Genomic DNA, 188,828 nt, shown 5'->3' with positions numbered 1-188,828 from the left:
CAGAGCGGTGAGGTTCCTCCCGTACCCATCCCGAACACGGAAGATAAGCTCATCTGCGTATCGCGGAGTACTGGAGTGCGCGAGCCTCTGGGAAATGTGATTCGCCGCCTTCACTCATACTCGGCGGTCCCCTCGGGATCGCCACGCACATTACCCACGGAGCCACAGCGTTGGCTCTGTGGTTTTTTGCGTTTGGACGACACAGTCGCTCAGTAACGATTGTGCCGTACCGCTATGCTTAAACGAACGCAGTGACAACAGCAAGACGCGCCAAGGTGGCAGAGTCCGGCCGAACGCAGCGGCCTGCAGAGCCGCCCACCGCCGGTTCAAATCCGGCCCTTGGCTTTCTATCGCGAACAATCGGTGAGTGTCGGGTGTCATGAGGTTTTGAGTCTTGGGACGAGCGAAGGGACGTCTCTCCGGTTCAAATCGCCCCGTAGCTTCTTACTGAAGCAATTTCACGAGCGATAGAATGCACCTTCGGTAAACCGAGATTCTGCGCGGGACAGTTCTCTCACGTCGCTCAAGTTCGACCAACAAATTTTCAATCGCTGTCATCAACAGCGTCAGTGATCGAGGAGTGACTTCGTGTCAGGAGGGCCGGACGCGATTATGAACTACGCCGAGACGGTCCTGCTCGCTCGTTACACTCGCTGCGCGGGCTGCGACTCGCCTAGTTCAAATCGTTTCCGTCCGGTTCACTCACTGGTTCGCTGCGCTCACCAGTTCGTTGCACGGGCCGGGCGCGATTTGAACACGCGACCGTCTGGTTAAAAGCCAGACGCTCTGCCAGACTGAGCTACCGGCCCCGTAGTTGCTACTTCCGGAGAGTGATGGTTAAACGTTTCTTTCTGCATCAGGCAGTGGCCGTCCTGGTAGTATTTTCACGACAAATAGACGTAACATCCCGTCCGGATACTACTCGAAGTAGTCTTCGAGTGCCTCGCTAACGATGGTTCCGGGTTCGACGCCGTCGATCGAGGCGCGACGCCGGAGATCACGGTAGGTATCTGGAGTGAGCGTCAGTTCGAGTTGGCCGAGCGTGACGTTCTGGTCGATCAACGCCTGCTCGATCGGGACGTCGTCGTTGACAGCGCTCGCAACGCTGCGAACCTCGCGGACGGTGAGGTCGCCGTCGAGTGCGGCCCACGCGAGGAGGAGTCTGGCTTCGCCGCCGACGCGAGCGATGTGCTTGGCTGCAGTCGGTGCGATACGGCCGAGTGCGACCTGTTTGCGGACCGAGCGGGGGAGATCGTGGACGCGAGCCCACTTTCGAATGAAGGAGACAGTTGCGTCGCCGCCGGCCCGCTCCGCGGCAGCCTTGTAGGAGCCTTCGCCGCGGACGAGTGCGGCACAGGCGGCGGCGCCGCGGAGCATGTACAGGTGATCGTCGTTCGTCGAGCCAGCGGCGAACTGACGGACGACTTCGGCGGCATCGGCGAGACTGCCGGGATCGTCGGGATCGAACTGCACGGCTTCGCGGGCGCGCGTTCCAGTGACCGATTCGTCGCCGCGGATAACTGGTGCACCGACGGGGGACTCTCGGTCCGTCGGGATCGATCGACCGCTGTCACGACGATTGGCGCTCCGATCGCCGGGCCGATTGTCAGTCATACCTCCGGTACGGGCTTCGAGGTCAAAAAAGTCGCTGCCATGGCGAATATCTCACTCGTCGCGCTGCTCGGCGAGATGCTCCCAGATTTCCGTACAGCCAGCACCCTCCTCGATGTCGTCGAGGTGGGCGTCGTCACGCTCCGCTTCGTCCTGCTCGTGCTCGGTTATCTCTGGTTTGCATTCGGCCGCGTCAGTCATGGATACCCTTTCGAACGCGGAGGGCATAAGTACCGCTTCGTCTGCAAGCGATACCCGTGCTCGGTCTTATCGGTTAGTGCTGCCGCTATCGTTGACGCACTCGAGTCTCGTTCGTGTCGGAACGGTTGTCGCAGATCGCCGTTACAGATCGAAGGCTCCGAAGTGACCTATCGGTACTATCGTCGTATTCGGCCAGTGCCGTGAGCGGCGGAGAATCTGTAGGCGTTCACTCGACATTTCGTACAGCCTCGAACTGTGGTGTCTTCGGGGCCGTGACCACAGTTCTATCGGGGGATCTCGAGCGAACGCTTCGTAACGGGGTTTCCCGTCGACGGACGACGGGAACAAGTGACGGCTCGTTTCAGGTCGAACGTCCAGTTTTGACAACTTGGAATCGCACGTCGAACGCCGTCAGTGCGGGTGGATCGCGCGAGGGATCGACCGTTGGTGCCCGAAGAGGTCGGCAGGCGTGAGTCGCTACGTTCGATTTTATAGGCAAATGGTGCCGATACGCGGGGCGATGTTTTGTATGGCACATCGAGGATGAACGGTGCTATCGCGACACCCGGGTAAGTCACTGTCACGGGAACACGGCGGGAGCTCCAGGCCGGAGGCGGATTCGTGGGGATACATTGAATCGTGTTCCGCGGTTGGTGGAATAAATCCAGCGCGTCACGGTGGATTGAGGCCCGACCGTTCGCTCGTCGCGGGGCCTAAGTGATCCCGCCGCGAGCGTTGCAGTATGTCCGATCGACTGATGTCGGTAAACGCCTACACGACGTTGGATTACGTCGAGGCCACAGCGAAGGGCCAGGAGTTCGAGTGGGAGTCAGTTGCCGTCGTGAACGCGACCACCGACACGGAGAATCCCGATTCCGTCCACTTGCAACTCGAGTTCGACAACCTCTCCGAGCGACACCTGCCCAAGCACATGGAGGACCTCGAGTTGACGCCCGAGCAGGCGCGAGCGCTGGCGGCGGACCTCGAGAAACACGCTGCCCGCGTAGAGAACGCGAGTACCGAAAACGACGGCGGCGAAACCAGCACGTAGCTTCGATTCCTGCTCCATCGGCAGCGCCTGCCGTCGCAGGCTGCCGATTCTTTCAGCTCCGTGGCGAACGATCCGCTGGTTCCACGATGAGTATGGACACGATTCAGGACTTGTTCGAGCACGGCCTCGAGGACATCTATCACGCCGAGCATCAGCTGTTGGACGCGCTCGAAGACCTCGAGAAAAACACTGCCCACGAGGACATCGCACGGGCGTTCGCCGACCACCGCGAGGAGACCGAGGACCAGATCGAACGGCTCGAGGAGGTGTTCGACCTCTTCGGCGAGCCACCGGAGAAAGAGGAGTGTGATGGTATCGAAGGACTGATTCAGGAGTATGAGGAGTTCACGGCCGCGGAGCCGAGCCAGGAAGTGATGGATTACCACAACGTGGCCGCCGCGGAGAAGACTGAGCACTACGAAATCGCTGCCTACGGGAATCTGATTCCGCTCGCGGATCAGCTCGGACTGGACGAAGGTGCCAACCTCCTCGAGGAAAACCTTCGGGAGGAACAGGACGCTCTCGAGGAACTGAAGGAGTTGACCGAGCAGTTCGAGATGGACGCGATTCCGGCGGAGTAACTCACCTGTGCCGGACGAACGTGCTGGCGACGACGAAGCCGTCGACACGTAATCGGTGACTGTCGTCTCGGCCGTCGACAATCGCGCGTATGTTTTCGCTGACCGGTAGTCTGATCTCGCCGTTAGCGCCCGAATCAGGATCCGTTTCGCGCGAATCGTACCTGTCTCGAGTGTTCGCCTGTCGATTCCCTGACCGACCGGTAACCCGCTGATAATTCCATGTGTGGTGGTGGCAAGTAGCAAATATATACGTAGCTGGACGTGGTGCGTTTGCCGGGTGATCCGACGATGGCTGATGTCCCAACAAAGACGGCACGAGCGGAGTGGGGAACCCGGTTCGGGTTCCTGATGGCGATGATCGGCGCGATGGTGGGCGCTGGAAACATCTGGCGGTTCCCGTACGTGATGGGTGACAACGGGGGTGGTGCGTTCGTTCTCGCCTTTCTCGTCCTGTTGTTCCTCCTTGCGGTACCGGGGTTGATGGCCGAGGTTGCACTCGGTCGGTACACGAACAAGGGAGTCATCGGTGCCTTCCGCGAGGTCGTCGGGCGAGGCGGGATGGTCGGCTTCGGCGTCGTCGTTATTTTGGTGAACATCGCGCTGATGTCGTACTACTCGCCGGTGATCGCCTGGACGCTGTACTACGCGGTTCACTCGCTGCTGTTTACGTTTACCGCGACCGGCTTCGAGGCCGAGGCGTTCATGAACGGGCTCTTCGCGAACTCGGCGCTGATGATCGGGCTCCACACGGTCGTGATGGGTTCGATCGCGGCGATTCTCGTCCTCGGCATCCGGCGCGGCGTCGAGCGAATCGTCGTCTACGCGGTGCCGGCGCTGGTGATCGCGCTCGTGGTCATGACGATTCGCGGACTGACGTTGCCGGGGGCCAGCGAAGGGATCGCCTTCACCTTCGGTGTCCAGTGGGAGTATTTAACGTTCAGTGACACCTGGATCGCGGCGCTTGGTCAGGCGCTGTTCTCGACGGGTCTCGGCTGGGGGATCGCCCTAACTGTCGGGAGCTATCTACGGGAGTACGACGATGTCCCGCTCGGTGGTGGCGTCTTCACGGCGATCGGTGAGTCCAGTATCGGCATTCTCGCGGCCCTCGCCATCTTCCCCATCGTCTTCGCGGTCGGAGTCGACCCCGACGCCGGGGCTGGCCTCGCGTTCGTCTCGTTGGTCCAGGTCTTCCCCGAGATTCCGCTGGGTGGGCTCGTCGCGATCCTGTTTTTCGTCGGCTTCTTCCTCGCGACGTTCACGTCGGGACTGCTTATCACCGAAGTCAGCGTGACGACGGTGAGCGAGGAAACGCGGTTCGATCGGACCCAGACGACGCTCGGGGTCTGTGGCGTGATCTGGCTGCTCGGTATTCCGAGTGCGTACTCCGTCGACGTTCTCGACTACCTCGACTTCGTCTTCGGGAACTGGGGGCTGCCGCTCGCAACGCTCGCCATCATCGGCATCATCGGCTGGGTCGTGGGGCCGAAACGAATCCGCATGCTCGCGGTCAACCGCAACGCAGGCATCTACATCGGCTCCTGGTGGGATCCCGTGATCAAGTACGTCATTCCCGCGGTCATGCTCTTCATCATGGGCTACTTCGCCTGGGAGAACTACGGCACCGCGGAGATGATCGGCGGCATGCTCGTGATCGTGCTGTTCCCGATCATCGGTTACGCGATCATGTCCGTCGTGGAGGGCCGAGGTGGCCAACCGGATCGCACGGACGTTACCGGAGGTGACGACTGATGGCGCTGACTGCCGAGGTGCTGGCCATGCTCGCGTTCACCCTGCTCGCGTTCTGGGGGATCGCCGCGTGGGCACTCGTCCGGACGCTGCGCCAGGAAGGGCGAAAAGTCGAAATCCTCGAGCACCAGGACCGGATGGACACCTACTCGCCGAAAGCCCTCGCGGAGTTGCGCGAGTGGGTCGAGGCCAACCCCGACGATCCGCTGGTCGACGAGGTCCGCGAACGGCACAACGAGTGCGTCGAGGTCCTCGAGCAGACGGACAGGCGCTTCTACGACTGGTCGGACGCGGAGGTCGAGCGACTCGAGCGGGTCTGACCGACGGCTCGAGTTCGTCCCGTTCGACGGCGTTTGCCCGTTCGACGGCGTTCGCGTATCCGACCGGCGATCGCCCGTCCGACGCTAGTTCTTTTACGATGCCGCCACTACCTGCAGGTGTGACACGGCCGGCTTCCGGAGCGCCACACGACGACAGCGGTCCCTCGATCCGCCCCGCCGAGCGCGCCGATCTGCTCGCGGTTACCCACATCGAGAACGAGTCGTTCGCCCAGCCCTGGCCGTACGACGCGTTCGACCGATTTCTGGGCGAACCGGGCTTTCTCATCGCCCTCGAGGGAGGCGAGGTCGCCGGCTACATCGTCGCCGACGTCACGCGGAACTTCGGCCGAAGTCTCGGCCACGTGAAGGATATCGCCGTCCACCCGGACCACCGCGGCGCGGGCGTCGGCAGCCTGTTGCTCTCCCGGGCGCTCGCGGTGCTCACCGCCCACGGGGCCGACTCGGTCAAACTCGAGGTTCGCCGCTCGAACGACGGCGCGAAGCGCCTTTACCGGCAGTTCGGCTTCGAGCCGTTGCGATTCGTCCCCGACTACTACGGGGACAACGAGGACGCGATCGTAATGATCCGCAAACTCGGCTGATCGTCGCTCGTCGGTCTCGCTGTGTCGGTTACGTGCTGGATCTCGCTCTTCCGTCGTCCAGCCGCGGGACGTGGACGTTTTACCGCGCGCGCTCGTACGGCCGGGCATGGGATACGCTTGCCCCGTCTGCGGCGCCGAACAGGCCGACGCGGCGCATCTCGCGAATCACCTCGCGATCACCGCGTCGCTCGGCCGGGAGGATCACCGCGAGTGGCTCGAGGAGTACGCCCCCGACTGGGGGGACTGCTCGCCAGAGGAGTTGGGCGAGCGCGTCAGTCCGCACGCCCCGGAGATCGAGACGCCCGATTTCGAGAGCGCGAGCCACGGCCACGACCACGGTCGACCGGACGGTCTCGAGGGGGGGATCGCCCAGCAGAGCCGCCAACCCGGTCGCGGATCGTTGACGACGGAAGCCGAGGATGTCCTGCAGGAGGCCCGGGAACTGACGAAGCAGATGCAGGAAACGGACGACGCGGACGACGAGGGGACGGGTGAGATCGACGAGCCCGAGGGAAGCGAAAACGAAAACGCGTAACTGCCCGTCGGCCGTTCGTCCGCGTATGCACACGGTGGGGACGTTCACCTTCGAGTCGGCGGCGGACGCACGCGAACAGTACGACGACGTCGGCCCCGCGGCACAGACCGTCGTCCGCGAGGTCGCGAAAGCTATGGAGTTCGACCGCGAGGAGTACGCTGATCGCGTCTCGAGCGAGGTCATCGAGACCGCCCGCGATGCCCTCTTCGCGAGTCTGCTCGAGGTGCACGTCGGCACGCGCGAGGCGTTCGACGACTGGCGGGAGTCGTACGACGGCGAGGTGTCGATCGCCGGCCACGAGAACGTCGAGAACGTCGTCTGGCACGTCGGTCCCGAGGACGACGCCGTCGCTGCTACTTTCCAGAACGAGGAGGACGCGGCAGTCGCGACGCTCCGGCGGCAGGCGTTCGGGCAGCTGTACCGTGACCTGGTCTGAGGTGCACGATCGGCCCGATTTCGTCACCGATCCGCTTCGTCTGCTCGCGCTTTCGTCTCGAACTCGAGTCCGGTCACTCGCTTTCTGTTCGAGAGAGTAACGATTTTCATAGCACACAGCTAACACGTACGTATGCCTTCCGTTCAGGAGTTGCGTGACGACCTCTCCGACGAGTCGTTGCGGGTCGCGATCTTCGCGGGTCTCGCGACGATTCCGTTCACCCTGGTCCTCTCGTGGGTGCCGGTCTCGAGCGACGTCGTCCCCGCCGGCTCCGTCCTGGGGAACCCCCTGATTCTGGCCGGGTTGTTCGTCGGCTACTACTACAACGACCGACCGACGGAGAGCCGTCGCGCTGGAATGTGGACCGGCCTCGTCGGCTCGCTCGGGGTGGTGGTCGCGACCGTGGTCAACGCGATCGCGTCGATCCCGTCCGCCTCGTCGGAGTTTTTCGCCCTTACCGTCGTCGCGACACCGATCCTCCTCGCGATCGGCGTCGGTTTCCTCGTGGTGTTCACGATGCTCAGCGCGCAGTTCGCCGACTGGGTGACGACGCGGCTTGCTCGAGACCGTCGACGTTCGACTCGGTCGGGTGCCGACGAACACGTCACTGCGTCGCGGTGGTGGCTCCCCGTCGCCGCGTACGCGATTCTGGCCCCGGCCGTGTTTGGCTCTCTGTTCTGGCAGATCTGGGCGACGCCCGGTGATGTCTGGTTGGTCGTCTCGCTGGTGGGTGCCGTCGGGTTGTTCGGGCTCTCGATCGTCGCCCTCGTCGGCCTCTTCGTCGACGCGACCGCTCCACGGGACGAGGACGCGGCCTGGGTCCCGAACGCGCTCTTGTACGCGGGGGTTCCGATCGGAGCGTACGCACTCGCCCACCCGACGGCCGCCCTCTGGACGCTGGAGAACCCGCCCGGCTACGGGATGTACGCGTTCCTCGGCGTGCTCTGGCTCACGTCGGTCGTCTACCTCACTCACCGACACCGGTACGTCGGCACGCTGTCGCACCACTTCGCGTAGCGACGCTCTCAGTCGGTCGCTCGAGCGAACGGCACCTATTACCTGCTCGAGGCCGACGTCACTCTCGATGACTGCACCCGACGAGTGGGAGCTTCGCGAGGAGGTTACCGAGTACGAAACCGGCTGGTACGACGGCGGCTACGACCTGCTCAAGCAACCCGACGGAACCGAGAAGCGCTACTACTGGGCCGACCTGCCGCCGGCGGTCGTCGTGGTCGCCCGGATCGATGGCACCCTCGCCGCATCCGTCGGTGGTGGGGGCGGAACCGAGGACGGAAGGGACGCCAGCAGCGGCAGCGACGGCGACCACCTCCTCTTCGTCGAGCAGTATCGGCCGGCGATCCGCAAAACGCACCTCGAACTCCCCGCTGGCATCGTCGAGGACGGCGAATCCTACACCCACGCCGCCGCCCGCGAACTCGAGGAGGAGACCGGATTCAAGCCCTCGAGCACCGCGCTCCTCCAGGAGTACGCGGTCGCGACGGGCGTGCTCCGACACGACCGCGGTATCGTCTACGCCGAGGGGCTCGAGCCCGGCGAGCGCGAGTTGGACAACAACGAGTTCCTCGAGGTGACGACGGTGCCGATCGAGAAGGCCCTCGAGCGCGCTCGCGAGCAGCCGGCGAACGACTCGACGGTGTCGGCGCTGTTGCTGGCGAAAGAGGACGGCGTGCTCTGAACGAGGTGGCTCGAAGCAGTCGTTCGGGAACGTGTTGACCGGCCGGGGCCGTATCCGATTCACTGAGGTTCTCGCTTGGAGTATCAAAAAACCGCTACCGATGCGTTTCACCGCCACTGACCGGCCTATTTCGAGCCGAGTCCGAACGGGAGACGGCTGCGTTCGCGGCCCCCGGCGCCCTCGAGCGGTCGCTCCTCCGCTTCGATGCTCGCGGCGAGCGCCAGTCCCACGACGGCAAGCATGATGATCGCGCCACCGAGGAGTGTCACGAGCGTGAGACCGCCCAGCGAGAGTCCGATCACGAAGACGACGGTGCCGACGAGTTGCAGGGCGAACACCCCTTCAAAGGGAATTGATTCTCGGTTCATACGTGAATAGAGGCGCTCTGCGTAGATAACGGATTCATACGAACGGACAGTATCTCCGGCGGACTGGCTGGTTCGCCGGCCCCGTCACTGTCGTCCCGCGGGTTGTCCCTCATCGTCTGCTCACGGGTTGCACGGCTCCCCGTTCGCTATCCGCGGTTCTCGCTCACTTCGTTCGCTCACGGGTCGCACGGCTCCCCGTTCGCATTCCGCGGTTCTCGCTCACTTCGTTCGCTCACGGGTCGCACGGCTCCCCGTTCGCTATCCGCGGTTCTCGCTCACTTCGTTCGCTCACGGGTCGCACGGCTCCCCGTTCGCTATCCGCGGTTCTCACTCACTTCGTTCGCTCACGGGTCGCACGGCTCCCCGTTCGCTTTACCACGGTTCTCGCTCACTTCGTTCGCTCACGGGTCGCACGGCTCCCCGTTCGCTTTACCGCGGTTCTCGCTCACTTCGTTCGCTCCGAACCGCGCTCGCTCCGAACCGCGCTCGCTCCGAACCGCGCTCGCTCCGAACCGCGCTCGCTCCGAACCGCGCTCGCTCCGAACCGCGTTCGCTCCGAACCGCGTTCGCTCCGAACCGCGAGAATCGACCCGTGGGCTTATTCTGTCCGAGTTCCAACGCGCCAGTAATGGACGGCGAAATCTCCCCCGACGAGGTCAAAGACCTCCTCGAGGACGGTGCCGACGTACGTATCGTGGACATTCGCGATGCACAGAGCTTCACGCACAGCCACATTCCCGGCAGCGAGAACGTTCCGTTCCACGAACTGACGAGTCGCGTCGAGGAGTTCGAGGGCGACGACCACATCGTCACGGTCTGTCCCCACGGCAAGGCCAGCGTGCAAGCGGCCCAGCTCATCGGCTCCTACGAGGGCACCGCGGACGCCCGCGTCGAGAGCATGGCCGGCGGACTCGAGAAGTACGGAATGAAGTACGGTCTCGCCCGTGCGGAGGAGGAGACGGACGAGTCCGCGAACGCGGAATCCCCGTTCTGAACTCTCGGCTCGGTCGTCGGGTCCCGAACCGAGATTCAGTACTTCACAAAGCTGCTTAGTTAGAACGTCTGCTTGCTGTGAATGTGCCTAACGAACAGCAAGCAGACAATGTGATCCACGAAGACTAGCTCTTAATTTTCTCGTCAACGTTCTCACCTGCGCATTTACTACGAACCTTGGAGGAAATGCTGAAATCGACCCAGAGGACATTTTCGAGGTCCTCGTCGGCGCGACCGCTGACGTAATCTCGATCTCCTCGCTCTGCGAGAAGAGCGAAGACGCCCCTCGGCAAACGACGTTCTCTATCACCTACGCACCAAGTTTGACCTAGAAACTATCGAATCAACCGGGAACACGCTTCTCCAGTAAGATGTCCCCGAAACCCTCCCCAGCAGGTGGAAGTCGTCACTGACCTCCACCTGGGCCCTGCTACGGTGACAAAGACGGGACTGACGGGCTCTACTACAGTGAGGCCAAAGCAGGAATGACTGCGTTCCATGCCTACGTTACACTCTACGCCCGCGTGAACAACAAGCGATACACCCTGGCGGTGCACCGTCTCACCGACGGCGACACCGCCAGCGATGCCCTCGCTGAGTTCCTTTGACTAAAACTCCACCTTAATCAAATTTATCTATATGATAACTAAACTTCCTTCACATCTAATTCTGGTGTGCGAGTAGCCGTTTCAAACACGTGAGTAATATTTGGATCACGACCATCGGATGGACCATTATATGTCCAGTGCCAGTCAACAGACCACTCAAATTCTTTTACCGGAGAATCGGTGCTTGTATCTACAGTTAAATAGACACCATCATTATCTTCCTGATCAGTCGGAAATTCATTTTGATTTAATGTCCATTCCGAATATGAATGGTTATATTCAAAGTCTGTGTTGCTTAGACTTAATTCAGTTGAGATGGAAGGTCCGGCTGACACCACTCCCATCCCTGTGCTGAGACCAACGTTAAAGTTAAACGAGGACCCATCAGAACCATTCGGACGTTCAGACAAGAACTGAATATCAGGATCTTCCTCATCATCCAAATGGGGATTTAATCCAGGAATACATGTGACAAAATAGTCAGTAGGATACACAGATATGCTTGCATCTTCTGGCGCTGTTGGTTTTGTCGAGAAATATGATTGTATATTCCATCGTGTGAATGTATTATTAGGAAGTTGATCTCTATCATACCTCTCATCTACCTTATTAGATGCGTAGCTGATTAATCTCCAGTAATCGTCCCTCTCGGTCCCATGGACACTACTATAACTAAAAACCCCATATTCATTATCAGAATTAGCACTTACATTCCCATCTGATGATTTATTTATGCCAACATCTTCCTCTGTTTCTACTTTAAGCTTGATGTTTCGTGTGGGACCTGGTTGAGATTTCGCCTTATCATGGAATAGTGTGAATCCGATTGCGTCCCTGGATTGATCACGAATAACACCTGAAACAGTACGTCCGTATGTTACCCAACGACGTTTTTCGGCTGGGATCGCTTGATCCTCATCCTGTTTCACATAATCCACATACATACGTTGTACCGGCCCATTACCGGTTTTTACATTGTCTGGAGCTTGCCGATTAACCAATCTTTTTTCTAATCCTGACTCACTATCTTTATTAACCGTCAATTCTCCACTAAAACCTGATCCAGACATCTCAAATTGACCAACAGCATTGCCAATAATCTCATGTGTTCTCGGATCGTATATAACTCCTGAATATTCATTTCCTGATTTAGCTGATCCAACAGTGCTACCAGCTAACAATCCAACCGCGCTAATACCACACGTCTTTAATATATTTCTTCTATATCATTTCATGGATACAGTTAGATGTATCACCATTATATAATAAAGCTTTCCAATTTTAATAATATAATTGAAATATATAAATTTATTAAATAATTTTATCCATCGATAATATAATTGGTCGCTTACTATGTTTTGATGAGGAATGAATAATATAAGTACGATTCTAACATTGCCAACTTCCAGCAAGTGCCCCATACCCCGTGTCTATAGATAGTACTGGTTCTCGACAAAGGAGTTTGTCAAATTCAAATTCTAGAACTAGTTCTCCTTTTGATATGACTACTATATCTCCACGAGAAATCTGAATCGAATTAGAATACTCTTCAGATGGGTGTAAGTCTACGGATTCGAGGTCAGTTTTAGTGCCATCTTTGTCAATATAGTATTCAGTATACTCTACACTATTACCATCGTTCCTTATTATAATCTTTCCAGTAGTTGTTCCAATCTCAGTACACCCTGACAAACTTATAACTGATCCTAGTGTTATAGCGCGAAAGAGGTAATCACGTCGCTGAGCATAACCCATACTCTTAGTGTTTCACTTAATATCATATACTTTTCTACAGTATTCAAACTTATTACATACTTGTAGAGACACTACATTGCTGGATCGTTGTATTGAGATCTTAGTATTGTTAGCGTACTTTCGTACGTCCTGCGCCTACAGCATCTGTTCTGGTCATCCGTCTTTAGTTAGGAGAAGAATCGCTGTACGGCAGTAGCTTATCGAGGCTTCTTTTCGTGAGGATTGAAGAAGCCGAGTCTGTGCACGACAACGGCTCTTCATTTGAGCAGAGGTGAGGTACTGAGATTGGGAATCAGCCGAGTCGCCCGTAAGTTGTTCGCTGCCGCCTCAATTTCGATTTCCGTCGCGTCGACTGATCGCACCGCTATCCGGCCACTGCCGGCTGAAAAAGAATCACAATCGCTGTGAGGCGATTCGCGAGTCGATCGTGACGCTCGGAAGTCGTCTCAGATCATCGCGGGCATTAGGCGACGTTGAAGCCGCGGTCCCGAAGGAACTCTTCGATGCGGCCCCTGTGATTGCCTTGCAGTTCGATCTGGCCGTCTTCGACGGTTCCCCCGCAGGCGAACTTGGACTTCAAGTCCGACGAGAGACTGTCTAAGTCGACGTCCTTCGGATCGAATCCTTCGACGATCGTTACCTCTTTACCGTATCTGCGCTCGTCAATGCGGATATTGAGTTGCTGTTGTCCCTTGGCTACGTCTTCGCAGACGCAAAGTTCCTCGGGCAGCCCGCACGTCGAGCAGACTTCCGACATTACGTTCCATGCTACGAAACGGCCATATTAAACACTATCGGGACCTACATCCCCTCGCGTGGTTCTTTTTGAGCCGGACGAGGCTGACGAGACGACGGATCGGGGCGACATCGATGTTACCGGCGGCCGACGATCGGGAGGCGCGCTCGAGTGAACTCGTCGACGAGTTCGATCGTCTCGTCGGCCTCGCTCCGACTGACGCCGCCGCCGTAGAGCGCTCGCTCGTAACGGTCGACGACCGTCGCAACCCGCGAATCGACGTCTCGATCCGGATCGGCCGACAGCGCCTCGAGGTAGCTGCGGGCGGACTCCGAGCGCTCGCGCGGTCGGTACTCGCGTGCGAGTACGCGCTCGAGTCGCCGGTAGGCGCGTTCGGTATCGCGGTCGGGGTCGTCGGTTCGTCGCTGCCAGTAGCAGCCGACGGTTCGTCGAACGCGGTCCGTCGCGCCGGTGCGGTGGACGCCGGCAACTACCCCGACGAGCGCGACCAGGCCAATCGCGGCCGTCTCGCGCGAGACCGAGAGTGCGGAAATGAGGCTACTCACGAGTCCGTCGTCGCGCTCGCTCGCCTCGGCGCTCGTGCCGGCGCCGTCCGAGCCGTCGTCGGACCCACTCTGGTCGTCGTCGGAACCGGGATCGGTCTCGTTCAGGTCGGAGCCGTCGTCGGAACTGGGGTCACTCTCGTTCAGGTCGGAGCCGTCGTCGGCAGCCCCGTTCTCGTCGGGATCGTCCGCGCTCTCGTCGTCATCGTCGCTGACCGGAACGTCCTGGCTCGAGTCGGTGTCGACGTTGTCGGCGCCGTCCGAGCGGGCCTGTTCGACGCTGTCGGCGTGAGCCTCGTCGCGCGGCCCCGGCGGCGTCGGCTCGAAGGCGACCCAGCCGTGGTCGGGGAAGTAGACCTCGACCCAGGCGTGGGCGTCGGTGCCGCGGACGACGTACTCGTCGTCGTCGACCTCCTGCCCGGCCGTATAGCCGGTGACGTAGCGGGCCGGAACGTCCTCCGCGCGCAGCATCTGGGTCATCGCCGTCGCGAAGTAGACGCAGTAGCCTTCGTCCATCTCGAGCAGGAACTCCTCGGCGACGTTGCCGTTGGGTCGGTCGACCTCGAGCGAGTAATCCTTCGTCGAGCGGAGATGGGATTCGATGGCGACCGCTTTGTCGTAGGGAGTGTCGGCGTCGGCGGTGATCTCGGCAGTACGCTCCTCGAACTCGCTCGAGGTGCTCTCGGGCGTCTGGAGGTAGTCGCCCTCGAGGATCGGCTGCGGATAGTTCGTCCCCGCAGCGCGGAGTTCGGCCGCGTTAGGGTCGATGATCGCGCTCTCGACGGCGTAGCTGTCGCCCTCGATTACGGACGTCGTCGGGTGGAACTGCCCGTGTGCGCTGACTTCGGTGTGCTGGGCGAGATCACCTTCGATGGCGAGTGGCTGTCCTGCGGCTGGCAAGACGCCGAGGTCGGTCTCGGCGGTGACGACCTGTCGGACCCGCTCGTGCTCGCCGGGCGGTTCCTCGAGCGGGCCGTCGTAGGCGCTGGCATCACCCGTTCGGATCCACTCGTCGCCCGCGAAGCGGTCGTAGACGCCCGTTCGCCAGTAGGCCCCCTGTTCGGACTCGACGGTGAACCGCACCTCCGGCGAGAGATCGACGGAGCCGCCGATCCCCGACCGCTCGGAGGAGTAGTCAATCGCGCCCTCGAGCGTGTTGGGATCGCCGCCGGAGAGGTGGTCCGAAGAGCCCGAGCCGTCGGGAACGAACGTGACCGACAGCGAGAGGACGATGATCAGTGCAAAGGAGACCGCAAGCAGGTCAGCCTGGGCGACGGAGCCGCCGCGTCGCTCGAGTTCGCCGAAGCCGACGGCCCCGACCGCGGCCAGCGTCCCGAGTAGGGTGACCGTCGTCCCGGCGTCGCCGGTCAGGACGAGAAAGAGCAGCGCGAAGCCGCCGGGAATCACGGCGAGTGCGTACCGCCCGCGGACGGCGAGATACCACGAGAGGAAGACGGGTGCGGGGACGAACGCGAGCGTCCAGACGCCGGCTTCGACCATTCGGAGCAGCGGGAGGCCGGCCACGAGCGTGACCGTGTCCGAGAGGATCGCGTCGCTCGCCGAGAACACGACGTCGACGCCGACGCCGGTGATCTCGAGGTAGTAGCCGAAACCGACCGCGCCGGCGACGAGCGCGGCGACGACCGCCGTTCGAGGGCGAATCGTCCAGGCGAGCACCGTCGCGACGACGATCATCGCCCCGGCGAGGGCGAACAGCGACTGGGTGCCGCCGACGACGCGGGTCACCTCGCGCAGCACGCTCACGTACGAGGCCGTCAGCACCAGCACGCACCCCAGCGCGAGCAGCCGGAACGTGTCGGGCCCGATCGAGCCGTCCAGATCGAGATCGGCCGTACGGTCGCCGGCGTGAGACTCCGACGTCGTGCTCACGAGACCACCCCCGACTCGTCGCCGTCGGCCCGCTCACGAGTCGCCCGGCCGATCGGACTGGCCCGTCGGGTCTGCCGGTTCCCCCGACGAGTCTCGACGAGCCGATCGAACGGGATCGATCGGCCGTCGACGACGACCGTCGTTCCATCGGCGTCGGCTCGGACGACGATATCCGCCGTCCGTCGCTGCTCGTCCTCGAGGTCGCCGGCCTCGAGGACGGCGAACGCCGCCAGCAGGGTGTGGCTGTGGTCCGGTCCGGATCCAGGCGGGTACTCGCCGTTGGGGACGGTCACGCCGACGCTGACGTCGGCCTCGAGCAGGTAGGCCGCGACGCTCGCGACGGCCGTCGCCAGGTCGTCGTCCCGGCCGGGAGCACACTCGGCGGCGATCGTTACGGACCCGGTCTCCTCGTCGGCGGCGTACTCCGTGACGACCAGATCCGCATCGGGTCGCTTGGCGGCGGATTTCCAGTGGACGTCGCGCAACGAGTCGCCCCGCTGGTACTCCCGCAGGTGGTCGAACTCCTCGCGGTCGCCGCGCTCGCGCTCGACGAACGCCCGGAGGTCGCTCCCGGGACCGCTCCGGAGGTCGTGAACGCGCGGGTAGACGAGTAGCGGCGTCGTTTCCGCGTCGTCGAACCGCCGCTTGAACAGTCCGAAGACGTCGGTGACGGTGATCGTCAGGGGCCCGAGTCGATGGTCTCCTCGCCGCTCGAGTCGCACTGCGTATTCGAACTGGTCGTCGCCCTCGAGAGTCGTCGTCGCGGTGGGTGCGCCGCTCTCGTCGATTCCGGTTTCGGCTCCACTGACCGGCTCGATGTCGGTAGCTACGGCTCCCTCGCCGACGGCGTCGCGAACGGTCGCCGAGACGGCCGACGCGCTCTCGAGCGTGATCTCGACCGTCCGGCGGTCGTCGACGAACCCCGCGGCGACAGGGGCACGTCTCACCTCGGGCCGTGTGGCTCGTGCGGTCGTCAATGCGCCGATGACGAGCACGACCAGCAGCGGCGTCACGACGGCGTTCAGCGCACGGGGACCGAACTCCCACGCCATCGCGAACGAGAGCGCGACGACGGCGACGGCAGTCCAGCCGCGAATCGTCGGTCGCATCTGTTACTCCACGGAGACGCGCTCGAGGGCGTTCGAAACGACCGTCTCGCCGTCGCGGTCGTGATCGGTCGTCCTGATCCGGTGGGGGAGGACGACGGGGGCTTCGGTCTGGACGTCGTCCGGAATCACGTAGTCGCGAGCGTCGGTGGCGGCTCGGGCCTGTGCGGCCCGCAGGAGGGCGATCGTTCCGCGGGGGCTGACGCCGATTCGGGCGTGTTCGCGGGTGTAGCCAGCCAGTCGCGTCGCGTACTCCCGAACCGGCGCTTCGACGCGTATCTGTGCGACGGTCTCGCGGGCGGCGACGATCGTCTCGAGGTCCGTCACCGGCTCGAGGTCCTCGATCGGGTGGTGGCCGACCGTCCGGCCCAGCATCTCGGCTTCCTCTTCAGGGTCGGGGTAGCCTAACTGGAGTTTTTTCATGAACCGGTCGAGTTCGGCGAAGGGGAGGTCGTAGGTCCGGTTCGGCTCGATCGCGTTCTGCGTCGCGATCACGGTGAAGGGGTCGGGCAGGTCGCGGGTCGTTCCGTCGACGGTGACCTGCTCTTCCTCCATGGCCTCGAGCAGCGCGGACTGGGTCTTCGGCGGCGCGCGGTTGATCTCGTCGCCCAAAACGATGTTGCCGAAGACGGGCCCGCGTTGGAACTCGAACTCGCGGCTCTGCTGGTTGAAGACGTTCACGCCGGTGACGTCCGCGGGGAGGAGATCGGGGGTGAACTGGACCCGGCGAAACGTACAGTCGACGGACGTCGCGATCGAGCGCGCGAGCATCGTCTTGCCGACGCCGGGGAGGTCGTCGAGCAGGACGTGGCCGCGGCCGAGCATGGCGGTGACGACGTGTTCGATCGCCTCCTCGTGGCCCACGATCACGTCGGCGACGTTCGCCTCGATATCGGCACAGAGGTCGGCGACCGTCGAGACGTCGAGGGCCGCCCGATCCGGGCTGGCGGTCTGCGTCGGCGGGTTCACGTCAGTCATGGTTCGTACACGTACGGAAAGCGGGGACCGGTCGAACCTCTCATCAGTACGTCAGTAGTGGCTCCGGACCATAGGCTTTGCGTCACGTTACCTGAATGTCAGCTGCCGCTGCTCGGTTTGCGGGGCGCCGGCGCTACTCCCTCTGGACGCTGTTCCGCTCGAGCGGCGCGTCTCGGAGCGATGCGGTACCGGATCCGAGATAGCCGCTGCTAGCGACGTAACAATCAGAGAACGATACCACTCCGTGAATTCGCCTTACAGGCGTTCGAGGTTCGTCGCTCGTGGGCCTTTCTCGGCCTCCTCGATGTCGAACTCGACCTCCTGTCCCTCCTCGAGATCAGGACCGCCGACGTCTTCCATGTGGAAGAACACGTCGTCGTCTGCGTCGTCGGTTTCGATGAATCCATAGCCGCCAGTGTCGTTGAAGAAGTCGACCGTACCTTTCGCCATTGCAAGTGTACCAATCCGCGACAGAGATATAAAGCTTCGGGAGTACACTCGCAGGCACCCTCGCAAAAACTCGGTTACACTCGCTGAGAGTGCCGATTACCAGGGTTTGCACGCTGGGCAGACGAAATCGCCTTCGTCACGCCAGACGCGCTCGGTTTCGGTCTCGCACCGACTGCAGGTGTACGTTCCCCACGCGTACGTCGAGCGTGCGGTTTCGCGGTCTGCATCTGCGTTAGGCGTTTCGCGGACATCGTCGTCTGTCGTCTCGCCGTCGACCGGCTCTCCGTCGTCGTTACCGTCATCTGGCGCTCGTTCGCCCGTCTCGATCTCGGTAGTCGGATTCGAATTCGAGTTCGATCGCTGCTCGTCGGGGTCGTCGGGGCCGTCGGGGCCGTCGGGGTCGTCGTCGGTCGTCTCGCCCGAATCGAAGTCCGAGAGCGTCGCATCGTCGGTCACGCTCGAGGGTACGGCCGGCGATGGCTTATATTGACGTGACCGTTCGCGAGAGTCATCGGAGCCGTCCGACCCAGTACGCCGTCGGCTGCCAGCCGTCCGTCTCTCCACTGCGATCAGTACCAGCGACGGCGCCAGTGAACGGTCCGGTAGCGGCCGCTCCGTCACGGTGGACCGGCACGGCCAAGTAGGATCGGTGACAACCCCCGTACATGGACACCGTCACACCGATGAACGTGATCGTCGACAACATCATCGAGATGAACGAGCTCTTCACCGACGTCGCGATGGGCGACGGACTCGCCCCGCTGCTCGTCCTGATTGGAACGCTCCTGGTCGTCTTCACGCTCGGCGTCTTCGGCGTGCTCACCCTCGGCGCCATCGGTAGCCTCTTCTCCTCGAGTTCGAGCTAACGGTCTGACCGACCGGACTCTCACTCGGATCGTCGATCTTCGACGCTGTCGAGCGCCTCGCTCGCTCGTCGGACCGCGTCCTCGAGATCCGGCCCGAGCGGCGAGCCGACGACGATACCGTCGACGTGCTCGAGGGCGGCTTCGAACCGGTCCGCGATGGTTTCGGTCGTCCCAGCGATACAGAAGGCGTCGATCATCGCCGGCGTGACGTGACCGAACGCCTCGTGCAGATTACCTTGCTCTAACGCCTCGCTGACCGCGTCCGCGGCCTCGCGGTCGATACCGTGGCGCTCGAGAACGGGCTCGGCCGCCCCGCCGGCGATGAACGCGACGGGCGGCCGGGCCGCCTCGCGGGCCTCGGTTTCGTCGCCGGCGACGCTGACGCTGGCGAACGCGAGCGACTCGAAGGGACCGTATTCGTCCGGTCGCTCGTCCAACCCCTGCTCGATTTCGCCCGCGGCCCACTCGAGGTCGCGGGGATGGGCGGCGTTGATCAGCACGCCCTCGGCGTGTTTCGCGCTCATTCGGAGCATGTGCGGCCCCTGCGCGCCGACGTAGGTCGGAATCGCCTCCGAGGGCGGCTCGATGTTGAGCGAGGCGTCCCGCGCGGTGAACGTCCCCTCGTGGGTTACGGTCTCGCCGTCCCAGAGATCCTGCGCGAGTTTGAACGTCTCGAGAACGCGTCGGAGCGGACTGTCGCGCTCGATTCCGAGGTTCGCGAGCGAGGAGCGATCGCCGGCCCCGACGCCGAAGACGGCTCGCCCGTCGCTCACCTCGTCGATCGTCGCCGTCTGTGCAGCGAGTTTCACGGGGTGGCTCTCGTAGGGGTTGACGACGCCCGGTCCGAGGCGGATCTCGTCGGTGGTGTCGGCCATCCGCGAGAGCGCGACGAACGGATCGCGGTTGAAGTAGTGGCTGCTCGCGAAGGCGATATCGAACCCCTCGTCCTCCGCCAGCGCCGCCAGGTCGGCGACGCGCTCCGTGGGGTGTTCGGGGGTCAGTTCGATGGCTCGAGTCGCGCCGTCGGTCGGTGTGGTATTGTCTGTCATCAGTCGTCGAACCTCCATTCTCGTAGCGCCTGTCGGACGAGGTCGTCCTCGACCGCTCTGAACAGTTCGTCGCTGCCCTCGTGGTCGCCGAACTCCCAGTCGCGGACGACGACCGCGGGCGTCCCGCCGGCCCCTTCGCCCGTCACGAGGTTCGCGGCCGAGGAGAGTTCGTCGACCACGGACTGGACGGTGACGCCGAGTTCGTGGCCGTCGCGGTCGAGTTCGCCCCGCCAGTCCCGACTCGCGGGCATCCCCGCCCAGCCGAGGGCGACGCCGCGCTGGCCGTGACGGAACGGTCGCCCGCAGGTATCGGTCACGATGACGTCGACGTCTTCGATCCCACGCTCTGCGAGCCCCGACCGAATCCGTTCGGCGCTCTCGGCCGGTTTCTTGGGCAGCAGCAGAATATCGTGATCCGGTACGTTCGAGCGATCGATCCCCGCGTTGACGCAGATGTGTCCGAACCGCGTCTCGGTCAGCAAGAACGGACAGTCGATCAGCAGCTCCGTGCTCTCCTCCAGGACGGCCTGTGCGAAGCGCGGGTCCTTCTCCTCGCCCGCGACGTCGGCGATCCGGTCGGCGATCTCTTGGGCTCGGCCGCTGACGGGGTAGTCCTCGAGATTCGCCACTCGGCCCTCCGTCTTCGAGACGATGGTGCTCGCGACGGTGAGCACGTCGCCGGGCTCGAGGGATGCCCGATCCGCGACGAGTTCGGCGATGTCGTCGCCGGGACGGATCTCGGGCAGATCCGTCACTGGCTCCAGTTCCATACTGACAGGTAGGAAGGCGGCGTCAAAAGCGCACCGTCACCGGAGAATGGAGCCAGTGTCGGGGACTCGAGTGCTCGTGTCGAAGCCGAACCTCGGGTCGATACGGGTTATCGGTCGTACGGAAACTGACCAGAACGATTTGTGGAATCACAGAGTAGAGTCCCACAGGACTTGGAGAAAATATTTGATGGTGGGACTGTCAGAGAAAGCATGAACGAACATGCGACGGATTGGACGGCGATACTGACCCCGCCGTTCGTATTGGCTGTTTTGGGCTATGGGTTCTTTTTTGAAAGCCTACTTCTTGCTATTATTGTGATACTCTTAGCGGGAATACTCAAGGTGCTACGCGAGATAGCGTCCTCGATTTCCAGTGAACAGTAAGAGTGCGTCTCTGACACGACCCCACCGTACCGGCAATAAATACCGATCGAATCGAATACAAACGAGAAAACGCGCACAGAACCGCGTTCGTTGGGGATGTGTCGGGGTTTCGACACCCCTCGACCAGCGTCTGGCCGCCGACTGGCAGTCGAGACCTCGAAACAGCCGACACTCAGGAAGCTGATTCATCCTCGAGTCCGGCCGCTTTCCCCTCGAGAAAGGCATCGATTCCCCGAAACAGCACCTGATACGAGAACCACAGTCCGTAGGTTCCGACGACGACGCCAGCGGCGGTACCGAGCGGCGCAAATAAGTCGACAGCATATATCGCTCCGAAGTAGGTGAACACGAGAATCAACACCGATCGAGTGAAGACCCAGTTCGCAATCTCCGCAGGCGACTGTGTTGGTTCCGGCTCGAACGCTTTCATACAACCAATCGACAGCTATGGTGTAAATAGATTGAGGACTTCGGATCCCACTCGAGATACGATACTCTGCCCTAGCGAATGGGACGGTGCTCGAGGAGTATGCTCTGGGGGAATCCGTCGTATGATGCGGGAAACGAGAAAAACGACAAGAAGTGGAGTCGGTGTTCGCAGCCGCGTTAGCCGAGGACGTACCGGAGTTTCGGGTACTTCTCGACCAGGGTCTGGCCGCCGACTCGCAGGTTCTCGAGGTAGCGGTCCGCGCCGAGGATCCGTCCGGCTCCGAAGGCCGCGAGGGCCAGGAACAGGACGGCGTAGATCAGCGTCGAGTCGAACAGCGCGAGCCACTGGCCTTCCCACCCGCCGAGGTAGAAGGCGAACATCTGCAGCGCGCCGCCGAGGGCGGCCAGCCGGAGCAGGCCGCCGAAGATCAGCGCGACACCGATCAGGACCTGCGTGGCCGGGATCACGACGTTGATGACGTCCAGTAGCAGGGCGCTTTCGGCCATCGCGGCGTAGAGCCCGCTGACGGGGCTGGCCGGATCGACGCCGTGGACGAGGAAGCCGCTCGCGTCGAACGGCTCGCCGCTGACGAACGCCAGTTTACCGAGGCCGGCGAACAGTATCATGCCGCCCAGCAGGAATCGCAGGGCGACGACGAACCACGCCGACAGCGCGTGTGGCTGGCCCTCGAGTTTGATTCCCGCATAGCGGCTTTCGAGTTCGTTTTTGGTGGTAGTGGACATGATCGGGTTCCTCCGTATACTCGATACAACGCAGGAGATACCTTTGAACGAATACCCATCTTCCCACCCTGCGGGAACAACATTGAGTGCGCTAACACCGATCTCGCTTCCGATTCGTTCACGAGTTTGCCAGCCCAGTACGATTTCCGCTAGGTATCGATACCGATCGCACCGATCACTCGCTCCTCGAGCCGAACGACCGTCGACCGCCGCTCACGCCCGGTCGTGGTCGAACAGCGCGCCCGGCCCGTCAGGATCGACCTCGAGTCCGGCGACGCCACAGACGTCCCACAGCGTCGCGCCGTTGCTGGTGATCACCGGCACCCCCAGTTTCGCCTCGAGCGGATCGACGGCGGCCAGCGACCGGTAGTTCGTACAGGAGACGAAGACGGCGTCGAGGTCGTCGACCCCGTCGACGCTGTCGAGCACCTGTTGAGACGCGTCGTCGGCGTCAAGCGCGCCGATCGCCGTGTTCGACTCGAGCCCCCAGCCGTCGATCGATGCGACCTCGACCCCCGCCGCCTCGAGAAAGTCGCGCTCCTTCGCGTCGAGGTCGGCGGTGTAGGGCGTGACGACTGCGACCCGTTCGGCGTCGAGCGCCTCGAGTGCGCGTACCACCGAGCGGGCCGTCGCGACGGCGGGTGCGTCGGCCGCCTCCCGCAATCGCTCCTCGAGTTCGGCGTCGAACCCGGGTCCGTGGAGCAGGCTGCCGGTGGTGCAGGCGTAGGCGACCGCGTCGACGTCGGCGTGGCCCAGCAGTTCGGCCGCCCGCGCCGCGTCGTCGCTCATCGCGTCTAACGCGTCGACGGTCACCGACTCGAGCGCCATTCGGGCGCCGTGGACGGTGATCTCGTCGGGAAGCCACCGGCGGAACTCCGGTTCGGCCGTGGTGTTCGAGGAGGGGACGATCAGCCCGAGCCGGCCGCGAACGTCGTCGGCGTCGGTGTTCATCGATCGGCCACCCCTCCCTTCGCTTCCTCGTCCGTATCAGTTCGCTTCCCGGCCGATCGGTCGTCAGCGAGCGCCGCCTCGTCGCGCTCGCTCGGCTCGCCGTGTCCGCCCCCGCCGGGCGTTCTGACGGACACCGTCGTCCCCGCTTCGACGTCGACGGTCGTCTTCGCGGGCACCGACTCGCCGTCGATCAGGTTCTCGCCGGTGGCACCGTTCTCGCCGCCGGCGACGCCCTTCGGCGCGTGACGACGCCGTTCGGTCAGCAGCGACACCGTCGCGTCCGCCTCGACGGTGACGGTACGCTCGAGTCCCAGTCCACCTCGGAACCGCCCGCGGCCGCCGCTACCCGGACGCAACGCGTAGCGTTCGACACGGAGCGGGTACTCGGTCTCGAGGGACTCGATGGGCGTGTTCAGCGTGTTCGTCATACCAACCTGCACGCCGTCCATGCCGTCGCGATCCGCTCGAGCGCCGAAGCCGCCGCCGATGGTCTCGTAGTAGGTGAACGAGCCGTCGCGCGCGCCGATGGTCAGGTTGTTCATCGTCCCCTGGCCCTGGGCGGGCACGCGCTCGGGTGCGGCCCCCGCGAGCGCGGTGAAGACGACGTCGGTGACGCGCTGGCTGGTTTCGACGTTGCCGCCGACCACGGCGGCGGGAGGGTTCGGATTCAACAGCGATCCCTCGGGCGCGTGGACGCTCACCGGCTCGTAGCAGCCGTGATTCGGCGGGATCTCGGGGTCGGTGATACAGCGCACGACGAAGTAGACCGCGCTCTTTGCGACCGCGATAGGGGCGTTGAGATTCCCCTCGAGTTGGCCCGCGGTCCCCGAGAAGTCGACGTCGATCGCGTCGCCGTCGACCGTCACCGAGACGCGGATTTCGATGTCTTCGTCGGTGATGCCGTCGCCCTCGAGGAGGTCGGTCGCCTCGTAGGTGCCGTCGGGGAGCGCGGCGATCTCCTCGGCGATCCGCTCGCGCGAGTAGTCGATGACGGCGTCGAATCCGGCGAGAACCGTCTCCCGTCCGTGCTCGTCGAAGAGCGCCGCGAGCCGCGTTTCAGCGCGTTCGTTCGCCGCCAGTTGCGCGCGCAAATCGGCCCGTCGCTCGGTCGGGTTACGGACGTTCGCGAGGATCAGCGACTGGACGTCCTCGCGGCGCTCGCCACCCTCGACGAGTCGGGTCGGCGGGAGTCGAAGCCCCTCCTGGTAGATCTCCTGTGCCCCGGCGGGCATGCTGCCGGGGGTCATCCCGCCGACGTCGGCGTGGTGGGCTCGAGAGACGGCGAAGCCGACGATTTCGGCTGTCTCTTCCCCTTCTCTTTCGGGTGCGATCGGCGACACCATCGTCACGTCGGGTAGATGCGTCCCGCCCGTGAACGGGTCGTTGAGCACGAAGACGTCGCCCGGCTTCGGATCGTACTCGAGCACCGCGTCGACGGCTGCAGGCATCGCGCCGAGGTGGACCGGGATGTGCTCGGCCTGGGCGATCATCCGGCCCTCAGCGTCGAACAGGGCCGTCGAACAGTCCCGGCGCTCCTTGATGTTCGGCGAGTAGGCCCCGCGGATCAGCGTCTGGCCCATCTCTTCGGCGACGCTCTCGAGTTGGTTTCGCAGCACCTCGAGGGTGACCGGATCGATACTGTCGTCGGAATCGCTTTCGGCGTCGGTCTCTCTCGTCATCGCTCGCTCACCTCCGTTTCGTCCGCCGCTCGACTCATCACCAACGTGCCGTCCGCGAGGATTTCGCCGCCCCAGTTCGGTGGGACGACGGTCGTGCTCTCGGCCTGTTCGAGGATCGCCGGCCCGGAAATCGTCGCGCCCGACGCGAGTCGATCCCGATCGTAGACGGTCGTCTCTCGGGGCTCGACGCCGGTTCCGGGGAAGTGTGCGTCTCGGGAGCCGAGACGAGCATCTCCCGTCCCCTCGTGGCGGACGGTCGGCTCCGTTCCCGGAACCGTCGCCGTCGCGCGGAGGTTGACGACCTCGAGCGATTCGTCCATCGCGTAGCCGTAGGCTTGCTCGTGGGATGCGTGGAAGCGCTCGGCTACGGCATCTGCGTCGAACGACTCGTCGACGGGAACGGTCAGTTCGAAGCTCTGACCCGCGTAACGGCAGTCCGCGGCGCGTTCGACCTCCGCGGCGTCTCGATCCGACGCGTCCGCGAGCACGTCCGCGACGAGGTCGTCGTAGACGGACTCGAGGTCGGCCGGCTCCGCGCTCTCGAGAGGCACTCCGACGGTTCGAACCGCGTCGTAGCTCTCGTCGGCCGCGAGCAGGCCGAACGCCGAGAGAACGCCACCCGGCCGCGGGACGACGACCCGATCCACCTCGAGCGAGTCGGCCAGCGCGGCGGCGTGCATCGGTCCCGCACCGCCGAAGGCGACGACCGCAAATTCGCGGGGATCGTGGCCCCGCTCGACCGTCACCGCACGGATCGTCCGCGTCATCGTCGCGTTCGCCACGCGATAGACGCCTCGCGCGGCCTCGAGCGCGCTCTCGAGGCCGGCCTCGTCCGCGAGTCGCTCGAGCGCGTCGTGAGCGGCCTCGACGTCGAGGGTCATCTCGCCGCCCAGTGCGGTCTCGGGACCGATGTAGCCGAGGACGACGTTGGCGTCGGTGACCGTCGGCTCGGTGCCGCCGCGGCCGTAGCAGGCGGGGCCGGGCTCTGCGCCCGAGGAACGGGGGCCGACGCGCAGCGCACCCCCCGAATCGACCCACGCGATCGACCCGCCGCCGGCGCCGACGGTGTTCACGTCAACCATCGGCGTCCGGATCGGGAGCCCGGCGATTTCGGCGTCGGTCGTCCGCTCGGCCTGTCCGTCCCGGACGAGGCTCACGTCGCTCGAGGTGCCGCCCATGTCGAAGGTGACCAGCCCCTCGACGTCGGCGTCGTCGACGGTTGCAGCGGCACCGACAACACCCGCAGCGGGACCCGACAGCGTCGTCGTCACGGCGTGTTCGCGAACGGTTTCGGGATCCGCGATGCCGCCGTTGGCCTGCATGATCCGCGGTGCCGGGATTCCGGCGTCCTCGGCTTCGTCGACCAGTCGACCGACGTAGCGGTCGATCGCCGGCCGAACGTAGGCGTCGACGGCCGTCGTCGACGTCCGCTCGAACTCCCGGAACTCCGCGAGCACCTCGTGGGAGGCCGAGACCGGGACCGCGAGTTCCTCGCGCAGGATCTCGGTGACGACCCGTTCGTTCTTCGAGTCGGCGTAGGCGTGCAGGAGACAGACGGCGACGGCCTCGACGCTCGACTCACGCAGGCTCGCTGCGAGGTCGCGGATCTCGTCGGGATCGACCGGTTGCTCGACGCCATCGGTCGTCGTCCGCTCCGCGACCTCGTACCGTCGCTGGCGGGGGACGAGCGGATCCGGCTTCTCGGCCTCGAGGTCGTACAGATCCGGCCGGTTCTGGCGGCCGATCTCGAGGACGTCCCGGAACCCCTCGGTCGTGACGAGCGCGGTCTCCGCGCCGCCGCGCTCGAGGAGGGCGTTGACCGAGACGGTCATCGCGTGGGCGAAGGCGTCGATTTCGCCGGGATCGATGCTCGCTCGCTCGCAGGCCTTTCGGATGCCCTCGAGCACGCCGAGCTGTTGGGGATCGGTCGTCGGCACCTTCGCGGTAACGAGGCGGTCGTCGACGGTCAGCGCGACGTCGGTGAAGGTGCCGCCGACGTCGACCCCGATTCTGGTGTCGTCCGTCTCGGGCGTCGCCCGTCTCTCAGTTCGGTTCGCGTTTATCTGTTCGTCTGGCGTTTCCGTGTGTTCGTCTGGCGTCTCTATGCGTTCGTCTCGTGCGTCTGTCTCGTTCATTAGTGGAGAGCGGTATAGTCAGTAGTCGTTAGAACGGCAGGAAGCCGAATAATACCTCGAGGCCGTCGCCGACGACCACGACGTCGTAGAGCGTCTGCAGACCGATTCCGACCACGACGAGCGTGATGAAGCCGCCGAGGACGTTCTGGAGGGTCGTGTTCGTGTGTTCGCCGAGCAGGTCGTCGTTGTTCATCGCGTAGATGAGGAAGACGGCGAGGATCGGCAGGAGGAGCCCGTTGGCGACCTGCGCGAAGACGATGACCTCGACGGGGTTGTAGTCCAGCGCCGAGAAGACGATGCCGACGCCGAGGATCGTCATCCAGATCGCCCGGAACCGCGTCGATTTCAGGTCGCGCTCCCAGCCGAGAGCCCCCGCAGTCGCGTACGCTCCCGCGAGGGGAGCGCTCATCGCGCTCGTAAAGCCGGCCGCGAAGAGGCCGATCGCGAAGAACGTCAGCGCGTAGCCGCCGAAGACGGGCTCGAGCTGGTCGGCCATCTCGCCGACGTCGGCGATCTGGGTGCCCTCGGGGAACACCGCGGCGGCCGTGACGACGATCGAGGTCGTGATGAGCCCGCCGACGATGATCATGCCGATCGTGTCGGTGCGACACTCCGCGAGGTCGTCGGGGCCGCTCCAACGCTCTTGGACGGTGCTCGCGTGCAGGAACAGGTTGTAGCCGACGACGGTGGTGCCGACGAGTCCGGCGATCAGGTACGCCGACCCTTCGGGAACCGTCGGCACGAGACCGCCGCCGAGGGCGGTGATGTCGGGCCGAACGATGATCGCGTTGAGCACGAACGCGAGTCCCATGATGACGACGAGTCCGATGAAGACCCGCTCGATCAGTTTGTAGCTGCCCGACCACAGCAAGGCGGCGGCGACCAGTCCGATGAGCGGCCCCCAGATGTTCTCGCTAACGCCAGTGATCGTCGCGAGGCCGGCCGCGCCGCCGACGATGTTCCCCGTCTGGAACGCCGCCGTCCCGATTCCGATCGCGCTCACGACGAGCGCGACGGTCACCCCCTTCGCGATCGGGTTCGAGAACTCGTCGCGGAACGCCTCGCCCAGTCCTTCCTTCGAGATCAGTCCCAGTCGCGCGCTCATCTCCTGGAGCACGATGGTCGCCAGGATCGAGAACGCGATCGTCCACACGAGCAGGTACGCGTACTCTGCCCCGATGACACTCGCCGTCGTGACGGTTCCCGGTCCGACGAACGCCGCGGCAACGAGTGCGCCCGGTCCGATCGCCTTCAATCTATCTACAACACCCATGATGTATGTCCACATACATCCCTCTCCGAAGACCACAAAAGGGTTGTTAAGAACCGAACACACGGACTCGAGTATTCCCGTACGGGTGATGTTCGACGTATGAAATTGTATGAACGTCAGTCGTTCGTCGACGAATCCGTTCTCCGAGCGTGGAATCAGCTACTCGAGCGTTCGGTCACGATCACCTTCGAGACACCTTGCTCGATCTCGATCTCCGTCGGCAGATCGACCGTGCTGCGCTCGAGAAAGCGCGTCATGAACCAGCGGATCGCCTCCGAGGGGAAGACGATGTGGTAGACGTCGTCCTCCTCGCTGCGGACATCCAGGAAGCCACAGAACGAGAGCCACTCGAGGACTTCGCCGACGCTGTCGAACCGCTGGGCGTACTCGCGAGCGTGGTAGTCCGAGACCCTGTCGGCCGCGTCGACGAACGCCGGATCGGGGTCGCCGCCGGCGTAACAGTGCTCGAGAAAGGCGTGGAGAAAATCGACGTCAAGCAGGACGTGCTCGCCCGAGGTGAGCATCTGATAGTACTGTTCTAAGTTGTCGCTCGGCGAGGCGCTCGCCGCCTCGAAGTTCGCCGCGTAGAAAGCGAGCGATCGGCGAACGATCTCGCTCTGTCCGTTGCCGGTCTCGGCGAGGAGCGTCTCGAGTGCCGCTTGCGAGTCGTCGTCGAGCGAGACCGTGACGCGCTGAGTCATGTGTCCTCGTCGAACGCGAGACGGGTATAGTTCACGGCACGTGTCCGACTGGAGTCAGGTTCGCGGCCTCGAGTCGGTCGTCGCTCGTCGGTCGAGAGGACGACATCAGTGAATGTGCTGCCGACAATGTATCGTTCGTTCACCGCCTGCGACCGAGGGCCCAACTCGCGTTCTCTGAGACGGGTCGATCTATCCGGTTCGATGCTCGACCGAGAGGGTTCCGTCGTCGACGGTCGCGACGAACATCGTCTCGAACGTCGTGGGTGCGGCGCCGGTGGCGCTCCCCGGGTTCAGCAGCCGGACGCGACTGGCGGGTTGACCCTCGTCGTCGGCTCCGTGGGGGTCGTCGAACGTGTCGGTCGTATCGACGACCTGGTGAGTGTGGCCGGCGACGGCGACGAGCGTCGTATCGGCGTCCGCGTCCGCTTTCTCGCGGACTGTCCCGACGACTCGTTCGCGCCAGCTGCCCGACGAGCCGTCGCCGTGAGTGACGACGAACGTCACGCCGTCGACCTCGAGGGTGGCCGTCCGCGGCACGTCGAGTGTCGCCGGATCCACGTTGCCGAGAACGGCGGTCAGTTCGCCGTTCGTGAGGTCGATCATCCGCTCGTAGGCCCCGATCGATTCGAAATCGCCGGCGTGGATGGTGTGGTCGGCCCGCTCGATCTCGGCGACGACCCAGTCGGGAATGTCCGACTCTCGAGTCGGGACGTGCGTGTCGGAAACGATCGCGATACGGGTCATAGCGTCCGTTTGTTGCCCCGTCTCGAAAACTGTTCGTCTCTCCCAAACCGTTGTCCCGACGCCGAAAACCGTTGTCCCGACGCCGAAAACCGTTGTCCCAACGCGGAAAACCGTTGTCCCAACGCGGAAAACCGTTGTCCCGACGCCGAAAACCGTTGTCCCAACGCGGAAAACCGTTCGTCAGCGGACGATCCCTGCGGCCTGTCTCACGTACTCGAGATCGTGACGGGAGACGCTGCCGGCCTCGAGTGACGCGTTCGACCGTGAGGGCGACCAACCGGGACGGCGAGTCGCTGTCGAAAGCGACACCACTCCGGCCCCCGTCGGGACGGGTATGTGCGCCGACGCTTCCGATGGAACGCACGTCGTCACCGCCTTTCTCAGACACCGGGGCGACATTCTCCTCCTGTGCCGCAGCGACGCCGTCGGCACCTATCAGGGCCGATGGGGCGGCGTCTCCGGCTTCGCCGAGGACGACCCTGACGAACAGGTTCGCGCGGAGATCCGCGAGGAGACCGGTCTCGAGCCCGGTGAATCCGTCTCGCTCGTTCGCTCGGGCCGCCCGGTCGAGTTCGCGGATCCGGTCCTCGAGCGCGAGTGGGTCGTCCACCCGTATCTGTTCGACGCCGACTCTCGGGAGATCGAACTGAGCGAGGAACACGACGCCCTCGAGTGGGTGTCACCCACGGCTGCTATCGATCCGGACGACGATCGCGAGACCGTGCCCGAACTCTGGACGGCCTACGAGCGCGTCGCGCCGACCGTGCGGTCGATCGCGGCCGACGACGAGCACGGCGCGGCGTCCCTGTCGATCCGGGCGCTCGAGGTGGTGCGCGATCGGGCGGGGTTGCTGGTGGCGGAGCGCGAGGAGTTCGGGACGGATCCCGACGGCGAGTGGGACGAACTCGCCGAACTCGCCGGTCGGCTGCTCGAGGCTCGCCCTTCGATGGCGGTCCTCCGAAACCGGGTCAACAGGGCGATGAGCGAGGCAGTGGAGGCCACACCTGACGAGGAGTCGGTTTCCGGCGCACCGGCCGTCCTCGAGTCCACGATCGCCGGAATCGAGCGCGCGGTCGCCGCCGACACCGACGCCGCGGCGGCCGCAGGCGAGCGTATTGACGGCACCGTCGCGACGCTCTCGCGGTCGGGAACCGTCCTCGAGGCGCTCCGCGGGGGCGATCCGTCGCGGGTTTTCGTCGCCGAATCCCGGCCGGCGCGGGAGGGGATCGACGTGGCGGAGGCGCTGGTCGAAGATGACGCAATCGACTGTCCCGTCACCGTTCACACCGACGCGGCCGCCGCGCACGTTTGCTCGCAGGAGGCCGTCGATCGGGTCGTCGTGGGTGCGGATACGGTGCTTCAGGACGGCTCCGTGGTGAACAAGACCGGAACGCGAGCGCTGGCGCTCGCGGCCGTCCACGAGGGGATTCCGGTGACGGTCGTCGCCGCGACGGACAAGCTCTCGACGCGCGAGGAGGTGAACCTCGAATCAGGCTCCCGATCCGCCGTCTACGACGGCGACGCGTCGCTCGACGTGGTGAATCCGACGTTTGACGTGACGCCCGCGGACTGCGTGGACGAGATCGTGACTGAGTGTGGGGCGCTCGAGGCAGGCGAGGCGCTTTGCGCCTCGGACCAGGCGAGCGGGTCTTCGACCCGCGAGGCCGTCGACGACGTTGGGTCCGTCGTCGAGGAATTGCGAGGGCTCGAGGACTGGCGCGACCGGTAGACCGAAGCGATAGACGGAAACCCCTCGAGTGTGTACTCGAAGTCGGCGGCAGTGACGATATGTTACCCCCTCCGAGCCCCTTGTGACGAGGATTTTTCCTGAGCCGCCCTTTCGAAGTTCCCAGCGACGGCACTGTCTCTGAACCGTCCTCTCAGTGGTTCCAATAGTTGACCGACTTCGCGGATCGATCGTCAGTACAGACGAAGTCGGTATCGGTTGGTTTGTCCTGGTGTTTAATTTCAATTACTGTCGGATCCTAGATAGGAAACACGACGACCTCGAAAGCCCCCAGTGCGCTCGCCCGTCCCCGACTCGCTGCGCGCGCTCGCTTCGCTCGCGTGCTTTCTTCGTCGGGGACGGATCGAGCGCATCGGCCCCTTTCAGTCCCACCCGCGGCCTCGTCCTCCCCAGCCGACTCGTTCGCTCGCACGCTCGCTCACTCGCCCCTCGCACGATGTCGTCGGCTGCACCCTCGCAAGTGCTCGGGCGCACCGTCAGCGCGCGCCACGTGGCCGGGAGTGCGGCTCGAGCGTTGCGAGAGCCGCGCGAACCGGGGAAGGGCAGGGGTATGGGCGATCCTGGCGGACTGAAAGGGCGAAGCGGGCTCGCGCTGAAAGAGCGTCGCTGCGGTGGCGCTATCCGAACGCAGTGAGGATATCCACCGCAGCGGCCGCGAGCCCGCTGCGGGCTTTCGAGACAGTATCTGTGACGAGAGGATAGAGAAGACAGCAACTAGCTGATTGAAAGAGTACCGCTCACTATGCTCACCGAATGAACACTCTCAGCTGTCCAATGCAGATTCCAGCAACGATGCCGACGGCGAGTCGTCTCTGGAAAGGTTCAACTCGAGTTCGTCCGTACCCACACCCATGCACTTCGAACTCGAGCGACTCGGCGTCCACGACTCGGTCGACGCGGTGTTTCCGCCGTCGGAACTCGCGGACTACCTCTCCGACCTCCCGGTCGCCGTCGACGTGATCGGCGACGACGAAATCGCCGACTGCGACGCGGTCGTCACCCTCGAGTACCGCGAGGCGTTCCTCGACCTCGACTGGATCCACTCCATTCAGGCTGGCGTCGACCGGTTTCCGTTCGACGACCTCAAGGCCGCGGACGTGCTCCTCACGAACAGCACGGGGATCCACGACCGCACGGTCGGCGAGACGGTCGCGGGCTACCTGCTCGCATTCTCGCGACGGCTCCACGACCACGTCGCAAACCAACAGGAGCGCCGGTGGGAGCGCCCCGAGTGGGACGAGGCGTTCACGCTGCCCGGAAAAACCGCCTGCATCGTCGGCACCGGAACCCTAGGTCGCGGCGTCGCGGAGACGCTCGGCGCGCTCGGCGTTCGCGTCATCGGCGTCCGTCGGTCGGGCGATCCCGTGCCCGGATTCGAGGCAATCTACGCGAACGACGACCTGCTCGAGGCCGTCGCCGACGCCGAGTTCGTGATCGCCACGGTCCCGCTGACCGACGAAACCCACCACCTGTTCGACGCCGAGGCGTTCGACGCCATGCGCGAGGACGCCTACTTCGTCAACGTGGCCCGCGGGTCCGTCGTGGACGAACCGGCGTTGGTCGACGCCCTCGAGTCGGATTCGATCGAAGGCGCGGCGCTCGACGTCTTCGAGGAGGAGCCGCTGCCCGAGGCGTCGCCGCTGTGGGAGATGGACGAAGTGATCGTCACGCCCCATTGTGCAGCCTACACGCGGGACTACTTCCGGGACGTCGGCGAGATCGTCCGCGAGAATGTGGAGCGACTCGAGTCTGGCGACGAGGCGTTCCACAACCGTGTGGTCTGATCCGGGTTTCGTTCCCAGTCAAACCCCGGCTTCACCCACAGCCGACGCCGTTCCTCGCTCACAGTCGACTCCGTTCCTCGCTTATAACCGGTCGTCGTCCTCACGCTCGAGCCGGCGGTAGAGCGCGGTTCCCGCGAGGCCGGCGGCCGCGGCTGCGCCGGTGCCCGCCAGGATCGGCGTCCGGTTGTCTCGAACCGTGGACGCGATGCGGTCGCCGCTCGCTCGCGATCCGTTCCCGTCCGATTCGGCGGCGTCGGCGGTCGTCTCCGTCTCGGTCCCGTTTCCTTCGTCCACCGCCCCCTCAGTGCTCTCGTCGCCGGCTGCCGGCCAGGCGTCGAGATCTTTCAGCGCCTCTCGAAGCGTCACGATCTCGAGGTTGCGCGCGTTCGCCTCTCGAATCGCGAACCGGACGCGTTCGGGCGTCGTCTCGTCGAACTGGCTATGGCCGACCACGATCCCCAGATAGTCGCCCGCGGCGACGTCGTCGTAGAAGCGTTCGATCTCGGCTTCGCTCACCGACTGTCCGTCGATACTCGAGCGGCCGAGTGCGTGCGAATCGAGGCCCTCGATCGCGTTCAGACCGTTTCCACCGCGGTTCGCGAACGCGGCGTAGTGGTCCTGGACGAGGTCGTCGACCAGTCCGTCGCTGCGACCGAAGGGCGAGACGAAGCCGTCGACCGTGACGCCCATCTCCTCGAGGGCTTCCTTCGAGCCGACGACCTCCTCGCGGATGCGGTCGTCTGCGAAGCGGGCGAACGCCGTTCCCGCGTCGAAGGCCTCGCCGACCGGTTCCGCGAGGTCGAGGGAGATCCCGGTATCGTCGCGGTCGCCGCCGGCGATGACGTTCTCGACGGTCCGGTCGCCGTCGCTGATCACGATTTCGTCGCCGTCGTGGTCGCCGAGGAAGCTGCCGTCGAGGGAGAGCCGGTCGTCGTCCGGCTCTGCGGGTTCGGTGAGATAGAGGTTGCCGACGGCGACGTGACTGGCGGTGTGGGACATGATCTCCCAGCCCTCAGCCTCCATCTCCCGCAGGTGTTCCGGGAGGAGTCCCCAGGAGGTGTCGACGTAGTCGACGACGGCCGCACAGCAGGCGGGAACGCCTTCGTCCCGGTGGACGGGGAACGTGTCGGTCCAGTCCTCGCGCCAGCTATCGTCGTAGATGAACACGATCCGCCCGTCGGTGCTCGCTTCAGGGGAGCCGACGACCGTCCCGGTTCCGGCTCCGAGTCCGGTCATCGCGAGCGCGCTCGCCGCCCCGAGCCGACAGGCCTCGCGCCGTCCGATGCGATTCATCTGTGTCCTCCGGGATCTTCGCTCAGTCTCGTCTGGCCTTCGCGTCGGTGTCTCGGTGGCGAGCGCTCGAGCCGTACGCTGTGTTCCATAGTCGCGACTCTCCTGCGCCCAGCCGTTATTATAATACCGTTAAGCGTTCCAGAACGGCAGGGAGAGCGATTACAGTAGACCGACGACAGCGCATGGCACAGCCTCAAGTGACGCTCCGCGAAGCGACGTCCGCAGACGCCGAGTCGATCGCCGACACCCACGCGGCCTCGATCCGCGAACTCGGACCCGCTGCGTACGACGACCGGCAGGTCCGAGCGTGGCTCTCGAACGTTCCGCCCGAGCGCTATCCGCTCGAGGACCCCGACCACCACGTCGTCGTGGCCGAACTCGAGGACGAGGACGGCGACGAAATCGCCGGCTTCGGCGTGCTCGACTGCGATCCCGATGGCCGAGACGACTCGACCGGCGAGGTCGGCGCTGTCTACGTCCACCCCGACCACGCACGCGAGGGTGTCGGTTGCGAGATCCTCGAAGACCTCGAGTCGGCCGCACGCGACGCGGGCCTCGAGGCGCTCGTGCTCACGGCCTCGCGGAACGCGATCGAGTTCTACCGACGGCAGGGGTACGAGGGAGTCGAGACGGTCGCCCTCGAAATGGAACCGGGGGTCGGACTCGAATGTCTGCGGATGCGAACGGTGCTGCAGTCGCCGTAATTCGGTTTCAGTTTCGCCGCGGATGGAATACCTGAAGGGACGCCGGCCTCTCTCGCCGGTATGGAAACGACGCGCCACTTTACAGCGACCGTCTACATCGTCAACGACGGGGCGACCGCCCTCCACGAGCACGACCGACTCGGGATCACGATCCCGCCCGGCGGACACGTCGATCGGGACGAACTGCCCGCCGAAGCCGGGCTTCGGGAAGTCCGCGAGGAGACGGGACACGAGGTGACGCTGCTCGACGAGCCGGATCCGATCGAGGCGCCTGCCGGACGGCCGTTACCCCCGCCGCGCCATCAGATGCTCTACGATATCAACGTCCACGACGGCCGGGTCGGCCACCAGCACATCGATCTGATCTACTACGCGACGGTCTCGAGTCGCGACATCTCGCCCGCGGACGGCGAGGTGGCTGCAGAGTCGTGGGCGTGGTATACGCGGAGGGACTTGCTCGAGAGCGATCTGCCGGAGGATGTCGTCACGCTGGGGACGGAGGCGATTCGCGCCGCCGGCTCTGGATCGTGATCCGATTCGAACTGTCGCCGACGTCGTGAAAATAGCCGGCCGATAGGCGTCTCGAGCGACGCGAGAGCCGTCTTCCGTACTCGCGCCTCGCTACGGGACTGCAGGCCCCGCGAGCCGTTCACGCCACGTTACCCGACTGCAAGCGACTCCGTCGGAATCTCTCAGTCCGAAAGAGCACAGCGTGCAAAGCGTTTTGTTGCGGATTTTGCCGAGGGGCGACGCGCTGTGGGCAGCGACGCTGCCGTCAGTGGGGCAGACCGTTGCGCGAAAGGTCGTATCGATGTTCTTTTGAGCGACGGCCGTCTTCCGTCGCACATGGCAAGTTTCACTGTCGTCGTTGGCGACCCCGACTCCGGGTCGTCCTACCAGCTCGAGGCGGAAGAACAGGACGCAAACCGGTTCATCGGCAAGTCGATCGGCGAGGAAGTCGACGGCGGTGCCGTCGGTCTCGACGGCTACACGCTCGAGATCACCGGTGGCTCGGACAACGCCGGCCGACCGCTCAACCCGGGCGTCGCCGGCGCGAACCTGCAGGAAGTCCTGATGAAGGAACGCCAGACGGGTTACAAGCCGTCGCGTGACGGCGAACGCCGCCGCATCACGGTTCGCGGGAGCGAGGTCTCCGACGCCGTCGCACAGATCAACGCCGCAGTTGTCGAGCACGGCAGCACCGGTATCGACGAGCTGCTCGGTGAGGGCGACGCCGACGACGCCGAGGACGACGAGTAATCCGACCACACGACTGTTCGTTTTAGCATGGCAGACCGAATCTCGAGCGACCATCCGTCAGTGCAGACGGTCCGGTCGACGTGTACGGAGACGGCAACCGGCGTCCGTCTCGAGGTACCGGCCGACGAACGCGACGCGTTCCCGACCGACGAGGTCGTCCGAATCGTCCTCGACGGCGACGAACTGTTCGGACGGGTCGAACGGGCGCTGACGGGCGACGATCTGTCGATTCCCGCCATCTACGAGACGCCCGATCAGGCCCGCGATCCGAGCGGCGCGCCGGACCGACTGGTCGACTGGGCCGACGACCACGGCGTCGCAGCCGGCGGCTCGGTGCTGGTCGACGTCATCGAACCCGAGTTCCTCTACGGCCTTCGCGCGCCGGGCGAGACGGTCTACTACGACGCCCACGAACCACCGAGCGACAGCCTGAGCGACATCGCGAAGGATCTCGAAGGGCAATAACATACGGCTCGGGCTCAGGTCGTCGCTGGGCGCAACGTTCGATAAAAATAGCGACCGGTCTACAGGCGCGGCAGGAACGCGTACAGCAGTAGCCCGAAGGCCAGATGCTGGACCATCGTTCGCTCGACGGTCGCGCGGACGTACTCCTCGTCCTCGATCGAGTACTCCTTGGTTCGAACCTTCGCGTGCATCGATAGCACGTCCTCCTCCTCCAAATTGTGTAGACTCGGATAGACGGTGCCCGGGCTCAGCTGAGCACCGAACAGGTGAGTGAGATCCGACAGCAGCTCCTTCCCGTGGGTCTCCTCGTGCAGGGCGATGAGCATCAGCAGAATCTCGTCGAGATTCTCCTTGATTATCGCCTCGTCGAACTGGACGCCCTCGGTCGGCAGCGCCGCGTTTACTTCCGCCATCAGCTCGTCAAGCTCTCGCTCGACGTCCTTGGACGACTCCTCGGTCGTTCCCAAGGAGATAGTGTACGATTCCGACTGCTCGCCTGCAGTCGCCGCCCTCGACAGCTCGTCGAAGACGGACTCCGTATCGGGTATATCCTCACGCATTGACGATCACCAGTTGGGGGTGCGTGAGAAGGACCGTCGATGCACCTGTCGACCACGCACTGCCGACGAACCGCTGACAGACGACCACTACTCACGACTATTGAATTTCTGGAACCCATAGATATTAAATGGCAAGGGGTCGAACATACGTCGGATCTGTAAGTACAATAGTTATTGATTTATAAAATAACCGTATTTTATACCATTGTTTGCAACTCGATACTGATTTCGCATTCTCTACAGTTTTCACTCACGTCACAACAGCAATAGTGGCTGTATGATTGATTTTCGGGCCAGATGGGGCATATTGTATAAGGGTTTTGGCCGATATGGAAATGAATGTCCACTACGCCGACGGCCCGTCGCGAATGATGCTGACCATCTCGTTCGGGCCGTCGGTCGTCTCTTCCTCGTCGTCGATCCGTCGCTCCACGCGACGTTCAGCCATCCGAGCGATCATGACGTGTTCCTCGAGATCGTCACCTCTGATCGTCGCGATGTACTCGAGGCTCTGAGCGTGAGCGGAGAAGAGCGTCCCGCTGAGCGACTCGAGCGGGTAGTCGAGCGTGGTCGGTTCGTCGTAGCGCTTGTTGTGGATTTCCCCGAGCGAGAGTCCGCGCAGGTAGGAGGTCATCTGCTCGCGGACGAGGGGGCTGATCCAGCCGAGATCCTCGTAGTAGCGCAGGCAGTTCAGCGCACCGGTGGTACCGAACGTTTCGCCGAGAAATCGGGCCCACTGGATGGTCGCGTCGGTTCGCCCGGCCGATCGTTCGAGCGTCTCGAGATACGGTTGTGATCCTGACATGGTAGGTGGCCGGAGGCCGGTCTATACCGATGACAGTGGTGGCAGTATCAAGAAGCTTCGTCCGATTACGAGGACTGAGTTGCCCGTCAGTACGGGCCACCGCGGCGTCCGCGCCCGAACTCGATCAGACGGCGATGACGGCGTTGACGACGTACTTCGTCACGACGGCGATGATCGCACCGAGCCAGGTCAGGAGCACGAAGTGGACGAGGCTGCTGATCATGTGGCCGCGGTCGGTGATCCGGATCATGATCGACGAGAGCATCGCGTTGATAAGGACGGTAATGATCAGCAGGTACTCGATCGCACCGAGATTGTACTGCTCGGTGTGCAAGAAGTCGCTCGCGACGCCGCCGCCGCTCACCTGCGCCCCCTCGGCCCCCGCCGCTGCGGCGTCGCCCCCACCGTCGAGGTTCATCTCGGTCGTGATTTCCATCATGATCTCGACGACCTCGAGGCCGATGAAGAAGGCGAAGACGCTCGCGGCCGTGATGCCGTAGAGGACGCCGGTCAGCGTTGTCGTCGCCTGCTGACGTTGTTCGCGAACTTTGAGCACCTGATTCTGGTTCTGACTGATGACCTTTCCGAGCACCTTCGGATCGCCACCCATCTGGCGGCCGACGACGTACATGTCGCCGAACTTCTGGATGAGGTAGGAGCCGGTCTCGGCGGCGAACAGCCGCCACGACCGGATGTCGTCGATCCGCATGTTGAGTCGCTTGTAGAGCGCGTCGACGTTCGCAGTCAGCGCGCCGAAGTCCTTCCGTCGCAGGCTCTCGAGAACGTTCCCCGTCGAGGTCTGCTTGACGCTCTCGACGGCACCGAGCGCACGGATGAAACTGGGGAACTCGCCGTCGCGGACCTTCACTTTGCGCTCCTCCTGGCGCATCCGCCAGCCGGGGAGGAGCAACGGCGTCACGGGAATCGCGGCCATGATCGGCAGCGGAACCCGATCGGCGGCGATCGGGAGGAGGCCAAGCAGGACGAGCAGGACGACGACCGCGAGGACGAGACTACAGCCGATCCCGATCACGAGCGCGCGGGGAATCCGCGACAGCGGCCCGGGTCCGGCCGTCTCCTCGATGTACCAGAGCGGGTCGTACGGCGAGACCACGTGAATTGCGTAGACGAACGCCACCTGCACGATCGCGAACATGGCGATCGTCCCGGCGATGAGCAGGGTCGGACTGATTCCGACCAGGATCGGCAGTACGATGGCGAACACGAGGATGAACGCCACCGACAGCATCATCGACATATACAGCTCCTTCATCACGTCGAGTTTCGCCAGATCCGACTCGTAGCGGGTGACGAACTGCTGGATGATCGTGTCCTGTTCTTCGATCAGGAACTCGTCGATCCCCTGGCCCCCGCCGACGGTGTACGCGAGTCGCTCTAGAAAGTCCGTCAGGAGCGGACTCGAGGTCTGTTTGGCCCGCAGCCGACAGGCGTCGTCCAGGCTCATGTTCCAGGTGTCGACCAGTGCGACGAGATAGCCCATCTCCTCGGCGAGGGCGTCGTACTCGTCTTCCTCCGCGAGCGTTCGAAAGATCTCGACGCGGTTGATATTCGTCATCGAGAGAACGGTGATGTGGGTCAAAAAGAGGTGAAAGCGCTGGCGAACCTGCTTTCGCTTGCGATCCTGCGCGAGTTTCGGGTAGATGATTGCGACGACCACGAACAGGAGTCCGAGCAACACGACCGGGAGCGCGACGAACAGCGGGAGACCGAGGACGACCACGACGACGGCCGCGCCGACGAAGAAGCCGAACGCGGGCCCGATCACGAGCAGGAGATACCGCTCGAGGGACATCTCCATGTTCGCGTACGCCGTGTTGAGCGACTGCAGAATCGAACGGGCGCTCAGATCGGGCGCGGATTGGGATTCTGTCGACATTGGCGGTGTGTGGGTCTCGCGTCGCCGCTCAGGCGAACTGGTTGATCCCCCGAATCTGGATCGGGAGCCCCTCGAGCCCGTCGCGCTGGAAGTTGGCGATGGCGTCGTTGACCTCGTGGTAGCCGAGCACGTCGGCGTCGATGAGTTGGCGGATGATCTCCGCGCGCCGGTCGAGTTCGTCGTAGATCTCCCGCGTGTCCTCGTAGCCGAGCAGGGTCGCGATCTGCTCCTCTAAGACGTAGGAGTTGTTCCGTCCCGTGAAGGCGACGTCGTCGTCGCGTGGGTCCCACTTGAACGCCTGCCGGGTGACGACGCCGCCTTCGTAGTCGGAGTAGCCTTCGATCTCCTGGACCGAGGTGACCCGACGGAGGACGTCGTCCCCCTGTTTGACCCGGTTCTGGAACAGCGCGACGTCGCAGTTGTCCATGAACGTCTCCGGGACGTTGATCGGCGCGCCGGTGAATCGCTGGATCATCGACACGATGTCGCTGGCGTGGAAGGTCAGCATGACGGGGTGGCCGGTCTGAGCCGCCTGAAACGCCATCTGCCCTTCCGCACCGCGGACCTCGCCCACGATGATGTAGTCGGGACGCGATCGGAGCGCGGCCGCGACGAGGTCGAACATGTCGACGTCCGCGGACTCGTCGCCCGACCCCTCACGGGTCAGGAGTTGCTGCCAGGTGTCGTGGGGCGGCAACACTTCCGCCGTGTCCTCCGCGGTGTAGATCTTCGAGTCCTGCGGGATGAACGAGAGGATCGCGTTCAGCGTCGTCGTCTTCCCCGACGCCGTCTCCCCGACGACGAACACTGTCTGCTCGTTCTCGAGGCAGAGCCAGAGGTACGCCGCCAATTCGGGAGAGACCGTCCCCCACTTCGTGATCTGCAGGATCGACAGCGGGATCTCCTCGCCCTGACGAATCGTCATCGAGGGCCCCTGGACGGAGACGTCGTCGGAGTAGATGATGTTGATACGCGAGCCGTTCGGCAGCGTCGCGTCGATCACCGGATCGGAGTCGCTGACGGGGTGGTTCATCCGCTCGCCCATGTTGCGCAGCCACTGTTCGAACTCCTCGGGCGTGCCGAAGTCGACCGTCGCCGAGATCATGCCGTACGTGCCGTGGTCGAGGTAACACTGTTTGGGTCCGATGACGTGAATGTCCTCGTTCGCCGTGTCGACCATCACCGGCTCGAGCGGGCCGAGTCCGACGATATCGCGCTGGAGCTGGTACCGCAACCGGTCGAACTGATCTTTCGAGAGCGAAATCTTGTTCCCGCCGAGGGACTTGAGGCGACCGATCGATTGGCCGGTGAGCCCCGACGTGATCTCGACGACGTCGTCGAGCAGTTCGTCGAGGTGTTCCTCGAACTCCTCGTTGTTGCTCGGTGCGGGTCGGGTAACGCTCTTGTCGAGGATCCGCCGCCGGATCTTGTCGTACAGGGCCTTGTCCGCCTCCTCGAGGGTCGGTTCGACGCAGTAGTAGGTCGTACTAATCCCCAGATCGCCGTGGACGTGACAGAAGATCGGCGCCTCGGCCTCGTAGATGACGTTCGGGCGGTCCGATTCCCACTCGCCGCTCGGCTCGTCGATGAGCTTCGGGTACTCGGCGTGTTCCTCGTAGAACCACTCGAGGTGTTCTCGAAGGTGTGGGTGCTCGTCGGCCAAGGCGTCGAGTTCGTTCTCGAGCCGTGCGGTACCAAAATCGGACATCTCAGGCCACCGTCCTGCTGACGATCGAGATGCCGCGTCCCTGCTGGACGTTGAACCCGATCGAGTCGTCGACTGGCGTTTTCATGTTCTGGAACCGACGGACGAGGACGTTCCGTCGGATCTCCTGTCCGACCGTGTTCGTCTCTATCTGGAAGTAGATATCGGCCGTGTTTCGCAGCGGCCGTAACGCGTCGTCGCGGACGCTCGTCGGATCGATCGTCAACACGACGGTCTTGTCCTGCATCGTCACGTGCCGGAGGAAAGTGACCAGTCGCTGGATGACGTGGTCCTCGTCGCCCTCCTCGATCACGGCCTCGTAGTTGGGATCGTTTCGCAAGAGCGCGGAGAGTGTATCGACGTACACCACGTCGGCCTTCCAGAGCGTCTCCGCGCTCGCGAGGCGCGCGAGCAACTGTCGCTCTCTCCCCTCGTCGTGCGTGTCGACGTTCGCGTGGAGGAACAGCAGCTGTTCGTTCAACAGGAGGTCGACCACATCGTAGGACAGCGAGTGCATCTGCTGGACGAACTCCCAGGACTCGAGCTCCGTCGAGATGTAGGTGACGGGGACCTCCTCCGTCGCCATCCCGTAGGAAAATCGCTGGGAGAGTGCGCTCTTTCCGGCGCCGTCTTCGCCCTCGATGAGCACGATGCTCCCCTCGGGGATGCCGCCGCCGATGGCAGTGTTCACACGGTCGCTGTCGGTCAGTCCGATGGAGTAGTAGTCGGTCATGGTTGGGGCACGTAGAACTCGAGGGTCTCCGTCTGGCCGTTAATGGTGACGGTAACCCGGTGTTCCGCACCGGTGCCGAGCTCCTGATCCTCGATGTCGAGTTCGGCGACGACGCCGGGTCGCCAGCTGGTCGGCTCGTCCTCGCCGCGGAGGTCGATCGTCAGCCCGTCCGTGACGTACTCGCCGTCGACGAGCACGTCGAGGCCGCTGCCGTCGCTGGCGAGGGTCGTCTGGCCGGTGTTTTTGAGCAACACGGTGATCGGCCCGTCTTCGGGGTCGCCGTTGTAGACGGCCTCGCTGCCCGGGTCGCTGATGATCTCGAAGTCGGTGTCGATCTGCTCGCTGACCCCGTCGCTGTGGGTGTCGATCGAGCCGCTGACGTCGGTCACCGTCGTCACGAGCGTCCCGGCGACGGCCGCCGCGACGAGCATCGCGGCGATAAAGAGGATCAGCGACGAGATCGATTCACTCGACATGAGTCACCTCCGTCGTCGTCTCGGCGATGCCGTGTTCGGTCACGACCCGCACGCGCTCCGGCGGGTCGTCCGACTCGTCGAGCTCGACGGTGAACGTAAGCGTCTCGCCGGGCTGCCAGAGGTCTCTGTCCGCGGTTCCGTCTACGTCGGTTTCGTCCGCACCGACGCTCCGGTAGACGCCGTCGACGAGCAGGTCCGTCGCGGACACCGACAGCGTCGTCGAGCCGGTGTTGGTCACGTTCACCGTCAACGTGTGCTCGTCATCTCCGTTTTCGTCCTCTCCATTTTCGACCTCGTCGTCGCTCGAGGTGTCGTACTGCGCCTCCTCGAGTTCGATATCGCTGTTGCGAAGGTCGAGAACCCGGTCGTCGCGGTCGTCGATCGCCGACAGTCGCGCCTCCTGGGCGCCCTGCAACACCGGGTAGGCGATGCCGACCGCGACGAGCAGTCCGACGAGGAGCACCGCCGTCGCGCCGCTGGTACTGAATCCCATCGTCGATCACCTCGGTCGTCGGGTCACGGTCCCGACCTCGAGTTCGTCGGCTGTTCCGGCTCGACCTCCCGTCGCGTCCGGTGGATCTCCTGCAGCTTCATGATGTACGTGTAGCTGTCGGCGTGATCCTCGGCGGTCAGCTCCTCCGGCGTCGTCTCCGGATCGACGTGAATGTCGAGATCCGGGCCGCTGAGCACGCCCTCGAGGTGGGATTTAACCTCCTCGTCGATCCAGCCGATCTCGGCGTAGTAGGAGATGGCTCGCAGCGTCGCCGCCGACCCACCCGTCCGGACCAGTTGGGTGAGCCACTCGAAGACGATGATGTCGGTCGCGTACGTGTCGGCGAGCGTCGCAAGCGTGACGTCTTCGTCGTCTCCCGCATCGGTTCGGTTCTCGTCTCCCGTGCCGGGTTGGTTCTCGTCGGTCCCATCGTCGGGCTCGTCGACGCTCTCGGTCGCCTGTACCTCCACGCGCGTATCGCTCTCGGCGTCCCGCTCGAACTGCTCGTCCTCGTCGAACGTGATCGTCTCGCCGCCGTCGGACTGCGCCTGGGCCGCGTTCTCGAGTGCTCCCTTCAGATCGTCGAACGAGACCGTCTCGTCCGCGGCACTCGAGCCGGCCGACGAGTCGGTAGCCGACGCGAGACCGAATCCGTCCGACTCGTCGGTCCCGTCGTCGTCCTCGCCGAAGACGCCGAAGCCGTTCTTCTCCTCACCCGCGCCCGTAAACGGGTTGACGTCGTCGGTCACCATGTCGTAGACGCCGAGCAGTTGGCGAACCGTGTCGTTGACCTCTTCGACCTGTTCGGCGACCTGCTGCTGGGAGTCCTGGACCATCCCCAGCGTCGACTCCTTGGACTCGAGTTCCTCCTCGAGTTCCTGAATGCGGTAGACGAGGTCGTCGACCTCTTCGTCATCGCTCGAGCCGCGGTTGAAGAGGCCGCCACCGCTGCTCTCGCTCGTCTCGGATTCGGACTCGGCGTCGTCGTCGGGCGTCTCCGACTCGGCCGGCTCCGCGTCGGTCGTCGACTCGGACTCCTCGTCGACTGCGGCTCCCTTCTCACGTCGCGCCTCCCGCTCGCGGCCCCGACGGCCGCCGCTGCTGGCGAGGAAGTCTTCGATGAGTTCGCGGAACGTCTGGAGTCCGAAGTTCATTGTCACCTACGCGGGGTCGCGACGCGGTGGGAGACCGCCTCGAGAGCACCGTTGGCTGCGATCGGCATCCCCCCAAATCCACGTCGCACGGTCATGCTACTCCCCAGTAGCGAGTCGGGTCCTAAAGGGGTTCGCTCGAGTTCGGGCCGCGTTTCGAACCGTGAGTCGAGTCTCGATACGCTCGGTGAAATGGTACAGAGCTTGATAGTCCAACTATTCGTTGTCGTCGCCGGGGTGCATCCCCAGATACTGTGATGCCAACTATCTCGCCACACTCCGGCCTTCGACGGGACACAACCGTTGTTCCGTCGCCACGCCCGCGGAGGGAGCGACGGGCTCGGCCCGTCAGGTCGGTGTGGAGTGTTCGCGCGGGCGGTGTCTTCGTGGACGGTGTTCACGTGGGCAGCGGTTTCGCGGGCGCTCGAGCGTCTTCCGAAGGGTGTGACGCGGTGGCGAGTCCGGCACGCAGGGTGTACGCACTATGTTCGAAACAATAACAGACGCAGACGAACGTGGCCAGGTGGGTATCGGTACCCTCATCGTGTTTATCGCGATGGTCCTGGTCGCCGCGATTGCAGCAGGTGTACTGATTAATACGGCCGGGGTCTTGCAGAGCCAAGCATCTGATACCGGGTCGGAGACGCAGGAGGCGGTTGCGAACCAGATCGAAGTGGTCCACGCGAGTGGGCAGGTCGGACTGTTAGAGGAGGCCGACGTTGATGAAGGTGATTACAGTGGGGTAGACCATGGAGATGAGGACGTAATCGATATTGTCGAACTCACGGTAATGAAGTCGGCAGGGTCGAACGCGATCGATCTCTCGTCGATGACGATCCAGTATACGAGTGACAGCGTCGACCAGACGTTGACTCACTACGATGGCGCCTGGGATGAGACAGATGATACCGACTGGACCGGCGGAGGCACCTCACACGCTGCAGGTACCAACTCGAGCCAGTTCGTCACTGAAGCGATCGCGGGTGACAACGAGGACGACGAACTGATCGACGTCGAGGACCGCGTCCGGATCACGTTGAACACCGCTGCTCTCGAAGCCGACGATGACGAAATTGCCAATCTCGACGAACAGGGTCTGGAAGGGGGTGACAGCGCGACGATCTCACTGAACGACCAGTCCGGTGCGCAGTTCACCTACGGCGTCAGCGTGCCGTCGACGTTCGGTAACAAGGACGTGGTGAGTGTCTAACCATGTTCGAGCAGGTAACGAACGCTGACGAACGCGGACAGGTGGGTATCGGTACCCTAATCGTGTTCATCGCGATGGTGCTGGTCGCGGCGATCGCGGCCGGCGTGCTGATCAACACGGCGGGGGTCCTGCAGAGCCAGGCCTCGGACACCGGCTCCGAGACTCAGGAGGCGGTGGCCAACCAGATCGAAGTCGTCCACGCGAGCGGGCAGGTTGACGCACTGGAAGACGACGACGTATGGGGAACCGACGGCTTCGCCCACGATGACGGTGATGTCATCGACGTCGTCGAACTGACCGTAATGAAGTCGGCGGGGTCAGACGCAATCGACCTCTCGTCGATGACGATCCAGTACACGAGTGACACCGTCGACCAGACGCTCACGCACACGACCGAAGATTGGGATGAACTGGAAGAAGATCCGACTTGGACTGACGCCCACCACTACGCTACCGGTGCGAATTCGTCGCAGTTCACGACCGATGTGATAGCTGGTGACAACGAGGACGACGAACTGATCGACGTTGAGGACCGCGTCCGGATCACGCTCAATGTGGCCGCACTCGAAGCGGACTCGGACTTGGCCGGTGAAGAGGATACCGGTCTTGATCCGGATGAAGGTGATCTGCAGGACTCCGGTCTGACCGGTGGCGACAGCGCGACGATCTCACTGAACGACCAGTCCGGTGCGCAGTTCACCTACGGCGTCAGCGTGCCGTCGACGTTCGGTAACAAGGAGGTCGTGAGCGTCTAACCATGTTCGAACAGGTAATGAACGCGGACGAACGCGGGCAGGTTGGTATCGGTACCCTGATCGTGTTCATCGCGATGGTGCTGGTCGCGGCGATCGCAGCCGGCGTACTGATCAACACCGCCGGGGTGCTGCAGAGCCAGGCCTCGGACACCGGCTCCGAGACCCAGGAGGCGGTGGCCAACCAGATCGAAGTGGTTCACGGGAGCGGCCTGGTCAGCGAGTTCGACGAGACCGACGTCAACGGTGGTAACGAAATCGACCACGATGACGACGTCGTGGACATGATCGAGCTCACGGTGATGAAGTCGGCGGGGTCGAACGCGATCGACCTCTCGTCGATGACGATCCAGTACACCAGTGACTCGACTGACACCACGTTAACCTACGGTGACCTGTCACCTGATGAAATCGGGTTCCTTCACGATTCATCTGGCGATGAAAGCCAGTCCACTGATATGGAGGACAAAGTCTGGGAGGAAGTCGTCGATAACGAAGACGATGACGCGCCACTCACCTACATCTCCGGTCCGGCAACCCACGCCACCTTCGGGACGCACTCGGTGGCTGGTGACAACAACAACGACGAGTTGATCGACGTCGAGGACCGCGTGAAGATCACGCTCTACGTCGGTGCCATCGAGGCCGGCGTCGGTTACGAGCAGGGCGATGGTAACGTTCTCGCCAGCGACCTCTCGAACGAAGGCCTCGAGGGCGGTGACAGCGCAACCATCTCCCTAGTTGACCAGTCCGGTGCGCAGTACACCTACGGTATCAGCGTACCCTCGACCTTCGGTAACAAAGAGGTCGTCAGCGTCTGATCACACACGACTAACGAATTAACCCAATGACCCCCGATCCGACCCACACGCACGACGGCACGCTCGCCCTCGAGGCGCGACACAGACCCGATGTCCACGTCGCTCCACGAGACGAGCACCGTCGTCCGAACGGTTCGGACGGGACGATCGCCGCGACCGAGTCACGGCGGCACCGAGCCGTCACGACCACGGACACACCCGCCTCGAGTCACCCTCACGCGACTCGAGGCGATGTCCATGCACGCACATGCACACGGCGGCCACGGGGTCACGAAACACCCGAGACCGGCGCGAAACACACGTACCGTCACGCAAGTGACGCACGTCGCCTGACCGGCCCGGGTAACTGACGATCCGTCGGCCGGCCCGGGGCGACTCCGCATCGGTTCCACGCACTCGAGTTCGCGAATCGGCAGACAGAAACACAGGGAAACGGCGTGTCTCGTATTCTACGTCGTTCGGTACCGCGATTCTGAAGTCATAACAGCACTCCGGCGAGTGGCAACTGATGCTGTCCCAGTCGCGGCGACGGACACCGCACAGCCCACGACTCAGTGTTCGATATCGTCCGGGTATTTTTGCAGCTACCACGACGAGGGGATGCTATGACTGACGATCCCCCAACCCTCTCACGGCGTGGGCTGCTCGGCGCCGCCGCTGGGACGGCCGCGATGGCCGCCACGGCTGGCTGTCTCAGCTCGCTGGTCGGCACCTCCTCGGCAGCGACCGAAATCGAACCCGTCGAACCCTCCGAGCCTCGTGAGGGCTCGCCCGGTGAGTTCTACTTTTTCCTCGAGGAACACGATATCGAAGTCGACGAACTTCTCCGGGAAAACGACGAGCTGTACCTGACCTACCGCACCGACGCGGAGACAGTCTCAGAGTCCAACGAGGAGATCACGGTCGTTTACGAGATCTATAAGCAGGCACTGATTCACCGCGACTCACCGATCGAGTACCTGTATGCCGAGATCGCGAACCCGTTTGACGAACAGGCGCTGGGCTGGGGGATCAACACCGAGTGGGTTCACGAGTACGACAGCTCCGATGCGGACGCGGACTCGAGCATCGATGCTGACAACCAGACCAGTAGCGGCGCTAACTCGGACCACTTCACCCTCTGGAACCTGATCCTGAACACGAAGGTCTACGAGGACGACCTCGAGGACGGCGATGACGAGCAGGATCCTGAGGATATGCCGGACGAAGACGTCGATCTCGATGACGAGGACGACGGAGGCGACGATGACGAAGCGGGCGACGAAGACGACGAGGACGATGGAGACGAGGAGAGCGATGCAGAAGACGAAAACGACGATGGTGCCGATGATGGAGATGACGAGAGCGATACGGACGACGAGAACGGCACCGAAACCGATGACTGATCGACGGTAGCTGTCCGACGGACGTCCAGATTCACCCACCTATGACGACCGATCCGACCGAAGACGACGGCATTCTCTCCCCCGACGAACTGCAGTTAGACGACACCAGCGTCGCCGAACTGGGCGAGAACCGGTTTCTCGTCCGCTCGTGTGAACCCGATACCGCCACCGATCCCACGGCGGAGGCCATCACACCCTCTGCAGCAACCGAGATGCCGGAGCCGCTCGCGGAACTCGAGGGAGACGCACACGAACACAACGGAACGCCCGATTCCCACGACCTTGTCGCGGCACCCGAACCCCACGGCGTCGACATCACGCTGAAGACCGACTGGGAGGTCGCACACCACCGCGCCACGTCACACGACGTCCGCGAGGTGTTCGTGGACCTCCTCACCTGGTACGCGGGCCAGCTCGACGACGACATGTCGCCCGAAGAAGCGCTGCAGGTGATGTTGGCCGCGTCGGATCTCGACGTTGCGCTGCCCTCACGTTGACAGGGCGAACAGCAGCCACGAGAAATGCGCGGTGCAGAACTCGTTTTTCGATACGGCCGAATCGTGGCCGTTCCACTGACTCGAGCCCCTCACACACTCCCCCGTATGACGCGCCCTTTTTCCACCTCGAGCGAGGACGAACCTGTATGACCAACGCACGCGATGAGTTCCTAGCCGGCGAGCGGCCCGACGACGTCGCATTGTTTTTGGCCGACTCGTACGTCTCGGACGACCGCCTCGAGCAGTTCGGCGACCGGGTCGAAGATGGCGTCCTGATCGTCGTCGACGGCGAGCGCGGCCGGGGCGCCTTCCAGGCGGCGACCGGCACGCAGGCGATGGAGTTCGCGAAGTCGGCGATGGATCTCGAGGGCGAGATCGACGACGAACTCTCGAGCGGCAGCTGTCCGGAGGCGTCGGACGGCGAGGACCACGCGGTCCAGTTCGTCTTCGCCTTCGCCGAGGAGCAGAACGAGGACGTCGGGGGAATCTACGCCGAGGGTGACGTGGTCCACGCCTACGCGAAGTGCACCTGCGGGACGGCGTACTCGGATCGGTGGAACGCGACCGACGCCTGAGCGAACCTATCAACGAACACATCGTTTCAGCCGTAAGGAACACGCTTTTGCGACCCGACCGGCTACCCTCGAGCAATGAGTTCCTTCGAAACACCGCACAAGACCGACCGTGGCTTCGGGCTCTCGAGTCGAGAGGTGCAGGTGATCGGCGGCGCGACCGGGTTGATGGCGATTACCGTCGCGTTGATGTACGTCTTCGCGGCGACGCCGCTCGCGGTCGTCAACGACTACCTCTTTGCGGCCCCGATCGTAGGCGTGCTCGTCTACGGTGCGGCAATCATGGGCGGCGAGATCATCGCCGAACGCGGGATCGAGGGCGGCGATATGGGAATCGCCTTCGCCGGGATGGTCGTTCTGCAGTTGGCGTTCGGCGTCTTCGGCGCAGGTATCCTGTCGATGGCCCCGCAGGGAACGCAGCTCACGGTGCTGGGAATCACGGCGATCGTGACGGCACTGATGACGGCGCTGGTGTCGGGCTACGTCTACGCCCGCTCGACGACGTTCGAACACTGGGGGAAGTTCGCGAACTACGCGTTCCTCGGCGGGGTCGGCGTGATTCTCGTCGGGACGTTCGTCCTCGATATCCTGCTCCTGGTCGGGTTCGTTCTCATCTTCCTGGGCTTCATCCTTCGGCTGGGCTACGAAATCTGGCAGGTTCGTGACCACCGGGATGCGCGCGTCGCCCTCCAGACGATCGGCGTCTAAATCGCCGTCGCCGGTGTGTTCGTCCACGTCCTGCAGCTCGTAATGCGGTACGTGGTGTCCCAGGACTGAAGATGTCACGTTCAGTACGATAGTTACCGAATAGCCGGGGACTCGGTTCCCTGAACCGGTCGATTTAATCACTTCTCCCGAGAGAGTACGCCTCGTGACGCGCTACTACGAGGACCTGACGGTCGGAGAGACGTACGAAACCGGAGGCTACACCGTCTCCAAGGAGGAGATCGTCGACTTCGCCGAGCAGTTCGATCCGCAGCCGTTCCACGTCGACGAGGAGGCGGCCGAGGAGTCGATGTTCGGAGAACTCGTCGCCAGCGGGCTACACACGCTCTGCCTATCGGTTCGGTTGTTCGTCACGGACTTCGTCCAGGGAGAGGAGGGAGTCGCGAACATGGGCGGGCTCGGAATGGACGACCTGCGGTGGCACGAGCCGGTCCGCCCCGGCGATACGCTCCGCGTTCGAGCCGAAGTGCTGGAGAAAACGCCCTCCGTGAGCCGATCGGATCGCGGCTACGTCGACTTCCACCGCACCGTACACGTCGACGGCACGGAGGTCATGTCGATCACGTCCCACAACATCGTTCGACGAGCGGACGCCGAGAAGTAGGCCGTTTCCACCGGTTGACTGTGGATCGCTCGTCGTCAAACTACAACGTACCGACGGACCGTCGCCTTAGCGAGTCGACTACGCCTCGTCGGCTGCCGTGTCGGCAGCCCCGTCGTCCGCATCGACAGCGTCCTCGACGACCTCTTCGAACGCGTTCAGGATGACCTGTTTCGTCACGGCTCCGCGAGTCACCCAGTGGTTCGCGTAATCCAGCATGTCGTCGTAGATATCGGGCTTGCAGCCCGCTGCCTTTGGGTGGCCGCCGCCGTTGACCTTCCCCGCGACCTCGTGACAGAGCTGGAACTCGTCGGTGCCCCGAATGGAGGCCGAGCCGGCGGGTTTGACGATCACGGAGGCGTCGGCGCCCTGCTCGCGCATCGCTTCGGCGACCTCGTTCTGCGAGCAACGGCCGTAGGTGATCCCGACGGTGTAGCCGCCGATCTCGCGCAGTTCCGAGCGGCCGACCGCCTGATCGATCAGGGCCTGCTTCTCGACGCGGCGTTCCTCGAGGAACTCGCCGACCCAGTCGGGCAGGTCGGCGCCGTACTCGCGGACGACTTCGACGTACGCCGCGGGATCGGACCAGTAGGCGTAATCCGCGAGGTCGTCGCTGCGGGGATCCTCGCGCAGCCAGAGGTCGTGATCGCGCGTGACGGCCGCGAGTTCCTCGTACATCGGGGCAAAGTCGTACTCGAGCGAGCGGTAGACCACGTCGGCGGAACACTCCTCGTCCGAATCGCCCACGACCAGCTCGACGCCGGCGTCGCGAACCGACTGGGCGACGTCGTCGCCCCACTGGTGGTGGTCGTACCAGGCGACGCCGCTCGCGGTCTCGAGCGCCGCGTCGAGTTCGTCTTCGACGTACTCGTATCGGTCGGGCGCGAGGTCACAGACGAAGAGATCGATCCCGTCCTCGCCGTACTCGGCGACGCGGGCCAGCGCGTCCTCGACGTCGTGCGGGCTAGCCGGAATCAGCGCGACGGAGTGCGGTGTCGGCTCGGGCTCCTCGAGGGGGGCCTCGGCCTCGCCGGCAGCGAGCGCGACGGCCGCTTCGTCGGCGTCGTCGACGGCGTCTGCGGCGGGCTCATCGTCAGCAGTTTCGTCGGCGTCGTCGTCCTCGTCGTCCGGCTCCGGGACGTTCCGAACGTCGTCGTAGGCTTCGCGAATCAGCGCGACGCAAGCCAGTCCGTCGGCGTCGGGATCGGCGACGACGGCGACGTCGGCTCCCTCGAGCGCGGCCGCAGTCTGCTCGTCTTCCAAGTCCTCCTCGAGCGTGTCCGGGAGAAAGAACCCGGTGCCTGGAATGACCGACTTCCGGGCGATGGGGAGCTCGCCGCTATCGATGAGTTCGTCGTACATATCCGGAACTGCGCGCTGGCGGGGGAAGTGACTTCCCCTCTGTGGCGGCCACTGGCTCGCGTTGGCACGGAGTGCCGGAAAACGGCGGGGCGGCTCAGGCCTCGGTCGTCACTTCTTCGCCGTTGGCGTCGGCGTCCCGGACCGTCTCGAGTTGGCGTACCGAGAGAACGGGAACGGGCGAAGTGCGGACGACGCGTTCGGCGACGCTGCCGAGCAGGAGTCGGTTCTCGCCGTGGCGGCCGCGGGTGCCGGTCGCGATCAGATCGGCGTCGACCTCGCGGGCGTACTCGCAGAGTTCGACGGCGGGTCGACCCTCGCGGACGGCCGTGGTGATCTCCCGGTCGTCGTCCGTTCGGTCCTCGACGGTCGCGAGCGCGGCGTCCGCAGTCGTCTCGAGGGCGGTCTGGAGCTCGTCCCGGAGCTGTTGGGGTGAGGCGTCGACCTCGCTGGCGTCGACGACCGAGAGGGCGTGGACCTCCGCGTCGAAGCGACTGGCGAGATCGAGGGCGACGTCGACGGCCCGTTTGACGCTGTCGGAGCCGTCGGTAGCGATCACGACCGTATCGAACATACGCGATGGTTACAGGCGAAGTGGCTTAAACGCTCTCTCCTCGTCCGTCGCTTCGAGATCGAGTCCCGTTTCGTCCGTCGTCCCGGGAACGAGTCTCGTCGCGAAAACTGGTCCCGATTCCGCGGAACGTGGGGTGGCTTTTTGACGACGGGCCACACACCAGCGCGTATGGACGACAGCGAGCCGTTTACCGTCGACACCGTTCTCGCGCCGGTCGACGGGAGCGAGGAGTCAGCCACCGCCGTCGAGTACGCCGTCGCGGTCGCCGACCGCTACGATGCCTCGGTCCACGCCCTGTTCGTACTCGGCCACGGTGTCGTGCAGGGAATGAACGCCGGCGCCGTCGACGAAGACGATGTCGCGACGGACACGCAGGGGTTTTTCGACGACGTTACTCGCATCGCCGACGAGGCGGGCGTCCCGATCGGAACCTCCGTCGACGACGGCTTCTCGCCGACACGCAAGACCCGCCATCCGGGGAACGTCGTGCTCGACACCGCAGACGAAATCGACGCCGACTTCATCGTGCTCCCCAGGGAGCCGGTCGCCGACACCGCGTCGGCGGAAGTGCTCGAGCAGGTCGCCGAGTACGTGCTCTCCTACGCGAGCCAGCCCGTGCTGTCGGTCTAATCTGATCCGAAAGAATGGGCGCGTTTTCGTTGCGACTCCTGGCCGAGAACTGAGCGAATGGACGGTGCGCGTGTTCACCGCGTTCGAACAGCTCCCGGCCGCTACAGCCGGATCGCCATCTCCTGTTCAAAGCTTTCGGTGCCCGTCGACTCGAAGCCGACCCGCTCGTAGAGCGCGATCGCCGGATTGTTCCAGCGCTCGACGGTCAGCCACACCCGATCGATGCCGACGGTGCTCGCGTGTCCGAGGAGGTGCTCGAGCAGCATCGTTCCGATCCCGGCGCGCTGGTAGGCCTGCAGGACGAAGATCGCCAGCTCCCACTCGATGTCGGCGTTGTCCTCGATCGAGGCGGGGTCGTCGGTGTCGGGGACGAGCATCGCGTGGCCGATCACGTCCTCGCCGTGGCGGGCGACGACGTTGACGCTCTCGTCGGCGATCGTCTCGAGCCAGTTGCGAATGCGCTCCTCCCCGGTCGGGGGGATCCCCTGGGCTCGGTCGGTCGGGTCGAACTGGTCGTACATCTCGACGACGTCCTCGAGGGTGTCTTCGAAGTCGTCGGACGCCAGAACCTCGATCTGGCGGCCCGCTCCGTCCTCGAGGGTCGTCGGCGGTGCGGGAAACGGTCCGGCTGATTCGTCCGGGTACGGTCGCGTGCCAGCCATCGTTATCGCACCAGTTTGACGGTCGTCGGCGCGTTCAACAGGACGAACTCGGTGATCGGACCGAGTTGGATCTTCCCCATCGGGCTCAGGGTGCCGCCGCCGATCACCAGCTGATCGTACTCTCCCTGTTCGGCGTAGTCGACTAGCGAACTGCCGGGATCGCCCTCGAGTTGGACGATCTCGGCGTCGACGCCGGCCTCCGAGAGCAGCTCTCCAGCCCGTTCGGCCATCGCATCCTGTGAGCGTTTCGCCTCGGGTTTATCGACGACCGCGACGGTGAGGTCGTCGCCGACCTCGTGGGTGCGATCGATCGTCCGGCGGAGTGTCTTGATCGATTCGTCGCTGCCGACGATTCCCACTAAGACGTTCATACGCATGACTGTGCACCCATGCACGAAAACCGTTGTGCCGCTGGGACCGCCCTCGAGGGGGCATCGGGGTGGCCGCGAGTCGTCGACCCCCGTTCTCGATCGTCACGAACGGATGAACGGATACTCGAGTGTGAGTGAACACCGCGCGTATCGGCCGCAGACGTTGCGCAGGACGACGACGTTAAGAGCGTGTGGTGAATACGATGACGGAATGAGTGATGCGGCGCTCGATGTCGTGGAGTTCCTGCTCACGACGAGCGTGTATTCGGACGACAGGACGCTAGACGAGAACGATCTCCCGCCGGCGTTCCGGCGGGTCTTCTGGACCGGGGGTGTCGAGAATGACGGTGACGGTGGCGACGGTGGAGACGGTCGCAAACACGCCGGCATCAGCCGTCCACTCTCGGCGACCAACGCGACTGCCCGCGAGGCGACGGAGGTCGACCGACCCTGGGACGCCATCTCGGAGCTGATGTTCACCGAACGCGACGAGTTCTCGGGAACGATCACCCTCGCCCAGGAGGGGATGGCCGAGCAGTGGTTCGCGGAGCGCGTCGATGACGAGCGACTGCGCGAGAACCCGACGCTGGCGAAACATTTCACGACCCACGAGGAACACGGCGACCAGTTCGACGTGACCCACGAGGAAGCGCGGGAGGAAAACCGGCCGATTCAGGCCGACCGCGTCTGGATCGACGGGCTGCTCGACGAGTACTTCGACGAGGAAGACGACGAGGAGATGCTCGATCTCGTCGAGGTTCGAGCGCCGGAGGAGGTCGACATGTCCCTCGACGACCTCGTGCTTACCAAGGATCAGGAGAACGAACTCAACAAGATCGCGAAGGCGATCGAACACCGCGACTATCTCGCGAATATCGGGCTTCGCGAGATCGGGAAACTGCTGTTCGTCGGGCCGCCGGGGACCGGGAAGACGTCGACGGCGCAGGCGCTGGCTCAGGACATGGATCTCCCGTTCGTCGAGGTCAAACTGTCGATGATCACGAGCCAGTATCTCGGCGAGACGGCCAAGAACGTCGACAAGACGTTCGAGGTCGCCAAACGGCTCTCGCCGTGTATCCTCTTCATCGACGAGTTCGACTTCGTCGCCAAGACCAGAAGCAGCGACGAACACGCCGCCCTCAAACGCGCGGTCAACACGCTCCTCAAGAGCATCGACAACATCTCGCTCATCGAAGACGACGTCCTGTTGATCGGGGCGACCAACCACCCCGACCAGCTCGACGACGCCGCCTGGCGGCGCTTCGACGAGATCATCAACTTCCCGAAACCCGACTACACCATGCGGGCGGACATCCTCTCGCTTATCACCCGCACGATGGATATCGACGAGTTCGAACCCCACCTCATCGCCGAGGTCACTGAAGGACTGACCGGCAGCGACCTTCGGATGGTGTTGCGAGAGGCCGTCCTCGAGGCCCTGACAGAAGACCGAACGACGCTGACCCAGGAGGACCTGCTCAACGCCGTCGAGGAGTTCGAGGAGCGTGACACGCTGAAGAACATGGACATGATGGGCGGCGACCACGACGCGCTCGTCGCGGGCGGGGACCTCGGAAAGGCCAGCGACGGCGGCGAGCCGGACGGCTCCGAGGAGGGACACGATCACAGCCACGACCACGGAGATCACGATCACGACCACGCTCACGGCGATCACGCCCACGACCACAGTCACTAACGCCGGTACTCGACCGAGGGCAGCGTCCACCGTCCCGAGTCACTTTTCACGGGTATCGAGTCAGCTCCCGAACAGTATTGATCGAGGCCGCCAGATCACCAGTATGAGCCGCGACCACGCCGATCCGGCCCACGCCGGAGGGCTTCATCACGTCGAACTGTACGCGTCCGATCTCGAGGCGTCCGTCGCGTTCTGGGACTGGCTGCTGGCCGAACTCGGCTACGAACAGAAAAACGAGTGGGAGGGGGGTCGGTCGTGGATCAACGGGCCGACGTATCTCGTGCTCGTCCAAGCGGACGACGCCGACCAGCCGTTCGACCGCCAGGCCGCCGGTCTGAACCACCTCGCTTTTCACGGCTCCTCTCGAGAGCAGGTCGATCGGCTTACGGACGGCGTTCACGAGCGGGCGGACTCGACGGTGCTCTACGAGGATCGCCACCCCTACGCCGGTGGCTACTACGCGCTCTACTGCGAGGACCCGGAGGGAATCAAAGTCGAGGTCGTCGCGCCGGACGTCTCGCGGTCGGATAGTACCAACTGAAACGATTTAACACCGATCGCATGACGGCTGTGCGATCGGGTTTGCATCGACTTTCAGTGGCTACTATAGCAGGTGAGACCGAGCGAAACGCCCAACTGTCCGCCCGGCGTCGTCCGCGTATGAAGGACTTCCACACGCACACGACCTACTCCGACGGGGGATTTCTCCAGGGGATGGTCGAGGCCGCCGAAGCGGCCGGACTCGAGGGGATCGGGCTGACGGACCACTGTACGGTGTCGTCCCGCGAGAAGCCGGCGACGACCCGAACCATCTACGGCTTCAACCTGGACGTAACCTACGAGCGTCGACGGCGAGCCATCGAGGAACTTCGAACCCGCGAGGACGTCTCGATCGAGATCTACGACGGCGTCGAGATGGACTACGACCCTCGCGACGAACGCGAGATTCGCGACTTTCTCGAGGAGGCGACGTTCGACTACACGATCGGCAGCGTCCACGCCGTCGACGGGCTAAACGTGCAGGTGCCGAGCAATTTTACGGAGCTATCAGACGCGAGGCGTGACGAACTCGTCGACGGCTACTTCGAGAACCTCGTCTCGCTGATCGAGTCGGAGCTGTTCGACGTCGCGGCCCACATCGATCTGCTCGAACGGACGCCACCCTTGCGCGGGCGGGCGACGACGGACCACTACGAACCCGTCGCCCGGGCGCTCGCGGACTCGCGGACGGTTCCCGAAATCAACGCCGGCCGAGCGATCGCCGACATGGCGATCGTCCACCCCTCCGAGTCGTTCCTCGACGTGTTACGGGAGCACGACGTCGCCGTCACCGTCGGCTCCGACTCCCACCGGCCGAGCGAAATCGGCGACCGAGCCGCGTTCCTCGAGACGTACTTCGAGCGCCACGATCTCGAGTCGGTCGAACCGCCGGGACTCGAGGCTCGACGCGTCCCGACTGACGGCTGAGTCGATCCCGATCATCGGATACCGAGGACACGCCTTTTTGTCGGCGGGATCCGATAGCCCGAGTATGAGTACGGACCGGAACGTCTACGGGACCGACCTCGAGCCCTGTAGCACCGATCCATCGACCGGCTTTCTCCGGGACGGCTGCTGTCGCCGCGTCGAATCGGACCGAGGCCGTCACGAGATCTGTGCCGTGATGACCGAGGAGTTCCTGCGGTTCAGCAGCGCTCGGGGGAACGACCTCGTCACGCCGAAACCCGAGTTCCCCGGTCTCGAGCCTGGGGACCGGTGGTGTCTCTGTCTCGGGCGATGGATAGAGTCGGTCGAGGCCGACTGTGCACCGCCGGTGGTCCTCGAGGCGACTCACGAGGCCGTCCTCCGCGATGTCGAGCCGGATCTGCTGCGAGAGCACGAGTACGAGCGCAGCGAACGCGGCGGAGGAGACGCGGACGAAGGTGCGTCCACAGACGGGTTCGAGACAGAGTAGTTCGCAATCGACCGTCGGATCGGACGACCGGAGACGACCGGCGGGGGAATACCCTTTATGTGGCGGGTTCTAATCGGACGCCAATGAGCGATGGATCGTCACAGGGAAGCGCCGCGGACGCGTTCGCCGAGCGAGCGCAGGCGGAGTACGGCGACTCGATCCGTCACCTCGTCGTCTTCGGTGACGCGGTCCGAGGTGACGACCACGGCATGCACACGGAGTGGGAGGCGCTGGTCGTCCTCGAGGACCACGACGAGGCCGCCGAACAGCAACTCGAGGGACTCGGCGAGCGCGTCGGTCTCGAACACGGGGTCGTCACCTCGGTCTACGTGCTGCCGGTCGAGCGGTTCGAAGCCAGCCAGGATCATCCGTTCGTGCGGACGGCGTTCGAAGAAGGGCGGTCGTATGTGTAGGCGACGACGGGCCGGCGATCCCGTGTACCGAGCCGTAACGGACGAGCGAGTCAGGAGGGTACCGGACTCCCGCGGAGGACGACGCTGACCATGCGCGTCACCCTGCTCGGAACCGGCGACACGACCGGGACGCCCACCGTCGGCTGTGACTGTGACACCTGCGAGACCGCCCGCGAGCGCGGTATCGAGCGGACCAGATTTTCGGTTCACGTGGAGAACGAACGCACCGAGGAGTCGCTGCTGATCGACTTCAGCCCCGACTTTCGGTACCAGTTCCTGCGTGACGACGTCCCGCTGCCCGACGCCGCCATCGTCACGCACATCCACTTCGATCACCTCGACGGACTCGGCAACGTCTTTCGCGTCTTCGACTCCCTCGACGTCTACGCGGCGAACGAAACCGACCCCAAAACGGGCAAGAGCGTCGCCGAGACGGTCCGAGCGGACTACCACTACCTCGAGCCGATCGACGTCCACCCGACGACGCCTCTCGAGTCGGTTCGGATCTGTGGCTTCGACGTGACGCTGGTCCCGGTCGAACACCCGCCGCTGCTGTGTTACGGCGTCGCAATCGAGGCTCCCGAGACGGGCGCGAAACTGTCGCTCTCGGGCGATACAAGCTACAACGTTCCGGCGAACTCTCGCGAGGTCCTCAGCGACCCCGACTTGTTGCTCGCGGACGGCATCGTCCCCGCACACCTCTGTGAGTACCACCCGATCGGCGGCCGCCACGAGAACGAGGCGGGCGTTCCCCGGACGTTCGGAACGAAACACATGACTCGAGAGGGCGCGCTCGAACTGGCCGACGAACTGAACGCCGAGCGAACGCGACTGGTCCACCTCGCACACTACTACCCGGCCGACGAGGCGTTCGAGGAGCCGCTGGCGATCGACGGCGAGCAGTACGTGCTGTAAGCCGTGTCCGACCGACTCGAGAGCTGGTGATGCAGGGTACAACTGTGCGGATAGCCGTGACTGTGACCGTTTCCTGTGCGTTCGAGAACAGTTCGGATGGTGTAATTCATAACCGTCAGTTCCGTGTATGGGTACATGGAACCGAGCGTGTCATCGATACGTAGCGGAGTCGATGGGGTAGACGCTATTCTCTGCGGCGGTCTCGTCACCGGCCGAATGTATCTCATTCAGGGCCAGCCGGGTACCGGCAAGACGCTGCTCGGCATGCACTTTCTCGAGGAGGGGATCGAGGCGGGCGAGACGGTACTGTTCATTCACAGCGAGGAGTCTCGCGAGGAGATCCTCGCGAACGGGGCCGCAATCGGCATCGACATCTCCGAGGCGGAATTTCTCGACCTGGGACCCGACTCCGAGTTCTTCATCGAGGACTACTCCTATGATCTGGTCAATCCGAGCGATATCCAGCAGGATCGGTACACGCAGGACATTCACGACGCCATCCGCGAAATCGACCCGGACCGTGTCGTGGTCGATCCGATCACGCAACTGCGATACGTCGAGGCGAACGACCACCAGTTTCGAAAGCGCATCCTCTCGTTTATGCGCTTTCTCAAGCAGCGCGACGTAACCGTGATCGCGACGGCGACGTCGGCCACCGGACAGGAGTACGATACGGAGATCCGCTCGCTCAGTGACGGGATTCTCGAACTCACTCGAGGCGATAGCGGCCGTCGGATCAAAGCCGCGAAACACCGCGCACGCGGCCAGATGGAGGGAGATCACGGGATGGAGATCCGCGGCGATGGTCTCGAGGTATTTCCGCAGTTGATTCCCGAACGGGCCGACGGACAGGCCGCGCGGGACCGTCGCTTCGAATCCGAGCGTGTCCAGTTCGGTATCGACGAACTCGATGACCTGATCGGCGGCGGTTTCGAGCAAGGGACCGTGACGTTCATCAGCGGTCCGACGGGGACCGGAAAGACGTCGACTGGTACGCAGTTGCTGTGTCAGGCGGCCGCAAGTGGTCTTCAGTCGGCGGTCTACCTCTTCGAAGAGGACGGGCGCACGTACAACCACCGATCGGAATCGATCGGCATGCCGGTCGAACAATTGCGCGAGGAGGGGGCGCTCGCGGTGACCGAAGTCGAACCGCTCACGCGCTCGGGCGAGGAGTTCGCCCACATGGTCAAACAGCAGGTAGACGAACAGGGGACGGACATCGTGATGATCGACGGGATCGACGGCTACACGGTCTCGCTGCAGGGACAGGAGTCCGAACTCGTGCGGAAACTGCACGCGCTGACTCGGTATCTGAAGAGCCGCGGCGTGACGGTGATCATCACGAACGAGATATCCGAAATCACGGGCATCTCCAGGGCGACGAGCGGAGATTTGAGCTATATCGCGGACAATCTCATGTTCCTGAGCTACGTCGAGATGGACGGCAGCCTCCGAAAGGTCATCGGCGTGTTGAAAAAGCGCACCGGCGGGTTCGAACACAGTCTCCGCGAGTTCGAAATCACGTCGAACGGAATCCACGTGGGTGAACCACTGACGGGTCTCTACGGAATTCTTCAGGGATCCCCGAGAACGAGCGGTCCCGCGAACAGTACCCGAACCGAATGACGGGACCAGTCATCGGACGCCGGTTCGCCGGTTCCCACCCATGACGGCCGCCGACCAGCGGGGAACGATTCGGTTACTCATCGGCGAAGCGGGCAATCGTGCTGCGGTCGAGGCGCTGCTCGAGGGACACTACGAGGTCGAGACCGAGCAGGCGGTCGGCGAGGCCGACTGCTATCTCATCGACGATCACACGTTCCCCGAGTATCACCGCGACTTGCGCGAGCGCGTCGAAGAGAGCTATCCGGTCTTCTGTCCGGTCATCGTTATCCGTCGCCGGGACAGCAGGCTTCGGATCTCGCTTCCGGATCCGGACGAGCGCGAGCCACCCCTGCTCGTCGACGAAATCGTCGATGCGCCGATCGATCGAAACGTTCTCTTTCGGCGGCTGAACACCCTTCTCACCCGTCGGTCGCAGTCGAAAGAGCTCCGCCACTACATCGCGAGACTCGAGGAGTCCAACAGATCCCTCGAGCAGTTCGCCTACGCGGCCTCACACGACCTGCAAGAGCCCCTGCGGATGGTCTCGAGCTACCTGCAACTCATCGAGCAGCGGTACGGCGCCGAACTGGACCAGGATGCCGACGAGTTTCTCGCGTTCGCGATCGACGGCGCCGATCGAATGAGCGCGATGATCGACGGCCTGCTCGAGTACTCGCGGGTCGACTCGGAGGGAGATCCGCTCGAGCCGACGGACCTGAACGCGGTGCTCGAGGACGCGCTCACGGATCTGATGGTCATGCTCGAGGAGCACGACGCCGACGTCCGGGTCGAACCGCTGCCCCGCGTCGAGGGCGACCCCGACCAGCTTCGGCAGCTGTTCCAGAACCTGCTGTCGAACGCGATCGAGTACAACGGCACCGGTACGCCGGAGATCAGAATCGAAAGCGAGCGAGTCGGCTCGCGGTGGCGCCTGTCGGTCAGCGACGACGGGATCGGTATCGAACCCGGCGACCAAGAGCGGATCTTCGAGATCTTCCAGCGGCTCCACAGCCACGAAGAACACGCCGGCACCGGGATCGGCCTCGCCCTCTGTAAGCGGATCGTCGAGCGCCACGACGGCCGGATCTGGGTGGAGTCCGAGCCAGGCGAGGGAGCGACGTTCACGTTCACGCTCCCCGCGGTCGACGGGCCGTGAGAAACCACCCCTCGATAGGTCGAGAACTCAAGAGGCTGGAGCCCGTATCTCGGCCATGGAGTGGACCAGGCGACGGGTAGTCGGGACGACCGTGGCGGCGATCGCCCTTGCCGGTTGTCTCGGTGAGGACAGTGCCGACGATGGAGGCGAAAATCCGGGGGACGACGACGGGGACGAGAGCGGGAACGGAGCCGATCGCGACGCCGAGTCGGTTCTCGAAGCGCGCGACCTCGAGGACCACACCGGCGAAGAGACCGTCGAGATCAGGGTCGATCCCGACGGAGGCGGCTTCGAGCCCAACGCGCTCGAGATCGATCAGGACACCGTCCTCGAGTGGACCTGGGAGGGGGCGAGTACCGGTATCTATCCGATCGACATCCCGCCGGAGTGCGTCTGGGACGAGGACGTCGACGAGGACTCCGTCGACGACCAGGAGGCGGGCTACCAGTACGATCGACTCTTCTGGGCCGATGGCGCGTATCTCTACGGCAGCCGCGACGCGGACGGCGAGGAGTTCACGGGCGCGTTTCGGGTTCTCGAGGGCGACGACTAGTTCTCGGATCGAGTCGATAGACGGGTCGGCGCTGTGAAACGGATCGTTCGTAAATGGGGCGCACGCTGGCGACTGGCCGAGCAAACGCGAGGCCAGTCGCTGAAACCGTGCGAGGTCTTCGTGAGGGTCGCGAACGAAGGCCTGGAAGACGCTTTGCGTCTTCCTCTGGATGAGCGAGCGACCGGAGGGAGTGAGCGAATCGGCTGGGGAGGACGTGGCGATTCCCTGTTGCCACGGGAGCAGAACACTCGATATCGTCCTGATCTCTTTCTGTCACACCGTACAGTAAGCACAACGAGCGAACAGCCTACCCGAACTGATCCAGCCCCGACTGCCGATGCCGTTTCCCGTCCGGATCGGCAGTCCAGGGCGTTCGACGGTCGCGCTCGGACTCGAGGTCCGCCGGCGGCGGCGACTCCGACTCCGAAACGGGCTCGTACCCTCCACACGAGGGCCCACACTCAGAGCCAGCGTCGACGACCCGTCCCTTCCACGCACAGTAGGGCAGCGTCGCACCGCTCGAGTCATCCGGCTGACTAACCCCACACGCCGGAAACGCGTACGTTCGCCACCCCTTGCCGTAGGCTCGCTCGGCGATTCGACGCCGCTTGCGGGCCTTCGCGTCGGGGGAAACGACGGCGATGTCGGTTCGGCCGGGGTGGAACTCGAGGGGTTCGATGCCCGACTCGTCGACGGCAAGCGGGTCGGATTCCCGAATCACCTCGATCTCAACTCCGTCCTCGTCCTCCGCACTCGCATCTTCGCGATGCACACGCCAGACGCCGACCGCCTCGGGGATCCGGTTCAGGTGGGCGCGCGTGACGTAGCTCTCCGTCGCGAGGATGATCTCGTCGACCACCGCGAGGCTGACATCGGTTCGGAGTTGGGCCTCGAGATCCCCCGGCCGACCCAGATCGGGCTTGTTCTCGACACCGATGATGCGGTCGTACCAGTCCGGATAGCGGGCCACCTGTCGGACGTACTCGCGGCCCTTGCGGCGTTCGCGTTCGAAAAAGCCGACCTCGCAGGCCCGGTCGACGGCGCGTCGAGCCCGATCGGGGTGGCAGTCGAAGGCGTCCTTCCAGTAGCGCGCCCGGCCGGTCCCCACGTCGGCCTCGATGGCCGCGTCCGGAACGGCGGCGCTCGAGAGGGCGACGCGGTCGTCGAACGCGGGCCCCGGCTCGACGCAGACCACGTCGAGAATTCGCCCGCCGGGATCGGCGACGCTCGCGCCGAGCTGGCGGGCGAGAATCCCCTCGCGACGCGACTCGAGGTGGGCACACAGCTCGAGTTCGAACGCGAACTCACTCACGTCCCTCGAGAGGGGGGCCAGCGGGAAAAAGCGCGCGGAAATCGGCGTATCGGGGCCGGCTCGCCGTTCAGTCGATCGATTCGACGGTCGTCTCGAGCACCGCGAGATCCGCGTCCAGCGTGGCGTGGAGCTCGTCGCCCGCGAGCGGGACGCAGACCCGGAGTCGGATCGGGTCGCGGTCGACGACGGTGGTGTAGTCGTCGGAGACGCACCACGGCAGCGTCCAGTAGGGACGCTCGTCGAGGGAGACGCCGCGCTCGCGGTGGAAGCCGACGACTTGCGAGTGATCGAGCAGTCGGAGACCGGGCGCCGAGCAGAGCGTGTGGCCACACTGGACGCACTCGTGATCGATACGTACCGTGGCCCCGAGACAGCAGTCGTCGTCCTCGACGACGCTCGACTCGACGCGACCGCTGCACTCCGGGCAGACGCCGTCGGCCGCGAGACAGTGGAGGTGTTTCACCCGCTGGTCGAAGGCCGCGGCAACTTCGTCTCGCGTTCGGTCGTTCAGCCCGCCCGGCGGGAAGCCGTACTCGCCGTGGCCGTGGCCGCAGTCGCGACAGCCGATGGCGAGCCGTTCGTCCCGATAGCGGGCCTCGAGCGGCCCGTCGCAGGCGACACACGAGCCCTCGACCGGGAACGGATCGATCGTCGGGTGCTCGTTGAACGAGCCGGCGATCACCGATCGGACGACCTTCTCGCCGGCGTGTTTGAAGTCGTAGCCGTCCTCGGTCTGAACCACGAACTGACCGAGCAGCTTCTGGAGGTGGTAGTTAAACTGCGCCGAATCGCGCATCCCGACCTCGCGTCGCAGCGCCGAAAACGCGACCGGGCGGTCGTCGGCCAGCCACAGCGCCTCGAGGATCGCGAGGCGAGTCTCGTTGCCGATCAACGCGAAGGCGTCCGCCGGATCGAGACAGTCGGTGCACGCGAGGGGAGTCTCGCGTTCGCTCGAGGCGTCAGACTTACTCATACGTTCGCATATGTGACCAGTTAACATAACCGTTCCCTGAACGACGTTTTTGTAACGATGGTGATACTAAGAGGAGGGCACATCAGGGACGCGGTGCTGCCTTCTGCAGCGCCGTCTCGGCGACGTTACCGCCGTAGTCGGCGCTTCGGGAGAGCGAGTCGAGGATCAGGCCGAGCGACTGGGCCTGGACGGGATCGAGTTCGCGCAGCATGTCGTCGATCGTCCGCGTGTGCTCGTCGATCTCGAGGACGGACTCGAGCGCCTCGTGGCCCAACTTCGTCGCTTCATCGCTGTCCTCGGCGAAGAGGGCGTCCATCGACTGCTCGAGGATCGTCGACGCATCGGCGTGTAACTCGAGCAGTGCGTCGGCGACGTCCTCCGGAACGTCGTCGAGTTTGCGGGCAAGCTGGCTGATTTTGACGGCGTGGTCGGCGACGCGCTCGAGTTGGCGCGCGCTCGAGTGAAAGTCGAAGCAGTCCTCGCGGGAGACGCCGAGCCCCTCGGCGGCACGGGGCGACCGGAGCGTCGCGCGGAAGATCCGAGAGACGACGAGGAAGAGCCGGTCGACGTCGTCGTCGCGCTCGATGACGTCGCGAGCGATGTCGTCGTCGTTCTCGACGAGGGCCGTGACGGCGTCCGCGAGCATCGAGGTGGCGATCAGCCGCATCCGGCTCACGGCGTTGACGATCGAGAGTTCCGAGGAGTCGAGGAGATCTTGGACGACGACGGAGTCGCTTCCCTCCTCGACGACTTCGACGCCGACGAGGCCCTGGACCGCGCTGCGAATCGCCCGTCGCTGGTCGGTCGTGATCCGCCCGGCTTCGAGACGGATAATGTCGAAGCCGCTGACGTACATCGTCAGGACGGCCCGGATCAACTGTTCGTCCTCGAGCGTGGCGATCTCGAGGGTTCCCTCCTGGTGATCCGTCTCGCGCTGTGGCGTGACGAGTAACGTATCGTCCTCGGAGTATATTTCGACGGTCGAACCGCTGCTGACACCGTTTTCGGTCGCCCACGACTTCGGGAGCGAGACCGTATACGTCGAGCCACCGGTCACCTGGACCTTGCGGGTCTCCATACGAAGCGCATTCTATGCCTGGACTATAAATCTACCCGGATCTATAGAGACAATCTACTATCTCCTACCTCGGGAACTAAGCGACTACAATACCGTACGTAGCCATCATAGGCAGATGTACTTCTCTGCAGTTAGCCGTACTCGAACGTATGCCTATATAGAAATTGGCTCGGATGGGGAAGCGCGATAGCAGCTCAGAGCCACGTTCCAAACCGTGATCCGGTGTGCGTCGATCGCGGGTAATATCCACTGTCGAGCCGAACCGATCCTCGAAACTGAATCCGAGTAACTGTGGTGGTATGTGGCGTCTATCCGCCGGAATCTAACTGGTGTCGAACGGCAGAGTCGATCACTACTGCGAGCTATAGTCGGCTATGTACTGGTATATCGAGAACAGTGAGTACCTATATAGATAATAGCATCCTCTTTATACAATCTGGACTACCCTCCAGGTGATGACGGACAACACGTCCGAAACCGGTGGTATCGGGATGACATCACGACGTCGGCTCCTCGCTGGAACCGGCGCGGCTGGGATCGCGCTCATCGCGGGCTGTAGTGCGGGCGGAGATGGCCCGTCCGGGACCATCGATGCATCCGGATCGAACACCGTCGCCCCGATTACCTCGTGGGCGGGGGAGAACTTCGAAAACGAGTATCCCGACGTTTTGGTCGACGTCGCTCCGGAGGGAACCGGCGCGGGTTTCCAGGAGTTCTGTCGCGGTAACTCCGCGGTTCAGAGTGCAAGCCGCCAGATTACCGAAGACGAGATCGACCTCTGTGAGGAAGAAGACGTCGACTACGGCTTCCTCGAGGTCGGTCTCGACGGATTGTCGGTCGTGAAGAACTCCGAAAACGACTGGGTCGACAACATCACGCTCGACGAACTGCAGCAGATCTGGGAGTTCGAGTCGGATGTCGAGACGTGGAGCGACGTTCGCTCCGAGTGGCCCGACGAGGAGATTCAGCTCCACGCGCGTGACGACGCGTCGGGGACGTTCGACTACTTCACCGAGGCGATCAACGGCGAGCTGGGGAACATCCGCGACGACTACTCGGCGACGAGTCAGACCAACGAGATCATGAACGCCGTTGCCAGCAACGAACATGGCTTCGGCTGGGGCGGCCTGGGCTACCTCCGGGACATCGAGGACGATCAGCCGATCGAAGCGGTTCCCGTCGAAAGCGATGCGGACGGCGAGTTCTACTTGCCCGAACAGGAAAACATCGAAGAAGGGACCTACTCGCCGCTCGCCCGTCCGCTGTTCGCGTTTATCAACCTCGCAAGCCTCGAGGAAGAACCCGATCTCATCGGTTCGTTTGCTCGCTTCTACGTCAACGGCCAACACGAGTTCGCACGCGACGAAGGGTTCTACGCGACGACCGACGAGGCACAGGAGGAGAACCACGACAAAATCGACGACTGGCTCGACCAGGTCGGTGCCGATCCGGACGAACTCACCGTGCAGCGAGAGTAACCGAAGAGGCACACGATGAGCACTGAAACCGACCCCGGACCGGGAATTACCGGCGAGACTGCTCGAGACGCCATCGAGTCGAATCGCCGGGCACGGCGCATCCTCTTCGGGTGTGCGTCGATCACGGTCCTTACGACGCTCGCGATTTTTTTCGTACTGTTCGACAACGCCGCCAGCTACTTTTTCGGTGCGCGGCTCACCGAGATGGTCATGGGGGCGAGCGTCGAACGGACGGTCACGTTCACCGAGTTCTTCACCGGAACGCGGTGGGCGCCGTCCCACGCGACGCCATCTCACGGGGCACTCCCGATCATCTTCGGGACGCTCGCGATCACCGTCGGCGCGGCGTTCGTCTCGATTCCGATCGGCACCGCAACGGCGATCTACCTCTCGGAGTACGCGTCACCCGGCGTCCGTTCGAAGCTCAAACCGACGCTCGAGATCCTCGCCGGAATTCCAACGATCGTCTACGGCTACTTCGCGATCGCGTTCATCAACCCGGTCATCCTCGGTCCGATCGCCAGTACGCTGTTCGATATCAACATCGGTCGATATAGTCTCCTTTCGGGGATGCTCGTCGTCGGGATCATGACGATTCCGATGGTGTCTTCGATCAGCGAGGACGCGATGGCCGCGGTGCCGGATGACCTCAGAAACGGGGCGTACGCCCTCGGGGCGACGAAGTACGACGTCTCGACGCGGATCGTGCTGCCGGCGTCGATCTCGGGCGTCTTTGCATCGTACATTCTCGCCGTCTCACGAGCGATCGGCGAGACGATGGCCGTGACGCTCGCTGTCGGGTACAACGCGAACATCACCGCCAACCCGTTCGACGAGGTGATGACGATGACGGCGTACATGGTCTCGCGGGCTCGCGGCACGTCCGCGGTCGGCACGGTCGACTACCAGAGCCTGTTCGCCGTCGGATTGCTGTTGTTCATCATGACGCTGACGATGAATCTACTCAACGATTGGTTCAAACGACGCTTCCAGGAGGAGTACCGATGAGCACTGACACCGACGGGAAGCTGTTCACCGACATCGACCTCGGGTGGGAACACCGGAAGAACCGAATCTTCCTCGCGGTCATCTTCGCCGCGTCGATGTTCGGCGTCGTCATGCTGGCACTGTTGTTGCTCGACGTGATTACCGACCTCTACACCGGGCTGACGGAGTACAACATCAGTCTCGTCGAGTTCTTCACTCGAGACGGCTCGCGCCGCGAAGAGCTGTCCGGATTCAGGGGGGCGATCATCGCCTCGATCATGCTGATGATCATCACCGCGGTGCTGTCGTTTTTCGTCGGCGTCGGCTCGGCGATCTATCTCGAAGAGTACGCACCGGACACCCGAACCACGCGGCTCATCGAAGCGAACCTCGCGAACCTCGCCGGCGTTCCGTCGATCGTCTACGGACTGCTCGCGCTGGCAGCGTTCGTCAACGGGATCGGTCTCGGCCCGGTCCTGCTTGCCGGCTCAATCGCGCTCGCGCTGTTGGTGATGCCGATTATTATCGTTTCGACGCAGGAGGCGCTACGAGCGGTCCCAGACGGCGTCAGGAACGGGTCGTACGCGACCGGTGCGACGAAGTGGCAGACCATCCGCGAGGTCGTCCTACCGGCCGCGATGCCCGGCATCATGACGGGGACGATCCTCGCACTGGCGCGTGCGATCGGCGAAACGGCCCCGCTGATCATGGTCGGAGCACTGTTCACGAACCGCATCGCGTGGGGGCCGTTCGATCGCTTCAGCGCGATGCCGACCCAGATTTACAACTGGGCAGCTGAACCGAGTCAACACTTCATCCATCTCGCCGCAACCGGGATCGCCGTGTTGCTCGTCTTCATGTTCGCCATGAACGGGATCGCGATCTATCTTCGAAACAAGTACGAGACGGAGCTCTAACATGGCTACAGAGAAAGACAACGAACGGAGCGCAGACGAACGCTCGCTTATCACCACCGAGGTAACGGCAGAGGCAACCAGCCGGGGTGATAGCCGGATGGAGTCCGTCATCACCACGACGGGTCTCGACGTCTACTACGGCGATGAACAGGCGCTTGACGGAATCGATATCGGCATTCCGGAACACCGAGTGACGGCGATTATCGGCCCCTCTGGCTGTGGAAAGTCGACCTTCCTGCGCTGTATCAACCGAATGAACGACCAGATCGACAGCTGTCGCGTCGACGGGACGCTCGGATTCCACGGGAAGAACGTCTACGACGACGACGTCGATCCCGTCGCCCTGCGACGCAAGATCGGGATGGTCTTCCAGAAACCGAACCCGTTCCCGAAATCGATCTACGACAACGTCGCCTACGGGCTTCGCGTACAGGGTCTCGAGGACCAAATTGATCTCGACGAGGAAGTCGAGCGGGCGCTGCGCGGTGCTGCCCTCTGGGACGAAGTGAACGACCAACTCGACTCGAGCGGACTCGACCTCTCGGGCGGGCAACAGCAGCGACTCTGTATCGCTCGCGCCATCGCACCCGACCCCGAGGTCATCCTGATGGACGAGCCGACGTCGGCGCTCGACCCCGTCGCGGCGTCGAAGATCGAGGACCTGATCGACGACCTCGCCCGCGAGTACACGGTCGTCATCGTCACCCACAACATGCAGCAGGCGGCCCGAATCTCCGATAAGACCGCCGTCTTCCTCACCGGCGGGAACCTCGTCGAGTACGACGAGACGGCGACGATCTTCGAGAACCCCGAGCACGACCGCGTCGAGGACTACATCACCGGCAAATTCGGCTAACTATGGCACGAAACGACTACCAACAGCAACTGGCGGCACTGCGCGAGCGCGTCCTCGAGATGAGCGACCTCGTCTGTCACCGCCTCGAACGGGCGCTTTCTGCCCTCGAGACGAAAGACGACGAACTCGCCGAACAAATCATCGCAGGCGACCACGAGATCAACGAACTGTATCTTGAGATCGAGCAGACGTGTATCGACCTATTTGCCCTGCAACAGCCCGTCGCGGGCGATCTCCGCTTCATCGCCGCCTCGTTCAAGATCATCACCGATCTCGAGCGGATCGCCGATTTGGCGGTTAATCTCGGCGAGTACACCCTACAGGCAGAGCGGGATCGCTACTCCGAAATCGACATCGGCTATATCGGCACCCAGACAGTCGAGATGGTCGAGATGGCGATGGACGCCTACGCGGACGACGATCCCGAAACGACCCACGATATCGCGGCCCTGGACGACGAAATCGACGCGCTCTGTGAGAACGCGAGTCAGATCGTCGTTCGGAGCGTCCTCGAAGCCGAGGCGACGGCCACCGCGGGCGTCGAGGACGAAGCGTTGCTCGACGACGTCTCGCGGATGTTACTGACGATCCGCGACCTGGAGCGCGTCGGCGACCACGCGGTCAACATCGCCGCGCGAACGCTGTACATGGTCGAGAACGACGACGAACTGATCTACTGAGCGATGAGCCAGCACTCCGTCTCCGACGATTCGTCCGATCCCGTCGAGCGAAAGATTCAGTTGACCGGTAACTCCACGTTCGTTGTCTCGCTGCCGAAGGAGTGGGCGGTCGATCAGGGCCTCGAGTCCGGCGCGTCGATGTACCTCTATCCGCACGACGACCGGGTTATCGCGGCTCCGGAACACGTCTCGAGGCGGGATCGATCGGTGACGATCGACGCGACGGACGGCGACGAGCAAGCGCTGTTGCAACGGGTTCGGGCGGCGTATGCGACGGGCTCCGATCGAATCACCGTCACGGGAGTGGCCGATCTCGAGACCGACTCGCGACGAGAACTCGAGCGAACCGTTGGTCGACTCATCGGCATCGAAATACAGGAGACGACCGACGACCGGCTCACCGTCGTGAACCTGCTCGACACCGGTGAGGTCTCGCTCCCGCAGACGGTTGCCCAGGCGCGCCAGCTCGCGCTCGAGCTGTACGACGACGCGATCGAGGCGCTCCTGTGTGACGACGACGAACTCGCGCGACGAGTCCGGAGCCGGGACGACGACGTCGACCGGCTGTTCGCGTTCGTCAGCCGGGGCTTTCACCGCGGGCTCGAGGACGTCCGAGACATCGGCCAACTGGGGACCGATCGAACGGTCGCCTTTCGCGAGTATCGGACGGCCCGCCAGCTCGAGCGACTCGCCGACCGCGCGGACCGAATCGCCGCCGTCGCGCTGGATCAGTCCGGCCCGCCCGACGATGCGCTTCGGGACGGGATCGACTCCGTCGCGGCCGATATCCGGCGGCTGCTCGAGGCCGCCCTCTCGGGCGAGAATCGGGCGGCGAGCGACGCGTACGCCGCCGTCGACGAGGGCCTCGAGGACCTCACCCAGCGCGCGTACGCCCGCTGTGAGACCGACGCGTGTCTGTACAGTCCGCTCCTCTCGAGCCTCCGTCAGCTGGCCGAGATCGGTCTCACGATCGTCGAAACCGGGATCGAAGCGGGACTCGAAGAGTGAGAGTGGCTCCGTTTGGCAGTTCACGCGCGACCAGCGGGCTCCGACAGCGATCACAGACGATCAGCAGTCGCGGGTACTTCTGTATGGTGGGCATGCGTAGCCGACGAATGGACGGAACCGCGCACAAAACGAACTAGGAGGCGTCCCGAGGGGTACGGAGCGCTATTGATGGCCACGTCGAAACGCCGCCCGTCGTCGGAACCGGCTCGAGCGAGGAACGTGGCCGACGCCGGGCGCGATTCGTGCCGGCGTTCGACGCGAGTAGTCACTCGTCCAGTCAGTCACCGTGACGTCCGTGATCCGCTGCAGGAACCGTCGTCACCCCGATCCGGAGAGCGCAGAACAGTAGGTTTATCAAGCGCACGGGGATAGGCCTACCTAAGATTACTTACCGTCTTATGGCAGGAACTCAACAACCGGAGGTGAACATCGGGCTCGTCGGTCACGTCGACCACGGCAAGACGACGCTAGTCCAGGCGCTCAGCGGCTCCTGGACTGACCAGCACTCGGAGGAGATGAAACGCGGGATCTCCATCAGGCTGGGCTACGCGGACGCGACGTTCCGTCACTGCGAGGGAGCCGAGGAACCCGAGTGTTACACCGTCGAGGAGGAGTGTCCGGACGGCTCCGAGAGCGAGCCGCTGCGGACCGTGTCGTTCGTCGACGCCCCGGGGCACGAGACCCTGATGGCGACGATGCTCTCTGGTGCCTCGTTGATGGACGGCGCCGTGCTGGTCGTCAGCGCCAGCGAGTCCGTCCCACAGCCCCAGACCGAAGAGCACCTGATGGCGCTCGACATCATCGGCATCGACAACATCGTCATCGCCCAGAACAAGGTCGACCTCGTCGATAGCGAGACGGCTCGAGACAACTACGAGCAGATCCAGGAGTTCGTCGAAGGGACGGTCGCCGAAGGCGCGCCAGTCGTTCCCGTCTCGGCCGGCCAGGAGGTCAACATGGACCTGCTAATTCAGGCGATCGAGGAGGAGATCCCGACGCCGGAGCGGGATCCCGACGCCGATCCGCGGATGCACGTCGCCCGCAGTTTCGACATCAACAAACCGGGGACGACCTTCGAGGATCTCGCCGGCGGCGTCCTCGGCGGCAGCCTGGTGCAGGGCGAGCTCTCGGTCGACGACGAGATCGAGATCAAACCCGGCCGCGAGGTCGAAGAGGGTGGCCAAACCGAGTACGTCCCGATCGAGACGACGATCCGTTCGCTGCAAGCCGGCGGCGAGACGGTCGACACCGTCAGCCCAGGCGGCCTGCTCGGCGTCGGAACCGGACTCGATCCGGCGCTGACGAAAGGCGACGCGCTGGCCGGCCGGCTGGCCGGTCCGCCCGGTTCGCTCCCGCCGACGTGGCAGGAGTTCACGATGAAGGTCGACCTGCTCGAGCGCGTCGTCGGCGCCGAAAGCGGCGAGACGGTCGACGAGATCAGCACCGGCGAACCGCTGATGATGACCGTCGGGACGGCGACGACCGTCGGCGCGGTCACCAGCGCTCGCGAGGGCGAGTGCGAGGTCAACCTCAAGCGGCCGGTCGCCGCCGAACCAGGGGCAAAGATCGCGATCAACCGCCGTATCGGCGCGCGCTGGCGGCTGATCGGACTCGGAACGCTCACGGAGTAACGCCGACGGAAGACGAATGAGCACGCCGACGCGGGTCGCACTCGATACGAGTGCCCTCATGATGCCGGTCGAACTCGACGTCCGGTTGTTCGACGAACTCGACCGACTCGTCGATTCGTACGAGCCCACGATACCGCAGGCCGTCGTGGAAGAACTTCGGCGCCTTTCCGAGAAGGGCGGCACCGAAGGGACGGCCGCGAACGTCGGGCACGACCTGGCGACCGAACGCTGTCTCGTCGTCGACACGGAGGCGTCGTACGCCGACGACGCGTTAGTCGAACTCGCCCGCGAGGGAGGAGTCGACTACGTCGTCACGAACGACCGTCCGCTGGGCGACCGGATACTCGCGGCGAGCGTACCGGTAATTGCATTACGCGGGAGAAACAAGTTAGCGATCACTCAACCATAGATGTACAAGCGGGTCACCTTAACGGACACGGTAGAAGTACCGCCCGAGGAGCTCGGCGACGTTTCGCCGGACCTCGTGAAGCGACTGCTGCAGGACAAACTCGAGGGACGAATGGACGAAGAGGTCGGCAGCATCGTCTCCGTCACCGACGTCGACGATATCGGTGAAGGGACGGTACTGCCGAACCGGCCGGGCGTCTACTACGAGGCCACGTTCGACGCCGTCACGTTCGATCCACAGATGCAGGAAGTCGTCGACGGCACCGTCGTCGAGGTCGTCGAGTTCGGCGCCTTCGTCGGGATCGGTCCCGTCGACGGACTCCTCCACGTCTCTCAGATCAGCGACGAGTATCTCGCCTACGACGGCGAGAACCAGCAGCTCGCCTCGAACGAATCTAACCGGACGCTGGGCGTCGAAGACGCCGTCCGCGCACGGATCGTCACCAAGAGCATCGACGAGCGCAATCCGCGCGACTCGAAGATCGGCCTGACGGCCAAACAGCCGGGGCTCGGCAAGCACGGCTGGCTCGAGGAAGACCACGAGAAGCAGGAAGCGGCTGCGGGTGAATAACCATGGCATCGGATCGGCTCGTCTGTCGCGAGTGCCACCGGGTCAACGAACCGGACAACGAAACCTGCGACGCCTGTAACTCCTCGTCGCTGACCGAGGACTGGGCCGGCTACGTCGTCATCGCCCACCCCGAGGAGAGCCAGATCGCGACCGAGATGCAGGTCACGGAACCCGGCGCGTACGCGCTGAAAGTCCGGTAGCCGTGACTTGCGACGACACCGCAGACTCCGGATCCGCCGACACCGACCCGGAGTCCGACGATACCGGCGACCAGCTACTGGTTCTCCCTGACGACCTTCGCCACGAGCTCAAGGAGCCGATGGGCCCGATCGAGACCGACGCCGACGCGCTCCTCGAGGCCGTCGACGGCCCGTTGATCGCCGTCGGCGACGTCGTCACCTATCACTTCCTGCAGGCCGGTCGCGCGCCCGACGTCGCGGTGGTCGACGAACGAACCAAGCGATCGGCCGTCGACGAGGAGATCCGGGAGACGGTCACCGAGTCGACCAACCTCGAGGCCGTCAACCCGCCGGCGGAACTCTCGGCCGAGATGATCGAGGCGCTTCGCGAGGCCATAGCGAGCGACGACCCGACCACGATCCTCGTCGAGGGCGAGGAGGATCTGGTCGCCGTACCCGCGATCGTCGCCGCGCCCGAGGGCGCAAGCGTCGTCTACGGCCAGCCCGACGAGGGGATGGTCCACGTAAAGGTGAGCGACGAGCACCGAGCCGAGATGCGCGCGCTGCTCGATCGGTTCGAGGGCGACACGGAGCGATTCTGGGACCTGCTCGAGGGCAGCGACGCCGAGTGATTTTCGCCGGTCGATCCCGCCGAAGCGGACCGGTTCTGCTGGACTTATCGTAACCGGCGGCGTATTCGAGTTCGATGAGAGACGGCTCCGACGCGAAACGAGCGGCCGCGTCGTCGTTCGACGTCGCCGCTGGCGATTACTTCGACAGCGACGTCCACAGCCAGGGAGCGGATCTCGAGCGCCTCGCCGACTGGTGTCGGGACGCGGACGCAGTGCTCGACGTCGCCACGGGCGCGGGCCACGTCGCCGGAGCCATAGCTGAGCGCGACGTCTCGACCGTCGTCGCCGTCGACGCCTCGCGAGCGATGGTCGCGACCGCCGAGCGGGAGTTCGACGGGGTCGCGGGCGCGATGGCCGACGCCGAGCGACTGCCGTTCGCCGCGAACTCGTTCGACGCCGTCGCCTGTCGAATCGCAGCCCACCACTTTCCCGACCCGGAGGCGTTCGTCGCGGACGTCGCCCGCGTGCTTCGTCCGGGCGGGACGTTCGCGTTCGAGGACAACGTCGCGCCGCCCGACCCGGCGCTCGAGTCGTTTCTCGACCGCGTCGAACGGCTCCGCGATCCGACGCACGTCCGTTCGTACCGCACGGAGCAGTGGTGCGAGTGGCTCGAGGAGCAGGGGTTCGTCGTCGAGGAGAGCCACCACCTGACGAAGACCCTCGAGTTCGATAGCTGGGTTGCCGCGCAGTCGGTCGACGCCGACCGCCGGGCGGAACTCGAGTCGATACTGCTCGACGCCTCGTCGGCGGCGACGGAGTTCTTCGAGATCGAGGCCGAAGACGGGTCCGTTCGGTCGTTCGCGAATTGCAAGGCGCTCGTCCGCGCGACTCGAGTCGAGTGACGGGCCGAAGCGGAGGGTAGGTGAGGTGAGCGGGTCGGGTCGACGTCCTCACTCGAGGACGGTGTGCTCGAGGGTGCCGATCCCCTCGATCTCGAGTTCGACGGTCGAGCCGTCCTCGAGCCACTTACCCAACTCGAGTCCACACCCCCCACCCACGGTGCCGCTCCCAATGACGTCGCCGGGGTGGAGCGTCTCGGACTGGGAGACGTGTGCGATGATGTCGGCAAAGGAGTGGTACATCTCGTCGACGGTGCCCTCCGACCAGATCTCGCCGTCGATGCGGGCGGTCATGGGAGCCTCGAGGACGTCGATGTCCTCGGCGGGAACGACGTACGGGCCGAGCCCGTTCGCGAAGTCCTTGCCCTTCGCCGGACCGAGCCGCCCCTTCATCTCCTCGCCCTGAATATCGCGGGCGCTGAAGTCGTTGAAGACGGTGTAGCCGGCGATGTACTCTTCGGCGTCCTCGGCCGCGATATCCCGACCGCGTTTACCGATCACGGCCGCGATCTCGAGTTCGTAGTCCATGATCGACGAGTACGCGGGCCACTGCACCGTCTCGCCGGGCGCGACGACGCTGTCGGCGTTGCCCTTGTAGTACACCGGCAACTCGTACCAGACGTCGTCGATCTCGCCCTCCAGGCTGTTCTGTACGTGTTCTTCGATCGCCATGAAGTCTCGCAGCGAGTTGGGGCGCGGCAGGGGAGCGAGCAGGTCGTACTCGCCGGGTTCGTACTGGATTTTCGCCCCGCCCGGACCGCGCTCGGCGTCAGTTTCGACCGCGTACTCGAGGGCTTCCCGCGCATCCGCGATCGCGCGATCGCCGCGCTCGAGGAAGGCGATCATCTCCGGCGGGACGTGGGCGTGGGCGAGGTCCGCGGGCGCGGGTTCGCCCTCGGCCTCGAGGGCCGCGCCGTAGGCCGCGGTGAGATCGATGAGGGTGGCCTCCCCGGCTGGCGTCTCGTCGTCCGCCGTCGACTCGTCGACGGCACCGATGCGTTCGACCGCCCCGACGGGAGTCTGGACTTCGAACGTCGCGAGTTTCACGCTGCGTCACCTCCGGTCTCGCTGCCGGCTCCGTCGCTCGCGTCGTCCTGGACGAACGCGACGGGACGAACCCAGCCGCCGCTCCCGCCCTCGATCGTGATCGGGAACGCGACGATCGGGACGTCGGTCTTGCGCGGCAGTTCGTCGAGGTTTGCCATCTTCTCGATCTGGCAGTATTCGACCTCGCGGCCGGCGAAGTGAGCAGGCCACAGTTCGTCCGAATCGCCCGACTCGACGTACCGTTCGCCCATCGCGGCGAACGGCTTGTCGAAGCCGTAGGCGTCCGTTCCGATCACCTTCACGCCCTGTTCGACGAGGTACTTCGTTCCCGCGGCGCTCATGCCGGGGAACTGGGTGAGATACTCCGGCTGCCCCCACAGCTCGTCGGCACCGGTCTGGATCAGCACGATCTCGCCCGGCGAAAGCTCGTGATCCAGGTCGTCGAGGGCATCCTCGAGATCCGTCGCCGAAATCTCTTCGCCGGGATCCATCCAGCGAAAGTCGAGGACGACGGCGTTGCCGCGACACCACTCGAGGGGGATCTCCTCGATCGTCTTCGCCGGTTCGCCGTCGACCTCGGGGCCGTAGTGCCAGGGGGCGTCCATGTGGGTGCCGGCGTGGGGGATGACCTCGAGGTCCTCCCAGGCCAGCCCCATCCCGTCGGGGAAGTCGCTCGCCTCGACGTCGTGGCCGAGTCCGCGGAGGTTCTCCGCGAGGCGCTCGGCACCGGCCTCGTGGTCGAACGCGTCGATCGACGGCGGCATCGGCTCGCTCGGCGGGTCGTCCTCGAGGCCAATACTCAGGTCGATCAACGTTGCATCGTCGGCTGTCACCAATCCGCTCATAGCAACTACGTTTCGAAGCACGTATTTGAAGCTGACTGCGACGGTCGACTGAACGACGACACGACACGCCGAATAGAACTGGATATTCGTAACCTCCTAATACAAAGAGTGATTGATATTGTACAATGACCTACGAAACACTGGATGACGATCTGGTAAACGAACTTCTCGACAACGGTCGCGCGAGCCTCCGCAGCCTCGCCGAAGAGCTCGACGTCTCGGTAACGACGGTCTCCAACCACCTCTCCGATCTCGAGGAAGAGGGCGTCATCGAGGGCTACACGCCGAAAGTCAACTACGACGAACTCGGCTACGACGTCACCGCGATCATGCAGCTCAAAGCCGAGGGCCACGCGCTGCCCGAGATCACCGAGACGCTTCGAGACCACCGACAGATGATCTCAGTCTACGAGGTCACGGGCGATTACGACGTGATCGCGGTCGGCAAGTTCGAAGACACCGACGACATGAACGACCAGATCAAGACCCTGATCACCGATCCGGACATCAACCAGTCGAACACGAGCATCGTTCTCAACACCGTCGCCGAGAACGAACAGTTCGAACTCGAGACCGACGACGACTGAGCGAAATCGCTCCCACCGGGGAGTAGACCGTTTTCGCGCTGGAGACCCCGATAGGGCGACCGAGTCGCTTCCGTATCGGTAGCGATAGCATCGAAGCGCCGTTCCGAATCGTGGCGTTACCGAGCCGACGTCCCGGAACTGCCGACGGCGAGAGTCGATAGTTGACTCTGGGGGTGAGAACTCGATGCTCCCGACATCGCTTCGAGAGCCATCGCCGCCACGTCCGAGAGAATCTCGAGAAGGTATTTACACGCTCACGAGAACTCCATGAACATGTACGATTTCGTCGTTGTCGGCGTCGGACCGCCGGGCGCGCGCTTCGCCCGCCGCGCCGCCGAAGACGGCTACGACGTGCTCGCCGTAGAGAAGGGGACGATCGGCGAGCCGCTGGCCTGCTCGGGACACGTGAGCACGGATATCTGGGAGTTCACCGGCGACGGCGCGCGCGAGGAGTTGTTCCAGAACGAGATCTACGGCGCACGATTCCACGTCGGCGGGCCACACAGCGAGGCCTACCCCTTCTACAAGGACGAGGTCGCGTCGAACGTCATCGACCGCGTCGGGCTGGATCGCCACCTCGCTGATCTCGCACGCGAGGCGGGCGCGGACGTCCGCGAAGGGCACACCGTCACGGCGGTCACCGAACACCACGACCGCGTCGAAGTCACCGCCAACGGCCCCGACGGCACTGTCGAGTTCGAGGCGAAGATGCTCGCCGGCTGTGACGGGGCTCGGTCGCGAGTGCGGGACGAACTCGACCTGCCCGAACCCGACGAACTCCTCCACGGCGTGCTCGCGTTCTCCGAAGAGGACGACCACCAGAATTTCGTCGACGTCCACCTCACCGCGCCGACCTTTTTCGCCTGGCGCATCCCCCGCGGCGACGCCGGCGTCGAGTACGGGCTCGCGGCGCCGCCGGGCGTCCAGGTCACCAAACACTTCGAGGAGCTGATCGACGGCTACGAGATCGACGTCTCCCACCGCTGCTCGGGCCCGATTCCGATCGGACCCCCGGACCGCGTCACGAGCCGACGCGCGTTCCTGATCGGCGACGCGGCCGCCCAGACCAAGCCCTTCACCGGCGGCGGCATCCTCTACAGCATGACCAGCGCCGACCACGCCGCCCGCGAGATTGATCCCGACCGGCCGACCACGCTCGCAGCCTACGAACACGCCTGGCGCGACGATCTGGAACGCGAGCAGGAACTCGGCCACTACCTCCGTCGGGCCTACTCGCTCCCGGAACCCGTCCAGCACCTCGGTCTCGGCGCACTCTCCGGCGAGATCGGCGTCCACATGGACCGGCCGACGTCGCTCGTCTCGCCGTCGCACCTCAAAGCGATGCTCTCTCGCTCGCGAGACTAATCACACAAAAAGCCATCTCTGAATCGTACTGGCGAATATGATTATACAGTATCGAGAATATAGCCACAGATCTTAACAATGATCGTGTCCTCCGATCGTATGGTGGGTGGATGTGACGCTCCACGCTGGAGCCGTCCGTGTGCCCAAACGAATCCGCCCACCGTTCTCAGCGACGCACTGACCCTCGAGCGAGCCCATCCCGTGCTCGCAGTGCCGTCGCGCCGCCGAGAACCGAACCGAGCAGCCGATTCGGTCCGTCGCCGCACACTCGTTTTTCCGGAGTGGGTGTGACCTCGCCGCCCCCAGCGGTCGTCCGTGTGCCCGCGAGAGCGTGTTGACACGCTCCGATCACCAGTCTTCCGCCGAATACGTTCGTCCACGCACCGTCGGCGTCTCGAGCCGCCAAAACCCGAATCGTCGACGCGCACGGTGGAACCCGCAGCCGACAGAGCGAAGGCGACCGTCCCGAAACGGCCAGTAGATGACTGGCCGGCAGCGCGCTGCAGTCGAGTTCGTCGCGCGGAGCCTCGAGCGACTCGGAATCATCGACGCCGAGCGGTTCCACCCGACCGCGGATCTGGCGTGGCCCCGGATCGTGACCGGCTTCGCGATCATGTCCAAGCAGACGGCCGACCTGGCGATGGTCGGTATCGCGGTCGGGACGGCAGGAACCGCGGGACTGGCGTTCGCCCTCGCGTTCTGGGAGATCGTCACGATGATCGGACTGGGGCTGGCCGGCGGCACCGTCAGTCTGGTCTCCCAGAACTACGGCGGCGAGGAGACCGGCCGCGCCTCGCTCGTGGTGACACAGAGCATCCTGCTCGCGATCGCGATCGCGCTGCCGATCGTCGCCGTCTTCCTGCTCTTCGCGGACTCGCTGATCGGTCTCTTCGGCGCCGAACCGGCCTCGCTCGAACACGGGAGCACCTACCTCGTCTTCGTCGCGCCGGCCGTCCTGTTCGAACTCCTGAACCTGATCGCCAGCCGGACCTACACGGGCGTTGGCGACACGTTCACCGAGATGGTCGCCCGCGCGGGCGGAGCGATCCTCAACGTCGTGTTGAGCGCGATCCTCATCTTCGGCTTCGACCTCGGCGTCGCCGGCGCGGCGATCGGTACGACGCTCTCGACCGGGTTCGTTACCGTCATCCTCGGCTGGGGTATGGTGGGCCGATCCTACGGCGCACTCGGGATGGAGCCCAGTCCCGTCCCCGTCACGCGCTCGGGGCCGTGGCTCGAGCCGACGATTCTCCGGCAGGTGATCGAGATCTCCGCGCCCGAGATCGGTCGCAAACTCGCCCAGGGGATCGTCGTCTTCCCGCTGCTGTGGATCGCGGCGACGTTCGGCCCCGTGGTCGTCACCGCCCTCGAGGTCGGCCGACGCGTCCGGAGCGTGATCAACAGCGTCAACTGGGGGCTGTCGCTGGCCTCGAGTTCGCTCGTGGGCCAGCGGCTCGGATCGAACGAGGAGGACGAGGCGGGCGCTTACGGCGCGGCGATCATCCGGCTCTCGGTGGTGTGTTTCGCCGGACTCGCCGCGCTCGTGGTCGTCTTCGCCGAACCGATCGCGAGCCTGTTCGTCGGGAGCGAGGAGGTCGCGCTCGCCGCGACGTTCGTCGCCGTCGGCGCGATCAGTTCGATCGGGTTCGGAATCGACGGCGCCGCGGCGGGGGCACTGCTCGGCGCCGGCGACACGCGCTGGCCGTTCGTCGCCTCGCTGGTCGGCCGCTACGGCTTTGCGGTTCCGGCGGCGGCGCTCGGACTGGTCACCCCGCTCGGCGTCACCGCGCTCTACTTCGCCCTGTTGCTCGAGACGTTCGTTCCGGGCGGGATCAACTACTGGCTGTTCCGAAGCGGCCGCTGGAAGGTCGTGAGTCGGCGGTATCGCCCCTCCGCCGATGCCGATTGAAAACGTGGACGGCCGAGCGGATACCGGCCGTCGCTTCGACGGGGCCGGCTGAGACGGTCAGTCGCTTCCGGTTCGCGGAGCGACGGATCCGCCGAACAGGTTCTCCGGATCGAACTCGGTTTTGCGATCGACCATCCGCTCGTAGTTGTCCCCGAAGCGCGATTTCGCGGGGTCCTCGTTCAGGCCAGGGAAGTTCCCGTAGCTCCCGGACGCAACCGCCAGCTCGCTCGTTTCGGCGATTCCCGCTCGACCCCAGGCGACGTTCGCGTCGTCGTCCGCGGGGTTGCCCCAGTTGGCCTCGAAGTTGAGCATGTACGGCTTCTCCCGGTGGCGGAACGCGGTCGCGTCCGCCGGGACGTCCTCGACGGCGCCGCCGAGACACCAGAGGTCGATCGTCGAGAGCTTCGAGGGGGCCGACTCGGTGTACCGGACCATGATATCGACGACCTCGTCGGTGACCTCGGTGAGGTAGACCGACTTCCAGTAGTACCGGAGTCCGTCGGGGTAGTCCTCGTCGAGCATCGACTGCACGTCGACGTAGTCCATCGGTCCGCTGAAGTCGGCGAGCGGCGTCGCGCTCTCGCGCAGCGGTCGGAACACCTCGTCGCCGTCCGGCGGATCGCCGCGGTACGTGCCGAGCATGGCCAGGGCGGGGTCGCCCCACGAGTCCTCGGGGAACTCCTCGAGGTCGGGAATGTAGCCGGTAAAGGCGAGCACGCCGGCCTCGCGCGGCGCGTCGGCGGTCCACTCGAGGGTCCGCTTCATCACCGCGGCCGCATCGTCGGCGTGGAACCACACGAAGAACGCGTACACCTCGGGACCGACCTCGTGAAGGTCGAACTCGAACGACGTGACGATGCCGAGGGAGCCACCGCCGCCGCGGAGCCCCCAGAACAGGTCCGCGTTCCGGTCGGCGCTTGCGGTGTGGACCTTTCCGTCCGCGGTCACGACGTCGACGCTCCGAAGGTTGTCCAGTGCGAGTCCGTACTGCCGACTCAGGTGGCCGTAGCCGCCGTTGAGGGTCAACCCGGCGACGCCGGTCTCCGAAACCGCGCCGAGGGCCGTCGCGAGGCCGAACAGCTGCGTTTCGCGGTCGACGTCGCCGAGGGTCGCGCCGCCCTCGACGCGAACGGTTCGGCGGTCCGGATCGACGCGGGCGCTCCGCATCGCCGAGAGGTCGACGACGAGGCCGCCGTCGCAGACGGCCGTCCCGGCTACGTTGTGTCCGCCGCTCCGAACCGCGAGCGGCAGGTCGTGTTCTCGAGCGAACGCTACCGATGCAACGACGTCCGCGACGCCGGCACAGCGGACGACGACCGCAGGATACCGGTCTATCATTCCGTTCCAGACCTGTCGAACCCGGTCGTACTCCGGATCCGACGGACGGACGACGTCGCCGGAGACGTCGGCTTCGAACGCCCGAACGTCGCTACTCGGAAGGTCGGCGAGCGCCTTCTCACCTGCTGTCTTGCCTACCGTTGCCATGGGTCGGACTACGCCATCAGCGGCGATAAACTAGTTTGACGATTTATACGATGATCAACCGTGTAGATACGACGGCGTCGCCGATCGAGCGTCTGAAACCGGCCTAGTCAGCGAACGACGGCACTCGGTCCAGTGGTCGGAGCGTCCACTCGCCGGCCGACTCGAGCGCGGGAGACAGTTATCACCCCAGCGCACTTTCATCCGGTATGGCTGACCCTGCAGCGCCGGAATCCGAATCGGACGATAGCGACGGGTTCGACGAGACGGGCTTCGGTTCCGGAATCGCGATCGGAATGGCGATCGGCGTCTCGATCGGTATCGCAACCGACAATCTGGCGCTGTGGCTGCCGATCGGCATCGCCATCGGCGTCGCGCTCGGCGCCGGAATGAATCAGTGAGCGTCGCTTAGTCCACGCTCGAGGGGCGAACCGTCGTCCGCTGCGTCTCGGTTTCCTCACCGCGCTGCTCGACGACCACGTACTGCACCTCGACGACAAGCGACTCGTCGCCGTGCGGTTCGATCGCCTCGTAGAGCCGATCGGCGAGCCCCGACTCGGGTCCCGGCTCTTCGCCGCCGACGGTGACGACGACTCGGTCGACCGATTGAATCGGGTAGTCGCCGTCGAGTTCGACCGTCACATCTTCGTTCTGGAGGTGCTCGTACTCGGATTCCGCGAGCACCGCCTCGACCTCGTCCTCGGCCGACGACTCGAGTTGGGTCGTGTGGAAATCCAACAACGTGACGCCGGCCAGCGGCGCGGCGAGCACCAGCAGGCCGACGCCGAAGATCGTCGCGTAGGTGTACGTCGGTTTGCGGGTCGGTGCGACCTCGAACAGCCCCTGCGGACGGTAGCCGGCGACCCACAGCGTCGCCAGCGCGGCGAGGTTGATCGACAGGAGGTTGACGACCACGAGCACGGCGGCGCCGATCGCCGCGCCGTACATCCCCCAGGCGACCGTGATCCCGACCGCGGCGGAGGGCGGGATCAGCGCCGCGGCGATCATCACGCCGACGATGGCCTCCGAGAAGCCCCGCGTCAGACTCAGGATGCCGGCGATCCCGGCACCCAGCGCCACCGCGAGCGAGAACAGGTTCGGCGAGACGCGCTCCTCGAGTTCGGTCGCGACGACGATATCGACCCCCGCGGGCTCGAGGCCGGCGAATCGGGCGAGGGCGGCGAGAACGATCGAGGCACCGACGACGATCGCGACGCCGACGAACTGGTAGGAGAAGCCGGTCGCCTTGAGCCGGTCGTCAGCGGTGACGATGCCGACGTTGGCCGCGAGCGCGGGCCCGAGCAGCGGGGCGATGACCATCGCCCCGATGACGACCGCCGGCGAGTCGGCCAGCAGTCCCGCGGTGGCGACGACGGCGCTGATGAGGAGCATGACGGCGTAGATCGGAAACGGCGGCGTGAGTTCGCTAGCTTTCGTCCGGAGGACCTGCCTCGAGGTGCGAGCCCCCTTGCCGCCCTGACTGTACTGATCGCGAAGCGTCGAGAACTGTTCGGAGAGGACCGTCTCGGCGTTGATCACGACGACGCTGGAGTCGTCGCTGATGCCGGCTCGCTTCAGCCGGTCGAGCACCGGTTCGACGGCCCGCGTCGGCAGCGGGAACCGGACGACGGCCGTGTACCCTCGGCCGCTGGTCTCGTCGCTGACGACGTAGTCGACCCCCTCCTCCTCTAAGATGTCGAGGACGGCCCGCCGTTTCCCCTTCGGGACCGTAATCTCGAGGTAGCGCATACCGGGGACACCATCGACCCGCGGAAAGTACTGCGGTCGGCAGTGGACGGGTGATCGTTGGTTTCACTCGTGAGGGTGTCATAGAAGAGTTTTCACACTGTGATTACGGCGCTTCCCCCGGTTGTCTCCTCGTTCGTAGTCGGTGCTGTCTGGCGATTCACCAAAACACCTCGAGTCGGTTTTGCTCGGATCTATTAGAAGCGTCCAGGACTGCCAGTAAGTATGGCCACAGGAGCGAGCAGAGCGAATATTCCGACACCGAATGCGATGAGTATCCGACGTTGTCGCCGCTCATACAAGTCTTCACCCGTGTCATTCCAGCGTGATGATTGGTTAGAATCTCGTGATTGGTTACGGAGTTTCAGGGTCGCCCAGACGACGTACCCCCACAATGAGATTGTCACACAGGCCCACGACACGATCCCGACAACTACGAGAGGGTTGGACTGTGGAATCATGACTCCGTCTGGCAACGTTGCTGCATATACAACAAGCCCAATAACTGAAAATAGAAACGAACTTCCCCCTACGACAGCCACTGTTCCGAACACTTGTCCGAACGTGTCGGGATAGAGATGAGTTTTCAGTTGTTCACTCTGACTTTCAGCGGGTGACTGTTTGGCCATATTTTCTTTTACAAGTTCAGATCATTTGATCAAAATCTTTTGCCATTCTAACCCAGAATTTGTTGTGAATGGAACATGTCACAAACTCCGTCACTATTTCGAAATCCGCTCTTTCGACGGGGAATAGCTGTATTTGATGCTGTTCTGCTTGCCGGGGTAGGATTCTTTCTTGTCGAAGACGAGGTTGCACAGTTCCTGGTGTTTGTCATTGCTCCTACTGCTCTTGTACTCACACCGCGAATATTGAAACGAACAGTTGAAAAAGAATAGCCTTCTTAAAGCGTAACTCCATGATAATCATGATAAATACCGGGTTCGCGTCGCAAAGCGGTTCAGCACTACATAAAGCCGCTTAGTTAGAACGTCTGCTTGCTGTGAATGTGCCTATCAAACAACACTGAGGGTGTCATAGAAGAGTTCTCACACCGTGATCACGGTACTTTCTGGATTGCCTCCTCGTTCGTAGTTGGTGATTGCGACGACGAGGCGCAGACACAGTGCAAGGAACACCTGCGCTCGTGCATGGACGCGGCCTCGGTCGAACACACGCCCGAGGCCGCAGTCCTTGACTGACTCGTTGGTTCGTTCGATGCCACTCCGGCGGTTGTACGTCTTAGCTTGCATTGATTGCTTCAGTTGGACGTCCTGTCTTACATGGACACAGAAATCTGGGCACTGGACGAGGTGACGCAATCGCTCGGCAAAATTACCGCCGAACTACCCCGGGGCATTCCACAGACGGCCGTCCTCGAGAACCTGATCCCGATATTATAAGTATCTGCCACGATACGATCAGCACGGAAGCCGCGTTCAACTCGTCGCGCGGGCATGCGCTGAAATGCCCCGGGTGCAGGAACACCCGAGACGTGGCTTCCAGCCGAGAGGCTCGAAAGCCATGTTCGCGTTACTTCTGCCGGGACATAAACGTCCCGCACGACCGAGGTACCGTACTCGAATAGCGACAGCGCCCGCCAACGGCTGCTCGTCACTCGTCGACCCACACTCGAGAGTCGGCGGTTCGAACTCGAGGTCGAGGGGCGATGGTCGATGACTCGTCGGGAGACGACGAGGAATCGCCAGCCGAACCCGACGGCTCGCCGGCGGACGACGCCCTCGAGATTCACCCGGAGCGCCGGACGCACTCGAGGCCGCTCGCGGAGTCCGACTACCCGTCCTGTCCGAACTGCGGTGAGACGGTCGCCATCGTGGTCACCACCGGCCCGACCGACCACGTCGCCTCGCCGTGTGGCTGCCGACTGGGATCGCCGGAGCGCTGAGCGCGCTCGGTCACACGCCGGTGATTTTTCGATCGACCGCAGCCCACCACGACTAGTGGTCGGCGCCGACGATTCCGCAGGCGATCGCGTCGGGGTTGCGAATCTCCTCACCGTCGACGGCGTCCGGATCCAGCAGGAGGATCGTGTCGTCGGGCATCTCGTCCTCGATCTGTACCGGCCGGCCCAGTACCTCCTCGAGTTCGTCCGCGTCGTCGATATCGAACTCCCGCTCGAGCAGGAGTTCGGCGTTCGCTCGCGAGAGCACGAAGACGAGATCGGACGGGTCGGCGGCGTCGTTCGCGCCCGCCTCGAGCAGCTCGGAGAGCGAGTCGGCGCTGACTTCGTCGAACGAGCGAATCGTCACGCGTGCGGTGTCGGAGCCGGGGGCGTCGCTCGACTGCGTGCGCAGTCGCGCGGACAGTTCCTCGAAATCCGTGGCGGTGTCGATCGGAGTGTCGTGACTCGAGCCCATAGCGGGAGTCGGCCGTCGCCGTCCTTGACGGTACGGCCGGCCAGTTCCGGGATGGGGCCGTGCGACGGAGTGAGACCTATCCGTAAGGCGAGCCTCGCTGTCAGCCGGCGCTCGGTCGAACGAGGCCGTTCGGCCAGCACTCACCTGTACGATTATTGTGTGCCACACCGTACCATGGCCATGGGAGAGACGCTCGACGATATCGACTTTCTCGTCCGCTCCGACCACCGCGTCGGAGTACTCGAGACGCTGGCCGAACGCCCGGGTGATCGGAACGACCTGCGCGCCGCGACGGGGGCCTCTTCGCCGACGATGGGACGAATCCTCGCCGATTTTCAGGATCGCCACTGGATCGAACGGGACGGACGAACGTACCGGCTGACCGAGTTGGGCGAGTTCGTCGCCGACCGGTTCGGAACCTTCGCCGACGCGATGGCGCTCGAGCGACGACTCCGAGCGGTCTGGCCGTGGCTACCGCACGAGGTCGAGGGGTTCGGCGTCGACCTGTTCACCGACGCGGTCGTCTCCGTTCCGGGTCCAGGATACCCCTATCAGCCCGTCGAACGGCTCACGCAACTGCTCGCGGAGACGACGACGATGCGCGGATTCGGGATGGCGATCCTCAAATCGAGTAACCTGGAGCCCTTTTTCGACCGCGCTCTGGACGATCTGGTGTGTGAATACATCTATCCACCCGCCGTCTTCGAAGAACTCCTGTCGTGGGACGGCAAGACCGTCGCGGAGGCGACCACGCGATCCAACTACACCGTCCTGTTGCACGACGACCTCCCGATGGGCGAACGGTGTGGGATCTGCCTCTTCGACGACCGCGTCAGCATCTGTTGTTTCGATCACGAGACCGGAACGCTCCGCTCGCTCGTCGACACGGGGAGCGACGAGATGTACGGCTGGGCGGCGTCGTACTACGAACAGTTCCGGGTGGAAGCCAGTCCGCTCGAGGCGGCGGACGACCTCCTCTCGGTCGAACCGTTCCCGTGAGCGGTGTCCGAGTCGAACCCTCGCTCTGCCGGCCGCTGCGTTCACGCCGTGAAATATTTCACTAGGAAATTATACATTCGCCCGTCGCGTACTCGAGTTCGTGGTGAACTGTCATGAGCGAACAAGAACGCCAATCCGGTGGCTGGCAGCTCGAACAATCCGCCTCCGAGGCCTACGAACGCTACTTGGTCCCACCGCTGTTTGCCCCGTGGGCCGAACGACTCCTCGATGCCGCCGATCCGCGTGAGGGTGACCGTCTCCTGGACGTCGCGTGCGGGACCGGCATCGTGGCGCGCAGCGCCGCCTCTCGAGTCGATGAACGCGGAGCCGTCGTGGGCCTCGACACAAACGAGGGAATGCTCGCGGTGGCGGCGGAGACGACCGATGACGAACGCCGACCCGCGATCGAGTGGCGACGGGGGGACGCGACCGACCTCCCGTTTCCCGAGGGACGATTCGACGTCGTCTGCTGCCAACAGGCCCTCCAGTTCGTCGACGAGCCGTCCGCTGCACTCGAGGAGATGCACCGGGTCCTCGCGCCGGGCGGGCGCGCGGCGCTCAGCGTCTGGCGGCCGCTGGAGTACCAGCCCGGCTACGTCGTCGCGGCCGACGCGCTGGAGCGACACATCGGGGACGAAGCCGGGGCGATGATGCGCTCACCGTTTCCCGCGTGGGACGGGGACTTCCTCCGAACGCTCGCCCGCGAGGCGGGGTTCGACGACGTATCGATCACCATCGAGATCGGCACGATGCGGTATCCATCGGTGGCGGAGTTCGTCCGCCGGGAAGCCGCAAGCTCACCGCTGGCTGAGCCGATCGCAGCCGCCGAGCGGACGGTTCGGGACGAGCTGATTCGAGCGGTTGGGGACGGGCTCGACGCGTACACCGACGACGAGGGAGTCGTCTTCCCGATGGAGTCGTACTGTCTCACCGCACACGAATGACGACGGAACGCGTTCGCCAGCTGTCGTCGAAACGGGATCACTCCTGACCCTCAAGAACCCGAATCAGGCGCGTGAAGCTACGGGTCACTCGAGCCGCGACCGGCGAACCACTCGTCCATCCAGCCCGTGAACTCCATGCGCTCGTGCATGCGCCACTGAACGAGGGCCAGGGGTAGCGGGACGGCCGTCAGCGCGGTAAAGAGCCAGATCGTCGGCAGTCCCCGCGTCAGGACCCAGATCAAACAGACGAGTCCGACGACGCTTTCGAGGACCGACATCGCGATCCAGATCCGCCAGAGTCGATTCGCCCTGGCACGCTGTTCTGCGGTGTAGATCCGATAGCCGTTGGCGACGGCGAGCGGCCCGCCGACCAGAAAGACGACCGAGAGAACGATCGTCACCGTTTCGAACATACGGCTCTCTCGGACGGAAACATCAAAAATCCATCTCCTCTTCTGGGGTGGACTACAGGCAGTCGGACAGTCGATCCGACCGACTCGAGCCCGTAGCGACCTCCAGTAGCGCTATCCGTGATACCGGCTGGCGGGTTCCAGCAACGGGCTCGAGGCCATCAGGCGCGTTCGGGCTCGGATCGTTGCTCGTCGTCGGTCTCCGCGGATCGCCGTGCGAGCGTTCCTCGTTTCGACACGTAGTAGGCGAAGACGAGAAAGCCGGCTGCTGGGAGAATAATCCCCAGGTCGTACTGTTCGGGGTTCTCGAGTCCGAGTCGCCTCGCATCGATGTAGACGAGCACGGCCATCGGGATCTGGATGACGAAGAGACCGACCAGGAGGACGTAGACCAGATCTGACATACCCGGTCGTTTGCTGTCACTCGACGTAACTATGTCGAAGACTGTAAGTATGAGACCGCGCGCCGTTGCGTCGTTTGGCTCCCGGATGGCGAACGCGGGCGTTACTGATATGCCGGTAACCGATCGGACTCGTCCGATCCCTCGAGGAACGGCAACTCGGTCACGGTCGCGGGCACTTCCTCGCCGGCGACGCGAACCGTCAGCTCGTCGCTTTCGAGGCCGTAGTCGACGAGCGCGAGCGCGATGACCGCCTCGAGCAGCGGGCTCTCGCCCGCGCGAGTGACCTCGCCGACGGAGGCGTCGCCGTCGAAGACGGCTGCGCCCGAATCCGGAACTGCCTCTCCCTCGAGCGTCAGCCCCACTAGCCGCCGACTCGGCTGGCCGCGGTTCTCGACGCGGGAGACGACCTCCTGGCCGACGTAACAGCCCTTCTCGAAGTCGAGTGCGTTTCGCAGGCCGAGCACGTTCGGCAGCGTGCCCTCGAGTTCGGTCTCGAACAGCGGCGAGCCGGCCTCGAGCGCGAGGCTCTCGAGCGTTCGGTAGCCGAAGGGCGCGGCGTTGAGCCCCTGCGTCTCGAGGGTGCTGTAGACGGCTTCGGCGTCGTCGGCTCCGCAGATGACCTCGTAGCTCTCCTCGCCGGTGAGTGCGTCGGTGCGGATGACGGTCACGCCCTCGTCGCCCATCGTCCCGCGGACGAACGAGTAGCGCTCGTCGGGCGACGCCGCGCCGTTGAGGACGCTGGCGATCTTCTCGGTGGCGTGGGGCCCGTGAACGCCGAAGATCGCGTACTCGTCGGTCGCGACGCGGATGTCGACGTCCTGGATAAACACCTTCTCGGACCAGTCCTCGGCCAGCGGTTCGGCCTCGGAAGGCGGCGTGAAGAGCAAGAGGCGCTCGCCCGCGTTGTAGACGTAGAGTTCGATCTCGATCCCGCCCTGTGGCCCGAGGACGAGCGCGTAACAGCCCTGGCCGTCTTCCGCCGGCACGCGGTTCGAGACGACGTTGTCGACGTACTCGAGGCGGTCGTCGCCCTCGACGACGACGACGCCGTAGGCCATCTCGAGCAGGCCCACGCCGTTGCGGACCGCGCGGTGGGTTCGCTCGGGCCGGCCGAAGTGTTCGACGATCGTTCGGCCGTCACGCTCGCCGAACGTCGCGCCGTGATCGGTATGAATAGACTCGATGACGCTCATGCCTACTCTCAGGAGCCTGTGCCCCACAGGCGTTTCGATTCAGAAGGGGAGGCGGTCGCGAATCCAGTCGCCGATCGTCTGCGCCTCGTCTTCGTCGGTCGGCGTGTCGGGAACGACTCGGTCGGCGGGCTTGATCACTGTTTCGCTGGTCCCGGATTCGACGGTGATCAGATCGTCCTCCTTGAGTGTCGACAGCGCGGTCTCGAGTTCGTCGATGTCGACCTCGACGGCGGCGCGGAGTTCGAAGACGGTCATCCCGTCGTCGGTACGATCGACGAGCGCGTCGAGTACCGCCACCTCCGTCGACTCCCGGTCTCGGTACTCCCGCTTTGCTCTCATCCGTCTCCGTCTTCGACGACCGGGGATTTGACGTTTGTCGTTCGCTGAGCGGCGAGGGGGGATCGGTCGGTCGTCGCCGAACGGGTATAACTCGTGTCTCGAGAGGCAGTACGTTTTTTATGCCGTGACTGGGTACGGTGGGACAATGGTCCTGCGATGTTCGCTGCTCGGTCACGACTACGGTGACACCGACGTCGAACGCGAGCGCGAAGAACGGGGCAGTGAGGTCGTCGTAACCGTCCAGGAGTACGAAGAGTGTGAGCGCTGTGGCGATCGGAACGTCATCAGCGAGAACACCGAGGTAACGAGCCTCTCCGCCGAGACGGCCGCCGACGCGCTTCCCGACGAGTACGATCTCGAGTCCGACACGACTGCACCGACCGACGGCGAGGCCGTCGAAACACCACCCGACGCGGCCGCCGACGCCGGCACCGAGGTCGAGTTCTCCGAAGGCGAGAGCGACGCGGCGTTCATCGACGCCGACGACGGTGACGTCGATCCGGCCGCGGCGACTGCCGATGCACCCGAACCCGAGTCGGCGGCCGACGACGAGGAGGACGAGTTCGACGTTCCGACCGACGAGAACGGCGATCCCATCACCGACGACGGCGAGATTCTCGAGGACGACGAGTCGACGGTGGATCGCGACCGCGAACACGGTGAGTGGCCCGACTCGGAGGACGTCGGGCCGCCCGTTGGCGCGGCGAACAAACCGACCGAGTGGCCGGACAGCGACGACGCGGAGGCGGACGACGACGACGCGGTGGCACCCGCCGAGACCGACGACGACGCCGAACTCGTCGACGCGGACACCGAGGTCACCGACGACGCGATCGTCCTCGAGGACGACACCGACGCGACTGGCGACGGAGCCGAGTCACCCGCAGCGGCCGACGCCCGGTCGGTGACCACGTCGGCGCCGACCCCGTCGGACGCTCAGAACGCGGACGATGCGACGCCGCAGGCTGACGCCGGTGGCAATTCCGGCTCCGGTATCGAGCGAGCAGCAACCGCGCCGACGCCCGGCCAGAGCGGCGGCACGGCTCGCGACGACGTCCCCTCCGAGTTCTACTGTCCGCGGTGTGAGTACGTCGCGGGCAGCGACCGCAGTTCGCTTCGCGCGGGCGACATCTGCCCCGAGTGCCGGAAGGGCTACCTCGGCGAGCGCGAGCAGTAGCGCAGCCGCCACGCGCGACCAAGCAGTTGACTGGCGCTCACCGGAAGTAGTCGACTGCTGTCGTCCGCGACGACTGCAGAACAGGGGGCGTTACTCCCCGTCACCAGCCGCTGCACACGCTGTCTGTCGAAGCGATGAGGGATCGGCTATGAAAAGAGGTAAACAGTCCGCCGTGTATTTCCGATTCATGAAGGAGTACAAGATGCGTCGCGGTGAGTACCTCGAGGAGCGAATCCCCGATATGGAGTCGACAGTCGTGGACTACTTCGGCCCCATCACCGACACGGAGGAGTACAAGGGAAGCGACCTCTTCGTGATCGGCGAACCCGACAATCCAGTCTTCGAGAAGGTCGTCGCCGGGACGATCGAGTACTCCGGCAAGAAGGACAAACTCGGCGTCGAGTTCTACGAGCGCGATCCGACCGAACTCGGTCCCGACGAACTCGAGGCCGCAGCCGACGCCGTCGACGCGAAGAACGACTTCCTGCTCGAGGCGACCGGCCGGGACGCCAAGTCCCGCCGCGACTCGATGAAACGATCCGTCGAGGACGATCCGGACCACGACGTCGACGCCTGATCGGCGAACCGCTGCCGCGCTTTTCGGACAAACCATCACGGCTAGCCCGCCGTCCGCGCTACCCGCGGACGATCGATGTCACGCCGGCACTCGACCGGTCACTCGCGCTGGTCCCGTCGCTCGTGGACGGAAACCAATCCGCCGGAGCTGCGAAAGACGAAATCGGCGACGTCGCCGACCTCGATCTCGTTGAAATCTTCGCGGACGACTGCCGTCCGTCGACAGTCGTCGCTCTCGTCCATCTCGCAGGCGCGGATCCGATACTCGATGGTCTCGAACTCGCGCTCGAGGCCTGCGACGAGGGCGTCCGAAAGCTCGAGCGGGTCGTCCTCGCCGATCTCGTCGGCGAGGGCCTCGTGGATCTCGCCGTCGTAGAACGCCCCCTCGTCGGGATCGTATCGCCGCACGGCCGCGTCGATCGGATCGTCCGTCTCCGTCGGCTGGAGGCGAACGGACTTCCGGGCGATCTCGACGCGGTCGGCGAGTCCGAGCCGCGTCAGACAGCCGGCGAGGGCGATCGACGGGACGAGGGCGACGAACGCGCGTCGGTTCACAATGCATCGTTCGTGGACCGCCTTCGAGAACCTTTTCCTCGAGACTCCGAAACGGCTAATACCGGACCGTCAAATCACCCGAACGATGGATATCGCTGCGTTCCTGCTCGCGACGCTGGTCGCTCACATCGGCTTCGCTGTCTTCGTCGCCGGCCACGCTCACCTGACGGACACCGACGCCGGAAACTGGCCGTACATCACGCTCGCGCTGGGGCTCGCGGGTCTCGCCGGCTACTTCTTCTACGACGAGTGATAGTAATCGAACATAGCAGGCGGTCGGTTCAAAACGAGCGGCTGCGGGACCGACCACACACCGCTATTGATCTGTGGTGACGCGACTCAGCCCTCGAGGCACGATCACGGGCTGAACACCGACTGTCGAAGATGATTCGATAGGTGGTCTGAGCAATTTTAGTCAGCCATCTGAACAATTATGGGATTCTTGGGTAATTACTGAGATGTCATCTTCTGAACTGTGCCTGGCCCACGCACCAGCGTATACACATTCATAGTCAGATAATACGACCGACTCCCAAGTGCCGTCTATCCACACACGGATAGTCAATTCATTACCAATGTTCGCCGGCAAACCTTCGTCTATGACTACCGTAGTTGCCCTATCCGTATCAGTCCCGTCAAGTTCGTACGAATCCCAGAATACGACCTCACTGTCGGTCTCGAGAGATACTTGAAACCGGACTGTGTGAGACCGTTGATTTATCAACTCAATAACTTCTACAGAAGTAGGTCGTGCTGAAGTATCCCGAAGCTGTTGACATCCTGCAATACTCGGTATTATTCCGACGGATGCTGAGGCTAACACGCATCGGCGATTCATTACTAAATCATTCGGAACTGGAACTAAATAGTTTCTGACCACCGCAGTGTTGGTGAACGCTGTGGGCGATTCGAATTGAACCGACTACGAGAGTCGGTGCGTCTTCGTGGTCCTCCCGTGACAACGGCCGACCCAATCAGGCCAGGAAGACGTGCCGGGGTCGGTCCGCGAGGATGTCGCGACCGAACTCGACCGTCTCGCCGAACGCGTCGCTGCGGAAGAACTGCATGGCGTCCTCGCGGGAGTCCCAGCGGCTGGCGATGAACATGTCGTTCTCGTCCTCGCGGTTGACCAGCAGGTCGGTCTTGCGATGACCGTCCATGTCGGCGAGCAGGCCGGCGACGTCGCCGAAGGTGCCGACGAAGTCCTCGCGGTGGTCGGGTTTGACGGTGTAGAACATCCCCATCGTCCCCCACGAATCGCTGTCGTCATCGCCGGCTTGCCGGACGATATCCGGCAGATCCGCGAGGAAGCCGGCGGCCGTGTTCGCGGCGCGTTCGGTCTCCCAGAGGCTGACGATGGCGTTCTCGGCGTCGTCGCCTCGAGAACCGGCATCGCTGGGCTCGTACACTGCGGTTTTGACGTGCGTATCGTAGTGATCGAAGTTCGTCCGCAGGCCGTCGACCTCGTCGAATAGGTCGTCGGCGTCGGCCTCGGAGTAGAGAACGACCGCGTGGACATCTTCGCCGTGTGGCTGGCCCGCGTAGACGCCGATCTCCTCGAGTTCGCTGCGGACGTCCTCGCCGTCGGAGCCGGGTCGACCGCCGGCGCTCGAGTCGCCGTGCGAACCACTCGAGTCGCCGTGGTGGCCGCCCGACTCACCGTGATGACCGCCGGAATCCGAACCGCCGTGATGGTGTCCGCTCGAGTCCGAGTCGCCGTGGTGATGGCCGCCGTGAGCGTCGCCACCCTCCTGTGGAACTCGGTCGCCCGCGAGGTACGCCCCGAGGTTCTCGGGCGGGAAGCGCCGAGCCGAGAGGAACCGACCGAACTCGGCGAAGCGAGAACTCGAGGGATCGAACCGCATCTCGTAGAGCAGTTCCTTCACGTCGGTCGGATCGTCGCCGAACAGGGTGATACCCCACTCGAAGTCGTCCAGTCCGAGGCTGCCGGAGATGATCTGGGTGACGCGGCCGGCGTACCCCTTACCGATCTCGCCGTGGTTCGAGAGGTACTCCGCGCGCTCGTCGAAGGGGAGTTCGTACCAGTTGTGGTCGGGACCGCGGCGCTTGCTCATCGGATAGAAGCTGAGGAACTCCGCGTCGGGAATCTCGGGCTTGAGTCGCGACTCGATGTAGCGAGCCATCCCGGCGTCCTCCATCTCGGCGTCGTCGTCGAAGTAATCCTGAGACATGTAGCCCGAGACCTCCGTCACCGAGAGGTAGGAGTCCGCCCGCTCGGTGAACTCCGCAAGCGCCGTGTGCTCGAAGCGGCGCTCGAGGGCGTCGATGTCGCCGAGCGTCGGTCGGAGGTGGAGCACGAGCAGGTCGGCCTTGTGGCCGAGGACGGCGAACGTCGCCGAGTCGCCCTCGTTGGCGTCGGCGACGTTCTCGGCGGCGGTGAGGTAGTCGATACCCTCATCGATCGCCTGCGAGCGACGTCGTTCCGGCGCGTCGCGCCAGGCGTCCCAGTCGATCGACCGGAAATCGTGCAGGACGTACCAGCCCTCTTCGGTCTGTGGCGGCTGCCGTCGTTCCATGTGCGCGGGTTGGGTCGGCGGCGCTAAGAAGGACCGGGTTTCGCGACGAGGTCGATTCGCGCCGTTCGCCGCCTAGCCACCGACCGCCGAAATCGTCCGTCTCAACCGCCGCTCGGCAGATTTGGATCCGACCGAAACCCTTTACGTACGGCGGTTTAAATCACGAGTTACATGCGGAAAAGTGGGCCGCCGAAAGGACTCATCGCCTATCTCGTTCTCGAACTCCTCGAGGAGAAACCGCGCTACGGCTACGAGATTTTGAAGGAGATTCGCGAGATCAGCGGCGGCCACTGGGAGCCCTCGTACGGCTCCGTCTACCCCATCCTCTACAAGTTCGAGGAGAAGGGGTGGACCGAACGGATCGAGCGTGCGGACGAACCCGACCGAAAGTACTTCGAGCTGACCGAGGAGGGGTACGCGGAACTCGAGGAGCGCCGCAAGAGCTCCACCGAGAAGGCCCGGGACTTCGCCGACGTCATTCTGGGCTTTTTCCACGTCTACGCGGCGTTCTCGACGGACGAGCGGTTCGAAATCCCCGAATCCGACGGCGAGTGGCGGTTCGACGAGACGTTCAGCGAGTGGATCGTCGAACAGGTCGTCCGCCACCACGAACACTACTTCGACACCGAGTTCGAACGGATCGAGGCGACGCCCGACGAGTTCTACGAGCGCCACGGCATCGACGAAGACGTCGAGGCGGCGAACACGGACGACGACGAAGAAGACGCGGCGAACTGACAGTTACGACCGACCCGAGTCGATCGATTCTAGAGGAGGAAGGGCAGGAACAACATCGTGAGGAAGCTGATGAGCATCGTCAGTCCGATGGTCGTCGTCACCGTGCGCACGTGCCCGCGAGTCGTCTCGACCGGGAGCCTCGAGACGATGGCCTCGGTGCTCGTCCGGAGAATGTGCCCGCCGTCGAGCGGGAACGCCGGAATGCAGTTGAAGAATCCGAGCTGGACGTTGATCCAGCCGGTCCAGAACAGGATGTTCGCGAGGATGAACACCGTGCTATCCCCGAGCACCGCGAGCGATCCCTGCACCTCGTAGAAGTTCTCGACGCCGCCGGTGAAGCCGGCGAAGTTGAACGGGAGCAAGCCGACGACCCCGATGACCGGGAGCAGTATTGAGAGCCCGATCTTTCCGAAGAAGGAGTCGGCGACGCCGCCGTAGCTGCTGCCGCCGTTACCTCCGAGAATGGACAGATACTCCTCGGCTGGGTAGAGCTGAACGCCGATATCGCTCACTTCGAAGCCGGACGTGCCGGGAGTTGGGCTGACGCCGAGGAATCCGGAGTCGTCGCGCGGATGCTCGCCGAGGGTCACGTCGACCTCCTCGCGCTCGCCGTCCAGATAGCCGACGACGGTCGCCTCGTCGCCCGGCTCGGTTTCCGAGAGCAGCGCGTCGAGATCGTCGTAGGAGTGCGTTCGCTCCCCCTCGAAGGAGGTGATGACGAACGTCTCATCGGTCGGACCGAGGGCCTCCTCGAGCGGGCCGTCCTCGACGACGCCGACCGCGGCGCCGATCGGTACCTCGCGCTCGCTCCGGTCGCCGGCCTCGGTTTCGATCGTCAGCGTCACGACCTCGTCGTCGCCGACGGCGTCGAGGAACTCGCGTTCGGTGACGACCGTCTCGCCGTTTACCGCGACGATCGCGTCGCCGGCGTTGACGCCGGCGGGACCGTTCTCCATCGCGGCGGTCACGAGCAGTGACCGATCGACCATGACGGTCCGTTCGCCGTCGAGTTCGAGTTCGACCTGTTGGCCGTCGTGGGCTTCGAGTCGGTCAGCGAGGTCGTCGTTCGTCTCGACGGGGTCGCCGTCGACGGCGGTGATTCGGTCGTTCGGTGCGACGCCGGCGTCGGCGGCGGGCGAGTTCGGAGCGACGCCGCCGACCGCGGCACCGGGGGCGACGGCGATGGCCCCGACGATCGGTCCGAAGAGGAGCGCGAAGACGATGATCGTGACCGCAAAGTTGTTCGTGACGCCCGCCGCGAACATCCGCGTCTGGGCGCCTCTCGAGGCCTTCTTGCTGCTCTCCTGTTCGGGCTCGACGAACGCACCGAAGGGGATGATCGCGAGCATGGCGACGCCCATCGACTTGATGCCGATGTCCTCGACGCGACAGAGCAGGCCGTGGCCGCCCTCGTGGACGACCAGTCCGACGAGGAGCCCGATGACGATGCCGGGCGTCGCCGAGAGCGGCAGGAAGTCGTTGACGCCGGGGAACGGCACGACGTTTCGGGGCTGCTGGACGCCGCCGGTCGGCTGGGGCGACGTGATCGCGGAGATGGCGGCGAGCAAGAGGAGAACGAACATCGCCACCATCACGACGATGGCGATGCCGACGCCGAGGTTGGCCCAGGCCCGCCAGAACCGCTTGGGCTTCGACAGTCGGTCGAGAAACTTCCGGCCGCGTTTGGTGTGGAACGTGAGAATCGGTCCCTGCGCCCCGACGTACTCCGGCAGCAGATCCGCACGTCGAAGGGCGATGATCCCGAACCAGTAGACGAGTAGGCCGGCGACGACCCACGTGAGCGTCTCCGAGCCGTAGAGTTCGGGAACCGAGACGACAGCAGGGAAACCGTGATCCATTGGTCCTACTTCGGGGAGGGGTTCTCAAAGGGCTTTTGTCTGGTCTCGTCGCTTGCTCGAAACCGTCGCGTACCTCTCTCGTTACCGTTCAACTCAGCAGCTGGCAAAAAATGTCGCGAAAAAGCCGCTCATCGAGTTAGTCGACGATGAATCCACTCGCCAGTTCCAGAACCTCGGAGCGAGAGCGAGGTTGATCGAACGCCACCGGGAATCCGATCTCGCCGTTGAGTTCCCGGAGGAACGAGGCGTGTCGCGCTTCGACGCTGTGAATGCTGAGTGCCGGCGGAACGAGGTCGGCGTTCTCGATCGAGGGTGCTGCACCGGCGTACGCCGAAACGCCGACGTCCTCGAGCAACGCGCCCGTTGCGACGAACTCGTCCGGCTGCTCGACGGCCGTTCCGAAGTCGAATTCGGGGCTCGCGACCGGTTGGCCGCCGAGCATCTCGACCGTCTGCCCGAGCACTTCCGCGTGCGTCACTTCGTGATCCCGAACGACTTGCAGTCGGTCGACGACTCGATCCTGAATCGTCCCCAGCTCCTCGAACTGCTGTTGCAGCGTCGCGTCGTCGATGTTCTGGAGCCCCTGCGTGTAGAACTCCGCCTCGAGGAGCTCGAGCGTGCGCGCGTAGTTGAGGATCTCGATGTCGTTTTCGAACTCGTCGGGCACCGCCTCGGGCGGTTCGTCGCCCATCGGTGCGTCGTCTTTCGGCGCTTCGTCGTCGTTCTCGTAGTCGTCGTGATCGTGGGCCGAGACCATCGGTGCAACACCGGCTGCACCGGCACCGAGGATGGCCGACGCGGCGAGAACGCGACGCCGCGACGTGGAACGTCCGGTGGGTGAGTCGGGAGTTGGGTCTCGAATCGCATTCTTGTCAGTATTTTTCATTGTGACTGGATAACTCTCTTTGTAGGCACCGAGGTGGCGGATTCGACTGGGATGGTTGCTCCCCGGAATCCGACACATACACCTACACACCACACGGATTTATAGCCCTCTCACGACATGTTTTGAATGTCTCATATCCGTGCGTGTAACTGAAATCAAAACAGCCGCGTCTCAGTGGCCAGAACGGGGCGTAAATCGAACTTGTTCGCCAACCTGCGCTACACTGTACGATATCTGTCTGCGTTTCGTGCACGTCGTCGACAGTCCCGTCGGACGACGGCTAGTCGAACGCTCGCGAATCGATAGAGAGGCGAGACGACAGAAAGGCCACGCTTCCGATACGCAGTCGTGGACCGCTCGTCGTTAGCGCTCCCGGCGCAACCGAGCGACGACGAACTCGCGGTCGACCTTCGCGAGGAACGAGCCGAGTTTCGGACCCTGCTCCTCGTCGAAAAAGAGCCGGTAGCCCGCGGTGAAGAAGTCGCCGACGTCGACGTCGTGGCGTCGCGCCGTCTCGTAGATCTCGCCCTGAATCTCGTCGGGTTCGTGCCCCGCCTCGATGAAGTCGGCGAGTTCCTCGAGCGCCTCTTCGGTCGCCGCGTCGAACTCGTGGTCCGGAATCTCGGAGCGTTTGAGTTCGTAGTCGAACTCGTTTTCGGTGCGTCGCGCCCAGTTTCTGGCCTGTTCGACGCGCTGGAGTGCCGCCTCGACCGCCCACTCGGGCGCGTCGTCGGGAATGTGACCTTCGCGGCGGGCGATCTCCTCCCGGAGGTCGGGATCGTCGGTCATCCCGAGCACGGCGGCGAAGGTGTAAGGGAGCCGAACGCGCTCCGCTCTCGGCTCCTCGACGACGAACGGGTAGACGCGCTTCGCGAAGGCCGTCTCGTCCTCGTCGGCGTCGATCTCGTCGAAGTAGATCGCCTCGAGGCGGTCGAACTCGTCGACCAACTGGTCGAGCCGTTCGATGCTGAAGTCCCGGGCCTTTGCGGGGTCCTTCGCGAAGAAGTACCGCAGCACTTCGGGCTCTAACAGTTCGAGCACGTCCGAGACGAGGATGACGTTCCCCTCCGAGGAGGAGAAGGGCTCGCCCTCGAGGGTGAACCACTCGTAGACCATCGGGACGGGCGGCTCGATCTCGAGGACGTTGCGCGCGACGTCCTGGCCGCTGGGCCAGGAGCCTTCGGCGTGGTCCTTCCCGAAGGGCTCGAAGTCGACGCCGAGGGTCTGCCACTGGGCGGGCCACTCGAAGCGCCAGGGCAGCTTGCCCTCGCGCAGCGTCGCGGTGCCCTGGTGGCCACAGCCCTCGATCGTTCGGTCACCGGCATCCATGTCGGTACAGGTGTAGTCGACGGTCGCCGGATCGTTCTCTAAGTCGACGCTCGTCACCGTCTCCGTCACCTTCCCACACTCCGCACAGATCGGGTTGAACGGGACGTAGTCCTCGTCGACCTTGTCCTGGTACTCGGCGAGGACGTCGCGTGCGCGTTCGCGGTTTTCGAGCACGAATCGGGTGACGTCCTCGAGGTCGCCGTTCTCGTACAGTTCGGTGTTCGAAAGCAGCTCGATCGGCACGTCGACGGCGTCGGCGCTGTCCTGAATGATCGTCGAGAAGTGGTCGCCGTAGGAGTCACAGCAGCCGAAAGGATCCGGGATATCCGTGTACGGCGCGCCGAGGTTGCGTCCGAGCGCGCCCGCGTCGACGTCGCCGAGGTCGACGAGGTTCCCCTCGAGATCACAGAGGGTTCGGGGGAGCTTTCGCAGCGGGTCGCGGTCGTCCGCGGTAAAGACCTGCCTGACCTCGTGGCCACGATCGCGGAGCACTTCGGCAACGAAGTAGCCCCGCAGGAGTTCGTTGACGTTGCCGAGGTGGGGAACGCCCGACGGCGAGATGCCGCCCTTGACGACGATCGGGTCATCACTGGGTCGGTCGGCCACGCGCTCTTCCACTCGATCCGCGACGACATCCGCCCAGAAGGCGTGCCGTTCCGCGTCCTCGCGCTGGAGGGTGTACGGACTCTCGTCGCTCATCGTTCGTCCTGCGCCCAGTAGGTCGGTTCTTCGCCCGCACCCTCGGGGATGACGTCGGTGCCGTCGTGCTCGCCGTAGCGGACCGCACGCGAGATACGGTCCGGATCGGTACCGTCGAGAACGATCGTGCGCATGCCCGAGCGCTCGATGATCTTCGCCGCCAGCAGATCGACGGGTGCCGACGCGCCGGCGTTCATCTCGAGGCCGGCGATGACGTCGACGAGATCCGCAGCGGAGAGTCGGTCGTACTTCGTCGCCTCGGCGTTCTCGTTAGGGTCGTCGCTGTAGACGCCGGGAACGCTCGTCGCGTAGACGAGCAGATCGGCGTCGACGTACTCCGCGAGGGCCGCGCCGACGGCGTCGGTGGTCTGTGCCGGTGCGACCCCGCCCATGACGGAGATACCGCCCCGCTGCAGCGCTTCGCCGGCCTCTTCGTAGTCTTTCGCCGGCGCCGTCACCGAGTCGCCGCCCAGCGCGGCGATGAGCAGGCGTGCGTTGAGTCGGGTGACGTCGATCCCCAACTGATCGAGCTCGATCTCGTTTGCCCCCAGGTCGCGAGCGGCGCTGATGTACTCGCGTGCGACGCCGCCGCCCCCGACGACGGCACCGACGCGACAGCCGTCCGCGACGAGGTCTTCGACGACGGCGGCGTGTTCGGCTACCCGATCCGTCCCGAGTTCGGGCACGAGCACGCTTCCGCCGATAGAGACGACCACTTTCATGCTATCCCGGTGTAACCGGGTTGCTATCTTAAGGGTTGCCAACTGAGAGGCAGCGCGCGTGTCTCACACGAACACGGGAGCGAATGCCGAAGGACGGTCTCAACGCGACCGCGAGCGGCGTAACTCCCCGCGACGTGAATCGGCGTCGACAGCTACAAAGTCCGAGAGCACCTCGGTTGGAACATGTACGTACTCGGCGTTTGCGACCACGGGGCGGGCGACGACGCGCTCGAACGCGTCGTCAACCGACTCGTCGATCGACTCGAGCGGGAGGGACGCGTCGGCGTCGTCAGGTACGACGCGACGATCGCGGACGGGATACAGGCCCACGACTCGCTGACCGTCGGCGGCGACGTCAGCTACGAACTCGGCGCGGACGGGGACTGGACGGCTTCCGGAACGGGAATGACGATCGACAGCGTCGTCGACCAGCTCGCGGTCGACTGCGACTACGCCGTCGTCGTCGGCGTCGACGGGCTCCGCCACCCCACCGTCGTCGTCGGCGCGGACGGTGAGACAGCGGCTGCTCCAGCGGACGAAAACGACGACCGCGTGATCGCAGCCGTCGAAGCGCCCGGGGACCTCGATCCGGACGCCGTGCTGGCCGCCCTCGAGGACTGTGACCCCCACGAAACTCTCGAGTCGCTCGCCGACCGCGTCAAACGCTCGCCGAAGGCGGAGCGATCCGGTGCGATCGCCACCTTCACCGGCCGCGTCCGCGCGAAAGACGACGCGGACGACGCGCGCACCCAGTACCTCGAGTTCGAGAAGTACGAGGGGATCGCCGAGGAGCGCATGGCCGCCCTCGAGACCGATCTCGAGGCGCGCGACGGCGTCCTCGAGGTCGAACTCTACCACCGGACCGGCGTCGTCGAAGACGGCGAGGACATCGTTTTCGTCGTCGTGTTGGCCGGCCACCGCGGAGAGGCGTTTCGAACCGTCGAGGACGGAATCAACCGGCTGAAAGACGAGGTTCCGCTGTTCAAGAAGGAAGTGACAGTCGACGACGAGTTCTGGGTTCACGAGCGACCGTAAGAGTATTGATTCCGTGAATGATTCGTTCAAAATAGGTCAAGCCTCTCGAAAAAGGATATTCTAATACCCGTGAGTGTTTTGACGGCGATAATAGATTAGCGACGGTTTTAAAACGTCTCGAGCTGTCTAGTCGCCCGAGAGAAGTTATCATTACCGAGAATAAAACGTCGATTACCCCCCAAATCCCTGAACACAAACGAAACGCCGCTAACCATCCTTCCTTTATAACATATTCCCCCTACAAGCCATTGTTGTCGATGAGCACGACAGCCCAACCCTCCACGGAAAGCAAAGAACGTCGCCTCACGAACTACCTGCGCAACCGCGCGGAAGACGGCGAGCTGTACTTCAAAGGCAAGTTCATCGCGGACGACGTCGGCATGTCCCCCAAAGAGATCGGCGCGTTGATGGTCAAACTCTCCGACTCGGTCAGCGACCTCGAGATCGAGAAGTGGTCCTACACGAGCGCGACCACCTGGCGCGTCGCCCCCGCCTGACGCAGATCGTGTCGATCGGCCGTTCCGGCCACGACGCGACGGATCTCCCCCGATCCCCGCTACACCCACCCCACCCACACCCTGCGTGCCAGCGCGGCTCCACCGCGATCGGCACGGTCCCTGAAGTCCCCGCAGCACCCTTATCGGGTCGGCCACCCCCTTCCGTCCGGCCCGTTCGTTTCGAATCCGTAGTGCAACCGATAGTAGCCACTGAAAGTCAATGTACACCCGATCGCAGGAGGGAAGCGCGGTTCGGAGCGTACGCGGTTCGGAGCGAACGAAGTGAGCGAGAACCGCGGCAAAGCGAGCGGGGAACGGAGTGACCCGCGAGCGAACGAAGTGAGCGAGAACCGCGGCAAAGCGAACGGGGAACGAACGTGACCCGTGAGCTGTGCGATCGGTGTGTGAATCGTTTCAGTTGTTACTATACCAGTCGGCGCCGCCGACGACAGGCGATTTATACGAGGAGACCCTGAACCATCGATGATGGACGACGTCGACTCGTCCGAGTTCGGATCCGCGCGGACGAACGGCTCGTCGCTCGACGCGGGGCCGCCGCTCGAGCGCATCGAGTCCGTGTTTACGATCTACGAGATCCGAACCGAGGGCGATCAGCTGATCTACTACGGCGATCCGCGGGTACATCCCGAGGAGGCGATGCGCGAGCTGTGGCCCGCGTTCCGGAAGGCGGGCTACGATCCGCAGCTGACCACCCGGTACGGCGACTACGTGCTCGTCGCCGAGCCGATCGACCTCGGCATCGACGGGATCCCATGGACGAACGTCCTGTTATTGCTGGCGACGGTCGTCTCGACGCTGTTCGTCGGCGCGCTGTGGTGGTATCCGCAGCTCGATCCGTTGTCCGATCCGGCGGCAATGCTCCAAGCGTGGCCCTTCTCGCTCGCGATTCTCGGGGTACTCGGCGTCCACGAACTGGGCCACTACGTGATGAGCCGGTATCACGAGGTCGACGCTTCGTTACCGTATTTCATCCCCATCCCGACGATTATCGGGACGATGGGGGCGGTGATCAAGCTGAAGGGACAGATGCCCGACCGAAAAGCGCTGTTCGACATCGGCGTCGCCGGCCCGCTCGCCGGGCTGGTCGCGACGATCGCCGTCGCGATTATCGGGCTGCATATGCCGCCCGTCACCGTTCCGGAGCCGCTTCTCGAGGAAGCCGACGGGAGCGGGTTCCGACTCGGGATCCCGCCGATGCTCGAGTTGCTCGCGTGGGCGGTCGATCAGCCGATGTACGCCGACGACCCGACGCGCAACGTCAACCCGGTCGTCATCGGCGCCTGGGTCGGCATGTTCGTCACCTTTCTCAACCTGATCCCGGTGGGCCAACTCGACGGCGGCCACATCCTCAGAGCGATGGCCGGCGAGTTCCACGCGCTCGTCAGCACGATCGTTCCGACCGCGCTGATCGCACTCGCCGGCTACCTCTACTTCGTCGGCGGCTACGGGTTCCAGTCGGTGTTCATCTGGATCCTATGGGGGGGCCTGACCGCCCTCTTCGCCTCGGCGGGGGCTGCCCGCCCGGTCACCGACGAGCGTCTCGGTACCGGCAGGCTCCTCGTAGGGGTCCTCACGTTCGGGCTCGGTGCGCTCTGTTTCATGCCCGTTCCCCTCGAGATCATCCCGTAACGAAGCGTCACTCCGCTATTAGTGCGTGTAGCCGCGATCCTCGAGCGCCTCGCCGTCCATCGTGATTCCGTTCTCGCGCGCGGTGACGGAGCCGATCACCGACAGATCGACCGCGAGCGCCGACTGTACGGTTTCAACTGCGTCCTCGGGCAGCGTGACGACGAGTTCGAAGTCCTCGCCGAAGGTCGTCGCGCGCTCGAGCGCCTCGTCGTCGGTCGCGGCGACGGAGCGCAAGGCGTCGTCGATCGGAATCGTCTCGGCGTCGATCTCGAACCCGCAGTCGCTTGCGTCGGCGAGCTGGTGCAGCGAGCGGGCGAGTCCGTCGCTCGAGTCCATCATCGCGGTCGCGTGGGGGGCGAGCGCTCGACCGGCCGCGACCCGCGGCTCGAACCGGAACAGCTCGTTCGCGCGCTCGAGCGCGTCCGGGTCGTCATGACGCGTGCCGCGTTCGAACAGCTCGAGTGCGGCGGCGCTGCGGCCCAGCGTCCCGGTGACGCAGACGACGTTGCCGGGGGTCGCACCGCTGCGGTAGACGGGATCGTCAGTGTTGCCGATCGCGGTCGTCGTCGCGGTGAACTCCTCGTGGCCGTCGAGATCGCCGCCGACGTACTCGCCGCCGACGCGTTCGCAGACGTCGCTCGCGCCGCGTACGAACGCGAGCAGTTCCTCGGCGTCGAACTCGGGGGCCGCGTAGGCCGCGACGGCCGCGGTCGCCTGGGCGCCCATCGCGGCGACGTCCGAGAGCGAGGCCCCGACGGCCCGCCAGCCCGCCGTGTAGCGGGTCGTGCCGGCCGGAAAGTCCGTCCGCTCGTGGAGCATGTCCGTCGTGATCACGAGCCCGTCGACGACGGCGGCGTCGTCGCCCGCGGACTCGAGCTCGCGTTCCAGCAGCGCCAGCGCGGCGCGTTCGTCCATACTGGGGCGTTTCGAGTCCAGCACGAAAAACGGTCCGGGCTGCGGCCGCGAGAGCGGAACCGACCTCGACTCCGTAGGGCGAGTCTCGAGTCGCCCCCGCGGAGCCCGTGAAACCCGTGTACACACTCCGCACGCACCGCGACACACCGGCAGAATACGATGGCCTTAAATGCCGCGGACGGAAACCACACGCCAATGGCTACGATGTACGACGTTCCGGCGGACGACCTCATCGAGGCGCTCGCCGACGATCTCGAGGAACGGCTCGACGAACCCGACTGGGGTAAGTTCGTAAAGAGCGGTGTCGATCGCGAACTCCCACCGGAACAGGAGCAGTTCTGGGCGACCCGCGCCGCGAGCCTCCTGCGCAAGGTCTCCGACCGCGGCCCCGTCGGCGTCGAGCGCCTCTCGACGGAGTACGGCGGCGGCAAGACCTCGAACCGCTACCAGGTCGCCCCCGACAAGCGCGCCGACGGCTCGAAGAACCTGATCCGCACCATCCTCCAGCAGCTCGAGGAAGAGGATCTCGTCGAGACCGCCGAGGGTGAGGGCCGACGCATCACGCCCGCGGGCCAGAGCCTGCTCGACGACACCGCCGGCAACGTCCTCGAAGAGCTCGACCGTCCGGAACTCGAGCGCTACGCGTAACGACGCGACGCGAGACCGGCTTTTCTCACCGAACGTCCCCTCGAGCACCGGCAGTCGCACGTCTCGTCCGTAATCATTTTCCACCGTGGAACACAACAGTAGCCTATGAGTGGTTCACCCGACGAGGAGAAACTCGAGGAGCTCCGACAGAAGAAAATGGAGCAGCTACAGGAACAGGCCGAGGGCCAGCAAGGCCAGGGCGGCGCCTCCCAGGAAGCGGCCCAGCAGCAGGCCGAAGCCCAGAAGAAGGCCCTCCTGCGCCAGTACCTGACCGACGACGCCCGGAAACGGCTCAACACGGTCAAAATGAGCAAGCCCCAGTTCGGCGAGCAGGTCGAGCGTCAGGTCGTCACGCTGGCCAAGAGCGGACGCATCCAGGGTAAGATCGACGACGACAAGATGAAGAAGCTCCTCCAGGAGTTAAAGCCCGACTCGAAGAGCTTCGACATCACGCGTCGCTGATGGAGCTCGGGGTTCTCTACAGCGGCGGCAAGGATTCGACGCTCGCAGCGCTGCTCTTGGAGGAGTTCTACGACGTTACCCTCGTGACGGCACACTTCGGCATCAGTGACGACTGGACTCACGCTCGCGAGACGGCCGCGGCCCTCGAGTTCGAGTTCGAACGCCTCGAACTCGATCCCGACGTCGCTCGCGACGCTGCCGGGACGATCCGCGAGGACGGCTTCCCCCGCAACGGCATCCAGCAGGTCCACCTGCACGCCTTAGAGCGGCTGGCCGAACGGGAGTACGACGCCATCGCGGACGGCACCCGGCGTGACGACCGCGTCCCCACGGTCTCGCGCGCGCAGGCCCAGAGCCTCGAGGACCGCCACGACGTCGACTACATCGCCCCGCTATCGGGATTCGGACGGACCGCCGTCGATCGGTTGGTTGAAGCGGAGCTCGAGGTCGTCGTCGGTCCGAGCGAGGAGATCGATCGAGCCGACTATGAGGCGGAGCTACGGGCGATCATCGCCGACGAAGCCGGTCCCGGTGCCATCGCGGAGTGTTTCCCAGATCACACGCAGACGTACGTGACGGGCGTCCTCGAGTAGGCGTCTTCCCGCTGTGGCTGTACTTTCCGTACTGAGTCACATTCAGAACCAGCACGTTCCGTGTCGTCGGTGAACCCGGCCTTCCGGGTCAATGGATGTCACTGACATCAAGTTATTTATCCCTGACGGACAGTCTCGAAATATGCCCACGGAACAGTCGACGACGGCCGACAGCGAGTTTCTCACCGGGCGGCTGGCGACGACCGTGCTTGCAGTCGGATACATGGCCGTCGGGATCGGATTCTGGGCCGGGCTGCTAACGGGTTGGTTTCGGCTCCTCGTCGCCGCACTCGCCGGGACAGTCGTCCTCGTGGCCGTTTCGCTGTATATCGCCGTCAAACGAGAGGGACTGGTAACCGCTGAAAACAAGCTCTTCGCCGCCTTCGCCCTGCTCGCAACCGGACTGATGCTCGCACTCTTCGAGTTCACCGACGCCTCGGGAGGAGTCGTCTTTGCCCTCTGTCTCGCCGTCGCCACCGTTCCACCGTACCTGATTTTGAACCACACTGACTACGGCCGGCCGACGTGACGAACGCCCCTGTCGAATGGCGGCGCGATCGACGCACGATGACGCTAGCGAGTGAACTCGAACCGCGCTCCGCCCTCCTCGCTTTCGGTGACTGTAATCGACCAGCCGTGGGCGTCGGCGATGGCGCGGACGATGGCCAGTCCCAGCCCCGAGCCGTCCCTCGCGGTCGAGTACCCCTGTTCTAAGATCTTGTCGCGTTCGTCCTCGGGGATGCCGGGACCGTCGTCTTCGACGAAGAAGCCGCCGTCGCAGGACCCGACGCGGACGTGAACGTCGTCTCGTCCGTGATCCAGGGAATTACGGAAGCAATTCTCGAAGAGCTGTTTCGTGCGCAGGGGATCGACCTGCAGTGTCCGGGAGTCGACGACTTCGTAGGTCGCGTCTCCGGTGGCGGTGGCCGACCAGGCGTCGCTCGCGAGTTCGACCAGCGGCACCGCGTAGGTCTCTTCGACCTGCGTACCGTTGCGGGCGACCGACAGGGACGCCTCGATCAGTTCGTCCATCCGCTCGAGGGAGGCGTCGACCTCTTTTAAGTGGTCGGCGCTGCCGGTCCGAAACGCGGCATCGAGGCGACCGCGCGCGACGCTGAGCGGGTTCCGAAGGTCGTGGCTCACCACGCGTGCGAACTCCTCGAGGCGGTCGCTCTGGCGTCGCGCCTCGCGGGTCGCCGCCCGCTGTTTGATATCGAAAACGCCGGCGACGGTGCCGGCACCGACGCCCATCGTCCCGCCCATCAACAGTAAGTACAGCGGCGCGTGAGCGCCGGTCCCCTCGAGGTAGGCGATGTAGAGGTGCAGGGACGTCACGACGACGGCGGCGAGAAAGCCGCCGAGGGCGTAGGCGAAAACCGTGAGTCGGTCGCGTATCGGGACGTCCATCGCCACCAGAAAGCGATCGGCGAGGACGACCGCCGTCGCGGTCACGAGCGGAAAGACGCTCTCGAGGAGCGCCTGGCTCGAGGCGCTCTCGCCGGCGATCCGGACGCCGATCGTGGCCGCGAGGACGAATCCGAGGAGCGACAGCGGTGAAACCGGAAGCTGGTCGCCGATCTCGGCGACCCAGTCGTCGTCCGCAGTGGGTTGCACAGGCCCACGGACCACCCAGAAAGATATCAATTTACGGGAGTATCTCAGCGCGACCGAGGTGGAAATAACCGCCGGGAACACCGTACGAAAGGGGCGGCTACCGCTATCGATGCCCCAGCCGTTCGGGAATAACAGGATAGAAGTTCGCCGTGCCCGAACGGACGAGCATGTACGACCGGATCAAGGGCTTTCGTGACTTCTATCCCGGCGAGATGGCCGCCAGACGGGCGACCATCGACGTCGTCGAGGAGACCGCTCGCGGCTACGGCTTCCGCGAGATCGGGACGCCGGCCTTGGAGCGCGCCGAGCTGTGGACCGACAAGAGCGGCGACGACATCGTCGACGAACTCTATTCGTTCGAGGACCGGGGCGGCCGCCACGTCACGCTCACGCCGGAGCTGACCCCGACCGTCGCGCGGATGGTCGTCGCGAAACAGCAGGCGCTCTCGAAGCCGATCAAGTGGGTCTCGACGCGGCCGTTCTGGCGCTACGAGCAGGTCCAGCAGGGCCGCCAGCGCGAGTTCTACCAGACCAACGTCGACATCTTCGGCTCCTCGGAGCCCGAAGCCGACGCCGAGATTCTGGCGTGGGCCGCCGACGCGCTGACCGGCCTCGGTCTGACGGGCGAGCACTTCGAGTTCCGAATCTCGCACCGAGATATTCTGGGCGGCGTCCTCGAGAGCTACGAGACCGACGTCGACGTCGAGGCGGCGATCCGCGCGGTCGACAAATCGGACAAGCTCTCGCAGGTCGAGTACCACGACCTGCTGATCGGCGCCGGCCTGACCGCCGATCAGGCCGCCGAGTTCGCCGACCTCATCGCGGGCGGCGACCTCGAGGATGTCGAGTCGTTCGCCGACACCGAGCGCGTGACCGACGCCGTCGAGAACCTCCAAAACGTGCTCGCCGCGGCGGAGGACTTCGGCGCCCGCGAGTACTGTACGATCTCGCTCGAGACCGCGCGCGGGCTCGACTACTACACCGGCGTCGTCTTCGAGTGTTTCGACTCGACCGGCGAGGTCTCGCGGTCGATCTTCGGCGGCGGCCGCTACGACGACCTGATCGAGAGCTTCGGCGGCCAGCCAACGCCCGCGGTCGGCGTCGCGCCCGGTCACGCAACGCTCTCCCTGCTCTGTCAGCGCGCGGGCGTCTGGCCCGAGGAGGAGGTGACGACGGACTACTACGTCCTCCAGATCGGTGACACGCGATCCGAGGCGGCTCGGATCTCCCGCGAGCTGCGCGGGAAGGGTCACGTCGTCGAGACCGACGTCGCCGGTCGATCCTTCGGCGCGCAGTTGAACTACGCCGACTCGATCAACGCCGAGACGGTTGTCATCGTCGGCGAACAGGACCTCGAGAACGACGAGGTGACGATCAAGGATATGGAATCGGGCGACCAGACGCAGGTACCGGTCGACTCGTTCCCCGGGGACCTCGAGCGACCGACGTTCGACGATCTCGAGTAGGGTACCTCGGTCAACGGTCACCGATCTCGACCGGTGACTGGTCGGCTCGGGAGTCACGAGCACGGAGCCGTCCGCGGCCGCTCCCTGTCTTTCGGCAGCGGTTACTCGCGTTCGTGACGGTCCCAGGAGTCGTGACGCGCCGATAGCGTCGAGAGCGAGTCCGCGAGGTCGAGCCGTTCGACCGGGCCGTGGCCGGTCTCGACGTAGTGGTCGATCATCGCCCGGTTGAGATCGGTGCTCGAGTCCTCGTCCGCTCGTCGCTCCCACTCACACGCCGCACAGTACGCGATCGGCACGGTTCATCGGTTTGGCACCGACCGACTCAACGGTCGGCCTTGATATGGGCGGGAGTTTTACTCCGGGGACGCGTGGTCGGTCGACTCGGTGTGCGATCGGTTGGAGTTCCGAGACGAGCGGCTAGTCGCCGAAGCCGCGATCGCGACGCGGCGACGTGGCCGCCACAGATCGAGTCCGGTTCGAAAACCGCCGATCGCATCCGCTGCAGCCCCCAGCGTTAACTACGGCGTCGGTGTACGACGCCCGATGGCCGACGCCGACATCGACACTCGTCCGAACGTCCTCTTCGTCCTCACCGATCAGGAGCGATACGACTGTAGCGCCCCCGACGGGCCGCCGGTCGAGACGCCGACGTTGGATCGGCTCTCGAGCGAGGGCATGCGGTTCTCGCGGGCGTTCACGCCGATCAGCATCTGTACGAGCGCCCGCGCGTCGCTCATGACCGGGCAGTTCCCCCACGGACACGGGATGCTCAACAACAGCCACGAGGCCGACGCGATTCGGCCGAATCTGCCGGCCGGTACGGAGACGTTCTCGGAAGCGCTGGCCGAGAGCGGGTACGAGTGCAGCTACACCGGGAAGTGGCACGTCGGCCGGGATCAGACCCCCGAGGACTTCGGCTTCTCGTATCTCGGCGGCAGCGACACACACCACGACGACATCGACGACGTGTTCCGCGAGTACCGCGAGGAACGTGGCGTGCCGCTGGGCGAGGTCGACCTCGAGGAGGAACTCTACACCGGTAGCGATCCGAGGGACACCAGCGAGGGAACGTTCGTGGCCGCCACAACGCCGGTCGACGTTGAGGAGACCCGCGCGTACTTTCTCGCGGAGCGGACGATCGACGCGATCGAAGCCCACGCCGCGGGGGGTCGATCGGACGGCGAGACCGACAGCGAGGGCAACGACGCCCCGTTTTTCCATCGCGCGGACTTCTACGGTCCGCACCACCCCTACGTCGTCCCCGAGCCCTACGCCTCGATGTACGATCCCGACGCGATCGAACCGCCCGCGAGCTACGCCGAAACCTTCGAGGGGAAACCGCAGGTCCACGAGAACTACCTCCACTACCGCGGCGCCGACGGGCTCGACTGGGAGCACTGGGCCGAAGCCACCGCGAAGTACTGGGGGTTCGTGACGCTGATCGACGACCAACTCGAGCGGATTCTCGAGGCGCTCGCGGAGTACGGGCTCGCGGACGAGACGGCAGTCGTCCACGCCTCCGACCACGGCGACTTCGTCGGCGGCCACCGCCAGTTCAACAAGGGACCGCTGATGTACGACGACACCTATCGGATCCCGCTGCAGGTGCGCTGGCCCGACGTCGTCGAGCCGGGATCGGTCTGTGACGCACCCGTGCATCTCCACGATCTGGCGGCGACATTCCTTGAGATGGGCGACGTGGCGGTTCCGGATAGCTTCGACTCGCGGAGTCTCGTGCCGCTGCTCGAGTCCGGCGGCGATCCCGAAGCCGCAACCGGAGACCGACCCGACTCCGTCTTCGCGCAGTACCACGGCGACGAGTTCGGCCTCTACACCCAGCGGATGGTCCGGACGCGGCGGTTCAAGTACGTCTACAACGGACCGGATATTGACGAGTTGTACGACCTCGAGGGCGACCCCGCCGAGCTACAGAACCTGATCGACCACCCCGAGTACGACGAGGTGCGCCGCGAGATGCGAGAGCGGCTAATCGAGTGGATGGCGGAGACGGACGATCCGAATCAGGGCTGGGTGCCGGACGTGCTCAGAAACGCGTCGTGACGACACCCGGCCAACCGACCGTCCACGTCGATCACCGACTATCCACGTGCGGTGGCGCGCGCTGTCGACGGACCCGAACGCGGTGAGGGTCTGTCGACGACATTGCGTGAGGGACGAGTGAGTGAACGAAGTGAACGAGCGAGTCGGTTGGGGAGGACGTGGAAATTCCCCGTTGCCACGGTAGCAGGACGCTTGTCGCGGTCGCCGGCGTTCACTCGAGAACGAGACACTCCTGTTCGAATCGACCCGCACCTTCTTCCTCCCGCCAGCGCCAGGAGCCGACCTCGAGGGGCTCGAGCGAGACGATCAGATACGACCGACCGGGCCAGGTCGCCTGCGCTTCGTCGGTCGCGCTCGGCCGCGGCGGCCCGCGCGGATGGGAGTGGTAGAAGCCGACGATCTCTTCGCCATCGCTCTCGAGGCGCTCGAAGAGCTCGAGTTGGGCCTCGGGATCGATCCGATACCGGGTGCGTGGCGTCTCGGCGACGTTCGGAGCGGGATACTGCGAACGAACGCGGCTCCGGCCGTCGGGATCGTACTCGCCGCCGAAGATCCCGCAGATTTCCTCGGGGACTCCGTCTCGAGCGCGCTCGAGAATTCGATCACGGATCTCGGTGGGAACGACGAGTTCGGGCCCGGACTCCGAGCCCGGATCGTCGGTCACGGCTCCGGCCGCACGTCAGCCGCGGACCGATCCGCGAGCGTCTCGAAGGGGACGGCGACCTCCTCGAGCGGGACTGGCGGCGCTCCCTCGTCGAACAGTTCGGGCTGGACGATCGGCGCCAGCGCCTCGAGGGTGTCCACCAGCCGCGGTCCCGGCCGATTGAGGTAGTGGTGGCCGTCCATCGCCCAGACGCGGCCCTCCCGAACCGCTGTAAGCTCCTCCCAGCCCTCGCGTGCGGTGAGATCCGCCGCGTTCTCGGCGGTCTGTGCGAGGCCGAACCCACAGGGCGCGACGACGATCAGTTCGGGGTCGTACTCGCGGATTTGGGTCCACTCGCGAGGTCTCGAGCGCTCCCCCGAGTCGGCCAGCCCGTACGTCCCGCCGGCCCATTCGACCAGGTCGGCCGTCCAGTGGCCCGCGATCATGACTGGGTCGGTCCAATCGAAGATGGCGACTCGAGGTCGGTCGTCAGCCTCGAGGTCGGCGGTTCGATTTCGAACGGCGTCGATCCGTGACTGGAGGTCGGCGCGGACCTCGCGGGCGCGGTCCTCGCGGCCCGTGGCCCGACCGATTCGCTCGAGGTCCTCGAGGACGTCCGCGACGCTGTGGGGGTCGGTGGTGATGATTTCGGGGTTCGCGTCGATTTTGTTAACGGCGTTCGCGATGACGACTTCGTCGACCGCACAGACGTCGCACATCCCCTGCGTGACAATCAGGTCGGGCTCGAGGGACTCGAGGAGGTCCGTGTCGACGCTGTAGACGCCCGCCTCGGAGTTGTCGAGGACTTGTTGGTCGATCTCGCCGCTCGAGGCCTCGGCGTCGATCCTCGAGGCGGTGACAGACGGCAGGTCCTCGACGCCGGGCGGATAGTCGCACTCGTGGGAGGTGGCGACCGGCTCTATGCCCAGGGCGGCCACGGTTTCGGTCGCCGAGGGGAGCGTCGTGACGATTCGCATACTCGCTGTTGGGCCTGTGGAACCAAAAACGGCAGCGTCCCGGGGACGAACCTCGAGTATGCTGTCGAAAAACGAGATAACGTATTTTATGATTGTTCTCTAATCTGTGAACATATGTTCGCGCGACCACCGCAACGCGTCGTCGATAAAGCCGGCCACTACTCGTTTTGGGTACTCATGACCGCACTCGCCGCAGATGCAGTGCTCGACATCGCACCGGAACAGACGACGAGTACGCTCTATCTCGTCGTCGGAACTATCGCGATCTGTGCGTGCATCGCCCTGTTCGGTATCGGTGCGACCGATTGACTGGTGGCACGGCATACCGACGTCGTGGTGGTTCTCATCGTACTGGCCGTGTCCGGTGGCGTGTGATCAAAAGCAACGGCCTCTTCTGGGTAGGATCCTGCCACCAGACCTACGAAGAAAAACATATACCACTGCGGTAAAAACTCCTCGGAGAGAATGGTCCCCTCCGTTCGCAGTCTCAAACAGTTCCTCCTGTCGCCAGCGTCGTTCTTCGACGAACGACCACCGGCCGAAACGCTTCCAGTTGCGGCGGGAATCGTCGTGTTGTTCGCTCTCTGTTTCGTTGGTTCGATCCTACTTATTGGGACAATGCTCGCCGGTTCGGTGGACGGGACGGTCACGATGGATAACCCGGACCGACCGCCCGAACAGGTCTGTAACACGCACGGGGAGATGACGGGCTGCGACGAACCTGAGACGATCGAACGCGATATGGGTTCGATGGTACAGGAAGCGGCGCACGACGTCCTCTGGATCGGACTGGTTGGACCGTTCGTGCTCTGGCTCGTCGGCGGCGTGGTGCTGTTCGGAGCCGGACGGCTCGCGAACGGCGATCCATCGTTCGCGGGCTCGCTGGCGCTCGCCGGCTGGGCGGCGCTTCCGGAGTTCTTTCGGCTCGCAGCCGGACTCGGCGGATTATGGTTCGCCCTCGAGGGCATGACGATTACCGATCCCGACCGGGCAGCGACCGCACTGGAGTCGGCGGTGGCTCCGGTGCAACCCGTTCTCCTGTTGGCGTCGCTCGTCACACTCGGCTGGCAGTGGTATCTGCTCACCGGCGGACTGACTCGAGAAGCGGAGATCTCTCGAGCGGCGGCCGCGGTCAGCGTCGGCGTTCCGCTGGGACTCTTCGGCCTGTTCGCTCTCCTGTAGCGGCTCACCTATCCCAGTCGGATCAAGAGGCAGGATCGTGAATTCGAGGACTTCTCAGCCATCCGTCCGTATCAGCTACCAATAAGCGAATTCCGGATGTTAGTGGAACTTGACGCCGACGTCGTGCAGCTCCTCGTTGTACTTCGCGATGTTGATCACGAGGGGTGTGACGCTCTCCACTTCGGCCGCGTTGGCCAGCGGGCCGACGTCGAGCGCGCGCAGGCCCTTGATCTCGTTCGACAGGTTGCGAACGGTCTCCTTCGCGTCGTCGTCGTTCGCGACGAGGAGGGTGTCGAGATCGAGTTCGTTGTCGAGATCCGAGAGCGCGTCGGCCGCGAGGTTGTGGAACGCGCCGACGACGGGCACTTCGTCGGGGGCGCGCTCGGCGACGAGTTCGGTGACGCTACCGGTTCCCGGCGGGTGGTAGTGCAGGCCGTCCTCGTCGCCCTGCATGCCGACCGCGGGGGTGACCAGGATCGTCTCCGAGTCGAGGACGTCCTCGACCGCTTCGACGGTGTCGCCGACGTAGTACGGCGGCACGCTGAGGATGACGACGTCCGCGCGATCGGCCGCCATCTCGTTTCCGAAGCCCTTGACGCTCGCGTCGACGCCGCGGTCCTCGAGTTCGTTTTCGTAGCCCTCGACCGCGTCCCGGGCCTTCTCCGGATCGCGCGAGCCGATGAGGACCTCGTGGTCCGTATCGTGTGCAAAGCGCAGGGCCAGCCCCTGCCCGATGTCGCCGGTTCCGCCGAGTAGTGCGATTCGCATACGCAACTCTCGGGACGGCATCCGAATAAAAGGGTGGGAGGTCGGCCGATCTCGCCGGGTTCTCGGACGCGCGAGAGTCCAACCGCAGCGACCGGGAGCCGTCCGAACTTCCTACGGCGCGTCGTCCTCGTCGGGGTTCATCGACGCGCCCAACCCGCTGTCGTACGCGTCGCGCTCTTCGACCTGACGAATGCGCTGATCGAGGCGGTCCTCGAGTTCCTGCCGTCGCTCCTCGTCGACGTCCGCGGCGGTGTCGAGATCCGCGAGGTCCTGACGCGTCGTTCGCAGCACGGAGAGGGCCTCTTCCTCCTCGAGATCGGTCGCGCGGTCGAGGTTTCGTTCGACGTCCTCGAGCGTGGTGTCGGTCATGGCTGTGGCTTCGACGAGGAGCGTCGTGAATGCTGGGCCGTCAGTGGTCGGGCGCGACAGTCTCGACGATTCGCGAACGCGCAGGTCATCGACGAGTCACGGATACGTCGGTCCCCGACGGGCCGCGAATGCGTAGACACTTCCGACGCTGCGCCCACCCTCCGATATGGATCTCTCGATCGTCGATCTCGCACCGATTCCGGAGGGCGGCAGCGCGACGGAGGCGTTCGACGGGACGGTCGAGCGCGCCCGACAGGCCGAACGGCTCGGCTACTCGCGATTCTGGGTCGCCGAACACCACGACTTCACGCAGTCGATCGCGAGCACGACCCCGGAAGCGCTCATCCCGCACGTCGCCGCGAAGACGTCCGAAATCAGGGTCGGCTCCGGGACGGTGCTGCTCAACCACTACAGCCCGTACAAGGTGGCGGAGACGTTCAGCGTCCTCGACGCGCTCGCCCCCGGTCGCATCGATCTCGGACTCGGCCGAGCGACGGGGAACCCGACGCGCGACTACGCCCTGCAGGTCGACCGCAGCGAGCGACGCCGCGGCGGGAGCGACCACCGGGAGAAGATCGACGAAGTCGCGAAACACCTCTTCGACGGCTTCGAACACGACCACCCGTTCAGCGGGCTGGATCTGCCCCGCGCTCGAGACACCGTTCCGGAGCCGTGGGTGCTGGGCTCGAGCCCTTCCAGCGCGAAGATCGCCGGCGAACTGGGGCTGCCGTACTGTTTCGCCGCGTTCATCAGACCTGAACCCGCCGTGCGGGCGTTCGAGGAGTACCGGGAACACTTCCAACCGTCTCCCTACGGCGCCGGACCGGACGAGCCACACGGGATGCTCGCGGTGAACGCCACCTGCGCCGAGACCGACGACGAGGCCGCACGACTCCGTGCGACGACCGAAGCCTCCTCGCGGCTGCTTCGAAGCGGTCGGATGGACCGGCTGCCGATTCGTTCCGTAGAGGAAGCGATCGACGTCCTCGGCGACGTTCCCGAGCCGACGCGGCTCCCGATCGAGCCCGGCGAGTGGCCGCGGGCGGTCTCCGGGAGCCCGGAGACGATGCAAGCGATACTCGAGGAACTCACCGATCAGGTCGGCGTCGACGAGGTAATCGTCCAGAACCAGATCGCCGACCCCGAGAACGCGCTGCGGTCGCACGAACTACTCGCCGACGCAGTCGGCCTTTCCGCGCGGTGACGGCGAGACGGCGAGTTCGCGGTTCCGCCGTCGGCCCGGCGTCGATCCGCGAGCGGCGAGCGGTTCGAGACACCGATAGTCGCATGAAAAAACTTATTCTCTCCAACAAGTTAGCGTCGGTATGGAACGACGTTCGTATCTGGCAGCCGTCAGCGCGGTAACCGCGGCTGGATTCGCAGGCTGTATCAGCGAGCTCGGTGCCGACGATGACGGAAACGGCGACGACGGGAACGGAGACGATACCGGAAACGAAACCGACGGGAACGGAGCGCAAGACGACGAGCACGGCGCAGTGGAGGCGGTCGAGGCGTACATGGCGGCCGGGGCGGAGGAAGACCTCGAGGCGATGGCCGACGCGATGCACACGCACCACCCGTTCGATCCGGCGGAGATGGCGGCGGAGGCGGCCGAAGACGAGGACACCACGTTCGAGATGGACCCCGTCGGCGACTACGAGGTCGAACTCGCCGACGAAGGGTACGAGACCGACGAGATCCACGACCTCCCGTACGCGGAGTTCTGGTTCCAGGACGTCGACCTCGACGACGTATTGGAGGGCGAAGACGCAGCGCTGGTGACGGTCGAGACCGAAACGACCATCGCCGGCGAGACGGTCACGGAGTCGGAGACGCTCATCGCGCTCACCGAGGACGGTGAGTGGCGCGTGTTCCTCCCATACGACGAATCGACCGAACTTCCCGACGGCGACCCCGTCGACGATGAGAGGTACCGCGTCGTCTCCGACCTCGAGTTCGACGCCGATGACGAAAGGGTGCGGGTGAACCTTATCGACTCGATCGACAGCAGTATCGAGGAGATCGTCGCGTATTCGGAGAGTCAGGGACGAGGGAGCTCCGTCTACGAACCCGAAGACAGCGACGACGACTACGCGCTTCCGTCGACCTGGTTCTCCTCGAACTTCGATCCCGACGGCGACGAGATCGTCGTGACGGTGATTGCTGACGGCGAAGAACTGCTCGTCCACCGGGAGACGTACGAGCCCTGATCGGCCGACACGGCGCGTTCGCGTCGGTCGCCGTTCTCGAGCGAGCACAGCACCCAATAGCCTTGCCGCCGTCGTCCGACCATGACCACGCCAGCCGTCATCGCCCACCGCGGCTTCGCGGGCGTCGCACCGGAGAACACCGTCGGCGCCGCAGTCGCCGCGGCGGAACACGACGAGACCGCGATGGTCGAGATCGACGTCCAGCCGGCGGCCTGTGGAACCCCGGTCGTGATCCACGACGAGCGACTGGAGGGGACTCGAGACGGCCGCCCGCTCACCGACGCGTCGGGACTCGTCTGGGAAACCGACCTCGAGACCCTCCAGACGACTCGCGTGCTCGGTACTGAGGAAAGGGTGCCGACGCTCGCCGCGTTCCTCGAGGCGATTCCCGAAACGGTCGGGGTCAACGTCGAGTTGAAAAACCCGGGGACGACGGAGCTTCAATTCGCCGAGTCGCTCGCCCCGGACGAGCGCGACGACCGACGCGAGGTCTGGGAGCCGTTCGTCAAGCGCGTCGTCGAGGAGTGTCGCGCGTCCGACGGCGAGATCCTCTTCTCCTCGTTCTGTGAGGGCGCGCTGGCTGCCGTCCGCGAGGCGGACCCCACCTATCCGGCCGCGACGCTCGTCTGGGACGACCTCGAGGCGGGCCTGGAGATCGCGCGTCGGTACGACTGCGAGGCGATCCATCCGCCCAGAAACGCGATCGCCGGAACCGCACTGGCGACGACGCCGTACTACGGCCTGCCGGAGGCCGAACCGGAGATCGATATCGTCGCCGAAGCCCACGCGGACGGACGTACGGTCAACGTCTGGACCGTCACGAACTGGCAGCAGTTCGCGCAACTCGCCGAGGCGGGGGTCGACGGCATTATCGCCGACTATCCGGGGCTGGGAACGGTCTCGAAGACGTCGTAACAACCCACTCGCTTAGAGAACGTCCGTCCGAAAGCCAAACCAGCAGGCCCCGGCTTGCACGCCCGCGGCGACTGTGGCGGCGGCGAGATCAGTCGCTAGCCATCCGATGTCGGCGAGGAGGACCGCCGCGACGGGTATCGAGCCGAGCGCGACGGCGAAGACGGCGACGCGAAGGAAATCGTCCGGCACGAGGGCCAATCGCTCGAGCCCGCCGTAAAACGCGAGCCAGCCCGCAAACAGTGTCGCTGTCAGCACGAACAGGGCGTCGAGCACGCCGGGTTCGCCGGCGAGGAATCCGAGTGCGAGCCGCGTCGGGAAAAAGGCGAGCGGGACGAACAACACAGCCAGCCACGCGAACGTCGCACCGCCGCTTGGATCGGCCCCGAGTCGCTCGTAGCCGCCGTCGACGAGCCAACTCGTCCCGACGAAGGCGACGGCGAGCACCCCGAACGTGACCAGTTCAACCGGGACGGGGACGGCCGCCATCGACGTGCCGGTGGCTCGAGCGAGGACGATCCCGACGACGAAACACAGCCACGCGAGACCGAAGAACGTCCCGATAGCGCGGCCGAGATCGACGATGATACCGCCGACGCCAGCACGTCGCGTGTTCGACATCGACTCAATTTCGTTCGGGCCGCTACATAATTGTTCGGTTTATTGACTGGTTAGAACGAATGTGATACGCGAAACTGTTGCGTCGAATTCGGGTTTGATCCGGGTTCAGACCGCGTCGGGGTCGCCATCCGACGACGCTCGCCGCGTCGGCAACGGCTCGTTCGCCGGTCCCTCGAGCACCTCGCCATCGGGCGAAAATCGCGAGCCGTGGCAGGGACAGTCCCAGCTAGCCTCGCCGTCGTTCCACTCGACGAGACAGTACAGGTGCGTACAGACCGCCGACGTCGTGTGGAGATCACCGTCGTCGTCGCGCGAGCAGGCGATCGGCTTCCCGCCGCGGCGGACGATCCGGCCCTCTCCCGGCTCGATCGACTCGAGGTCGGGCGAGAGTAACGTTCGCGCCCAGTCGGTAACGAACTGGCTCGCCGCGTCGGCGTTCTCGGTGAGGGTCTTCCCGGCCGACGTTTTGGGCGTAAACCGCAGCGGCGAGAAGAGGTCGCGCTCCGGCGGCTCCTCGCCGGCGATCGTCGCCGCGAGCAGAGTTCCAGCAGCCACGCCGTTGGTCATCCCCCAGCCGCGAAAGCCGGTCGCGACGAGGACGTTCTCGGCGGCCCCGATCCGACCCACGAGCGGCACCTTGTCGACCGGCTTGTAGTCCTGCGTCGACCACCGGTAGGCGATCTCGTCGACCGGAAACCGTTCGCGCGCCCAGCGCTCGAGTCGCCGGTACCGGTCCGCGGTCGACCCACCTTGCCCCGTCTTGTGGTTCTCGCCGCCGACGAGCAGGAGGTCGCCTTCGGAATCGCGGTGGGTTCGCACGGAACGGTAGCTGCCGCTCGAGCGGTAGTACATCCCCTCCGGCGGCTCGCCGTCGAGGCGGATCCCGAGCACGTAGGAGCGTTTCGGGTGCATCCGCGCGAAGTAGCCAGTTCGATCGAGGATGGGGAAACCGGTTGCGATAACGACGCGTCGGGCCGTCACCGAGCCCTCGGGCGTCCGGACGTGACACGGGGATCCCGGCTCGACGTCCGTCACGCGGGTGTGTTCGTAGACTGCCGCCCCCTCGTCCGCTCGAAGCTCGTCTACGATTCCGAGGAGGTACTTTCTGGGGTGGAACCAGGCCTGATCGTCGAACCGGACGCCCGCTTCGGCGCGTTCGAACGGCGGAACGGAGGTCACGTAGGTCGCCTCGAGCCCCGCGGCCTGTGCGGCGTCGGCCTCGCGTCGCATCGCGTCGGGTTCGTTGCTGTAGAGGTAGGCCGGTTGGCGTTCGAACCCGCAGTCGATTCCTCCCTCCTCGATCCGGCGTTCGACCTCGTCGATGGCCTCTTCCTGAACCCGCGCGTACTGGCTCGCCTGCCTGCGGCCGAACTCCCGCCGCAGGTGGTCGTAGATCTTTCCGTGCTGGCTGGTCAGTTTCGCCGTCGACTTGCCCGTGATCCCCGTTCCGATTCGATCGCGCTCGAGGACGGCGACCGTTCGGCCGCGCTCGCGGAGCTCGATCGCCGTCGAGAGCCCGGCGATACCGCCGCCGACGACGGCGACGTCGACCGAGCGATCGCCCGTGAGCGAGTCGGTCTCGCGTTCCTCGGCCGTCGATTCGTCACGCGCCGGGTCGGTTCCGGCTGGGTCTCCGTCGCCCCCGGACTCGAGCGTGCTCGCGAGCCAGGGCGAGGTCGGAACGCCGGGGAGGTCGCTGCGGGTGAACTCGGGCATTGATCTGCGGCGGGCTACGCCGACGGGAGGCAAAAAAGGGGCGGGCGGAGGTGCAAGTCGGCCGATCGACTGAGGAGCGTCATCACTCCCGACCCACCGTGGTCGATCCCGAAAACCGCGCCATTCATCGTGTCTACGTTCCTATGCGAGTCATGACATCGTCGCCCGAGGACGTCGTTTCGATACTACTCGTGGAGCCGGACCCCGAGGATGCGGGTCTGTACGTCGATTCGTTCGCGGACGTCCCCACTCCAACCGCGATCCACACTGTTTCCGACGGAGAGGGGGCACTCGAGTTCCTCCACCGGCGCGGCGAGTACGCCGACAGTCCTCGGCCGAACCTCGTGTTGCTCCCGTTCCGGCTGACGGCGGTCAGCGGCGAAGCCGTCCTCTCGGAGGTCAAACAGGAGTCGACGCTGAAATCGATCCCCGTAATCGTGCTGACGAGGACAAACGCCGACGAAGAGACCCGCCGGGCGTACGAATTCCACGCGAACGCAGCCTTGGAGAAGCCGGACAGTCCCGAGGGCGTCGACTCGCTCGTTCGCGCCATCGAGCGCTTCTGGCTCGGGTTCGTCAAATTCCCCACCGTTGCCCCGTGAACCATCGTTCTCGACTCGACACCATCGTTTCGACTCGAGCCGTCTCGTTCCTCTCCGACCGATCCCGACCTCACCGCCCCCTCGACACTGCCCTCACTCCTCGAGCAGCGCCGGCAGGTCGTTGATCGACTCGAGGACCGCCGACGCGTCCTCAGCAGCGTACTTCTCTCGGCCCGCCTCGCCGGTGAGTCCGCCGGTTAGAACGCCGATTCCGTGATACTCCCGTTCCGGGTCTGCATCGGCCGCGTTGGTGGCCGTCCGAACGTCGTCTAACGTATCGCCGACGAAGATCACGGTGTCCGCGTCGAACCGGTCCGCGAGCGTCGTCAGCGCCCGCGGGTGGGGTTTCCCTTCCTCCCAGTCGTCCATCGTAAACCGGTGTTCGAGCGGGATCTCGCGCTCGAGTCCGACGCGTTCGAGGGCGATTTCGGCCTCGGCTTCCGGCCGGCCGGTCACGACGCCGACGTCGTAGTTCTCGAGCAGATACTCGCGCGTCTCGTCGGCGAGCAGGATCGGTTCGTCGTGGATGAAGCCGCGGGTTTCGATATCGGGGTCGCCGCCCTCGAGACCGCGATACAGGTCGGCACCCAGATACAACTGCTGGAAGACGTCCCGGAGTCGCTCGCGATCCCAGCGGTTCGTCACGCGCTGGGTCGCCTGCGCGCCGAGTTCGTCCCGAATCGCGTCTTCGGCCGCCTCGAGGCCGCCGCCTCGAGTCGCGATTGCGTCGGTAAACTCGTCGATCGACTCGCCGTAGTTCTCGCTCGTCGCGAGCACGTACAGCGCCGCGGCGTAGGTCAGCTCCCAGTCGTTGTTGAACCCGCCGGCGTCCTTGAACTGCTGGATGTCGGTTTTGCGGATCGTTCGGTCGTAGACGCGCTCGATGGACTCGAGGATCGCGCGTCGGTAGGAGTCTTCGACGTCGACGAGCACGCCATCGATGTCGAGGACGACAGCATCTGCGTTCATGGGTAAATAGATGTGGCGGTGGGAATAAAGGCGGTCGGATTCACTTCTCGATGAAATTTGTCAGGGTGGTTGCAACGGTTACTGACTCACTCGAGCGTTCTGCTCGCGCTGGCGGCAGTGAGTTCCACGCCCTCCCCAACCGATTTCTGCTCACGGGTGCGGAGCACCCGTTTGCATGGTTCGCGGGACCTTTGGTCCCACGCTAACGTTCGCTCACCCAGCTCGCTCACTCATCCATAGGAAGACGCTCCGCGTCTTCCACGCAGTCGCTCGTGGAACTCGCGACGACCTCGCGCAAATTCGAGTCGTGATTCGGTCGTCGCTCACCACGACTCAGCGCGCGCCACCGCACGTGGGTTGACGCACATCCGTCAGAATCCCAGCGAGCCGACGACGTAGAACGCGGCGACGCCGAGCGCCAGCGCGTAGAGCACGTCGGCCCAGAGCCACGAGAGCAGGTTCGCGAGGTAGATGACGAGGACGACGGGCACCCCGAGCAACACGACCGGCGACCGTCGCCACTCCGCCCTCGAGCGCGCCCAGAGCGTGTTCGCGTCGCCGGTGCTCGGAAACGCCTGCATGCCGACGGAAAGGCCCCACCAGCCCCAGAGACCTGCGAGCGCGAGCGTCTCGCGCGAGGCCGTCCAGAGCGTGTCGAGAACGGCGGCCGGCGAGCTAGCGTCGCCCGTCGTCGACACGAGCCACGCGAGGGCGAGGAAGGCGACGAACGCGACGATCGTGTTGACCAGAAACGGGGCGACGCTGATGACGAACGACGTGCGATAGCGCTCGGGGTGGTGGTGGCGTACGTAGCCCGGCGGATTGCCGAACCGAAAGTAGACGACCTCGACGACGGGGACGCCGACGAGGTCACAGGCCTGCTTGTGGGCGAACTCGTGGACGACGACCCCGGGAGCGGTGAAGCAGACGACCGCGACCGAGAGCAGGTAGCTGACACCGGCGATGGCGGCCGTCAGCACTACGAGCGCGACGACGACCGCAGCCGCGATCAACGCGTACTCGGCGGGCATCGGTTTCCGGAAGGGTTCGCATCCCGATAACTCGTTCGGACCGATCTGTCGTGTGAGTGAGTACGTCTCGGTCACCCGTCCGTCGCCAGCGAGCGGGCCACGTACAGCGTCCCGGCGTCGACGGTCCGGCGTTCGACCGGCACCGCGGGCTGATCGCCGCCGAGCGTCGTAAACAGGAAGTCGGCGCCGACCTCGCGGGCGACCTCGAGCGTCGGACGGTGGAGCTCCGGCGGGAGGTTCAGCGCGTATATCGCGTCGGCGTCAGCGTAGCGTTCGAGGTCAGGATCGACGATATCGTCGCGAACGAATCGCACGTTCGACGGGCTCTCGAAGTCGTGAACGTCGGTCGCGGTGACGTCGACGCCGCGGTCGGCGAGCGCCGCCGCGACGTCGGTTCGACGACCGATTCCGACCTCGACGACCCGACCGTAGTCCGAAAGCGTCTCGAGTAGGTCCGAGTTCCGGCGAGAGTGGGCCACGGCGGGACGTTTATGCCATCCGCGGCCATAGCAGTTTCCATGCTCGTCGATATCGTGCCGGTCGGCAACGTCCCCGCCAACGTCAAGCGGGCGGCTTCCTCCGCGTTGCGATCGGTATACGACTGCGACGTCACGATCAACGACGCCCAGTCGGTCCCCAACGGCGCGTACGACGCCGACCGAAATCAGTACGCCGCCGAAACGTTCATCCAGCTCGCCGAACGGATCGGCCGCGGAGAGAAAAACATCGCCGTCACGCCCCACGACCTCTTCTACCGGCGGCGCAACTACGTCTTCGGACTCGCCTATCTCGACGGCAGCGGGAGCGTCGTCTCGACCTACCGGCTCCAGACCTCGAGCGACGGCGGCTTCTCGAACCAAAGTGCGAACGATATCTTCCAAGACCGCGTCCGCAAGGAGATCGTCCACGAGATCGGTCACACCTACGGACTCGAGCACTGCGACAACAACCGCTGCGTAATGAACTTCTCGCCGACCGTCCGCGAGGTCGACATCAAAGAGGAGAACCTCTGTGGCTCCTGTCAGCGGCTGATTAGTTGAGCGGCGTCCGCTATCGCGAGCGGGCGAACGGGAACAACGACTTATCCTGTCCCATCCTACGAGCGGGTGACGACGGCTCCGCTCGCGCGGGGCACGAATCAGAACTGAACCGATCGACTCGAGGATGGAGCCGACCGTGACGCTTCATCGGTCGGCACGTTGCTGTACGAGCGCATCGGAGACGTATCGTCGCCGACGTTTCCACCCCACAGAACTGTGACAGACACGACCGACGAAACCGACGAGATCGAAATCGAAATCGAGCGCACGGAGCGCGGCGGGAGCGACGGCGACGACCGCGACACCGCCGACGCGCCGCCGAGAACGGTACGGAGCGGATCGGCCGGACCGTCGCCGCCCGCGGGCAGCCGCGCCGACCGCACCGAGTCGTCGCCCGAACGGCGACTCGAGGACGAACTCGGACGGATCGACATCTCGACGACGAGCGAGGGGTACGTCGAGGGGCGCGTCACCGGACTCGAGTCGATCGACGAGACGACGGTTCGGCTCGACGCGTCGCTGCCACACGGCGAGACGGTGGCGTTCACGCTGGAGAAGCCGATCCCGTGGTCCGACGAGTTCCTGCTGGCCCGGATCGTCGAGGACGTCGGTTACGACGCGTCGTCGATCGGCCATCTGGTCGACGAGCGCGTCTATCTGGCCCGAGTCGACCTCGAGGAGTCCACGGACGAGAGCGAGGGCGACTGGTGGTCGTGGCCGTCGTCGGCACACGCCGGCGGCTGGGACATCCTCGTCTCCTCGCTGTCCGGTGGACGATACCGCCTCGAACGGGACGTCGAACCCGAGTGGCGGCTGGTCGACCCGAGGGAGCGACGGTCGAACGAAGACGCCGGCGACCGACTGACTCACGACACGACGATGCTCGGCGCGTTGTTGCTCGTGCTCGCGCCGCTCGTCGTCGCCGTCGGCGTCGCGTACGGACTGACCGGCGGACTGCTACTTTCGGCGACGGTCGTCGGCGTTGCACTGTTGGGTGTGATGCTCTCGTTACTCGGTGCGGCTGCGCTCGTCCGCGGCGACGGCTGATACGGTTTGCTGTACCGATGTACCGGTGGGACCGCAGGACGGATCGCGGTCCCACCGCAAATGACGTACAGCAGACAGTACGGGCGCACTCGAAACCACCCCTCATGGAGCCGCGTTCCGATCGTATTTTCGAAAAGAGATCGATTCGTCCCTGCCTATCACCAGCGCGGCGTCAGCGTCGGACGAAGGACGGATGCCAGGGTCACGAGAGCACCCGCCGAACCCGTGCGACGAGTGCGGCCGGACTGAACGGTTTCGTCACGTAGTCGTCGGCCCCGAGATCGAACCCCCTGCGAACGTCCGCCTGCCGGCCGCGAGACGAGAGCACGATAACCGGGACGCCCTCGAGTCGATCGTCGTTTCGAATCCGTCCGAGCACGCGAAAGCCGTCCAGTCCGGGGACCATGACGTCCAGCAGCACCAGATCCGGCGCCTCTCCGGTCGCCAGAAACGACCAGCACTCCCGCCCGTTGGCAAGCGCGGTCGTCTCGTAGCCGCTCGACTCGAGTTTGTGCGCCAGCAGGTCGCGAAGCGAGTCGTCGTCCTCGAGGAGCAGGATGTGTGGCGTCTCGGGCGAACGGTTGGCGGCGGTGTCGGCTGAACAGTCGGCGGCGGTGTTGGCCGGCTTGCTAGCGTCGTCACTCGATCCGCTGTCGGTCGTCGTCTCGCTCGTGTCGCCGTCGAGCCCGCTCGGACGGTTCTCTCGTGCGGTCATGGACTGCTCGAAGATGTCTCGAGTCGTCCGTCCACGGATGGACGTGACTCGCGACGGAACACGTTTCCGTCGACGAACTCGGCAGCGAATCCACCCGCACCGACGGCGACGAGCCACCGGCGAGGCCGGTGGCGATCGCTATCATCGTCGAGATCACCCGCGTTCGGGCGACCGATAGTCTGCAGCCCCCAATCCATTCGATCGGAGATTCCGGCCGAATCACTATAGAAGTTGCCCAGCGAGTCGCGCGTGAAAACAATCAGCCCGCGTCCGGGTTACCAGTCAGTCGTTCTCAGGGTGCGTAGTAGTACTCGCCTTCCCGTTTCTGTTCGCGGTCGAGTTGGGAGTCGGGTTTGTTGATCCGCGGTCGCGACGTGCGTTCGTCCCGACGGAAGGTGACCTCGAGGTTCGCGAGGAACTCGTTCATGCCGTCGCGCATCGGCTGTGGGGTGCCGGCACGACCGTGGACGGCAGGCTCGCCGTCGAAGACCATCAGCCGATCCGCGAGCAGGTCGATCATGTAGATGTCGTGGTCGATGACCAGGACGGTGGCATCCTGCTGTTCGGCGTACCGACGGATCGCGCTCGTCGCCTGCACGCGCTGTTCGACGTCGAGGTGTGCGGAGGGCTCGTCGAGCAAGTAGAGATCTGCAGAGTCCGACAGACAGGCCGCGATGGCGACCCGCTGGCGTTCACCGCCGGAGAGATCGGAGAGGTTCTGTTCCATGATCCGCTCGAGCTGGAGCGGCTGGGCGATCTCGGTGTTCCAGTACGAGGAGCCGAACTGGTCCGTGATCGAGGAGAGGAAGGCGTCGACTCGCATGTGCTGGTCGATGGTGACGTACTGCGGTTTGTAGGAGATCTCGAGGTCCAGATCGGCGTCACCCTCGTCGGGCTCGAGGTTCCCGGTGAGGAGGTTCGCGAACGTCGACTTCCCGATCCCGTTGGGGCCGACGATGCCGAGCACTTCGTTTTGTCTGATCTCGCCGCCTTCGACCTCGAGACTGAACTCGCCGTCGCCGTAGCTCTTGGTGAGGTCGGGGTACTCGACGAGCGTCTCCCCGCGGACCGAGCTGCGGGGCGCGTGCTCCTCGAACTCGATCGGGTTCGGCCGAATTCGCATGTTCTCGTTATCGAGGTAGCCCGAGAGGTACTCGTTGATCCCGTTGCGGACGGATTTCGGCGCCGTGACGACACCGTACGCCCCGGGCTCACCGTAGGCGACGTGAAGCGTATCCGCGAGCAGATCGAGGATCGCCAGGTCGTGTTCGACCACGAGCATCGAGCGGTTCTCCTCCTCGGCGAGTTCGCGGATCAGCCGCGCGACCGTTACGCGCTGGCCGATGTCGAGATACGGCGTGATCTCGTCGAGGAAGTAGAAGTCCGTATCGCGGGCCAGGGTTGCGGCGATCGCGACCCGCTGGAGTTCGCCGCCGGAGAGATCGTCGATCGCCTGCTCCATGACGGGCCCGATCGAGAGCCGCTCGACCAGATAGTCGAGTTCGCCCCGCTCGTCCGTCCGCTCGAGCAGTTCGCGAGTGTTGCCGTCGAAGCTGTTCGGAATCTGATCGACGTACTGGGGCTTTCGCGAGATGGTCATCTCGCCGTCACGGACGTCCGCAATGTAGTCTTGGATCTCCGTTCCGCGATAAGCCTCGAGGACGTCGTCCCAGTCGACCGGCTCGTCGTGGCGACCGAGGTTGGGCTCGAGTTCGCCTGCAAGGATGCGCACGGCGGTGGTCTTCCCGATCCCGTTCGGACCGAGAATGCCGGTTACTTTTCCTTCCTGTGGCGCGGGCAGCCCGTACAGCGAGAACGCGTTCTCGCCGTAGCGGTGGGCCGGATCGTCCTGCAACTCCTTGGGCAGGTTGATGATCTCGATGGCGTCGAACGGACACTTCTCGACGCAGATGCCACACGTCTCGCCGAGACAGATTTCTTCGGAGATGTGAATCTGTTCGGGCTGGCCTTCGTCGGCTTCCTCGCCGCGAAGCGTGATGCACTCCTTGCCCGTGCGATTCGGTGGGCAGTAGTTCTTACACTCGTAGCTACAGCGGTCGGGCTGGCACCGATCCAAGTCTACGACGGCGATGCTGTCGTCCGCCATGGTTACGCTGCTGCCTCCGCCGTGGTCAGCAGGATGCCCCACGTCACGAACCAGAACGAGAACGTCATGAAGACGATGAACAGGTAGTGTTTCGCCCCGAACTCGTCCTCGCCGTAGATGCTCGTGAAGTCGAAGAGGATGAACTGAGCGAGGATCGCCCCCGCGACGAGCATGAGCGCGCGGAGATCGGTCGCCGCCGCGTCCAACGTGGCGGCGTCGCCCGTGATGGACATCGAGGCGAGTGCCGCGGCGACGCCGAGCAGCGCTGACAGCGACGTCACGCTGATCGAGCGGATATGCTCGCGTCGGTCACTGATCGATTCGGTCGACATGGGAGGAAGTCCGAGTGCGGGGCTAAAAAGGCGTTCGCATTGTGACTTCGTGCGTACTGGACGCAGATCGACTCAGGAACGGAGACCATCAGAATCGACCACGCTTCAGTCTCTAAGAAATCTCGAAGAATGTCCCGTCACCTCGGTCGGCAGTATCAGAATACGTAACGGCGTAGGTCTCTCCCGATTGACCGCTAGCATCGATATCGGCGATTTCGATGATGATCTCGTCGTCTTCGTTACCCTGTGGACTGTACGTGAGCAAGGACGTTTCAGAATCAAACGCTACGTCGCCATCGTGGCTTTGACTTCGGATCGTTAGATCCTCATTAGATACTTCAGAGTAGTCGACTCCTCCTACCCGCTGTGGTTCAGTAAAGTTGACAGTTGCCACGTCGTTATTTTTCAGACCTCCGACATCGAACGAGACGTTCTGTGTCGTCTCTTCAGTCCCGATATCGCTCACTGATACATTAGCCGATCCGGCGAACTGACCTTTCCCACACTGAACGTCTACCGTCGCACTGAACGTCGGCTTCGAAATGCTGACCGTCTCTCCCGAGACGCCCTCGACGCGGATAACAACCTCCTGCTCGCCACGGTTCGCGTCGTCGGCACATTCTATCTCGACAGCTGCTGAGCCGTTCGCTTCAATTACGGTGCCCGGGTTCGGATCGGCGACCGCAACAGTGTCGTCGCTCACATCGTCGCTACCGATCGAATAGACAACGATATCCTGGATCTCAAGCTGCTCACCAACGTTGTTGTACAACGTACCAATCTGTAGTGGATCGCTGTCGCCTCGCAGTTCGGTCTGTGTGACATCCTCCTTGCTTTCGATACCCAGATACGCCTCGGAACTCTCTGCAGTTGTCGTCATGACTGCCCGATCAGCAGCTAACGATCCGAATCCAAACGACGGACTTACCAGTAGCACTGTCCCCACGAGTAGTATACGATTGCGAGTTTACCGATCGGATTCCCGAGCATACGTTCTGTCTCCCCCACCGACCGAGCCGGTGTACTGCTCCTGGTCACTCACATCGAACGACCCGAGAAAAACACTGGTAGCAGTTCGCAACGTTCATATTTTCCAGAATAATTTATTACGACTATCCGGACGGATCGAAAAGTCGTGACACTACGATCCATTCTCGAGGTGAAGCTTGGTACTGATCTTTCGATTAGGTTCGGATCAAGTCCTTTTTAGACTCGATCAGGAGAGGTAACGTAGGCGCAAGTAAGAGAACACCCACTATGATGAATAAAAATGCGAGCTTATTGATCCCGGACAGATACTACGGTGGTCGCTCCATCTCACCCAATCTCATCCGCCGACTTTCTACTACGTGTACGAGCGCAGATACCGCAAACAGCGCGAACACCAGCGTCGCCCAGCCGAGTTCCGGTATCGTCTCGGTCGGTACAACTTCGAGCCACAGCCCACCCATCACGATCGCACTGACGGCGGCCAATCCTAGATAGTACATTCCCCACGGAATCGAGTCTGACGGGACGACGTCGAGGTAGACATCTAACTCCGTCGCTTCGTCGGTGAGTTCGATCGTGCGATCGTCGAACTCGATCATGTCGGCTCGCTCGAGCGTCGGCAGGTGCGTCTGTTGTAAGGATGTATAGACCCGCTTTCGTTCCGCGGAGGTGAGTTCCTGAACCTCTTTGTCGAGCTCCCAGGCGGCGACGTGTTCGGCGAGGTCGCCCAGCGTTACTGGTTCGTCCTCGAGCTTGCAATAGTGGATGGCGTATCGGCGACGGTGGTTACTCAGAAGGTCGAAAATTTCACCTCTATTTGAATCCTTTATCATCTTGGTCGCCATCTGATACCCGTACTGTTGTGAAAGAACGCCTTTCCGATACATAATCCTTCTCGCCGAAGGATGGTACACTCTCACTCACCACGATCTTTCCCGTAATTCAATTTATTCTAAACCAAACATGGGTAACCAAGTAATGGTGGGGGAAAGGAGGTGAAAATCTGTCTCATCGGGGCTGTTCTCAATCACCAACGCGCTCGATATCGACCGTTCGATCGAGGTCGATTGTTACCGCTCCACCACTAGCTTCGATATCGATCGTTATCGTTACGGACCGATCCTCTTGATCGCCATACCCAAATAGAGAACCGCTCGCAGGGCAGCTAAAATCACCCTGTACGAGGTCTTCGTCGGTGTACTCGACCGCATCGATTATGTCGTCGCCATCCTCCTCAAACGAGATTTCTTCGACGACGAGTTCGCCAGATGGCATGTTATCTTCTACTGTGACGAGTTCCCGTTCGGTGTATTCGTATGGGCCGCAGGCGAGAAAGCAAAACCCGCCACCGTCATTATCGTCGCTCGTCAGTTCCAGCGTTCTGGACTCGCTCGAGTACTCGAGTCCGAGAAACGCGTTTGCGTCGTCAGCGGTCTCAAGTCCGACACCTCGGTCAGCGATCTGCGTGTCGAACGCACCGATAGAGCCGATCATTACCAGCCCACCGACAAAGAAAAGTCCAACGCCGAGATATGTAATCCGTCGTATCTATTTGAGTTGGTTGAACAGGTGTGGTGAGGTCGGACAATTCACAATTCGATGACATCGGCTCGATTCTCGGTGCCAAGTACACCGTTGCAGCGTCTATGTTCGGGTCATAGACAGGACTAGCCGATCACGATGTAATCAGTATCGATGTCGATCCCCGTCTCCGTCGACTGATTATCTCCCGTGCTGCCAGCGGACTCACCAGTCCCAACAGAAGGAGAGTCACCTGCGCTGGAACTACCTTCACCAAGGTCGACATCGACATCACCAACTTCACCGACACCGTCAGAGCCGCCGTGACTCACGTTCGTTTCGTCACCACTCCCGGGTGTAATCGTGATACTCGGGGTGTCGGGATTGACGCCTGCACGTTCGACCTCAACGTAGACGATCAGGTCGTTGAAGTTCGGATCGTACGTTTGATCGGGGTGCTCCTCGTAGGCGTCTATTGCCTCGTTCCAGAGCGCGTCGATACCCTCTTCGTCAGTCGTTTCTGTGTTTTCGAAGAGGAACACGAACTCACCGGGACCGAGGTCGAGTTCGTCGCCGCTGTTTGCGATTAATCCCTGCTGTTCGAGCACTTCGGTCGCGCTCAGCTGTTGGTCGTTCCCCGCGGGAAGGGCGGGAATCGTGTTGTTCTCCGCGCTCCGAACCCGGACGTTCTGCAAGTTCTCGCCCTGCGAGGCGTCGATCGGTCCGAATGCCTCGCCGCTCGGTGCATCGTCACACCACATGAAGTCCCGGTCGGTTGGTCCCGAGTAGTGCGGGAGCGTGTTCGGATCGGTGGACTGAGATTGACAAGTGTTGTGTCTCGTGTTCCGCAACGTGAGTTCGATCTCGTCGTCGACGGAGAAATTGTACGTATAGCTGTCGTCAGTTTTGTCCTGCCATGTCGGCCCAGTGTTGATGTTATCCCCACCACCCGGGTTTTCGAAGGAATGCACCGTATCGTCGTCCGCCAGCACGTCCAGGGTCATCGGAGCCAGATTGTGGACCTGCTCGCCCCACCACCAGTTCCCTGTTGTTCCGTCACCGGACACTTGCGACCCAAGGACTTCAACAGTCACTTCCGCATCCTCAACTTCACCAAGTCCCACCCGTCCGGGATCTATTCCAGCATCGACATCGAATTCGACACTATCCGTGACGTCCTCCGTGTGAATGGTCGCTTCGTACTCGCCATCGATGAGGTTGCTCTCATTTAGTTCTAGTTCGATGGTACCTGACTCGCCAAACGACCGCTCAACCGTGTTCTCGCCGAGGTAGCCGTAGGGACTGTCTCCCTCAAGCTCCTCCGGGAGATCTCCCAGATACTCGAGTTCAAAGCCGATGTCCTGAGAGCCGGATTCGATGCCGAGGTTCGTGATATTGGATGTGACCGTGACGTAGTCGCCGTCGTGCGTCGCATTCGTCTCCGAGGCATCGAAGTGCGTGCCGGATTTGCCGGCGTAGAACGTGCCGGGAGAGGTCATTGCACTGTCCTCGGTCGAGACGTTGTACTCGTACACTGAACCGGCCTCGAAGTCGTCGGTTTCGACCTCGAACTCGACTGTTTCGGATTCGTTCGACTCGAGCGTCACCGTTTCGGGCTCGGGTTCGCTCGCCGGTTCACCCGGAAGCGACAGCGCCACGTCCTGCGTTTCGGTGGTAAGATTCGTGTTCGTGACCTCCGTCCCGATGGTGAACGTCGACTCCGTCACGTCGATACGTTGATCGCCGGTGTCTTCGGGCCCGTCGAGCACACCGTGGTCCGCGGTGACGACGACGCCGTCTCCCTCCTGACCGCCGCCGATGTAGAGGGTCCCGTTTGCGCTGTCATCTTCCGTTTCGATAGCGAACGGATACTCCCCGCCTGGCCACGCGCTCTCGTTTATCGTCCACTCGACCGTTCCGTCAGCCCCGTAGTCGAGCTCAAGTTCCTGCTCGACGCCGTCGATGTCGGGGTGGTCGAACTCGAGTGAGATGTCCTGCGCGTCAGCATCTGTCGCGTTCTCAACACCCTGGTTCCAGATGTCCGCAGTGATTGTCGTGTTTCCGTCGCCGTCTGGTGTCGTTTCGATATCGCCGTCGGTGACGTTAAAGTGCGTTCCCGGTTTTCCGAGGTAGAACTCGCCAGGAGTATGCAATTCGGTGCCGTCCTCAAGGGTATACTGATAGGAATACGAATACCCAGGCTCCAAACTATGGTCGGTGATATTGAATGAAGGTTCAATAACGCCAGCTCCTTCAGAGTTAATTGGCGTTTCGTATGATTCACTATCGATAGCGAGCGTCAAATTCTGATCGAGCGATTCACCATTAGTGATGTTTAGCATTGCTTCAAACTGAAGCGATTTGTTCTTTTCGAGGCGATACTCGCCGACCATTTCATTGACAGGATCTTGGAAAACCAGATCGTCTTCGAGAATGATCGACGAACCAGTATCTATCTCTCGAACACTTCCAATCGCTGCTTCGACATATTCATCAGTAGCATTATGAGATATTGACACATTGTCGTCATTATCTGGTTCGAACGTGTCCTCGAGATGCCGATTCCACCCGTCGTGATACGAACTTTCGATTCGGATCGCGACGTTGTTCCCATCCGATTCGCTAGCAGCATTGGTGATGTTTTCGGCCAATTCGTCGCTTCGCTCGTGGTCCGCCCGTGCAACAGGATCAGAACTCGAGAGTTCATCCTGATCGAGGAGCATAATATTGAACTGGACAGAGTCGTTCTCGTAGCTGATTCCAGGTTCCGAGACGATCCGCGTCTCCGATCCCGTATCCTCCCAGATGGCACCGCCTTGATGTGCGATCGTTCGGTCCTCGAGTTCGAACTCGAGGGCGCCGAGTTCGGCGGACGCCGTTCGATTGTCGTTGTCCCACGGGATGTCGTCGGATTCCGAATCATTGTACCAGACGAACTGGATCTGTCCTTCGTCGGCGACATCGATCTGACACTCCGAAATATCGGTTGACGGCATCGACTGCTGCTCGCCAGTCGCAGCGACTGTCGCGAGTTGGTGATCCGTTTCGTCCATACAGAGATGGGCTCGTTCGCGTTCACTCTCCGATTCGAACGTATCGAGCATCGGCGAACCGATAAGAAACAGCAGTGCCGTCGCCGCAATCACCATCCCTATGAGGAGTACGAGACCGACGATGGGGCTCACTCCCCGTTTTTCCCGAGAGCAAGACCCCTGGTTGTTCCCACCTGCACCTACCATTGTATCCTACTGTAACATCGTGACTATAAATATATTCAGGAACGTTTACCGATCGATAATATCGACTCTACACGCCTCGAGAACGCGGGTTTCGAAGTGGGTCGATAGGTCGCGGTAGCAGATTTCAATAGTCCCTGACCAAACGGAGCCGAAAGACAGAATTGACACTTAACCGGGTTCGGTCACCGTTCCAGCCTCACACTCGATTTCGACCGTCCGGTCGAGGTCGACGGAAACGGTTTGGCCGTTCGCCTCGAGATCGACTGTTCCCGTTTGACTAGCGGAACGTTGTACGGCTTCGCCGGACCCAATCGGACTCTGACACGCATCGTCGACGAGGGAACCACCTGTGCATTCTGCATTGCACCGAATCGAAGCCTCGAGCGTGTACTCGCTCCCGTCGTTTTCGACTGTGGTAGATTCGATCGACGGATTATCATTGAAGCCTGCTATCTCGTTGATATCGATTCTCTCGAACTCTGCTGTTGCCGTCTGATCGCTAACGAAGAGCAGTATTTCATCGTACGTGAACTCGCCGTCGGAGCAGTACTGGAAAAACCAGAAACTACTCTGTTCTGTACAGGCGAATTCCCCCTCTTCCGCAGAGAGGATCGTATCGGAGTGATCGATCCCGACGAGGGCATCTTCGTCATCCGCAGTGCCGACACTGATATCCCGGTCGGCGAGCGTCGAATCGAACGCGCCGCTCGAGGCGACGAAGATGATCGCCCCACAGACGAGCAATCCCACACCGAGATACGTTATCGTACGCATGCTACATCCCTTCGAGCAACCGTCCACAGCGGTCAGTTCGACTTCGACCAAAGCAGCGATGATCTAGTGCTAATTCATTGAGTCAGCTCAGTTGTTGTGAGACACATTCCGGACAGTTAACATATGAACGTTCTGGCCCGGTGAACTCCGTCGGTATCCTCATCGCGAACAGAACGGTCTCGAGAAGCCTGTTCTGCCTCGACCTTGATCCGTCAATTACGATCGGTCAGAGGTCGATATAGAGCTATCCAAGACAGTCTTGAATAAACGTATTGCATGGCTTTCGGTACTTCTGGCGGGCTAATACAAAGTAGGTGGCGTCTCTGGCATGGGGTAAGGGCCGCGTTCCGAATCGCCTCGAGATGGTGGATATCGACGCGGTTGTACGGAGATCATAACCATGAGAATGAATCGACGCAACGTGTTAGTCGGACTGGGAACGATTGTCGCGGGTGGTGGAGCAGCACTCGGGACTGGTGCGTTTAGTAGTGTAAGTGCCGATCGAGAGGTCGATATTAACGTCCAAGGTGACTCTGCTGGACTGCTCGGGCTTGAAATCACCAACGATACATTGGGTGGCGAAAATGAAGATGATACGATCATCTTCGATCTGGATGATCTCAATGTTGATGCGACAACTGAGTTCACTGGCGCTTTCGAAATTAGTAACAACGGCTCGAGCCCTTTCAGCGTCGAAATAAAAGATGCTGACTCCGATGATGACCTTATTGTTACAAATGCAGACAACACAAACACAGGAATGAATTTCGTCGATGAGGGCGATGAGTTGAGTGAAATAGAAGACACTGAGACCGTAACTCTTGATGTTGTTTTTGACCTCGTCGGTGAGACTGACGCATCTGATGATGGAGGTGCGGATAATGCTATTCCAGACGAGATTACGATCACCGCCACCAGCGCCGACGAACCTTAACGGATACTCAACTGGACTCCAGCGGTTGTACTCGGTACGTATCTAACTGCGTCCCTACTGGGGACCATTGTCTCACACTGGTTGAGAACACTCTCGCCCACAGAAGTTATATCGTTCGGGATATTACTGTCTACTAGTGAAACGCCGGGCCTTCATTGGATTAGGTGCGGTGTCAATCAGTGCTGGTTTACTCCACAGCGTCGGTGCGTTTAGTTCGCTCAGTGCCGGGCGTGGGGTTGTTGTTAGCGCTGCTTCCGACCCGAAAGGGATACTCGGGATCAATGATGAGGTGTATCCTGTAGAGTTTACTAACAACACGGATAACCTTTCGATGACGGTCACGCTCGAAAGCACAGCGATATCGTTCGATGTAGACGACGATGGGGAGTTCGAAGAGCCTGTTACGTTCAATATTGACGAGATAAAAAAAGTAGGCCTGCAAGGCGATGACGGGACCGTATCGATCTCTGTCAATTTATTCGACAATGGGTCTGTCGTGGGAAGCATTGACCTCGATCGAATTTTCGAGGTGCCTGGTGTTGCAGCGATCAGACAAGTCACTGGTTCCGTCACAGGAGCGTTTGGGAACGGGAGATATGAGTTTTCCCTCACAAACGAATCTGATGATGTTGTTACGCTAGATGGTTTCGGCGTCGACTGGACGGACAACTCGAATGCTGCCTGGGTTGGACGCGACCGGGGTAATGATGCTATTCTTAAAGCTGGAGGGACACAGCGGATTGCCGAACGGTTCCGCACTAATGGGGATGTCGTCGACGTTAGTAACAACCAAGAGATAACTCTCGATGGTACCGGAGTAGATTTCGAGATGGGACGGTTTAGCAACAATAGCGGCAATGGTGTTGCAGTTAATGATGTTGACCTGATCGTCCGGGGAAGTGATAACCCGGATATCACGGTCACTGTGGAGCTACGGGCTGATTGAATTGTTTCTCGTTTCGGCTATCTTTTTGCAGTGGTCTGTTCTGATCCCGTAATGACCGTGGAGTCTCGTCAGCAGTTGTGAACTGGCATTATAGTAGATCGCCTTGTCACTTATCGAACACCGGGAGATCTCCCCCATCCCTATCGTGACTGCCCGATAGAAAATAGCGCCCTTTCGATACGGATTGCCGTGCTTCGGTCGTCGGCGTATATCGGCGTTCTCCAAGTCCTTAGGCGTCACTAGTGGGCTTGCCGTCACTGAAAAGAACCCTGATGTGCGACAGACGAACCGATCGACAATTCCGCTTGTTCAGGCCGAACTTGAAGCCAGTATTGGTATCCCTTCAGAGAGTACGGGCGAGACAGAGTTCCTTCTCGATACCTAATACAAAGTGGGTGGCTCCCTGTAGTGTGAGTAAGAACCGCGTTCAGTATCCGCCGCGTTGACGACGGATTCTGACGTGGTTGTACGGAGAACATAATGATGAACATGAACCGACGGAATGTGATAGTTGGACTGGGTACGGTTGTTGTAGGCGGGGGCGCTGCACTGGGTTCGGGTGCGTTCAGTAGTACATCAGCTGAGCGCACGCTCGAGGTCAATGTCGTCACCGGCGAACAGATCGCAGAGGACTTCGTCGATGTGATCCTGAACAACGTGGGCGGCATTGATACGCTGGGGGTCGACGACGATGGGGAGGATGATGCAACTGCACTGTTCCCCGAAACAGACATCACTTACGATGGTAGCGGCCACACGACGAGCGCAAACGACGTCAGCCTCATGCAAAACGATGTGACGATCGTATTCGGTCCGGACGATAATGAGCTGCCACCGAATTCGAACGTGGAATACGACGAGCTGATTACCATCGTGAACGAAGAAGGAGATGGAACGAATTTTGAAGTTACATTTAATGTAAGTGTCGGTGACGGTGATTCCGATCTGACGTTTGATCCTGCCAACCAAACGGTTAACGAAAATAACACCGGTGACGTGGACGTAACCGTTGACACTGGTAGCGACGACGTGACCGATGGCACTCTCACGATCGAGATCAAAGAAGACTAACGTTACCAGCGCTTGGGCTGCCACCAGCGTATCGGACGTTCTGACGTCCGAAACCAGAACGAGTGTAAATGCTCTCCCTGAATGCCATCCACGAAAATCCTACTCACCGCAGCCGCACTCTGCTTTTTTGTCGCACTCGCAGTCCCGACTGTGGCGATTACGATCGGTGAGGACCCGGCTACCGACGACGTCGTCCTCGAGCCAGCCGACGAACGGTACGCGACCATCGAGAACGGCGAACTCGAGCTCGATCTCAGCATCCTTACGAACGCGGAGACGACGATCCTCGAGGTGTTTACGATCACGATCGGTGACAACGCTGACGACATCGAGGAGATTTGGATAGACCACGATGTCGAGGGGATAACGTTCTACGCCGATGGCGACCCACTGACGGACAACTCGAGACTCGAGCCGTCGGCGGGGGAGACAGTATCGGTCGGTGTCACGTCTGATGGCGCTGTCGCCCAGAGCGGCACGGAAACGTTCACGATCCACGTCCAGTACGAAGATGAAGAGGAAAAAGAAGACGAAGACGAAGACCACCCCAAGGGCGTCGAACTCACGAGCTTCGAAGTCGATCCAACAAAGGTCGAAACGGGCAAGAATGTAACCGCGAACGCGACCTACGAGAACGTCGGCCGAACCACGAAAGAGACGACGGCGCGACTCACCGTCGACGGCACCGTCGTCGACACCAAAACGCTTGAGATTCCACCCGGCGAGACGAAATCGGCCGTCTTTGAACGTCAGATGCAGTGGCCCGGAAGGTACGAGATCGGGATCGACGGAATCGCGAGCGAGACGGTTACCGTCGAAGGACCGCCGATCGACGTCCTCGAGGCATCCGTCACCACCACCGATATTACGGCCGGCGACAGGGCGACGATCGATGCCACGGTGTCGAATCCGACCGACCAGCGAGTGCAACGCACACTCGAGCTCGCGGTCGACGGCATCGTCGTCGACACCAACACGGTGATGATCGAACCCAACGGGGAGACGACGGTGACGTTCGAGCGGCAGTTCGACGACGCGGGGACGTACGACATCGCGATCAGCGGCGTGGAGGCGGGGTCGGTCACCGTCGCGGAGCGAGCCACGATCACGGTTCAGAACCGCGAACTGTCGGCGGCGGCGACGGCCGCGCTCGCCCCGCCGATGGCCGCGGGTTTCCTGTTTTTGGGTATCGCCGCGAACCGCCGATGGGCGTTCGTTCCGGTGCGGTAGCGAATCGCCGGAGGGCTGCCCCGTAGGGTCAAACGCCGACTCTCGGGGAGTTTATGGTGTTTGCTTCCCAAGTGAATCAGTAATCGAATAGTCGGCACAGAATGACAGTCTCCGAACAAACACGATGACGTCGGCCACACTGCTCAAACAAGGGCTCGGGCTGGCCGTCGCCGTCTGCATCGTCCTCCTGCTGGTCGGACAGTTACTAGGACAGCCGATCCTGCTCGGCTACGTCGCGACCGGCAGCATGGAACCGGCGATGAACGCCGGCGACGGCTTCGTCGCGATCCCGAGCGTCGCAACCGGCGACGTCGAGGAGGGAGACATCGTCGTCTTCGAAGCCCGAGAGTTACACGACGGCGAGCTGACGACCCACCGGGTGGTCGGCGAGACCGACGAGGGCTACGTCACCAGAGGGGACGCTAACCCCTTCACTGATCAGGACGGCGGCGAGCCGCACGTCACGGACGGCCAGATCGTCGCCACGGCGTGGCAAGTCAACGGCGAGGCCGTGACGCTTCCGTACCTCGGGACGGCGATCATGGGCGTCCAGGGCGTCGCGGAGTCGGCTTACGGAACGGTCGCGTCGGTCTTCGGGTTGACGGCGACGGCCGACTCAGAGGGACTCGGCGCGATGCTGGTCGCCGTCGGCGTCGCCCTACTCGGCTTCGGGACGCTCCTCGAGCGACTCGGGCCGGGAAGACGCGAGACGCACCGCTCGCGCTCTCGAGAGAACGTCATCGCGTTCTGGACGGCGTTGGGGCTGATTTTGCTCGTCTTCGTCACGTTCGCGACCGCGGCGATGGTCGTTCCCGCCGGCACCGCCGAGTACGAACTCGTGAGCACGGAGTCGCCGACCGACGATCCGCAGGTACTCGCCCCCGGAGAAACGGCGGAACTCACGCGGACCGTCGACAACGCGGGCTATTTCCCGATCGTGGCCGTCCACGACGCCGCAAGTCGAAATATCGCGGCGGATCCCGGGTCCCAGACGGTTGGGATACGCTCGAGCGGAGAGACGACGGTCTCGCTCACCGCGCCCCAAGAGACCGGCGAGTACACGCGACATCTCGGCGAGTATCGGTATCTCGCCGTACTCCCGCCGTCCGTGATCGTCTGGCTCCACGGGCTGCACCCGCTCGTGGCGATCGCTGCGGTGAACGGCGTCATCGTCGGTGGGACCGTCGCGATCGTCCTCGCGATTTTCGGCTACAACGACCTGCGCGTTCGAGCCGCGGGATCGCACGTTTCGCTGTCGACTCGGCTCCAGCGAAAACTCCGGGAGTGGCTGTGAGAGGCGCTCACACTGGTAACTGGCCGATAGCTTAAAATAACCGCCGTCGTCAGCCAGTATCGTTATAATGGTTCCCTCGCATGAATGTACGCATACGTGTCTCTCGACCGGTCCGGTAACGGCTCGAACCGGACACTGCGGGGAACGGACGCCAGCGGGACTGGCTCCGGGGGAATTTGAACTGTGATCGACAATCCGCGTCTCGAACTGCTGCTCGCTGAATACGGCCGTCTGATCGTGATCGCGCTGGTCGTGATCGGCGCGCTCGCGCTCGTCGCGAGCGGTTGGGCCGTCGCGAACCCGTCGACGACGACCGAGACCCAGTACGGTGAAGAGCGCATCTCGAGCGAGTTGCAGACGAGCGCCGTCGTCGTTCAGGACGGGACGCTCTGGAACGAGGGCGATCGACTCGAGAACAGCGAAGTCTACATGCTGAACGCCTCGCCCGAACTGACGCTCGAGGCCGGGACCGAACTGCAAAACGCGAGCGACGGGACGCCGATCGACGACGGTGAGGTAACCCACGAACTCGAGGTGCGCTACGAGGCGACCCGAAACGATCAGTCGTTCTGGAACGAGAGCCACACCGTGCTCGACGGCTCGCCGGCGCTCGAGGACGGCGTCGCAACGTCCGAAACGACGGTCGACGTCGAGTCCTACCGCGATCGCCAGCAGGAACTCGAAAGTGAACTGAGCGGCGTCGGCGACGTTGAGATGGCGTTCGTTCTCCACGTCGAGTACGACACTGGAACCAATCAGGGGACCCAGCGCGAGTCGACGACGTTTCGTGTGACCGACACCGCCTATTGGCTCGAGGAGTCGGTGTCCGCGTCCGACACGCACACCCACCAGACGGGAACGGTAGAGACGAGCGAGTCACGGAGTCTTGCGGCTATCGCGGGACTCTCGCTGCTCGGGACGCTCTCGCTCGCGGCCGGTGCGTTCGTTGCCCGCCGGTCGCCGATCGACGAGGACGCCGCCCGGCGCGCGGTTCACGAACGGCGCTACGCCGAGTGGATCTCGCGCGGTTCGATTCCGATGTGGATCGGCGACTATCACGTCTCGCTCGACACCTTAGAGGACGTCGTCGACGTCGCGATCGATACGAACGAGCGCGTCGTTCACGACACGCAGCGCGGTCTGTTCGCCGTCGTCAACGACGGCGTCGTCTACTACTACAGCGAACGCGGGCTCTGGGAGGAGACCGCCTGGCCGGAGATGAACCTGGAGGAACAGCCGGCGGTCGCCGACGGCGAGCCGGCGCTCTCGGCCGACGAGATGGGGCTCGAGGGCAACGAGGAGTTCGCCGATCCCGACGACGGGTTCGACGACGACGAGGACGTCTGGCAGAAGCTGTGAGAGCGGTGGCAACCCAGCTGCACACTGTTCGAACGCGAAACCGATCACGACACGGCCACCGATGATTCACGGTCCCCGAGTTGCACGGAGTACGCCGGCGATCGCCAAGTAATTGACAACGAGACGCACAGTCGCTCGCGACTCCCGCAAGCTTCGCCAGAACCTGACTATCCGGTCAAATCGCTATTTCGGTAGCTACGAACCACAACAGCCTACTTTACTGGCCGTACTATATCGTAATCTTTCACGATAGTTGCGGCTCGTAAGGCTCAACTTTTATGCTGCTGGGTGCTTTCGATTCGTAGTATGGCAGAGACCGACGGGGAGGACATCGAAGATTTGCCACCGAGTGCCAAACTCGTTTTCAAGGTGCTCGAGTACGATGGGCCGTTGACCCAGAAACAAATTGTCGAGGAGTCGATGCTGTCGGCTCGAACGGTCCGATACGCACTCGAGCGACTCGAGGAGATCGGGATCGTCGACGAGGATATCTACTTTGCTGACGCACGTCAGAGTCTCTACCGAATCGAAGAGCCTGTCGCGGCCGACGGCAACGGCGTCGACGAGTCACCGAAAAAAGACGCCTGCTGTGCCGAATAGCGGACGACAAACAGGAGGATTATTTTAACGGCGTAACCGTCCCCCTGCATGGACAAGGAGAGGCTCCCGCGGTGGGGATGGCTGCTAATCGGTCTGTTCACGATGGCGATCGTCGCCAACACGCTCAACATTGCCGTTCTCGGACCGGCGGGGCTACCCGACGAGTATCAGGTGATCACCGTGATCACCTCGATGGCGCCGGTGTTGATCTACATCGGGATCTGGTACGACGAGGAGCGACAGGAGTACTGGGAGCAGACGCGAGAACACATCGCGGGCGATCTGGTGTTCGTCGTCACGGGGGCCGCGATCGGATCGGCGATCGTCCTCGTCCCGATCGTCGATCTCGGTCTCCCGCGTATCGTCCAAGACATCATCGCGATGGCGGCCGGATTCATGCTCTCGTGGGGGCTGTTCTGGTGGCGCAACACGGAGGTGTACAGCGGTCTCTGATGCGCTGGCGGTCGCGCGTGACAGCTCGGTATTGGCGTCACACGTGACAGCTCTCTACCGGAAAACAGGACAGTAACTGCCTCAGGCGACGTATCTGGGAGTGAGTACAGACTGGCAGTCAGGGCCCGTCGGTTCGGCCGACCATCCCCGGCGTCGGTGGGGTAGCCCGTTTGTGCTGCGTTTCGGCACACAGCCACGCGATCGAGCGGGCCGTCTCGCGATCGATACCGAGTGCGTCCGCGGCGTCACTGATCGGTTCGTCCAGGTCGACGAGGCGCTGGAGGAGCGGATCGATGACGTCGTAGGAGGCGCCGAGTTCGTCGGCGTCGGTCTGGTCCGCCCAGAACCCCGCCGTCGGCTCCTTGCTGACGATGCGTTTCGGGACCCCGATCCGTTTGGCGAGCGCGCGCACCTCCGTCTTGTAGAGGTCGCCGATCGGATACGTGTCGGCCGCACCGTCGCCGTACTTGGTGAAGTAGCCGAGCAACCACTCGGAGCGGTTCGCCGTTCCGAGAACGAGTCGACGCTGGCGGTTCGCCGCGTAGTACGCACAGATCATCCGCAGGCGTGCGATGACGTTACCGGTCGCGTGGGTGCGTTCGTCTGGGCGGTCGTCGTCCTCGGTAGCGGCGGGCTCGAGCGACTCCACGACCGTCCCCTCGAACGCCTCGAGGATTGGGCGCAGCTGGATCTCCTCGAACTCGATCCCCAGCCCCTCTGCGATGGTCCGGGCCTCGCTGACGCCCGTCTGTTCGGCCTTGTGGCAGGGGAGGCCGAGTCCGAGGACGCGATCACTGCCGAGCGCTTCGACGGCCAGCGCCGCCGTGACGGTCGAATCGATCCCGCCGCTCATCGCGACGACGACGCCCTCGGCGCTCGCGTCCTCGACGGTCGACCGAATGTCGCTCACGATCCGCGAGCGCACGGTCTCGAGTCCCGGTCTGTCCGTAATGAACGATCTGTCCGGCTGTCCAACGTCCGAGTAGACGACTGTCTTCCTATCTGCTCCCATAGAGGTCAAACACCATGTTGTGTTACGCTCTATTCAACATTCGTCTCGTATAAATGCTTACTCCTTAAACAGCTAGTAGTTGTGGTCCAGATTGGACGACAGTCGGCCAGCACACGGGATGTTTCGTGCTAGTATCTACCATTAATGAGTGCGAACGAGTACCGCAGTATCTGGATCGTCGATACTGCCGCACTCAGCGCCTTCAGCAGCCATTTTCCCCGCGTTCCACGACGTGCCGACCGCCGTTCAGTACCGGATAGATACAATTATATTCGAACAGTTTGATTCCGAAGACGGTTACAACTCCCTACTGACATGAACTCCCCTCTCGCAGATCGGTCCCTTCGACTCCGAATGCTCGTCGCGCTCGGCCTGATCGTCTGTCTGCCGTTCGCGTTCGTCTACACGTTCGTCTTTCTCGCGAACACGGTCGGCATCGCGCTCCTCGAGTGGGCCAACGAGCGGCCGTATCACGGCGAGTTCTACGTCGATCCGCTGGTCCTCACCGTCGTCGTTCTCGGCGGTCTCGTCGTCCAGTACTGGTTCGGCCCGCGAACGGTCCTCGGATCGCTCGACGCGCGCGATGTCGACGCGAGCGAGTATCCCGACCTCCACGCTACGGTCACGCGTCTGTCATCGCAGATCGATCTCGCGAAACCCGACGTCGCCGTGATCCGAAGCGAGGCCCCCAACGCGTTCGCCGTCGCCGGCGGCGGTCACGAACGCGTCGTCGTGACGACCGCGCTCCTCGAACAACTCGAGAACGACGAACTCGAAGCCGTCCTCGCCCACGAACTCGCCCACCTGAAGAACCGGGACGCGAACTTGATGACCGTCGCATGGCTGTTGCCGACGATCACGTACTACCTCGCGATCGTCGCCTTCTACGTGCTCTACGGTTTTTATCGGCTGCTCGGTAGTGGATTCGGCGGTGGCTCGAGCGGCGGAAGCGGCGACAGCGGCGGTCGCGCACTCTTGGTCGCCGTCGTCGTCATCACCGTCACGGCCGTCGTGACGCTGACCGTCTCGGCGATGTTCTGGGCCGCGAGCGTGCTGTTCTATCGCGTCCTCTCCCGACAGCGGGAGTACGCGGCGGACGAGGCCGCCGCGACGATTACTGGCTCGCCCGCGGCGCTCGCGAGCGCGCTCGAGAACATCGACGAGGCGATGCCCAACGTGCCAGATCGGGACCTTCGAAAACTCGACGGCGGGGCGGAAGCACTCTACCTCGCGCCGCTCGAGAGTCGCGATTTCGGCTCGAACGAACTCGTCAGCACGGACATCTTCCCCGAAACCCATCCGCCGACAGCGGAGCGGATCGAGCGACTCCGCGAACTGGAACGGGAGGGCAGATGACTGGTGATCGATTTGGTAGACGACAACTGCTTGTGGCGGCTGGAACGGGGCTCACAGTCGGGATCGCTGGCTGTGGCTACCAGTCCGGTGGCGGCGAACTCGACTGGCAGTTCGAGTTCGGTGGCGCCCCGATGAGCGGCTCGTCCGACGAGACATGGCTCGCTGACGGCGACTCGTGCTACAGGATTCGCAACCGCAGCGGCCGGACGATCCAGAGCGACGATACCGGTGTCGGCTTCGTCGACGTTGACGACGCTCGCGTCACCGCCTATCACGAAACCGGCGACCAGCACTGGAGTCAGAGCGCCGACCGGCAGTACGTCGGCGATCCCGCCGTCGCTGACGGTCGCGTCTATCTTGCGCTCGAGGACGGCGGCGTGACGACACTCGAGGCGCCGGCGGACGACGCCGACGAGTCGACACCGCGCTGGACGGCCGACTGGGAAGGTTCGCCGCTCTCGCTGCACGCCGCCGGCGACACGCTCGTTGGCCGCCACGAGACCGGGGTGGTCTGCTTCGATGCGGACGACGGTACCGAACGTTTCGCGCTCGAGGATGAGGCACTCGCCGCGGACGCAGTCGTCGACATCGCGCTCGCGGGCGACCGATTGTGGCTGCTCAGTACTGGGGACCCTACCGACGGCGAGACGGATGCCGACCACGAGCTGGAGGCCCCGACGCTGTACGGTATCGACGACGACGGCACCGTCGAGACGAGCCGGTCGCTGCCCGCCGATACCCACTGGCTCGAGACGGTCGGTTCGGATGCGTTGCTGGGCGTCGACGACGAACTGTGGGCGATCGCAGCCGATGGCGACCGGCGATTCGCGCTTCCGCTCGAGGGGTCGACCGAGGGCGCCACACCGGTCACCGTCTCGGAGACCGAGCGGTGTTATCAGTATTCGGACGGCACGCTCGAGGCGATCGATGTCTCGGCCGGCAACGTCGTCTGGCAGTACGACGAGTACTCGTTCCGTGGGACGCCGGTCGCCGACAGTGACGGGATCTATGGATGGGGATCGGGGCCCGATACGGACGGCTGTGGGCTGGTCGCGGTGACGAGCGACGGCGATGGATGGTGGGGAGCGTCACCGACCGACGGCCGCGGCTGTCTGGGAACCCTCCTGCTCGTCGGCGATCGACTGGTCGTTGTCGTCGACGAAACCGTCTACGGCTATCGGAAGACGCCCGGGAGTCGATATACGCTCGTTTGAGCCCACAGAGGAGTTACGAAGAAATCCGCGCCGAAAAAGACTGCATGCACTTGCTCTCAGTTCCAGCGTTTGCGTTTCGGGGCGGCGAGCCACCTCGCATCGCTCACGGGAACGGACGCTATGAGGGGACGACCGTCACCGACTCCTTCCGATCGACCGTCTGCTCTAACTCGTCGGCGATCGCACTTCCTCGAGACACCTGAATCTCGCACACGTACCTTTTTTCTCGTCGGGTTTCGCTCACTCCGTTCGCGAACCACTCCGACAAAAAATCTACGCTAAAAAAGGCCGCTCACTCACTTCGTTCGTTCGCGGTTCGCCTACGACGGCACCACAGTCACCGGCTCCTTCCGGTCGACCGCCTGCTCTAACTCGTCGGCGATCGCACTTCCGCGAGACACCTGAATCTCCCCGCCGCGACTGACCGTCGCGGTGAACAGGTAGTCGCCGCCGGCCTGGACCTCGACGGTTTCGCCGTGGTTGCCGTCGACGGGGATGACGATATGTCTCGAGGTAATCTCGGGCGTGACCATCTGCCCCGCCGCCTGTCCCCCGCTCCGTCCGGAGCCGCCGTCTGCGCTGGCGCTGCCGCCACCGCCGCCGGCCCCGTAGTTGGGGTTTTCGTCGTGGGTTCGAACGTCGATGTCGATGCCTAGGCGGTTCTCGACGTCGGTGATTCGACCGCCACCTTTGCCGATGACGCTCGAGATGTCGTCGTCTTCGACGTAGACGACGGCTTTGTCCTGGCTCTTGAGTTCGACGTCGACGTAGCCCCGCGCGATCGAGCGGATCTCCCGTTCGATCTCCTGTTTGGCAATTCGGTCGACGCCGGACTCGTTCGCGGGACCGCCGTCTTCGTCTTTGAGCGGAACGGTGACGACCTGCCGGTTGAAGGTGTAGATCTCGTACTCTGGCTCGCCGGTCCGGAAGTTCGTGATCTGGATGACCGGCCGGGCGAGGTCTTCCTCCGTGAGTCCGGCGGGCACCTTGACCTCCGTTTTGACGTCGTAGACGGTATGAACCTCACCGGCTTCGATGTAGACGACGGTGTCGACGACCTGGGGAATCATCCCGAGTTCGACCCGGCCGACGAGTCGCTGGAGCGCGTCGATCGCTCGCGTCGCGTGGACGACGCCGATCATGCCGACGCCGGCCAGTCGCATGTCCGCGAAGACCTCGAAGTCGTTGGTCTTGCGGACCTCGTCGTAGATCGTGTAGTCCGGTCGGACCATCAGGAGAGCGTCGGCCGTGTTGGCCATGTCGCCCGCCAGTTCGGTGTACTGCGTGATCTCGGGGCCGACCTGCAGGTCCCGCGGTTTCTCCATCGTCTTGACCGAGTAGTCGTTGTCCGAGATGTAGCGGGCGACCGCCTGCGCGAACGTCGACTTCCCGGCACCGGGGGCGCCCGAAATCAGGACCCCGCGCTGGTGCTCGAGCAGCCGCTCTTTCAACTCGTCGGCGTGCTCGTAGTCGTCGATGTCGGTTTGAGCGATCGGACGGACGGCCGTGATCTCGATGCCGTCCGAGAAGGGGGGTCGGCCGATGGCGATCCGGTAATCGCGGAACTGGACGATCTGCATGCCCGGTTCCGAGAGTTCGATGAAGCCCTCGGGCGCTTCCTTGGCGCCGTCGACGATCTCGCGGGCGTACTCGTCCATCGTCTCCTCGTCGAGCGGTTCGTCGGCGATCGGCTCGTAGCGCATCTCGCCGATCGTACCCCGCTTGGCCTTCGGCACGGCCCCCGCCCTGAGGTGGACGCTCATCGTCTGATCGTCGAAGTAGTTCTCGACGCTGAGCGTGCCGACCTCGCGAACCTCGGGCGAGACGTGCTCGACCGTGAGCCCCTTGGCTTCGGCGACTTCGGCCTGAACGATGTCGCTGGTGAGGAAGGTTGCGTCGAGATCCTCGGCCAGATCGCGGATCAGCGCGTCAATCTCGCCTTCGGAGGCGTGGCCGCGCTCGATGGCGTTGGGCCGCTCGCCGATGTACTCGAGGTCGATGACGCCCTCGTCGGCGAGATCAGCGAGGCGCTGGAGTTCCTCCAGGCCGTCCCAGCCGCTGTCGATCCCGTCGTTCGCCTGCGCCTCGAGTTCCGCGACGACGGCTTCCGGCACCGAAATCGTCGCTCCCTCGAACTGCCCGTCTTCGATCGTCGCCGAGACGCGGCCGTCGATGACCACGCTCGTATCCGGCACGACGTGCATACGACAACTGGTCGACGGACACGTATAAGGGTGTTCCACCGCCGGAGCGGGCGTGGCTGTGGGGAGTTGCCACGGATCGCGATCCGCGACGAATCGGCCCGGTCGGCTGACCGCGGCCCCGTCTATCGAGAATCCGTACTGTCTTCCCAGCCGATGGGAAGACGCGTTGTCCCTTCACTCTCGGACCGAACACGTTCACGTAATGAATCCGGAGCAATCGTTCGGGCAGGGCGGACTCAACGGCTTTCTCGACGCCGACGATCTCGTCGACCGCATCGGGCTGGACGACGAGGAGATCGCCTGGCGAAAGGCGTACATCGGCTTCGACGCGGAAGACGAGCGACGGCTGAGCGACCTCGAGTCGCTGTTACGGGAGAACCAACACCAGATCGCGGACGACTTCTACGACAACGTGTTGCAGTACGACGAGACGCGAGCGATCGTCGACCGCTCGCCGAAGGGCGTCGATGCCCTCAAGCAAACCCAACGGGCGTATCTCGTCTCGCTCGCGACGGGCAACTACGATCGGCAGTTCTTCGCGAATCGCGCACGGATCGGAAAGCTCCACGAACTGCTCGACATGCCGTTGAAACAGTACGTGGGCCAGTACGGCGTCTACTACGAGTTACTCCTCGAGCGACTCGACGAGCGCGTCCAGCAGCAGGTGGTCGACGCGATCGAGGCGTGGGCTGAGGAACAACAGGACGACGGCGGACTCGGCGGGCTCGTCTCGGCCCTCGGATTCGGTGACGACGGCGGAGAGACAGGACTCGAGGAGTCGTTCGAGGAGACCGTCAGAGCAGCCGTCGACGACGGCATGATGGACGTGCTCGCGCTGTTGCGACTCATCAATCTCGACATGCAGATCGCCACCGAGACGTACGTCGACTCCTACGCGCGGCGCCTCGAGGAGTCGATCGAGCGCCGCGAGCGACTCGCCGCCGAGGTGGAAGCCGACATCCAGCAGCCGATCGAGGAGTTGCACGAGGCGAGCGAGGCGATCGCGACCCGTGCGGAGACGATCAGCAGCCACACCGCGACACAGGCGGCGAAGACGAACCGGGCCGCGACCGAACTCGGCGAACTGAGCGCCGCGGTCGAGGAAGTCGCGAGCGTCACCGACGAGGTTCGCCAAGAGAGCGATCGGACCGAGCGACTCGCCGCCGAGGGGGTCGAGGCCGCCGACGACGCGCTGGCGGAACTCGAGGCCATCGAGGACGCGACGACGGCCGTCTCACGCGCCGTCACCGATCTCGAGGAGCGAACCCGGGAGATCGACGCGGTCGTCGACCGACTCGACGCGCTCGCCGAGCGAACGACCGTGCTGGCGAAGAACGCGAAGATCGAGGCCGCCCGGTCGAACGGACAAGAGACCGGTTCGCGAACGATGGGCGTCATCGCCGACGAGGTCGAATCCTTCGCCGAGCGGACGAAACGCGACCTCGCGGCGATCGAAACCGCCGTCGAGGCCGTTCGCGACGACGCGCTCGAGACGGTCGAGACGACCGAGGAAACCGTCGATCGGGTCGACGACGGCACGGATCGGGTCCGCGAAACGATGGCCTCGCTCGAGGAGATCCACGAGTCGGCGGAGACGACGGCTGTGCGGATGGAGGACGTCGCAGCGGCGACCGATCAACAGGCGCGTAACGTCGAAACGACGGCGACGACCGTCGAGGAGATCGCGGGAACGGCCGATCGGGTTGCCACCGCCGCGGAGTCGGCCGCTGCGGCGAGCCAGGAACAGACCGCCAGCCTCCGCAACGTCGGTGAGACGGTCTCGAGGCTCACCGAGGGAGGCGGCGAGGACCGGGAACCGGTGTACGAACGGCTCGAGTGACGCTGGAGCCGGCCCTCGTATCGACTGTCGACGTGAGTCGACGAACTGCCACGATACTTAACTAATGGGCCCTCGATTGCATCGGTGATGGACGGCCCCGGCCTCGACGGCAGTGACGAACTCACGATCCTCTCCCGAGCGGAACTCGAGGAGCGCGTTCGCCGGCGAACGGCGGATCTCGAGAACGTGATGGACACGATGGTCGACGTGCTGGTGAAACTCGGCCCCGACGGCCGCATTCGGATGGCGAACGCGGCTGCGACGGACGTGCTCGGCTACGAGCGGGACGTCCTCGTCGGAAAGCCGATCGACCACGTGCTCGCGGACGGCTCGCGCGGTCCGTCCGCGTCGTCGACCGTCAGCACCGGCGAGTTCGTCGAGACGCTGATGCGCGAGGATCGGATCACCGAGTACGAGACCGCGCTGGTGACCGCCGAGGGCGAGGAGATTCCGACGAGTCTGTCGGCGTCGATCCTTCGCGACGACGACGGCGTCATCGAGGGCGTCGTCTGCGTCGCCACCGACATCAGCGAACGGATGGAAGCCGAGGAGCGCGCCGCCTTTCTCCACTCGCTGTTGCGCCACGATCTGGGGAACAAGCTCACGGTCACCTACGGCTATCTGGAACTGCTCGCGGAGTCGGCTACGGACCTCACCGAGGAGGAACGCCAGTACTGCAGCTACGCTCGCGAGGGCGTCGAGGAGTCGATGACTCTCGTCGAGAACGTCCGAACGCTCAACCGTCTCGAGGAGGAGGAATCGATCACCCCGATCGATCTCCGGCCCGTCCTCGAGGAGAGCGTCGCCCGGCATGCGGATCTGGCGGACAGACAGGACGTCGACGTTCGCATCGATGCGGACGCGAACGTCGCCATCCTGGGCGGTGCCCTGCTCAAAGAGCTCTTTGCTAACCTGCTCGAGAACGCGCTGATCCACGCCGACGCCTCGGAGATCCGACTCACGACCATAACGCACGAGTCGACGGTCCGCATCCACGTCGACGACGACGGACGAGGCGTTCCCCCGAATCGGCGGGATTCGATCCTCGAGCGCGGGGAGACCGACGGCGAGGCGGGCGGCACCGGATTGGGAACGTATCTCGCCGCCAGAATCGCGAGTAGCTACGGCGGCAACCTTGCGATCGACGACTCACCGATCGGCGGTGCCCGCTTTACCGTCACGCTCAGGACGCCGGCGGAGTGAGCTGAGCGTTTCCTCGGGAGCCGCGTCGGCTGGCCGGTCCGCGAGACGATCCGCGAACCGATCGGCGTACAGCGTCGCGCCGATTTCTCCGGCGAGTTCGTATCCCACTTCCAGTCGCTCGCGGCGCAGTCGTTCGTCACCGCTGACTCGGTCGCACGAGGCGAGTTCCAACAGACAGCGCAGCGTCGCTTCGTTCGACATCCCCGTTGCGTCTTCGAGCGCCGCTTCGAGCAGCTCTCGAGCCGCTTCGGTGTCGCCGCTTCGACGAAGCACTCCGGCGTGGACGATACGGGCGGTTACGTCGACCAGTCGATACCCCTCGGGAACGCCGTCGATCGCACGCCGACTCTGCTCGAGTGCTCGTTCGGCGTCGTCGCCGTCGGTCCGAGCCAGCGTCGCGGCGAGTTCCGTCCGGTGGGTTGCGACGTCGCTGTCGCTGCCGAGTCCGGTCGCGAGATCGAGTCCCGCCCGCTGGTCCTCGATCGCCGCCTCGAGGGCCCCGCGTTCGCGTTCGAGCACGCCCCGTGCCAGCAACCCCTTGGCGTGTAGCTTCGTGAACTCGCGGTCGATCGCCAACTCGAGACCGGAGTCGATCCGCTCGGCCGCCCGGTCGAACGCGCCGCGCTGGAGGGAGATCGTTCCGAGGACGATTCGGTACTTAGCGCGGTGATAGGTGCTCTCGGTCTCACGAAGCATCTCCAGCCCCCGCTCGAGCGTGTCGGTCGCCGTTTCGAGATCGCCGGTCGCTCGCTCGACGAGCGCCAGTTTCGCGTGGGTGATCGCTTCGATCTCGTCGTTGCCGACTCGCGTCGCGATCTCGAATACCTCCTCGAGGACGGGACGGGCCTCCTCCCACCGGGCCCGCGTCACGGTGACCATCGCCAGGTTGTTCAGTGCGAGCACCTTCACCCGCGAGCTACCGGTTTTCGCGGCCAGATCGCGACAGCGCTCGAACGTCTCCGTCGCGCGCCGGAGTCGGTCGTCGCGGAGGTAGGCGATCCCGAAATCGTTCAGACACCGAGCGAGTTCGCGGTCGTCGCCGGCGCGCTCGAGCAGCGAAACCCCCCGATCGAACTGGCCGATTGCGCGGTCGGCGTCGCCCTGTCGCATGTAACAGATCCCGATGTTCTGGTGTGCGCGACCGAGCAGGAGGTCGTCGTCGATTCGTGCCGCCAACTCTCGCTGGGTCCGAAAGCCCTCGAGTGCCGCCTCGATGTGGCCGCGTTTCATGTCCGCCCCCGCGCGATAGTCGTGCAGCCAGCAGACTTCGCGCGTCACGTCGTCGCCGCCGACGTCGAGGCCCGCCGTCGCGTACCGTTCGGTCGCCTCGTACTCGCTCCGTTCGAACCGAACCCGAGCCTGATAGCGATAGGTGCGACGGATTCGGTCTGGATCGGTCGTTCGGTCGCGAACGTAGCGGAACTGCTTGTCCGCTGTCTCGTACTCGCCGCGCGTGTAGTGGACGTCGCCGAGGGATTCGAGCACCGCGAGGATCGTCTCCTCGTGGCCGCGCTCGCGGGCGAGTCGAAGGGCTCGCTCGTACCACGCGACGGCGTCCTCGAGCGCGTAGAGCGTCGTCGCGTGATCCGCGGCGGCAATCCAGTGTTCGAGCGCGAGATCGGGTTCGTCGGCGCGGTCGTAGTGGTGGGCGATCGTGGCGTCGGTCTCCCGACGGTCGTCTTCGGCCATCGCATCTGCGATTCGCCGGTGGAGTCGGCTGGCGTGCTCCTCGTCGATCGCGTCACGGACGACCGACCGGATGACGTCGCTTTCGAACCGAACCGTCGCGTCGTCCGTCCGCCGCCAGAGTCCCGACTCGACCAGCCGATCGACGTGCTCCCGACAGGTCGACGGGGCGTGACGGGTCGCCGTCTGCAACAGGGAACGCGGGACGACGTCGCCGACGACGGCGCCGGTCTCGAGCACCGCCCGGGTCGCCGGGTCAAGGCGCTCGAGTCGGGCGCCGATCGTCGTCTGGACGACGTCGGCGACGGCGATCTCGTCGGGGTGTTCGGGGTAGTAGTCGTGGGTCGGGTCGATCCGTCCCGCCTCGAGCATGTGTTCGACGGTTTCGACGACGAAGAGCGGGTTGCCGCCCGTCTCCTCGGCGATCGCGTCGACGAACGCGGGGGGAACGCCGCGGTCGCCGACGTGTCGTTCGACGAGTTCGGTGATCGGCTCGCGGTCGAGCGGTCCCAGTTCCAATCGGACGGTCGACTCCTCGCGACCGACGGTCTCGGAGATCCACGTGAGCTGGCCGTCGGTCTCGGGTCCCGTCGGTCGGGCGGTACAGATTACAGCGAGGGGTGCCTCGTCGATTGTCTCGACGAGGTGCGTGAGCAACTCGACCGTCGCCGTATCGGCCCACTGGAGATCGTCGATTGCGAGCACGAGCGGCCGGTCGGCCGCACGGTCTTCGAGCCAGGCCGCCGTTCGATCGTAGACCGCTTCGAGTCGGGCGTCGTAGGTGGTGTCGTCGCGGACCGGCGGCGAGGGCGAGTCGACGAACGGGAGCGGCTCCGCGTCCGCTCGGTCGTCGAACGCGTCGCGGAACGGGTGGTAGGGACCGCCGCCGTCGCGCCGACAACGACCGATCGCCGTCTCGAAGCCCAGATCGCTCGCGTCCGCACAGAGCCGTTCGATCAGCGCCGTCTTGCCGATGCCCGGCTCGCCCGCGATGAGCGCGACCGACGACTGTCCGTCGCGAGCGCCCTCGAGCAGTGTCGTGAGCCGATCGCGTTCGGAGTCGCGGCCAACGAACGCCGGCTCGAGGGCGGACTCGAGCGAGATCGTACCGTCGGGCGTTCGGGCAGCGAGCGCCCTCGAGAGTGGGATATCGTACGCGTCGGGAACCGCGCCGAGCGGCAGTTCGCGGCGGTCGTCGTCGGTGACCACGACGACCCGTTCGGACTCGAGTCGAGCGTACCGATCGTCGGCCCGCTCGCGGCCCGCAGCGGTCAGTCGGTAGCTCGTTTCGTTCGCCCTGTCGCCGTTAGAACCGGTCCCATCGGCAGTTTCGCCGGACCGAGCAGGCGCTTCGACAGCATCGTCAGTTGATTCGTCGCTGCGGGGCTCGCCGTCCCGACTCGTCACGAGGCCGTCCGACTCGAGCGCCGACAGCGTCGACGCGAGACGGAGTCGGTCAGCGAGCGTGTCCTCGAGATCCACCGCGGCCGCGATCGTTCGAATCGAGGCCTCGAAGACGGAGCCGCCGTTTGCCTCTCGTTCGCGGAGAGCGAGTAAAATGGGGGTCTCGAGGTCACGCTCGTCCATTGCGTACTCGTAACTGCTCCATCATATAAGACCTATTGGCAGAACTGGTCGATCGAGACCGTCGCCCGAGGCTCCCCGTTTCGACGGTGACGAGAAGCGCCGTTACTCGCCGTCGCCGCCGGCGTCTGCGCTGCTCGCGTCGGCCGATGGGGTCGGCGCGTCGGTAGCCACGTCGCCGCCCACGTAGTTCGTCCAGAGCACGAGCATGCTCGGGAGGACGAAGACGCTACCCAGGAACGCGTAGATGATCGTCAGTCCGGTGATCAGGCCGAACTGCTGGAGCGGCGGGAGGATGGCGAAGACGAGGACGCCGAAGCCGCCGACCGTCGTGGCCGCGCTGCCGAAGAGCGCACCGCCGGTGCCGGTGACGCTGCGATAGAGCGCGTCGAACGGGTCGTCGCCCCGCTTTCGCTCGAGCAGGTAGCGTTCGGTCATGTGGATGTTGTACGCGACGCCGAGCCCGATCGTCAGGCTCGTGATCGTCCCTGTCATCACGTTGAACGGCACCCCGAGCAGGTACATGGTGCCGAGGATCCACGCGACGCCGAAGACGATCGGAGCGATGGTGAGCAAGCCGAGCAGGGCGCTTCCGTGCGTCCATCGGTAGGCGACCATCAGGAACGCTACGACGGCGACCAGCGCGACGAGCATGCTCTGGATGACCGTCTCGAACAGCTCCTGCTCGATGAGGTGGAAGACGATGATCTGGCCCGTTGCGGTGACCTGCAGCCCGTCACCGTCGGCCGCCGACGCCACGCCGGTCAGCTGGTCGTTTACGTCGCCGGGGGCGGCGTCGCCCTGCGTCGAGACGACGACGCGGAGCGACTGGTACTCGCCGCCGTCGGCTCCCGCACCGCCCGTTCGGTGGATCACGTCCCGGGCTTGCTCCGGAGCGACCTCGAAGAATTCGTCGTACACCGCCTCGAGGTTCTGGTCGGGGACGCCGTCGCCGGTCGTGTCGGCCGCGTCGTACGTCGCGGCGAACGACTCGTTCTCCGCGGCGACGGACTCCATCGCCGTCAGCGGGCTTCTGACGTGGGCCTCGCCGTTGGGGAGGACGACGGCGACGTCCGTCTCGGCGGCCGACGCCTGCATCTCGTCGGTTCGCTCGAGCGTTCGATCGTCCGTAATATCGCCCTCGACGAGCAGTTGGGCCTGGGTATCCTGCCGGAGGAAGTGCTCGTTGACGTAGCCCATGTTCTCCTTGACGCTGTAGTCGCCGGCGGCGAACGGCCCGGGCAGCGACTTCGCCCAATCGGCCGGATCGTCCGCGATGAAGTCCTCCTGATCGAACGTGGTGTCGATCTGCGCTGCTCCGTAGGCCCCGCCCAGCGTCAGCAAAACGGCGACCGCGACGACCGCCCACGGCATCCGTTTAGCCGCGCGGTGGCCGCCGGCGAGCGCGCCGCTGAGTCGGCCGCCGCCGGTGCCGAAGGCCCGTTTGCGGCGGTCGTAACCGCGGGCCTCGAGGACGGCGTCGAGTTCGACCTTCGCCGCGGGGACGACGGCCCCGAAGACGACGAGCGCCGAGACGATGCCGAACGCGCTGGCGACCCCGAACTCGCGGATCGGCCCGATCGGGCTGACCAGATTCGAGAGGAAGCCGATGACGGCCGTCGCCGTCACCCAGACGAACGCGACGCCGAGGCCCGCGACGACCAGGACCATGGCGGATCTGGTCGACTCGGTGGCGTCTTCGCTCGCGGGTCGCTCCGCTCCCCGCTCGCCGCTCCGAGGCGCGTTGCGCCTCGCTTCGCGAGCCTCTCTATGCCGCATAAACAGGTGTATCGCGTAATCGACGCTCAACCCGACGAGCAACACCGGCACCGCGATCATCAGCTGGTTGAAGTCGATTCCGGCCCAGCCGAGAAAGCCGAAGGTCCAGACGAGCACCAGCGCGACGCCGCCCAGTCCGAGCACGATATCGAGCAGGTCGCGGTAGGCGACGGCCAGCACGGCCGAGACGAACAGCAACGCCATCGGGACCACGATGATCAAACTGTCCGTCAGCGAGCGATCGATCTCGTCGGTGATGATCCCCGCACCGAAGACGAAGCCGCCGTCACCGAAGCGGTCGTCCACCAGCTCGGCCATCGCCAGCTGCGAGTCGACGACGTGGTCGGCCGCTTCGCCCTCCATCCCGCCCTGGCCCTCGCTGTGCTGGGTCACGAACAGCATCCGGGCGTCGGCTTGGGTCGATCCCTGCTCGTAGTCCGTCGGCAGGAATGCCAGCACCTGTCGGTCCGCGTCCTCGCCCAGCACGGCGGCGACGACGTCCTCGACCTCCTCGTCGCTCATCGACTCGAGTTGTTCGATCTGGTCCTCGAGCGACGGCCCCGCTTCGCCTTCCATCTGTGCCGTGCCGGTTGCGGGTTCGTCGCCTTCGACTTCGCCACTGTCCTCGGCGTCGTCGCCTTCAGCGCCATCATCGTCCTCGCTGTCTTCGGCGCCGTTACCGCCCTCAGCATCCTCGCCCTCCGATGCACCGGCGTCCTGCTGTCCATCCGCCGCCCCCTCCCCTTGCATCGCGGTCATCGCGACGATGGAGGCGACGTCGGTGAACGGCTCGTCAGTCAGCGTCGGCTCGATCCGATCGTCCTCCTGGAACTCCTGTTGTAACTCGAGCGTCGCGAGCAGCGACTCCCGGTCGAGAACGTTCTCCCCGCGGACGACTACCTGCACCGTCGTCGTGTCGTCGTCCTCGCCGTAGTTGTCCTGGATGTACTCGAGTTTCTCGGCGGCCTCGCTGTCGGTCTCGAACTGATCGAGTGAGGAGGTCTGCTCGAGCGAGCCAACACCCGCTCCCATCACCAGCGTCACCACCAGCGCGAGGGCGATGACGAGCCGCCCCTGCTGGGTAACCGCTCGAACGAATCGATCGGCGACCGACACGTCAGGTCGCCCCTCGCGTCGTCTCGGCTGCGTTCATGACTGGCACCTAGGGACAATCCGTCCATACGTGTTACTATCCGGAACTGACGACGATACGACCAGTGCAATCAACTTGCCGAGCGACGAGAGGGACGTATGGACGTTGTCGAGTTGACCCGCGATCTCGTCTCGATCCCGAGCCACAAGGACGAGACGGCCGCGGGCGACTACATCGAGGAGTGGCTCCGAGCCGAAACCGACGCTGACGTGCGACGAGACGAAGTCGGTAACGTGATCGCCAGAACGGGAACCAGTGGGGAAGCACACGCCGACGGAGAAACGCTGGCGCTCGTCGGCCACCACGACGTCGTCGCGCCCGCGGCGTCGCAGGTGGACGAGGACGGCGCGTACGTCGTCGAGCAGCGAGACGGTCGACTGTACGGTCGCGGTGCGGCGGACATGAAAGGCGCCGTCGCGGCCGCGATGCTCGCGTTTCGCGACGCCGGACTCGCGCTCTCGGACGTCGACGACGTCGGCGGCGGCGACGATTCGGCCGCGGACGCGCTCGTCTTCGCCAGTTTCGTCGGCGAAGAGGTCGGTGGCGTCGGCGCGCGCCACGCCATCGAGCGGGGGTTCGCACCGGACTACGCCATCGTCGGCGAGGGTTCGACGAACTACTCCAAATCGGGCGTCACCGACGTCGTCGTCGCCCACAAGGGCCGCCGCGGGAGCACGATCACCGCTCGCGGCACCGCGGCCCACGCCAGCGAGGTCGACGCCGGCGAGAACGCCATCTACCGCGCGACCGACGCCGTCGATATCGTTCGGGGCCTCGAGGCACCCGCCGTCGACGTCGCGGGCGAAACCCTCGAGGGGAGTCTCGTCGTCACCGAAATCGACGGCGGGACGGCGATGAACGTGATCCCCGAGCGCTGCGCTCTGACGGTCGACGAGCGAACGGTGCCGGGCGAGCGAGCGGCTCTCGAGCGCGTCGAGTCAATCGAGGGCGTGGAGTGGACCGTCGATCAGGACCTACCGCCGATGCGGTGTGACGACGAGGAATTCGCTGAGCGGGTGCTCGAGGCCGCCGCCGAAGCGCAGGTGGGGTCGCCCGAACTGGTGACGAAACCCCACGCGACCGACGCGGGGTGGCTCGCCGAAGCCGGTACGGAGTGCGTGATCTACGGCGCCTCAGAGCCCGGCGAGGCCCACACGAAAGCCGAAAGTGTCTCGATCGAGGTGCTCGAGCGGTGTCAGGAGACGTATCGTCGGGTGGCGGCGTCGTGGCTCGAGTGACAGTCGATAAAAGGGCGGGTACTACGTCACGCATCTGCTCGCAAAGCGAGCAGTTCACCGCCGGTACGGGCGGATCCCGTGATGGCGGTTTTTCGACGTAAAAAGGACGTCTATACTCCTGGGACACCGACGGCCTCGAAGCCGGTGATGCCGAGTGCGGCGAGCGCGTACAGCACGACCAACACGGTTACCCAGGCGAGCAGTCCGATCATCGCCGCTGCGGTCCAGTCGCCGGGGTACCGGAAGTTGATCACCGCGATGTACGCGAGCAGGGCCAGCAACGGTCCGAGCAGTGGGATCCATCCCACGAAGAAGCCGACGACGGCCCATATCACCGCCCCGATTAGCGCGGTGACGATCGCGTGGTCGTAGTCGCCGGCGCCCACGATGACGCGCGCGCCGACGTAGATACCCAGTGCTCCGATCAACAGGCTGGCGAGGAAGACGATTGCTGATGCGACTACCATCTCATTGTGATACACGTCAGATAGCCCGAATAGCTCACTGCTTGCGAGTTCCACACCGCTATCATGGGCGTGCGATTCCGGGCCGGAGACCCCTTGAAAGAGCCACGTTACGGGTCTTCGGACTGTCTCCGAACGCGAGATTTTTCGGGTATCGACTCGAGACCGCCGGCGGAGACTCGCTTCGGCGAGACCGACGGACGCCCCGCCAGCGACGAGACCACCGGAACCACGACGTTGATACTATGCCCGCGCATACGAAACGCCAATGGCGACCGATCAGGCTCAGAGCGAGGCGGCTACGAGCGACACCTACGAGGAGTTCGAGCAGCGCGTGCGGCGGATTTCGAACGTATCGAACGCGGCCGGCATCCTGCAGTGGGACCAGGAAGTCGTGATGCCCGAGGAGGGGACCCCAGCCCGAGCGCAGCAGCTCTCGGCGCTCTCCTCGATCGGTCACGAACTCCTGACCGACGACGAAACGGGCGAGTTGCTCGCGGAACTCGAGTCCGCCGATCTGTCCGATGAGCAGGCGGCCGTCGTCCGCGAGGTCCGCCGGCGCTACGACCGCGAGACCAGCGTTCCCCAGGAGCTCGTCGAGGAAATCTCCGAGACGACGGCCACCGCCCACCCGACGTGGAAACAGGCTAAGGACGAGGACGACTTCGAGCAGTTCGCGCCCACGCTCGAGAAACTGGTCGAACTCAAGCGAGAGTACGCCGAGCACATCGATCCCGACGCCGATCCATACGAGGTGCTCTTCTCGGACTACGAGCCGTACCTCGACCTCGAGACGGCGGAGCGCGTCCTCGAGAAGCTACGCGACGAACTCGTGCCGCTGATCGACGCGATCGACGAAAGTGATGCGGACATCGAGACGGACGCCTTCGCGGGCACGTTCGAGGACGACGATCAGGAGGCCCTCGCACGCGACGTCCTCGACTCGCTGGGGTACGACTGGGGTCGCGGCCGGCTGGACACAGCACCGCATCCGTTCTCCTCGGGCACGCAGTTCGACGCCCGCGTGACGACCCGCTTCGAGGAGGACGACCTGCTGGGTTCGATCACGTCGACGATCCACGAATTCGGCCACGCGAACTACACCCTCGGACTGCCCGACGAGGGCTACGGCACGCCGCTTGGCGAAGCGCGGGACCTCTCGGTTCACGAGTCCCAGTCCCGGCTCTGGGAGAACCACGTCGGCCGCTCCCGGCCCTTCTGGGAGCATTTCCTCCCGATCGCCCGCGAGCGCTTCCCGAGCCTCGAGGACGTCTCCCCCGAAGCGGCCTACGAGGCCGCAAACCAGGTCCACGACGACAACCTCATCCGGGTCGAAGCGGACGAACTCACCTACCATCTCCACATCGTCATCCGGTTCGAGATCGAACGCGACCTGATCTCGGGCGACCTCGCGGTCGAAGACGTGCCCGAGGTCTGGAACGACAAGTACGAGGAGTACCTCGGCGTCCGCCCCGAGACCGACGCCGAAGGCTGCCTGCAGGACATCCACTGGTCCCACGGCTCCTTCGGCTACTTCTCGACGTACTCGCTGGGGTCGGTGCTGGCGGCCCAGCTCTACGACGCCGCCGAGGACGACCTTGGCAACCTCGACGACGATATTCGAGCGGGTGAGTTCGGCGAACTCAACGGCTGGCTCCGCGAGAACGTCCACCAACACGGCAAGCAGTTCACCACGCCCGAGTTGATCGAGCGCGCGACCGGCGAGGAGTACACGGCCGAGTACTTCCTCGAGTACGTGAAATCGAAATACGGCGAGCTGTACGACCTCGAGGAGTACTAAACGCGGGACCGGAGTTCCGCAACCCGCGTTTTTTAGGACTCGGTGGCCGTCTCCTCCGTACATGATCGACACGTCACTCGAGGGCAACACCGCCATCGTCACCGGCGCGAGTTCGGGCATCGGTGCGGCGACCTGTCGCGCGTTCGCGGCCGAGGGAGCGAACGTGGTTCTCGCGGCCCGCAGCGAGGACGAACTGGCGAGCCTCGCCGACGACCTCGAGACCGAACACGACGTCGAGACGCTGGTCGTCCCAACGAACGTCCGCGAGGAGGACGCGGTCGACCACCTGATCGAGGAGACCGTCGACGCTTTCGGCGGGATCGACGTGCTGGTGAACAACGCGGGGCTCTCTCGAGGGAGCGATGTCGAATCAATGTCGACCGACGATTACGAGACGATGCAGGAGACGAACGTCGACGGCCTCTTCTACGCGACGCGGGCCGCGATTCCACACGTCCGCGAGACGGACGGCCACCTCGTCTTCGTCGGGAGTTTCGCGGGGCAGTACCCCCGATCGTTCAATCCCGTCTACGCCGCCACGAAGTGGTGGACCCGCGGCTTCGCCAAGAGCGTCGCTGCGCAGGTCGGCGACGATGACGTCGGTGTCTCGATTATCAACCCCGCGGAGGTCCGCTCGGAGTTCGAAGCCGCCGACGGGACGACCTTCGAAGAACACTTCGACGAGGGCGAGGCCAGCGAACCCGAGGAGGTCGCCGAAGCGATTCTGTTCGCCGCAAGTCGGGCGGGCTCGAGCGTCAGCGAAATCGACGTCAATCGCCGGGACAAGTTCGCCGACGGCTTCTAACGCGGCCTTCGCTCGGAACCGCGAGCGCGTTTAAAACGCAGCCGGCACGTGCCGGGTGCAGATTGACCCGTAATCGACGCCATATTTTGCGTATGCGCGTTTCCATTCCGGGCGTTCCCGGCGTCTACTACGACACCGATTCGGGCTCGTCAGCCATCGGCGTGGCCATGACGGCCGCCGGCCGAAAGGTACCGAAACCGAAAGGGTACGCCATCCAGCTGTTGCCCTACCTCTGGTCGTTCGACGTTGACTTACACGAGGTGCCGAACGATCACCCCATCCAGTATCTCCACCCCGAAGGGGCCCAGAGTATCGGCGAACTCTCGCCCGAGCGCGGCGTGCGAGAGGTGGGGACCGAACTCGAGTCGGTCCTCCGATTCGTCTGGTCGGTCAACCAGGAGATCGAATCGACGACCAACCGGTTGATCGGTCGCCGCGCGGACCACGACGGGGTCGTTATCGAGATTCAGGACGGCAGCGTCGGCGTCGGCGGCGAGGAACTCCACACCGACGAGTTCGACATCGAAGAGGGGGCGGCAAATGAGACCGAGATCGACATCGAGGAGGAGTCAGTGGGCGAGACGGACGCCGATCCGGACGACGAATCGATCGGCCTCGATCACTCGACCAACGACGTCGATATCGAGGACACCGATACCGACGATTTCGAGCCGGACGAGCCGTGATCGTCGACGGCGAACCTCTTTTCCGCAGCGGATAGCTGCCGCTCACCGCGGGAGGAGTCGCAAAAACGGGCGGCTCGAGTTCGAGCGCGCTTACGCGCCCGCGGACTCGAGGGCGTCTTCGATGTCGTCGCGCTGCGTGACGCCGACGAAGCGCTCGACGATGCCGTCGTCGTTCTCGATGATGAGCGTCGGCAGCGATCGAACTTGGTACTCGTTGGCGATATCCTGTTGCTCGTCCACGTTTACTTTCTCGACTTCGAATCGGCCCTCCCAGTCGTCCTCTAACTCCTCGAGGATTGGATCCTGGGTCTTGCAGGGGCCACACCAGTCTGCGTAGAAGTCCTTCAGTGTGACAGTCATCGGTTCATCGCTAGTTCCAACGCGCCGCGCATAAGGGTTTCCCACCGGTTGTGAATTGCCGCAATCGGAGACGTCGATCGCGGGGGCATGCCGTGGCCGACGGGTGCTGGTTTCGACGGAGAAGCGGGGCGATAGCCGACCGTTTTCGCGTCTCGTTGCCGTAGCCGCCGGTCGCGAAACTGAGCCGGTCGATCGACGACGGGTGCACTCGTGAATCCGTATCGGAGCCGCGTTGCAACGGCTCGCCCAGTCATTCGACGAGCCCTCACCGTGGTCTCCGCCGAGAGTGCGACGTACCGCGACGCCGGTTCGGTCACAGTGGCTCGAGTACTATATAGGTATAAAGACAAACACCTCTTGTCTAATACTTCTTTGCATACATGTTTGGGATGGATCTCGACTTGATCCCGTTCGTGAGTCCGATCAGTCTATGCAGATCGAAACAGTCCGGTATAGGTCTCGAGAGTGGGTTTGTGGATCGAACAGAAGACGGAGAACGGTTTCAGAAGCGATCAGTGAAACCGTCCGACGACAACGATACAAACACGAAGTATACGATCTAACTACCGCTCAAACTCGAATGAACGGGAATTATTCAAGGAAAACAGTAGACCTAGTGGTGATTATCGCTCGAGTATAACAAGTTCTCGTTTAACCGATACTCGATCGGCTGGTGAACATTAATCAGATTCAATAGTATCTATGTTATCAAACATATTGTCGTAAACACACCTGCCTAGCGCCACCGGAGCCGTCCGCGCAGACCGACGGACGGCTGGTCGCTTCCGGTCGCGTTCGTCCGCGACCGAGACCGCGCTCACGACGCGTGCTGCCGCTCGAACGCGTGGGCGCTCGAGAGCACCGTCTCGTCGTCGAAGCGCTCGCCGATCAGCATCAGTCCGACCGGCAGGTCGTTCGCCCGGCCCGCGGGCACCGATATCGCCGGGTGGCCGGTCACGTCGAACGGCGACGTGTTGTGTAGCATGTTGAGCGCGCGATCGATCGCCTCGAGGCGCGAGATCGACTCGTCGACTTCGTGGGCGGTCTGGGGCGTCGTCGGCATCGCGAGGACGTCGACGTCCGCGAGCGCCTCGTCGTAGGCGTCGGTCAACTGTCGACCGAGGTTCTTCGCCTTCGCGTAGTACTGGCCGCGGTACTCGTCGGAGAGATATTGGCCGAGCACGAGCGTGAGCTTCAGCGTGGTCAGGTAGTCGTCGGCGTGGGCTCGCCGCGCCCGTCCGAACGCGTTCGCCAGTTGGGTGTCGTAGAACCCCTTCCCGTAGTGGCCGATGCACTCGGCGTCGACCGTCGCGGCCGTCTCCTCCGTCGCGATAGCGTTCCAGATCGTGAGCCCGTCGACGTGCATCGGGACGGACACCTCCGTCACCGTCGCACCCGCGTCTTCGAACTCGGTGAGGGCGTCGCGAACGGCGTCGTCGGCCGCCGGCTCGCTGACCGCGTGGCCGAACCCCTCCTCGACGACGCCGACGGTTACGTCGGACGGATCGTCCGAAAGCGCCTCGAGGTAGTCGTCGGTCGGAACGGCGCCTTGGCGAGGATCGAGGTCGTCCTCACCGGCGATCACGTCCAGTACGCGCGCGCAGTCCTCGACGGTCGAACACATCGGCCCGGCGTGATCGAACGAGCGACCGAGACCCGCGATTCCGGTGTAGGGAACCAGTCCGTGGGTGGGCTTGTGGCCGACGATCCCGCTCCAAGCGGCGGGGATGCGAACCGACCCACCCTGATCGCCGCCGATGGCCACGTCGACGTCGCTGTTACCGACGGCCGCGGCCGATCCCGACGAGGAGCCGCCCGCGACGTGATCCGAGTCGACGGGATTCAACACCGGCCCGGTCGCGGAGAGTTCGCCGCTCCCCGAGAACGCCATGTCCTCCATGTTCAGCTTCCCGGTGATGGTCGCGCCGGCCTCGAGCAGTCGGCTGACGATCGTCGCGTCCGTCGACGGCACGTAGCCCTCGAGGAGCTTCGAGCCGAGCGTCATCTCGACGCCGGCGACGTTGACGTTGTCCTTGAGACCGACGTCGTAGCCCTCGAGCGGACCGTTCTCGGCTCCCCGCACCTCGCACTTGGTGACGAACGCGTTGAGCGGATCCTCGTCGCGCCCCGGTTTGTAGCCGGGATCGCGGTCGGTGTACTCGACTCGAGGCCGAGGATCCGGAAGCTCGTCCAGTCGTTCGTAGCCGGCCAGCGTCTCGACGATCGCGGCTTCGAACTCCTCGACCTCCTCGTCGGAGAGGTCGATATGGTGGTGAGCCGCGTACGCGCGGATCTCTTCCGGTGTCGGCGGTTGTACGTTCGGTGGTGACTCGGACATCCTACTGTGACGGTCGATAACAAGGAACAAAAAGATTCACCGAGGGCACCTCTCGCGAAAGCGAGACGAATCGACCGCGCCCGCTCAGATCCACTGACTGCTCCCGCTCAGATTCGGCCGTGGTGTCTGAGGTATCCCTCCGTGAGCAGCTTCGCGAAGAAGGACTCGACGATCGGATCGTACGGCGGCGAGAGGTCGAGCAGATCCTCGGCGACAGCCCGTTTCGTCTCCTCGAGCGAATCGGTCTCCTCGAACAGCTCGAGGATCCGTTCGTCGTAGCGGTGGAGTTCGGTTCTCGCCGTCTCGAACGCCTCTTCAGGGTCGTTCGGCCAGACGCCGAAGTGTGGAAAGATGATTCGGTCGGGCTCGAGCGCCTCGAGTCGATCGATCGTCCCCGCGATCACGTCGACGTCGAAGTTGGGGAGCGTCGCCGGCGGCAACCACTGGTCGGCCCGCCCGAAGTAGATCCCGAGACACTCGGCGGCGAACAGAAGGTTCCGTTCGGGGTTCCAGACCGCGAGGTGGTCGGGGGAGTGTCCGGGTGCGTGGATCAGCTCGAGGCTGTTCGCGCCGATATCGATCGTCGTCCCCTCGTCCGGGACGCCGACGATGTTCGCCGCGGGAACCGGTCCCTGTTCGCCCATCGAGTCGAAATGGTCGCCCATCGCTTGCCTGCTGCTCTCGATCAGTCCCTCGGGGGTCTCGAGGTGCGGCGCGGTCGATTCGTGGATGTAAATATCGCAGTCGGGTGCGGCGTCGACGAGGGCGCTCGCGGCGCCGGTGTGATCGACGTGGACGTGCGAGAGGACGACGTTCGACAGGTCGGCCGGCGAAACGCCACACGCCTCGAGTCCGTCCAGGAGTTCGTCGGCGGTGGCGGCCACGCCCGCGTCGACCAGCGTCGGCTCGTCGTCGTCGAAGCAGTAGACTGAGGCGACGTCCGAGTCGAACAGCTCCACGTCGATTCCGTACACTCCCTCGGTAACGGTGAACACGGTCATACGATAGCTGTTCGGCCGAGTCGCAAATCCGTTTCGGTGATCCTCGGAACCTCGTCCGCCCGCGCTCAGAAGTCGATTTTCGCCTGCCCGGTCTTGCACACGAAGAACTTCAGGTCGCCCCGGAAGACGACGGTTTCCTCCTGCGTCGTCATCACCGTCTCGAAGACGACCAGCCCCACGTCGTCGCGGCTCTCGAGCACTCTCGCTTCCGCAACCTCGATCTCGGCCGAAACGGTGTCGCCGATGTAGGCGGGGTTCGGCAGTTCCATCGCGTCCATGCCGAGGAAGGCGTAGGCGGTTCGCTCGAGAATGCCGATGCTCATGAGCATTCCGAGCGCGTAGTTGAACGTCATCGCGCCGTGGGCGATCCGCTCGCCGAAGTCGCGTTCCGCGGCGAACTCGGCGTTCGTGTGGAGTTCGTTCCAGTCGCCGGTCAGCGCCGCCTGCATCGTCACGTCGGTTTCGGTGATCGTTCGGCCGGGGCTCAGGAACGTCTGGCCCTCCTCGAACGCCTCGAAGTGGTGTGGCTCGTAGCTGTAGGCCATACCGGCACCTCTTCGACGACCCACAAATACCTTGTCGCGCCCGCTCACGCACCGAAGACGAGATGGAACAAGGCGGGACGAGACAAAACGAGACGAGAACCACGTGTTCGAGAGTGGAACCCGCGGAAGCGGCGTCCTCGAGAGCGGACCGAACGGAACCGACGTGTACGCGAAGAGGAACAGCTATAGGCCGATCGACTGAACACGTCTAGCATGGAGTTTCGCTTCACCGACGAGCAGCGACAGATCGTCGAGATGGTCGCGGAGTTCGTCGACGACGAGGTCGTCCCGATCGCCGACGAGATCGACCACGAGGACGAGTTCCCCCACGAACTCGTCGACGAACTCGCCGAACTCGGGCTGATGGGGATGCCGTTCCCCGAGGAGTACGGCGGCGCCGGACTCGACTACCACGCCTATCCGGCGGCCCTTGAGGAGATTTCGCGGGGCTCGGGCGGTCTCGGCACGATCGTCGCCGCCCATATCTCGCTGGCGGGGAACATGCTCTACGAGTTCGGCGACGAGTCCCAGAAGGAGGAGTTCCTCACACCGGTTGCCGAGGGGACGGATATCGGTGCGTTCGCGCTCTCCGAAGCCGGAGCCGGCAGCGACGTGCCCGCGATGGACACGGTCGCCGAACGCGACGGCGACGGCTACCGGATCAACGGCGGCAAGCTCTGGATCTCGAACGGCTCGGTCGCGGATACGGTCACGCTGTTCGCGAAGACCGACCGAGACGCGGGAAGCAAGGGAATCTCTTCGTTCATCGTTCGGCCCGAGGAGGACGACGGCTTCATCGTCGAGGGGACGGAGGACAAACTCGGCGACAAAGGGTGTCCGACCGCCGAACTCCGGTTCGACGACCTCTGGATCCCCGAGGACCGTCGACTGGGCGAGGAAGGAGAGGGGTTCGTCCAGGCGCTGAAGACGCTCAACGGCGGGCGCATCACCATCGCCGCACGTTCGATCGGGATCGCACAGGCTGCCCTGGACGAGGCCACGAAGTACAGCCAGGACCGCGAGCAGTTCGACCAGCCGATCTCGGACTTCCAGGCGATCCAGCACAAACTGGCCGACATGGACACGAAAACGCGTGCCGCGCGACTGCTCATGCACGACGCCGCCGACAAGAAGATCCGCGGCGAGAACTTCATCAAGGAGGCCGCACAGGCGAAATTGTACGCCAGCGAAATCTCGAGAGAGGTCGCCAACGAGGGGATCCAGATCCACGGCGGCTACGGCTACACCAAGGACTTCCCCGCCGAGCGGTTCTACCGCGACGCCAAGCTCAATGAGATCTACGAGGGCACGAGCGAGGTGCTCCGAAACACGATCGCCGCGAAGTTGCTGGACTGACGACAGCCCGCAGTCTCCGTTTTTAGTTCGATCGATCGGCAGATCGGGCAATACAGCCGAATGACGATCCGACAGGTCGAGTGCTACGCGTCTTCCGTCTCGAGCTCGTCGAGACAGTCCTCGACGGGGTCGAGCAACTCGCCGGCGATCGAGTAGGGATCGGTCTCGCCCCGACGAACTGATTCGGCGAGGTCGTCGATCCCGCCGCGTTCGGCGAGTCGGTCCTCGAGCAGGGCGTGGACGTCCTCGCGCAGCAGCGTCCGGATCTCCTCGGCGTACCGGCCGCGGACCTGTTCTGCGTGCTCGCCGGAGTCGACGAGGTAGGTGCGGTGGTTCGCGAACTCGTCGATGAGGTGGTCGACGCCCTCGCTCTTCGTCGCGACAGTTTCGACGATGGGTGTCGTCCAGCCCGCTACCTCCTCTTCGTCGTCGACCTCGCCGTCCCAGTCGTCGTGGGCGTCGATAACTTCCTGGCTGTGGTGGCCGCCGCCACCGCTCATCCCACCGCCGCCGTCGCCCAATTGGATCATGTCCCGGAGTTCTTGGACCGTCCGATCCGAGCCGGGACGATCCGCCTTGTTGACGACGAAGACATCCGCGATCTCGAGGATGCCGGCCTTCAACGTCTGGATATCGTCGCCCGACCCCGGCGGAACGAGGACGGCGACGGTGTCGGCGGTCCGGACGATGTCGATTTCGTTTTGGCCGGCGCCGACGGTCTCGATGATGATCTTGTCCTTGCCGAAGGCGTCCATCGCTTTCACGGCGTCCGCGGTGGCCGTCGAGAGCCCGCCGAGGGTGCCGCGGGCGCTCATCGAGCGGACGAAGACGTCCATGTCGCCGACGGTCGAGGCCATTCGAATTCGGTCCCCGAGGACCGCGCCGCCGGTGAAGGGCGAGGAGGGGTCGATCGCGATGACGCCGACCGTCTCGCCGCGGTCGCGATAGGTCTCGGCGAGTTTGTCGACTAAGGTCGATTTCCCCGCGCCGGGGCTGCCCGTGATGCCGATGACGTCTGCCTCGCCCGTGTGGGCGTACAGTTCGGAGACGAGATCTCGGTAGCCTGACGATCGGTTCTCGATCTTCGAAATCACTCGAGCCAGCGCGCGGTGTTCACCCGCGAGCAGCGCCTCGAGCAGTTCCTCGTCGGCTGTCATCGCTGGGGTGCGTTCTCGCGGACGAATTCGATCGTCTCCTCGATCGACGTTCCGGGCCCGAAGATGGCCGCCACGCCATCGTCTCTGAGCGGTTGGCGGTCCTCCTCGGGAATCACGCCGCCGACGAGGACGAGGGTATCCTCTTTCGCGCCGTACTCCTCGAGACCGTCCATGATCTTCGGGACGAGCGTGTCGTGTGCGCCCGAAAGGATGGAGATCCCGAGGACGTCGACGTCCTCTTGGACGGCCGCTTGGACGATTTCTTCTGGCCCTTTGTGCAGTCCGGAGTAGATGACTTCGAAGCCGGCGTCGCGGAAGGCCCGCGCGATGACGTGGGCCCCGCGGTCGTGACCGTCGAGTCCGACTTTCGCAACCATACACCGGATACTCTGCTGATCGCTGCCAGCACTCATACCGCTGTGTTTCACGTATTCCCGTATGGTTCTATCGGAACGCTGGATGACACACAGTCTCGTTTCAGCAGTGAAAGCCGAGTTGGAGCGTTCGCAGGGAGGGTCTCGCGAACCAGAAGAAAGGATTAATTTTCCAAGCGTGGTTGGTATTGTATGGCAATCCGCGAAGCAACCGTCGACGACATCGAGGCGATTCAGGACGTGGCACAGCGGTCGTGGACGCAGGACTATCCGAAGATTCTGAGCCGAGAGTCGCTCCAGGAGGGACTCGACGACTGGTACTCCGAGGAGCGGGTCCGAGATTCCATCGTCTGGGCGCGCGCGCTCATGCTGGTCGTCGAGCGGGACGACGAAATCGTCGGCTTCGCCCACGGGGTCTGGGACAACGAGACCGAAGTCGGGAACATTCTCCGCGTCTACGTCGCGCCGGACGCTCGCGGCGAGGGAATCGGCGGCCGGCTACTCGAGGAGACGTGTCGCTCGCTCTTCGAGCAGGGCGTCGAGCAGGTCAACGCGATGGTACTCGACGCGAACGAACTCGGCAAGGACTTCTACGGCGCGTTCGGCTTCGAACAGGACGAAGTCGAAACGGTGTCGATCGGCGAAGACACCTATCAGGAGTGTACGTACGTCCTCGAGCGCGAGTCGTACGCCGAGGAGATCGACGGTCTGGCGTAGTCAGTTCGAGGCCGTTCGCGCCGGTATTGATCCCGCTCAGACCGGCGAGAGCTCTTCCTGGTAGGCGCCGTGGTGGTCCTCGAACACCTGCATGATCTCGCCCATCGAGACGTACGCTTTCACCGCGTCGACGATGTACGGCATGACGTTCTCCTCGTTATCGATGGCGTCCGACAGCGCCGACAGCGTCGCGTCGACCTCCTCGTCGTCGCGTTCGTCTTTGACGCGCTCGAGTCGGTTGAGCTGTCGATCGCGAGTCGTCTCGTCGATCTTGAGGATGTCCGGCGAGGTGTCTTCCTCGATGGTGAACTTGTTGACGCCGACGACGACCTCCTCGCCGCGTTCGACGCGCTGTTGGTACTCGTAGCTCGCCTCGCCGATCTCGCGGTGGAAGTAGCCCTGCTGGATGCCGTCGAGCACGCCGTCCCGGACCGAGCCGTCGCCGATCTCCTTGATCTCCTCGATGTAGCCCATGATCTCGGCTTCCATCTCGTTCGTAAGCTTTTCGATGGCGTAGCTGCCGCCCATCGGATCGACGATGTCGGCCGCACCCGACTCCTCGGCGATGATCTGCTGGGTGCGCAGAGCGACGCGGACGGCCTTCTCGCTTGGCAGCGCCAGCGCCTCGTCGAAGCTGTTCGTGTGCAGCGACTGGGTGCCGCCGAGGACGCCCGCGAGCGCCTGGATGGTGACGCGGGCGATGTTGTTCAGCGGCTGCTGGGCGGTCAGGGACTGGCCCGCCGTCTGCGTGTGGAACTTCAGTCGCTTCGACTCGGGGCGCTCCGCGTCGTACCACTCCTCCATCACGTTCGCGTAGATGCGACGCGACGCGCGGAACTTCGCGATCTCCTCGAAGATCGAGTTGTGGGAGTTGAAAAAGAACGACAGCAGCGGCGCGAACTCGTCGACCTCGAGCCCGCGGTCGAGACAGTCCTCGACGTAGGCGAAGCCGTCGGCGAGCGTGAACGCGGCCTCCTGTGCGGCCGTCGAGCCGGCCTCGCGGATGTGGTAGCCCGAGATGGAGACGGGGTGGAACTTCGGCGTCTCGTCGACGGCGAACTCGATGGTGTCGGTGACGATCTTCAGCGACGGCCCCGGCGGGATCACCCACTCCTTCTGGGCGATGAACTCCTTGAGCATGTCGTTCTGGAGGGTGCCGCGGACCTTATCGCGGGGGACGCCCTGCTGGTCGGCCAGCGCGATGTACATCGCGTAGATGACCGCCGCGGAGGGGTTGATCGTGAACGACGTCGAGACCTGGTCGATGTCGATCCCGTCGAAGAGAATCTCCATGTCCGCGAGCGTGTCGACGGCGACGCCCTCCTTCCCGACTTCGCCCTCGCTCATCGGGTGGTCGGAATCGAGCCCCATCAGCGACGGCATGTCGAACGCCGTCGAGAGCCCGGTCTGGCCCTCGTCGATGAGGTAGTGGAACCGCTCGTTGGTCTCCTCGGCGGTCCCGAAGCCGGCGAACTGGCGCATCGTCCACGCTCGGCCGCGGTACATCGTCGGATACGGCCCGCGCGTGTACGGTGGCTCGCCGGGGAAGCCGAGGTCTTCCTCGAAATCGAGATCGGCGATATCCTCCGGCGTGTAGAGACGATCGACTTCGTGGTTCGAGACCGTGGCGAATCGGTCCTTTCGCTCGCCGTGGCCCTCGAGTGCTGGCTCGAGCGTCTCCGCTTCCCACTGCTCCTGTCGCTCGCGGATGTCCTCGAGCTCGGTGTGGTCGAACATTAGTATGGATAACAGTGCCAAGATTCTAAAGTCTTGTTATCGGGGCGCTGGCGGATCGTCGAGGTGCCGATATCGACGTCATTGACTCCCGTCTCCGATGACTGGCTCCGTCGCCCAAATCGTTAAGTAACGGTGAACCGATTGTCAAATATGCACATGATTCTGCTCCCGATAGACGAGAGTGAGACGCGGTCGCGGCGGGCGGCCAGAACCGTCATCGATCTGCCCGGCGGCCCCGAGGAGAAGGCGGTCGTCCTCCTCAACGTCTCTGAGGAGACGAAACAGCCCTGGTTACAGGAGTTCGAGAGCCAGCGGGCGGAGGGACGGGCTGATCCCGAGTTGCCGGCCAGCACCGAGGCGGCGCGAACACTCCTCGCGGAGGCGGGCATCGACGTCGACACGCGGCTCGAGCGGGGCGACATCACCGAGAATATTCTGGCGGTCGCCGAGGAAATCGACGCGGACAGCATCGTTATGAGCGGGCGGAAGAAGAGCGCGACCGGGAAGGTGCTCTTCGGCAGCGTCACCCAGTCGGTGTTGCTCAGCGCCGATCGGCCCGTCACCGTGTTGATGAGCGACGACTGATACGGTCTGCTGTAACTTTTTACCGGTGCAACCGCAGGACGGATCGCGGTTGCGCCGTCAATGACTTACAGTAGTCCGTACGACCGAGTGCAAACTGTTTCTGCGGACGAGTACGGCTCGAGAGGGTATAGCACACCTCGAGTCGAACGGCGAACGTCGGTGCAGCCGGGATCGTCGCTGCATTCGAAGTCGCCCTCGACCGCGAGAGCCGGCTGTAAAACGCGACGGCGATCGGCGCGTCAGTCCGCTTTTCGGTACTCGGCCCAGCTGAACACCGCGAGCGTGATCCACCCGATCGCGATGATCGCGGTCAACCGATTGTCGTTGTGGAGCGCGAGCGCCGCGGTCCCGATACCGATGAGCAACCACACCACCGTCCCGGATTTGGATCCAAAGAGTTGCATAGTCTAGAGATGTGGATTACCAGGGCTGGATGCCCCACCAGAGGATCGGGAGCATCAACACGGCGAGCACGATGAGCGGCACCGCGCTCGTGAAGCGGTCGACGTCGTCGTCGGGGTAGCCGTGCATCTCGTTGATCAGGTTGCGGTTCGATTCCGGATCGACGTTCAGCGAGTCGATTCGTTCGGCCACGAGAGAGACGATGACGAACGTCAGGATCGACAGCGGGAACGCGATCATGATCGCGTCGATCCCCAGGTCGGCGGTTAGTCCCTCCGCACCCGCTCCGAGTCCGCCGATCGCGTGCGGCGAGAGCGCGACGACGGTAACGAAGCCGACGACGCTCGAGGCGATCGCCCCGTAGCGGTTTACGCGAGCGGACCAGACGCCGAGCACGATCACCGGCGTGATCGCGGCGGCGCTGACGGCGAACGCCCACAGGATACTGACGACGAGGAACGCGGGCGGGTTCAGCGCGATAAGTGCGATGATCAGTCCGGCTGCGATGACGGACGCGTAGCCGGCCTGGGTCTTGCGGTCTTCCGTGATATCGAGCTCGAAGGCCTCGATGACGTCGTTCGCGACGGCGGCACTGATCGCGAGCATGTGTCCGCTGACGGTCGACAGCCCGCCGGCGATCGCCCCCGCGACGACGTAGCCGGTGATCGAGTTGCCGCTGAACGCGAAGTTGAGGTAGAAGATCATCTTGTCGAAGTCGGCTTCGGCGACCTCGAACCCTTCCTGGCCGAGCCACATGACGCCGGCGAACGCGACGGAGTAGATGGTCGCGAACATGAGGCCCGTCACGGCGACGAACCAGAAGACGGTCTTGCGGCCGGCTTCGACGTCACGGCTCGTGAAGATACGCTGTGCCAGGTGGGGCATCCCGATCGGCCCCAGCGCCATCGCCAGGAACATGGCGAAGTACCATCGGGTGTCGAACGTCATGTCGAAGAAGCCCGGATTGGTCGCCTCCATCTCCGGAACGAGGTCACCGTAGCCGAGCGGCGGGAAGAACCAGCCGCTCGAGCCGAGCTGGTGGAGGACGATCATCATCGGGAAGAACGCCGCCGTCAGCATGATCCAGAACTGCAGGGCGGAGTTGTAGGAGACGCCCCACATCCCCGCGATAACGACGTACCCCGTCACGAGTGCCGCGATGACGAACAGCGAGAGGGTGTAGTCCCAGCCGAACAGGATCTCGGCGATCTGTGCGAGACCGATGAACTGTCCCAGCGCGTACATCAGCATGACGAACACGATGAGCAGCGCCATCACGACGGACATCGTGTTGCCGTATCGATCCTTACAGAACGTCGCCGGCGTGTACGAGCCGAGCCGGCGGAGCGTCTGTCCGTACAGGATGACGATCAGCGGAATCGAGAGTAGGAAGTTGGTCCAGACGGCCAGAAACGGGATCTGGACCGTAACCATCAGGGCGACGACGCCCATGAACGTCGCCAGACTCTCCCAGGTCGCGGAGATCGCGGAGCCGTTGACGAACGGGCCGATGGTCCGGCCGGCGACCATGTAGTCGTCCGTCCCCTTGATCTTGTTTTTCATGTAGTAGCTGATCCCGTAGTAGGCGACGAACGTGAGTCCGATAATGATCAGCGGGATGAGTAGATCGGTGAACGTCTCCTGGAATGGGTACTCCCCCATCTCCTGGAGCGGGAGCGGCCTAATCATCGGCATCACCCGGCTCCGCGCCGACCTCGTCGGCTCCGCTTACGTCGCCCACCGACGCGTTCAACTGCTCTTTTTCGTCCATGATCGAGGTGGTAACGTACTGGTAGTACCCCCAGTACAGGACGAACATCGCTGCCGGCCCACCGGCGATCATCCAGAAGTAGTGGAACGGGAATCCCAGTATGGTGAAGTCCGGTGTCCCGAACATGGTGAACCAGATCCCCGAGTGTATCACACCAATGAGTGCCAATGCAGCAATCAGTGATGCGAGTGCTTCCTTGGTATGAGTCTGCATACACTACTCCCCGTCATAATGCAACTATTAAATTCTTACGCATAGGTAGACCTAATATTCATCATATGCATTTGAACCGTCGTCCGATTGAACTGATCGCGTTGATTTAAATGCAGTTCGGATGATAATACGTTTTACAGAGCGGGATACTCGGTCGAACAGCGTCAGCAACCCGCGGCACTCACCATCGAGCGAAACGCGCCCGGCTCAGCCCGCGAGTTCGTCCGTAAGGTCGAAGAACGTCTCGACGGTCAGATCCGGCTCCGTCGCGGAGGGATCCCACGGCCCGTTGTCGCGATTGATCCACACGCCTTGCATCCCCGCGTGCATCGCTCCCCGAACGTCGAAGGTTGGTCCGGCGACGTGCGCTATCGACTCGATCGGCGTTCCGGTTCGGGCCGCGGCGTGTCGGTAGATGTCAGCGTCGGGTTTGAACGTCCGAATCTCGTGTGCGCTGATCGTGTCGGCGATGACGTCCTCGATAGCCGCCGACTCGACCATCGACTCGAGCATCTCGGGGTTGCCGTTCGACAGCACGTACACGTCATAGCCAGCGTCCGTAAGCGTCTCGAGTCCGTCCCGGACGTCGTCGAACGGGTCGAGATCGTGGTACGTCGAGAGGATCTCCTCGATCGTCTCCGAGGTGAGATCGACACCGTGGCTCTCGAGTGCAAACCGAAGGGCGTCGCGATTCATCTCGTAGAACGGCTGATAGTCGTCGACGAAGTTGCCGACCATCGTGTACATGATCGAGCGACTGCGCCAGAGCGTCGAGATCGGTCGAATTTCGTCGACGTGTGCCTCGAGGGTCGCCTCGACGGAGTGCGGATCGACGAGCGTCCCGTACGAATCGACGGTGATCGTGTCTACGGCGGTCGGATCGAAGGACATACGCTATCGGTTAGACGCCGTCGCTCATATATAGTGGGGTGTGTTGGCACGGGTCGATTTCGCGATCGAATGCCCCTCGATTCGAACGGATGAATCTCAGTCGTACGCGCGTCTCCCCGTCGCGTCGACCGTCGCCGCGTACACCGGCAGCGCCGGGATGACGGTCTCGATCGGACCCCGATTGAAGTCGCGAAACAGCGTCTGCAGCTCCGGTATCGCCTCCTCGTCGATCCCTCGCCGGGCGAGCGCTTCCGGCCCCAGTTCGGGGACGTACGCCGCCTCGTCGACGAACTCGGAGACCACCGCTCGAGCGTCGTCGACGGCCGTCGAGAACGCGTCGCCCTCTAGAATCGGCTCGACGTCGTCCCACATCGGGGACAGATAGCCTGGCCACTGCGCGAGGGTTCGGTAGATGCTCGGCAGGCCGTCCTCGAGGCCGTGAAACGACTGGATAGCCGAAACCGCGTCGTCCAGTTCGGCCGGCGTCTCGTCGAACGCGATCATCGTCGGCGGTCGTCCTCGGTCGGCGTCGAGCCACGGCGGAAGGGGCGACGTCGCCTCGCGAGTGGAGTCGGGATCGGTCCCGATCGGGTCCTCGTGGAGCCCTCGATCGACGAGTTCGAAGAGCACGGCGAGTCGGGGGGCGACGATATCGTAGGTCGCGAGCTGGCCCCGGAGTTCGCTGTATTCGGCCGGCGAGACGTCGAGCTCTCCGCAGCGATAGGTCGGTACGGTGGACTCGGACTCGAGTGCCGAGAGCACGGTGTCCCGATACGTAACCGATAGCCGGCCGAACCGAGCGGTCTCGAACACCGGTTTCACCTGTCCCCAGGCGTACCGGCAGAACTCGGGGTAGTTCGCGATCGTCGTTCGAAAGATCCAGTTGACGATCGGCGCTCTGAACGTCCGTTTGATGTCATCGTAGAGCCCCCGTTTCCAGCCCGTCGCCTCGATCTCGTACAGCTGCTTGCTCGTATCCATACCGGAGCAGCGACCGCGTATCGTGTTAAGTGTTCTCGTTGACCATGTCGAGAGCGACGAGCGCCGTCGAGCACACATCGGACGAGTTCGACGGACGCCCACCGATCCCCAACGCGCCGGGGCGATTGGCGGCGGCAAGAACGGCGGAAACAGGAAAACATTAAAGCGGACATGGTATGATTGGTCGAGTATGGGTGTGGATTACGATACCATAGTCGAGTCGTTCGAATGGGACATTCCCGAGTCGTACACGATCACGTCGACCGTCGACGACCACGCGTCGTCGTTCGGCGACCGGGTCGCGATCAAGTTTCTAGACGCAGACGGCCACCGCGAGGAGCGGACGTACGCCGACCTGCGGGACGAGATGTATCGATTCGCGAACGGGCTCGAGGAACTCGGCGTCAGTCAGGGCGACCGCGTGATGCATCTCCTGCCGCGGCATCCGGACGTGTTCGCCGTCCAACTGGGCGCGCTCGCAACCGGCTCGCTGCTGGTCCCTTGTTCGTCGATGCTGCGAGCGAAGGACATCGAGTTCCGCGCGAACGACTGTACCGCCACGACGATCGTCGTCCACGAGTCGCTCATCGACATGGTCGAGCCGGTGCTCGAGGAGACGCCGCTCGAGCGCGTGATCGTCCTCGACGGCGACGACGCCGACCTCGACGACGATCGGTGGTCGACCGTCCAGTCGGTCGCCGACGGCCAGTCGTCCGAGTACGACGGGCCGGAGCTGTCCTCGGAGGATCCGATGTCGATCAACTACACCAGCGGGACGACCGGCCAGCCGAAACCGGTGCTGCACAAACACCGCTGGCAGTACTGTTTCAACCAGGTCAACGCCCCCTACTGGTGGGGCGTCGACGAAGACACCGACCTCGAGGACGAACTGCTGTGGGCGACGACCGGCACCGGCTGGGCGAAGTGGTTCTGGAGCCCCGTCGGCGTCGGCCTGACGACCGGCGCGACCCAGCTCATCTACGACGGCGATTTCGAACCCGACGTCTTCCTCGAAATTCTTCAGGACGAGGGCGTCACCAAGCTCTGTGCGGTCCCCACCCAGTACCGAATGTTCGCGAACGCCGACCTCGAGTCCTACGACGTCCAGTTGAACGACACCCTCTCGGCCGGCGAACCGCTCAACCGCGAGCCGATCGAGCGCATCCAGGACGCCTGGGGCGTGACCCCGCGGGACGGCTACGGCCAGACCGAGACCGTCGCCCTCGTGACGAACTACCCCGGAATCGACGTCAAGACCGGCAGCATGGGGAAACCGACTCCCGGCGTCGGCGCGACGATCATCGAAATGGACGAGGAGAAAGAGGTCGAGCCCGGCGAGATCGGCGAAATCGCCGTTCCCGTCGACTCGCCGGCCATCTTCGACGGCTACTACGAGAAGCCCGAACTCGACGAGCAGAAGCTCTCGGGCGAGTACTACCGGACCGGCGACCTGGCCTCCCAGGACGAAGACGGCTACTTCTTCTTCGAGGGGCGAGCCGACGACATCATCATCTCCGCGGGCTACCGCATCGGTCCGTTCGAGGTCGAGGACGCGCTCGTCAGTCACGACGCCGTCGCCGAAGCGGCCGCGGTCGACAGCCCCCACGACGAACGCGGCAGCGTCGTCAAGACCTACGTGATCCTCGCCGAGGAGTACGAGGGGAGCGAGGACCTCAAAAACGAATTACAGGACTTCATGAAAGAGGAGACGGCACCCTACAAATACCCGCGCCGCATCGAGTTCGTCGACGAACTGCCCAAGACCTCGAGCGGGAAAATCCGCCGGATCGAACTCCGCCAGCAAGAACAGGAGAAGTACAGCTAATCCCCGCCGTCAACTGAACTCAGCCGCTCACTCCTTCCAGATCAGTCCCGCTATCTCCCCTTCGAGAACGATTTTGCCGTCACCGTTCGTACAGACGACGCTGCTCTCGATCTCGTAGCGATCGTCGCCCTCGTTCACCGACTCGTTTCGCAGGGTGCAGGTGATTCGGTCGCCCGTGTACACCGGCCGGACGAACTCGAGTTCCATTCGGCGCGCGAGATAACTGAGATCGCCGCCGATCTTCGTCGGGAGGCTCGCGGTGAGAAGGCCCTGAACCACCAGCTCGCCGTCCTCGTTCGGTTCCGTGTGAATCGCCTGCTGATCGCCCGAGAGTTCGCCGAACTCGCGAACCTCCGCGACGGTGAACGTCCGCTCGTACGTGTACTCCTCGCCTGCTTCCGGAACTGACGTCGACATGGTCGTTCGTTCTCGTCGAACCGATTTCAAGCTACTGCCGATCGAGCGGGTTACGCGTCGCCGCGAGCGCGGATGCACTCGCGAATCTCGTCGGGCAGCGGCGTGGCTTCGAACGAGTCGTCGACGAAGACGAACGACACCTCGCCGTCGGCGATGCGTTCGTCGTCCGCCGCGCGGGTGATCGCGAACGCGAGCGTCAGCGAGGACGTCCCGCTGTCGATGACGGTCGTCTCGATGACGGCCTCGTCGCCCGCCCGAAGCGGCGAGTGGAACGAGGCCGAGGCTTCGACCGCGGGAAGGACGTAGCCGGCTCGTCGGTACCGTTCCATTGGGTGTTTGCCGTCGGTGGCGAGCCTGAAGTAGTCGTTCAGCCCGACGATCACGAAGTGGAAGAATCGCGGGTAGTAGATGAGCCCGCCGGCGTCGGTGTCGCCCCAGTCGACGGTGATCTCAGTCGTGTGTGCCATCGGTCGGTCGGAACGTGATCGTTCGGTCGTCGGTCGTCTCGCTCGGTTCGACAGTGGCCGTGACGGCGTCTCCGATATCGACATCGGCTGGACCGACCCCGCGGACGATTCCGGTCAGTCTGACCGGCCCGAACGCCGCGAGCGCCGTCACGTAGGGCGCGTCGTCGTCGAACGCCGGCGTCGGCACAGTGACGGTCGTGTGCGTGACGATTTCGCCCGTTTCCGGCAACGGCAGCGTCTCGAGGTCGCGATCCCCGCAGTGGGGGCAGACCCGTCGCGGCGGGAGCGTTCCGTGGCCGTTCGCACACTCGTGATAGTAGCCGTCGCCGGACTCGAGGGCCTCGAGGAACTCGTCGTAGCCGGCGTTACGAGCGTCGCTCATTCGACCACCTCCAGCGCTTCGCGCTGGCGTCGTTGCGTTCGCACCACTCCGTTCGCTCGCGCAACCACCCCCGGACCGGAGATCCGGTGTACTCGCGTTCGCTCTCGAGGCTCGCTCACGCGACGACCTCCATCACGTGAACCGTCGCACTGGCGACCGTCCCGCCGGCGTTGTGGGCCAGCCCGACGGTGACGTCGTCGTCGACGGCGTCCGACCGGGGATGGGTTCCCTCGAGCAGCGTCCTGACGGCCGCGATCTGGGCCGCGCCGGTCGCGCCGACGGGGTGACCCTTGGCCTTCAGCCCGCCCGAGAGGTTCACCGGCAGCGCGCCGTCGCGGCGCGTCTCGCCGCGGCGGGCCGCCCCGAGCGCCTCACCGTAGCTGTAGAGGCCCAGTCCCTCGAGGGCGAGCACTTCCGCGATCGTGAAGCAGTCGTGGACTTCGGCGATGTCGACCTCGTCGGGAGAGATCCCAGCGTCGTCGTACGCCGCTTCGGCGGCCTCGCGCGTCCCGGGGGTCTTCGCGAGCGATTGGCGATCCTGCAGCGCCATCGTGTCGCCGCCGTGGCCCGAGCCCGTAATCGCGACGCCCGAGTCGAGCCCGTGCTCGGCGGCGTAGGACGGAGAGCAGAGGACGACGGCGGCGGCGCCGTCGCTGATCGGGCAGGCGTCGTACAGCCCGAGTGGCGCGGCGATCTCCGGGGCCTCGAGGACGTCGTCGACGGTGATCTCCTGGCGGAGGTGAGCGTGGTCGTTGACGAGCGCGTTGTCGTGGTTCTTGACCGCGACGTGGGCGAGGTCCGTCCGGTCGCCGCCGTAGGCGTCGAAGTAGGCTCGAGTCAACAGCGCGTAGGCTGCCGGGAAGGTAACGCCGGCCCGTACTTCGAAGAGGTCGTCCGCCGCGCGAGCCAGGCCGTCGGTCGCGCCGGCGGTCCCCATGTTGCTCATCCGTTCCATGCCGCCGGCGACGACCACGTCGGCGTCACCGGCCCGAACGGCGCGGACCGCGTCCCGAATCGCGACGCCGCTCGAGGCGCAGGCGCTCTCGACCCGTCTCGCCGGCGCGGTCGTACCGAGGGCCTCCGCGACGAGCGGTCCCTGGTGGCCCTGTTTCTCCGAGAGCGTGCCGACGAAGTTTCCGTAGAACACTTCGTCGACGTCCGCGGAGGAGAGTCCGGCGTCGTCGAGCGCGGCGAGTCCGGCCTCGGCGAACATGTCTCGTCCGGTTCGGTCCGGAAACGATCCGAACGCAGTCGTCCCTGATCCGGCAATGAATGCCTTCGTCATTAGCTACCACGACACGATTACACAGACGACGATTTAGGTGTATCGACAGCGGCCCGCGACTCGGATCGATGGCGTCTTCACCGGAGGCGAGGAGGTCCCGACTCGGGGCGACAGCCGCTCGAGGCGCTACACTTATCAGCGTGGTCGAAACACCTTCTGGCAATGGTCGACAAGACGATCGACCGCGTCGGCGTCGTCGGCGCGGGAACGATGGGCAGCGGTATCGCACAGGTCGCCGCCACGCACGGCTACGACGTCGTGATGCGGGACATCGAGCAGGAGTTCGTCGAGAACGGCTTCGAGACGATCGACGACAGTCTCGGGCGGCTCGAGGGACGCGACTCCCTGCAGGAAGAGCCCGACACCATCCGGGACCGAATCGAGGGCACGACGAGTCTCGACGACCTCGCGGACTGCGATATCGTGGTCGAGGCCGCCCTCGAGAAGCTCGACGTGAAGCGGGATATCTTCGCGGACCTCGAGGACGTCTGCGACGAAGAGTGCGTGCTCGCGACGAACACGAGCACGCTCTCGATCACCTCGATCGCGGGCGATCTCGACGCGCCGGAGCGCGTGGTCGGACTGCACTTCATGAATCCCGTCCCGATCATGGAGGGCGTCGAGGTCGTCGTCGGCGAGAAGACCGACCCGGAGATCGTCGAGTTCGCCCACGAGTTCTCCGAGGACCTCGAGAAGACGACCTGGGAGGCAGACGACAAACCCGGCTTCGTCACGAACCGCATCCTGATGCCGTGGATCAACGAGGGGATCCGCGCGTTCGACGAGGGCGTCGCCACGAAGGAGGACATCGACGCCGGCATGGAACTCGGCACGAACGTCCCGATGGGGCCGCTGACGCTCGCGGACCATATCGGTCTGGACATCTGCCTGCACGCGACCGAAACGCTGTACGAGGAACTCGGCGACCGCTACAAGCCCGCCTACCTCCTCAAGCGGAAGGTCGAAGCGGGCGACCTCGGGAAGAAGACCGGCGTTGGGTTCTACGAGTACGACTAGGCTCGTTCGCTCGAGTTCGAGTTGCGTCGAGCGCCTACCGCTTCAGGTGCCGGGCGATGATCTTCTTCTGGATCTCGGAGGTGCCCTCGTAGATCGTCGTGATCTTGGCGTCGCGGTAGTAGCGCTCGACGTCGAAGTCCTTCGTGTAGCCGTAGCCGCCGTGGATCTGGACCGCCTCGCTCGCCACGTCCACCGCCGTCTCGCTGGCGAAGTACTTCGCCATCGCGGCCGCCTTCGGGGCGACGCCGCCCTCGTTCTGGCGCGCCGCGTCGCGGGTGAGCAGGCGGGCCGCCTGCACGTCCGTCTGCATGTCGGCGAGTTTGTGCCCGATCGCCTGGTGTTCGACGATCGGCTTGCCGAACTGCTCGCGGTCGTGCGCGTAGGTGATCGAGTCGTCGAGCGCCGCCTGCGCGACGCCGACCGCCTGACTCGCGATCGCGACCCGGCCGCCGGTCAGGATCGAGAACGCGGAGCTGAGCCCCTTTCCGACCTCAGTCAGCCGATTCTCGGCCGGAATGCGGACGTCGTCGAAGATGAGCGTCGTCGTGTCGCTCGCGCGCAGACCGAGTTTGTCCTCCTTCTTGCCGACCTCGAGCCCCTCGACGTCCTTCGGGACGAGGAACTGGGTGACGCTGTCGGAGTCGTCGCGGTCGGTCTTGGCGAAGAGGATGACGACGCCCGCGCGCTCGCCGTTCGTGATCCACTGCTTCTTGCCGTTGATGACGTACTCGTCGCCGTCTCGAGTCGCTTCGGTCGACAGTTCGGCGGGGTTCGAGCCGGCGTGGGGCTCCGACAGCGCGAACGCGCCGACCGGGCGGCCCGACACCATCTCCGGGAGCCACTCCTCGCGGTGTGCCTCCGAGCCGAACTGCCGGATGCAGGAGGTGGCGAGACAGTGGACCGAGAGGGCCGTCGCGACGGCGAGGTGGCCGTACGCGAGTTCCTCGTTGACGATGCTGTACGTGAGCGTGTCGACGTCGAGTCCGCCGTACTCCTCGGGGACCGTCAGCCCCGTGAGGTCGAGTTCCGCGAGGCCGTCCCAGACGTCTTCCGGGAACGCCTGGTTCGCGTCCGCTTCGTCGACGTCGACTCCGACCTCGTTCTCGACGAACTCCTGTACCGTGTTCCGGATGAGCTCCTGTTCGTCTGTCAGCGTCATTACCTCCCTCTTCTCGAGGCTGCTACTAAAGTGTGCGATTCGACAGTCGTCGGATACGTTCAAGGATGGTGCACCTCGAGAACCCTCGCAGACCCGACTCGCGCGACGAACGCCGGATGAACGGAATCGTTAACCGGAATCGTGTCGAACCGGCCGCACACATGGACGACTACGACAACCTGCTCGTCGATCGGACCGACGGCGTGGCGACGGTGACGCTCGACAGCGCAGCCGGCCGGAACGCGCTGACGCTCGAGATGGCGAACGAACTGGTCTCGGCGGCGACGACGCTGGGCGAGGACGCGGACGTTCGGTGTATCGTGCTGACTCACGAGGGCGACTTCTTCGGCGCGGGCGCCGATCTCTCCCAGTTCTCCGGCGACGAGTCCGACGCGCCGCTGCTCCGCGAACTGGCCGGCCGCGCCCACGAGGCGATCGTCCAGTTCCACCGGACCGAGACGCCGGTCGTCGGCGGCATCGACGGCGTCGCGGCCGGAATCGGCTTCAGCCTCACGCTCATGCCCGACTTGGTCGTCCTCGGCGAGGAAGCGACCCTCAAGTTCGCCTATCCGGGAATCGGATTGACCGGCGACGGCGGAGCCACCTTCTTCCTGCCGCGACTCGTCGGGCTTCGAACCGCAAAGGAGATCGTCCTTCGAGACGAGCCGATTGCACCGAACGAGGCCGTCGAGATGGGACTCGCGACCGAAGCCGTCCCCAGCGACGAGTTCGAGGATCGACTCGAGGCCGTCGCCACTGATATCGCCTCCGGCCCGACTCAGGCCCTCGGAGCGACGACGCGGCTGCTGACCGACAGCTACGAGCGGAGCCTCGAGTCTCAGCTGTCCGCGGAGGCGGACGCCATCGCGGGCGCGACGCGGACGGAAGACTACGAGCGAGGAATCGGCGCCTTCTTCGGCGACGGCGATCCCGAGTTCGTCGGTCGATAGGTTCGCGCCGCGGAATGATTTATGACACGGAGTCGCAAACAGGAGGGTATGCATCTCGGCCTGGTAATCCCGCGAACCGGCGCACACGACCCGACCGACCTCGCGATCGACGCGGAAGCGCAGGGGTACGACTCCGTCTGGATGGGCGAACTCTGGGGAACGAGCTCCGTCGTCAAACTCTCGGAGATCGCCGCCCGCACCGACAGCGTCGAAATCGGGACGGCGATCGTGAACGTCTTCTCGCGGACGCCGGCCGTCCTCGCCATGACGGCGGCGACGCTCGACGACGTGTCGGACGGACGAGCCTCCTTCGGCGTCGGGACGAGCACGCCAACGGCCGTCGAGAACGTCCACGGCATGCCGTTCGAGCGCCCCGTTCGCCGCTCGCACGAGACCATCGAAATCATACAGGACATTCTGACCGGTGACGAACCCGTCGAGTACGAGGGCGAACTGCTCGAGGTGAGCGGCGTCCCGCCCATCGACAGGGACGTACCGATCTACCACGCGGCGCTTGGGCCGGCGAACC

Annotated in this window: 190 protein-coding genes, 2 tRNA genes, 1 rRNA gene and 3 pseudogenes (1 of these 196 only partly in view); 101 read left to right on the top strand and 95 right to left on the bottom strand. The window is 63.9% G+C overall.

What is annotated here, in order from left to right; all coding sequences use genetic code 11:
* A 5S ribosomal RNA gene (gene rrf / locus ACSFDB_RS11335) occupies positions 1–113 on the top strand; the annotation flags it as partial.
* A gap of 156 nt (positions 114–269) precedes the next feature.
* Positions 270–345: transfer RNA gene (locus ACSFDB_RS11330), tRNA-Cys, on the top strand.
* Positions 346–735: 390 nt separating this feature from the next.
* On the opposite strand, the gene ACSFDB_RS11325 is transcribed toward ACSFDB_RS11330, so the two are convergent.
* From ACSFDB_RS11325 to ACSFDB_RS11315, 3 genes are all read right to left on the bottom strand, one after another.
* A tRNA-Lys gene (locus ACSFDB_RS11325) sits at positions 736–809 on the bottom strand.
* Between the two features lie 109 nt (positions 810–918).
* Positions 919–1,614, bottom strand: a complete 696-nt coding sequence (locus ACSFDB_RS11320; RefSeq protein WP_440771083.1) for a DUF7119 family protein — start codon at positions 1,612–1,614, stop codon at positions 919–921.
* A 51-nt stretch (positions 1,615–1,665) separates the two neighbouring features.
* Positions 1,666–1,812: a DUF8595 family protein gene (locus tag ACSFDB_RS11315; protein WP_175529387.1), complete on the bottom strand. Its 147-nt coding sequence runs from the start codon at positions 1,810–1,812 to the stop codon at positions 1,666–1,668.
* A gap of 742 nt (positions 1,813–2,554) precedes the next feature.
* On the opposite strand from ACSFDB_RS11315, the gene ACSFDB_RS11310 reads away from it, so the two are divergent.
* The 9 genes from ACSFDB_RS11310 (at position 2,555) to ACSFDB_RS11270 (ending at position 8,779) form a co-directional block, all read left to right on the top strand.
* Positions 2,555–2,863, top strand: a complete 309-nt coding sequence (locus tag ACSFDB_RS11310; RefSeq protein WP_440771082.1) for a DUF6360 family protein — start codon at positions 2,555–2,557, stop codon at positions 2,861–2,863.
* Positions 2,864–2,949: 86 nt separating this feature from the next.
* Positions 2,950–3,444 carry a YciE/YciF ferroxidase family protein gene (locus ACSFDB_RS11305; protein ID WP_440771081.1) on the top strand — a complete coding sequence of 165 codons (495 nt, stop codon included), beginning with the start codon at positions 2,950–2,952 and terminating at the stop codon, positions 3,442–3,444.
* 288 nt (positions 3,445–3,732) lie between these two features.
* Positions 3,733–5,193 carry a sodium-dependent transporter gene (locus tag ACSFDB_RS11300; RefSeq protein WP_440771080.1) on the top strand — a complete coding sequence of 487 codons (1,461 nt, stop codon included), beginning with the start codon at positions 3,733–3,735 and terminating at the stop codon, positions 5,191–5,193.
* Entirely contained in the window at positions 5,193–5,510 is a 318-nt protein-coding gene (locus ACSFDB_RS11295) for a DUF8026 family protein (RefSeq protein ID WP_440771079.1), read from the top strand. Before ACSFDB_RS11300 ends, ACSFDB_RS11295 begins: the two co-directional genes overlap by 1 nt.
* A 119-nt stretch (positions 5,511–5,629) precedes the next feature.
* Positions 5,630–6,112, top strand: coding sequence for a ribosomal protein S18-alanine N-acetyltransferase (gene rimI, locus ACSFDB_RS11290; protein ID WP_440771078.1), 483 nt, complete (start codon positions 5,630–5,632; stop codon positions 6,110–6,112).
* 106 nt (positions 6,113–6,218) lie between these two features.
* The gene (locus tag ACSFDB_RS11285; protein WP_440771077.1) at positions 6,219–6,647 is read left to right on the top strand and encodes a DUF5810 domain-containing protein; all 429 of its coding nucleotides are present in this window, start codon (positions 6,219–6,221) and stop codon (positions 6,645–6,647) included.
* Positions 6,648–6,672: 25 nt separating this feature from the next.
* Positions 6,673–7,083, top strand: a complete 411-nt coding sequence (locus ACSFDB_RS11280) for a DUF5809 family protein (protein WP_440771076.1) — start codon at positions 6,673–6,675, stop codon at positions 7,081–7,083.
* Positions 7,084–7,215: 132 nt separating this feature from the next.
* Positions 7,216–8,100: a hypothetical protein gene (locus tag ACSFDB_RS11275; protein WP_440771075.1), complete on the top strand. Its 885-nt coding sequence runs from the start codon at positions 7,216–7,218 to the stop codon at positions 8,098–8,100.
* Between the two features lie 67 nt (positions 8,101–8,167).
* Complete coding sequence (locus ACSFDB_RS11270; protein ID WP_440771074.1) at positions 8,168–8,779, top strand: NUDIX hydrolase; 612 nt, start codon at positions 8,168–8,170, stop codon at positions 8,777–8,779.
* 125 nt (positions 8,780–8,904) lie between these two features.
* On the opposite strand, the gene ACSFDB_RS11265 is transcribed toward ACSFDB_RS11270, so the two are convergent.
* Positions 8,905–9,147 (bottom strand): hypothetical protein, encoded by a 243-nt coding sequence (locus tag ACSFDB_RS11265; protein ID WP_440771073.1) that lies wholly within the window; start codon positions 9,145–9,147, stop codon positions 8,905–8,907.
* A 628-nt stretch (positions 9,148–9,775) separates the two neighbouring features.
* On the opposite strand from ACSFDB_RS11265, the gene ACSFDB_RS11260 reads away from it, so the two are divergent.
* Positions 9,776–10,141: a rhodanese-like domain-containing protein gene (locus tag ACSFDB_RS11260; RefSeq protein WP_440771072.1), complete on the top strand. Its 366-nt coding sequence runs from the start codon at positions 9,776–9,778 to the stop codon at positions 10,139–10,141.
* A gap of 83 nt (positions 10,142–10,224) precedes the next feature.
* Positions 10,225–10,745: pseudogene (locus ACSFDB_RS11255) on the top strand (ISH3 family transposase); the annotation flags it as partial.
* A 41-nt stretch (positions 10,746–10,786) separates the two neighbouring features.
* Here ACSFDB_RS11255 and ACSFDB_RS11250 read toward each other — a convergent pair.
* The 7 genes from ACSFDB_RS11250 to ACSFDB_RS11220 all read right to left on the bottom strand — a co-directional run bounded on the left by ACSFDB_RS11250 (position 10,787) and on the right by ACSFDB_RS11220 (position 18,682).
* Positions 10,787–11,929, bottom strand: coding sequence for a hypothetical protein (locus tag ACSFDB_RS11250; RefSeq protein WP_440771071.1), 1,143 nt, complete (start codon positions 11,927–11,929; stop codon positions 10,787–10,789).
* 1,037 nt (positions 11,930–12,966) lie between these two features.
* Positions 12,967–13,260, bottom strand: coding sequence for a stress response translation initiation inhibitor YciH (yciH, locus tag ACSFDB_RS11245; protein ID WP_006088627.1), 294 nt, complete (start codon positions 13,258–13,260; stop codon positions 12,967–12,969).
* 116 nt (positions 13,261–13,376) lie between these two features.
* Positions 13,377–15,692, bottom strand: a complete 2,316-nt coding sequence (locus ACSFDB_RS11240) for a transglutaminase TgpA family protein (RefSeq protein WP_440771070.1) — start codon at positions 15,690–15,692, stop codon at positions 13,377–13,379.
* Entirely contained in the window at positions 15,689–16,801 is a 1,113-nt protein-coding gene (locus ACSFDB_RS11235; RefSeq protein ID WP_440771069.1) for a DUF58 domain-containing protein, read from the bottom strand. The genes ACSFDB_RS11240 and ACSFDB_RS11235 overlap by 4 nt, the downstream gene beginning before the upstream one ends.
* Positions 16,802–16,804: 3 nt before the next feature.
* Positions 16,805–17,776 carry an AAA family ATPase gene (locus ACSFDB_RS11230; protein WP_440771068.1) on the bottom strand — a complete coding sequence of 324 codons (972 nt, stop codon included), beginning with the start codon at positions 17,774–17,776 and terminating at the stop codon, positions 16,805–16,807.
* Between the two features lie 255 nt (positions 17,777–18,031).
* Positions 18,032–18,226 (bottom strand): cold-shock protein, encoded by a 195-nt coding sequence (locus ACSFDB_RS11225; protein WP_006088631.1) that lies wholly within the window; start codon positions 18,224–18,226, stop codon positions 18,032–18,034.
* Between the two features lie 96 nt (positions 18,227–18,322).
* Positions 18,323–18,682 carry a DUF7573 domain-containing protein gene (locus ACSFDB_RS11220; protein ID WP_440771067.1) on the bottom strand — a complete coding sequence of 120 codons (360 nt, stop codon included), beginning with the start codon at positions 18,680–18,682 and terminating at the stop codon, positions 18,323–18,325.
* A gap of 209 nt (positions 18,683–18,891) precedes the next feature.
* On the opposite strand from ACSFDB_RS11220, the gene ACSFDB_RS11215 reads away from it, so the two are divergent.
* Entirely contained in the window at positions 18,892–19,092 is a 201-nt protein-coding gene (locus ACSFDB_RS11215; protein ID WP_440771066.1) for a DUF8024 family protein, read from the top strand.
* 20 nt (positions 19,093–19,112) lie between these two features.
* Here the strand turns inward: ACSFDB_RS11215 and ACSFDB_RS11210 are convergent, their stop codons facing one another.
* The 10 genes from ACSFDB_RS11210 to ACSFDB_RS11165 form a co-directional block, all read right to left on the bottom strand.
* On the bottom strand, positions 19,113–20,141 hold the full coding sequence (locus ACSFDB_RS11210; RefSeq protein ID WP_440771065.1) for a 5,10-methylenetetrahydromethanopterin reductase: 1,029 nt from the start codon (positions 20,139–20,141) through the stop codon (positions 19,113–19,115).
* Entirely contained in the window at positions 20,141–20,911 is a 771-nt protein-coding gene (locus tag ACSFDB_RS11205) for a coenzyme F420-0:L-glutamate ligase (RefSeq protein WP_440771064.1), read from the bottom strand. The genes ACSFDB_RS11210 and ACSFDB_RS11205 overlap by 1 nt, the downstream gene beginning before the upstream one ends.
* 556 nt (positions 20,912–21,467) lie before the next feature.
* Positions 21,468–21,725 carry an ABC transporter permease gene (locus ACSFDB_RS11200; protein WP_440771063.1) on the bottom strand — a complete coding sequence of 86 codons (258 nt, stop codon included), beginning with the start codon at positions 21,723–21,725 and terminating at the stop codon, positions 21,468–21,470.
* A gap of 176 nt (positions 21,726–21,901) precedes the next feature.
* Positions 21,902–22,468, bottom strand: a complete 567-nt coding sequence (locus ACSFDB_RS11195; protein WP_440771062.1) for a DoxX family protein — start codon at positions 22,466–22,468, stop codon at positions 21,902–21,904.
* Between the two features lie 213 nt (positions 22,469–22,681).
* Positions 22,682–23,419 carry a maleate cis-trans isomerase family protein gene (locus ACSFDB_RS11190; RefSeq protein WP_440771061.1) on the bottom strand — a complete coding sequence of 246 codons (738 nt, stop codon included), beginning with the start codon at positions 23,417–23,419 and terminating at the stop codon, positions 22,682–22,684.
* Positions 23,416–25,098, bottom strand: coding sequence for a hydantoinase B/oxoprolinase family protein (locus ACSFDB_RS11185; protein ID WP_440771060.1), 1,683 nt, complete (start codon positions 25,096–25,098; stop codon positions 23,416–23,418). The genes ACSFDB_RS11190 and ACSFDB_RS11185 overlap by 4 nt, the downstream gene beginning before the upstream one ends.
* On the bottom strand, positions 25,095–27,233 hold the full coding sequence (locus ACSFDB_RS11180; protein WP_440771059.1) for a hydantoinase/oxoprolinase family protein: 2,139 nt from the start codon (positions 27,231–27,233) through the stop codon (positions 25,095–25,097). Before ACSFDB_RS11180 ends, ACSFDB_RS11185 begins: the two co-directional genes overlap by 4 nt.
* A 28-nt stretch (positions 27,234–27,261) precedes the next feature.
* A complete protein-coding gene (locus ACSFDB_RS11175) occupies positions 27,262–28,506 on the bottom strand; it encodes an Nramp family divalent metal transporter (RefSeq protein WP_440771105.1) in 1,245 nt (414 codons plus the stop codon).
* A gap of 155 nt (positions 28,507–28,661) precedes the next feature.
* Complete coding sequence (locus tag ACSFDB_RS11170) at positions 28,662–29,207, bottom strand: ribbon-helix-helix protein, CopG family (RefSeq protein WP_440771058.1); 546 nt, start codon at positions 29,205–29,207, stop codon at positions 28,662–28,664.
* 189 nt (positions 29,208–29,396) lie between these two features.
* On the bottom strand, positions 29,397–29,951 hold the full coding sequence (locus ACSFDB_RS11165) for a metallophosphoesterase family protein (RefSeq protein WP_440771057.1): 555 nt from the start codon (positions 29,949–29,951) through the stop codon (positions 29,397–29,399).
* A gap of 334 nt (positions 29,952–30,285) precedes the next feature.
* On the opposite strand from ACSFDB_RS11165, the gene ACSFDB_RS11160 reads away from it, so the two are divergent.
* Together ACSFDB_RS11160 and ddh are read left to right on the top strand one after the other, a co-directional pair.
* Positions 30,286–31,680: an eIF2B alpha/beta/delta subunit family protein gene (locus ACSFDB_RS11160; protein ID WP_440771056.1), complete on the top strand. Its 1,395-nt coding sequence runs from the start codon at positions 30,286–30,288 to the stop codon at positions 31,678–31,680.
* 869 nt (positions 31,681–32,549) lie between these two features.
* Positions 32,550–33,482, top strand: a complete 933-nt coding sequence (gene ddh / locus ACSFDB_RS11155) for a D-2-hydroxyacid dehydrogenase (protein WP_440771055.1) — start codon at positions 32,550–32,552, stop codon at positions 33,480–33,482.
* 81 nt (positions 33,483–33,563) lie between these two features.
* Here the strand turns inward: ddh and ACSFDB_RS11150 are convergent, their stop codons facing one another.
* Positions 33,564–34,775, bottom strand: coding sequence for a polysaccharide deacetylase family protein (locus ACSFDB_RS11150; protein WP_440771054.1), 1,212 nt, complete (start codon positions 34,773–34,775; stop codon positions 33,564–33,566).
* Positions 34,776–34,957: 182 nt separating this feature from the next.
* On the opposite strand from ACSFDB_RS11150, the gene ACSFDB_RS11145 reads away from it, so the two are divergent.
* The 4 genes from ACSFDB_RS11145 (at position 34,958) to ACSFDB_RS11130 (ending at position 37,204) form a co-directional block, all read left to right on the top strand.
* The gene (locus tag ACSFDB_RS11145; RefSeq protein ID WP_440771053.1) at positions 34,958–35,479 is read left to right on the top strand and encodes a GNAT family N-acetyltransferase; all 522 of its coding nucleotides are present in this window, start codon (positions 34,958–34,960) and stop codon (positions 35,477–35,479) included.
* Between the two features lie 60 nt (positions 35,480–35,539).
* The gene (locus ACSFDB_RS11140) at positions 35,540–36,010 is read left to right on the top strand and encodes an NUDIX hydrolase (protein WP_440771052.1); all 471 of its coding nucleotides are present in this window, start codon (positions 35,540–35,542) and stop codon (positions 36,008–36,010) included.
* Between the two features lie 315 nt (positions 36,011–36,325).
* The gene (locus ACSFDB_RS11135; protein WP_440771051.1) at positions 36,326–36,739 is read left to right on the top strand and encodes a 30S ribosomal protein S6e; all 414 of its coding nucleotides are present in this window, start codon (positions 36,326–36,328) and stop codon (positions 36,737–36,739) included.
* Between the two features lie 27 nt (positions 36,740–36,766).
* Positions 36,767–37,204 carry a DUF7112 family protein gene (locus tag ACSFDB_RS11130; RefSeq protein WP_440771050.1) on the top strand — a complete coding sequence of 146 codons (438 nt, stop codon included), beginning with the start codon at positions 36,767–36,769 and terminating at the stop codon, positions 37,202–37,204.
* A 59-nt stretch (positions 37,205–37,263) separates the two neighbouring features.
* Here ACSFDB_RS11130 and ACSFDB_RS11125 read toward each other — a convergent pair whose 3' ends face one another.
* The 8 genes from ACSFDB_RS11125 to ACSFDB_RS11090 all read right to left on the bottom strand — a co-directional run bounded on the left by ACSFDB_RS11125 (position 37,264) and on the right by ACSFDB_RS11090 (position 45,027).
* Positions 37,264–37,764, bottom strand: a complete 501-nt coding sequence (locus ACSFDB_RS11125) for a helix-turn-helix transcriptional regulator (RefSeq protein WP_440771049.1) — start codon at positions 37,762–37,764, stop codon at positions 37,264–37,266.
* 346 nt (positions 37,765–38,110) lie between these two features.
* A complete protein-coding gene (locus tag ACSFDB_RS11120; protein ID WP_440771048.1) occupies positions 38,111–38,569 on the bottom strand; it encodes a FlaD/FlaE family flagellar protein in 459 nt (152 codons plus the stop codon).
* Positions 38,570–38,693: 124 nt separating this feature from the next.
* A complete protein-coding gene (gene arlJ, locus ACSFDB_RS11115; RefSeq protein ID WP_440771047.1) occupies positions 38,694–40,466 on the bottom strand; it encodes an archaellar assembly protein ArlJ/FlaJ in 1,773 nt (590 codons plus the stop codon).
* A gap of 28 nt (positions 40,467–40,494) precedes the next feature.
* The gene (gene flaI, locus ACSFDB_RS11110) at positions 40,495–42,174 is read right to left on the bottom strand and encodes an archaellum flagellar ATPase motor FlaI (protein WP_440771046.1); all 1,680 of its coding nucleotides are present in this window, start codon (positions 42,172–42,174) and stop codon (positions 40,495–40,497) included.
* A 1-nt stretch (position 42,175) separates the two neighbouring features.
* Complete coding sequence (arlH, locus tag ACSFDB_RS11105) at positions 42,176–42,904, bottom strand: archaellum protein ArlH (protein WP_440771045.1); 729 nt, start codon at positions 42,902–42,904, stop codon at positions 42,176–42,178.
* Complete coding sequence (gene arlG / locus ACSFDB_RS11100; RefSeq protein WP_440771044.1) at positions 42,901–43,380, bottom strand: archaellum stator protein ArlG; 480 nt, start codon at positions 43,378–43,380, stop codon at positions 42,901–42,903. Before arlG ends, arlH begins: the two co-directional genes overlap by 4 nt.
* Positions 43,370–43,873, bottom strand: a complete 504-nt coding sequence (gene arlF, locus ACSFDB_RS11095) for an archaellum stator protein ArlF (RefSeq protein ID WP_440771043.1) — start codon at positions 43,871–43,873, stop codon at positions 43,370–43,372. The genes arlG and arlF overlap by 11 nt, the downstream gene beginning before the upstream one ends.
* A 23-nt stretch (positions 43,874–43,896) precedes the next feature.
* On the bottom strand, positions 43,897–45,027 hold the full coding sequence (locus ACSFDB_RS11090; RefSeq protein ID WP_440771042.1) for a FlaD/FlaE family flagellar protein: 1,131 nt from the start codon (positions 45,025–45,027) through the stop codon (positions 43,897–43,899).
* Between the two features lie 481 nt (positions 45,028–45,508).
* Between ACSFDB_RS11090 and ACSFDB_RS11085 the strand changes: the two genes are divergently transcribed.
* The 8 genes and pseudogenes from ACSFDB_RS11085 to ACSFDB_RS11050 all read left to right on the top strand — a co-directional run bounded on the left by ACSFDB_RS11085 (position 45,509) and on the right by ACSFDB_RS11050 (position 51,591).
* Positions 45,509–46,234 carry a flagellin gene (locus ACSFDB_RS11085; protein ID WP_440771041.1) on the top strand — a complete coding sequence of 242 codons (726 nt, stop codon included), beginning with the start codon at positions 45,509–45,511 and terminating at the stop codon, positions 46,232–46,234.
* 2 nt (positions 46,235–46,236) lie between these two features.
* Entirely contained in the window at positions 46,237–46,989 is a 753-nt protein-coding gene (locus tag ACSFDB_RS11080; protein WP_440771040.1) for a flagellin, read from the top strand.
* A 2-nt stretch (positions 46,990–46,991) separates the two neighbouring features.
* A complete protein-coding gene (locus ACSFDB_RS11075) occupies positions 46,992–47,807 on the top strand; it encodes a flagellin (protein ID WP_440771039.1) in 816 nt (271 codons plus the stop codon).
* 605 nt (positions 47,808–48,412) lie between these two features.
* Positions 48,413–49,192: a DUF8159 domain-containing protein gene (locus tag ACSFDB_RS11070; RefSeq protein ID WP_440771038.1), complete on the top strand. Its 780-nt coding sequence runs from the start codon at positions 48,413–48,415 to the stop codon at positions 49,190–49,192.
* A 41-nt stretch (positions 49,193–49,233) separates the two neighbouring features.
* Positions 49,234–49,689: a DUF7500 family protein gene (locus ACSFDB_RS11065; protein WP_440771037.1), complete on the top strand. Its 456-nt coding sequence runs from the start codon at positions 49,234–49,236 to the stop codon at positions 49,687–49,689.
* Between the two features lie 146 nt (positions 49,690–49,835).
* Complete coding sequence (locus tag ACSFDB_RS11060; RefSeq protein WP_440771036.1) at positions 49,836–50,264, top strand: DUF5807 family protein; 429 nt, start codon at positions 49,836–49,838, stop codon at positions 50,262–50,264.
* Positions 50,265–50,339: 75 nt separating this feature from the next.
* Positions 50,340–51,038: pseudogene (locus ACSFDB_RS11055) on the top strand (hypothetical protein).
* A gap of 94 nt (positions 51,039–51,132) precedes the next feature.
* Entirely contained in the window at positions 51,133–51,591 is a 459-nt protein-coding gene (locus tag ACSFDB_RS11050; RefSeq protein WP_440771035.1) for a MaoC family dehydratase, read from the top strand.
* A 78-nt stretch (positions 51,592–51,669) separates the two neighbouring features.
* Here the strand turns inward: ACSFDB_RS11050 and ACSFDB_RS11045 are convergent, their stop codons facing one another.
* Together ACSFDB_RS11045 and ACSFDB_RS11040 are read right to left on the bottom strand one after the other, a co-directional pair.
* On the bottom strand, positions 51,670–52,950 hold the full coding sequence (locus ACSFDB_RS11045; RefSeq protein ID WP_440771034.1) for a DHH family phosphoesterase: 1,281 nt from the start codon (positions 52,948–52,950) through the stop codon (positions 51,670–51,672).
* 94 nt (positions 52,951–53,044) lie between these two features.
* Entirely contained in the window at positions 53,045–53,521 is a 477-nt protein-coding gene (locus tag ACSFDB_RS11040) for a universal stress protein (protein WP_440771033.1), read from the bottom strand.
* Between the two features lie 168 nt (positions 53,522–53,689).
* Between ACSFDB_RS11040 and ACSFDB_RS11035 the strand changes: the two genes are divergently transcribed.
* Positions 53,690–54,151 (top strand): universal stress protein, encoded by a 462-nt coding sequence (locus ACSFDB_RS11035; RefSeq protein ID WP_440771032.1) that lies wholly within the window; start codon positions 53,690–53,692, stop codon positions 54,149–54,151.
* A 101-nt stretch (positions 54,152–54,252) separates the two neighbouring features.
* Here the strand turns inward: ACSFDB_RS11035 and ACSFDB_RS11030 are convergent, their stop codons facing one another.
* Both ACSFDB_RS11030 and ACSFDB_RS11025 read right to left on the bottom strand, forming a co-directional pair.
* On the bottom strand, positions 54,253–54,813 hold the full coding sequence (locus ACSFDB_RS11030; RefSeq protein ID WP_440771031.1) for a GNAT family N-acetyltransferase: 561 nt from the start codon (positions 54,811–54,813) through the stop codon (positions 54,253–54,255).
* Between the two features lie 2 nt (positions 54,814–54,815).
* Positions 54,816–55,184: a universal stress protein gene (locus ACSFDB_RS11025; protein WP_440771030.1), complete on the bottom strand. Its 369-nt coding sequence runs from the start codon at positions 55,182–55,184 to the stop codon at positions 54,816–54,818.
* 211 nt (positions 55,185–55,395) lie between these two features.
* Here ACSFDB_RS11025 and ACSFDB_RS11020 point away from each other — a divergent pair, with 211 nt between their 5' ends.
* The 9 genes from ACSFDB_RS11020 to ACSFDB_RS10980 all read left to right on the top strand — a co-directional run bounded on the left by ACSFDB_RS11020 (position 55,396) and on the right by ACSFDB_RS10980 (position 63,476).
* A complete protein-coding gene (locus ACSFDB_RS11020) occupies positions 55,396–56,880 on the top strand; it encodes an ATP-binding protein (RefSeq protein WP_440771029.1) in 1,485 nt (494 codons plus the stop codon).
* A gap of 103 nt (positions 56,881–56,983) precedes the next feature.
* A complete protein-coding gene (locus ACSFDB_RS11015) occupies positions 56,984–57,421 on the top strand; it encodes a VOC family protein (RefSeq protein ID WP_440771028.1) in 438 nt (145 codons plus the stop codon).
* Between the two features lie 119 nt (positions 57,422–57,540).
* Complete coding sequence (locus ACSFDB_RS11010) at positions 57,541–58,347, top strand: PHP domain-containing protein (protein WP_440771027.1); 807 nt, start codon at positions 57,541–57,543, stop codon at positions 58,345–58,347.
* A gap of 64 nt (positions 58,348–58,411) precedes the next feature.
* On the top strand, positions 58,412–58,834 hold the full coding sequence (locus ACSFDB_RS11005; RefSeq protein ID WP_440771026.1) for a DUF2237 family protein: 423 nt from the start codon (positions 58,412–58,414) through the stop codon (positions 58,832–58,834).
* 83 nt (positions 58,835–58,917) lie between these two features.
* Positions 58,918–59,247: a hypothetical protein gene (locus ACSFDB_RS11000; RefSeq protein ID WP_440771025.1), complete on the top strand. Its 330-nt coding sequence runs from the start codon at positions 58,918–58,920 to the stop codon at positions 59,245–59,247.
* 90 nt (positions 59,248–59,337) lie between these two features.
* Positions 59,338–60,162: an MBL fold metallo-hydrolase gene (locus tag ACSFDB_RS10995; protein WP_440771024.1), complete on the top strand. Its 825-nt coding sequence runs from the start codon at positions 59,338–59,340 to the stop codon at positions 60,160–60,162.
* A gap of 135 nt (positions 60,163–60,297) precedes the next feature.
* Positions 60,298–61,788 carry an ATPase domain-containing protein gene (locus tag ACSFDB_RS10990; RefSeq protein WP_440771023.1) on the top strand — a complete coding sequence of 497 codons (1,491 nt, stop codon included), beginning with the start codon at positions 60,298–60,300 and terminating at the stop codon, positions 61,786–61,788.
* 40 nt (positions 61,789–61,828) lie between these two features.
* On the top strand, positions 61,829–62,923 hold the full coding sequence (locus ACSFDB_RS10985; protein ID WP_440771022.1) for a sensor histidine kinase: 1,095 nt from the start codon (positions 61,829–61,831) through the stop codon (positions 62,921–62,923).
* A 55-nt stretch (positions 62,924–62,978) separates the two neighbouring features.
* Complete coding sequence (locus ACSFDB_RS10980; protein ID WP_440771021.1) at positions 62,979–63,476, top strand: cupredoxin domain-containing protein; 498 nt, start codon at positions 62,979–62,981, stop codon at positions 63,474–63,476.
* Between the two features lie 307 nt (positions 63,477–63,783).
* On the opposite strand, the gene ACSFDB_RS10975 is transcribed toward ACSFDB_RS10980, so the two are convergent.
* The 3 genes from ACSFDB_RS10975 to ACSFDB_RS10965 form a co-directional block, all read right to left on the bottom strand.
* Positions 63,784–64,788, bottom strand: coding sequence for a DUF5787 family protein (locus ACSFDB_RS10975; protein ID WP_440771020.1), 1,005 nt, complete (start codon positions 64,786–64,788; stop codon positions 63,784–63,786).
* 67 nt (positions 64,789–64,855) lie between these two features.
* On the bottom strand, positions 64,856–65,761 hold the full coding sequence (locus tag ACSFDB_RS10970) for a DUF7351 domain-containing protein (protein ID WP_440771019.1): 906 nt from the start codon (positions 65,759–65,761) through the stop codon (positions 64,856–64,858).
* Positions 65,762–65,843: 82 nt separating this feature from the next.
* Positions 65,844–66,839 (bottom strand): PhoU domain-containing protein, encoded by a 996-nt coding sequence (locus tag ACSFDB_RS10965; RefSeq protein WP_440771018.1) that lies wholly within the window; start codon positions 66,837–66,839, stop codon positions 65,844–65,846.
* 455 nt (positions 66,840–67,294) lie between these two features.
* Here ACSFDB_RS10965 and ACSFDB_RS10960 point away from each other — a divergent pair, with 455 nt between their 5' ends.
* The 12 genes from ACSFDB_RS10960 to ACSFDB_RS10905 all read left to right on the top strand — a co-directional run bounded on the left by ACSFDB_RS10960 (position 67,295) and on the right by ACSFDB_RS10905 (position 77,028).
* Complete coding sequence (locus ACSFDB_RS10960) at positions 67,295–68,317, top strand: PstS family phosphate ABC transporter substrate-binding protein (protein WP_440771017.1); 1,023 nt, start codon at positions 67,295–67,297, stop codon at positions 68,315–68,317.
* A gap of 15 nt (positions 68,318–68,332) precedes the next feature.
* Positions 68,333–69,325 (top strand): phosphate ABC transporter permease subunit PstC, encoded by a 993-nt coding sequence (gene pstC, locus ACSFDB_RS10955; protein WP_440771016.1) that lies wholly within the window; start codon positions 68,333–68,335, stop codon positions 69,323–69,325.
* Positions 69,322–70,221: a phosphate ABC transporter permease PstA gene (pstA, locus tag ACSFDB_RS10950; protein WP_440771015.1), complete on the top strand. Its 900-nt coding sequence runs from the start codon at positions 69,322–69,324 to the stop codon at positions 70,219–70,221. The genes pstC and pstA overlap by 4 nt, the downstream gene beginning before the upstream one ends.
* Before the next feature lies 1 nt (position 70,222).
* The gene (gene pstB / locus ACSFDB_RS10945; protein ID WP_440771014.1) at positions 70,223–71,077 is read left to right on the top strand and encodes a phosphate ABC transporter ATP-binding protein PstB; all 855 of its coding nucleotides are present in this window, start codon (positions 70,223–70,225) and stop codon (positions 71,075–71,077) included.
* A gap of 2 nt (positions 71,078–71,079) precedes the next feature.
* On the top strand, positions 71,080–71,757 hold the full coding sequence (gene phoU, locus ACSFDB_RS10940) for a phosphate signaling complex protein PhoU (protein ID WP_440771013.1): 678 nt from the start codon (positions 71,080–71,082) through the stop codon (positions 71,755–71,757).
* Between the two features lie 3 nt (positions 71,758–71,760).
* The gene (locus ACSFDB_RS10935; protein WP_440771012.1) at positions 71,761–72,765 is read left to right on the top strand and encodes a PhoU domain-containing protein; all 1,005 of its coding nucleotides are present in this window, start codon (positions 71,761–71,763) and stop codon (positions 72,763–72,765) included.
* A gap of 398 nt (positions 72,766–73,163) precedes the next feature.
* Positions 73,164–74,396 (top strand): translation initiation factor IF-2 subunit gamma, encoded by a 1,233-nt coding sequence (locus tag ACSFDB_RS10930; RefSeq protein WP_440771011.1) that lies wholly within the window; start codon positions 73,164–73,166, stop codon positions 74,394–74,396.
* A 16-nt stretch (positions 74,397–74,412) separates the two neighbouring features.
* Positions 74,413–74,805 carry a type II toxin-antitoxin system VapC family toxin gene (locus ACSFDB_RS10925; protein ID WP_090311151.1) on the top strand — a complete coding sequence of 131 codons (393 nt, stop codon included), beginning with the start codon at positions 74,413–74,415 and terminating at the stop codon, positions 74,803–74,805.
* Positions 74,806–75,375 carry a DNA-directed RNA polymerase gene (locus ACSFDB_RS10920; RefSeq protein WP_090311149.1) on the top strand — a complete coding sequence of 190 codons (570 nt, stop codon included), beginning with the start codon at positions 74,806–74,808 and terminating at the stop codon, positions 75,373–75,375.
* Between the two features lie 2 nt (positions 75,376–75,377).
* On the top strand, positions 75,378–75,575 hold the full coding sequence (spt4, locus tag ACSFDB_RS10915) for a transcription elongation factor subunit Spt4 (RefSeq protein WP_090311147.1): 198 nt from the start codon (positions 75,378–75,380) through the stop codon (positions 75,573–75,575).
* Positions 75,576–75,577: 2 nt separating this feature from the next.
* Positions 75,578–76,186, top strand: coding sequence for a GTP-dependent dephospho-CoA kinase family protein (locus tag ACSFDB_RS10910; protein ID WP_440771010.1), 609 nt, complete (start codon positions 75,578–75,580; stop codon positions 76,184–76,186).
* Positions 76,187–76,260: 74 nt separating this feature from the next.
* Entirely contained in the window at positions 76,261–77,028 is a 768-nt protein-coding gene (locus ACSFDB_RS10905) for a class I SAM-dependent methyltransferase (protein ID WP_440771009.1), read from the top strand.
* 48 nt (positions 77,029–77,076) lie between these two features.
* Here the strand turns inward: ACSFDB_RS10905 and ACSFDB_RS10900 are convergent, their stop codons facing one another.
* Both ACSFDB_RS10900 and ACSFDB_RS10895 read right to left on the bottom strand, forming a co-directional pair.
* Positions 77,077–78,072: a fumarylacetoacetate hydrolase family protein gene (locus ACSFDB_RS10900; RefSeq protein WP_440771008.1), complete on the bottom strand. Its 996-nt coding sequence runs from the start codon at positions 78,070–78,072 to the stop codon at positions 77,077–77,079.
* Positions 78,069–78,917 (bottom strand): cyclase family protein, encoded by an 849-nt coding sequence (locus ACSFDB_RS10895; RefSeq protein ID WP_440771007.1) that lies wholly within the window; start codon positions 78,915–78,917, stop codon positions 78,069–78,071. Before ACSFDB_RS10895 ends, ACSFDB_RS10900 begins: the two co-directional genes overlap by 4 nt.
* A gap of 125 nt (positions 78,918–79,042) precedes the next feature.
* Between ACSFDB_RS10895 and lrp the strand changes: the two genes are divergently transcribed.
* From lrp to ACSFDB_RS10880, 3 genes are all read left to right on the top strand, one after another.
* Entirely contained in the window at positions 79,043–79,504 is a 462-nt protein-coding gene (lrp, locus tag ACSFDB_RS10890; protein ID WP_440771006.1) for an HTH-type transcriptional regulator Lrp, read from the top strand.
* A 273-nt stretch (positions 79,505–79,777) separates the two neighbouring features.
* Positions 79,778–80,869: a geranylgeranyl reductase family protein gene (locus tag ACSFDB_RS10885; RefSeq protein WP_440771005.1), complete on the top strand. Its 1,092-nt coding sequence runs from the start codon at positions 79,778–79,780 to the stop codon at positions 80,867–80,869.
* Positions 80,870–81,350: 481 nt separating this feature from the next.
* Positions 81,351–82,778 (top strand): MATE family efflux transporter, encoded by a 1,428-nt coding sequence (locus ACSFDB_RS10880; RefSeq protein WP_440771004.1) that lies wholly within the window; start codon positions 81,351–81,353, stop codon positions 82,776–82,778.
* Between the two features lie 57 nt (positions 82,779–82,835).
* Here ACSFDB_RS10880 and ACSFDB_RS10875 read toward each other — a convergent pair whose 3' ends face one another.
* Complete coding sequence (locus ACSFDB_RS10875) at positions 82,836–84,263, bottom strand: FAD-binding oxidoreductase (protein WP_440771003.1); 1,428 nt, start codon at positions 84,261–84,263, stop codon at positions 82,836–82,838.
* Positions 84,264–84,469: 206 nt separating this feature from the next.
* Between ACSFDB_RS10875 and ACSFDB_RS10870 the strand changes: the two genes are divergently transcribed.
* Positions 84,470–84,661 carry a glycine zipper domain-containing protein gene (locus ACSFDB_RS10870; protein WP_440771002.1) on the top strand — a complete coding sequence of 64 codons (192 nt, stop codon included), beginning with the start codon at positions 84,470–84,472 and terminating at the stop codon, positions 84,659–84,661.
* A gap of 7 nt (positions 84,662–84,668) precedes the next feature.
* Here ACSFDB_RS10870 and ACSFDB_RS10865 read toward each other — a convergent pair whose 3' ends face one another.
* Together ACSFDB_RS10865 and ACSFDB_RS10860 are read right to left on the bottom strand one after the other, a co-directional pair.
* A complete protein-coding gene (locus tag ACSFDB_RS10865) occupies positions 84,669–86,009 on the bottom strand; it encodes a TIGR00341 family protein (protein WP_440771001.1) in 1,341 nt (446 codons plus the stop codon).
* Positions 86,010–87,055: 1,046 nt separating this feature from the next.
* A pseudogene (locus ACSFDB_RS10860) lies at positions 87,056–87,283 on the bottom strand (transposase); the annotation flags it as partial.
* Positions 87,284–87,675: 392 nt separating this feature from the next.
* Here ACSFDB_RS10860 and ACSFDB_RS10855 point away from each other — a divergent pair.
* Positions 87,676–87,912: a hypothetical protein gene (locus ACSFDB_RS10855; RefSeq protein WP_440771000.1), complete on the top strand. Its 237-nt coding sequence runs from the start codon at positions 87,676–87,678 to the stop codon at positions 87,910–87,912.
* A gap of 52 nt (positions 87,913–87,964) precedes the next feature.
* Here the strand turns inward: ACSFDB_RS10855 and ACSFDB_RS10850 are convergent, their stop codons facing one another.
* Positions 87,965–88,384, bottom strand: a complete 420-nt coding sequence (locus tag ACSFDB_RS10850; protein ID WP_440770999.1) for a hypothetical protein — start codon at positions 88,382–88,384, stop codon at positions 87,965–87,967.
* A 180-nt stretch (positions 88,385–88,564) separates the two neighbouring features.
* Here ACSFDB_RS10850 and ACSFDB_RS10845 point away from each other — a divergent pair, with 180 nt between their 5' ends.
* Together ACSFDB_RS10845 and ACSFDB_RS10840 are read left to right on the top strand one after the other, a co-directional pair.
* Positions 88,565–89,383, top strand: a complete 819-nt coding sequence (locus tag ACSFDB_RS10845) for a helix-turn-helix transcriptional regulator (RefSeq protein WP_440770998.1) — start codon at positions 88,565–88,567, stop codon at positions 89,381–89,383.
* 113 nt (positions 89,384–89,496) lie between these two features.
* Positions 89,497–90,327 (top strand): class I SAM-dependent methyltransferase, encoded by an 831-nt coding sequence (locus tag ACSFDB_RS10840; protein WP_440770997.1) that lies wholly within the window; start codon positions 89,497–89,499, stop codon positions 90,325–90,327.
* Between the two features lie 77 nt (positions 90,328–90,404).
* Here ACSFDB_RS10840 and ACSFDB_RS10835 read toward each other — a convergent pair whose 3' ends face one another.
* The 4 genes from ACSFDB_RS10835 to ACSFDB_RS10820 all read right to left on the bottom strand — a co-directional run bounded on the left by ACSFDB_RS10835 (position 90,405) and on the right by ACSFDB_RS10820 (position 92,673).
* Positions 90,405–90,740 carry a hypothetical protein gene (locus tag ACSFDB_RS10835; protein ID WP_440770996.1) on the bottom strand — a complete coding sequence of 112 codons (336 nt, stop codon included), beginning with the start codon at positions 90,738–90,740 and terminating at the stop codon, positions 90,405–90,407.
* 158 nt (positions 90,741–90,898) lie between these two features.
* Positions 90,899–91,141, bottom strand: coding sequence for a hypothetical protein (locus tag ACSFDB_RS10830; RefSeq protein WP_440770995.1), 243 nt, complete (start codon positions 91,139–91,141; stop codon positions 90,899–90,901).
* A gap of 101 nt (positions 91,142–91,242) precedes the next feature.
* On the bottom strand, positions 91,243–92,334 hold the full coding sequence (gene ygfZ, locus ACSFDB_RS10825) for a CAF17-like 4Fe-4S cluster assembly/insertion protein YgfZ (protein ID WP_440770994.1): 1,092 nt from the start codon (positions 92,332–92,334) through the stop codon (positions 91,243–91,245).
* A 39-nt stretch (positions 92,335–92,373) separates the two neighbouring features.
* Complete coding sequence (locus ACSFDB_RS10820; RefSeq protein ID WP_440770993.1) at positions 92,374–92,673, bottom strand: DUF6432 family protein; 300 nt, start codon at positions 92,671–92,673, stop codon at positions 92,374–92,376.
* Positions 92,674–92,818: 145 nt separating this feature from the next.
* Between ACSFDB_RS10820 and ACSFDB_RS10815 the strand changes: the two genes are divergently transcribed.
* Both ACSFDB_RS10815 and ACSFDB_RS10810 read left to right on the top strand, forming a co-directional pair.
* Positions 92,819–93,850 (top strand): DUF7093 family protein, encoded by a 1,032-nt coding sequence (locus ACSFDB_RS10815; RefSeq protein ID WP_440770992.1) that lies wholly within the window; start codon positions 92,819–92,821, stop codon positions 93,848–93,850.
* A gap of 187 nt (positions 93,851–94,037) precedes the next feature.
* On the top strand, positions 94,038–94,427 hold the full coding sequence (locus ACSFDB_RS10810; protein ID WP_006089541.1) for a DUF5611 family protein: 390 nt from the start codon (positions 94,038–94,040) through the stop codon (positions 94,425–94,427).
* Between the two features lie 98 nt (positions 94,428–94,525).
* Here ACSFDB_RS10810 and ACSFDB_RS10805 read toward each other — a convergent pair whose 3' ends face one another.
* Positions 94,526–94,981 (bottom strand): hypothetical protein, encoded by a 456-nt coding sequence (locus tag ACSFDB_RS10805; RefSeq protein ID WP_440770991.1) that lies wholly within the window; start codon positions 94,979–94,981, stop codon positions 94,526–94,528.
* 85 nt (positions 94,982–95,066) lie between these two features.
* Between ACSFDB_RS10805 and ACSFDB_RS10800 the strand changes: the two genes are divergently transcribed.
* Positions 95,067–95,234, top strand: a complete 168-nt coding sequence (locus ACSFDB_RS10800; RefSeq protein ID WP_006089543.1) for a hypothetical protein — start codon at positions 95,067–95,069, stop codon at positions 95,232–95,234.
* 721 nt (positions 95,235–95,955) lie between these two features.
* Here the strand turns inward: ACSFDB_RS10800 and ACSFDB_RS10795 are convergent.
* Complete coding sequence (locus ACSFDB_RS10795; protein WP_440770990.1) at positions 95,956–97,518, bottom strand: heme-binding protein; 1,563 nt, start codon at positions 97,516–97,518, stop codon at positions 95,956–95,958.
* A 171-nt stretch (positions 97,519–97,689) separates the two neighbouring features.
* Here ACSFDB_RS10795 and ACSFDB_RS10790 point away from each other — a divergent pair, with 171 nt between their 5' ends.
* The gene (locus ACSFDB_RS10790; protein ID WP_440770989.1) at positions 97,690–98,256 is read left to right on the top strand and encodes a PadR family transcriptional regulator; all 567 of its coding nucleotides are present in this window, start codon (positions 97,690–97,692) and stop codon (positions 98,254–98,256) included.
* A gap of 29 nt (positions 98,257–98,285) precedes the next feature.
* On the opposite strand, the gene ACSFDB_RS10785 is transcribed toward ACSFDB_RS10790, so the two are convergent.
* The 4 genes from ACSFDB_RS10785 to pyrH all read right to left on the bottom strand — a co-directional run bounded on the left by ACSFDB_RS10785 (position 98,286) and on the right by pyrH (position 103,751).
* Entirely contained in the window at positions 98,286–100,115 is a 1,830-nt protein-coding gene (locus tag ACSFDB_RS10785; protein ID WP_440770988.1) for a site-2 protease family protein, read from the bottom strand.
* A 136-nt stretch (positions 100,116–100,251) separates the two neighbouring features.
* Positions 100,252–101,001 (bottom strand): ferritin-like domain-containing protein, encoded by a 750-nt coding sequence (locus ACSFDB_RS10780; RefSeq protein ID WP_440770987.1) that lies wholly within the window; start codon positions 100,999–101,001, stop codon positions 100,252–100,254.
* 363 nt (positions 101,002–101,364) lie between these two features.
* Positions 101,365–103,029: a lysine--tRNA ligase gene (gene lysS, locus ACSFDB_RS10775; RefSeq protein WP_440770986.1), complete on the bottom strand. Its 1,665-nt coding sequence runs from the start codon at positions 103,027–103,029 to the stop codon at positions 101,365–101,367.
* Positions 103,026–103,751, bottom strand: coding sequence for a UMP kinase (pyrH, locus tag ACSFDB_RS10770; protein WP_440770985.1), 726 nt, complete (start codon positions 103,749–103,751; stop codon positions 103,026–103,028). The genes lysS and pyrH overlap by 4 nt, the downstream gene beginning before the upstream one ends.
* Before the next feature lie 183 nt (positions 103,752–103,934).
* Between pyrH and ACSFDB_RS10765 the strand changes: the two genes are divergently transcribed.
* From ACSFDB_RS10765 to ACSFDB_RS10755, 3 genes are all read left to right on the top strand, one after another.
* Positions 103,935–104,786: a molybdopterin synthase gene (locus tag ACSFDB_RS10765; protein ID WP_440770984.1), complete on the top strand. Its 852-nt coding sequence runs from the start codon at positions 103,935–103,937 to the stop codon at positions 104,784–104,786.
* Between the two features lie 257 nt (positions 104,787–105,043).
* Complete coding sequence (locus ACSFDB_RS10760; protein WP_440770983.1) at positions 105,044–105,283, top strand: DUF7123 family protein; 240 nt, start codon at positions 105,044–105,046, stop codon at positions 105,281–105,283.
* Between the two features lie 486 nt (positions 105,284–105,769).
* The gene (locus ACSFDB_RS10755) at positions 105,770–106,933 is read left to right on the top strand and encodes a site-2 protease family protein (RefSeq protein WP_440770982.1); all 1,164 of its coding nucleotides are present in this window, start codon (positions 105,770–105,772) and stop codon (positions 106,931–106,933) included.
* An 18-nt stretch (positions 106,934–106,951) separates the two neighbouring features.
* Here the strand turns inward: ACSFDB_RS10755 and thiL are convergent, their stop codons facing one another.
* The gene (gene thiL, locus ACSFDB_RS10750; RefSeq protein ID WP_440770981.1) at positions 106,952–107,848 is read right to left on the bottom strand and encodes a thiamine-phosphate kinase; all 897 of its coding nucleotides are present in this window, start codon (positions 107,846–107,848) and stop codon (positions 106,952–106,954) included.
* 195 nt (positions 107,849–108,043) lie between these two features.
* Between thiL and ACSFDB_RS10745 the strand changes: the two genes are divergently transcribed.
* From ACSFDB_RS10745 to ACSFDB_RS10730, 4 genes are all read left to right on the top strand, one after another.
* On the top strand, positions 108,044–108,496 hold the full coding sequence (locus ACSFDB_RS10745; protein WP_006089553.1) for a 30S ribosomal protein S19e: 453 nt from the start codon (positions 108,044–108,046) through the stop codon (positions 108,494–108,496).
* Positions 108,497–108,601: 105 nt separating this feature from the next.
* Entirely contained in the window at positions 108,602–108,958 is a 357-nt protein-coding gene (locus ACSFDB_RS10740; RefSeq protein WP_090311093.1) for a DNA-binding protein, read from the top strand.
* A complete protein-coding gene (locus ACSFDB_RS10735) occupies positions 108,958–109,551 on the top strand; it encodes a DUF7411 family protein (protein WP_440770980.1) in 594 nt (197 codons plus the stop codon). Before ACSFDB_RS10740 ends, ACSFDB_RS10735 begins: the two co-directional genes overlap by 1 nt.
* 142 nt (positions 109,552–109,693) lie before the next feature.
* Positions 109,694–110,080 carry a DUF7987 family protein gene (locus tag ACSFDB_RS10730; RefSeq protein ID WP_440770979.1) on the top strand — a complete coding sequence of 129 codons (387 nt, stop codon included), beginning with the start codon at positions 109,694–109,696 and terminating at the stop codon, positions 110,078–110,080.
* A gap of 44 nt (positions 110,081–110,124) precedes the next feature.
* On the opposite strand, the gene ACSFDB_RS10725 is transcribed toward ACSFDB_RS10730, so the two are convergent.
* Complete coding sequence (locus ACSFDB_RS10725) at positions 110,125–111,165, bottom strand: sensor histidine kinase (RefSeq protein ID WP_440770978.1); 1,041 nt, start codon at positions 111,163–111,165, stop codon at positions 110,125–110,127.
* Between the two features lie 167 nt (positions 111,166–111,332).
* On the opposite strand from ACSFDB_RS10725, the gene hisS reads away from it, so the two are divergent.
* Complete coding sequence (hisS, locus tag ACSFDB_RS10720) at positions 111,333–112,631, top strand: histidine--tRNA ligase (RefSeq protein ID WP_440770977.1); 1,299 nt, start codon at positions 111,333–111,335, stop codon at positions 112,629–112,631.
* A gap of 101 nt (positions 112,632–112,732) precedes the next feature.
* On the opposite strand, the gene ACSFDB_RS10715 is transcribed toward hisS, so the two are convergent.
* On the bottom strand, positions 112,733–112,927 hold the full coding sequence (locus tag ACSFDB_RS10715; RefSeq protein WP_440770976.1) for a hypothetical protein: 195 nt from the start codon (positions 112,925–112,927) through the stop codon (positions 112,733–112,735).
* A 247-nt stretch (positions 112,928–113,174) separates the two neighbouring features.
* Here ACSFDB_RS10715 and ACSFDB_RS10710 point away from each other — a divergent pair, with 247 nt between their 5' ends.
* Entirely contained in the window at positions 113,175–114,692 is a 1,518-nt protein-coding gene (locus ACSFDB_RS10710) for a sulfatase family protein (RefSeq protein WP_440770975.1), read from the top strand.
* Between the two features lie 211 nt (positions 114,693–114,903).
* Here ACSFDB_RS10710 and ACSFDB_RS10705 read toward each other — a convergent pair whose 3' ends face one another.
* Both ACSFDB_RS10705 and ACSFDB_RS10700 read right to left on the bottom strand, forming a co-directional pair.
* A complete protein-coding gene (locus tag ACSFDB_RS10705) occupies positions 114,904–115,356 on the bottom strand; it encodes a desampylase (RefSeq protein WP_440770974.1) in 453 nt (150 codons plus the stop codon).
* The gene (locus ACSFDB_RS10700) at positions 115,353–116,312 is read right to left on the bottom strand and encodes a cobalamin-binding protein (protein ID WP_440770973.1); all 960 of its coding nucleotides are present in this window, start codon (positions 116,310–116,312) and stop codon (positions 115,353–115,355) included. Before ACSFDB_RS10700 ends, ACSFDB_RS10705 begins: the two co-directional genes overlap by 4 nt.
* A 114-nt stretch (positions 116,313–116,426) precedes the next feature.
* Here ACSFDB_RS10700 and ACSFDB_RS10695 point away from each other — a divergent pair, with 114 nt between their 5' ends.
* Both ACSFDB_RS10695 and ACSFDB_RS10690 read left to right on the top strand, forming a co-directional pair.
* Positions 116,427–116,621, top strand: coding sequence for a hypothetical protein (locus ACSFDB_RS10695; RefSeq protein WP_440770972.1), 195 nt, complete (start codon positions 116,427–116,429; stop codon positions 116,619–116,621).
* 156 nt (positions 116,622–116,777) lie between these two features.
* Complete coding sequence (locus ACSFDB_RS10690) at positions 116,778–117,494, top strand: YIP1 family protein (RefSeq protein ID WP_440770971.1); 717 nt, start codon at positions 116,778–116,780, stop codon at positions 117,492–117,494.
* Positions 117,495–117,593: 99 nt separating this feature from the next.
* On the opposite strand, the gene npdG is transcribed toward ACSFDB_RS10690, so the two are convergent.
* Both npdG and ACSFDB_RS10680 read right to left on the bottom strand, forming a co-directional pair.
* Positions 117,594–118,262 carry an NADPH-dependent F420 reductase gene (gene npdG, locus ACSFDB_RS10685; protein WP_440770970.1) on the bottom strand — a complete coding sequence of 223 codons (669 nt, stop codon included), beginning with the start codon at positions 118,260–118,262 and terminating at the stop codon, positions 117,594–117,596.
* Positions 118,263–118,373: 111 nt separating this feature from the next.
* A complete protein-coding gene (locus ACSFDB_RS10680; RefSeq protein WP_440770969.1) occupies positions 118,374–118,631 on the bottom strand; it encodes a hypothetical protein in 258 nt (85 codons plus the stop codon).
* Positions 118,632–118,797: 166 nt separating this feature from the next.
* Here ACSFDB_RS10680 and ACSFDB_RS10675 point away from each other — a divergent pair, with 166 nt between their 5' ends.
* The 3 genes from ACSFDB_RS10675 (at position 118,798) to ACSFDB_RS10665 (ending at position 121,756) form a co-directional block, all read left to right on the top strand.
* Positions 118,798–119,835 (top strand): LLM class flavin-dependent oxidoreductase, encoded by a 1,038-nt coding sequence (locus ACSFDB_RS10675; protein ID WP_440770968.1) that lies wholly within the window; start codon positions 118,798–118,800, stop codon positions 119,833–119,835.
* 121 nt (positions 119,836–119,956) lie between these two features.
* On the top strand, positions 119,957–120,841 hold the full coding sequence (locus ACSFDB_RS10670) for a hypothetical protein (RefSeq protein WP_440770967.1): 885 nt from the start codon (positions 119,957–119,959) through the stop codon (positions 120,839–120,841).
* An 81-nt stretch (positions 120,842–120,922) separates the two neighbouring features.
* Entirely contained in the window at positions 120,923–121,756 is an 834-nt protein-coding gene (locus tag ACSFDB_RS10665) for a glycerophosphodiester phosphodiesterase (RefSeq protein WP_440770966.1), read from the top strand.
* A 12-nt stretch (positions 121,757–121,768) separates the two neighbouring features.
* On the opposite strand, the gene ACSFDB_RS10660 is transcribed toward ACSFDB_RS10665, so the two are convergent.
* Both ACSFDB_RS10660 and ACSFDB_RS10655 read right to left on the bottom strand, forming a co-directional pair.
* Positions 121,769–122,374 (bottom strand): hypothetical protein, encoded by a 606-nt coding sequence (locus ACSFDB_RS10660; RefSeq protein ID WP_440770965.1) that lies wholly within the window; start codon positions 122,372–122,374, stop codon positions 121,769–121,771.
* 105 nt (positions 122,375–122,479) lie between these two features.
* On the bottom strand, positions 122,480–124,090 hold the full coding sequence (locus ACSFDB_RS10655) for an FAD-dependent oxidoreductase (protein ID WP_440770964.1): 1,611 nt from the start codon (positions 124,088–124,090) through the stop codon (positions 122,480–122,482).
* Between the two features lie 152 nt (positions 124,091–124,242).
* Between ACSFDB_RS10655 and ACSFDB_RS10650 the strand changes: the two genes are divergently transcribed.
* Positions 124,243–124,692: a response regulator gene (locus ACSFDB_RS10650; protein WP_440770963.1), complete on the top strand. Its 450-nt coding sequence runs from the start codon at positions 124,243–124,245 to the stop codon at positions 124,690–124,692.
* 93 nt (positions 124,693–124,785) lie between these two features.
* On the opposite strand, the gene ACSFDB_RS10645 is transcribed toward ACSFDB_RS10650, so the two are convergent.
* The 3 genes from ACSFDB_RS10645 to ACSFDB_RS10635 form a co-directional block, all read right to left on the bottom strand.
* Positions 124,786–125,661, bottom strand: coding sequence for a TIGR01548 family HAD-type hydrolase (locus ACSFDB_RS10645; RefSeq protein WP_440770962.1), 876 nt, complete (start codon positions 125,659–125,661; stop codon positions 124,786–124,788).
* Between the two features lie 371 nt (positions 125,662–126,032).
* Entirely contained in the window at positions 126,033–126,692 is a 660-nt protein-coding gene (locus tag ACSFDB_RS10640) for a DUF3267 domain-containing protein (RefSeq protein ID WP_440770961.1), read from the bottom strand.
* 71 nt (positions 126,693–126,763) lie between these two features.
* On the bottom strand, positions 126,764–127,171 hold the full coding sequence (locus tag ACSFDB_RS10635; RefSeq protein ID WP_440770960.1) for a UPF0146 family protein: 408 nt from the start codon (positions 127,169–127,171) through the stop codon (positions 126,764–126,766).
* Between the two features lie 39 nt (positions 127,172–127,210).
* Here ACSFDB_RS10635 and ACSFDB_RS10630 point away from each other — a divergent pair, with 39 nt between their 5' ends.
* Together ACSFDB_RS10630 and ACSFDB_RS10625 are read left to right on the top strand one after the other, a co-directional pair.
* On the top strand, positions 127,211–127,732 hold the full coding sequence (locus tag ACSFDB_RS10630; protein ID WP_090311061.1) for an archaemetzincin family Zn-dependent metalloprotease: 522 nt from the start codon (positions 127,211–127,213) through the stop codon (positions 127,730–127,732).
* A 216-nt stretch (positions 127,733–127,948) separates the two neighbouring features.
* Positions 127,949–128,779, top strand: a complete 831-nt coding sequence (locus ACSFDB_RS10625; RefSeq protein WP_440770959.1) for a hypothetical protein — start codon at positions 127,949–127,951, stop codon at positions 128,777–128,779.
* A 202-nt stretch (positions 128,780–128,981) separates the two neighbouring features.
* Here the strand turns inward: ACSFDB_RS10625 and ACSFDB_RS10620 are convergent, their stop codons facing one another.
* The 8 genes from ACSFDB_RS10620 to ACSFDB_RS10585 all read right to left on the bottom strand — a co-directional run bounded on the left by ACSFDB_RS10620 (position 128,982) and on the right by ACSFDB_RS10585 (position 138,457).
* Positions 128,982–129,494: a response regulator transcription factor gene (locus ACSFDB_RS10620; RefSeq protein ID WP_440770958.1), complete on the bottom strand. Its 513-nt coding sequence runs from the start codon at positions 129,492–129,494 to the stop codon at positions 128,982–128,984.
* Positions 129,495–129,786: 292 nt separating this feature from the next.
* The gene (locus ACSFDB_RS10615) at positions 129,787–131,601 is read right to left on the bottom strand and encodes a ribosome biogenesis/translation initiation ATPase RLI (protein WP_440770957.1); all 1,815 of its coding nucleotides are present in this window, start codon (positions 131,599–131,601) and stop codon (positions 129,787–129,789) included.
* A 2-nt stretch (positions 131,602–131,603) separates the two neighbouring features.
* The gene (locus ACSFDB_RS10610) at positions 131,604–131,933 is read right to left on the bottom strand and encodes an EMC6-like membrane protein (RefSeq protein WP_090311053.1); all 330 of its coding nucleotides are present in this window, start codon (positions 131,931–131,933) and stop codon (positions 131,604–131,606) included.
* 112 nt (positions 131,934–132,045) lie between these two features.
* Complete coding sequence (locus ACSFDB_RS10605; RefSeq protein ID WP_440770956.1) at positions 132,046–132,813, bottom strand: hypothetical protein; 768 nt, start codon at positions 132,811–132,813, stop codon at positions 132,046–132,048.
* Positions 132,814–133,231: 418 nt separating this feature from the next.
* Positions 133,232–133,756, bottom strand: a complete 525-nt coding sequence (locus ACSFDB_RS10600) for a DUF7344 domain-containing protein (protein ID WP_440771104.1) — start codon at positions 133,754–133,756, stop codon at positions 133,232–133,234.
* Between the two features lie 190 nt (positions 133,757–133,946).
* Positions 133,947–134,417 carry a hypothetical protein gene (locus tag ACSFDB_RS10595; protein WP_440770955.1) on the bottom strand — a complete coding sequence of 157 codons (471 nt, stop codon included), beginning with the start codon at positions 134,415–134,417 and terminating at the stop codon, positions 133,947–133,949.
* 173 nt (positions 134,418–134,590) lie between these two features.
* On the bottom strand, positions 134,591–137,683 hold the full coding sequence (locus tag ACSFDB_RS10590) for a DUF7289 family protein (RefSeq protein ID WP_440770954.1): 3,093 nt from the start codon (positions 137,681–137,683) through the stop codon (positions 134,591–134,593).
* A 168-nt stretch (positions 137,684–137,851) separates the two neighbouring features.
* Positions 137,852–138,457: a hypothetical protein gene (locus ACSFDB_RS10585; protein WP_440770953.1), complete on the bottom strand. Its 606-nt coding sequence runs from the start codon at positions 138,455–138,457 to the stop codon at positions 137,852–137,854.
* 400 nt (positions 138,458–138,857) lie between these two features.
* Between ACSFDB_RS10585 and ACSFDB_RS10580 the strand changes: the two genes are divergently transcribed.
* The 8 genes from ACSFDB_RS10580 to ACSFDB_RS10545 all read left to right on the top strand — a co-directional run bounded on the left by ACSFDB_RS10580 (position 138,858) and on the right by ACSFDB_RS10545 (position 146,344).
* Entirely contained in the window at positions 138,858–139,391 is a 534-nt protein-coding gene (locus ACSFDB_RS10580; RefSeq protein ID WP_440770952.1) for a hypothetical protein, read from the top strand.
* Between the two features lie 136 nt (positions 139,392–139,527).
* Entirely contained in the window at positions 139,528–140,337 is an 810-nt protein-coding gene (locus ACSFDB_RS10575) for a hypothetical protein (RefSeq protein ID WP_440770951.1), read from the top strand.
* A 480-nt stretch (positions 140,338–140,817) separates the two neighbouring features.
* Entirely contained in the window at positions 140,818–141,408 is a 591-nt protein-coding gene (locus tag ACSFDB_RS10570) for a hypothetical protein (protein WP_440770950.1), read from the top strand.
* A gap of 81 nt (positions 141,409–141,489) precedes the next feature.
* Complete coding sequence (locus tag ACSFDB_RS10565) at positions 141,490–142,638, top strand: CARDB domain-containing protein (RefSeq protein WP_440770949.1); 1,149 nt, start codon at positions 141,490–141,492, stop codon at positions 142,636–142,638.
* A 124-nt stretch (positions 142,639–142,762) separates the two neighbouring features.
* Entirely contained in the window at positions 142,763–143,932 is a 1,170-nt protein-coding gene (locus ACSFDB_RS10560) for a signal peptidase I (RefSeq protein ID WP_440770948.1), read from the top strand.
* Positions 143,933–144,115: 183 nt separating this feature from the next.
* A complete protein-coding gene (locus ACSFDB_RS10555; protein WP_440770947.1) occupies positions 144,116–145,291 on the top strand; it encodes a DUF5305 domain-containing protein in 1,176 nt (391 codons plus the stop codon).
* Between the two features lie 306 nt (positions 145,292–145,597).
* Positions 145,598–145,891: a winged helix-turn-helix transcriptional regulator gene (locus tag ACSFDB_RS10550; RefSeq protein WP_090311042.1), complete on the top strand. Its 294-nt coding sequence runs from the start codon at positions 145,598–145,600 to the stop codon at positions 145,889–145,891.
* 48 nt (positions 145,892–145,939) lie between these two features.
* On the top strand, positions 145,940–146,344 hold the full coding sequence (locus tag ACSFDB_RS10545; protein WP_440770946.1) for a hypothetical protein: 405 nt from the start codon (positions 145,940–145,942) through the stop codon (positions 146,342–146,344).
* Positions 146,345–146,462: 118 nt separating this feature from the next.
* On the opposite strand, the gene ACSFDB_RS10540 is transcribed toward ACSFDB_RS10545, so the two are convergent.
* Positions 146,463–147,356, bottom strand: coding sequence for an NAD+ synthase (locus ACSFDB_RS10540; RefSeq protein WP_440770945.1), 894 nt, complete (start codon positions 147,354–147,356; stop codon positions 146,463–146,465).
* A 315-nt stretch (positions 147,357–147,671) separates the two neighbouring features.
* Between ACSFDB_RS10540 and ACSFDB_RS10535 the strand changes: the two genes are divergently transcribed.
* Together ACSFDB_RS10535 and ACSFDB_RS10530 are read left to right on the top strand one after the other, a co-directional pair.
* Positions 147,672–148,712: a M48 family metalloprotease gene (locus tag ACSFDB_RS10535; RefSeq protein ID WP_440770944.1), complete on the top strand. Its 1,041-nt coding sequence runs from the start codon at positions 147,672–147,674 to the stop codon at positions 148,710–148,712.
* A 32-nt stretch (positions 148,713–148,744) separates the two neighbouring features.
* The gene (locus tag ACSFDB_RS10530) at positions 148,745–149,926 is read left to right on the top strand and encodes an outer membrane protein assembly factor BamB family protein (RefSeq protein ID WP_440770943.1); all 1,182 of its coding nucleotides are present in this window, start codon (positions 148,745–148,747) and stop codon (positions 149,924–149,926) included.
* A 320-nt stretch (positions 149,927–150,246) separates the two neighbouring features.
* Here ACSFDB_RS10530 and ACSFDB_RS10525 read toward each other — a convergent pair whose 3' ends face one another.
* Complete coding sequence (locus ACSFDB_RS10525) at positions 150,247–152,130, bottom strand: PINc/VapC family ATPase (RefSeq protein ID WP_440770942.1); 1,884 nt, start codon at positions 152,128–152,130, stop codon at positions 150,247–150,249.
* 202 nt (positions 152,131–152,332) lie between these two features.
* Here ACSFDB_RS10525 and ACSFDB_RS10520 point away from each other — a divergent pair, with 202 nt between their 5' ends.
* Positions 152,333–153,970 (top strand): protoglobin domain-containing protein, encoded by a 1,638-nt coding sequence (locus tag ACSFDB_RS10520; protein WP_440770941.1) that lies wholly within the window; start codon positions 152,333–152,335, stop codon positions 153,968–153,970.
* 87 nt (positions 153,971–154,057) lie between these two features.
* Positions 154,058–155,173, top strand: coding sequence for a PAS domain-containing sensor histidine kinase (locus ACSFDB_RS10515; RefSeq protein WP_440770940.1), 1,116 nt, complete (start codon positions 154,058–154,060; stop codon positions 155,171–155,173).
* On the opposite strand, the gene ACSFDB_RS10510 is transcribed toward ACSFDB_RS10515, so the two are convergent.
* Entirely contained in the window at positions 155,120–158,446 is a 3,327-nt protein-coding gene (locus ACSFDB_RS10510) for an ATP-binding protein (RefSeq protein WP_440770939.1), read from the bottom strand. The genes ACSFDB_RS10515 and ACSFDB_RS10510 overlap by 54 nt on opposite strands.
* A gap of 102 nt (positions 158,447–158,548) precedes the next feature.
* On the bottom strand, positions 158,549–161,338 hold the full coding sequence (locus ACSFDB_RS10505; protein WP_440770938.1) for an efflux RND transporter permease subunit: 2,790 nt from the start codon (positions 161,336–161,338) through the stop codon (positions 158,549–158,551).
* A gap of 135 nt (positions 161,339–161,473) precedes the next feature.
* Here ACSFDB_RS10505 and ACSFDB_RS10500 point away from each other — a divergent pair, with 135 nt between their 5' ends.
* On the top strand, positions 161,474–162,613 hold the full coding sequence (locus tag ACSFDB_RS10500) for a M20 family metallopeptidase (protein ID WP_440770937.1): 1,140 nt from the start codon (positions 161,474–161,476) through the stop codon (positions 162,611–162,613).
* A 110-nt stretch (positions 162,614–162,723) separates the two neighbouring features.
* Here ACSFDB_RS10500 and ACSFDB_RS10495 read toward each other — a convergent pair whose 3' ends face one another.
* A complete protein-coding gene (locus tag ACSFDB_RS10495) occupies positions 162,724–163,080 on the bottom strand; it encodes a hypothetical protein (RefSeq protein WP_440770936.1) in 357 nt (118 codons plus the stop codon).
* A 265-nt stretch (positions 163,081–163,345) separates the two neighbouring features.
* On the opposite strand from ACSFDB_RS10495, the gene ACSFDB_RS10490 reads away from it, so the two are divergent.
* The 3 genes from ACSFDB_RS10490 to ACSFDB_RS10480 all read left to right on the top strand — a co-directional run bounded on the left by ACSFDB_RS10490 (position 163,346) and on the right by ACSFDB_RS10480 (position 166,369).
* Positions 163,346–164,878 (top strand): carboxypeptidase M32, encoded by a 1,533-nt coding sequence (locus ACSFDB_RS10490; RefSeq protein WP_440770935.1) that lies wholly within the window; start codon positions 163,346–163,348, stop codon positions 164,876–164,878.
* 61 nt (positions 164,879–164,939) lie between these two features.
* A complete protein-coding gene (locus ACSFDB_RS10485; protein ID WP_440770934.1) occupies positions 164,940–165,683 on the top strand; it encodes an SDR family oxidoreductase in 744 nt (247 codons plus the stop codon).
* A 92-nt stretch (positions 165,684–165,775) separates the two neighbouring features.
* Entirely contained in the window at positions 165,776–166,369 is a 594-nt protein-coding gene (locus ACSFDB_RS10480) for a hypothetical protein (protein WP_440770933.1), read from the top strand.
* 90 nt (positions 166,370–166,459) lie between these two features.
* Here the strand turns inward: ACSFDB_RS10480 and ACSFDB_RS10475 are convergent, their stop codons facing one another.
* The 4 genes from ACSFDB_RS10475 to ACSFDB_RS10460 all read right to left on the bottom strand — a co-directional run bounded on the left by ACSFDB_RS10475 (position 166,460) and on the right by ACSFDB_RS10460 (position 170,613).
* A complete protein-coding gene (locus ACSFDB_RS10475; RefSeq protein ID WP_007110841.1) occupies positions 166,460–166,729 on the bottom strand; it encodes a thioredoxin family protein in 270 nt (89 codons plus the stop codon).
* 817 nt (positions 166,730–167,546) lie between these two features.
* Entirely contained in the window at positions 167,547–169,067 is a 1,521-nt protein-coding gene (locus tag ACSFDB_RS10470; protein ID WP_440770932.1) for an amidase, read from the bottom strand.
* Positions 169,068–169,174: 107 nt separating this feature from the next.
* Positions 169,175–170,068 carry an MBL fold metallo-hydrolase gene (locus tag ACSFDB_RS10465; protein WP_440770931.1) on the bottom strand — a complete coding sequence of 298 codons (894 nt, stop codon included), beginning with the start codon at positions 170,066–170,068 and terminating at the stop codon, positions 169,175–169,177.
* Positions 170,069–170,133: 65 nt separating this feature from the next.
* Complete coding sequence (locus tag ACSFDB_RS10460) at positions 170,134–170,613, bottom strand: MaoC/PaaZ C-terminal domain-containing protein (RefSeq protein WP_440770930.1); 480 nt, start codon at positions 170,611–170,613, stop codon at positions 170,134–170,136.
* A 213-nt stretch (positions 170,614–170,826) separates the two neighbouring features.
* Here ACSFDB_RS10460 and ACSFDB_RS10455 point away from each other — a divergent pair, with 213 nt between their 5' ends.
* Positions 170,827–171,969, top strand: a complete 1,143-nt coding sequence (locus ACSFDB_RS10455; protein WP_440770929.1) for an acyl-CoA dehydrogenase — start codon at positions 170,827–170,829, stop codon at positions 171,967–171,969.
* Positions 171,970–172,052: 83 nt separating this feature from the next.
* On the opposite strand, the gene meaB is transcribed toward ACSFDB_RS10455, so the two are convergent.
* The gene (gene meaB / locus ACSFDB_RS10450) at positions 172,053–173,126 is read right to left on the bottom strand and encodes a methylmalonyl Co-A mutase-associated GTPase MeaB (RefSeq protein ID WP_440770928.1); all 1,074 of its coding nucleotides are present in this window, start codon (positions 173,124–173,126) and stop codon (positions 172,053–172,055) included.
* Positions 173,123–173,539 carry a cobalamin B12-binding domain-containing protein gene (locus ACSFDB_RS10445; RefSeq protein ID WP_440770927.1) on the bottom strand — a complete coding sequence of 139 codons (417 nt, stop codon included), beginning with the start codon at positions 173,537–173,539 and terminating at the stop codon, positions 173,123–173,125. Before ACSFDB_RS10445 ends, meaB begins: the two co-directional genes overlap by 4 nt.
* 153 nt (positions 173,540–173,692) lie before the next feature.
* On the opposite strand from ACSFDB_RS10445, the gene ACSFDB_RS10440 reads away from it, so the two are divergent.
* A complete protein-coding gene (locus ACSFDB_RS10440; protein ID WP_440770926.1) occupies positions 173,693–174,217 on the top strand; it encodes a GNAT family N-acetyltransferase in 525 nt (174 codons plus the stop codon).
* 36 nt (positions 174,218–174,253) lie between these two features.
* Here the strand turns inward: ACSFDB_RS10440 and ACSFDB_RS10435 are convergent, their stop codons facing one another.
* Positions 174,254–175,954 carry an acyl-CoA mutase large subunit family protein gene (locus ACSFDB_RS10435; protein ID WP_440770925.1) on the bottom strand — a complete coding sequence of 567 codons (1,701 nt, stop codon included), beginning with the start codon at positions 175,952–175,954 and terminating at the stop codon, positions 174,254–174,256.
* Positions 175,955–176,104: 150 nt separating this feature from the next.
* Between ACSFDB_RS10435 and ACSFDB_RS10430 the strand changes: the two genes are divergently transcribed.
* On the top strand, positions 176,105–176,539 hold the full coding sequence (locus ACSFDB_RS10430) for a universal stress protein (protein WP_440770924.1): 435 nt from the start codon (positions 176,105–176,107) through the stop codon (positions 176,537–176,539).
* A 239-nt stretch (positions 176,540–176,778) separates the two neighbouring features.
* Here ACSFDB_RS10430 and ACSFDB_RS10425 read toward each other — a convergent pair whose 3' ends face one another.
* From ACSFDB_RS10425 to ACSFDB_RS10405, 5 genes are all read right to left on the bottom strand, one after another.
* Positions 176,779–176,943: a hypothetical protein gene (locus tag ACSFDB_RS10425; protein ID WP_162832107.1), complete on the bottom strand. Its 165-nt coding sequence runs from the start codon at positions 176,941–176,943 to the stop codon at positions 176,779–176,781.
* 16 nt (positions 176,944–176,959) lie between these two features.
* On the bottom strand, positions 176,960–178,636 hold the full coding sequence (locus tag ACSFDB_RS10420) for a sodium:solute symporter family protein (RefSeq protein WP_440770923.1): 1,677 nt from the start codon (positions 178,634–178,636) through the stop codon (positions 176,960–176,962).
* Positions 178,623–178,925 carry a hypothetical protein gene (locus ACSFDB_RS10415; protein ID WP_440770922.1) on the bottom strand — a complete coding sequence of 101 codons (303 nt, stop codon included), beginning with the start codon at positions 178,923–178,925 and terminating at the stop codon, positions 178,623–178,625. The genes ACSFDB_RS10420 and ACSFDB_RS10415 overlap by 14 nt, the downstream gene beginning before the upstream one ends.
* A 207-nt stretch (positions 178,926–179,132) precedes the next feature.
* Positions 179,133–179,816, bottom strand: coding sequence for a haloacid dehalogenase type II (locus ACSFDB_RS10410; protein ID WP_440770921.1), 684 nt, complete (start codon positions 179,814–179,816; stop codon positions 179,133–179,135).
* Between the two features lie 96 nt (positions 179,817–179,912).
* Entirely contained in the window at positions 179,913–180,797 is an 885-nt protein-coding gene (locus tag ACSFDB_RS10405) for a halocarboxylic acid dehydrogenase DehI family protein (protein ID WP_440770920.1), read from the bottom strand.
* A 190-nt stretch (positions 180,798–180,987) separates the two neighbouring features.
* Here ACSFDB_RS10405 and ACSFDB_RS10400 point away from each other — a divergent pair, with 190 nt between their 5' ends.
* The gene (locus ACSFDB_RS10400) at positions 180,988–182,622 is read left to right on the top strand and encodes an acetate--CoA ligase (protein ID WP_440770919.1); all 1,635 of its coding nucleotides are present in this window, start codon (positions 180,988–180,990) and stop codon (positions 182,620–182,622) included.
* A 27-nt stretch (positions 182,623–182,649) separates the two neighbouring features.
* Here ACSFDB_RS10400 and ACSFDB_RS10395 read toward each other — a convergent pair whose 3' ends face one another.
* From ACSFDB_RS10395 to ACSFDB_RS10380, 4 genes are all read right to left on the bottom strand, one after another.
* Positions 182,650–183,039, bottom strand: a complete 390-nt coding sequence (locus ACSFDB_RS10395) for a MaoC/PaaZ C-terminal domain-containing protein (protein ID WP_440770918.1) — start codon at positions 183,037–183,039, stop codon at positions 182,650–182,652.
* 50 nt (positions 183,040–183,089) lie between these two features.
* Positions 183,090–183,506 (bottom strand): acyl-CoA thioesterase, encoded by a 417-nt coding sequence (locus ACSFDB_RS10390; RefSeq protein WP_440770917.1) that lies wholly within the window; start codon positions 183,504–183,506, stop codon positions 183,090–183,092.
* Positions 183,490–183,888, bottom strand: coding sequence for a Zn-ribbon domain-containing OB-fold protein (locus tag ACSFDB_RS10385; RefSeq protein ID WP_440770916.1), 399 nt, complete (start codon positions 183,886–183,888; stop codon positions 183,490–183,492). The genes ACSFDB_RS10390 and ACSFDB_RS10385 overlap by 17 nt, the downstream gene beginning before the upstream one ends.
* A 115-nt stretch (positions 183,889–184,003) precedes the next feature.
* Complete coding sequence (locus ACSFDB_RS10380) at positions 184,004–185,173, bottom strand: thiolase C-terminal domain-containing protein (RefSeq protein WP_440770915.1); 1,170 nt, start codon at positions 185,171–185,173, stop codon at positions 184,004–184,006.
* A 162-nt stretch (positions 185,174–185,335) separates the two neighbouring features.
* Between ACSFDB_RS10380 and ACSFDB_RS10375 the strand changes: the two genes are divergently transcribed.
* Positions 185,336–186,190: a 3-hydroxyacyl-CoA dehydrogenase family protein gene (locus ACSFDB_RS10375; RefSeq protein ID WP_440770914.1), complete on the top strand. Its 855-nt coding sequence runs from the start codon at positions 185,336–185,338 to the stop codon at positions 186,188–186,190.
* A gap of 34 nt (positions 186,191–186,224) precedes the next feature.
* Here ACSFDB_RS10375 and ACSFDB_RS10370 read toward each other — a convergent pair whose 3' ends face one another.
* Positions 186,225–187,349, bottom strand: a complete 1,125-nt coding sequence (locus ACSFDB_RS10370) for an acyl-CoA dehydrogenase family protein (protein WP_440770913.1) — start codon at positions 187,347–187,349, stop codon at positions 186,225–186,227.
* Between the two features lie 161 nt (positions 187,350–187,510).
* Here ACSFDB_RS10370 and ACSFDB_RS10365 point away from each other — a divergent pair, with 161 nt between their 5' ends.
* A complete protein-coding gene (locus ACSFDB_RS10365; RefSeq protein ID WP_440770912.1) occupies positions 187,511–188,299 on the top strand; it encodes an enoyl-CoA hydratase/isomerase family protein in 789 nt (262 codons plus the stop codon).
* Between the two features lie 48 nt (positions 188,300–188,347).
* On the top strand, positions 188,348–188,828 hold the start of the coding sequence (locus ACSFDB_RS10360) for an LLM class flavin-dependent oxidoreductase (RefSeq protein WP_440770911.1). Its footprint extends 503 nt past the window's final position; only the first 481 of its 984 coding nucleotides appear in the window; the start codon lies at positions 188,348–188,350; its stop codon lies beyond the right edge, outside the window.

The organism is Natronorubrum amylolyticum (assembly GCF_052040145.1).
Lineage (GTDB): Archaea > Halobacteriota > Halobacteria > Halobacteriales > Natrialbaceae > Natronorubrum.
Note: the sequence above shows the minus strand (reverse complement) of the source record. Positions and strands in the feature narration are given on the sequence as shown.

Bases quoted from the DNA above. Each gene is read 5' to 3' on its own strand.
- ACSFDB_RS11320 (WP_440771083.1), bottom strand. From the start codon at position 1,614: ATGACTGACAATCGGCCCGGCGATCGGAGCGCCAATCGTCGTGACAGC.
- ACSFDB_RS11315 (WP_175529387.1), bottom strand. From the start codon at position 1,812: ATGACTGACGCGGCCGAATGCAAACCAGAGATAACCGAGCACGAGCAG.
- ACSFDB_RS11310 (WP_440771082.1), top strand. From the start codon at position 2,555: ATGTCCGATCGACTGATGTCGGTAAACGCCTACACGACGTTGGATTAC.
- ACSFDB_RS11305 (WP_440771081.1), top strand. From the start codon at position 2,950: ATGAGTATGGACACGATTCAGGACTTGTTCGAGCACGGCCTCGAGGAC.
- ACSFDB_RS11300 (WP_440771080.1), top strand. From the start codon at position 3,733: ATGGCTGATGTCCCAACAAAGACGGCACGAGCGGAGTGGGGAACCCGG.
- ACSFDB_RS11295 (WP_440771079.1), top strand. From the start codon at position 5,193: ATGGCGCTGACTGCCGAGGTGCTGGCCATGCTCGCGTTCACCCTGCTC.
- ACSFDB_RS11285 (WP_440771077.1), top strand. From the start codon at position 6,219: ATGGGATACGCTTGCCCCGTCTGCGGCGCCGAACAGGCCGACGCGGCG.
- ACSFDB_RS11280 (WP_440771076.1), top strand. From the start codon at position 6,673: ATGCACACGGTGGGGACGTTCACCTTCGAGTCGGCGGCGGACGCACGC.
- ACSFDB_RS11275 (WP_440771075.1), top strand. From the start codon at position 7,216: ATGCCTTCCGTTCAGGAGTTGCGTGACGACCTCTCCGACGAGTCGTTG.
- ACSFDB_RS11270 (WP_440771074.1), top strand. From the start codon at position 8,168: ATGACTGCACCCGACGAGTGGGAGCTTCGCGAGGAGGTTACCGAGTAC.
- ACSFDB_RS11265 (WP_440771073.1), bottom strand. From the start codon at position 9,147: ATGAACCGAGAATCAATTCCCTTTGAAGGGGTGTTCGCCCTGCAACTC.
- ACSFDB_RS11260 (WP_440771072.1), top strand. From the start codon at position 9,776: ATGGACGGCGAAATCTCCCCCGACGAGGTCAAAGACCTCCTCGAGGAC.
- yciH (WP_006088627.1), bottom strand. From the start codon at position 13,260: ATGTCGGAAGTCTGCTCGACGTGCGGGCTGCCCGAGGAACTTTGCGTC.
- ACSFDB_RS11235 (WP_440771069.1), bottom strand. From the start codon at position 16,801: ATGCGACCGACGATTCGCGGCTGGACTGCCGTCGCCGTCGTCGCGCTC.
- ACSFDB_RS11230 (WP_440771068.1), bottom strand. From the start codon at position 17,776: ATGACTGACGTGAACCCGCCGACGCAGACCGCCAGCCCGGATCGGGCG.
- ACSFDB_RS11225 (WP_006088631.1), bottom strand. From the start codon at position 18,226: ATGGCGAAAGGTACGGTCGACTTCTTCAACGACACTGGCGGCTATGGA.
- ACSFDB_RS11215 (WP_440771066.1), top strand. From the start codon at position 18,892: ATGGACACCGTCACACCGATGAACGTGATCGTCGACAACATCATCGAG.
- ACSFDB_RS11210 (WP_440771065.1), bottom strand. From the start codon at position 20,141: ATGACAGACAATACCACACCGACCGACGGCGCGACTCGAGCCATCGAA.
- ACSFDB_RS11205 (WP_440771064.1), bottom strand. From the start codon at position 20,911: ATGGAACTGGAGCCAGTGACGGATCTGCCCGAGATCCGTCCCGGCGAC.
- ACSFDB_RS11200 (WP_440771063.1), bottom strand. From the start codon at position 21,725: ATGAAAGCGTTCGAGCCGGAACCAACACAGTCGCCTGCGGAGATTGCG.
- ACSFDB_RS11195 (WP_440771062.1), bottom strand. From the start codon at position 22,468: ATGTCCACTACCACCAAAAACGAACTCGAAAGCCGCTATGCGGGAATC.
- ACSFDB_RS11190 (WP_440771061.1), bottom strand. From the start codon at position 23,419: ATGAACACCGACGCCGACGACGTTCGCGGCCGGCTCGGGCTGATCGTC.
- ACSFDB_RS11185 (WP_440771060.1), bottom strand. From the start codon at position 25,098: ATGACGAGAGAGACCGACGCCGAAAGCGATTCCGACGACAGTATCGAT.
- ACSFDB_RS11180 (WP_440771059.1), bottom strand. From the start codon at position 27,233: ATGAACGAGACAGACGCACGAGACGAACGCATAGAGACGCCAGACGAA.
- ACSFDB_RS11175 (WP_440771105.1), bottom strand. From the start codon at position 28,506: ATGGGTGTTGTAGATAGATTGAAGGCGATCGGACCGGGCGCACTCGTT.
- ACSFDB_RS11170 (WP_440771058.1), bottom strand. From the start codon at position 29,207: ATGACTCAGCGCGTCACGGTCTCGCTCGACGACGACTCGCAAGCGGCA.
- ACSFDB_RS11165 (WP_440771057.1), bottom strand. From the start codon at position 29,951: ATGACCCGTATCGCGATCGTTTCCGACACGCACGTCCCGACTCGAGAG.
- ACSFDB_RS11160 (WP_440771056.1), top strand. From the start codon at position 30,286: ATGTGCGCCGACGCTTCCGATGGAACGCACGTCGTCACCGCCTTTCTC.
- ddh (WP_440771055.1), top strand. From the start codon at position 32,550: ATGCACTTCGAACTCGAGCGACTCGGCGTCCACGACTCGGTCGACGCG.
- ACSFDB_RS11150 (WP_440771054.1), bottom strand. From the start codon at position 34,775: ATGAATCGCATCGGACGGCGCGAGGCCTGTCGGCTCGGGGCGGCGAGC.
- ACSFDB_RS11145 (WP_440771053.1), top strand. From the start codon at position 34,958: ATGGCACAGCCTCAAGTGACGCTCCGCGAAGCGACGTCCGCAGACGCC.
- ACSFDB_RS11140 (WP_440771052.1), top strand. From the start codon at position 35,540: ATGGAAACGACGCGCCACTTTACAGCGACCGTCTACATCGTCAACGAC.
- ACSFDB_RS11135 (WP_440771051.1), top strand. From the start codon at position 36,326: ATGGCAAGTTTCACTGTCGTCGTTGGCGACCCCGACTCCGGGTCGTCC.
- ACSFDB_RS11130 (WP_440771050.1), top strand. From the start codon at position 36,767: ATGGCAGACCGAATCTCGAGCGACCATCCGTCAGTGCAGACGGTCCGG.
- ACSFDB_RS11125 (WP_440771049.1), bottom strand. From the start codon at position 37,764: ATGCGTGAGGATATACCCGATACGGAGTCCGTCTTCGACGAGCTGTCG.
- ACSFDB_RS11120 (WP_440771048.1), bottom strand. From the start codon at position 38,569: ATGTCAGGATCACAACCGTATCTCGAGACGCTCGAACGATCGGCCGGG.
- arlJ (WP_440771047.1), bottom strand. From the start codon at position 40,466: ATGTCGACAGAATCCCAATCCGCGCCCGATCTGAGCGCCCGTTCGATT.
- flaI (WP_440771046.1), bottom strand. From the start codon at position 42,174: ATGTCCGATTTTGGTACCGCACGGCTCGAGAACGAACTCGACGCCTTG.
- arlH (WP_440771045.1), bottom strand. From the start codon at position 42,904: ATGACCGACTACTACTCCATCGGACTGACCGACAGCGACCGTGTGAAC.
- arlG (WP_440771044.1), bottom strand. From the start codon at position 43,380: ATGTCGAGTGAATCGATCTCGTCGCTGATCCTCTTTATCGCCGCGATG.
- arlF (WP_440771043.1), bottom strand. From the start codon at position 43,873: ATGGGATTCAGTACCAGCGGCGCGACGGCGGTGCTCCTCGTCGGACTG.
- ACSFDB_RS11090 (WP_440771042.1), bottom strand. From the start codon at position 45,027: ATGAACTTCGGACTCCAGACGTTCCGCGAACTCATCGAAGACTTCCTC.
- ACSFDB_RS11085 (WP_440771041.1), top strand. From the start codon at position 45,509: ATGTTCGAAACAATAACAGACGCAGACGAACGTGGCCAGGTGGGTATC.
- ACSFDB_RS11080 (WP_440771040.1), top strand. From the start codon at position 46,237: ATGTTCGAGCAGGTAACGAACGCTGACGAACGCGGACAGGTGGGTATC.
- ACSFDB_RS11075 (WP_440771039.1), top strand. From the start codon at position 46,992: ATGTTCGAACAGGTAATGAACGCGGACGAACGCGGGCAGGTTGGTATC.
- ACSFDB_RS11070 (WP_440771038.1), top strand. From the start codon at position 48,413: ATGACTGACGATCCCCCAACCCTCTCACGGCGTGGGCTGCTCGGCGCC.
- ACSFDB_RS11065 (WP_440771037.1), top strand. From the start codon at position 49,234: ATGACGACCGATCCGACCGAAGACGACGGCATTCTCTCCCCCGACGAA.
- ACSFDB_RS11060 (WP_440771036.1), top strand. From the start codon at position 49,836: ATGACCAACGCACGCGATGAGTTCCTAGCCGGCGAGCGGCCCGACGAC.
- ACSFDB_RS11045 (WP_440771034.1), bottom strand. From the start codon at position 52,950: ATGTACGACGAACTCATCGATAGCGGCGAGCTCCCCATCGCCCGGAAG.
- ACSFDB_RS11040 (WP_440771033.1), bottom strand. From the start codon at position 53,521: ATGTTCGATACGGTCGTGATCGCTACCGACGGCTCCGACAGCGTCAAA.
- ACSFDB_RS11035 (WP_440771032.1), top strand. From the start codon at position 53,690: ATGGACGACAGCGAGCCGTTTACCGTCGACACCGTTCTCGCGCCGGTC.
- ACSFDB_RS11030 (WP_440771031.1), bottom strand. From the start codon at position 54,813: ATGGCTGGCACGCGACCGTACCCGGACGAATCAGCCGGACCGTTTCCC.
- ACSFDB_RS11025 (WP_440771030.1), bottom strand. From the start codon at position 55,184: ATGAACGTCTTAGTGGGAATCGTCGGCAGCGACGAATCGATCAAGACA.
- ACSFDB_RS11020 (WP_440771029.1), top strand. From the start codon at position 55,396: ATGAGTGATGCGGCGCTCGATGTCGTGGAGTTCCTGCTCACGACGAGC.
- ACSFDB_RS11015 (WP_440771028.1), top strand. From the start codon at position 56,984: ATGAGCCGCGACCACGCCGATCCGGCCCACGCCGGAGGGCTTCATCAC.
- ACSFDB_RS11010 (WP_440771027.1), top strand. From the start codon at position 57,541: ATGAAGGACTTCCACACGCACACGACCTACTCCGACGGGGGATTTCTC.
- ACSFDB_RS11005 (WP_440771026.1), top strand. From the start codon at position 58,412: ATGAGTACGGACCGGAACGTCTACGGGACCGACCTCGAGCCCTGTAGC.
- ACSFDB_RS11000 (WP_440771025.1), top strand. From the start codon at position 58,918: ATGAGCGATGGATCGTCACAGGGAAGCGCCGCGGACGCGTTCGCCGAG.
- ACSFDB_RS10995 (WP_440771024.1), top strand. From the start codon at position 59,338: ATGCGCGTCACCCTGCTCGGAACCGGCGACACGACCGGGACGCCCACC.
- ACSFDB_RS10990 (WP_440771023.1), top strand. From the start codon at position 60,298: ATGGAACCGAGCGTGTCATCGATACGTAGCGGAGTCGATGGGGTAGAC.
- ACSFDB_RS10985 (WP_440771022.1), top strand. From the start codon at position 61,829: ATGACGGCCGCCGACCAGCGGGGAACGATTCGGTTACTCATCGGCGAA.
- ACSFDB_RS10980 (WP_440771021.1), top strand. From the start codon at position 62,979: ATGGAGTGGACCAGGCGACGGGTAGTCGGGACGACCGTGGCGGCGATC.
- ACSFDB_RS10970 (WP_440771019.1), bottom strand. From the start codon at position 65,761: ATGAGTAAGTCTGACGCCTCGAGCGAACGCGAGACTCCCCTCGCGTGC.
- ACSFDB_RS10965 (WP_440771018.1), bottom strand. From the start codon at position 66,839: ATGGAGACCCGCAAGGTCCAGGTGACCGGTGGCTCGACGTATACGGTC.
- ACSFDB_RS10960 (WP_440771017.1), top strand. From the start codon at position 67,295: ATGACGGACAACACGTCCGAAACCGGTGGTATCGGGATGACATCACGA.
- pstC (WP_440771016.1), top strand. From the start codon at position 68,333: ATGAGCACTGAAACCGACCCCGGACCGGGAATTACCGGCGAGACTGCT.
- pstA (WP_440771015.1), top strand. From the start codon at position 69,322: ATGAGCACTGACACCGACGGGAAGCTGTTCACCGACATCGACCTCGGG.
- pstB (WP_440771014.1), top strand. From the start codon at position 70,223: ATGGCTACAGAGAAAGACAACGAACGGAGCGCAGACGAACGCTCGCTT.
- phoU (WP_440771013.1), top strand. From the start codon at position 71,080: ATGGCACGAAACGACTACCAACAGCAACTGGCGGCACTGCGCGAGCGC.
- ACSFDB_RS10935 (WP_440771012.1), top strand. From the start codon at position 71,761: ATGAGCCAGCACTCCGTCTCCGACGATTCGTCCGATCCCGTCGAGCGA.
- ACSFDB_RS10930 (WP_440771011.1), top strand. From the start codon at position 73,164: ATGGCAGGAACTCAACAACCGGAGGTGAACATCGGGCTCGTCGGTCAC.
- ACSFDB_RS10925 (WP_090311151.1), top strand. From the start codon at position 74,413: ATGAGCACGCCGACGCGGGTCGCACTCGATACGAGTGCCCTCATGATG.
- ACSFDB_RS10920 (WP_090311149.1), top strand. From the start codon at position 74,806: ATGTACAAGCGGGTCACCTTAACGGACACGGTAGAAGTACCGCCCGAG.
- spt4 (WP_090311147.1), top strand. From the start codon at position 75,378: ATGGCATCGGATCGGCTCGTCTGTCGCGAGTGCCACCGGGTCAACGAA.
- ACSFDB_RS10905 (WP_440771009.1), top strand. From the start codon at position 76,261: ATGAGAGACGGCTCCGACGCGAAACGAGCGGCCGCGTCGTCGTTCGAC.
- ACSFDB_RS10895 (WP_440771007.1), bottom strand. From the start codon at position 78,917: ATGAGCGGATTGGTGACAGCCGACGATGCAACGTTGATCGACCTGAGT.
- lrp (WP_440771006.1), top strand. From the start codon at position 79,043: ATGACCTACGAAACACTGGATGACGATCTGGTAAACGAACTTCTCGAC.
- ACSFDB_RS10885 (WP_440771005.1), top strand. From the start codon at position 79,778: ATGTACGATTTCGTCGTTGTCGGCGTCGGACCGCCGGGCGCGCGCTTC.
- ACSFDB_RS10880 (WP_440771004.1), top strand. From the start codon at position 81,351: ATGACTGGCCGGCAGCGCGCTGCAGTCGAGTTCGTCGCGCGGAGCCTC.
- ACSFDB_RS10875 (WP_440771003.1), bottom strand. From the start codon at position 84,263: ATGGCAACGGTAGGCAAGACAGCAGGTGAGAAGGCGCTCGCCGACCTT.
- ACSFDB_RS10870 (WP_440771002.1), top strand. From the start codon at position 84,470: ATGGCTGACCCTGCAGCGCCGGAATCCGAATCGGACGATAGCGACGGG.
- ACSFDB_RS10865 (WP_440771001.1), bottom strand. From the start codon at position 86,009: ATGCGCTACCTCGAGATTACGGTCCCGAAGGGGAAACGGCGGGCCGTC.
- ACSFDB_RS10855 (WP_440771000.1), top strand. From the start codon at position 87,676: ATGGTCGATGACTCGTCGGGAGACGACGAGGAATCGCCAGCCGAACCC.
- ACSFDB_RS10850 (WP_440770999.1), bottom strand. From the start codon at position 88,384: ATGGGCTCGAGTCACGACACTCCGATCGACACCGCCACGGATTTCGAG.
- ACSFDB_RS10845 (WP_440770998.1), top strand. From the start codon at position 88,565: ATGGGAGAGACGCTCGACGATATCGACTTTCTCGTCCGCTCCGACCAC.
- ACSFDB_RS10840 (WP_440770997.1), top strand. From the start codon at position 89,497: ATGAGCGAACAAGAACGCCAATCCGGTGGCTGGCAGCTCGAACAATCC.
- ACSFDB_RS10835 (WP_440770996.1), bottom strand. From the start codon at position 90,740: ATGTTCGAAACGGTGACGATCGTTCTCTCGGTCGTCTTTCTGGTCGGC.
- ACSFDB_RS10830 (WP_440770995.1), bottom strand. From the start codon at position 91,141: ATGTCAGATCTGGTCTACGTCCTCCTGGTCGGTCTCTTCGTCATCCAG.
- ygfZ (WP_440770994.1), bottom strand. From the start codon at position 92,334: ATGAGCGTCATCGAGTCTATTCATACCGATCACGGCGCGACGTTCGGC.
- ACSFDB_RS10820 (WP_440770993.1), bottom strand. From the start codon at position 92,673: ATGAGAGCAAAGCGGGAGTACCGAGACCGGGAGTCGACGGAGGTGGCG.
- ACSFDB_RS10815 (WP_440770992.1), top strand. From the start codon at position 92,819: ATGGTCCTGCGATGTTCGCTGCTCGGTCACGACTACGGTGACACCGAC.
- ACSFDB_RS10810 (WP_006089541.1), top strand. From the start codon at position 94,038: ATGAAGGAGTACAAGATGCGTCGCGGTGAGTACCTCGAGGAGCGAATC.
- ACSFDB_RS10800 (WP_006089543.1), top strand. From the start codon at position 95,067: ATGGATATCGCTGCGTTCCTGCTCGCGACGCTGGTCGCTCACATCGGC.
- ACSFDB_RS10795 (WP_440770990.1), bottom strand. From the start codon at position 97,518: ATGGAACGACGGCAGCCGCCACAGACCGAAGAGGGCTGGTACGTCCTG.
- ACSFDB_RS10790 (WP_440770989.1), top strand. From the start codon at position 97,690: ATGCGGAAAAGTGGGCCGCCGAAAGGACTCATCGCCTATCTCGTTCTC.
- ACSFDB_RS10785 (WP_440770988.1), bottom strand. From the start codon at position 100,115: ATGGATCACGGTTTCCCTGCTGTCGTCTCGGTTCCCGAACTCTACGGC.
- ACSFDB_RS10780 (WP_440770987.1), bottom strand. From the start codon at position 101,001: ATGAAAAATACTGACAAGAATGCGATTCGAGACCCAACTCCCGACTCA.
- lysS (WP_440770986.1), bottom strand. From the start codon at position 103,029: ATGAGCGACGAGAGTCCGTACACCCTCCAGCGCGAGGACGCGGAACGG.
- pyrH (WP_440770985.1), bottom strand. From the start codon at position 103,751: ATGAAAGTGGTCGTCTCTATCGGCGGAAGCGTGCTCGTGCCCGAACTC.
- ACSFDB_RS10765 (WP_440770984.1), top strand. From the start codon at position 103,935: ATGTACGTACTCGGCGTTTGCGACCACGGGGCGGGCGACGACGCGCTC.
- ACSFDB_RS10760 (WP_440770983.1), top strand. From the start codon at position 105,044: ATGAGCACGACAGCCCAACCCTCCACGGAAAGCAAAGAACGTCGCCTC.
- ACSFDB_RS10755 (WP_440770982.1), top strand. From the start codon at position 105,770: ATGGACGACGTCGACTCGTCCGAGTTCGGATCCGCGCGGACGAACGGC.
- thiL (WP_440770981.1), bottom strand. From the start codon at position 107,848: ATGGACGAACGCGCCGCGCTGGCGCTGCTGGAACGCGAGCTCGAGTCC.
- ACSFDB_RS10745 (WP_006089553.1), top strand. From the start codon at position 108,044: ATGGCTACGATGTACGACGTTCCGGCGGACGACCTCATCGAGGCGCTC.
- ACSFDB_RS10740 (WP_090311093.1), top strand. From the start codon at position 108,602: ATGAGTGGTTCACCCGACGAGGAGAAACTCGAGGAGCTCCGACAGAAG.
- ACSFDB_RS10735 (WP_440770980.1), top strand. From the start codon at position 108,958: ATGGAGCTCGGGGTTCTCTACAGCGGCGGCAAGGATTCGACGCTCGCA.
- ACSFDB_RS10730 (WP_440770979.1), top strand. From the start codon at position 109,694: ATGCCCACGGAACAGTCGACGACGGCCGACAGCGAGTTTCTCACCGGG.
- hisS (WP_440770977.1), top strand. From the start codon at position 111,333: ATGTACGACCGGATCAAGGGCTTTCGTGACTTCTATCCCGGCGAGATG.
- ACSFDB_RS10710 (WP_440770975.1), top strand. From the start codon at position 113,175: ATGGCCGACGCCGACATCGACACTCGTCCGAACGTCCTCTTCGTCCTC.
- ACSFDB_RS10700 (WP_440770973.1), bottom strand. From the start codon at position 116,312: ATGCGAATCGTCACGACGCTCCCCTCGGCGACCGAAACCGTGGCCGCC.
- ACSFDB_RS10695 (WP_440770972.1), top strand. From the start codon at position 116,427: ATGTTCGCGCGACCACCGCAACGCGTCGTCGATAAAGCCGGCCACTAC.
- ACSFDB_RS10690 (WP_440770971.1), top strand. From the start codon at position 116,778: ATGGTCCCCTCCGTTCGCAGTCTCAAACAGTTCCTCCTGTCGCCAGCG.
- npdG (WP_440770970.1), bottom strand. From the start codon at position 118,262: ATGCGAATCGCACTACTCGGCGGAACCGGCGACATCGGGCAGGGGCTG.
- ACSFDB_RS10680 (WP_440770969.1), bottom strand. From the start codon at position 118,631: ATGACCGACACCACGCTCGAGGACGTCGAACGAAACCTCGACCGCGCG.
- ACSFDB_RS10675 (WP_440770968.1), top strand. From the start codon at position 118,798: ATGGATCTCTCGATCGTCGATCTCGCACCGATTCCGGAGGGCGGCAGC.
- ACSFDB_RS10670 (WP_440770967.1), top strand. From the start codon at position 119,957: ATGGAACGACGTTCGTATCTGGCAGCCGTCAGCGCGGTAACCGCGGCT.
- ACSFDB_RS10665 (WP_440770966.1), top strand. From the start codon at position 120,923: ATGACCACGCCAGCCGTCATCGCCCACCGCGGCTTCGCGGGCGTCGCA.
- ACSFDB_RS10660 (WP_440770965.1), bottom strand. From the start codon at position 122,374: ATGTCGAACACGCGACGTGCTGGCGTCGGCGGTATCATCGTCGATCTC.
- ACSFDB_RS10655 (WP_440770964.1), bottom strand. From the start codon at position 124,090: ATGCCCGAGTTCACCCGCAGCGACCTCCCCGGCGTTCCGACCTCGCCC.
- ACSFDB_RS10650 (WP_440770963.1), top strand. From the start codon at position 124,243: ATGACATCGTCGCCCGAGGACGTCGTTTCGATACTACTCGTGGAGCCG.
- ACSFDB_RS10645 (WP_440770962.1), bottom strand. From the start codon at position 125,661: ATGAACGCAGATGCTGTCGTCCTCGACATCGATGGCGTGCTCGTCGAC.
- ACSFDB_RS10640 (WP_440770961.1), bottom strand. From the start codon at position 126,692: ATGCCCGCCGAGTACGCGTTGATCGCGGCTGCGGTCGTCGTCGCGCTC.
- ACSFDB_RS10630 (WP_090311061.1), top strand. From the start codon at position 127,211: ATGCTCGTCGATATCGTGCCGGTCGGCAACGTCCCCGCCAACGTCAAG.
- ACSFDB_RS10620 (WP_440770958.1), bottom strand. From the start codon at position 129,494: ATGACCGCACGAGAGAACCGTCCGAGCGGGCTCGACGGCGACACGAGC.
- ACSFDB_RS10615 (WP_440770957.1), bottom strand. From the start codon at position 131,601: ATGGCGGACGACAGCATCGCCGTCGTAGACTTGGATCGGTGCCAGCCC.
- ACSFDB_RS10610 (WP_090311053.1), bottom strand. From the start codon at position 131,933: ATGTCGACCGAATCGATCAGTGACCGACGCGAGCATATCCGCTCGATC.
- ACSFDB_RS10605 (WP_440770956.1), bottom strand. From the start codon at position 132,813: ATGACGACAACTGCAGAGAGTTCCGAGGCGTATCTGGGTATCGAAAGC.
- ACSFDB_RS10600 (WP_440771104.1), bottom strand. From the start codon at position 133,756: ATGATAAAGGATTCAAATAGAGGTGAAATTTTCGACCTTCTGAGTAAC.
- ACSFDB_RS10595 (WP_440770955.1), bottom strand. From the start codon at position 134,417: ATGATCGGCTCTATCGGTGCGTTCGACACGCAGATCGCTGACCGAGGT.
- ACSFDB_RS10590 (WP_440770954.1), bottom strand. From the start codon at position 137,683: ATGGTAGGTGCAGGTGGGAACAACCAGGGGTCTTGCTCTCGGGAAAAA.
- ACSFDB_RS10585 (WP_440770953.1), bottom strand. From the start codon at position 138,457: ATGCGTACGATAACGTATCTCGGTGTGGGATTGCTCGTCTGTGGGGCG.
- ACSFDB_RS10580 (WP_440770952.1), top strand. From the start codon at position 138,858: ATGAGAATGAATCGACGCAACGTGTTAGTCGGACTGGGAACGATTGTC.
- ACSFDB_RS10570 (WP_440770950.1), top strand. From the start codon at position 140,818: ATGATGAACATGAACCGACGGAATGTGATAGTTGGACTGGGTACGGTT.
- ACSFDB_RS10565 (WP_440770949.1), top strand. From the start codon at position 141,490: ATGCCATCCACGAAAATCCTACTCACCGCAGCCGCACTCTGCTTTTTT.
- ACSFDB_RS10560 (WP_440770948.1), top strand. From the start codon at position 142,763: ATGACGTCGGCCACACTGCTCAAACAAGGGCTCGGGCTGGCCGTCGCC.
- ACSFDB_RS10550 (WP_090311042.1), top strand. From the start codon at position 145,598: ATGGCAGAGACCGACGGGGAGGACATCGAAGATTTGCCACCGAGTGCC.
- ACSFDB_RS10545 (WP_440770946.1), top strand. From the start codon at position 145,940: ATGGACAAGGAGAGGCTCCCGCGGTGGGGATGGCTGCTAATCGGTCTG.
- ACSFDB_RS10540 (WP_440770945.1), bottom strand. From the start codon at position 147,356: ATGGGAGCAGATAGGAAGACAGTCGTCTACTCGGACGTTGGACAGCCG.
- ACSFDB_RS10535 (WP_440770944.1), top strand. From the start codon at position 147,672: ATGAACTCCCCTCTCGCAGATCGGTCCCTTCGACTCCGAATGCTCGTC.
- ACSFDB_RS10525 (WP_440770942.1), bottom strand. From the start codon at position 152,130: ATGCACGTCGTGCCGGATACGAGCGTGGTCATCGACGGCCGCGTCTCG.
- ACSFDB_RS10520 (WP_440770941.1), top strand. From the start codon at position 152,333: ATGAATCCGGAGCAATCGTTCGGGCAGGGCGGACTCAACGGCTTTCTC.
- ACSFDB_RS10515 (WP_440770940.1), top strand. From the start codon at position 154,058: ATGGACGGCCCCGGCCTCGACGGCAGTGACGAACTCACGATCCTCTCC.
- ACSFDB_RS10510 (WP_440770939.1), bottom strand. From the start codon at position 158,446: ATGGACGAGCGTGACCTCGAGACCCCCATTTTACTCGCTCTCCGCGAA.
- ACSFDB_RS10500 (WP_440770937.1), top strand. From the start codon at position 161,474: ATGGACGTTGTCGAGTTGACCCGCGATCTCGTCTCGATCCCGAGCCAC.
- ACSFDB_RS10495 (WP_440770936.1), bottom strand. From the start codon at position 163,080: ATGGTAGTCGCATCAGCAATCGTCTTCCTCGCCAGCCTGTTGATCGGA.
- ACSFDB_RS10490 (WP_440770935.1), top strand. From the start codon at position 163,346: ATGGCGACCGATCAGGCTCAGAGCGAGGCGGCTACGAGCGACACCTAC.
- ACSFDB_RS10485 (WP_440770934.1), top strand. From the start codon at position 164,940: ATGATCGACACGTCACTCGAGGGCAACACCGCCATCGTCACCGGCGCG.
- ACSFDB_RS10480 (WP_440770933.1), top strand. From the start codon at position 165,776: ATGCGCGTTTCCATTCCGGGCGTTCCCGGCGTCTACTACGACACCGAT.
- ACSFDB_RS10475 (WP_007110841.1), bottom strand. From the start codon at position 166,729: ATGACTGTCACACTGAAGGACTTCTACGCAGACTGGTGTGGCCCCTGC.
- ACSFDB_RS10470 (WP_440770932.1), bottom strand. From the start codon at position 169,067: ATGTCCGAGTCACCACCGAACGTACAACCGCCGACACCGGAAGAGATC.
- ACSFDB_RS10465 (WP_440770931.1), bottom strand. From the start codon at position 170,068: ATGACCGTGTTCACCGTTACCGAGGGAGTGTACGGAATCGACGTGGAG.
- ACSFDB_RS10460 (WP_440770930.1), bottom strand. From the start codon at position 170,613: ATGGCCTACAGCTACGAGCCACACCACTTCGAGGCGTTCGAGGAGGGC.
- ACSFDB_RS10455 (WP_440770929.1), top strand. From the start codon at position 170,827: ATGGAGTTTCGCTTCACCGACGAGCAGCGACAGATCGTCGAGATGGTC.
- meaB (WP_440770928.1), bottom strand. From the start codon at position 173,126: ATGACAGCCGACGAGGAACTGCTCGAGGCGCTGCTCGCGGGTGAACAC.
- ACSFDB_RS10445 (WP_440770927.1), bottom strand. From the start codon at position 173,539: ATGAGTGCTGGCAGCGATCAGCAGAGTATCCGGTGTATGGTTGCGAAA.
- ACSFDB_RS10440 (WP_440770926.1), top strand. From the start codon at position 173,693: ATGGCAATCCGCGAAGCAACCGTCGACGACATCGAGGCGATTCAGGAC.
- ACSFDB_RS10435 (WP_440770925.1), bottom strand. From the start codon at position 175,954: ATGTTCGACCACACCGAGCTCGAGGACATCCGCGAGCGACAGGAGCAG.
- ACSFDB_RS10430 (WP_440770924.1), top strand. From the start codon at position 176,105: ATGCACATGATTCTGCTCCCGATAGACGAGAGTGAGACGCGGTCGCGG.
- ACSFDB_RS10425 (WP_162832107.1), bottom strand. From the start codon at position 176,943: ATGCAACTCTTTGGATCCAAATCCGGGACGGTGGTGTGGTTGCTCATC.
- ACSFDB_RS10420 (WP_440770923.1), bottom strand. From the start codon at position 178,636: ATGCCGATGATTAGGCCGCTCCCGCTCCAGGAGATGGGGGAGTACCCA.
- ACSFDB_RS10415 (WP_440770922.1), bottom strand. From the start codon at position 178,925: ATGCAGACTCATACCAAGGAAGCACTCGCATCACTGATTGCTGCATTG.
- ACSFDB_RS10410 (WP_440770921.1), bottom strand. From the start codon at position 179,816: ATGTCCTTCGATCCGACCGCCGTAGACACGATCACCGTCGATTCGTAC.
- ACSFDB_RS10405 (WP_440770920.1), bottom strand. From the start codon at position 180,797: ATGGATACGAGCAAGCAGCTGTACGAGATCGAGGCGACGGGCTGGAAA.
- ACSFDB_RS10400 (WP_440770919.1), top strand. From the start codon at position 180,988: ATGGGTGTGGATTACGATACCATAGTCGAGTCGTTCGAATGGGACATT.
- ACSFDB_RS10395 (WP_440770918.1), bottom strand. From the start codon at position 183,039: ATGTCGACGTCAGTTCCGGAAGCAGGCGAGGAGTACACGTACGAGCGG.
- ACSFDB_RS10390 (WP_440770917.1), bottom strand. From the start codon at position 183,506: ATGGCACACACGACTGAGATCACCGTCGACTGGGGCGACACCGACGCC.
- ACSFDB_RS10385 (WP_440770916.1), bottom strand. From the start codon at position 183,888: ATGAGCGACGCTCGTAACGCCGGCTACGACGAGTTCCTCGAGGCCCTC.
- ACSFDB_RS10380 (WP_440770915.1), bottom strand. From the start codon at position 185,173: ATGACGAAGGCATTCATTGCCGGATCAGGGACGACTGCGTTCGGATCG.
- ACSFDB_RS10375 (WP_440770914.1), top strand. From the start codon at position 185,336: ATGGTCGACAAGACGATCGACCGCGTCGGCGTCGTCGGCGCGGGAACG.
- ACSFDB_RS10370 (WP_440770913.1), bottom strand. From the start codon at position 187,349: ATGACGCTGACAGACGAACAGGAGCTCATCCGGAACACGGTACAGGAG.
- ACSFDB_RS10365 (WP_440770912.1), top strand. From the start codon at position 187,511: ATGGACGACTACGACAACCTGCTCGTCGATCGGACCGACGGCGTGGCG.